General features: G+C 72.2%; 202 protein-coding genes, 3 tRNA genes, 1 pseudogene and 1 riboswitch (1 of these 207 only partly in view). Of the genes and pseudogenes, 138 read left to right on the top strand and 68 right to left on the bottom strand.

Annotated elements, in window-relative coordinates; genetic code table 11:
• A protein-coding gene (gene ilvA, locus NQ707_RS04020) for a threonine ammonia-lyase (RefSeq protein WP_055684305.1) crosses the window boundary here: on the top strand, positions 1–85 show its 3' portion. It extends 1,166 nt beyond the left edge of the window; 85 of the gene's 1,251 nt are visible here — the last part of the coding sequence; its start codon lies beyond the left edge, outside the window; its stop codon occupies positions 83–85.
• A gap of 105 nt (positions 86–190) precedes the next feature.
• Here the strand turns inward: ilvA and greA are convergent, their stop codons facing one another.
• Both greA and NQ707_RS04010 read right to left on the bottom strand, forming a co-directional pair.
• Positions 191–691, bottom strand: coding sequence for a transcription elongation factor GreA (gene greA / locus NQ707_RS04015; protein ID WP_055684306.1), 501 nt, complete (start codon positions 689–691; stop codon positions 191–193).
• Between the two features lie 262 nt (positions 692–953).
• Positions 954–1,358 carry a DUF4307 domain-containing protein gene (locus NQ707_RS04010; RefSeq protein WP_055684307.1) on the bottom strand — a complete coding sequence of 135 codons (405 nt, stop codon included), beginning with the start codon at positions 1,356–1,358 and terminating at the stop codon, positions 954–956.
• Positions 1,359–1,461: 103 nt separating this feature from the next.
• Here NQ707_RS04010 and mca point away from each other — a divergent pair, with 103 nt between their 5' ends.
• Together mca and NQ707_RS04000 are read left to right on the top strand one after the other, a co-directional pair.
• Positions 1,462–2,406 carry a mycothiol conjugate amidase Mca gene (gene mca, locus NQ707_RS04005; protein ID WP_058730220.1) on the top strand — a complete coding sequence of 315 codons (945 nt, stop codon included), beginning with the start codon at positions 1,462–1,464 and terminating at the stop codon, positions 2,404–2,406.
• Positions 2,403–2,792 carry a hypothetical protein gene (locus NQ707_RS04000; protein WP_058743460.1) on the top strand — a complete coding sequence of 130 codons (390 nt, stop codon included), beginning with the start codon at positions 2,403–2,405 and terminating at the stop codon, positions 2,790–2,792. The genes mca and NQ707_RS04000 overlap by 4 nt, the downstream gene beginning before the upstream one ends.
• On the opposite strand, the gene NQ707_RS03995 is transcribed toward NQ707_RS04000, so the two are convergent.
• On the bottom strand, positions 2,780–3,571 hold the full coding sequence (locus tag NQ707_RS03995) for a hemolysin III family protein (protein ID WP_081046138.1): 792 nt from the start codon (positions 3,569–3,571) through the stop codon (positions 2,780–2,782). The genes NQ707_RS04000 and NQ707_RS03995 overlap by 13 nt on opposite strands.
• Before the next feature lie 254 nt (positions 3,572–3,825).
• Between NQ707_RS03995 and NQ707_RS03990 the strand changes: the two genes are divergently transcribed.
• The 4 genes from NQ707_RS03990 (at position 3,826) to NQ707_RS03975 (ending at position 8,222) form a co-directional block, all read left to right on the top strand.
• Complete coding sequence (locus NQ707_RS03990; protein ID WP_058730212.1) at positions 3,826–4,587, top strand: isoprenyl transferase; 762 nt, start codon at positions 3,826–3,828, stop codon at positions 4,585–4,587.
• 27 nt (positions 4,588–4,614) lie between these two features.
• Positions 4,615–5,136: a prepilin peptidase gene (locus NQ707_RS03985; protein WP_055684310.1), complete on the top strand. Its 522-nt coding sequence runs from the start codon at positions 4,615–4,617 to the stop codon at positions 5,134–5,136.
• Between the two features lie 39 nt (positions 5,137–5,175).
• Complete coding sequence (locus NQ707_RS03980) at positions 5,176–5,739, top strand: NUDIX domain-containing protein (protein ID WP_081046137.1); 564 nt, start codon at positions 5,176–5,178, stop codon at positions 5,737–5,739.
• A gap of 314 nt (positions 5,740–6,053) precedes the next feature.
• A complete protein-coding gene (locus NQ707_RS03975) occupies positions 6,054–8,222 on the top strand; it encodes a PT domain-containing protein (RefSeq protein ID WP_404434902.1) in 2,169 nt (722 codons plus the stop codon).
• An 86-nt stretch (positions 8,223–8,308) separates the two neighbouring features.
• Here the strand turns inward: NQ707_RS03975 and NQ707_RS03970 are convergent, their stop codons facing one another.
• The 4 genes from NQ707_RS03970 to NQ707_RS03955 all read right to left on the bottom strand — a co-directional run bounded on the left by NQ707_RS03970 (position 8,309) and on the right by NQ707_RS03955 (position 13,199).
• The gene (locus tag NQ707_RS03970) at positions 8,309–10,060 is read right to left on the bottom strand and encodes a pyruvate dehydrogenase (protein ID WP_075514535.1); all 1,752 of its coding nucleotides are present in this window, start codon (positions 10,058–10,060) and stop codon (positions 8,309–8,311) included.
• A gap of 268 nt (positions 10,061–10,328) precedes the next feature.
• Positions 10,329–11,735: a class II fumarate hydratase gene (locus tag NQ707_RS03965; RefSeq protein WP_404434897.1), complete on the bottom strand. Its 1,407-nt coding sequence runs from the start codon at positions 11,733–11,735 to the stop codon at positions 10,329–10,331.
• 69 nt (positions 11,736–11,804) lie between these two features.
• Positions 11,805–12,443, bottom strand: a complete 639-nt coding sequence (locus NQ707_RS03960; RefSeq protein ID WP_075514534.1) for a carbonic anhydrase — start codon at positions 12,441–12,443, stop codon at positions 11,805–11,807.
• Between the two features lie 99 nt (positions 12,444–12,542).
• Positions 12,543–13,199, bottom strand: coding sequence for a DUF4245 domain-containing protein (locus NQ707_RS03955; protein ID WP_165601616.1), 657 nt, complete (start codon positions 13,197–13,199; stop codon positions 12,543–12,545).
• A gap of 142 nt (positions 13,200–13,341) precedes the next feature.
• Here NQ707_RS03955 and glpX point away from each other — a divergent pair, with 142 nt between their 5' ends.
• On the top strand, positions 13,342–14,340 hold the full coding sequence (glpX, locus tag NQ707_RS03950) for a class II fructose-bisphosphatase (protein ID WP_055684316.1): 999 nt from the start codon (positions 13,342–13,344) through the stop codon (positions 14,338–14,340).
• A gap of 139 nt (positions 14,341–14,479) precedes the next feature.
• The gene (locus NQ707_RS03945; RefSeq protein ID WP_404434891.1) at positions 14,480–16,315 is read left to right on the top strand and encodes an ABC transporter ATP-binding protein; all 1,836 of its coding nucleotides are present in this window, start codon (positions 14,480–14,482) and stop codon (positions 16,313–16,315) included.
• Between the two features lie 65 nt (positions 16,316–16,380).
• Here NQ707_RS03945 and NQ707_RS03940 read toward each other — a convergent pair whose 3' ends face one another.
• The 4 genes from NQ707_RS03940 to NQ707_RS03925 form a co-directional block, all read right to left on the bottom strand.
• Positions 16,381–17,403 carry a peptidoglycan bridge formation glycyltransferase FemA/FemB family protein gene (locus NQ707_RS03940; protein WP_129357838.1) on the bottom strand — a complete coding sequence of 341 codons (1,023 nt, stop codon included), beginning with the start codon at positions 17,401–17,403 and terminating at the stop codon, positions 16,381–16,383.
• Between the two features lie 83 nt (positions 17,404–17,486).
• A complete protein-coding gene (locus NQ707_RS03935) occupies positions 17,487–19,133 on the bottom strand; it encodes an LCP family protein (RefSeq protein ID WP_404434887.1) in 1,647 nt (548 codons plus the stop codon).
• Positions 19,134–19,236: 103 nt separating this feature from the next.
• Positions 19,237–19,869: a 5-(carboxyamino)imidazole ribonucleotide mutase gene (gene purE / locus NQ707_RS03930; protein WP_055684319.1), complete on the bottom strand. Its 633-nt coding sequence runs from the start codon at positions 19,867–19,869 to the stop codon at positions 19,237–19,239.
• A 76-nt stretch (positions 19,870–19,945) separates the two neighbouring features.
• A complete protein-coding gene (locus tag NQ707_RS03925) occupies positions 19,946–21,163 on the bottom strand; it encodes a 5-(carboxyamino)imidazole ribonucleotide synthase (protein ID WP_404434885.1) in 1,218 nt (405 codons plus the stop codon).
• Between the two features lie 260 nt (positions 21,164–21,423).
• On the opposite strand from NQ707_RS03925, the gene NQ707_RS03920 reads away from it, so the two are divergent.
• The gene (locus NQ707_RS03920; RefSeq protein WP_224799927.1) at positions 21,424–22,029 is read left to right on the top strand and encodes a GtrA family protein; all 606 of its coding nucleotides are present in this window, start codon (positions 21,424–21,426) and stop codon (positions 22,027–22,029) included.
• Here the strand turns inward: NQ707_RS03920 and NQ707_RS03915 are convergent.
• Complete coding sequence (locus NQ707_RS03915; RefSeq protein WP_055684322.1) at positions 22,014–22,760, bottom strand: TIGR03089 family protein; 747 nt, start codon at positions 22,758–22,760, stop codon at positions 22,014–22,016. The genes NQ707_RS03920 and NQ707_RS03915 overlap by 16 nt on opposite strands.
• Before the next feature lie 282 nt (positions 22,761–23,042).
• Between NQ707_RS03915 and NQ707_RS03910 the strand changes: the two are divergent.
• The 4 genes and pseudogenes from NQ707_RS03910 to NQ707_RS03895 all read left to right on the top strand — a co-directional run.
• Positions 23,043–23,309, top strand: a pseudogene (locus tag NQ707_RS03910) (WhiB family transcriptional regulator); the annotation flags it as partial.
• Positions 23,310–23,364: 55 nt separating this feature from the next.
• On the top strand, positions 23,365–23,694 hold the full coding sequence (locus NQ707_RS03905; RefSeq protein WP_058731415.1) for a DUF3499 family protein: 330 nt from the start codon (positions 23,365–23,367) through the stop codon (positions 23,692–23,694).
• 87 nt (positions 23,695–23,781) lie between these two features.
• On the top strand, positions 23,782–25,047 hold the full coding sequence (locus tag NQ707_RS03900) for an Ig-like domain-containing protein (RefSeq protein WP_058731416.1): 1,266 nt from the start codon (positions 23,782–23,784) through the stop codon (positions 25,045–25,047).
• A gap of 93 nt (positions 25,048–25,140) precedes the next feature.
• Positions 25,141–26,226 carry a DUF1461 domain-containing protein gene (locus tag NQ707_RS03895; RefSeq protein WP_064724919.1) on the top strand — a complete coding sequence of 362 codons (1,086 nt, stop codon included), beginning with the start codon at positions 25,141–25,143 and terminating at the stop codon, positions 26,224–26,226.
• On the opposite strand, the gene NQ707_RS03890 is transcribed toward NQ707_RS03895, so the two are convergent.
• From NQ707_RS03890 to NQ707_RS03875, 4 genes are read right to left on the bottom strand one after another with little or no spacing between them, the layout of a single operon-like run.
• On the bottom strand, positions 26,166–26,897 hold the full coding sequence (locus tag NQ707_RS03890; protein WP_129357842.1) for a hypothetical protein: 732 nt from the start codon (positions 26,895–26,897) through the stop codon (positions 26,166–26,168). The two genes, NQ707_RS03895 and NQ707_RS03890, sit on opposite strands and share 61 nt — an antisense overlap.
• The gene (locus NQ707_RS03885) at positions 26,897–28,528 is read right to left on the bottom strand and encodes a dolichyl-phosphate-mannose--protein mannosyltransferase (protein WP_058731418.1); all 1,632 of its coding nucleotides are present in this window, start codon (positions 28,526–28,528) and stop codon (positions 26,897–26,899) included. Before NQ707_RS03885 ends, NQ707_RS03890 begins: the two co-directional genes overlap by 1 nt.
• 6 nt (positions 28,529–28,534) lie before the next feature.
• A complete protein-coding gene (locus tag NQ707_RS03880; RefSeq protein ID WP_404434881.1) occupies positions 28,535–30,454 on the bottom strand; it encodes an ABC transporter ATP-binding protein in 1,920 nt (639 codons plus the stop codon).
• Positions 30,451–32,208, bottom strand: coding sequence for an ABC transporter ATP-binding protein (locus NQ707_RS03875; RefSeq protein ID WP_404434879.1), 1,758 nt, complete (start codon positions 32,206–32,208; stop codon positions 30,451–30,453). The genes NQ707_RS03880 and NQ707_RS03875 overlap by 4 nt, the downstream gene beginning before the upstream one ends.
• A gap of 248 nt (positions 32,209–32,456) precedes the next feature.
• On the opposite strand from NQ707_RS03875, the gene NQ707_RS03870 reads away from it, so the two are divergent.
• Genes NQ707_RS03870 through NQ707_RS03860 form a run of 3 tightly spaced genes read left to right on the top strand, consistent with a single transcriptional unit; the run spans position 32,457 to position 35,540 of the window.
• Positions 32,457–33,578 carry a DUF368 domain-containing protein gene (locus NQ707_RS03870; protein WP_224799928.1) on the top strand — a complete coding sequence of 374 codons (1,122 nt, stop codon included), beginning with the start codon at positions 32,457–32,459 and terminating at the stop codon, positions 33,576–33,578.
• Positions 33,579–33,587: 9 nt separating this feature from the next.
• Entirely contained in the window at positions 33,588–34,505 is a 918-nt protein-coding gene (gene rsmI, locus NQ707_RS03865; protein WP_397548301.1) for a 16S rRNA (cytidine(1402)-2'-O)-methyltransferase, read from the top strand.
• Positions 34,506–34,535: 30 nt separating this feature from the next.
• On the top strand, positions 34,536–35,540 hold the full coding sequence (locus NQ707_RS03860; RefSeq protein WP_196826259.1) for a TatD family hydrolase: 1,005 nt from the start codon (positions 34,536–34,538) through the stop codon (positions 35,538–35,540).
• 16 nt (positions 35,541–35,556) lie between these two features.
• Here NQ707_RS03860 and NQ707_RS03855 read toward each other — a convergent pair whose 3' ends face one another.
• Positions 35,557–36,534, bottom strand: coding sequence for a glycosyltransferase family 4 protein (locus tag NQ707_RS03855; RefSeq protein WP_404434876.1), 978 nt, complete (start codon positions 36,532–36,534; stop codon positions 35,557–35,559).
• A gap of 158 nt (positions 36,535–36,692) precedes the next feature.
• On the opposite strand from NQ707_RS03855, the gene rsmA reads away from it, so the two are divergent.
• Positions 36,693–37,544, top strand: coding sequence for a 16S rRNA (adenine(1518)-N(6)/adenine(1519)-N(6))-dimethyltransferase RsmA (gene rsmA, locus NQ707_RS03850; protein ID WP_055684329.1), 852 nt, complete (start codon positions 36,693–36,695; stop codon positions 37,542–37,544).
• Between the two features lie 71 nt (positions 37,545–37,615).
• Here the strand turns inward: rsmA and NQ707_RS03845 are convergent, their stop codons facing one another.
• Together NQ707_RS03845 and NQ707_RS03840 are read right to left on the bottom strand one after the other, a co-directional pair.
• On the bottom strand, positions 37,616–38,791 hold the full coding sequence (locus NQ707_RS03845; protein WP_055684330.1) for a glycosyltransferase: 1,176 nt from the start codon (positions 38,789–38,791) through the stop codon (positions 37,616–37,618).
• Between the two features lie 56 nt (positions 38,792–38,847).
• Positions 38,848–40,686 carry an ABC-F family ATP-binding cassette domain-containing protein gene (locus tag NQ707_RS03840; protein ID WP_404434874.1) on the bottom strand — a complete coding sequence of 613 codons (1,839 nt, stop codon included), beginning with the start codon at positions 40,684–40,686 and terminating at the stop codon, positions 38,848–38,850.
• A gap of 123 nt (positions 40,687–40,809) precedes the next feature.
• On the opposite strand from NQ707_RS03840, the gene NQ707_RS03835 reads away from it, so the two are divergent.
• From NQ707_RS03835 to NQ707_RS03760, 16 genes are all read left to right on the top strand, one after another.
• A tRNA-Gln gene (locus NQ707_RS03835) sits at positions 40,810–40,881 on the top strand.
• A gap of 56 nt (positions 40,882–40,937) precedes the next feature.
• The gene (gene glmU, locus NQ707_RS03830) at positions 40,938–42,428 is read left to right on the top strand and encodes a bifunctional UDP-N-acetylglucosamine diphosphorylase/glucosamine-1-phosphate N-acetyltransferase GlmU (protein ID WP_055684332.1); all 1,491 of its coding nucleotides are present in this window, start codon (positions 40,938–40,940) and stop codon (positions 42,426–42,428) included.
• 3 nt (positions 42,429–42,431) lie between these two features.
• Complete coding sequence (locus NQ707_RS03825) at positions 42,432–43,415, top strand: ribose-phosphate diphosphokinase (protein WP_055684333.1); 984 nt, start codon at positions 42,432–42,434, stop codon at positions 43,413–43,415.
• Positions 43,416–43,498: 83 nt separating this feature from the next.
• Positions 43,499–44,608 (top strand): glycosyltransferase family 4 protein, encoded by a 1,110-nt coding sequence (locus tag NQ707_RS03820; protein WP_055684334.1) that lies wholly within the window; start codon positions 43,499–43,501, stop codon positions 44,606–44,608.
• Between the two features lie 44 nt (positions 44,609–44,652).
• Positions 44,653–45,846, top strand: coding sequence for a glycosyltransferase (locus tag NQ707_RS03815; protein WP_061225277.1), 1,194 nt, complete (start codon positions 44,653–44,655; stop codon positions 45,844–45,846).
• Entirely contained in the window at positions 45,843–47,717 is a 1,875-nt protein-coding gene (locus NQ707_RS03810) for a glycosyltransferase family 2 protein (protein WP_404434870.1), read from the top strand. The genes NQ707_RS03815 and NQ707_RS03810 overlap by 4 nt, the downstream gene beginning before the upstream one ends.
• The gene (locus NQ707_RS03805; RefSeq protein ID WP_064724920.1) at positions 47,714–48,733 is read left to right on the top strand and encodes a glycosyltransferase; all 1,020 of its coding nucleotides are present in this window, start codon (positions 47,714–47,716) and stop codon (positions 48,731–48,733) included. Before NQ707_RS03810 ends, NQ707_RS03805 begins: the two co-directional genes overlap by 4 nt.
• Complete coding sequence (locus tag NQ707_RS03800) at positions 48,724–49,836, top strand: RNA-binding protein (protein WP_193554003.1); 1,113 nt, start codon at positions 48,724–48,726, stop codon at positions 49,834–49,836. Before NQ707_RS03805 ends, NQ707_RS03800 begins: the two co-directional genes overlap by 10 nt.
• The gene (locus tag NQ707_RS03795) at positions 49,833–50,579 is read left to right on the top strand and encodes a cytidylyltransferase domain-containing protein (protein WP_055684338.1); all 747 of its coding nucleotides are present in this window, start codon (positions 49,833–49,835) and stop codon (positions 50,577–50,579) included. The genes NQ707_RS03800 and NQ707_RS03795 overlap by 4 nt, the downstream gene beginning before the upstream one ends.
• On the top strand, positions 50,576–52,819 hold the full coding sequence (locus NQ707_RS03790; protein WP_055684339.1) for an N-acetylneuraminate synthase family protein: 2,244 nt from the start codon (positions 50,576–50,578) through the stop codon (positions 52,817–52,819). Before NQ707_RS03795 ends, NQ707_RS03790 begins: the two co-directional genes overlap by 4 nt.
• Before the next feature lie 83 nt (positions 52,820–52,902).
• A complete protein-coding gene (locus NQ707_RS03785) occupies positions 52,903–53,964 on the top strand; it encodes a glycosyltransferase family 4 protein (protein WP_244884087.1) in 1,062 nt (353 codons plus the stop codon).
• On the top strand, positions 53,961–55,217 hold the full coding sequence (locus NQ707_RS03780) for a hypothetical protein (protein WP_055684341.1): 1,257 nt from the start codon (positions 53,961–53,963) through the stop codon (positions 55,215–55,217). Before NQ707_RS03785 ends, NQ707_RS03780 begins: the two co-directional genes overlap by 4 nt.
• A complete protein-coding gene (locus NQ707_RS03775; RefSeq protein ID WP_404434861.1) occupies positions 55,214–56,128 on the top strand; it encodes a glycosyltransferase family 2 protein in 915 nt (304 codons plus the stop codon). The genes NQ707_RS03780 and NQ707_RS03775 overlap by 4 nt, the downstream gene beginning before the upstream one ends.
• Complete coding sequence (locus NQ707_RS03770; protein ID WP_404434859.1) at positions 56,125–57,213, top strand: glycosyltransferase family 4 protein; 1,089 nt, start codon at positions 56,125–56,127, stop codon at positions 57,211–57,213. The genes NQ707_RS03775 and NQ707_RS03770 overlap by 4 nt, the downstream gene beginning before the upstream one ends.
• Positions 57,210–58,184, top strand: a complete 975-nt coding sequence (locus NQ707_RS03765) for a glycosyltransferase family 2 protein (protein WP_404434856.1) — start codon at positions 57,210–57,212, stop codon at positions 58,182–58,184. Before NQ707_RS03770 ends, NQ707_RS03765 begins: the two co-directional genes overlap by 4 nt.
• A gap of 5 nt (positions 58,185–58,189) precedes the next feature.
• Positions 58,190–59,398, top strand: coding sequence for a glycosyltransferase (locus NQ707_RS03760; protein ID WP_363834865.1), 1,209 nt, complete (start codon positions 58,190–58,192; stop codon positions 59,396–59,398).
• A 51-nt stretch (positions 59,399–59,449) separates the two neighbouring features.
• Here the strand turns inward: NQ707_RS03760 and NQ707_RS03755 are convergent, their stop codons facing one another.
• From NQ707_RS03755 to NQ707_RS03745, 3 genes are all read right to left on the bottom strand, one after another.
• Complete coding sequence (locus NQ707_RS03755) at positions 59,450–59,782, bottom strand: PqqD family peptide modification chaperone (RefSeq protein WP_404434849.1); 333 nt, start codon at positions 59,780–59,782, stop codon at positions 59,450–59,452.
• On the bottom strand, positions 59,779–60,672 hold the full coding sequence (locus NQ707_RS03750) for a nucleotidyltransferase family protein (protein WP_404434846.1): 894 nt from the start codon (positions 60,670–60,672) through the stop codon (positions 59,779–59,781). Before NQ707_RS03750 ends, NQ707_RS03755 begins: the two co-directional genes overlap by 4 nt.
• Before the next feature lie 96 nt (positions 60,673–60,768).
• Positions 60,769–62,229, bottom strand: a complete 1,461-nt coding sequence (locus NQ707_RS03745; protein ID WP_358292650.1) for a polysaccharide biosynthesis tyrosine autokinase — start codon at positions 62,227–62,229, stop codon at positions 60,769–60,771.
• 146 nt (positions 62,230–62,375) lie between these two features.
• On the opposite strand from NQ707_RS03745, the gene NQ707_RS03740 reads away from it, so the two are divergent.
• Positions 62,376–62,906 carry a VanZ family protein gene (locus tag NQ707_RS03740; RefSeq protein ID WP_165590094.1) on the top strand — a complete coding sequence of 177 codons (531 nt, stop codon included), beginning with the start codon at positions 62,376–62,378 and terminating at the stop codon, positions 62,904–62,906.
• Positions 62,907–62,920: 14 nt separating this feature from the next.
• On the opposite strand, the gene rfbA is transcribed toward NQ707_RS03740, so the two are convergent.
• Entirely contained in the window at positions 62,921–63,784 is an 864-nt protein-coding gene (rfbA, locus tag NQ707_RS03735) for a glucose-1-phosphate thymidylyltransferase RfbA (protein ID WP_100464270.1), read from the bottom strand.
• 54 nt (positions 63,785–63,838) lie between these two features.
• Here rfbA and rfbB point away from each other — a divergent pair, with 54 nt between their 5' ends.
• From rfbB to NQ707_RS03705, 6 genes are all read left to right on the top strand, one after another.
• Entirely contained in the window at positions 63,839–64,837 is a 999-nt protein-coding gene (gene rfbB / locus NQ707_RS03730) for a dTDP-glucose 4,6-dehydratase (protein ID WP_055684350.1), read from the top strand.
• Positions 64,838–64,839: 2 nt separating this feature from the next.
• Positions 64,840–66,270: a dTDP-4-dehydrorhamnose reductase gene (rfbD, locus tag NQ707_RS03725; protein WP_055684351.1), complete on the top strand. Its 1,431-nt coding sequence runs from the start codon at positions 64,840–64,842 to the stop codon at positions 66,268–66,270.
• On the top strand, positions 66,267–67,148 hold the full coding sequence (locus NQ707_RS03720; RefSeq protein WP_100464272.1) for a hypothetical protein: 882 nt from the start codon (positions 66,267–66,269) through the stop codon (positions 67,146–67,148). The genes rfbD and NQ707_RS03720 overlap by 4 nt, the downstream gene beginning before the upstream one ends.
• A gap of 477 nt (positions 67,149–67,625) precedes the next feature.
• Positions 67,626–68,252, top strand: coding sequence for a 50S ribosomal protein L25/general stress protein Ctc (locus tag NQ707_RS03715; RefSeq protein WP_055684353.1), 627 nt, complete (start codon positions 67,626–67,628; stop codon positions 68,250–68,252).
• A 175-nt stretch (positions 68,253–68,427) separates the two neighbouring features.
• Positions 68,428–69,009, top strand: a complete 582-nt coding sequence (gene pth, locus NQ707_RS03710; protein WP_055684354.1) for an aminoacyl-tRNA hydrolase — start codon at positions 68,428–68,430, stop codon at positions 69,007–69,009.
• Between the two features lie 97 nt (positions 69,010–69,106).
• Positions 69,107–69,979: a twin-arginine translocation signal domain-containing protein gene (locus NQ707_RS03705; protein WP_055684355.1), complete on the top strand. Its 873-nt coding sequence runs from the start codon at positions 69,107–69,109 to the stop codon at positions 69,977–69,979.
• A gap of 91 nt (positions 69,980–70,070) precedes the next feature.
• Here NQ707_RS03705 and NQ707_RS03700 read toward each other — a convergent pair whose 3' ends face one another.
• The 16 genes from NQ707_RS03700 to NQ707_RS03625 all read right to left on the bottom strand — a co-directional run bounded on the left by NQ707_RS03700 (position 70,071) and on the right by NQ707_RS03625 (position 86,994).
• Complete coding sequence (locus tag NQ707_RS03700) at positions 70,071–70,244, bottom strand: hypothetical protein (RefSeq protein ID WP_165601618.1); 174 nt, start codon at positions 70,242–70,244, stop codon at positions 70,071–70,073.
• Between the two features lie 73 nt (positions 70,245–70,317).
• Positions 70,318–70,887: a hypothetical protein gene (locus tag NQ707_RS03695; RefSeq protein ID WP_100464273.1), complete on the bottom strand. Its 570-nt coding sequence runs from the start codon at positions 70,885–70,887 to the stop codon at positions 70,318–70,320.
• A gap of 149 nt (positions 70,888–71,036) precedes the next feature.
• The gene (gene nhaA / locus NQ707_RS03690) at positions 71,037–72,395 is read right to left on the bottom strand and encodes a Na+/H+ antiporter NhaA (RefSeq protein WP_100464275.1); all 1,359 of its coding nucleotides are present in this window, start codon (positions 72,393–72,395) and stop codon (positions 71,037–71,039) included.
• A 118-nt stretch (positions 72,396–72,513) separates the two neighbouring features.
• Complete coding sequence (locus tag NQ707_RS03685) at positions 72,514–73,008, bottom strand: DUF2505 domain-containing protein (RefSeq protein WP_100464276.1); 495 nt, start codon at positions 73,006–73,008, stop codon at positions 72,514–72,516.
• Positions 73,009–73,030: 22 nt separating this feature from the next.
• A complete protein-coding gene (locus NQ707_RS03680) occupies positions 73,031–74,539 on the bottom strand; it encodes a sugar transferase (RefSeq protein WP_081046146.1) in 1,509 nt (502 codons plus the stop codon).
• Positions 74,532–74,969: an adenylyltransferase/cytidyltransferase family protein gene (locus NQ707_RS03675; RefSeq protein WP_100464278.1), complete on the bottom strand. Its 438-nt coding sequence runs from the start codon at positions 74,967–74,969 to the stop codon at positions 74,532–74,534. Before NQ707_RS03675 ends, NQ707_RS03680 begins: the two co-directional genes overlap by 8 nt.
• Positions 74,970–74,979: 10 nt before the next feature.
• Positions 74,980–75,600, bottom strand: a complete 621-nt coding sequence (locus tag NQ707_RS03670) for a glycosyl transferase (RefSeq protein WP_100464279.1) — start codon at positions 75,598–75,600, stop codon at positions 74,980–74,982.
• Positions 75,601–75,623: 23 nt separating this feature from the next.
• Positions 75,624–76,073, bottom strand: a complete 450-nt coding sequence (locus NQ707_RS03665; RefSeq protein WP_055684360.1) for a glycosyltransferase — start codon at positions 76,071–76,073, stop codon at positions 75,624–75,626.
• Positions 76,074–76,115: 42 nt separating this feature from the next.
• Entirely contained in the window at positions 76,116–77,231 is a 1,116-nt protein-coding gene (locus tag NQ707_RS03660; RefSeq protein WP_055684361.1) for a hypothetical protein, read from the bottom strand.
• Between the two features lie 62 nt (positions 77,232–77,293).
• Positions 77,294–78,787: a lipopolysaccharide biosynthesis protein gene (locus NQ707_RS03655; RefSeq protein ID WP_055684362.1), complete on the bottom strand. Its 1,494-nt coding sequence runs from the start codon at positions 78,785–78,787 to the stop codon at positions 77,294–77,296.
• Positions 78,784–80,076 (bottom strand): O-antigen ligase, encoded by a 1,293-nt coding sequence (locus NQ707_RS03650; RefSeq protein ID WP_064724922.1) that lies wholly within the window; start codon positions 80,074–80,076, stop codon positions 78,784–78,786. Before NQ707_RS03650 ends, NQ707_RS03655 begins: the two co-directional genes overlap by 4 nt.
• Before the next feature lie 4 nt (positions 80,077–80,080).
• On the bottom strand, positions 80,081–81,004 hold the full coding sequence (locus tag NQ707_RS03645; protein WP_055684363.1) for a glycosyltransferase family A protein: 924 nt from the start codon (positions 81,002–81,004) through the stop codon (positions 80,081–80,083).
• Complete coding sequence (locus tag NQ707_RS03640) at positions 81,001–81,747, bottom strand: CDP-alcohol phosphatidyltransferase family protein (protein ID WP_055684364.1); 747 nt, start codon at positions 81,745–81,747, stop codon at positions 81,001–81,003. Before NQ707_RS03640 ends, NQ707_RS03645 begins: the two co-directional genes overlap by 4 nt.
• Entirely contained in the window at positions 81,744–84,944 is a 3,201-nt protein-coding gene (locus tag NQ707_RS03635) for a fibrinogen-like YCDxxxxGGGW domain-containing protein (protein WP_404434835.1), read from the bottom strand. Before NQ707_RS03635 ends, NQ707_RS03640 begins: the two co-directional genes overlap by 4 nt.
• Positions 84,945–85,041: 97 nt before the next feature.
• Positions 85,042–85,779, bottom strand: coding sequence for a hypothetical protein (locus NQ707_RS03630; RefSeq protein ID WP_055684366.1), 738 nt, complete (start codon positions 85,777–85,779; stop codon positions 85,042–85,044).
• A gap of 180 nt (positions 85,780–85,959) precedes the next feature.
• Positions 85,960–86,994 carry a hypothetical protein gene (locus tag NQ707_RS03625; RefSeq protein ID WP_404434833.1) on the bottom strand — a complete coding sequence of 345 codons (1,035 nt, stop codon included), beginning with the start codon at positions 86,992–86,994 and terminating at the stop codon, positions 85,960–85,962.
• Between the two features lie 364 nt (positions 86,995–87,358).
• On the opposite strand from NQ707_RS03625, the gene mfd reads away from it, so the two are divergent.
• On the top strand, positions 87,359–90,988 hold the full coding sequence (gene mfd, locus NQ707_RS03620) for a transcription-repair coupling factor (protein WP_404434831.1): 3,630 nt from the start codon (positions 87,359–87,361) through the stop codon (positions 90,986–90,988).
• 160 nt (positions 90,989–91,148) lie between these two features.
• On the opposite strand, the gene NQ707_RS03615 is transcribed toward mfd, so the two are convergent.
• The 4 genes from NQ707_RS03615 to NQ707_RS03600 all read right to left on the bottom strand — a co-directional run bounded on the left by NQ707_RS03615 (position 91,149) and on the right by NQ707_RS03600 (position 94,942).
• Entirely contained in the window at positions 91,149–91,466 is a 318-nt protein-coding gene (locus tag NQ707_RS03615) for a hypothetical protein (protein ID WP_055684369.1), read from the bottom strand.
• A 121-nt stretch (positions 91,467–91,587) separates the two neighbouring features.
• Entirely contained in the window at positions 91,588–92,244 is a 657-nt protein-coding gene (gene deoC, locus NQ707_RS03610) for a deoxyribose-phosphate aldolase (RefSeq protein ID WP_055684370.1), read from the bottom strand.
• 52 nt (positions 92,245–92,296) lie between these two features.
• Entirely contained in the window at positions 92,297–94,045 is a 1,749-nt protein-coding gene (locus NQ707_RS03605) for a phospho-sugar mutase (protein ID WP_404434828.1), read from the bottom strand.
• A gap of 54 nt (positions 94,046–94,099) precedes the next feature.
• On the bottom strand, positions 94,100–94,942 hold the full coding sequence (locus tag NQ707_RS03600) for a purine-nucleoside phosphorylase (protein WP_404434826.1): 843 nt from the start codon (positions 94,940–94,942) through the stop codon (positions 94,100–94,102).
• A 97-nt stretch (positions 94,943–95,039) separates the two neighbouring features.
• Here NQ707_RS03600 and NQ707_RS03595 point away from each other — a divergent pair, with 97 nt between their 5' ends.
• Entirely contained in the window at positions 95,040–96,464 is a 1,425-nt protein-coding gene (locus NQ707_RS03595) for an NAD(P)H-quinone dehydrogenase (RefSeq protein ID WP_375542952.1), read from the top strand.
• A 99-nt stretch (positions 96,465–96,563) separates the two neighbouring features.
• Here the strand turns inward: NQ707_RS03595 and NQ707_RS03590 are convergent, their stop codons facing one another.
• The 8 genes from NQ707_RS03590 to NQ707_RS03555 form a co-directional block, all read right to left on the bottom strand.
• Positions 96,564–98,030, bottom strand: coding sequence for an MFS transporter (locus NQ707_RS03590; protein WP_081046355.1), 1,467 nt, complete (start codon positions 98,028–98,030; stop codon positions 96,564–96,566).
• A 158-nt stretch (positions 98,031–98,188) separates the two neighbouring features.
• Positions 98,189–100,006, bottom strand: coding sequence for a biotin carboxylase N-terminal domain-containing protein (locus tag NQ707_RS03585; RefSeq protein ID WP_058730375.1), 1,818 nt, complete (start codon positions 100,004–100,006; stop codon positions 98,189–98,191).
• Between the two features lie 105 nt (positions 100,007–100,111).
• Entirely contained in the window at positions 100,112–100,822 is a 711-nt protein-coding gene (locus NQ707_RS03580) for a Maf family protein (RefSeq protein ID WP_404434822.1), read from the bottom strand.
• A 66-nt stretch (positions 100,823–100,888) separates the two neighbouring features.
• Positions 100,889–102,337 (bottom strand): dicarboxylate/amino acid:cation symporter, encoded by a 1,449-nt coding sequence (locus tag NQ707_RS03575; protein ID WP_404434818.1) that lies wholly within the window; start codon positions 102,335–102,337, stop codon positions 100,889–100,891.
• Between the two features lie 53 nt (positions 102,338–102,390).
• The gene (locus NQ707_RS03570; protein ID WP_404434815.1) at positions 102,391–104,121 is read right to left on the bottom strand and encodes a DUF885 domain-containing protein; all 1,731 of its coding nucleotides are present in this window, start codon (positions 104,119–104,121) and stop codon (positions 102,391–102,393) included.
• 78 nt (positions 104,122–104,199) lie between these two features.
• Positions 104,200–104,442 carry an acyl-CoA carboxylase subunit epsilon gene (locus NQ707_RS03565; protein ID WP_055684374.1) on the bottom strand — a complete coding sequence of 81 codons (243 nt, stop codon included), beginning with the start codon at positions 104,440–104,442 and terminating at the stop codon, positions 104,200–104,202.
• Positions 104,439–106,061 (bottom strand): acyl-CoA carboxylase subunit beta, encoded by a 1,623-nt coding sequence (locus NQ707_RS03560; RefSeq protein ID WP_404434813.1) that lies wholly within the window; start codon positions 106,059–106,061, stop codon positions 104,439–104,441. The genes NQ707_RS03565 and NQ707_RS03560 overlap by 4 nt, the downstream gene beginning before the upstream one ends.
• Before the next feature lie 82 nt (positions 106,062–106,143).
• Positions 106,144–106,446, bottom strand: coding sequence for a YciI family protein (locus tag NQ707_RS03555; RefSeq protein WP_055684376.1), 303 nt, complete (start codon positions 106,444–106,446; stop codon positions 106,144–106,146).
• 145 nt (positions 106,447–106,591) lie between these two features.
• Between NQ707_RS03555 and NQ707_RS03550 the strand changes: the two genes are divergently transcribed.
• The 9 genes from NQ707_RS03550 to gatB all read left to right on the top strand — a co-directional run bounded on the left by NQ707_RS03550 (position 106,592) and on the right by gatB (position 117,566).
• On the top strand, positions 106,592–107,626 hold the full coding sequence (locus NQ707_RS03550; RefSeq protein ID WP_055684377.1) for a biotin--[acetyl-CoA-carboxylase] ligase: 1,035 nt from the start codon (positions 106,592–106,594) through the stop codon (positions 107,624–107,626).
• Positions 107,623–108,114 carry a PH domain-containing protein gene (locus NQ707_RS03545; protein ID WP_055684378.1) on the top strand — a complete coding sequence of 164 codons (492 nt, stop codon included), beginning with the start codon at positions 107,623–107,625 and terminating at the stop codon, positions 108,112–108,114. Before NQ707_RS03550 ends, NQ707_RS03545 begins: the two co-directional genes overlap by 4 nt.
• A 153-nt stretch (positions 108,115–108,267) precedes the next feature.
• Positions 108,268–109,422 carry an adenylate/guanylate cyclase domain-containing protein gene (locus tag NQ707_RS03540; RefSeq protein WP_238147349.1) on the top strand — a complete coding sequence of 385 codons (1,155 nt, stop codon included), beginning with the start codon at positions 108,268–108,270 and terminating at the stop codon, positions 109,420–109,422.
• Positions 109,419–110,459 (top strand): PP2C family protein-serine/threonine phosphatase, encoded by a 1,041-nt coding sequence (locus tag NQ707_RS03535; RefSeq protein WP_404434809.1) that lies wholly within the window; start codon positions 109,419–109,421, stop codon positions 110,457–110,459. Before NQ707_RS03540 ends, NQ707_RS03535 begins: the two co-directional genes overlap by 4 nt.
• A 70-nt stretch (positions 110,460–110,529) precedes the next feature.
• Positions 110,530–112,797: an NAD-dependent DNA ligase LigA gene (gene ligA / locus NQ707_RS03530; RefSeq protein ID WP_404434807.1), complete on the top strand. Its 2,268-nt coding sequence runs from the start codon at positions 110,530–110,532 to the stop codon at positions 112,795–112,797.
• A gap of 414 nt (positions 112,798–113,211) precedes the next feature.
• On the top strand, positions 113,212–113,958 hold the full coding sequence (locus NQ707_RS03525; RefSeq protein ID WP_055684380.1) for a transglycosylase family protein: 747 nt from the start codon (positions 113,212–113,214) through the stop codon (positions 113,956–113,958).
• 224 nt (positions 113,959–114,182) lie between these two features.
• A complete protein-coding gene (gene gatC / locus NQ707_RS03520; protein ID WP_055684381.1) occupies positions 114,183–114,479 on the top strand; it encodes an Asp-tRNA(Asn)/Glu-tRNA(Gln) amidotransferase subunit GatC in 297 nt (98 codons plus the stop codon).
• Positions 114,480–114,489: 10 nt separating this feature from the next.
• The gene (gene gatA, locus NQ707_RS03515; RefSeq protein ID WP_055684445.1) at positions 114,490–116,064 is read left to right on the top strand and encodes an Asp-tRNA(Asn)/Glu-tRNA(Gln) amidotransferase subunit GatA; all 1,575 of its coding nucleotides are present in this window, start codon (positions 114,490–114,492) and stop codon (positions 116,062–116,064) included.
• Positions 116,064–117,566, top strand: coding sequence for an Asp-tRNA(Asn)/Glu-tRNA(Gln) amidotransferase subunit GatB (gene gatB, locus NQ707_RS03510; protein ID WP_404434802.1), 1,503 nt, complete (start codon positions 116,064–116,066; stop codon positions 117,564–117,566). The genes gatA and gatB overlap by 1 nt, the downstream gene beginning before the upstream one ends.
• A gap of 82 nt (positions 117,567–117,648) precedes the next feature.
• On the opposite strand, the gene NQ707_RS03505 is transcribed toward gatB, so the two are convergent.
• Genes NQ707_RS03505 through NQ707_RS03495 form a run of 3 tightly spaced genes read right to left on the bottom strand, consistent with a single transcriptional unit; the run spans position 117,649 to position 122,464 of the window.
• Entirely contained in the window at positions 117,649–118,773 is a 1,125-nt protein-coding gene (locus NQ707_RS03505) for a glycosyltransferase family 4 protein (protein WP_055684383.1), read from the bottom strand.
• The gene (locus NQ707_RS03500) at positions 118,770–121,040 is read right to left on the bottom strand and encodes a S9 family peptidase (RefSeq protein ID WP_055684384.1); all 2,271 of its coding nucleotides are present in this window, start codon (positions 121,038–121,040) and stop codon (positions 118,770–118,772) included. The genes NQ707_RS03505 and NQ707_RS03500 overlap by 4 nt, the downstream gene beginning before the upstream one ends.
• Complete coding sequence (locus NQ707_RS03495; protein WP_055684385.1) at positions 121,037–122,464, bottom strand: amino acid permease; 1,428 nt, start codon at positions 122,462–122,464, stop codon at positions 121,037–121,039. The genes NQ707_RS03500 and NQ707_RS03495 overlap by 4 nt, the downstream gene beginning before the upstream one ends.
• Before the next feature lie 204 nt (positions 122,465–122,668).
• A riboswitch (SAM riboswitch) is annotated at positions 122,669–122,787 on the top strand.
• 163 nt (positions 122,788–122,950) lie between these two features.
• On the opposite strand from NQ707_RS03495, the gene NQ707_RS03490 reads away from it, so the two are divergent.
• From NQ707_RS03490 to NQ707_RS03475, 4 genes are all read left to right on the top strand, one after another.
• Positions 122,951–124,360, top strand: a complete 1,410-nt coding sequence (locus NQ707_RS03490; RefSeq protein WP_055684386.1) for a bifunctional o-acetylhomoserine/o-acetylserine sulfhydrylase — start codon at positions 122,951–122,953, stop codon at positions 124,358–124,360.
• A complete protein-coding gene (locus NQ707_RS03485) occupies positions 124,357–125,499 on the top strand; it encodes a homoserine O-acetyltransferase (RefSeq protein WP_055684387.1) in 1,143 nt (380 codons plus the stop codon). Before NQ707_RS03490 ends, NQ707_RS03485 begins: the two co-directional genes overlap by 4 nt.
• A 120-nt stretch (positions 125,500–125,619) precedes the next feature.
• Positions 125,620–126,282: an alpha/beta hydrolase gene (locus tag NQ707_RS03480; RefSeq protein ID WP_055684446.1), complete on the top strand. Its 663-nt coding sequence runs from the start codon at positions 125,620–125,622 to the stop codon at positions 126,280–126,282.
• Between the two features lie 81 nt (positions 126,283–126,363).
• On the top strand, positions 126,364–127,398 hold the full coding sequence (locus tag NQ707_RS03475) for a glycosyltransferase (protein ID WP_404434798.1): 1,035 nt from the start codon (positions 126,364–126,366) through the stop codon (positions 127,396–127,398).
• Here NQ707_RS03475 and NQ707_RS03470 read toward each other — a convergent pair.
• Entirely contained in the window at positions 127,290–127,517 is a 228-nt protein-coding gene (locus NQ707_RS03470; protein ID WP_081046277.1) for an RNA-binding S4 domain-containing protein, read from the bottom strand. The two genes, NQ707_RS03475 and NQ707_RS03470, sit on opposite strands and share 109 nt — an antisense overlap.
• A 117-nt stretch (positions 127,518–127,634) precedes the next feature.
• Between NQ707_RS03470 and NQ707_RS03465 the strand changes: the two genes are divergently transcribed.
• From NQ707_RS03465 to NQ707_RS03455, 3 genes are read left to right on the top strand one after another with little or no spacing between them, the layout of a single operon-like run.
• Positions 127,635–129,017, top strand: a complete 1,383-nt coding sequence (locus NQ707_RS03465; protein WP_055684389.1) for a glycine--tRNA ligase — start codon at positions 127,635–127,637, stop codon at positions 129,015–129,017.
• A 30-nt stretch (positions 129,018–129,047) separates the two neighbouring features.
• The gene (locus NQ707_RS03460) at positions 129,048–130,010 is read left to right on the top strand and encodes a GNAT family N-acetyltransferase (protein WP_055684390.1); all 963 of its coding nucleotides are present in this window, start codon (positions 129,048–129,050) and stop codon (positions 130,008–130,010) included.
• Between the two features lie 10 nt (positions 130,011–130,020).
• Positions 130,021–130,419 carry an MGMT family protein gene (locus NQ707_RS03455; protein WP_064724924.1) on the top strand — a complete coding sequence of 133 codons (399 nt, stop codon included), beginning with the start codon at positions 130,021–130,023 and terminating at the stop codon, positions 130,417–130,419.
• 9 nt (positions 130,420–130,428) lie between these two features.
• Here NQ707_RS03455 and NQ707_RS03450 read toward each other — a convergent pair whose 3' ends face one another.
• Entirely contained in the window at positions 130,429–131,226 is a 798-nt protein-coding gene (locus NQ707_RS03450; RefSeq protein ID WP_055684391.1) for a glucose 1-dehydrogenase, read from the bottom strand.
• Positions 131,227–131,390: 164 nt separating this feature from the next.
• Here NQ707_RS03450 and dusB point away from each other — a divergent pair, with 164 nt between their 5' ends.
• The 8 genes from dusB to NQ707_RS03410 all read left to right on the top strand — a co-directional run bounded on the left by dusB (position 131,391) and on the right by NQ707_RS03410 (position 139,286).
• On the top strand, positions 131,391–132,590 hold the full coding sequence (gene dusB, locus NQ707_RS03445; RefSeq protein WP_055684392.1) for a tRNA dihydrouridine synthase DusB: 1,200 nt from the start codon (positions 131,391–131,393) through the stop codon (positions 132,588–132,590).
• A 2-nt stretch (positions 132,591–132,592) separates the two neighbouring features.
• On the top strand, positions 132,593–133,903 hold the full coding sequence (locus tag NQ707_RS03440; protein WP_358292127.1) for a deoxyguanosinetriphosphate triphosphohydrolase: 1,311 nt from the start codon (positions 132,593–132,595) through the stop codon (positions 133,901–133,903).
• A 79-nt stretch (positions 133,904–133,982) separates the two neighbouring features.
• A complete protein-coding gene (gene dnaG / locus NQ707_RS03435; RefSeq protein ID WP_358292125.1) occupies positions 133,983–135,863 on the top strand; it encodes a DNA primase in 1,881 nt (626 codons plus the stop codon).
• A gap of 128 nt (positions 135,864–135,991) precedes the next feature.
• Positions 135,992–136,067, top strand: a tRNA-Asn gene (locus NQ707_RS03430).
• A 121-nt stretch (positions 136,068–136,188) separates the two neighbouring features.
• Positions 136,189–136,752: a ketopantoate reductase family protein gene (locus tag NQ707_RS03425; RefSeq protein ID WP_055684395.1), complete on the top strand. Its 564-nt coding sequence runs from the start codon at positions 136,189–136,191 to the stop codon at positions 136,750–136,752.
• 140 nt (positions 136,753–136,892) lie between these two features.
• Positions 136,893–137,765: a phage holin family protein gene (locus NQ707_RS03420; protein WP_055684396.1), complete on the top strand. Its 873-nt coding sequence runs from the start codon at positions 136,893–136,895 to the stop codon at positions 137,763–137,765.
• A gap of 150 nt (positions 137,766–137,915) precedes the next feature.
• Positions 137,916–139,115, top strand: a complete 1,200-nt coding sequence (locus NQ707_RS03415; protein WP_404434793.1) for a glycosyltransferase — start codon at positions 137,916–137,918, stop codon at positions 139,113–139,115.
• A 97-nt stretch (positions 139,116–139,212) separates the two neighbouring features.
• A tRNA-Met gene (locus tag NQ707_RS03410) sits at positions 139,213–139,286 on the top strand.
• Between the two features lie 156 nt (positions 139,287–139,442).
• Here NQ707_RS03410 and NQ707_RS03405 read toward each other — a convergent pair.
• Complete coding sequence (locus NQ707_RS03405; protein ID WP_081046279.1) at positions 139,443–140,021, bottom strand: M23 family metallopeptidase; 579 nt, start codon at positions 140,019–140,021, stop codon at positions 139,443–139,445.
• A gap of 541 nt (positions 140,022–140,562) precedes the next feature.
• On the opposite strand from NQ707_RS03405, the gene rpsB reads away from it, so the two are divergent.
• The 13 genes from rpsB (at position 140,563) to NQ707_RS03340 (ending at position 153,448) form a co-directional block, all read left to right on the top strand.
• Complete coding sequence (gene rpsB / locus NQ707_RS03400; protein WP_404434790.1) at positions 140,563–141,450, top strand: 30S ribosomal protein S2; 888 nt, start codon at positions 140,563–140,565, stop codon at positions 141,448–141,450.
• Between the two features lie 139 nt (positions 141,451–141,589).
• A complete protein-coding gene (gene tsf, locus NQ707_RS03395) occupies positions 141,590–142,420 on the top strand; it encodes a translation elongation factor Ts (protein WP_058731225.1) in 831 nt (276 codons plus the stop codon).
• A 223-nt stretch (positions 142,421–142,643) separates the two neighbouring features.
• Positions 142,644–143,375: a UMP kinase gene (gene pyrH, locus NQ707_RS03390; RefSeq protein ID WP_055684400.1), complete on the top strand. Its 732-nt coding sequence runs from the start codon at positions 142,644–142,646 to the stop codon at positions 143,373–143,375.
• Positions 143,376–143,486: 111 nt separating this feature from the next.
• On the top strand, positions 143,487–144,044 hold the full coding sequence (gene frr / locus NQ707_RS03385; RefSeq protein WP_058731838.1) for a ribosome recycling factor: 558 nt from the start codon (positions 143,487–143,489) through the stop codon (positions 144,042–144,044).
• The gene (locus tag NQ707_RS03380) at positions 144,044–144,904 is read left to right on the top strand and encodes a phosphatidate cytidylyltransferase (protein WP_061225249.1); all 861 of its coding nucleotides are present in this window, start codon (positions 144,044–144,046) and stop codon (positions 144,902–144,904) included. Before frr ends, NQ707_RS03380 begins: the two co-directional genes overlap by 1 nt.
• 50 nt (positions 144,905–144,954) lie before the next feature.
• Entirely contained in the window at positions 144,955–145,602 is a 648-nt protein-coding gene (locus NQ707_RS03375; protein WP_055684403.1) for a DivIVA domain-containing protein, read from the top strand.
• A 105-nt stretch (positions 145,603–145,707) separates the two neighbouring features.
• A complete protein-coding gene (locus NQ707_RS03370; RefSeq protein WP_081101501.1) occupies positions 145,708–146,127 on the top strand; it encodes a DUF485 domain-containing protein in 420 nt (139 codons plus the stop codon).
• On the top strand, positions 146,124–147,743 hold the full coding sequence (locus tag NQ707_RS03365; protein WP_404434786.1) for a cation acetate symporter: 1,620 nt from the start codon (positions 146,124–146,126) through the stop codon (positions 147,741–147,743). Before NQ707_RS03370 ends, NQ707_RS03365 begins: the two co-directional genes overlap by 4 nt.
• A 171-nt stretch (positions 147,744–147,914) precedes the next feature.
• Positions 147,915–148,181: a GlsB/YeaQ/YmgE family stress response membrane protein gene (locus NQ707_RS03360; RefSeq protein ID WP_055684404.1), complete on the top strand. Its 267-nt coding sequence runs from the start codon at positions 147,915–147,917 to the stop codon at positions 148,179–148,181.
• Between the two features lie 121 nt (positions 148,182–148,302).
• Positions 148,303–149,688 carry a M50 family metallopeptidase gene (locus tag NQ707_RS03355; RefSeq protein WP_404434784.1) on the top strand — a complete coding sequence of 462 codons (1,386 nt, stop codon included), beginning with the start codon at positions 148,303–148,305 and terminating at the stop codon, positions 149,686–149,688.
• On the top strand, positions 149,685–150,662 hold the full coding sequence (locus tag NQ707_RS03350; RefSeq protein WP_058731581.1) for a DUF4081 domain-containing GNAT family N-acetyltransferase: 978 nt from the start codon (positions 149,685–149,687) through the stop codon (positions 150,660–150,662). Before NQ707_RS03355 ends, NQ707_RS03350 begins: the two co-directional genes overlap by 4 nt.
• An 87-nt stretch (positions 150,663–150,749) precedes the next feature.
• The gene (locus NQ707_RS03345) at positions 150,750–152,552 is read left to right on the top strand and encodes a proline--tRNA ligase (protein WP_058731582.1); all 1,803 of its coding nucleotides are present in this window, start codon (positions 150,750–150,752) and stop codon (positions 152,550–152,552) included.
• Between the two features lie 101 nt (positions 152,553–152,653).
• Positions 152,654–153,448 carry a TSUP family transporter gene (locus tag NQ707_RS03340; RefSeq protein WP_058731585.1) on the top strand — a complete coding sequence of 265 codons (795 nt, stop codon included), beginning with the start codon at positions 152,654–152,656 and terminating at the stop codon, positions 153,446–153,448.
• Here NQ707_RS03340 and NQ707_RS03335 read toward each other — a convergent pair.
• The gene (locus NQ707_RS03335) at positions 153,445–154,425 is read right to left on the bottom strand and encodes a hypothetical protein (RefSeq protein WP_058731583.1); all 981 of its coding nucleotides are present in this window, start codon (positions 154,423–154,425) and stop codon (positions 153,445–153,447) included. The two genes, NQ707_RS03340 and NQ707_RS03335, sit on opposite strands and share 4 nt — an antisense overlap.
• Positions 154,426–154,651: 226 nt before the next feature.
• Here NQ707_RS03335 and rimP point away from each other — a divergent pair, with 226 nt between their 5' ends.
• From rimP to NQ707_RS03285, 10 genes are all read left to right on the top strand, one after another.
• Entirely contained in the window at positions 154,652–155,290 is a 639-nt protein-coding gene (rimP, locus tag NQ707_RS03330; protein WP_404434775.1) for a ribosome maturation factor RimP, read from the top strand.
• Between the two features lie 116 nt (positions 155,291–155,406).
• Positions 155,407–156,414 (top strand): transcription termination factor NusA, encoded by a 1,008-nt coding sequence (nusA, locus tag NQ707_RS03325; protein WP_055684410.1) that lies wholly within the window; start codon positions 155,407–155,409, stop codon positions 156,412–156,414.
• Between the two features lie 145 nt (positions 156,415–156,559).
• Positions 156,560–156,820 (top strand): YlxR family protein, encoded by a 261-nt coding sequence (locus tag NQ707_RS03320; protein WP_055684411.1) that lies wholly within the window; start codon positions 156,560–156,562, stop codon positions 156,818–156,820.
• 243 nt (positions 156,821–157,063) lie between these two features.
• Entirely contained in the window at positions 157,064–159,952 is a 2,889-nt protein-coding gene (gene infB / locus NQ707_RS03315; RefSeq protein WP_404434772.1) for a translation initiation factor IF-2, read from the top strand.
• Between the two features lie 178 nt (positions 159,953–160,130).
• Positions 160,131–160,694 carry a 30S ribosome-binding factor RbfA gene (rbfA, locus tag NQ707_RS03310; RefSeq protein ID WP_081046357.1) on the top strand — a complete coding sequence of 188 codons (564 nt, stop codon included), beginning with the start codon at positions 160,131–160,133 and terminating at the stop codon, positions 160,692–160,694.
• Positions 160,695–161,792 carry a tRNA pseudouridine(55) synthase TruB gene (gene truB, locus NQ707_RS03305; protein WP_064725788.1) on the top strand — a complete coding sequence of 366 codons (1,098 nt, stop codon included), beginning with the start codon at positions 160,695–160,697 and terminating at the stop codon, positions 161,790–161,792. It abuts the gene before it with no gap.
• Positions 161,789–162,160, top strand: coding sequence for a hypothetical protein (locus NQ707_RS03300; protein WP_058730230.1), 372 nt, complete (start codon positions 161,789–161,791; stop codon positions 162,158–162,160). The genes truB and NQ707_RS03300 overlap by 4 nt, the downstream gene beginning before the upstream one ends.
• 67 nt (positions 162,161–162,227) lie before the next feature.
• Positions 162,228–162,692, top strand: coding sequence for a hypothetical protein (locus tag NQ707_RS03295; RefSeq protein ID WP_231377352.1), 465 nt, complete (start codon positions 162,228–162,230; stop codon positions 162,690–162,692).
• Between the two features lie 144 nt (positions 162,693–162,836).
• Positions 162,837–163,694, top strand: coding sequence for a DUF4345 domain-containing protein (locus tag NQ707_RS03290; protein ID WP_279752015.1), 858 nt, complete (start codon positions 162,837–162,839; stop codon positions 163,692–163,694).
• Positions 163,695–163,705: 11 nt separating this feature from the next.
• The gene (locus NQ707_RS03285) at positions 163,706–164,674 is read left to right on the top strand and encodes a bifunctional riboflavin kinase/FAD synthetase (protein WP_129357867.1); all 969 of its coding nucleotides are present in this window, start codon (positions 163,706–163,708) and stop codon (positions 164,672–164,674) included.
• A 113-nt stretch (positions 164,675–164,787) separates the two neighbouring features.
• On the opposite strand, the gene NQ707_RS03280 is transcribed toward NQ707_RS03285, so the two are convergent.
• The 3 genes from NQ707_RS03280 to NQ707_RS03270 form a co-directional block, all read right to left on the bottom strand.
• On the bottom strand, positions 164,788–165,621 hold the full coding sequence (locus tag NQ707_RS03280; protein WP_058730226.1) for an aldo/keto reductase: 834 nt from the start codon (positions 165,619–165,621) through the stop codon (positions 164,788–164,790).
• Positions 165,622–165,727: 106 nt separating this feature from the next.
• On the bottom strand, positions 165,728–166,534 hold the full coding sequence (mtnN, locus tag NQ707_RS03275; protein WP_224799883.1) for a 5'-methylthioadenosine/S-adenosylhomocysteine nucleosidase: 807 nt from the start codon (positions 166,532–166,534) through the stop codon (positions 165,728–165,730).
• Positions 166,531–166,989 (bottom strand): S-ribosylhomocysteine lyase, encoded by a 459-nt coding sequence (locus tag NQ707_RS03270; protein ID WP_058730232.1) that lies wholly within the window; start codon positions 166,987–166,989, stop codon positions 166,531–166,533. Before NQ707_RS03270 ends, mtnN begins: the two co-directional genes overlap by 4 nt.
• 141 nt (positions 166,990–167,130) lie before the next feature.
• Here NQ707_RS03270 and NQ707_RS03265 point away from each other — a divergent pair, with 141 nt between their 5' ends.
• Both NQ707_RS03265 and NQ707_RS03260 read left to right on the top strand, forming a co-directional pair.
• Positions 167,131–167,511 carry a hypothetical protein gene (locus tag NQ707_RS03265; RefSeq protein ID WP_224799882.1) on the top strand — a complete coding sequence of 127 codons (381 nt, stop codon included), beginning with the start codon at positions 167,131–167,133 and terminating at the stop codon, positions 167,509–167,511.
• Positions 167,512–167,681: 170 nt separating this feature from the next.
• On the top strand, positions 167,682–168,896 hold the full coding sequence (locus NQ707_RS03260) for a PLP-dependent aminotransferase family protein (RefSeq protein WP_058730225.1): 1,215 nt from the start codon (positions 167,682–167,684) through the stop codon (positions 168,894–168,896).
• Between the two features lie 135 nt (positions 168,897–169,031).
• Here the strand turns inward: NQ707_RS03260 and NQ707_RS03255 are convergent, their stop codons facing one another.
• Complete coding sequence (locus tag NQ707_RS03255) at positions 169,032–169,622, bottom strand: DNA-3-methyladenine glycosylase (protein ID WP_081046358.1); 591 nt, start codon at positions 169,620–169,622, stop codon at positions 169,032–169,034.
• Positions 169,623–169,909: 287 nt separating this feature from the next.
• Between NQ707_RS03255 and rpsO the strand changes: the two genes are divergently transcribed.
• From rpsO to NQ707_RS03240, 3 genes are all read left to right on the top strand, one after another.
• The gene (gene rpsO, locus NQ707_RS03250; protein ID WP_058730223.1) at positions 169,910–170,179 is read left to right on the top strand and encodes a 30S ribosomal protein S15; all 270 of its coding nucleotides are present in this window, start codon (positions 169,910–169,912) and stop codon (positions 170,177–170,179) included.
• Positions 170,180–170,470: 291 nt separating this feature from the next.
• The gene (locus NQ707_RS03245; protein ID WP_404434759.1) at positions 170,471–172,699 is read left to right on the top strand and encodes a polyribonucleotide nucleotidyltransferase; all 2,229 of its coding nucleotides are present in this window, start codon (positions 170,471–170,473) and stop codon (positions 172,697–172,699) included.
• A gap of 130 nt (positions 172,700–172,829) precedes the next feature.
• On the top strand, positions 172,830–174,176 hold the full coding sequence (locus NQ707_RS03240; RefSeq protein ID WP_404434757.1) for a M16 family metallopeptidase: 1,347 nt from the start codon (positions 172,830–172,832) through the stop codon (positions 174,174–174,176).
• A gap of 46 nt (positions 174,177–174,222) precedes the next feature.
• Here the strand turns inward: NQ707_RS03240 and NQ707_RS03235 are convergent, their stop codons facing one another.
• Complete coding sequence (locus NQ707_RS03235) at positions 174,223–176,187, bottom strand: acyltransferase family protein (protein ID WP_404434755.1); 1,965 nt, start codon at positions 176,185–176,187, stop codon at positions 174,223–174,225.
• Between the two features lie 180 nt (positions 176,188–176,367).
• Between NQ707_RS03235 and dapB the strand changes: the two genes are divergently transcribed.
• From dapB to dapF, 14 genes are all read left to right on the top strand, one after another.
• Positions 176,368–177,123 carry a 4-hydroxy-tetrahydrodipicolinate reductase gene (gene dapB, locus NQ707_RS03230; protein WP_064725796.1) on the top strand — a complete coding sequence of 252 codons (756 nt, stop codon included), beginning with the start codon at positions 176,368–176,370 and terminating at the stop codon, positions 177,121–177,123.
• A gap of 19 nt (positions 177,124–177,142) precedes the next feature.
• Positions 177,143–177,757, top strand: a complete 615-nt coding sequence (locus NQ707_RS03225) for a hypothetical protein (protein ID WP_404434753.1) — start codon at positions 177,143–177,145, stop codon at positions 177,755–177,757.
• A gap of 23 nt (positions 177,758–177,780) precedes the next feature.
• On the top strand, positions 177,781–178,710 hold the full coding sequence (dapA, locus tag NQ707_RS03220; protein ID WP_404434751.1) for a 4-hydroxy-tetrahydrodipicolinate synthase: 930 nt from the start codon (positions 177,781–177,783) through the stop codon (positions 178,708–178,710).
• 104 nt (positions 178,711–178,814) lie between these two features.
• Complete coding sequence (locus tag NQ707_RS03215) at positions 178,815–180,518, top strand: ribonuclease J (protein WP_058743681.1); 1,704 nt, start codon at positions 178,815–178,817, stop codon at positions 180,516–180,518.
• 61 nt (positions 180,519–180,579) lie between these two features.
• Entirely contained in the window at positions 180,580–183,693 is a 3,114-nt protein-coding gene (locus NQ707_RS03210; protein WP_328798869.1) for a DNA translocase FtsK 4TM domain-containing protein, read from the top strand.
• A 51-nt stretch (positions 183,694–183,744) separates the two neighbouring features.
• Positions 183,745–184,362 carry a CDP-alcohol phosphatidyltransferase family protein gene (locus tag NQ707_RS03205; RefSeq protein WP_058730813.1) on the top strand — a complete coding sequence of 206 codons (618 nt, stop codon included), beginning with the start codon at positions 183,745–183,747 and terminating at the stop codon, positions 184,360–184,362.
• On the top strand, positions 184,359–184,865 hold the full coding sequence (locus NQ707_RS03200) for a CinA family protein (protein WP_064725826.1): 507 nt from the start codon (positions 184,359–184,361) through the stop codon (positions 184,863–184,865). Before NQ707_RS03205 ends, NQ707_RS03200 begins: the two co-directional genes overlap by 4 nt.
• Before the next feature lie 219 nt (positions 184,866–185,084).
• Positions 185,085–185,537 carry a helix-turn-helix domain-containing protein gene (locus NQ707_RS03195; protein WP_081046235.1) on the top strand — a complete coding sequence of 151 codons (453 nt, stop codon included), beginning with the start codon at positions 185,085–185,087 and terminating at the stop codon, positions 185,535–185,537.
• Between the two features lie 196 nt (positions 185,538–185,733).
• The gene (locus NQ707_RS03190; protein WP_061225233.1) at positions 185,734–185,955 is read left to right on the top strand and encodes a DUF3046 domain-containing protein; all 222 of its coding nucleotides are present in this window, start codon (positions 185,734–185,736) and stop codon (positions 185,953–185,955) included.
• Between the two features lie 290 nt (positions 185,956–186,245).
• Positions 186,246–187,379, top strand: coding sequence for a recombinase RecA (recA, locus tag NQ707_RS03185; protein ID WP_061225232.1), 1,134 nt, complete (start codon positions 186,246–186,248; stop codon positions 187,377–187,379).
• A complete protein-coding gene (locus NQ707_RS03180; RefSeq protein ID WP_404434744.1) occupies positions 187,379–188,092 on the top strand; it encodes a regulatory protein RecX in 714 nt (237 codons plus the stop codon). Before recA ends, NQ707_RS03180 begins: the two co-directional genes overlap by 1 nt.
• A 144-nt stretch (positions 188,093–188,236) precedes the next feature.
• Positions 188,237–189,730 (top strand): tRNA (N6-isopentenyl adenosine(37)-C2)-methylthiotransferase MiaB, encoded by a 1,494-nt coding sequence (miaB, locus tag NQ707_RS03175; RefSeq protein WP_129357900.1) that lies wholly within the window; start codon positions 188,237–188,239, stop codon positions 189,728–189,730.
• Entirely contained in the window at positions 189,727–190,671 is a 945-nt protein-coding gene (gene miaA / locus NQ707_RS03170) for a tRNA (adenosine(37)-N6)-dimethylallyltransferase MiaA (RefSeq protein WP_064725827.1), read from the top strand. The genes miaB and miaA overlap by 4 nt, the downstream gene beginning before the upstream one ends.
• 105 nt (positions 190,672–190,776) lie before the next feature.
• Positions 190,777–191,733: a diaminopimelate epimerase gene (dapF, locus tag NQ707_RS03165; RefSeq protein ID WP_404434739.1), complete on the top strand. Its 957-nt coding sequence runs from the start codon at positions 190,777–190,779 to the stop codon at positions 191,731–191,733.
• A gap of 31 nt (positions 191,734–191,764) precedes the next feature.
• Here dapF and NQ707_RS03160 read toward each other — a convergent pair whose 3' ends face one another.
• The gene (locus NQ707_RS03160; protein WP_058730807.1) at positions 191,765–192,388 is read right to left on the bottom strand and encodes a class I SAM-dependent methyltransferase; all 624 of its coding nucleotides are present in this window, start codon (positions 192,386–192,388) and stop codon (positions 191,765–191,767) included.
• Positions 192,389–192,619: 231 nt separating this feature from the next.
• On the opposite strand from NQ707_RS03160, the gene hflX reads away from it, so the two are divergent.
• On the top strand, positions 192,620–194,203 hold the full coding sequence (gene hflX, locus NQ707_RS03155) for a GTPase HflX (RefSeq protein ID WP_058730806.1): 1,584 nt from the start codon (positions 192,620–192,622) through the stop codon (positions 194,201–194,203).
• Positions 194,200–196,296 (top strand): ATP-dependent DNA helicase, encoded by a 2,097-nt coding sequence (locus tag NQ707_RS03150; protein WP_404434734.1) that lies wholly within the window; start codon positions 194,200–194,202, stop codon positions 196,294–196,296. The genes hflX and NQ707_RS03150 overlap by 4 nt, the downstream gene beginning before the upstream one ends.
• Before the next feature lie 23 nt (positions 196,297–196,319).
• On the opposite strand, the gene lexA is transcribed toward NQ707_RS03150, so the two are convergent.
• A complete protein-coding gene (lexA, locus tag NQ707_RS03145) occupies positions 196,320–197,123 on the bottom strand; it encodes a transcriptional repressor LexA (protein ID WP_404434729.1) in 804 nt (267 codons plus the stop codon).
• Positions 197,124–197,322: 199 nt separating this feature from the next.
• On the opposite strand from lexA, the gene NQ707_RS03140 reads away from it, so the two are divergent.
• From NQ707_RS03140 to NQ707_RS03110, 7 genes are all read left to right on the top strand, one after another.
• Positions 197,323–197,817, top strand: coding sequence for a LysM peptidoglycan-binding domain-containing protein (locus tag NQ707_RS03140; RefSeq protein WP_058730803.1), 495 nt, complete (start codon positions 197,323–197,325; stop codon positions 197,815–197,817).
• A gap of 51 nt (positions 197,818–197,868) precedes the next feature.
• Positions 197,869–198,993, top strand: a complete 1,125-nt coding sequence (locus NQ707_RS03135) for a histidinol-phosphate transaminase (protein ID WP_404434725.1) — start codon at positions 197,869–197,871, stop codon at positions 198,991–198,993.
• Positions 198,994–199,076: 83 nt separating this feature from the next.
• Positions 199,077–199,712 (top strand): imidazoleglycerol-phosphate dehydratase HisB, encoded by a 636-nt coding sequence (gene hisB, locus NQ707_RS03130; RefSeq protein WP_058730802.1) that lies wholly within the window; start codon positions 199,077–199,079, stop codon positions 199,710–199,712.
• Positions 199,709–200,479 carry an imidazole glycerol phosphate synthase subunit HisH gene (gene hisH, locus NQ707_RS03125; RefSeq protein WP_081046232.1) on the top strand — a complete coding sequence of 257 codons (771 nt, stop codon included), beginning with the start codon at positions 199,709–199,711 and terminating at the stop codon, positions 200,477–200,479. Before hisB ends, hisH begins: the two co-directional genes overlap by 4 nt.
• Positions 200,476–200,643, top strand: a complete 168-nt coding sequence (locus NQ707_RS03120; RefSeq protein ID WP_165590107.1) for a hypothetical protein — start codon at positions 200,476–200,478, stop codon at positions 200,641–200,643. Before hisH ends, NQ707_RS03120 begins: the two co-directional genes overlap by 4 nt.
• Before the next feature lie 67 nt (positions 200,644–200,710).
• Positions 200,711–201,451 (top strand): bifunctional 1-(5-phosphoribosyl)-5-((5-phosphoribosylamino)methylideneamino)imidazole-4-carboxamide isomerase/phosphoribosylanthranilate isomerase PriA, encoded by a 741-nt coding sequence (priA, locus tag NQ707_RS03115; protein WP_224799874.1) that lies wholly within the window; start codon positions 200,711–200,713, stop codon positions 201,449–201,451.
• The gene (locus NQ707_RS03110; protein ID WP_058730800.1) at positions 201,448–202,326 is read left to right on the top strand and encodes an SseB family protein; all 879 of its coding nucleotides are present in this window, start codon (positions 201,448–201,450) and stop codon (positions 202,324–202,326) included. Before priA ends, NQ707_RS03110 begins: the two co-directional genes overlap by 4 nt.
• Here the strand turns inward: NQ707_RS03110 and NQ707_RS03105 are convergent.
• On the bottom strand, positions 202,323–202,799 hold the full coding sequence (locus NQ707_RS03105; RefSeq protein WP_099049706.1) for a DUF1844 domain-containing protein: 477 nt from the start codon (positions 202,797–202,799) through the stop codon (positions 202,323–202,325). The genes NQ707_RS03110 and NQ707_RS03105 overlap by 4 nt on opposite strands.
• Before the next feature lie 320 nt (positions 202,800–203,119).
• Between NQ707_RS03105 and infC the strand changes: the two genes are divergently transcribed.
• The 8 genes from infC to NQ707_RS03065 all read left to right on the top strand — a co-directional run bounded on the left by infC (position 203,120) and on the right by NQ707_RS03065 (position 211,553).
• Positions 203,120–203,977: a translation initiation factor IF-3 gene (gene infC, locus NQ707_RS03100; protein ID WP_058730798.1), complete on the top strand. Its 858-nt coding sequence runs from the start codon at positions 203,120–203,122 to the stop codon at positions 203,975–203,977.
• 196 nt (positions 203,978–204,173) lie between these two features.
• Entirely contained in the window at positions 204,174–204,368 is a 195-nt protein-coding gene (gene rpmI, locus NQ707_RS03095; protein WP_058730797.1) for a 50S ribosomal protein L35, read from the top strand.
• Between the two features lie 110 nt (positions 204,369–204,478).
• Entirely contained in the window at positions 204,479–204,862 is a 384-nt protein-coding gene (rplT, locus tag NQ707_RS03090; RefSeq protein ID WP_064725707.1) for a 50S ribosomal protein L20, read from the top strand.
• A gap of 62 nt (positions 204,863–204,924) precedes the next feature.
• Positions 204,925–205,848 carry a TrmH family RNA methyltransferase gene (locus NQ707_RS03085; RefSeq protein ID WP_404434720.1) on the top strand — a complete coding sequence of 308 codons (924 nt, stop codon included), beginning with the start codon at positions 204,925–204,927 and terminating at the stop codon, positions 205,846–205,848.
• Positions 205,849–206,014: 166 nt separating this feature from the next.
• On the top strand, positions 206,015–207,010 hold the full coding sequence (locus NQ707_RS03080; protein WP_328798870.1) for a cation diffusion facilitator family transporter: 996 nt from the start codon (positions 206,015–206,017) through the stop codon (positions 207,008–207,010).
• Between the two features lie 198 nt (positions 207,011–207,208).
• Positions 207,209–208,339, top strand: coding sequence for a phenylalanine--tRNA ligase subunit alpha (gene pheS / locus NQ707_RS03075; protein WP_224799870.1), 1,131 nt, complete (start codon positions 207,209–207,211; stop codon positions 208,337–208,339).
• Between the two features lie 4 nt (positions 208,340–208,343).
• Positions 208,344–210,902 (top strand): phenylalanine--tRNA ligase subunit beta, encoded by a 2,559-nt coding sequence (pheT, locus tag NQ707_RS03070; protein ID WP_404434717.1) that lies wholly within the window; start codon positions 208,344–208,346, stop codon positions 210,900–210,902.
• A gap of 39 nt (positions 210,903–210,941) precedes the next feature.
• On the top strand, positions 210,942–211,553 hold the full coding sequence (locus NQ707_RS03065; RefSeq protein ID WP_129357883.1) for a hypothetical protein: 612 nt from the start codon (positions 210,942–210,944) through the stop codon (positions 211,551–211,553).
• Positions 211,554–211,672: 119 nt separating this feature from the next.
• On the opposite strand, the gene NQ707_RS03060 is transcribed toward NQ707_RS03065, so the two are convergent.
• On the bottom strand, positions 211,673–212,695 hold the full coding sequence (locus NQ707_RS03060; RefSeq protein ID WP_404434715.1) for a quinone oxidoreductase family protein: 1,023 nt from the start codon (positions 212,693–212,695) through the stop codon (positions 211,673–211,675).
• Positions 212,696–212,851: 156 nt separating this feature from the next.
• Here NQ707_RS03060 and argC point away from each other — a divergent pair, with 156 nt between their 5' ends.
• From argC to NQ707_RS03030, 6 genes are all read left to right on the top strand, one after another.
• Entirely contained in the window at positions 212,852–213,916 is a 1,065-nt protein-coding gene (gene argC, locus NQ707_RS03055; protein ID WP_224799868.1) for an N-acetyl-gamma-glutamyl-phosphate reductase, read from the top strand.
• Positions 213,917–213,918: 2 nt separating this feature from the next.
• A complete protein-coding gene (gene argJ, locus NQ707_RS03050) occupies positions 213,919–215,127 on the top strand; it encodes a bifunctional glutamate N-acetyltransferase/amino-acid acetyltransferase ArgJ (RefSeq protein WP_404434939.1) in 1,209 nt (402 codons plus the stop codon).
• Positions 215,128–215,160: 33 nt separating this feature from the next.
• On the top strand, positions 215,161–216,210 hold the full coding sequence (argB, locus tag NQ707_RS03045) for an acetylglutamate kinase (RefSeq protein WP_129357884.1): 1,050 nt from the start codon (positions 215,161–215,163) through the stop codon (positions 216,208–216,210).
• Positions 216,207–217,442 carry an acetylornithine transaminase gene (locus NQ707_RS03040; RefSeq protein ID WP_058731528.1) on the top strand — a complete coding sequence of 412 codons (1,236 nt, stop codon included), beginning with the start codon at positions 216,207–216,209 and terminating at the stop codon, positions 217,440–217,442. Before argB ends, NQ707_RS03040 begins: the two co-directional genes overlap by 4 nt.
• A 69-nt stretch (positions 217,443–217,511) precedes the next feature.
• Positions 217,512–218,465 (top strand): ornithine carbamoyltransferase, encoded by a 954-nt coding sequence (gene argF / locus NQ707_RS03035; RefSeq protein WP_129357886.1) that lies wholly within the window; start codon positions 217,512–217,514, stop codon positions 218,463–218,465.
• Complete coding sequence (locus NQ707_RS03030) at positions 218,462–218,950, top strand: arginine repressor (RefSeq protein ID WP_058731526.1); 489 nt, start codon at positions 218,462–218,464, stop codon at positions 218,948–218,950. Before argF ends, NQ707_RS03030 begins: the two co-directional genes overlap by 4 nt.
• Positions 218,951–219,020: 70 nt before the next feature.
• Here NQ707_RS03030 and NQ707_RS03025 read toward each other — a convergent pair whose 3' ends face one another.
• A complete protein-coding gene (locus tag NQ707_RS03025; protein ID WP_081101698.1) occupies positions 219,021–219,470 on the bottom strand; it encodes an ankyrin repeat domain-containing protein in 450 nt (149 codons plus the stop codon).
• A 218-nt stretch (positions 219,471–219,688) separates the two neighbouring features.
• Here NQ707_RS03025 and NQ707_RS03020 point away from each other — a divergent pair, with 218 nt between their 5' ends.
• The 6 genes from NQ707_RS03020 to tyrS all read left to right on the top strand — a co-directional run bounded on the left by NQ707_RS03020 (position 219,689) and on the right by tyrS (position 227,623).
• The gene (locus tag NQ707_RS03020; protein WP_404434710.1) at positions 219,689–220,306 is read left to right on the top strand and encodes a hypothetical protein; all 618 of its coding nucleotides are present in this window, start codon (positions 219,689–219,691) and stop codon (positions 220,304–220,306) included.
• 106 nt (positions 220,307–220,412) lie between these two features.
• Positions 220,413–221,615: an argininosuccinate synthase gene (locus tag NQ707_RS03015; RefSeq protein WP_061225899.1), complete on the top strand. Its 1,203-nt coding sequence runs from the start codon at positions 220,413–220,415 to the stop codon at positions 221,613–221,615.
• The gene (gene argH, locus NQ707_RS03010; RefSeq protein ID WP_404434708.1) at positions 221,615–223,060 is read left to right on the top strand and encodes an argininosuccinate lyase; all 1,446 of its coding nucleotides are present in this window, start codon (positions 221,615–221,617) and stop codon (positions 223,058–223,060) included. The genes NQ707_RS03015 and argH overlap by 1 nt, the downstream gene beginning before the upstream one ends.
• Positions 223,061–223,214: 154 nt before the next feature.
• Positions 223,215–223,838: an adenine phosphoribosyltransferase gene (locus NQ707_RS03005; protein ID WP_404434706.1), complete on the top strand. Its 624-nt coding sequence runs from the start codon at positions 223,215–223,217 to the stop codon at positions 223,836–223,838.
• 48 nt (positions 223,839–223,886) lie between these two features.
• Positions 223,887–226,250: a HelD family protein gene (locus tag NQ707_RS03000; protein ID WP_404434704.1), complete on the top strand. Its 2,364-nt coding sequence runs from the start codon at positions 223,887–223,889 to the stop codon at positions 226,248–226,250.
• Between the two features lie 59 nt (positions 226,251–226,309).
• Positions 226,310–227,623: a tyrosine--tRNA ligase gene (tyrS, locus tag NQ707_RS02995; RefSeq protein ID WP_404434938.1), complete on the top strand. Its 1,314-nt coding sequence runs from the start codon at positions 226,310–226,312 to the stop codon at positions 227,621–227,623.
• Positions 227,624–228,015 lie beyond the last annotated feature (392 nt).

The following is a 228,015-nucleotide window of genomic DNA, read 5'->3' as shown; positions in this document are numbered from 1 at the left end:
CATGGAGACCAAGGGCAAGGACCACTCCCACGAGGTCCTGGAGGCCCTCCAGGCCGAGGGCTTCCGCCCCGAAGTCATCAACTGACCCACCCCCCCTGCCGCAGAACGGGAGATGCTTCCCATCTCGGGACGTGTCACGTCCAGGAATGGGAAGCATCTCCCGCTCTGCGGTGGAGTAGGGGGAAAGGGGTCAGTAGGGCTTGGCGGCCAGGACCTTCAGCGGGATGTCCTTGCCGTTGGGGGCCTGGTAGGTCAGCTCGTCGCCCACCTTGTGCCCCATGATGGCCTGACCCATCGGGGACTTCTCGCTGTAGACCTGCAGGTCGTCATCGCCGACCAGGGTGTCGGCGACCTCGCGGGAGCCCAGCAGGAACGTGATCTTCTTCCCCGCGATCTCCGCTTCCACGCGCATCCCGGGCTCCACGACGCCGTCGTCGGCGGGCTTCTGGCCCACCTCGGAGTTCTCCAGGAGGTACTTCAGCTGCTGGATGCGGCCCTCGTTCTTGCCCTGCTCCTCCTTGGCGGCGTGGTAGCCGCCGTTCTCGCGCAGATCGCCCTCCTCGCGGGCGGCTTCGATGCGGTCCACGATCTCCTGGCGCTTGGGGCCCTCGCGCTCCTCCAGCTCCGCCTGGAGGCGGTCGTAGGCCTCCTGGGTCAGCCAGGCTGCGGATTCGGTGGTCTCTTCGGACATCGTGTCTCCTCGGTCGGGACGCCCGCCGCGGGCCCCGGACGGTCCGGGCGCGCTTGCGGGCCGGTGCCGGGGTCTGGCCCCGGGCCGACGCCGCGAGACGGCGTGCGTCTGGTCATGCAGATCAGGCCCGCAGCGGACCGCACGGGGTCGGGCTGCGGGTGACGTCAGGCTCCCAGTGTAGCCGCGCGCGGCGCGCCGCCGGCCGATTAAGCTCTGCGGAACACCGATGCCGATGCCGACGCCGACGCCGACGCCGTCGCGCTCACGCGCCGTCGACGACCCAGCAGGATTCCACGGTGGCGGTCTCGGCCCGCCCGGTGGTCAGCAGGTCCACGTGCTGGCGCGAGGTGGCCCCGGCGTCGCGGCCCACCTGGATCTCCTTCCAGCCGACCACGGCCCGCTGATCGTTCACGGCCTGCACCGCGCAGCGCACGTCGTCGTCCGGGCGCTTGGTGAGGTCGAAGTCCAGGGAGGTGCGCAGCGGGGAGCTGACCTGCACGCTCTTCTCCTGGTAGGTCGGGGCGGTGCCCCGGTGGGCGGCGATCCAGGCGACGAAACCGGAGGCCAGCACCAGCACGAGCACCGCCAGCAGGGCCAGCGCACGCCGCGAGGGCCGGGTGCGGGCGGGCTTCTTCCCGTAGCGCTGGTCTAGAGTGGAGGAGGTCAATTCGCTCGCTTCCGGCGGGTGCTCATGGACTGATCCCCACTCTAGCGAAAAGGATGTGTGCCAGGCCGTGCCAGAGCCGCTCAAGACCCAGACCGCAGGCCCCGTGGTCCCGCTCGACGCCGCCCTCGCCTCGGATTATTCGGGGCTGCGGATCCTCGCCGTCCACGCGCATCCCGACGACGAGTCCAGCAAGGGCGCGGCCACGATGGCCGCCTACGCCGCGCGCGGCGCCCGGGTCATGGTCGCCACCTGCACCGGCGGGGAGCGCGGGTCCATCCTCAACCCGGGCGTGGAGCGCAATCCCCGGTCCCACTGGGACCTGCCCGGGCTGCGTCGGCAGGAGATGGCCCGGGCCCGGGAGATCCTGGGGGTCGAGCACCGCTGGCTGGGGTTCACGGATTCCGGTCTGCCGGAGGGGGATCCGCTGCCGCCGCTGCCGCAGAACTCCTTCGCGACCCTGCCGCTGGCCCGGGCCGCAGCGCCCTTGGTGCGTCTGGTGCGCTCCTTCCGCCCACACGTGATCCTCGCCTACGACGAGAACGGCGGCTACCCGCACCCGGACCACATCATGAGCCACCGGGTGGCCGTGGAGGCCTGGGACGCGGCCGGGGACCCCGAGCGCTATCCGGGGACCGGTGAGCCCTGGACGCCGCTGAAGCTGTACTACGACCGGGCCTTCAACGTCGAGCGCTTCCAGGCCCTGCACGAGGCGCTGGTGGAGCGCGGACTGCCCTCTCCATACGCCGAGCGGCTGGCGCAGTGGGCCGAATCCGAGCCGGAGGGCGCCCCGCCGGTCTCCCGCCACGAGACCACCACGCAGATCCCGGTGGCCGACACGCTCGCGGTGCGCGACGACGCGCTGCGCGCCCACGAGTCCCAGGTGGACCCGGAGGGCTTCTTCTTCGCCGTCGCCCAGGATATCCAGCGCGAGGTGTGGCCGTGGGAGGACTACGTGCTGGCCGCCAGCCGCGTCCCGGAGAGCCTGCCTGAGCACGATCTGGCCGCCGGGATCGGCCTCGACGCCGCACCGGCGGGGGAGCGTCGATGATGGGCGCACCGGTCCTCGCCCTGGTGGGCCCCGTCCGGACGGCTGCGCTCGCGGCCGCCGAGCAGAGTCCCTCTCTGAAGCCCGGGCTGGACACCGCCGACGTCTCCCCGGGCACGGTGGGCTTCCTGGCGACCCTGGTGATGGTGATCCTGGTGATCCTCGTGGCCCTGGACCACACGCGGCGCCAGCGCCGGATGAAGAACCGCTTCGACTACGCGATGGCCCGCGCCGAGCAGGACCGACGCCGCGCCGAACAGCCCGAGGAGCGGGCGGGCGACGGCGGGGCCGCAGCCGCCGCCGGGACCGGCGAGCGCGAGGAGACCGCCGAGAGACCGACCGAGCAGAAGGACCCGGGCACGGGTGCGGACGGGGATCAGCCGGCGTAGATCGAGAAGACGATGGCGATCCAGTGGCAGATGAACCCGAGGATCGTGCACACGTGGAACAGCTCGTGGAAGCCGAACACCGCAGGCGCCAGGTGCGGGCGCTTCAGCGCGTAGAACACCGCTCCGACGATGTAGCAGGCCCCGCCGCAGCAGATCAGGATCGTCGCCGTCGGGCTCACCGCCCAGAAGTCCCCCAGGAAGAACACCGCGGCCAGGCCCATGACCACGTACAGCGGTGTGTAGAGCAGCCGCGGGGCGCCGGTCCACAGCACCCGGAACAGCACCAGCAGCAGGGCACAGCCCCAGATGCTCCACAGCAGGATCTGCGTCTTCGGCGGGTCCAGCATGGTCAGGGCCAGCGGCGTGTACGTGCCGGCGATGATCAGGGAGATGTTCGAGTGGTCCAGGCGCTTGAAGACCATCCGGGTCCGATCCGGCCAGTACGCCCGGTGGTACATCCCGGAGACCCCGAACAGGATCACGCTGGTCAGCGCGAACACGGCGCAGGCCAGGGACAGCGCCCCGCCGCCGGCCAGCACGATCAGCACGATCCCGGCCGCGAAGGCCACGGGAGCGAAGGACGCGTGGATCCACCCGCGCCAGGCGGGCTTGCGCTCCAGGACCTCGGCGAAGCGCTCGGCCGCGGTGACGGCGGCCTCCTCCGCCCGGTCCGTGGCGCGCCGGGTCGCCGCCTCGGCCCGATCCAGCAGGCTGGCGGCGTCCGCCTCCCGGTGCGGATGGCCGGACTGGTTCCCATGCTGCGTGCGCGACGGCGCCATGACGGCGGCCCCTTCCTGCCGGTGCGGGATGCTGTGGTCATCCTAGTCCTCGCGTCCGGATGCCGGCCCCGGTGGCCCCGACTCGGCGCGGCTCGCGGTACGGTGGGGACTGACCGACCGCCCGACGCGGCCGACGCTCGGGGTGGGCGCAACCGCCGCCCGGTGCGCCGACCCGCCAGCCCAGCGCCCGGTCGGCACCGCACCCGAGGACGGGTGCGCAGGAGAGCCGAGGGGCGCGCAGGAGAAGGACCGAGATGAAGCTGCGCAAGCCGCTGTACAGCGTGTACGAGCGGAACCTGGTCGCCGGGATTCCGGCGGAGCGCCTGCCGAAGCACGTGGGGGTCATGGTGGACGGCAACCGTCGCTGGGCCGCCCTGATGGGCCAGACCACCCGGCACGGACACCAGGCCGGGGCGGAGCGGATCCAGGAGTTCCTGGGCTGGTGCCGGGAGCTGGGGATCGACGTCGTGACCCTGTACATGCTCTCCACCGAGAACCTCAGCCGGCCGGCCGAGGAGCTGACGGACCTGCTGGGGATCATCGAGGAGCTGCTCACGGGCCTGGCCGATTCCCGGGTGGCCCGGCTGCAGCCGGTCGGCGCCCTCGAGCTGCTGCCGGAGGGTCTGGCCGCGACCCTGGAGCGGGCCACGGTGAGCACCGCCGAGGTGGAGGGGCTGCACGTGAACATCGCCGTGGGCTACGGCGGACGGCAGGAGATCGTGGACGCGGTCCGGGAGCTGCTGCGCGACGCCGCCCGGGAGGGACGCGAGATCGCCGAGCTCGCCGAGACCCTGGGGGCCGAGGACATCGAGAACTACCTCTACACCCGGGGCCAGCCGGACCCGGATCTGGTGATCCGCACCTCGGGGGAGCAGCGGCTGTCCGGGTTCATGATGTGGCAGTCCGCGTACTCCGAGTTCTACTTCTGCGAGGCGCTGTGGCCGGATTTCCGGAAGGTGGACTTCCTGCGGGCCCTGCGCGACTACGCCGGGCGGCAGCGGCGCTTCGGCTCCTGAGACACCGGGCGGGAAGGGGAGCAGACCATGGTGCGGATGCTCGGGGACTGGGCGGCGGCCGGCCGATACGGCGCCGTCGCGCTGGGGGCGGCCGGGGCGCTGGCCTTCCTGGTGCTGGCCGCGGTGCTCACCGTGATCGACGCCCGCGAGCACCGGCTGCCGCGGGCCTGGGTGCTGCCGGCCTACCCGGTGCTGGGCATCCTGCTGGGTGCCGCCTTCGCGCTCGGCGAGGGACCGGGAAGCCTGCTCGGCGGGCTGCTGGGCGCGGCGGGCACCGGGATCTTCTACGGCGCGGTGCGCCTGGCCTCCCCGGCGGCGATGGGTTTGGGTGATGTCCGCCTGGCCCCGCTGCTGGGCTGGAGCCTCGGGCTGGTCTCCGTGCCGCACGCCCTGGTCGGACTGCTGCTGAGCTTCCTGCTGGCCGGGCTCTGGGCCGCGGGGCTGATCCTGCTGCGCCGGGCGGATGCGGACTCCCACGTGGCCTTCGGCCCCTGGATGCTGCTCGGCACGGCTGCGGCCTGGCTGGCCCTGCCCGCCCGCCTGCTGTGACTCCCGTGATCCCACCGACGCATCGAGAAGGAGAAACCCATGCCCACCCCTGAGTTCGTGCTGAGCATCCGCGAGAAGATCGGCCACGACCTGCTGTGGATGACCGGGGTCACCGCGGTGATCCTGGATGACCGGGAGCGGATCCTGCTGTGCCGGCGCGCGGACAACGGGGCGTGGACCCCGATCACCGGGATCGTGGATCCGGGGGAGCAGCCGGCGGACACCGCCGTGCGGGAGGCCGAGGAGGAGACCGGAGTGCGGATCGCGGTGGAGGGGCTGGCCTCGGTGCTGAGCAATCCGCCGCTGGTCTTTCCCAACGGGGACCGGGCGCAGTTCCTGGATCTGACCTTCCGATGCCGCTGGGTCGGCGGGCGGGCCCGGGTCAACGACGAGGAGTCCACCGCGGTCCGCTGGTTCCCGCTGGATGATCTTCCCTCCATGTCCGAGCGGATGCACCGGCGCATCGCCGCGGCGCTGGGGTTCTCCGGGCGCACCGACTTCGCGGTCGGCGGCGCACAGAGCAGGGAAGCGCAGAACGGGGGAGCCGGGGACTCGGGATCCCCGAGCGGCCGCGGATCCGAGGCGGCGTCGGACCCTTCGTAGCGCTAAAGACTAAGGGCGTACTCAGATGAAGATCAGGTAATCTTTACGGGCACCTGAGCCGACCCGCAGGTCGGCCTCACTGTGTCATTGCGCCGCACCGGGTGCTGCGGACGAAAGCATCTTCAAGGAGGATCGATGCGCCGAGGACCCGCGCTGTCCGCGATCGCGACCCTGTCGACCCTGACCCTGACCGGAACCGTCCTGGTGGCCCCCGCCCAGGCGAGCGAGGGGGTCAGCCTCTCACCGGAGACCACCATCACCACCGGCGGACGCCCCCGGGACCTGGACGTGGCGCCGCGCGCCAGCAACTGTCCGTGCCCGTGCAGCAGGACTCCATCCTGCCCGGGCAGGACGCCGACGCGCCCGTCGGGCACATCGCCCGGATCGACCTGGCGAACCCGCAGACCCAGCAGCGGCATCAGGTCACCCAGCCGCGGCCCAGCGACGTCGTCTCCAGCGCCGACGGGTCTCGGCTGTACGTGCTCAACGCCTCCGACGGCTCCATCACGGTGCTCGATGCCCGCAGCGGGGCCGTCGAGCGGGAGATCGAGGGCGTGGTCACCTCCTCGAACGGCATCGTGCTGGACTCGGACAGCGGCGACCTGTACGTGTTCGACAACTTCGGCCTGCAGCGGGTCATCCCCGGCACCGGGGAGGTCATGGAGCGCACCGAGGTGAGCCGGCACGAACGGCCCTTCGTCCGGGATGCGGTCTACGACGCCCAGCACCGGCTGGTGTGGCTGGCCAACGCCAATGAGGGTGTGGTCACCGCGTACTCCACCGTGACCCACCAGTGGGTGCGCACCGTGCGGGTCCCGGTGGCCGAGTACCGGTTCGAGGACACCGTCCTGGGAGCGAATCCGCGATCGCTGGCGATCGATCCCCAGCTGGGCAACCTGTACATCGGCACCAGCGGCAGCAAGGTCGCGGTGGTGCAGACCTCCACCGGCAAGCACCTGGGGGCTCCCATCTCCGTGGTGGGGGAGTCCACCTCCCTGACGGTGAACCCCCGCACCCACGAGGTCGTGGCCGGTCACGGCCGGGCCAACACCGTCTCGGTGATCTCCCCGCAGACCTGGACCGTGGCCTCCTCCCTCGATCTGCACGCGGCGGGGATCACCGGTCCCGCGGGCTTCTTCACCTCGGACGTGACGGACGTGGAGACCGGGGCGGACGGCACCGAGGTCTACGTCTCCCACGAGCGCACCGGCCGGGTGTCCATCCTGGACCGGTCCGGGGACATCCCCGAGGTCACGCCGCTGAGCGTGGCACCGGGGCAGGACGAGGCGCCGGACCCGCAGGAGCCGGGGCCGGGCGGCGAGCCCTGGGATGGTCCGGCGACGGCGGACCCCCTGCAGCGTCCCGCCGATGCGGTGGAGGTCTCCCACCCGAGCCTGTCCTGGGCGGTGAACGACTACATGCGGTCCTGGACCCCCGAACCGCTGGGCCCGGTCACCCGCGAGGGGCAGCAGTACGTCTTCGGTGAGGGCCGCGGCTGGTACGACGGGCGCAGCGGACGGGCCTCGGTGGCCTGGGACGGCGGGGTGCGCATCCGGCACTACGCGATCATGGCCCCGGGGGTGATCACCAGCTTCGGGAATCCCCGCCTGGATGTGGAGGCGGACGGCTCGGCGCGACTGAGCGTGGAGCTGAGCTGGATGCTCAACGACGAGAACAGCGGCGGGTACCACCGGGTCACCATGGCCACCTTCGATCACGTGGAGCTCAGCCGGGAGGGCCAGCGGGTGACGGTCACCGGGACCCCGGACTTCGCGGGCCGCGAGTACCGCGAGGGCGACCGGGTGTTCTCCGGGTCCTTCCCGGGGGAGTTCATCGACGCGCTGCACCCGGATATGCGGCCCCGGTGGTATGCCTCCGGGTCCGGTGGGGACGCCAAGAAGACCCCACTGCCGCTGTCGGTGAGCTTCGACGCCGAGCAGAAGGCCGCCGAGCCGACGCCGGAGCCGACCAGCGAGCCGACGGCCGAGCCGACCGCTGACCCCACCGCGGAGCCGACCGCGGAGCCCACCAGCGAACCGACCGTCGAGCCCACCGCCGAGCCGATGGCCGAGCCCACCAGCGAACCGACCGTCGAGCCCACCGCCGAGCCGATGGCCGAGCCCACCGCGGAGCCGACGTCGGACCCCGCCGACCCGACCGTGCCGGCGCCCGGCGGTGACGAGGACGCCGACGCCGAGGATCCGGAGGGTGCTCAGGAAGTGGGCGGCGCGGGAACCGGGCAGCCCGGCCCCGATGACTCGGCCGACCGCTCCGATCGGGCCGGAGCCGTCGGGACCGGCGGCGGCAACAGCCCCGAGAACGGCGGCACCGGTGGACCCAGCGATGCCGGCTCCGGCAACGACGGCTCCGGCGGCGGCCTGGCGGCCACCGGGGCCCGCACCGGCGGGTACCTGGCGGTCGGTGCGCTCCTGCTCGCCCTGGGCGCCGGTGCGCTGACGCTGCGGCACCGTCGCCGGGCCTGAGCCCGAAGACACGGAAAGGGCCCCACCCCGCGCGATCGCGGGATGGGGCCCTTTCCGTCAGCCTCAGCGACCCGACGGCGCCGGTGCTACCACTGGCGCACGGCCTGCACGTTGCGCAGGTTGGAGCGGGCCATGGACACGGCCTCGCCCGCGCCGCGGTTGAGCACGATCTTGGACATCGCGGTCGCGAAGCCGAAGATCTGGTCCGAGGAGATCTTCGGCGGCACGGACAGGGACATCGGATCGGTGATGACCTCCACCAGGGCCGGGCCGTCGAAGGACAGCGCCTCCTGGTAGGCCTTCTTCAGCTTCTTCGGGTCCGTCACGCGGATGGCGTGGAAGCCCATCGCCTTGGCGATGTCCGCGTAGTTGGTGTCCGGCACGTCCACGCCGAAGTCGGCCAGGCCGTCCACCAGCATCTCCAGCTTGACCATGCCCAGCGTGGAGTTGTTGAACACCACGACGTTGGTGGGCAGGCGGTAGGTGGCGATGGTGATGAGATCGCCCAGCAGCATGGACAGCCCGCCGTCGCCGGACAGCGAGATGACCTGGCGGCCCGGGTAGGCAAACTGCGCCCCGATGGACTGCGGCATCGCGTTGGCCATGGACCCGTGCAGGTAGGACCCGATCAGCCGGCGCTTGCCGTTGGGGCGGATGTAGCGGGCCGACCACACGTTGCACATGCCGGTGTCCGCGGTGAACACGGCGTCCTCGGCGGCGACCTCATCCAGCACGGAAGCGGCGTACTCGGGGTGGATCGGCTGGTGCTTCTCCACGTTGCGGGTGTACGCGCCGACGGCCTTGTTCATGATCTGGTCGTGCTTCTTCAGCACGCGATCCAGCCACTTGCGGTCCTTCTTGTACTCCACCAGCGGCAGCAGGGCCCGCAGGGTCTCCAGGGCGGAGCCCTCGATCTGCAGGTCCACGTCCGTGCGCCGACCCATGACCGAGGGATCGGTGTCGATCTGGATGGTCGTGGTCTCCGGCAGGAACTGGTCGTACGGGAAGTCCGTGCCGATCATGATCATCAGGTCGGCGTCGTGGATGCCCTCGGCGGCCGCACCGTAGCCCAGCAGGCCGGTCATGCCGACGTCGAAGGGGTTGTCGTACTGGATGAAGTCCTTGCCGCGCAGGGAGTGCCCGACCGGGGCGGCGGCCTTCTCCGCGAGGGAGACGACCTCGTCGTGGGCGCCCTCGATGCCGGCGCCGACGAACAGCGCGACCTTCTTGGCGCGGTTGATGTGGGAGGCCAGCTCCTGGATGGTCTCCTGGTGCGGGACCTTCGGGGCCCGGCGCAGGGTCCCCAGCACCGGGGCCTCGGTGGCGGTGTCCTCATCGGCGATGTCGCCCGGGATGGTCACCACGGCCACCCCGGAGTCGCCGACGGCGTGGCGGATCGCCGAGGCGACCACGCGCGGGGACTGCTCGGGGGAGAGCACCATCTCGTTGTAGACGGAGCACTCCTCGAAGATCTGCTGCGGGCGGGTCTCCTGGAAGTACCCCTGCCCGATCTGCTTGCTCGGGATGTGCGAGGCGATCGCAAGCACCGGGGCCTGGGAGCGGTTGGCGTCGTACAGGCCGTTGATCAGGTGCATATTGCCCGGGCCACAGGAACCGGCGCACACGGCGAGCTCCCCGGTCAGCTGGGCGTCCGCGCTTGCGGCGAAGGCGGCGGCCTCCTCGTGGCGCACATGCACCCAGTCGATCCCGCCCTTCTTGGAGCCGCCGGTGGCGCGCACGGCGTCGACGATGGGGTTCAGGGAGTCTCCGACGATCCCGTAGATGCGGTGAACGCCGGCCTCGACCAGCTGGTTCACGATCTGTTCTGCAAGCTTCACGATGCCTCGATCTCTCTTCTCGCTTCTCACGGGGATGGGTGGCCTCCTGCAGGCACAGGGGCACCCACGCAGCCCGGTGATGCCGTCTATGACAACACCGCTGCATCGAACCAATATTCCAGAACGCCCCTCCCGGTGGAAGAGGCCATACCCCCTTGTGAGCGATGTCGCGGCCGCCTCCTCGGGTGGGCGCACGCCCCGGCGTCGATCGGCGCGGGGAACGCGCACGCGACGCCGGGGCGTGGGTGGGACGCGGCGGGCGGGACGGCTAGCGCCGGCCCAGCATCCGGGTCACGTCCAGGGCCTCGTCCAGCTGCTGCTCGGTGACCTCGCCGCGCTCGACGTAGCCCAGCTGCTCCACGGCCTCGCGCACGGTGGTCTTGTGGGCCACGGCGTGCTTGGCGATCTTCGCGGCCGCCTCGTAGCCGATGAGTTTGTTCATCGGGGTCACGGTGGACGGGGAGGCCTCGGCCAGGAAGCGGGCCCGCTCCTCGTTGGCCTCCAGCCCGTCCACCATCTTCTCCGTCATGACCCGGGAGGAGTTGGCCAGCAGCCGGATGGACTCCAGCAGGTTCTTGGCCATCACGGGGATGCCGACGTTGAGCTCGAAGGCGCCGTTGGTGGAGGACAGGGCGATCGTGGTGTCATTGCCGATGACTTGGGCGGCCACCTGGATCACGGCCTCGCAGATCACCGGGTTGACCTTGCCCGGCATGATCGAGGAGCCCGGCTGCAGGTCCGGGATGTGCAGCTCGCCCAGGCCCGTGTTCGGCCCGGAGCCCATCCAGCGGATGTCGTTGCAGATCTTCATCAGCGAGTATGCGATGTTCCGCAGCTGCCCGGAGGCCTCGATCAGCCCGTCCCGGTTGGCCTGGGCCTCGAAGTGGTTGCGGGCCTCGGTCAGGGGCAGACCGGTCTCCTCCGCCAGCAGCTCGATGACGCGGGCGGAGAAGCCGTCCGGGGTGTTGATCCCGGTGCCCACGGCCGTCCCGCCCAGGGGGACCTCGGCCACCCGCGGCAGCGAGGCTTCGATGCGCTCGATGCCGTAGCGGACCTGGGCGGCGTAGCCGGAGAACTCCTGCCCCAGGGTCACGGGGGTGGCGTCCATCAGGTGGGTGCGCCCGGACTTCACCACGTCCGCGAACTGCTCGGCCTTCGCCTCCAAGGAGGAGGCCAGGGTGTCCAGGGCCGGGATGAGGTCCTTGATCAGCGCGCCGGTCACGGCCACGTGCACGGAGGTGGGGAAGACGTCGTTGGAGGACTGGGAGGCGTTGACGTGGTCGTTGGGGTGCACCTCGATGCCCTGATCCTCCAGGGCCCGGGTGGCCAGGGTCGCCAGCACCTCGTTGGCGTTCATGTTCGAGGAGGTCCCGGAGCCGGTCTGGAACACGTCGATCGGGAAGTGCTCGTCGTAGGTGTGGGCGGCGACGGCGTCAGCGGCGTCGCGGATGGCCCGGGCCCGGTCCGCGTCCAGGACTCCCAGCTCCTCGTTGGCCTGGGCGGCGGCCTTCTTGACCAGGGCCAGGGCCGCGATGTGGGCGGATTCCAGCGTGGAGCCGGAGATCGGGAAGTTCTGCACGGCGCGCTGGGTCTGGGCCCGGTACAGGGCGTCCTTGGGGACCTGGACCTCGCCCATCGTGTCGTGCTCGATGCGGTATTCGGTGGTGTCGCTCATACGCACCATCCTATGCCGCGACCCGGTCCATGACGTGGTCCGGCCCACCTTCGACGGGCCCGGACCGGATCAGTCCTCGGCCAGCTCCTGGGAGGACCACACCAGCTCGGCCCGGCCGTCGCGCAGGTTGTAGAACACCCCGACGACGGCGGTGCGACCCTCGCGCACCGCGGCGTCGATGATCTTGGACTGGTCCAGCACCCGCTGGGCCGTCTGCCGGGTGTTGGTGCGCACCATGTCGTTGATGGTGGGGGTCTCGCCCTGGGCCTCGCGGTGGGTCTCCACCACGGCGGGCAGGATCTCCTCGACCAGGTCCCGCACGAAGCCGCCGGGCATCTGCCCGGAGTCGTAGGAGCCGGAGGCGGCGGTGACCGCGCCGCAGGAGTCGTGGCCCAGGACCACGATCAGCGGCACGTCCAGATCCGTCACCGAGTACTCCAGGGAGCCCAGTGCGGCGTTGCCCACGACCTGCCCGGCCGTGCGCACCACGAAGGTGTCGCCCAGCCCGAGGTCGAAGATGATCTCCGCGGCCAGCCGGGAGTCCGAGCACCCGAAGATCACGGCGAAGGGGTGTTGCCCGTCGGTCAGGGACTCCCGGCGCGCGGCGTCCTGGTTGGGGTGCTCGGAGGCGCCGGCGACGAAGCGGGCGTTGCCCGCGCGCAGACGCTGCAAGGCTTCGGCGGGGGTGGGACGGGTGCTGGTGCTCATGGGTCCTCGGATCTGTTCTCGTGGGTCGTCTGCGATGGGCCGCGCGGGATCCGCGCGGGGGTCGATGGGGTGTGTGGAACGGGGTCGGTCGGTGAGGGGTCAGGGGGCGGCGGAGGCGCTGGCCGACGCCGCAGCCCCCGCGCCGTCCGCCGCGCGGGCCAGGCGGGAGAGCAGATCCTTCAGCTCCTCATCCCGGGAGTCCCCGGTGACCACCACCGTGGTCCCCGCCAGCCGCCCGACCGCTGAGACGGTGGTCTCCCCGGTCTTGCGGTCCGTGCTGGAGTGGCGGCGCCACTGGATGCCCTCGACATCCATGGTCCCGGTCTGCGGGGCCCGGTCGATCCGCTCGGCCGTCCAGGTGGGATCGGCGCGGTCGGTCTGGGCGAGCGTCAGGAAGCCGCCGGAGGCAGTGACCGCCCCGAACTCCCAGTACGGCACCTCCTGGTCATCGGCGGGGTGCCAGCGGGCGAAGTTCGCGTGCCAGTCCGCGGGCAGCTCGGGGGCCAAGACGTCGAAGCCGGCATCGGTGCGGGCCTGCTGGGCGGTCTGCACCAGGTCCACCTGGGGGCGGTAGGTCTGGTTGTCCGGGCGCGGCTGCAGCCACACGAACGGCAGGGTGATGCCCAGCAGGGCGATCACGGAGATCACCATCGCCCCGACCGGGGTGTTCAGCCGCCGCGCCTGCTTCTCGGTGATCTGCGGGACCACCGGCTCATCCCGCTCGCTCCGGTCCCGGGCCTGCTCGTTCTCCTCCACGTCCCCCATTGTGCCCCACCCGCGGGCGCCCCGTCCGGCCGGGGCGCGTGCCCGGCGGGGCAGGCGGTGCCCACTATGCTGGAGAGCACAGCCAGAGGGGCCCGCTCGCGGGCGCCGAACTCAAGGACGAGGAAACAGCACCGTGTCTGCAGTACAGGATGAGAACAACAACCAAGCCGACCGCAACCTGGCCCTGGAGCTGGTGCGGGTGACTGAAGCCGCAGCCATCGCCGGCGGGCACTGGGTCGGGGCGGGGGATAAGAACTCCGCGGACGGGGCCGCGGTGGATGCGATGCGCAGCATGCTCTCCACCGTCAGCTTCAACGGCACCGTCGTCATCGGCGAGGGGGAGAAGGACGAGGCCCCCATGCTGTACAACGGCGAGTCCCTGGGCGACGGCGACGGCCCGGCCCTGGACGTGGCCGTGGACCCCATCGACGGCACCCGCCTGACCGCCCTGGGCATGAACAACGCGCTCGCGGTGATCGCGGTGGCCGACGGCGGGTCGATGTTCGACCCCTCCGCCGTGTTCTACATGGAGAAGCTCGTGACCGGCCCGGACGCGGCCGACATGGTGGACCTGCGCCTGCCGATCAAGCAGAACCTGCACCTGGTGGCCAAGGCCAAGGGGAAGAAGGTCAACCAGCTCACCGTGTGCATCCTGGATCGCCCGCGCCACGCCCAGCTGGTCGAGGAGGTGCGGGCCACCGGCGCCCGCACCCGCATGATCCTGGACGGGGATGTGGCCGGGGCGATCGCCGCCTGCCGCGAGAACACCGGGGTGGATGTGATGCTGGGCACCGGCGGCACCCCCGAGGGGATCGTGGCCGCGTGCGCGATCAAGGCCACCGGCGGGATCATCCAGGGGCGCCTGGCCCCCACCGACGATGACGAGAAGCAGAAGGCCATCGACGCCGGGCTGGACCTGGAGGCCGTGATGACCACGGATGAGCTGGTGACCAGTGACAACTGCTTCTTCGCCGCCACCGGGATCACCGACGGGGATCTGCTGCGCGGGGTCCGCTACTCCGGGCCCACCATCACCTCCCAGTCCATCGTCATGCGCTCCAAGTCCGGGACCGTGCGCATGGTCGAAGCCGAGCACCAGGCGGCCAAGTGGGAGCGGTACGCCCGCGGCTGATCCGGGGACGGGCGCGGCGTCGGGGTAGGATTCCCTGACGGCGCGCCGCCACGGCTCCCGCGGATGCCCGACGGGCGGCGCTGTCGGAGACCGACGTCGTCGATGACCACCGTGGGGCGCGGTGGGGATGGGGGAGCCCGTGAACGCTGCCGAGGCCCAGGAATCCGCCGTGCGCGCGGACGTGCGCGATCTGCGCACGCTCTTCGCGCTGATCCCGTGGCGGATGCGCCCGCGCATCCTCGGCATGGTCCTGGTGGCCTTCGCCTCCTCCCTGCTGGACATCCTCGCGGTGGCGACGATGGTGCCGCTGACCCAGATGCTCACCGCCCACGGGGAGGTCCCCCCGGTGGTCCAGGAGCACCTGGCGCCCCTGGTGGGCACCGAGGATCGGCACCGGCTGCTGCTGATCCTCGCGCTGCTGGTCGGGCTGGCCTTCCTCGTCAAGAACGCCGCGCTGATCGGGATCCGCTGGTGGTCCATCGGCGTGGTGCAGCGGGCGTCCTCCTCGGTGCAGGCCGAGATGCTGGACCGGTACCTGCAGGCCACGTATGAGGCCCACCGGCACCGCTCCAAGGCCGCGATCCTGAACAACATCAACACCGGCGTGCCCCAGGCGTTCAACAGCGTCCTGCTGGGCTACATCTCGATCCTGGTGGACGCGGCGACCATCGTCCTGCTCATGGGCACCCTGCTGGTGCTCTCCCCGGTCGGGTTCATCGCCGCCCTGGTGCTGTTCGGCGGGGCCGCGCTGCTGCTGGCCCGGGTGGTCCGGCCCTTCGCCCTGCGCTACGCGCACCGGCTGTTCGAGCTGAGCAAGGACGGCTTCGCCCTGCTCTCCCCGGCCATCGAGGGCTTCCGGGAGACCCGGATCTTCGGGCGGGAGGGGCTGTTCGCGGACGGGTTCCGCCGCAACCGCTCGGACAACGCCCACTACGCCCAGCCCCAGCAGTTCTTCGCGGAGCTGCCGCGGTACCTGCTGGAGGTCGTGATGATCTTCGGCATCCTCGTCATCGCGCTGGTGCTGTTCGCGACCACGGACCAGATGACGGCCTTCGGCCTGCTGGCGGCCTTCGCGGCCGCGGCCATGCGCATCGTGCCGGCTCTGAACCGGGTGGTCGGCACACTCAACGGCGTCCGGTCGGGGCAGCCCTCCCTGCGCACCGTCGCCGCCGAGGTGCGGGGCCTGCAGGCCGAGGCCGACGCCGATCCCTCCCATGCGGAGCAGCCGGTGCAGATCCCCCGGGCCTCCCTGGAGGTGCGGGACCTGGGCTTCCGGTACGCCGACGCCGACCGGGACGTGCTCACCGGGGTGGACGTGAGCATCCCGGTGGGCCGCACGGTCGCACTCGTCGGCTCCTCCGGGGCCGGCAAGACCACGTTCGCGGACCTGCTGGCCGGGCTCTACGTCCCCACCAGCGGCAGCGTCACGGTCGGCGGGGTGGATATCTCCGCGCATCCCCGGGCATGGCGCCGCCGGGTCGCGATGGTCTCCCAGAAGGTCTTCCTGTGGGATGTGCCCCTGCGGGACCTGATCACCTTCGGGCAGCCGGAGGATCAGGTGGACCAGGAGCTGCTGGCCCGGGTCCTGCGCCAGGTGCGCCTGGAGGAGCTGGTGGCGCAGCTGCCGGACGGGCTGGACACCCTCGTGGGCGACGCCGGGGCGCGCCTGTCCGGCGGGCAGACCCAGCGGGTTGGCATCGCCCGGGCGCTGTACTCCCAGCCCGAGGTGCTCATCCTGGACGAGGCGACCTCCGCCCTGGACAACGAGACCGAGCACGAGATCACCCGCACCATCGAGGCCCTGCACGGGAAGATCACCGTGATCGTGATCGCCCACCGGCTCTCCACGGTGCGCAACGCGGACGAGATCCTGTTCTTCTCCCGCGGGCGCCTGCGCTCGCGCGGAACCATGGCGCAGCTGCGCGAGACCGAGCCGGAGTTCGCCCGCCTGGTGGAGCTGGGCCGACTGGACTGAGCGCCCGGTCCCGATCCGCCCGACGCCGCCCGGCCCGGGCCGACGTCGGGCGGGGTGCCGCGGGTTCAGCGGCGCAGGCGCCCCACCAGTCCGCGGACCTTCTGTTCGGCGGTTCCCGCCAGGCGGCGGGCCGCGGGCAGGCCCTTCTCCTTGGCGGCCTCCTTGGCGGCGTAGACCGAGCGGAACGCGGCGTAGGCGGCGGTCGAGACCGGCAGGTCCCAGGTGCCCGGGTAGGTCACCGGGTAGCCGCCGTAGGACTTCTTGAACTTGGTGAACCCGGCCCACTCGTGATCCGGCTGGCCCTCCGGGGCGATGCCGAACATATCGAAGCGCCGCAGCCCGGCCTCCTTGGCATCCAGCATCATCCGGGTGACCAGGGGGTTGTTCGCGGACAGGCGCCGGTGGGCATAATCCATGCTCGCGTGGGCGTAGGTGCGGGTGTCCGCGGAGTCGTAGACGAAGGCCGCGCCGATGGGCTCTCCGTGCAGCTCGGCCACGTACAGCGCGGCGTCGCCCTGGGGCATCAGCGAGCGGGCCGCCTGGGTGAGGTAGTCATCCTTCTGCCGGTTGAACCCCACCCGCTCGGCGGTCTGGTTCAGGTAGCGCAGCAGGATCCCGATCTCCTCGGGGTCCCGCGAGGCGCGGAAGCTCACGCCCTTCTTGTGGATGTTCCGGTGCAGGTTCCGGTTGGTCGCGTTCATGCCCTTCAGCAGCGCGTCCTCGTCCTGGGTCAGATCCACCATCCAGGTGTGGGACGGCTGGATCTGGCGGGGGGAGAAGCGCAGGCCGCGGGCTCGCAGGTCCGCCTCCGGGTCCGTGCCCTCGGCGAAGGAGCGGGGGTCGCTGGGCTCGACGCGCACAAACAGGCAGCGGTGGGCCCGGGCCAGCTCCTTCAGCTCGGCCAGGGCGCGGGTCAGCGCCTCGGGGGAGTCCGCCTCCGGGCCGTAGGGGCAGTACAGGTAGCGCCCCGCGCGCCCGCCCTCCACGGTGGCCAGGTAGGAGTATCCCTCCCCGGCCCCGCGCAGCACCTCGTGGCCGAGGTCGGACTGGAACCGGGCCCAGGCATCGGATTGCAGGAAATTCGTCATGGTCTCCACTGTAGGACGTGGCCGGCAGGGCACCGGCGGGGCGTGGTTGGGTGGGGTCGGGGCAGCTGGCGGACGGGTCAGGCTCAGGGCACCGAGCAGGTGCCGTTGGGGCCCAGCTCGGCGACGGTGCTCACCGCGGGGCCGTCCTGGGCCTGGACAGAGCCGGCGCCGGGCAGCAGGGACAGGGTGGCCAGCAGGGCGGCGGGGCGCACCGCGGAGACCACCCCGGCCGGGCCCGCGGCCTGGGCGTCGTCGGCGGCCGGGGTAGGGGTCTTCCCCTCCGCCGACCCCTCGATGACCTGGGCGACCCCGGCGCGGAAGGCGTCGTAGTCCGGGTAGGTGGGGAACATGTCATCCCAGTACGGCGGGCCGGCCCCATACTGGATCAGCTCGTGGTCCTTGGCCTTCAGCCCCAGGTCCGCGAACTCCCCGAGCTGGGCCTCCGGGATGTCCGTCTCCACGATCTGCTGGCCGGCGTCCGTGATCGAGCGGAACTTGGTCAGCACGTTCGCGGGATCCAGCTGCGCGAGCATCGCCGACTGCACGCAGCGCTGACGCGCCTCCCGCTCGAAGTCGCTGGCCCCCTCCCGGGAGCGGGCGTACCAGAGGGCGTGGACGCCGTCCAGGTGCTGGCGGCCGGGCTCGATCCACCCGTCGATGGGGTTCTTCTCCCCGGTGATCTCGTTCGTCCCGCCGCCGATCGGCACCCGGCCGCCGACGTCGAGCTCGATGCCGCCCAGCGCGTCCACCAGGTCCGCGAAGCCGTCCATGTCCACCAGAGCGTAGCCCTGGATCGAAAGACCCGTGATGCCCTCGGCGGCGTCCTTCATGGCCTCGGCCCCGGGATCCGCGGCGTCCGGGTAGAGGTCCGCGTGCTCCTGGGCGACCTGCGGGTACAGGGCGTTGAGGATGCACTCGTCCCCGCAGTCGAAGCCCTCGGGCCAGACCTGCCACAGCGGCGAGCCCTGCGCGAAGGGGGCGTTCTGCAGGTTGCGCGGCAGGGAGATGGTCACGGCCTGGCCGGTCTTCGCGTCGATGCTGAACACCGTCATGGAATCCGGGCGGCGCCCCACCCGGTCCGCCCCGGCGTCCCCGCCCATCAGCAGGATGTTGTACCGGCCGTCCGCGGCCTCGAAGCCGGAGCCGCCGGAGAACACGTTGCCCAGGGCGCCGCGGCCCACTCCCACGAGATAGGCGGAGTAGCCGAGGGTGCCGGCGGTGACCAGCATCAGGCCCGCGCAGCCCAGGGCCACCATCGGCCGCATGCCCCGGGCCAGCAGAGCGGGCCGGATCAGGCGCAGCGCGTCGAGGAAGAGCAGGGCCCAGCCGAGAGCCAGCACCGCGAGCACGACGATCAGCACCAGGGAGGTGAACCGGCCGGTGACCAGGGAGAACAGCCAGGACCGGTGCACCGCCAGCAGGATCAGGGCCGCGATGAGGCAGGCCCAGACGGTCAGGGTCACACCCAGGGCGCGCCGCCCCAGGCGGCGGTTGCCGATCAGCAACTGGACGGAGCCGGGCAGGACGGCGGTGAGCAGCAGCAGCAGCCACGCCCGCTTGGTGCGGGTGAGAGCCCCGGACGCCTCCGGGTGGCGCAGAGGGTCCGTGCGGTGCGCCGGTCCCGGCCGGTGCCCCTCCGGGCGCGCGCCCGTGATCTCATCGGTCCCGCGGGGGCGTTCGGCTCCGGCGGCGGGGTCGCGGGGGTTCTCGGACGGGGTGGAGGGGGGCATCGGGGAGTACCTGCCGGTCGGGGAAGGGCGGGCGGTGGTCGGCGCCCGCCCCGGCGGATCGACGACGTCGCGGGGTCCGACCGAGGTGGGCGGGAACGGGGACCTACGGAGCGTAGGGGCCGGGCTGGGCGGGATCGTCGGCGTCGGGGGCCTGGGAGCGGGGTGCCGGGCGGTGGGCCTCGGTCTCCTCCTCCGGGCCGCGGCGGGACTCCAGCCGGCGGGTCAGGGCCGCGCCCTTGTCCTGGGCGGACTGGCGCAGATTCCGGGCGAACTCGCGCAGATCGCCGCGGATCTCCGCGGCGGCGGCCGGATCCTGGCCGGCCCCGAGGATGCGCGCGGCCAGCAGCCCGGCGTTGCGCGCCCCGTTGACCGAGACCGTGGCGACGGGCACCCCGGCCGGCATCTGCACGATGGACAGCAGGGAGTCCAGCCCCTCCAGCGTCTTCAGCTGCACGGGCACCCCGATGACGGGCAGGGCCGTGACCGAGGCGAGCATGCCGGGCAGGTGGGCGGCACCCCCGGCCCCGGCGATGATGACGCGCAGCCCGCGCTGCTCGGCCTCCTGGCCGTAGGCCAGCATGTCCTGGGGCATCCGGTGGGCGGAGACCACCCGGGCCTCGTAGGCGATGCCGAACTCCTCGAGGGCCTCGGCGGCGGCCTCCATGACCGGCCAGTCCGAGTCCGAACCCATGACGACGCCGACCAGCGGCGCGTTCTGCGAGGCGGGGGTGCTCATGATGTGCTCCTGGTGTGCTGTGGTGCTGGTGGGCTGGGGCTTATCGGCGGGCTGGGGCTTATCGGCGGGCTGGGGCTCAGCGGTCGGTCGGGTCTGTCGCGGCCGGGTCGGCGGCGGGACCGTCCCGCAGGATCGCGGCCGCCTCCCGGGCCGCCCGGCGCACCTGCGCCAGCTCGGCGGCCGGGCCACTGAGGTTGACGTGCCCGACCTTCCGGCCCGGGCGCACCGCCTTGCCGTACAGGTGCACCTTGGCCTCGGGATGCGCGGCCATCGCCGCGGGGCACGCCCCGGCCAGGTCCTCGTTGGCCCCGCCGAGCACGTTCTTCATCACGGTGACCCCGGCCACCGGGGCGGTGGAGCCCAGCGGCAGATCCAGCACGGCGCGCAGGTGCTGCTCGAATTGGCTGGTCACCGCCCCGTCCTGGGTCCAGTGTCCGGAGTTGTGCGGGCGCATGGCCAGCTCGTTGACCAGCACCCCGCCCTCGCGCCCGGGCACCTCGAACAGCTCCGCGGCCATCACGCCGCTGACCCCGAGCTCCTCGGCCAGGCGCAGCGCGATCCGCTGGGCGGCCGCCGCGGCCTGCGGGTCCACCCCCGGGGCGGGGGCGGTGACCTCGTCGCACACGGAGTCGGTCTGCACGGACTCGACGACGTCCCAGGCGCGCACCTCGCCGCTGGGGCGCCGGGCGACCAGGGCGGACAGCTCCCGGGTGAAGGGCACCTTCTCCTCGGCCAGCAGCCCGCTCCAGCCCTTCTGCGGGATGGCCTCGAACCATGCGCGCACCGGGGCGGAGCCCACGGCGTCCTCGGCCACGAGCATCACGCCCTTGCCGTCGTATCCGCCGCGCGGGGTCTTCAGAACCACGGGCCAGCCGACCTCCCGCCCGAAGGCGAGCAGCTGATCGGCGTCGGCCACCGCCGCCCACCGGGGGTTGGGCAGGCCCAGGCGATCCACGGCCTCGCGCATGCGGATCTTGTCCTGGGCGTGCACCAGGGCCTGCGGGCCCGGCCGCACGGCGACCCCCTCCTCCTCGAGGACCCGCAGGTGCTCGGTGGGCACGTGCTCGTGGTCGAAGGTCACGACGTCCACCCGGCAGGCGAACTCCCGCAGGGTGGGCAGGTCGGTGTGGTCCCCAACGGGGGCGTGGGGGATGACGGCGGCGGCGCAGGATTCGGGGGATTCGGCCAGCACGCGCAGCTCGATGCCCAGCTCGGAGGCCTCCGGGGACATCATGCGGGCCAGCTGCCCTCCGCCGATCACGCCGATCACGGGTGCGGTCACAGGTAAGCTCACGCCTCCCAGGCTACCCGCTGGCCTGCCGCGCGCGAACCTCCCGAGTGGTGCGCGGGGTTGACCGATCTCACGGGGGCGGGGCGGCGTCGCGGCCCGGAGGCCCCGGGGCCTGCTTGTAGACTTTCAGCGCAGTCCGCACCCGCGACGCGGTACCCGCCCGGCCGCCGTGCGCGCCGGGTCGGGCGCGGGGGACGAGGTGGTCCTCCCGCCCGCGTCCGCCGCGGACCCGCCCCGTCGACCCCGACCCTGTGGAGCCCCGCGTGTCAACCTTCTCCGAGAAAATCCACGGCCTGTGGGAGCTGTTCCTCAAAGAGGTCCTGAAGTTCGGGATCGTCGGCGGACTGGCCTTCATCGTCAACGCCTCCGTCACCTGGTTCCTGATGAGCACGTGGCTGGCGGACGGGCACTCCAAGGCCAAATTCGTCGCCGGCGTCGTCGCTACGATCTTCTCCTGGATCCTCAACCGCCTGTGGACGTTCCGGGACAAGCGCCAGGAGAACACCTGGCGGGAGGCCTGGCAGTTCGCGCTGGTCAACCTGATCGGGATCGGGGTGGAGACCGCCTGCGTGTTCGTCACCAACTACGGACTGGGGCTGACCTCCAAGACGGCCTCGTTCATCGGCGGCACGATCATCGGCACGGTGCTGGGCACGATCGTGCGCTACTTCGCCTACCGCTTCTGGGTCTACGGCGGGGTCACCCAGCGCGCGGACGAGCAGGAGTACACGCGCGAGGAGAAGGTCGCCCGGTTCGTCACCGAGGCCACCGACATCGTCACCGGGCGCCTGGATGTGGACGCGGTGCGCCGCGGGACCCGGGACCGCCGAGCCCTGGGCGGGGAGGACCCGGCTCAGCGCCCGGAGTGATCCGCGCCCTCCTGGGCCAGGGCGCGCTCGCGCTGCTGCTGCCCCAGCCGCGGGTCCAGCAGGACCAGCGTCCCGCCGTCGGCCAGCAGCCCGGCCCAGTCGGCCAGCAGCCCGGGATCGGCCTCCCGGTCCGCCACGGCCCCCAGGACGACGCCGCCTTGGCCGGCCTCCTGAGCCCGGTCCAGCCACGCCCCCAGGCTCAGCCCGGCCTCGCCCGGTTCCAGGGGAAGCTCCGGGTCCAGCGGATCGAAGGGGTCATAGGAGTCCGCGAAGGAGCGCACCGCCGCGGCATAGTCCACGGCATCGGCATCCAGCGGGCTCGCCCCGTCGTAGGAGGCGGCCAGGGCGCCGCGCGCCAGCAGCAGCCGGGTCTGGGCGGTCCGTGCCTGGGCCCCCTCGGCCTCGAAGCCCACCCACACCTGCGCCGGAACGGCCTCGGCTTCCCGTGCGCCATCCGTGCGGGGCAGCTGGACCAGCCCGGTGCGCACGGCCGCCAGTCCCATCGCGAGGCTGCGCCAGTGCGCGGGGGCGCGCAGGGCGATGGTCGAGCCCGGGGCGGCGTCGAGCTCCTCGACGAGCAGGTTGGCGGTCTTGGCCACCCAGTTCTCCAGGACCCGTCCGGACAGCTCGGTGCGCTCGCCGCCGGGGCCGTACCAGACGACGGCCGGGGTGGGGGAGGCGCCCAGGGTGGTGAACAGGGCTTCGACGTCGGCGAAGGTGCGGTGGGACATGCTCGCCATGGTAGCGGGCCGGACCGCGCGTCATCGGTTTGACGGGCACCGGATGACACGGCTGTAATTATCGTGAATCACGCCGAATTCGGCACCGGCCGGCACCTTCCGTCCGCGACCACCCCGCCCGGTCTTCCCGGGACGCGGCGGCGGCCGTGATCGGTGCAGGAAAGGACCAGCATGGGCCCTGCTCAGCCCTCTCACGAGACCACCCCGACCCTGCCCCGCTCCGTCTCTGAGGAGGGGGTGGACCTGTTCTCCTCGGACCCCGAGGTGCTGCGGCTGTGGCAGGCCGCCGCCGGAGCCTACGGCACCGACGAGGATGAGGGGGAGCTGGCCTGGCAGGCCGAGGCCCTGTGCGCCCAGACGGATCCGGAGGCGTTCTTCCCGGAGAAGGGCGGCTCCACCCGGGACGCCAAGCGCGTGTGCTCCGAATGCCCCGTGAGCACCGCCTGCCTGGACTACGCGCTGGCCAAGGACGAGCGCTTCGGCATCTGGGGCGGGATGTCCGAGCGGGAGCGGCGCCGGCTGCGCCGCCAGTCCCGCTGAGCCCCCTGTCCCCCGGCACGGGGAGCTCGCGGTCCGGTGGAGTAGCCTGTGGAGAATGGCAGAGAACAAGAGACTGTGCTCGCGCACCATGTGCCGGCGCGAGGCCGACTGGACCCTGACCTACGCGTACGCGGACTCCACGGCCGTCATCGGTCCGCTGGCGCCGCGGGTCGAGCCGCACGCCTACGATCTGTGCGCCTTCCACGCGGATCGGCTCACGGCCCCGCGCGGCTGGGAGGTCGTGCGGGTCGGCCAGGACGCCGCCGCGCCCGGTGACCCGGAGGCGGACACCGCCTCCGAGCCGTCACAGCCGTCCTCGGAAGCGCAGTCTCCCGAAGCCGGTGACACGCGCACGCGCCTGCGCGGGCTGCCCACGCGCCGCTGACCGGGCCGCGGACGGGCCGGTCCTCTCCTCATCTCTCCTCGACGCTTCGACACCTCCCCCTTCCGTCCCGAAAGGAGACCCCTGGTCTTGACTCCCCGCTTCCCCTTCCGCGCCTCCCGTGATGACGCCTCCGCCGGGGACCCGGTGGGCCCCCTGACCCGCCGTCGGCTGGTGGGCGCCGGCGCCTTGGGGCTGTTCGGCGCCGTCGTACTGACCGCCTGCGGGCAGGACGGAGGCGAGGACTCGGCTTCCGGCGCCGCCTCCGCCTCGGCGACCCCCACCCCCACCTTCACCCCGAAGGTCACCGTGACCCCGCAGGATGGGGCCAGCGAGTACAACCCGACCGCCCCGGTCACCGTGGTCACCGATGCCGGGCGGGTCAAGGCGGTCGAGGTCACCGGCGGCAAGGCGGTGGAGGGCACGATCTCCGAGGATGGCCGGACCTGGACCGCCAAGGGTCCTCTGGAGTTCGCCAAGGACTACCGGGTGCAGTACACGATCGTCAACGATGACGACGTCGAGCACCGCGGCTCCACCGGCTTCGCCACGACCTCCGCGGCCAACGAGGCGGATCTGAGCTTCGACTTCGAGGACGGCGGCACCTACGGCACCGGGCAGGTCATCCAGCTGAACTTCTCCGAGCCGGTGACCGACAAGGCCGCGGTGGAGAAGGCCGTGACCGTGACCGGGGCTGGGGACCAGGAGGGGAAGTTCCGCTGGTACAGCGACCAGATGGTCCGCTACCGCCCCAAGGACAAGTGGGCGCCGAACTCCCAGGTGAACGTCAGCATCAAGCTGCTCGGCACGGACATCGGCAACGGCATGATCATGAACCAGAACTACGAGCGCAGCTTCAAGACCGGGCCGAAGAATTACGCCTACGTGGACAACAACACCAAGACCATCAAGATCTACGAGTCGGACAAGCTCACCAAGGAGTTCCCCGTGACTCTGGGGGATCCGCAGTGGCCCTCGGTCACCGGGCAGCTGGTGGTCATGGAGAAGGCCAAGAGCTACTTCTTCGACTCCCGCACCCTGGGCCTGAAGCCGGGGGACTCCCACTGGTACGAGCCGTTCTACGCGAGCAACGCCTGCCGGCTGACCTCCTCCGGGGCCTTCGTGCACCAGGCGGAGCCCTCCGGGTACCCCTACGTGGGCAACACCAACATCTCCCACGGCTGCATCGGCCTGCTGCCCGACGGCGCCGAGTACTTCTTCAACACCTTCCGCGTGGGCGATGTGGTGGAGACCGTGAACACCGGCTACGGTGAGGCCGACCCGGACAACGGCTACGGGGACTGGAACATCCCCTTCGAGCACTACCAGGACGCCTCCTGGAAGGGGAACTGGTAGGAGACCCGCCAGGGCCCGCCCGTCTCCGGTGTGACGGCGGGGAGGGCGGGCCCCGAACAGGAACGCTTCCGTCGCACCCGAGGAGGCCGCCGAGTGAGCCCGCGCAGCAATCCCGAGGAACAGGGAGCTCCCTGGTCCTCCGCAACCCAGGAGTGGGACGCCCTGGCCCCGGCCGTCGACGCCGGGACCCGCGGCGGCTCCACCGCCGCGTCCGCGCCCCGGCAGGAGCCCGGACCTCGGCAGGAACCCGGGCCTCGGCGGGAATCTGCGGGCGGACGGGAGTCCACCACCCAACGGGAGCCCGCCGCCCGGCAGGAGCCTGCGGCTCGGCCGGTCCGCACCCGCCCCCGGGCCCTGCGCCTGCGTCAGGCCGTGATCGCGGTGGCCGTGCCGCTGGTGATCCTCATGGCCGCGATCCGGGCCGTGGCCACCCCGGCGTTCCTGTGGTTCGAGTACCACCGCCCCGGCTTCCCGGCGGATGCCTACGGCTTCTCCACCGAGGACCGCATGGTCTACGGCTCCCACGGCCTGGACTACATCCTCAACTTCGCCCCCGCTCGCTTCCTGGGGGACGTGATGCTGCCGGATGGCCGGCACGCCTTCACCGCCCCGGAGGTGGGGCACATGACGGACGTGAAGCACGTGATGCTGTGGTCCCTGCTGCTGGTGGGCTGCTGGCTGGTGCTGGCCGTGCTGTGCGCCCGACGCCTGGGCGACGGCGCCCCGGGGGCCCTGCGCCGCGCCCTGTTCGCCGGGGCCTGGCTGACGATCCTGCTGATCCTGGGGCTGCTGGGGCTGTCCCTGCTGGGGTGGGAGCGGTTCTTCACCGGCTTCCACGAGATCTTCTTCCCCGAGGGGAACTGGGCCTTCTACCCCTCGGACACCCTGATCCGGCTGTACCCGGATCAGTTCTGGGTGGACTCGGCCGTGCTCATCGCGCTGATCACCGTGCTGGCCGTCTCCGTGCTGCTGGTGGCCACCTGGCCCCTGGCCCACCGTCGGCAGCGGGACCTGGCCCGGGCCCACGCCCGCCAGGAGGCGAACCGCCAGGCAGGCACCCGCCGGCAGGCCGTCCGCGGCGGCTCGGACGGGACCACCCGGGACGACGCGGCGGGCGCTCAGCCCCGCTCGGATCGCGGCCGCGACACCAGCGCGGGAAGCACCAGCTCCAGGCACTGATCGATCCGCGCCACCGCCCGGCGGGCGGCCTCCCGGCCCCGGCGGTACGGGTCCGCGATGCCGTCCTCGGGCAGCACGCGCACCCCGGGGGCGCGCAGCAGCGCCAGCGGATCCGCGGGGCTCGCAGGCTCCCCGGGCAGACCGGTCGTCGGGTCCCCGGCCCCGTGCGGCGGCAGCGTTCCGGCGTCGACCAGCGTCGCCGGTGACGAGCGCTGCGCTCCCAGCACGCGGGCGGCGGTGCCCAGCAGGAAGACGGAGCGCACCGCCCCCGGCCATTCCTCCAGGATCCAGCGTCGGTGCTCGGCCTCCATGACCAGCACCAGATCCGCCGCACGCAGCAGCCCGGCCCCCAGCTGCTGGGCGCGGTGCCCGGAGGCGTCCACCCCGCGCTCGGCCAGCTCGGTCCCGATCTCCGGGGCGATGCCCGCACCCACGAGGGCGCCGGTTCCGGCCGAGGCCGTCTCGATCCCGGCCCCCGCGGCCGACGCCGCGGCGAGGCGGCCGGCCGCCAGCAGCTGGGCGGCGGGGGAGCGGGCGACGTTGCCCTGGCAGACGAACAGCAACGCGAAGGGCGCGCTGCGAGCGTGCGCGGCGCGCCCGCTCAGCCGCGATCCGGCGGCGTCCTGGCCCGGGGCGGGGGCGGGACCGGGGGTGCTCGACGGGGTGCGCATCAGATCCAGCCCGTGAACCACATGTGCGCGTACCAGTCCTCGTAGGGGATGGACTGGCCGGTCCAGATGGGCCAGAAGTGGGCGCTGATCAGCAGGGCCGCGACCACGAACAGCCCGACCACCCCCAGGCCGTACCGGCGTCGGCGCACCGAGTCCCCGGGACGGCCCAGGGCCAGGCCCAGCACCGCGGTGAGTCCGAGGATCAGCCACGGCAGGAAGGACAGGGCGTAGAAGTAGAACATCGTGCGGTGGGGGTAGGCGAACCACGGCAGCCAGCCGACGGCCACCACCAGCAGGATGGCCCCGACACGCCAGTCTCGTCGCAGGATCCACCACAGGATCAACAGCACCAGGGCGGCCGCGCCCGTCCACCAGATCAGCGGGTTGCCGACGTTGAGGATCGCCTCGGAGCACTTCTGCGCCCCGCAGGCCGCGGCGTGCTCGGCCTCGTAGTAGTAGGAGGTGGGCCGCCCCAGGATCAGCCACTGCCAGGCGGGGGAGGCGTAGGTGTGCGGGGAATCCAGGCCGGTGTGGAAGGCGTAGGCGGAGCGGTGGTACTCCCAGAGGCTGCGCAGGCTCGCGGGCAGCCACCCGATGCCCTCGCCGGGGTGCTGCTCGGCCCAGTGCCGGTCGTACGCGCCGTCGGAGCGGAACCAGCCGATCCAGGTGGCCAGATACGTCACCAGGCCGATCCCGACGATCGAGACGAAGGCCGGACCGGCGTCCTTGAGCAGGGCGCCGGTGAACCAGCCGCGGATCCCGGCGGCCCGGCGGGCGCCGATGTCCCACAGGACCGTGAGGATCCCGAAGATCGCGATGAAGAACAGGGCGTTCCACTTGACCCCGAGGGCCGCGCCGCAGCACACCCCGGCCGCGATCCGCCACCACCGGATCCCCAGCCAGGGTCCGTAGCGCAACGCTGCGGCCGAGGGCGGGGCGCCCCCGGGCCCGGCCTGCGCGGCCAGCAGGACGGCCAGGCGGTGCCGAGCGGAGAAGCGGTCCGCGACGAGGCAGGCGAAGGCCAGCAGCAGCCAGAACATGAGGAAGATGTCCAGCAGGGCCAGGCGGGACTCCACCAGGTGCAGCCCGTCGATGCCGATCAGCAGCCCGGCGATGCCGGTCAGCGTCAAGGAACGGAACATCATCCACGCCACCCACATCAGCACCGCCACGGACAGGGTGCCGAACAGCGCCGCGGAGAAGCGCCAGCCCAGGGGCGAGGAGTCCCCGAACAGCACGTAGCCCAGGGCGATCATCCACTTGCCCAGCGGCGGGTGCACCACGTAGGAGCCCTGATCCTCCGGGCTCACGGGATGCCCGGCGACGAAGCTCGCATCCGCCCCGTCCGGCCAGGACCGCTCGTAGCCGTAGTGCCACAGGGACCAGGCGTCCTTGGCGTAGTAGGTCTCGTCGAACACGACGGCGTTGGGGTGGGTGAGCCCCACGAAGCGCAGCGCGGCCGCCAGGACCAGCACGAGGGCGGGGAAGACCCAGCCCCAGCGGGGCAGCGGCACGGGCAGGGCCCGCAGGCGATCCAGCAGGGCGTCGCGGGTGAAGGCCCCGGTGGGGAAGCGCGGGCCTGGGGCCGCGGAGGGCACGGGGCGGGGGGAGTGGCTGCTCACCCGCCCCATGCTAGTTCAGCCCTGCCCGCCGTCGCCTGCGAACTGCGCCCGGTACAGCGCCCGGTAGGCCCCGTCCCGGTGGATCAGCTCGTCGTGGCTGCCCTGCTCCACGATGCTGCCGTGCTCCATGACCAGGATCGTGTCCGCATCGCGGATCGTGGACAGCCGGTGGGCGATGACGAAGGACGTGCGGGATGCCCGCAGCGCGGCCATCGCCTGCTGGACCAGCACCTCCGTGCGGGTGTCCACGGAGGAGGTGGCCTCGTCCAGGATCAGCACCGCCGGGTCCGCCAGGAAAGCCCGGGCGATCGTGATCAGCTGCCGCTCCCCGGCCGAGACCGAGCCGCCGTCCTGATCCACCACCGTGTCGTAGCCCTCCGGCAGGGAGCGCACGAAGCGGTCGACGTAGGTGGCCCGGGCCGCGGCCAGCACCTCCTCATCCGTGGCCTCCAGTCGGCCGTAGCGGATGTTCTCCCGGATGGTGCCGCGGAACAGCACCGCGTCCTGCAGCACCATGCCGGTGGCTCGGCGCAGCCGGTCCCGGGTCATCTCCCGGATGTCCTGCCCGTCCAGGGTGATCTCCCCGGCGTCGATCTCGTAGAAGCGCAGGATCAGGTTGACCAGGGTGGTCTTGCCCGCCCCGGTCGGCCCCACGATCGCGACCGTCTGACCCGGTTCGGCCACCAGGGACAGATCCCGGATCAGCGGGCGCTGGGCGGTGTAGGAGAAGTCCACGTGGGAGAACTCGATGCGCCCGCGGGCTCGCTGCCCTTCCCGGGCGGCGTCGGCGGCCACCGCGGCGGGGGAGTCCGGGGACTGCTCCGGCTCGTCCAGCAGGTCGTAGACCCGCTCCGCGCTGGCCACCCCGGACTGCAGCATGTTCGCCATGCCGGCGATCTGGCCCAGCGGCTGGGTGAACTCGCGAGAGTACTGGATGAACGCCGTCGCCCCGCCCAGGGACAGCTGGCCGCTGGCCACCTTCAGCCCGCCCAGCACCGCGATGCCCACGTAGCCCAGGTAGGAGACGAACTGCATGATCGGCATCATCGTCCCGGAGAGGAACTGGGCGCGGAAGCTGGCCTGGAACACGGCGTCGTTGCGCTCCCGGAAGGCTCGGCCCATGTCCTGCCCGCGGCCGTAGACGCGGATCAGCTCGTGGCCGGTGAAGGCCTCCTCGATGTGCCCGTTCAGCTCCCCGGTGGCCTTCCACTGCGCGGCGAACAGCTTCTGGGAGCGGCGCCCGACGAAGGCCACCACCACCCCGGAGATCGGCACCGCGATCAGCGCCACCAGGGCCAGCTGCCAGGACAGCACGAACATCATCACGGCCACGCCCAGCACCGTGAGGATCGCCTGCACCAGCTCCGCCAGCGCCTGCTGCAGGGCCTGCTGGATGTTGTCCAGGTCGTTGGTGGTGCGGGAGAGCAGGTCTCCGCGCTGGTGGGTGTCCGCGTAGCCCAGCGGCAGGGCGTGCAGCTTGGCCTCCACCCGGCGGCGCACGTCCCGCACCACGCGCATCACCAGGTCGTTGAGGATCCGCCCCTCCAGCCACAGGAACACCCCGGCCAGCACGTAGATCCCCAGCACCAGCAGCAGGGTCGCGCCCAGGGCCGGGAAGTCGATGCCCTGTCCGGGGGTGAAGTCCACCGCGGTGAGCATGTCCGCCATCTGGTCCCGGCCCTGCTCCCGCAGCCCGGCGATCACCTGCTCGGCGTCCGCCCCGGCGGGGGACTGCAGGCCGACGACGCCGGCGTAGATCAGGTCCGTGGCATGTCCCAGCACCCGCGGGGCGAACACGGTCAGCAGCACCGAGGACACCAGCAGGGCCGTCATCAGGGCCAGGCGTCCGGGCCAGCGGGTCAGCTCGCGCAGCAGCCGGCCCGCGGTGGGCCAGAAGGCGCGGGCGGTGCGCGGGGCGGGGGGCATCTCGCTCATGCGGCCTCCTCGGCGGAGAGCTGGGACTGCACGATCTCCCGGTAGGTGGGGGAGGTCTCGAGCAGCTCGGTGTGGGTGCCGCGGGCCACGATGCGGCCGGCCTCCAGCACCAGGATCTGGTCCGCCTCGGTGATGGTGGACACGCGCTGGGCCACCACGATCACGCTGGACTGACGGGTGCGCGGGGCCAGGGCCGCGCGCAGCCGGCGGTCCGTGGCCACATCCAGGGCGGAGAAGGAGTCGTCGAACAGGTACACCGCGGGGTCCGCGACCAGGGCCCGAGCGATGCTCAGGCGCTGGCGCTGCCCGCCGGAGACGTCCGTGCCGCCCTGCGCGATCGCCGAATCCAGCCCGGTGGCCGCCTCCTCGCCGGACCCGGTGGACCGCTCCCGCACGAAGTCCGCGGCCTGCGCGGTCTCCAGGGCTTCCCACAGCCGCTGCTCGGAGGCCTGCGGGTCCCCGAAGCGCAGGGTCGAGGCCACCGTCCCGGAGAACAGGTACGGCTTCTGCGGGACCAGGCCCACCCGGGAGGTGATCTGCTCGGCCGGCAGCTCGCGCACGTCCACCCCGTCCAGCAGCACCTGGCCTTCGGTCGCGTCGTGCAGCCGCGGGATCAGGTGCAGCAGGGTGGTCTTGCCGGCCCCGGTGGCGCCGATGATCGCCGTCGTCGTGCCCGGCTGAGCGCGGAAGCTGATGCCTTCCAGCACGGGGGCCTCGGCCCCGGGGTAGGCGAAGGAGACGTCCCGGAACTCCACGACGCCGCGGCGCTGCTCTGGCCCGCGGGTGGCCTCGGCGTCGCGCACCCGCGGCACGGTGTCCAGCACCTGCCCGATGCGCCGGGCGCAGATGATGGCCCGGGGGAACATCATCGCCATGAAGGAGGCCATCATCACGGCCATGAGGATCTGCATCAGGTACTGCAGGAACGCGGTCAGCGAACCGACCTCCACCTGCCCGGCTTCGGCCCGGTGCCCGCCGAACCACAGCACCGCGGCCTCCGCGGCGTGCATCAGCACGATCAGGATCGGTCCCATGAGCACGAAGATGCGCCCGATGCGCACCGCGACGTCGGTCAGCGCGTCGTTGGCCGCGGCGAAGCGGCGGGTCTCGTGCTCCTCGCGCACGAAGGCCCGGATGACCCGCAGGCCCATGATCTGCTCGCGCAGCACCGCGTTGACGTCGTCGGTGCGCTCCTGCATCACGGTGAACAGCGGGATCAGCTGCCGGATCAGCAGGGCCATGATGATGACCACCACGGGGGCGGAGGCCCAGACCAGCCAGGACAGGCCCGCATCCTCCCGCACCGCCATGATGATGCCGCCCACCACCATCAGCGGCAGATTGACCATGAAGCTGAGCATCAGCAGGAACAGCATCTGGATCTGCTGGACGTCGTTGGTGCCGCGGGTGATCAGGGTCGGGGCGCCGAAGGAGGCGACCTCCTCCGCGCCGAAGCCGTCCACGGCCTCATAGACCGCGGCGCGCAGGTCCCGGCCCAGCCCCATCGCGGTGCGCGCGGCGAAGTAGACGGCGGTGATCGCCGCGATGATCTGGGCGAAGGCCACCAGCAGCATCCACCCGCCGGTGCGCCAGATGTAGGCGGTGTCCCCGGTGGCGACGCCGCGGTCGATGATCTGGGCGTTGAGGCTGGGCAGGTACAGGGTGGCCAGCACCGCCACCAGCTGCAGCAGGAGCACGGCCAGGATGACCCGCCAGTGCGGGGCGGCGTGGGTCCTCAGGAGGCGGAAGAGCACGGAGATCCTCACGGGAAGCGGAAGACGGGACGCGGGTATCCGGCCCGAGGTGGGGGCGGAGGCCGGCGCGATGCCGGAGGAGAAGAGCGTCACGTACCCCGGGAGCCCGGAACCTGGAAGAATGCGGGGACGACCCCGCGGCGGTCCATCCACTCTAGCCGGTGCCGCCGCCCCGCCCGCACCGTCCGCTTCCCGTGTCCGCGCGCCGCATGGCCCCGGGGTGCCGGACGGCGCCCGCACAGAAGGCCATGACGCACCCCGCCATGACTCATCGCTCCCAGACCCCCCGCCCCGCCGACTCCCCGCAGACCCGCCCCCAGACGCCGACGGTCGGAGCCCCGGCGACCCAGGCACAGACCCTCCAGCCCACCGGGCCCGAGGACCCCGAACGGCGGTCTCCCCGGTCCGCGGGTCGCCCGACGCCGGCTCGGCTGCTGCTGGATGTGGTGCGCGGCGGGCTGATCGGCGCCGTGGAGACCGTCCCCGGCGTCTCCGGGGGAACCGTGGCGCTGGTCGTCGGACTCTACGAGAGCCTCATCGGCTCCCTCGGGCACCTCGTCTCCGCCGCCCGCTGCGCGCTGCTCGGTCTGCTGTCCCGCGGGGCCGGCGCCGTCGAGCACCGCCGGCAGGCGCGCGTTCACCTGCGTCAGGTGGCCTGGCCGATGCTGCTGGCCGTGGGCCTGGGGATGGCGCTGGCCGTCGTCGTGATGGCCGGGGTCATGGGCCGGCTGGTGGAGGACCACCCGGTGCTGACCTCCGCGGCGTTCTTCGGCATGGTCCTGGCCTGCACCGCGGTGCCCGCCGCCCGGGTGGGCCGCTGGCGGGCCCGAGACGTCCTGGCCGCGGCGGCCGGGGCCGTGGCCACCTGGGCCGTGGTGTCCCTGCCGCGCCAGGGCGAGGCCGATCCCGCCCCCTGGGTGATCGTGCTGGCCGCGGCCGTGGCGATCTGCGCCCTCGTGCTGCCCGGCCTGTCCGGGTCCTTCCTGCTGCTGACCTTCGGGATGTACCAGCCGACCCTGGCTGCGGTGAACCAGCGGGACCTGGGGTATCTGACGCTGTTCGCCCTCGGGGCCCTGCTGGGGCTGGCCACCGTGGTCAAGGGTCTGGAGTGGCTGCTGGCCCACCGGCATCGGGTCACGCTGGCCGTGCTGACCGGGGTCATGATCGGCGGGCTGCGCGGGCTGTGGCCCTGGCAGTCCGAGACCGGGGCGCTGCAGCCGGTCGGGGAGGCCGCCGGAGCCGCTCTGCTGGTGGGCGTGCTCGGGTTCCTCGTGGTCGCCGCCGCCGTCGTCCTGGAACGGCGCCTGGCCGCCACCCGCGCGGCCCGCGACGACGACGCCGCGACGCGCGGGGCCGCCGCGGATGGCTAGGCTGGGACGGTGACCCGTCCGCCCAGCACCCCCGCCCAGTCCCCGGAGACCCCGGATCCCTCGGAACCGGTGAGCTCCCCGCACTCCGAGGGCCTGCTCATCCTGGCCGCCACGCCCATCGGCAACCTGGAGGACGCCTCCCCGCGCCTGCGGGCGCACCTGGAGAGCGCAGACGTGATCGCGGTGGAGGACACCCGGCGCCTGCGCACCCTCACCGCGGGGCTCGGGGTGAGCACCCGCGGGCGCATCGTGACCAACCACGACCACAACGAGGGCCAGCGCGCCGAGGAACTCCTCGAGGCCGTGCGCCGCGGATCCACCGTGCTGTTGATCTCCGATGCCGGGATGCCCACCGTCTCCGACCCCGGCTTCCGGGTGGTGGAGCGCGCCGCGGCGGAGGACCTGCCGGTGACCTGCCTGCCCGGACCCTCCGCGGTGCTGGCCGCGCTCGCGGTCTCCGGCCTGCCCACCGACCGCTTCGCCTTCGAGGGGTTCATCCCGCGGAAGGCCTCCGAGCGGCGCACCCGGTTGGCCGAGCTGGCCGGGGAGCGGCGCACCCTCGTCTTCTATGAGGCGCCGCACCGGCTGGCCGCGATGCTGGAGGCGCTGGCGGGAGCCTTCGGCCCCGAGCGCCGGGCCGTGGTGGCCCGGGAGCTGACCAAGGTCCACGAGGAGGTCCGGCGGGCGACGCTGGGCGAGCTGCTGGCCTGGGCCCAGGAGGGCCAGGTGCGCGGGGAGATCGCCGTCGTGGTGGCCGGGGTCCCGGAACCGGAGCCGGAGGAGGCCGCGGACCTCACCGGGGAGGTGGAGGCCCTGGTGGCCGAGGGCCTGCGGCTCAAGCAGGCTGCCGCCCAGGTGGCCGAGGCGCACCGGGTGGGCAAGAGGGAGCTGTACGAGGCCGTGCTGGCGCGGCGACGGGAGGACTGAGGAGCCGTGATGACGGACTGGACGACGCTCATGCCGGAGGCCGAGCGGCTCAGTGGCAGCCTGTGGGCCGGAGATGCCGCCCCGGAGGTGCTTCCCGGGGAGGTGCCCCCGGCCTACCGAGCGGAGAACTACGACGTCGCCGGGGAGCCCTCGGGAGAGGGCACCCGCCGCCGCGGCACCGAGGGAGACGGCGGGCGCAGGCGCAACCTGGAGTTCCCGCCGGCCCCCGAGCCGCTGCCCGTCCCGATCGTGGATGACCACACCCACATGGATCTGCTGGACGGGGACACCGCCGTCACCGCGAAGGACGCGCTGGACACGGGGGAGGCCGTGGGCATCGGGGGGATCGTGCAGGTCGGCTGCGACCTGCCCTCCTCCGCTTACGCCGTCGCCGCCGCCGAGGCCGATCCGAGAGTGCTGGCCGCGGTCGCGATCCACCCGAATGAGGCCCCGGGGCTGATCGCGGAGGGGACCTTCGAGGCGGCGATGGCGGCGCTGGACGAGATGGCGCAGCGCCCCCGCGTGCGCGCGATCGGGGAGACGGGGCTGGACTACTTCCGCACGGACGAGTCCGGGCGGGACGCGCAGCAGGAGAGCTTCCGCCGGCACATCCGCCTGGCCAAGGAGCACGGCTTAGCCCTGCAGATCCACGACCGGGACGCCCACGAGGACGTGGTGCGCATCCTCGAGGAGGAGGGGGCTCCGGAGCGGACCGTGTTCCACTGCTACTCCGGCGGTCCGGAGCTGGCGGCGATCTGCAATGAGCGCGGCTGGTACATGTCCTTCGCCGGGACCGTGACCTTCAAGAACTCCCACGCGGTGCAGGCCTCCCTGGACATGGCCCGCCCGGACCTGATCCTCGCCGAGACCGATGCGCCCTTCCTCACCCCGCACCCGTTCCGGGGGCGACCCAACGCCTCCTACATGACCGTGTACACGGTGCGGTGGATGGCCGAACGGCTGGGGATGCACCTGGCGGAGCTGTGCACCCGGATCCGGGACAACGCCCAGGCCGTGTACGGCTCTTGGGAGTGAGAGCTTCGGGCCCACATCAGAAACGAGGCCGGACAGCAGCCTCCCGGAGGATGTCCGCGACGGCGGCCCACAGCTGTTGGAAGGTGAAGGAATCCAGAACCCGATGGCGTGCAGCTCGGCCGATGCGCCTGCGTTGAGCCTCGTCCCCTAGAGCACGTTCGATGACCTTGGCGACGCCGACGGGGTCACCCGCGGGCAGGGCCAGGTTGCTGCGTCCATCCTGGAGATACTCCTCCATAGCAGCGGTGGCGGTGGCCGCTACCGACGCTCCACAGGCCATGGCCTCCAAGAGCACGCTCTGACCCGTCGGATATGCCAGAGCATGGGTGGGAACCACGACCAATCGGGCAGACCGCAGATTGTCTCGATGCTGCTCCATGGAGACCGGCCCATGAATCGTCACATTCGGCGGCGGGTCCAACACACGGCCGGGTTGGGTGAAGATGTCGAAACGGGTATCCGGAAGTCGCCGAGCGGCGTCCAGCAGCGTCTCGTAGTCTCTGCCGCGGTCGATGCCCATGGCGACGACGTCGAAGTCTCTGGTCCCTTCTCCAGGGCAGTAGTAGTCCGGGTCGACGCCGAAGCGGACGGGATGGATTCGGTCCTCGGGCATCCCCGCGGCCGCGAAGATCGAGCGCTGGTTGCGGCTGAAGCAGATCACGTCATCGATTCCACGCAGGGCGGTGCGGATCGCGCGGACCCGCTCGGGGGAGCCGTGGCGAAGCTCCTCCGCCCACCAGCAACTCACGGTTGTCAGAGGCACGCGGTGATAGGGAGGAATCCCGAGTCGTCTCAGTTTCCCTGGGAGGACGGCTTTGTCCTCCAAGAGCGCCAACACCCCTTCGGCTCCCAGAATCCTCGGTGCGGAGCGCACCGCGAGGTCCACGCGTATGCCCGTCCGATGCTCGATCACATCACGCGCTTTGCAATGCCACGGGTGTTTGGCCGGAGGCACCGGTATCAGATCGATTCCGTGCTCCATCAGCAGGTCCACGCGGTATGGACCTGCGATCCGTCGGTCTGCAGCTACACGATTCTGCCGGCGTCGGACGCCTCCATGATCGAATAGTCCTACGATCTTCATGGGGTCAGTCTCTCACGCCGGTGGCATCCATGATCGGTTCTGCGCGTCGGCTCGGTAGAATCCCCCGGGTGAGCACCGCACCCCTCCTGGGCCCCGCCGAGATCCGCCAAATGGCCGCACGCGCAGGCATCCAGCCGACCAAGACGCTGGGCCAGAACTTCGTCATCGACGCCAACACCATCCGACGGATCGTCACCACAGCACGGGTGGACGCGGGAGAGGTCGTGCTGGAGGTCGGCCCGGGGCTCGGCTCGCTGACCCTGGGGCTGCTGGATGCCGCGGCGCGCGTGGTCGCCGTGGAGATCGACCCGCCGCTGGCCGCCCAGCTGCCGGAGACGGTGCGCCGCTTCCGCCCCGAGAGCGCGGATCGGCTCGACGTCGTGCTGCATGATGCCCTGACCGTCACCGAGCTGCCCGCACAACCCGATGCGCTGGTGGCCAATCTCCCGTACAACGTGGCCGTGCCGGTGCTGCTGCACCTGCTCGCCCAGTTCCCGAGCATCACCCACGGGCTGGTCATGGTCCAGGACGAGGTGGCCGACCGGCTGGCCGCCGCTCCCGGCTCCAAGGTCTACGGAGTGCCATCGGTCAAGGCCCGCTGGTTCGGTGAGGTTTCCAAGGCGGGGGTCATCGGCACCAACGTGTTCTGGCCGGCGCCCAAGATCCGCTCCGGCCTGGTGGCCTTCCGCCGCTACGAGCGGCCCCTGGCGGAGGACGTGACCCGCCGGGAGGTCTTCGCGGTGATCGACGCCGCCTTCGCCCAGCGTCGCAAGACCCTGCGCGCGGCCCTGGCCGGCTGGGCCGGTTCGGCGGGGCGGGCGGGGGAGATCCTGACCGCGGCCGGCATCGACCCGACCCTGCGGGGAGAGCGGCTGGGCATCGAGGGCTTCATCGGCATCGCCCGGGCGGGGCGCTGCTGACCAGAAGAGAGAGGCGGCGCTCATCCGGAGTGTTTCCGAAGCTCATGAGCCGACGATCCGGAAGTCTCAGATCAGCTCGCGGAGACAGCCGCTAGGCAGGAGACGAGGTGATCCACCCGCTGCCGCGCCGTCTGCTCTACGGACCGGTTCGCCATGAAACGGGCAGCCCGCCGTCTGGCCGTGATCAGGTCATGCGGGTTCCGCTGGACGGCGGCGATGTGCTCAACCAATCCTCGAGCGTCGCCCCGAGGCGCGGTCCATCCCACCGCGTGCTCCCGCACCAGCGGCGTCAGGGTCTCATTGTCGAATCCGCCGATCGCGGCTCCGCACCCGAGAGCTTCGAAGTACGTGCAGGAGGGATCCCCCTGGAGATGGGGGAAGATGACGATGTCCACCGAATCCCGGACGAACTGCTTCCACTCATCCATGTCGAGGAACCCATGGATGACGAGGTTCGCCGGGGCCTGCGTGCGGATGCTCTGTTCCAGCGCCCCCGTCCCGAGCACATGGAGCACGGTCCCGGGAGTCAGGTCCTGCAGGTGACGGGCGATCTCCGGAAGCAGCTGGGCTCCCTTGAAGGGCTCCAGCCGACCGGAGAACGCGATGCTCATCCGAGCGTCCGGTAGACGAGGGGAGGTATTCGGAGGCTGGGTGGAGGCGCTCAGGACATCCAGATCCGCCTGGTAGATCCGGTGATCGTAGAACGTGAGATGACGCGGATTCAGCGACGCGTAGGCATCTCGGGCCGCGACCCCGTTGAATTCGACGCCGGCGGCTCGACGGAGCCGACGGCGCAGGAGCAGCTCGTCACGACGCAACCCGATCGCGCTGCGCAGGAGATCCGCGCAGGAACCACCGGATGCGCGAGCCAGATTCATGCGCACACTCAGCGGCACCTCGGTCATCTGATACGTCGGAATGCCCAATTTCGTCAGCCAGGAGGTCCTGCGGATGCTGAGCATCCAGATGACATCCGGGGAATCCCTGCGCACCAGTTCAGGGGTGAGGGACTCGGGGATGACGCTGCGCTCGCTGAGGAAATCCTCGACGGCTGCATAGCCGACGGGAAGCTCCTCAGGAGCTGCCGGCCGGACGAGCAGTCCTCCGATGCGCAGGGAACCCCCGAGCTGGAGCAGACGGCGGGAGAAGAGGTCCTGGTTCTCCAGCGACTTCCGCGGAGCCCAGAGTCTCCCCTCGACGACGAAGACCGGATTGGGCTCGATCAGTAGGACCTTCGGTCGTGTCAAGGGTGCTCACTCCAAGGGGTGGACGGCGGCCGTGGAGCCGTGACTGCGGAATCGGATTATTCCACGATCTCGGACAGCTCCATCCACCGCTCCTCCAAGGCGTCGATCTCCTCCTGGGTGGAGGAGGCCTCCGCGCTGAGCTCGCCCAGGCCCTGGAAATCCGTCTGATCGTGCTCGGCCATGCGCGCGTGCACCGCCTGCTTGGTCTCCTCCAGCTTCGCCAGCTTCCGCTCCACGGACTTCAGCTCCTTCTGCGCCTCCCGCACCTGCGCCCCCGAATACCGGGGTGCCACGGCGTCCGGGGCGGCGTCGGAGGCCGACGGGGACGACGCCGCGCCCATCGGATTGGCCTGGTCCCGCCGGGAGGAACCGGCGTCGTGGGCGGCCTCCAGACGCAGATACTCGTCGATCCCGCCGGGCAGGTGGCGGAAGCGGCCATCCAGCACCGCGTACTGCTGATCCGTGACCCGCTCCATGAGGTAGCGGTCGTGGGAGACCACCAGCAGGGTGCCCGGCCAGGTGTCCAACAGGTCCTCCATGGCCGCGAGCATGTCCGTGTCCAGGTCGTTGGAGGGCTCATCCAGGATCAGCACGTTCGGCTCGTCCAGCAGGATCATCAGCAGCTGCAGGCGCCGCTTCTGCCCGCCGGAGAGGTCCTTGACCGGGGTGGACAGCTGCGCGTTGGTGAAGCCCAGACGCTCCAGCAGCTGACCCGGGGTCATCTCCTTCCCGTCCGCCACGTAGCTGGTGCGTTTGCGGCCGATCACTTCGGAGACCCGGTCCTCGGCCACCTCCTCCAGCTCGTCCAGCTGCTGGGTCAGGGTCGCGATGCGCACGGTGGTGCCGCGCTTGACCCGCCCCTCGGTGGGCTGCACGGCGCCGGTGACCAGGCCGAGCAGGGTGGACTTGCCCGCGCCGTTGACCCCGAGGATCCCGGTGCGCTCGCCGGGGGCGATGCGCCAGGTGACCTCGCGCAGCACCGGCCGGGTGCCGCCGTCGGGCAGGGGATAGGAGACCGAGGCGTCCTCGATGTCCACCACGTCCTTGCCCAGCCGGGACACCGCCATCTGCGCCAGACCCACCGTGTCCCGGACCGGGGGAACGTCCGCGATCAGCTCGTTGGCCGCCTCGATGCGGAACTTCGGCTTGGAGGTGCGCGCCGGGGCGCCGCGGCGCAGCCACGCCAACTCCTTGCGCATCAGGTTCTGCCGCTTCGCCTCGGCCGCCGCGGCCTGCCGGTCCCGCTCCACCCGCTGCAGCACGTAGGCGGCGTACCCGCCGTCGAAGGGCTCAACGACGCCGTCGTGCACCTCCCAGGTACGGCTGGTGACCTCGTCCAGGAACCAACGGTCGTGGGTGACCGTGAGCAGGCCGCCGGCGGTGCGGGACCAGCGGCGCTTCAGGTGCTCGGCCAGCCACGTGATCGCCCCGACGTCCAGGTGGTTGGTGGGCTCATCCAGCATCAGCACGTCCCAGTCCCCGGCCAGCAGCTTCGCCAGGGCCACGCGCCGCCGCTGCCCGCCGGACAGGGAGGCCACCGGCGCGGCCCAGTCCAGGTCCCCCACCAGACCGGAGACGACGTCGCGGATCTTCGGGTCCGAGGCCCACTCATGCTCCGCGGCGTCGCCGACGATCGCCCGGCCCACGGAGTCCTGCCCGTCCAGCACATCGGACTGATCCAGGTAGCCCACGGTGATCCCGGAGCGCTTGGTGACCCGCCCGGCATCCGGTTCCAGGCGCCCCCCCAGCAGGGACAGCAGCGTGGACTTGCCGTCCCCGTTGCGCCCGACGATGCCGATGCGGTCGCCCTCGTTGACCCCCACGGTCACGCCCTCGAAGACCGTCCGCGTGGGGAAGCGGACGTGCAGGGACTCTCCACCCAGTAGATGTGCCACCCGCCCAGCGTACGTGCTGCCGGGCCGCAGCTGCCGCGAGGCGGGTCCGGGAGGCTCCTCGCCCCTTTGGTAGCATGGGCAACCGTCCGTCCCTGACGCTCCCAGACCGCCTCCGGGGCGCACTCCGCCTTGGTGTAATCGGCAACACAGCGGCCTTTGGAGCCGTTATTCTAGGTTCGAGTCCTAGAGGCGGAACGACCAGGACACGGTGCCGCGGCGCCGGCACAGCTACGTCGAGGAGCACTTCCGATTTGACCTCCGCACCCCAGTCCGAAGCCACCGGCGCACCGACCGCCGTCATCGTCCTCGCCGCCGGGGCGGGGACCCGCATGAAGTCGGCCCTGCCCAAGGTCATGCACCCCATCGGCGGCCGCTCCATGGTCGAGCACGCCGTGGCCACCGCCCGCGAGCTCGCCCCGCAGCACCTGGCGGTCGTCGTGCGCCACCAGCGCGAGCGCGTCGCCGAGCACGTCGCCGCCTTCGACGCCGAGGCCCTGCTCGTGGACCAGGACGAGATCCCGGGCACCGGGCGCGCCGTGGAGGTGGCCGTGGACGCCCTGGACGGGCTCGGTGCACCCCTGGAGGGCACCGTGGTGGTGACCTACGGGGACGTGCCCCTGCTGACCCCGGCCACCATCGGCGAGCTGACCCGCTTCCATCGCGAGGCGGGCAACGCCGTCACCGTGCTGACCACCCACCTGGCGGAGCCCGGCGGCTACGGGCGGATCATCCGCAACGAGGGCGGGGAGGTCACCGCGATCGTGGAGGCCAAGGACGCCACCGCGGAGCAGCTGGCCATCACCGAGGTCAACTCCGGGATCTACGCCTTCGACGCCGCCGTGCTGCGGGACTCCCTGCGCGAGGTCACCACCGAGAACGCCCAGGGGGAGAAGTACCTGACGGACGTGCTCTCGATCGCCCGCACCCACGGGCACCGCACCTCCGCGCTGAGCGTGGCCGACCGCTGGGAGGTGGAGGGCGCCAACGACCGCGTCCAGCTGTCCCGGCTGGGCCGTGTCCTCAACGACCGCATCACCGAGCGGCACATGCGCGCCGGGGTGAGCATCGTCGATCCGGCCACCACCTGGATCGATGCGACCGTGTCGATCGGCGAGGACGTCACGATCCTGCCCGGCACCCAGCTGCACGGGACCACGGTGATCGAGACCGGGGCCACCGTGGGCCCGGATACCACCCTGACCGATGTGCTGGTGGGGGAGGGCGCGGAGGTCGTGCGCACCCACGGCTCCGACGCCGAGATCGGCCCCGGGGCGAGCGTCGGGCCCTTCGCCTACCTGCGCCCGGGCACCTGGCTCGGGGAAGGCGGGAAGATCGGCACCTTCTGCGAGACCAAGAACGCCCAGATCGGGGCGGGCTCCAAGCTGCCGCACCTGTCCTACGCCGGAGACGTCACCATCGGCGAGCACTCGAACATCGGCGCGGCCAGCGTGTTCGTCAACTACGACGGGGTGAACAAGCACCGCTCCGTGATCGGCTCGCACGTGCGGATGGGCTCGGACAACATGTACGTGGCCCCCGTGACGGTGGGTGACGGGGCCTACTCCGGCGCCGGCACCGTGATCCGCCAGGACGTCCCCGCCGGGGCACTGGCCATCAACGACGCCCCCCAGCGCACCATCGAGGGCTGGGTGGAGAGGAAGCGACCCGGTACCGCGGCGGCCGATGCCGCCGCCCGGGCCCAGCGCGCAGCACACGCACAGCACGACGGCGAGGAAGGCTGATCCATGAGCAGCAAATTGACGAACCCGGGGGAGAAGAAGCTGGCGCTGGTCAGCGGCCGCGCCCACCCGGAGCTGGCCGAGCAGATCTCGAAGAACCTGGGATGCGATCTGCTGCCCGTGTCCGCCTACGACTTCGCCAACGGCGAGACGTACGTGCGCTACGAGGACTCCGTGCGCGGAGCGGACTGCTTCGTCCTGCAGTCCCACCCGGCGCCCATCAACGACTGGCTCATGGAGCAGATCATCATGATCGACGCGCTCAAGCGCGCCTCCGCCCGCCGGATCACCGTCATCGCGCCGTTCTACCCGTACGCCCGACAGGACAAGAAGCACAAGGGCCGCGAGCCCATCTCCGCCCGGCTCATCGCGGATCTGTACAAGACCGCCGGGGCGGATCGCATCATGAGCGTGGACCTGCACACCGCCCAGATCCAGGGGTTCTTCGACGGTCCGGTGGACCACCTCATGGCCATCCCGATCCTCGCGAACTACGTCCGCGACAAGGTCGGCACCGAGGGCGTCACGGTGGTCTCTCCGGATACCGGCCGGGTGCGGGTGGCCGAGCAGTGGGCCGAGCTGCTGGGTGGTGCCCCGCTGGGTTTCGTGCACAAGACCCGGGACATCTCCGTGCCCAACCAGGCCGTGGCCAAGACCGTGGTCGGGGACGTCAAGGGCCGCACCTGCGTGCTCATCGACGACATGATCGACACCGCCGGGACCATCTCCGGGGCGGTGTCCGTGCTGCGCGAGGCCGGGGCGAAGGACGTCATCATCGCCGCGACCCACCCCGTGTTCTCCGGGCCGGCCGTGGAGCGGCTGAAGGACTCCGGGGCCACCGAGGTCGTCGTGACCAACACCCTCCCGGTGCCGGAGGAGCGGCGCTTCGAGGGCCTCACGGTGCTGTCCATCGCCCCGCTGATCGCCCGCGCGATCAAGGAGGTCTTCGAGGACGGCTCCGTGACCAGCCTGTTCAACGGGGTCAGCTGAAGCCGCACGACGGCGGAGCGGCAGTCAGCGAGTTGAGGTGCGCCTCCCCCGTTGGGGAACGGACCCTCGGAGGGAAGTTAGCGTTGGAGATCCTGGTTGTCAGCCCGTGGGACCTCAAGGATCCGCGGGCCTGGTCGGGCGCCGTGGTCCCGATGCTGGAAGCCCTGCGACGGGAGGCTGAGGCCCGTGGGCACCGGCTCACCGCAACGAGCATCAGTGTCTCCCACCACCGGGTGGACCGGGTCCTGGCCAGAGCTTCAGGTGCCCTGCGCCGCGGCTATCTCCCCCAGCACTCGTGGGCGACCGCGGGCAGGTCCGGCCGCACAACCCGGAGCGAAGTCGAAAAGCGCCGCCCCGACGCTGTGGTCGGCATTGCGGCATCCGGGGTGCTCGCACGGGCTCGGCTGGATGTTCCCTGCGTCCAGATCACCGACGCGACGTTCCGGGCGATCCAGGGGCTGTATCCCCAGTTCACGGATCTCAGCGCGTTCGCACGGTGGCAGGGAGATGCCATCGAGCGGGCTGCGCTGCGCCGTTCTGACCAGATGGTCGTGGCCTCCGACTGGGCGCGACGTTCCCTGGTCGAGGACTACGGGGCGGAGCCGGAGCGGATCACCGTGGCGCCCTTCGGGCCAGCCGTGGGCAACCCCGACGGCATGCCCCGCAGAACCTCTGAGGATGGGGTGCTGCGTGTGCTCGCCGTGGCGACGGACTGGCACAGGAAAGGCGGGGACCGGGCCGTCGAGGTCGTCGGACGGCTCCGGGACTCCGGTGTGTCGGCGGTGCTCACCGTCCTCGGTGACACTCCCAGAACGCCGCTGCCCACGTGGGTGCGAGCTCCGGGGCGTGTGTCCCGGCCCCAGATGGCCGAGGAGTACGCGCGGCACGACGTCCTGCTGGAGCTGACTCGGGGGGCGGCTGGCGGAATCACGCTCGCTGATGCGGCGGGCTTCGGCCTGCCGTGCGTCGTGCAGAGCACCGGCGGCGTCGCGGATGTCGTGGTGGACGGCGTCACGGGGAGTCTGGTGGACGACGAGGATCAGGCGGTCAGGGCGCTGACCGAGCTGGTGGACCCAGAGCTGCGGGATCGACGGGGTGCGCAGGCCCGCGAAAGATTCGAGAGCGTCCTGTCCTGGGACTGCTGGGCGAGGAAGGTGCTTCCGGTGATCGAGCGGGCAGCGCTGATGCGATGATGAGGGCTTCGAGACGGCAGCGGGTCGTGATGATCACGCCTCTTGTGCCCGAGGAGAACCCGGAGCACGCCGGCGGCGTTCTCATCTCCCGCACGAGTCGGTGGCTTGCGGACAGGGCGGATGTCAGCGTCATCGTCCCCGACGGTCCTGCCGTGCGCCGGGCCCGCCCGGCGTCCTGGCTGCGTGACGTGGTGATCCTCGAGACCCCGGCCCAGCGGTCGGCTCTGCGCTCCCGGGTGTCCCGGTTTCTCGAGACCGGGCGAGCTTCCCGCTGGATGCACCATCGGCTGCGCGAGGATCCGGCGGCCACCCGGCTGCTGCACGAGGCGGACGTCGTCGATCTGCAGTGGCAGGAGCAGGCTGACCTGCTGCGCACGATCCGCCGGATCAACCCCTCGGCTCGCACGGTGGTGACCCTTCATGACGTGCTGAGCCAGCAGCTCTCCCGAGCCGCCCAGACCAGCCCGCGCACCGGCATCTCGCGACTTCTTCTGAATGTCTACAGCCGATGGGCGGTCGGGCGCGTCCGCCGCGATGAACGGCGTCTGGCCACCGGGTCCGGTGGGCCCGACGCCCTGGTGGTCCTGTCCGAGAAGGACGCGGCGCTGCTGCCGCGATCTCCCCGTGTGCGCACCCTGCCTCCGCCGGTTGATCTTCCCGCAGCGTCGACGCGATCGGTCGAGGAGTCGGCGCCGCCGACGATCCTGTTCGTCGCCTACCTGGCTCGCTGGTCCAACGAGCAGGGGCTGCGATGGTTCCTGCGCGAGGTGCTGCCCGGCATCCGGCAGCAGGTTCCCGATGTCCGGATGCGGATCGCTGGAGGAGGCATCCGCGACACCGTCCGGCGAGATGCCGACGGGACGGGGGCCGAGCTGCTCGGCTTCGTCCCGGACCTCGCCGAGGAATACGCTCGGGCCGACGTGGCCGTGGTCCCGCTTCTCCAGGGCGCCGGGGTCAAGTTCAAGACCCTCGATGCCCTGGCCTCTGAAGTCCCGGTGGTCACCACTCCCGTGGGAGCCGAAGGCATCGGGGACGACTCCTGGTTCGCGGGCGTGACCTCGGATCCGGAGGCCTTCGCCGATGCCGTGGTCTCCGTGCTCGGCGCTCCGGCGTCCTATCGAAGACGATCCGAGGCCGTTGCTGCTGAGCTTCGGCGTCGATTCGGCAGCGAAGCCGCCGAACGCGCACTCAGCACCATTCATCCGGACCTCTCCAGCCCGACAGGAAGCGCATCGTGAGCCATCCCGCAGACATCACCGTGGTCATCCCCGCCTTCAATGCCGCCGACAGCATCGGGGGGCAGCTGGAAGCGCTGTCGCAGCAGGTCGACTCGCCGGCATTCGACATCATCGTCGCGGACAACCTCTCCACGGATGGGACACGGGAAGCGGCGCTGGCTTGGTCCGATCGCGTCCCCGGGGACCTGCGGGTGGTCCGGGCTGACAAGACTCAAGGGCCCTCCCATGCCCGCAACGCGGGAATCGCGGTTGCGTCCGGATCGAAAATCCTGCTCTGCGACGCTGATGATCGCGTGAGTCGAAACTGGGTCGGTGTGGTGGCACGAGCCCTCGATGAGGCAGATCTGGTGGGCACCTGGGTGGAGACCGACACCGGCAGGAAGCTCGGCCCGGAATACCGGACGATGGGATACCTGCCCTATACGCCTGGGTCCAGCAGGGGCATGAAGCGGACCGTCTGGGATGCCATCGGGGGTTTCGACGAATCGTTCCCGACCGGGCACGAGGAGGTCGACTTCGACTGGCGAGCGCAGGAAGCGGGATTCCAGCTCACGACGACGACGCTCGCCTCTTCCTGGTACGTGCAGCGGCGCACGATGCGTGCCGTGCGAAAGCAGCGTCGAGCCTACGCTCTGGGGTGGATGCTGCTTTGGGCTCGGTTCCGAGAGGGCAGGCCGCTGCCGCCGATATCCTTCGCAGGCTCCCTCCGCCGGTACCCCGAGGACCTGCTGAAGGCGGTGCTCACCCTTCGGCCGAACGTCGACCCAGCTGAGCGTCGCGCGAGCTGGGAGCACCTCGGGTGGGCTGAGGGAATCCTCGAGGGGCACTGGCGCTATCGAATCGCCGGGCGGGTCCCTCCCCGTCAGCTGGACCATCCGGTCGCCGGCGCCACGTCCGGTGCAGGAGCGAACACATCTGTCAGTCCTGAGGAGAACCCTGTAACCGTGGTGATCCCCCACTACGGAACGCCCGATGACACTCGGTCGTTGATCAAGCAGCTCGCTGGGCAGCAGGGGATCGCCGACCTGCGGGTGATCGTCGTGGATGACTGTTCGCCCCGACCCTTCCTGGACCAGGACGCGGAGCTCTCCGAAGAAGAGAACCCCCACGGGCTGATCGTCAAGGTGGTGCGACGGGAGAGCAACGGCGGATTCGGCTCTGCCGTGAACACCGGATTGGCTGAGGCCACGACTCCCTGGGCACTCGTCCTCAACTCCGACCTGGATCTTGCTCAGGGCGTGGTCGCCCGCATCACTGAAAGAGTGCGTGGGGCTCGGCCCACCGTCTACTCGCCCCGCGTTCTGAATGAAGACGGCACCGCCCAATGGGTGGGTCGGCACTTTCCCACGGTCAGGCAACAGGTCGTGGAGTGGCTGACACCGCTGGCCAGGTACCGAGATCGTCGGGCCCTCCACGAGGCAGTCGGGCATGATACCCAGGCAGAGGCTCTCGGAGAACACCCCGTGGACTGGGTCATGGGGGCCGCGATGATTCTTCCGGTGGAGGCCGTGCGATCGGTCGGTGGATTCGACGAGAGATTCTTCATGAACGCCGAAGAGGTCGATCTGCAACGGCGTCTCCGGGAGATCGGAGTGTCTTCAGCGGTCCTCGGGGATATCACCGTCACCCACGCCAGCGGCGGCTCCTCCAACCCCGGGCTGCGTCGCCGGTGGCTGGTGGCCTCCCGCTTCCTGTACGCCCGCAAGTGGGGCGGGGAGCGTCGGCTGCGCGCCGCGCTGCGGGCCGCGACCCTGGTGAACCTCGGGCACCAGGTGCTGCGCCGGGCCGCCGGGCGCGACGTCGCCCCGCTGCGCACGTTCCGGGAGGAATGGGCCCTGACCGGCCTCAGCGAACGAGGGGCGAACCAGTGAGCGAGCCCCGCGGCCAGCGGCTGCTGATCATCAGCCCCGCCTTCCACGGGTACTGCCACTCCATCGCCCGCGGCTTCCGGGCCCTGGGCTACGAGACGGCGGTGCACCGCTACGACGCCTTCGACACCGTGGGGGCCAAGCTGCGCAACAAGCTGCGCTACGAGCTGCCCGAGCGCTTCGGCGCGGACTCCCGGGAGCGGGCCGAGGCGGACCTGACCCGGCGCGCCGTGGAGGTGCTGCGCGAGCACCGACCGGACCGGCTGCTGGTCATCAAGGCCGACGCCCTGGGGCAGGCGTTCTGGGAGGAGGTGCGCGCCCAGGGGGTCCCGCACCTGCTGTGGCTCTACGACGACCTCTCCCGCCACCGCTACGACTTCGACTTCCTGCGGCAGCTGCCGGGGGTCATCAGCTACGCCCGCTCCGAAGCGGACATGCTCGCCGAGGCGGGGGTGCCCGCGGCCTACGTGCCCAACGGCTTCGACCCCGAGCTGGCCCCGCCGCAGACCCGCACCCAGGAGGAGATCGTCTTCGTCGGCTCCCGCTACCCCAACCGGGTGCAGCTGCTGGAGCACCTGTCCGGGCACGGCGTGCCGGTGCGCGCCTACGGGCGCGGCTGGTCCCACCACCCGGTGGACCAGCTGCGCACCTGGGAATGGGCCCGCCCGGATCTGCCCTCCGAGCGGGACATCCCCCTGGCGCAGGCCTACGCGGTGCAGGCCCGCGCCGCCGCAGCCCTGAACGTGCACGGGCTGCAGGAGGGGCTGGCCATGCGCACCTTCGAAGTGCCCGGGATGAACGGCATCCAGCTGATCGACCGCCCCGACGTCGAGGAGTTCTACGACCCCGGCACGGAGGTGCTGATCTACCGCAGCCCCGAGCAGCTGCTGGAGCTGTCCCGCCGGGTCCTCGCCGATCGGCCCTGGTCCGAGCGCATCCGCGCCGCGGGGCGCGCTCGGACCCTCGCGCAGCACACCTTCGCCCACCGGGCCCGGGAGGTGCAGAAGCTGTGGGACTGACCCACCCCGCGGACCTGCGCGCCTGGCACCGCTGGCAGGCCCGGCGCAACCTGCCGCGCACCCTGAAGACCGCCGCGGCCCGCGGAGTCCGGCGGATCCGCCGCATCCCCGAGCCGCAGCCCCGATTCGCGCTGCACGTACGCGGCGAGGCGCCCGAGCTGCTCGTCGCCCTGGAGACCACCGGCCCCACCCAGCGGGCCGCCCTGCTGGAGCCCCTGACCCACCTGTCGGAACGCGACCTCGCCGTGCTCGCCCCCCACGAGGTCACCGAGCACCTGCCCGGCGGGCCCTGGCGCACCCGGGAGCTGACGGGGCAGCAGCTGGGGCAGGCCCCCGAGCTGCGCAGCGTGCGCCGGGTGCTCGGGGTCGGCTCCTACCTGCCGGTCGGCGCCGCGGCGGACGCCTGGCGCGAGCAGCGGGACCTGCCGTTCTGGGTGGTCCAGCACGGCCTGCTGGTGCCGATGGCACCCCCGCTGCCGCGGGCCGCGCACCTGCTGGCCTTCTCCGCCGCGGACGCCGCCTACTGGACCGCGGGCCGTCCGGACACCACGGCGGAGGTGGTGGGCTCCCAGCTGCTGTGGCGCGCCGGCGCCGCCCCGCGCGGTCCCGCAGAAGCCGTCGAGGCCGCCCCGGTGTTCCTGGGCCAGCTGCACGGGGCCGAGCTGCCCAGGATCGGGCTGATCCGCTCCTGCTACGCTTTCTGCAGGAAGCAGGGTGCGGTCTACCGCCCGCATCCCGGGGAACGGGACCTCCTCTCCCGGCTCGTGCACCGCTGGTGGCGCCGGCGCGGCATCGCCTTCGACGACGCCGGCCAGCCGCTGACGCGGCTGCGATCGCCCGTGGTCTCGGTGTTCTCCACCGGGGTCCTGGAGGCCGCGGCCCTCGGTCTGCCCGCCTGGGTGCACCACCGCCGACCGCCCGCCTGGCTGCGGGAGCTGTGGGGACGCTACGGCATGCGCCCCTGGGGCGGACCGCCCACCCCCGCGCCCGACCGGCCCGACGTCGAGCCCGCCCGCAGGATCGCCCAGATCCTCACCGAGGACCGGCACCCGTCGGCCCCGCACACCATCGCACAGCAGCAGGAAGAGGAACCGACACCATGAGCCAGGTCCTGGCCGTCATCCCGGTGCGCGGGGGATCCAAGGGGATCCCCCGCAAGAACCTCCGACCCATCGCCGGACGGCCCCTGGTCGCCTGGACCATCGCCCAGGCGCTGGCCGCCCGGAACGAACTCGCCCCGGAGACGGATCTGCGCGTGATCGTCTCCACGGACGATGAGGAGCTGGCCGAGATCTCCCGGCAGGCCGGCGCCGAGGTGCCCTTCCTGCGTCCGGCCGAGCTCGCGCAGGACACCACGGCCACCGAACCCGTCATCGAGCACGCCCTGGCCTGGGCGCGCGCGGACGGCTTCGCCCCGGATGCGGTGATGCTGCTGCAGGCCACCTCTCCGCTGCGCCTGCCGGGAACCATCGCCCGGGCAGTCCGGGAGTTCCTGGACTCGGATGCGGAGTCCATGGTCGGGGTGATCCCCGAGTCCCCGTTCATCTGGCGCCAGGGCGCACCCGGGGAGGAACCGAGCGCGGAGTACGAGGTCATGCACCGGCCCCGCCGTCAGGAGCTGACCGAGCAGACCCTGCGCTACCGGGAGAACGGCTCCCTCTACGTCACCGCACCGCACATCTACGACGAGCTGCACAACCGCCTGGGCGGGCGCATCCGCCTGTTCGTCCTGGACGAGGTGGAGGGCGTGGACATCGACACCCCCGTGGACTTCGCCACGGCCGAGGCACAGCTGCGGGAGACCTACCCGCAGGACGAGACGCAGAACCGAGGAACCCACCAGTGATCATCGAACGCACCATCTCCCCCTACGTCGTCTTCTCCGAGGACCCGGTGCTCACCGGGCTGCAGAAGATCTCCGCGAACAGGGCCCGCATCGTGTTCTGCGTGGATGCCCACGGCATCCTCCAGGGCGCCCTGACCGACGGCGACTTCCGCCGGTGGCTGCTGGCCAACCCGAGCGCGGACCTGTCCGTCTCCTGCCTGGAGGTCGCCAACCGGAACCCCCGCACCGCTCCGGAGGGGGCCGAGCCGGCGGAGCTGGCGGGGCTGTTCGGCGGCGGCATCGAGCATCTGCCGCTGGTGGATGAGCGGGGGCACCTGCTGGCCGTTGCCATGGACTCCGCGGAGACGCTGCAGATCGGACGGCACACGGTGGGCAAGGACCACCCCGCCTTCCTCATCGCGGAGATCGGCAACAACCACCAGGGGGACCCGGAGCTGGCCAAGCGCCTGGTGGACCTGGCCGCCGAGGCCGGGGCGGATGCGGTGAAGTTCCAGCTGCGGGACATGGACGCCCTGTACCGCCAGGCCGGCGGCACCTCCGCCGGGGAGGATCTCGGCGCCCAGTACACCCTGGACCTGCTGTCCAAGTTCTCCCTGACCGTGGAGCAGATGTACGACGTGTTCGACCACTGCAAGGAGGTGGACATCGACGTGCTGTGCACCCCGTGGGATGTCCCCTCCCTGGAGGCGCTGACCTCCTACGGCATTCCCGGTCTGAAGGTGGCCTCCGCGGATATGACCAACCACGACCTGCTGCGGGCGATGGGCCGCACCGGTCTGCCGATGCTGGTCTCCACGGGCATGTCCCGGGAGGAGGAGATCAAGGCGTCGGTGCAGGTGCTGCGCTCGGTGGGTGCCAGCTTCGCCCTGCTGCAGTGCCAGTCCGCCTACCCGGCCCCGTACAAGGACGTGAACCTCGCGTACATGTCCCGGCTGGAGGAGATCGGGCAGACCCTCGTGGGCTACTCCGGTCACGAGCGCGGGTACCACGTGCCGATCGCCGCGGTGGCCCGCGGGGCCAAGATCATCGAGAAGCACTTCACCATCGACAAGACCCTCGAGGGCAACGACCACACCGTCTCCCTGCTGCCCGAGGAGTTCGCGGCGATGGTGCGTCAGGTGCGCGACGTCGAGGAGGCCATCGGATCGGCCGGTCCCCGCGAGGTGACCACCGGCGAGCTGATGAACCGGGTGAACCTCGCCAAGTCCCTGGTGGCCACCCGGGCCCTGAAGGCCGGGGAGACCGTTACCGCCGAGGACGTGGCCGTGAAGTCCCCGGGCCGCGGCCTGCAGCCCAACTATGCGGATCAGCTGATCGGGCGGACCCTGCACCGCGACGTCGCCGAGGGGGACTTCTTCTTCGAGGGCGACCTGAAGGACGACGCCGTGCTGCGCCGGGACTTCTCCTTCGACCGGCCCTGGGGTCTGCCGGTGCGCTTCCACGACTACCGGGCCCTGATCGAGGAGGCGAAGCCGGACTTCCTGGAGTTCCACTTCTCCTACAAGGACCTGGAGATGGACATCGAGGAGGTCTTCGACGAGAAGCTGCCGATGTCCTTCACCACGCACCTGCCGGACCTGTTCGCCGGGGACTTCCTGGTGGACCTGGCCTCCGAGGACGAGGAGATCTGGGAGCGCTCCATCCGCGAGGTGCAGCGGACCATCGACATCACCCGGGACATGAAGAAGTACTTCACCCTGGAGGATGACCCGGTGATGGTGGTGACCATGGGCGGGTTCACCAAGAACGGGCACATCCCGCCGGAGCAGCGCAAAGCCAAGTACGCCCGGATCGGGCAGGCCCTGCGGCGACTGGACGCCGACGGTGTGCGCATCGCCGCGCAGACCCTGCCGCCGTACCCGTGGCTGATGGGCGGGCAGCAGTACCACAACCTCTTCCTGGATCCGCGGGACACCCGCGAGTTCGCGGACGAGTACGATGTGGACCTCTGCCTGGACATCTCCCACACGATGCTCGCGGCGAACTTCCTGAAGATGCCGCTGAGCGAGGCCGTCGAGCTGCTGGCTCCGCGCACCATCCACCTGCACCTGGTGGACGGCACCGGAGTGGACGGCGAGGGCGTGCAGGTGGGCGAGGGCGACGTCGACTGGGCCGCGCTGGGCGCCCAGCTGCGCCGGATCGTGCCGGATGCCTCCTTCATCCCCGAGATCTGGATGGGGCATGTGAACAACGGCGAAGGCTTCTTCGTCGCCCTGGACCGCCTGGAGCAGTGGCTGTGACTCCACCGCCGGAACACCGTTCCGGCAGCGAGCAGAACGCTCCGATCGCGCTGTGGTGCGTCCCCGTCCCCGAGATCGGGGGCGTGGCCCGCCACGTGCTCGACGCCGCGCGACAGGGCATCCCCGGATATCGCATCGTGGTGCTGTGCCCGGAGGGGGCGCTGGCCGAGGCCCTGCGCGGGCAGGGTTCCGCCGTGGTCACCGGGGCCTTCGGCACCGGCGCCGGGTTCACGGCGTCGGTGCGGACCCTGCGCGCCACGGTGCGCGCCCTGCGCCCGGTAGTGGTGCACACGCACCTGGCCTTCGCCGACGTCGTCGCCGCGGCGGCTCTGGGACTCTCCCGGCTGCCGGGGCTGCGACGTCGGGGCCCGGTGCTGGCCACCACCGAGCACGGGATCGCCCCGGAGGACTCCGTCTACCAGTCCTCGACGCTGCGCGCCCGGGTGATGAATCTGGTGCACGGGGTGCGGCTGCGGGTCACGGACGTGAAGCTGGCGGTCAGCGCCTCCACGGCCGAGGTCATGGCCGCCAAGTGGGGAGCTCGCGGGGTGCGCGTGGTGCGCAACGGGGTGGACGCCCCGACCCTGCGACGGCGCTTCGACGCCGCCCGGATGCCCGGTGCCCCGGGGGTCTTGCGGGTGCTCAGCCTGTCTCGGCTGGCCCCGGAGAAGAACCTGGACGTCCTGCTGGAGGCCTTCGCGCGGGTGCGCGAGCAGGTCCCGGAAGCCACTCTGGAGGTCGCGGGGGAGGGGCCGCTGCGCTCGCAGCTGGAGGACCGCGCCCGGACGCTGGGCGTGGCGGAGGCCGTGCGCTTCGTCGGCTTCGCGGATCCGATCGAGGCGATGGGCCGGGCCGATGTGCTGGCGCAGCTGTCGGCCTGGGAGAATCTGTCCTATACGCTGCTGGATGCGGCGGCCGTGGGACTGCCCGTGGTGGCCACGGAGGTCGGCGGCAACGCCGAGATCCTGCCCGCGGGAAGCCTGGTGAGCTCTCCGGACCCGGCGGTGATCGCGCGGAAGCTGATGACCGCGGAAGCCGGACCCGGGCCTGCGACGGGCGGGTGGGATGCCGCGCAGATGTGCGCGGGCATCGCCGCGGCCTATGACGAGGTCCGGACCCCTGGGACTGGGAGGAGAGCACGATGAGCACGACGACGGTCCGGCCCGCCGGCTCCGGCTCCGTCTGGTACGAGCGCACCCGTGACCGGGTGCGCGATGAGGCGGGGCGGCTGCGCCTGGTGGAGTTCTTCCTGTTCCTGGTGATGGTGCTGCCCTTCCACGTGCCCGGGGTCGGCCTGGACACCCACCAGTTCATGCCCATCGTCGTCGTCCTCTACGGTCTGTGCCGTCGTCCGGCGGTGGCCCTGGGCGAGTACCGCTGGCTGGTGGTCCTGAACGCACTGATGCTGGTCTACGTGGGGCTGGTCTCCGCGCTGGCGGATCAGTCCGCGGATGCCGAGGACTGGAAGCGCCGGCTCTTCCGCATGACCGTGGTGACGGCGATGCTGTGGTTCATCGCCTCCGGGCGGATCCACATCCGCTCCGCGGTGATCGGCTATCTCACCGGGTTGGCGCTGAACATCCCGGCCTTCTACGCGGGGCTGGCCTCCAACGACTACGGCGGGTACCTCACCGGATTCATCGGGGACAAGAACCAGTCCGGTCTGGCCTACGCGATCTTCGGGCTGCTCGGCCTGATGCTGTTCCGCACCCTCCCGGCGCGGCTGCTGTGGCTGCTGGCGGCCGCGGTGCCGCTGTGGCTGACCGGCTCGCGCACCTCTCTGGCGGCCTTCGCGGCCGGGGCCCTGTGGATCCTGCTGGCGCCCCGGCTGTCCGTGTTCTGGAAGCTCGTGCTGGGGCTGGTGATCTACTGGGGAGTCAACCTGCTCAATGAGGACTTCTCGCAGGTCGGCGTGTTCTCCGATCGCGTGGGCAGCGATGCCCTGCGGGACCGGATCGATGACGCGTCGTGGGCGAAGGTCCAGACCACGGGCTTCTTCGGCCGCGGGCTCGGCGAAGCCGTGGTGCACCTCCTGGATTCCTCCGGCGGCACGGAGGAGAAGGCATGGTTCTTCCACAACTCCTACTGGTCCGCGTTCGTGGAGGGCGGCTGGCCCTGGCTGATCTCCATCGTCGCGGTGACCGTGCTCGTGGGCGTCCGGCCGTTCAGCTCGATCTCCGTGGCAGACCCCCTCGCGGGGCGGATCGCCCAGGGGGCGGCCGTCGCGCTGCTCGTGTGCGCGTGGCGCCTGGGGGAGGTCTTCTACACGAATGCGTGGGCGGTGGTGCTCGGCCTCGCGATCTTCGTCGCAGTGTCGGCGCGAGGTGGCGCCTCGGAACCGGCCATGTCCGCGACCAGCGCTGCACCGCGGATCGTCGCGAGGAGAGAGGCCCGATGACGCCCCTGGTGTCGGTGATCATCTGCGTCCGCAACGGGGCGGACACGCTCGGCCGTCAGCTGGCCGCCGTGGAGGCCCAGCGCAGCACGCACCCCTTCGAGCTCGTCATCGTGGACAACGGCTCCACCGACGGGACAGCCGAGCTCATCCGGCACTGGGCCGCAGAAGAGCACGACGCCGAGAGGTTCCCCGTGCAGATCGTGGACGGCGGGTCGGTCCCCGGCATTCCGGCCGCGCGCAATGCGGGGATCCGCCGCGCTCGCGGTCGCGTGCTGGCCTTCTGCGATGCGGACGACGCCATCCGGGATGGCTGGATCCAGGCGTTCGGGGACGCGCTGTGGGACCGGGAGGCCCTCGCCGGGGGGAGCGTGCATCCGCATCATCCGGGGGACTCCGAGACCGGTGCGAGCGCCCTCGGTGTGGTGCAGACACCGTACCTTTCGCACGTCGGAGGGGCATGCATGGCCGTGACCCGCGCGGCCTGCGATGCTGTCGGGGGCTTCGACCAGACGCTTCCCACCTATGGCTTCGAGGATGTGGTCTTCTCCTGGCGGGTCCAGGAAGCGGGATTCCCCCTCCTGAGCGTTCCGGACGCCGCCGTGGACTTCACGGTATCGGGAAACTCCGCGAGCATCCGCAAGCGGTTCCGACTCGGTCAGGGCCGCGTGCTCATGGCCCGTCGTTTTCCGGCCTATGACGCGCGGCGCTACACGGTCGGCGGAACCCTGAAGGACGCCGTGGGGGTCTCCGTCGGGGTGCTCGGCGCCGCCCTGCGGACCCGCAGTGTGGACCGAACCGACGCGGGCCGGGTCGTGGCCGCATGGGGCCGCGTCTACGGCTGCATCGTCTACGGCCCTCTCGGCGGGCTGCTGAAGCGCCGCCTCGGCGCTCGGAGCGGAACCGGGTCATGACCCGTCTCTACCTGGCCACCAACAACGGGGACATCTCCGGCGGTGAGGTCATGCTCTTCGCCATCGCGCGCGCCGCGAGGGAGGAAGGCTGGGAGGTCTCCGTGATCGCCCCGCGCACCCCGGACGAGGTCTGCCGCCGCGCGGATGCCGAGGGATACGACGTCGTGCGCCTGGCCGCCGACTCCCGACCCGCCTACATGCTGCAGCTGGCCCGGTGGGCCGCCCGACACCGCGACGCGTGGATCTGGTGCAACGGCTTGGTGCCCTCCTTCGCGCTGATCGGGCACCGCCGCAGGATCACCCACCTGCACCAGGTGCCGACCGGGAGCAACCGGGTCTTCGCGGCCGCGCTGCGGATCGGCGGTTCCGTGAGCCTGATCCCCTCGTACTACGGCGCGGCCGCGGTCCGCGGGACCCGCGGATTTCCCAACTGGACTCCGGTGATCAGCATCACCGGCCGTCCTGCGCCTCCCAGCGAGCCCGTGCGCGTCGGCTTCCTCGGGCGGATCTCCCCCATGAAGGGGGTCGCAACGCTGGCTCAGGCCGTCCGGGAGCTCGCCGGGAACCCTTCCGCAGGAGGATCACTCGAGCTCTGGCTGGCCGGCGATCACGGGCACATCCCCGAGGATGAGGTGGCGGTCGTCGAACGGGCCATCGGTCGGGTCCCAGCGGAGCTGGTCGTGCGCTGCGGCCGCGTCGTGCCGGAGCGGTTCCTCGAGCAGGTGGATCTCCTGGTGGTCGCCTCCGAGTGTTCCGAGGTCTTCGGGCTGACCGCCGCCGAGGCGATGAGCGCCGGGGTGCCGCTGGTCGTCTCCGATGACGGCGCCCTCCCGGAGCTGCTCGGCCCGGAGCACCCGTGGATCGCCCGCGCGGGTAACGCCGAGGACCTGGCCGCCGTGCTGCGCTCGGCCCTGCGCACTCTGCGCGATGACCCCGCCCGGGTCCGGCGCATCACCGACGCCGCCCACTCGAGGTGGCGGCGGCTGTACTCACCGGAAGCCGGCCGGGCACGAGTGGCCGAGGTGCTGGACCGCATCCGGCGCGGCCAGGACCCCGTTCCGCCCGCCCAGGAAGGACGCCCATGACCGAGCACGAGCCCACCGCCGACGTTGCCGTGCGCGCCTCCGTCATCATCCCCACCCGCGGGGGCCGCGACCGCCTGCACCACCCCCTGGATGCGCTCCAGCGGCAGAGCATCGACGACTTCGAGGTGATCGTCGTCGTGGACGGGGACGTGGACGACACCGCCGGCCTGCTGGAGACCTACCGCCGCGAGGGCATGACCCGGCTGCGCAGCATCGTCTTCCCGGAGAACCGGGGGCGCTCGGCCGCGCTGAACGCGGGGTTCGACGCCGCCCGCGGGGACATCCTCATCCGCTGCGATGACGACCTGGAACCGGGAGCCGAGTATGTGCAGCGCCATCTCGAGGCGCATCCGGACCCGGACGGCCTCTCCGGGGTCATCGGCCTGTACGACAACAGGTACCCGGAGACCCCGTATGCGCGGGTGTACGGGCGCCCGATGAACACCCGCTTCAGGCAGGACGCCGAGGCGACGCCGGCCGGGCGCCAATGGCGCTACTGGGCGGGCAACTGCTCGGTGACCCGACGTGCGCATGACCTGGCCGGCGGATACGACCGGGACTACCGGCGGTACGGCTGGGAGGACGTCGACATGAGCTGGCGGCTCGTGCAGGCCGGGGCGAGCGTGCGCATCGAGCCCGGGCTGCTGACCCCGCACCACGTCGCCGCCACCACCACCGCCTCCCGCGCCCGCCGGGCCCTGCACTCGGGGGCCGCGCGGGAGCTGTTCCTGGCCAAGCACGGGCAGGAGGCCCTCGGACCGCAGCGGCGCCCCGCGGGTCTCTGGGGTGCTGCCGTGCGCGGACTCGCCGCCGTGCTCACCGAAACCCGCCTGGAGAGGATCGCCGGGGGCGTAGACCGGATTCTGCCCCGCATTCCGGAAGGTCTGGGCCGTAAGCTGGTGGCGCTGTGCGTGGAAGCGGCAGGCCACGCCGGTGAACGCCACCCTGACAGAGCCCGACGAACCTTCTGAGAGACATGTTCGCCTCCCCCACGAACGCCCTCCGCCGTCTGATCCGCCCCCGCCCCGCATCCTCTCACCGCACTCCCCGCCACGAGATCGCGATCGCCCACGACTACCTCACCCAGCGCGGAGGAGCGGAGCGGGTGGTGCTGGCCCTGCACCGGATCTTCCCCGATGCCCCCATCCACACCACGCTGTACGACCCAGAGGGGACCTTCCCCGAGTTCCGGGACGCCCGCATCATCACCTCCCCGCTGAATCGGATCGGCTTCCTGCGCCGGCACCACCGCATGGCCCTGCCCCTGCTGTCGCTGGCCTCCTCGCTGCTGCGGGTCCCCGCCCGGCTGAGCATCGTCTCCACGACCGGATGGGCCCACGGGTTCCGCTTCGACGGGGACCGCCTGGTCTACTGCCACAGCCCCGCTCGGTGGATCTACCTCAGCGACCAGTACCTCGGGGACCGCGCGGGGAAGGGTCCCATGTCCTGGGTGCTCGCCGCGATGCTGCCCTTCCTGCGCCGCTGGGACCAGAAGGCCGCACACCGCCACGAGGGCGACTACCTCGCCAACTCCAGCGTGGTCCGCGATCGCATCCGCCGGGTCTACGGATTCGAAGCTCCGGTGCTCTTCCCGCCGCACAGCGTGGACGTGCAGGCCCCCGTCGAGCCCATCGACGAGGTCCCGTGGGACGGGACCGCGCGTGCCGACGGCGGGACCGGGGAGTTCTTCGTCATCGTCTCCCGCCTGCTGCCGTACAAGAACGTGCAGCACGCCGTGGAGGCCTTCCGGGACCTGCCGGAGCACAACCTCCTGGTCATCGGAGCGGGGCCGCTGTACCAGCCCCTGCGCACCCAGGCGCCGCCCAACGTGCGGGTGGCCCGCGGGCTCACCGACGCCCAGATGCGCTGGGCCTACTCCCGGGCTCGCGCGGTGCTCGCGGTCTCCTACGAGGACTTCGGGATCACCCCGCTGGAAGCCGGGGCCTACGGCAAGCCCGTGATCGCCCTGCGGGCCGGAGGATTCCTGGACACCCTGCGCGAGGGGGTGACCGGCGCGTTCATCGACGAGCCCACCGCCCCGGCCATCCGGGAGGCCGTGCAGGCCCTGGACCCGCGGGACTACGACGCCGAGCGGATCCGGGAGCACGCCCGCGCCTTCGGGATCGAGCGCTTCGAGGACCAGCTGCGAGAGCAGCTGCGACGCCGGGGCCTGCTCTGCGGCTGAGGACCGCCCGGCCCGGGCCCGGCCCGGGGTCTCCGGACCTGCCGGGCGGGGTCAGCCCCGGCCCGGCTCCTCGGGTTCCTCGAGCGGTTCGAGCAGACCCAGGTCCAGCAGCTGGCGGGCCAGCGCCTCGGCGTCGGCGGCCACCGTCTGGACCGGGGCGTCGTATTCGCGGGCCAGGCGGTGCACCCCGGCGTCGAAGGGCTCCCCGTCCGCCCAGGACAGCCACAGCGCCCGGCCCGGCCCGGTGAGGGTCTGCGGACCGATCTCCGGCGGCCGGGCGACGTAGCACAGCTGGGCCGTCGCCCGGCTGTCCACCCAGGCGGTTCGGGGACTGATCCGGAAGGGCGGCAGGGGCACTTCCTCTGATGCGTGCTCGGTGCTCACCGGCGCCTCCCGATCCATCCCCGGGCGACAGCAGACACCCCGCGCACCCGGCGCGCGGCGGCGGCCCCGAGCTCCCGGAGGGCCCGCCGTCGACGCCGGGCGGCCTCGGCGCGCAGCTCCTGCTCCGAGGGCTCGTGGCCCAGGCGCATGGCCAGGTGATCCCGGTTCACGTGCACCATGGAGCGCAGCAGGCGCAGCCGATCCCCGAGGGAGCGGGCCGCCCGGAACCTGGCCTCCCACTCCTGCAGGCGGGACCCGCCCTGGGAGATCACCTTCCACAGGAGATAGTCCCGGTGCCCGCGGAAGCTCTCCAGCTCGCCCAGGGCGGTGGCCAGGGCCAGCGTGCACTGAAGCACCTGCGCGCGCGAGCGCAGGATCGCGACGTCCTCGGCGCTGAGGATGCGCATCAGGTGGTGCACGTCGTGGCGCCCGCGCACGCCGTCGCGCCCGGCGTGGATCAGCAGCACCAGGATCTGGTCCAGCACCTGCGGCACCGCGCAGGGCAGGTGGGCGATGGGGATCCGCTCGTGGCTGGACCACAGCAGCTCGAAGGCCGCGGAGGGGTCCCGCAGGATCCCGGGGAAGTGCCGGTGGATGTCGGCCGGGCCCCACCAGGGATGGCGCAGGGTCATGGCGTGCTGGAAGGCCGAGCCGGAGTCGAAGTGGGCCACCACCTCCCAGCCCTGCTCGCGCAGCGCGCCGAGGAAGCGCTGCAGGTGCTCCGGGCGCACCAGCACGTCCGCGTCCGTGCTGACCCGATCCACCCGGTACAGCCCCGGCATGCTCGCGTAGCCCTTGATGTGCAGCACATCGGCGCCGACGCCGTCGGCGGTGGCCTGCAGGGCGGCGTGGGCCAGGCGGATGCGATCGCCCAGTTCCAGTCCGTGCATCCCCTGCCTCCTTCCCGGTGGCTCCGCCGCTGCGTCGATGTGCCCCGATGCCGCGAGGCGGCCCCGACCCCGGGGAAGGGGGGCCGCCTCGAAGGATCAGCTGCTGTGGGAGGTGCGGGCCCGGCGCCCGCGTCCCTTCGCCCCGTGCTTGCCGCCGGCGGCGGGGGAGGACCCGGAGCCGGATCCCTCGCCGTCCTGGCCGTAGTAGGCCTGGTAGCCGCTGCGGTAGCCGCCGTAGCCGAAGCCGTAGTAGTGCGAGCCCAGACCCTTCTCCGGGGTCATGTTCATCACGGTGCCCAGCAGGTGCCCGTTGACCCGGCCCAGCGCCTGCGCGGCGGCCTGCGCCTGATCCTTGCGGGTGCGCCCGCAGACGTTGACCAGGATGGCCCCGTCCACATTGGCCGAGAGCAGAGAGCCGTCCGTGACCGGCAGCAGCGGCGGGACGTCGATGATTACCAGGTACTCCTGGGACATCTCCTGGATCAGCCGCTGCATCTTGGACGAGCCCAGCAGCTCCGAGGGGTTCGGGGGGATGCGACCGGCCGGCAGCACGTACAGCTCGGTGTCCCCGATCCGCTGGATGGCCTCCTCCGGGCCGACCTGTCCGGAGAGCACCTGGGAGAGCCCGACGGCGTCGTCCAGGCCGAAGATCTTCGCCTGGGTGGGGCGGCGCAGGTCCGCGTCGATGAGGATCGTCGGCTGACCGGCCTTCGCGAAGGCGTGGGCCAGGGAGGCGGAGACCGTGGACTTGCCCTCGCCCGGGTTGGGGCTGGAGACGATGATCGAGCGCGGCGGGGCATCCACCGAGACGAAGCGCAGGTTGGTGCGCAGCTGGCGCAGCGCCTCCTCCGACTGGTGATCCGCGCGGTCGCTCAGGAAGGTGTTCTCATCCAGGGCCGAGGACTTCGGCAGGATGCCCAGGGTCCCCGCCTCGGTGGCGTTCTCCAGGTCATCGGTGGTGCGCACCCGCACGTCGGCGAACTTGCGCAGGAAGGCGATCAGGTAGGCCAGGACCAGGCCCACGGCGGCGCCGATCAGCAGGTAGTTGCGGTAGCTGGGGGAGACGGGTCCGTCCGGGGCCTGGGCATCATCCAGCGGGGTGACCTTCACCGCGGACTCCCGGCCCTCCAGGTCCGAGACGTAGTCCGCGGTGGCCTGCAGGGCGTTGTTGGCCAGCGTGGCCGCGTCCTGCGGGGAGGAGGCGGTGGCGGTGACCTTGATGAGGGTGGAGTTCGGCTCGACGGAGGCGCTCAGGTGCGAGGGGATCGCGGACTCGTCGATGCCCACGGAGTTGTTCTCGGCGATCTTCTTCGCGACCGGGCCGCTGGTGACCAGCGGCAGGTATGCGGAGGCCTTCGCCTGCGCCGCGGAGTCCCCGGAGAGGATGTCCCCGACGGCGGAGCCGCCGCCGGCGGTGACGTATCCGCTGGAGGTGGCAGAGTAGACCTTGGGCTGCAGGGCGGCGACGCCGAGGCCCAGCAGCGCCCCGGCTACGGTGAAGATGATGAGGTATTTCAGGTTCGCCCTGGTCAGGCGCAGGAAGTCGAGCAAAGTCATGGGGTCCCCTTGAGAAACGACACAGACGATCGGCGCGGTCGGCCCCCTCTGCTGGGTGAGGCCCTCAGGGCACGGCGAGGCCCTGACGGCTCGGGTGCCCGCCCGTCGCGATGCCTCGAGGGTACCATCCGGCCTCGGAGGGAACGGTGATCCGGCGCGGTGTAATCCACCCGGCCCGACGCACCAGCGCGACGACGCGGCGTCGGGTGCGCCGCGCGGCGATCTGGGTGCTGATCCCGGTGGTCCTGGTGGTGGGCGTCCTGCTGCTGTGGCCCGACGGCAGCCAGATCCGCCGGATCCTGCTGGATATCTGGCTGTGGCTGACCCCCACGCCCGCGCTGCGGCGCGCCATCAGCCCGGAGGACGTGGAGCAGACCCTGAACGCCCTGGTGTTCGTCCCCGTGTTCTGCGGGGCCCAGCTGCTCCTGCCGCGGATCCGCCCCGCCCTGTGGTGCCTGGCGGCCGTGGCGCTGGCCTGCTCGGTGGAGCTGACCCAGCTGCTGTTCCTGCCGGGCCGGAAGTTCGACCCGGTGGACGCCTGCTTCAACTCCCTCGGGGGGATCCTCGGGGTGGGCGCGGGGCTGGCGTTCTGGTCCCTGCTGGCCCACCGGGAGGCGCGCCGCTCCCGCGGCCGCGGAAGCGGCGCAGAGACCGACGACGGGGACTCCGCGGGCTGATGGCTTCGGGGGCCTCACTCCTCCAGCAGATTCAGCAGGTACCGGCCGTAGCCGCTCTTGACCAGTGGTTCGGCGCGGGCCCGCAGCCCGGCGTCGTCGATCAGCCCGGTGCGCCAGGCGATCTCCTCCGGGCAGCCGATGGACAGGCCCTGCCGGGCCTGCACGGTGCGGATGAAGCTCGTGGCATCCGCCAGAGAATCGAAGGTCCCCGTGTCCAGCCACGCCGTGCCGCGCGGCAGCACCTCCACCCGCAGCTTCCCCTGCTCCAGGTAGATCCGGTTCAGATCCGTGATCTCCAGCTCCCCCCGGGCCGAGGGGCGCAGGTTCCGGGCGTGCTCGATCACGTCGTTGTCGTAGAAGTACAGCCCCGGGATCGCGTAGTGGCTGCGCGGATGCTCCGGCTTCTCCTCGATGGACACGGCGCGGAAATCCTCATCGAACTCCACGACGCCGTAGGCGCTGGGATCCGAGACCCGGTACCCGAACACCGCCGCGCCGTCCACCTCCTGGTACTTGCGCAGCTGCGTGCCCAGGCCGGGGCCGTAGAAGATGTTGTCGCCCAGCACCAGCGCCACCGAGTCCTCCCCGATGTGCTCCTCCCCGAGCAGGAAGGCCTGCGCCAGCCCGTCCGGGGACTCCTGCACCGCGTAGGACAGCTCGACGCCGAAGGCCGAGCCGTCCCCGAGCAGGCGGCGGAACTGATCCGCGTCCTGCGGGGTGGTGATCACCAGGATGTCCCTGATCCCGGCCAGCATGAGCGTGGACAGCGGGTAGTAGATCATCGGCTTGTCGTAGACCGGGGTCAGCTGCTTGGAGATGCCCAGGGTGATCGGGTGCAGGCGGCTTCCCGTCCCCCCGGCGAGGATGATGCCCTTCATGGGAGTCATTGTGACACGGGCGCCCCGGAGCTCGGCTCACCTAGGATGGCCGGCATGGCGAGAATTCTGGTGACAGGCGGCGCCGGGTTCATCGGCTCCAACTTCGTCCACCACCTGGTGGAGCGCACGGAGCACGATGTCACGGTGCTGGACAAGATGACGTACGCGGCCAACGAGGACTCCCTGGCCGGGCTGCCCGAGGATCGGGTGCGCCTGGTGCGCGGGGACGTGGCCGATGCCGACGTCGTCGGAGACCTCGTGGCCGAGGCCGACGCCGTCGTGCACTACGCCGCGGAATCCCACAACGACAACTCCCTGGCGGATCCCGCGCCCTTCGTGCACACCAACCTGGTGGGCACCTTCACCCTGCTCGAGGCGGTGCGGCGCACCGGGACCCGCTACCACCACATCTCCACCGACGAGGTCTTCGGCGACCTCGCCCTGGATGACCCGGCCAAGTTCACCGAGACCACGTCGTACAACCCCTCCTCCCCGTACTCCTCGACCAAGGCCGGCTCGGACCTGCTGGTGCGCGCCTGGGTGCGCTCCTTCGGCATCGAGGCGACCCTGAGCAACTGCTCCAACAACTACGGGCCCTACCAGCACATCGAGAAGTTCATCCCCCGCCAGATCACCAACATCCTGGCCGGGATCCGCCCCAAGCTCTACGGCGACGGGCGCAACGTGCGGGACTGGATCCACGCCGAGGACCACTCCTCCGCGGTGCTGGCGATCCTGGAGCGCGGCCGCATCGGGCGCACCTACCTGATCGGCGCGGACGGGGAGCGGGACAACCTCACCGTGCTGCGCGCGATCCTGCGGCTGATGGGTCGGGCCGAGGATGACTTCGACCACGTGCGCGACCGCCCCGGGCACGACCTGCGCTACGCCATCGACGGCAGCGCGCTGCGCGAGGAGCTCGGCTGGCAGCCCCGCTTCCGCGACTTCGAGGCCGGCCTGGCCGAGACCATCGCCTGGTACGACGAGCACCGGGACTGGTGGGAGCCGCTCAAGCGGCAGGTGGAGGCCAAGTACGCGGAAGCGGGGCAGTGAGCATGGCCGAGCTGAGCATCACCACCACCCCCATCCCCGGGCTGCTCGTCGTGGACCTGCCCGTGCACGGAGACAACCGCGGCTGGTTCAAGGAGAACTGGCAGCGGGAGAAGATGACCGCCGCCGGGCTGCCGGACTTCGGGCCCGTGCAGAACAACATCTCCTTCAACGCCGCCCGGGGAACGACCCGCGGCATCCACGCCGAGCCGTGGGACAAGTACGTCTCCGTGGCCACCGGGGAGATCTTCGGGGCGTGGGTGGATCTGCGCGCCGGGGAGAGCTTCGGCCGGGTCTTCACCACCCGCCTGGATCCAGCCCGCGCGGTGTTCGTGCCACGCGGGGTGGGCAACGCCTTCCAGACCCTCGTCGATGACACGGCGTACGCCTACCTGGTCAATGACCACTGGTCCGCCGACGCCCAGGGGGAGTACGCCTTCCTCAACCTTGCCGATGAGACCGCCGGCATCGAGTGGCCCGTTCCCCTGGCCGAGGCGGAGCTGTCCGAGAAGGATCGGAACCACCCCCGGCTGGCCGAGGTGGAGCCCGTGGCCCCCGCCCCGCTGCTGATCACCGGGGCCACCGGGCAGCTGGGCCGGGAGCTGGTGCGCCAGTGCCGCGAGCGCGGCATCCCGCACCGGGCCGTCGGCCGCGAGGAGCTGGACCTGGCGCGCCCGGAGTCCTGGCGCACCTCCTTCCGCTGGCGCTCCTACCGCGCCATCGTCAACGCCGCCGCGCACACCGCGGTGGACGCGGCCCAAACCCCCGAGGGGCGCCGGGAGGCCTGGGCGGCCAACGCCACCGGGGTGGCCGCCCTGGCCGCGGTGGCCGTCGAGCACGGACTGCCGCTGATGCACGTGTCCACCGACTACGTCTTCGACGGGGCCCGCCCCGTCGGGCAGGCCTACACCCCGGATGACGCCGTCGCCCCGCTGGGGGTCTACGGGCAGTCCAAGGCCGCGGGGGAGGCCGCGGTGGCCGCGGTGCCGCAGCACCACATCGTGCGGACCTCGTGGGTGATCGGGGAGGGGAGGAACTTCGTGCGCACCATGGCCTCCCTCGCCGAGCGCGGCGTGGACCCCGCGGTGGTGGGGGACCAGCACGGGCGACCCACCTTCACCGAGGACCTGGCCGCGGGGATCCTGCACCTGCTGGAGCAGAATGCCGCCCCGGGGATCTACCACCTGAGCAACGAGGGGCCGGACACCACGTGGGCCGAGCTGGCGGCGTCCGTCTACGAGCTCACCGGCCACGACCCGGCCCGCGTCTCGGCGACCACCACCGCCGAGTACTTCGCGGACAAGCCCGACGCCGCCCCGCGCCCGGCCAACTCCCTGCTGGATCTGACGAAGCTCGAGCAGACCGGCTTCCGCCCGCGGGATCACCGCGAGGCCCTGGCCGCGTACCTGGCGGGGCGAGAGGTGGAATCCGCATGAGCAGTTTCAAGGACACCGCGATGCATGGCGCTCGCCAGGTCAAACACTGGGGATTTCTCGCGGAGAAGCACGGCAGAGCGCTCTCGACGAGGACGAGGAATCGGGTCGCCGACGTCATCAATCCCGTCCGGTCCCGCATCTCCCCGTATTCCTTCGATCCTTCCCTCTACCGGCGCAGCTTTCTGGTGCGGCCCGCTCCGCCGCAGAAGGAGCCCTCTCAGCTCCCGCGTCAGGTGTTCATGGTCTGGACTGGTGAGAATGACCTGACCCCCGCCCGCAGCCGCAACCTACAGGCGACACAGGAGATCGTCGGGGTGCCCGTCCATCTCGTTCGCCCCGAGAACCTCGACGAATGGCTGCTCCCGGGTCACCCGCTACATCCCGCCTACGACCAGCTGTCGCTGGTCCACCGGTCGGATTATCTGCGGGCCTATCTTCTGCACCATTACGGGGGTGGGTACTGCGTCATCAAACGAGCGCTGCATGATTGGAACGGATCCTTCGACGCACTCGAAGAGCACCCGGACCGCTGGATCATCGGCTATCCCGAGCAGCACGTGAATGACCCGGCCCGACTTCCCGGGCGCCTGGGCCATGACATTCGGAAGCACTACAGTCGTTTGGTGTCCAGTGGTGCTCTGATCACGCGCTCGCACACCGACTTCACCGCTGAATGGCTCCGGGAGATCGAGCGGCGTCTGGACTACTTCGCCGATCAGCTGGCCGAGTTCCCCGGCGGGATCCGGGGCGAGGTGGTAGGGTACCCGGTCTCCTGGACGGATGTCCTGGGCAAGATCTATCACCCGCTGCAGCTCAAGCACCTGCCGAGAATCCTCCAAGATGATCGGCTGGAGGTGGAGCTGACGGACTACCGCTGAACAGCATCGGCCGCTCTCCCCCGTCGGTCGTGACAGGCAGGCCTTAGACGCGTACTTGGCTGGCTGGCCCCTCCTCGCCGGTCCCGGCGGGTTCGGGAGCCGTCCGGTGTCTTGGGAGTGCTCGCAGTGCTCCCGAAACACCGGACGGCTCCTAAACCGTGGGGAGGGCCCGACGCGGGGGTTGGTGCGGCGTGCGCGAGGGTCGACGCGGCGGGGTGCGGTGGCCGGGCCCTTGGGCCTCGGCATTGCCGCGCGGGTCCGCGGGCGGTAGGCTGTGGGTCTGCATGCCAAGGCGAGGGCGTCATCCGACGGTGACGCCGTGATCGACGAAGGCTGGTCGGCTCACGCACGAGCTGCGCTTCCCGCGCTGACGTGTGCGAGCGCGCCGGTCTCGCCCCGCCCGCCCGCACGGGTGGCCAACGGGGGACTTGGCGCACGCACTGAAGCAACGAACCGACCGGAAAGGTGGTCACCGACATGGCAGACCGCATCAAGATCTCCGCCGAAGCCCGCGACGACTTCGGCAAGGGCTACGCCCGCCGCCTGCGCAAGGCCGGCAAGATCCCCGCCGTCATCTACGGCCACGGGGCCGAGCCCGTCCACATCGCCCTGCCCGGGCACGAGACCATGCTCGCCGCCCGCAACCCCAACGCCGTGCTGTCCGTGGACGTGGACGGCACCAACCACCTGACCCTGATCAAGGACGTGCAGCGCCACGCGATCCGCCCGGAGATCTACCACGTGGACCTGCTGACCGTGCGCCGCGGCGAGCGCGTGGAGGTGGAGGTCCCCGTGGTCGTCGAGGGCGAGGTGGCCCCCGGCAACATCTCCACCCAGTCCGAGTCCGTGCTGCTGCTGGACGTGGACGCCCTGGACGTGCCCGAGGAGCTGCTGGTGGACGTCACCGACCGCCAGGACGGCGAGCACGTCACCGCCGCGGACGTGCTGCTGCCCGAGGACGTCACCCTGGTCTCCGACCCGGAGCTGATCGTCGTCAACGTCTCCGCCGAGGTCGAGCAGGACCTGGGCGAGGAGCCGGAGACCGAGGAGGAGGGCGAGGAGTCCGAGGATTCCGAGGCCTCGGAGGGCTCCGAGGAGGAGTAGCCCCCTCGCGGGCGCCGCTTCCGGCGCCCGCACGCGAGGCCGGCCCGTCGCCCGGATCCGCGCACGCCCCGCTCGCGGGGCCGCGGAACGGCGGCGGGCCGTCGTCGTGCCGGCATCGGTCAGGCAGGAGCGCCGCCGCGCAGCGGGGCGCAGCCAGTGAGGAGTGCGAGAGCAGATGAGCCAGACGTGGCTGGTCATGGGCCTGGGCAACCCCGGGACGCAGTACGAGCGGACCCGGCACAACGTCGGGCAGATGGTCATCGGGAACCTCGCCGAGCGCATGGGCGGCACGCTCAAGCGCCACAAGGCCGGGGCGATGGTCATGGAGGGCCGCGCCGGCATCGGCGGGCCGCGGGTGGTGCTGGCCCGATCCACCGGGTACATGAACACCTCCGGCGGGCCGACGGCGGGGCTGGCCTCCTTCTACGGCATCGACCCGGAGCACGTGATCGCCGTGCACGACGAGATCGACATCCCCTTCGACGCGATCCGGCTCAAACGCGGCGGGGGAGAGGGCGGGCACAACGGCCTGCGCGACATCACCAAGGCGCTGGGGACCAAGGAGTACCTGCGCGTGCGCGTGGGGGTGGGGCGTCCGCCCGGGCGCATGGACGCCGCGGACTACGTGCTCAAGCCGTTCACCGCGGCGGAGGCCAAGCAGCTGCCGGTGCTCGTGGAGGATGCCGCGGATGCGGTGGTCTCCCTCATGGTCCACGGCCTCACGGACACCCAGCAGCAGTACCACTCCCGGGGCTGAAGCTCCCGCCGACCCGCCCCGTGCCCGGGTCCTGCGGGCGCGGGTCCGGTAAGATTCTTCCCCTGACCGTCCATCATCGCATCAGGGGGACATGCCCATGGATCAGGCCATCACGCGACGCCGCGCGCTCGGATACGGGGGAGCGGGGGTGGCCGCGGCCCTGCTGGGCTCCGCGGCCTGGGCCCCGCCGGCCGAGGCCGCCGGCACCTACCGCTCCGGGTGGGGCAACGCGGTCTTCGAGGACGACTTCTCCGGGTCTTCGCTGAGCTCATCCCGGTGGAACGTCCGGGACCGGACCTACCTCAGCCACGACTGGAGCACCATCTCCGCGGCGAACGTCGCGGTCGCGGCAGGTGCGCTCAAGCTCACCGCCAGGAAGCTGGCCTCCCCGGTCACCACCTCGGACGGACGACGCCGGGAGTGGTCCGGGGCCGAGGTGAACACGCTGGGGAAGTTCTCCCTGGAGCACGGGCGCTGGGAGGTCCGGGCCAAGATGCCGGCCGCCCCGAACCGCAGCGTGGGGCTGTGGGCCGCCGTGTGGTTGCGCCCGGATGACGGGTCCGTGCCGGGGGAGGTGGACATCGTCGAGTCCTACGGCTCCAAATCCTCCCAGGCGAAGACGAAGTTCGACCCCACCAGCCGCGCGGAGACCACGGTGCACTTCAACCAGCGCCGCACCGGGTCTCTGCACGGGTGGAGCCCCAGCGGCACCGACATCTACAGCCGGTGGAACACCTGGGCCGTGGAGAAGACCCCCGCCGGGGTGCGCGGATTCTTCAACGGGGAGAAGATCCTCGACGTGCCCTCCGGCACCGCCGCGTACCGCGCCGCCTTCCCGGCCGGGAAGAAGCTGAACCTGCGGATCAGCTTCCAGGTGGGCAACTCCTACTGGGGACGGCCCACCGCCGCCACGGCCTCCGGGCAGTCCATGGAGCTGGATTACGTGCGGGTGTGGAAGCACCAGGGCTGAGAGCGGTCCGCGCTGCGCACGCGCGAAGCCCCCGGCGCGGGAGCTGGGCTCCTGCGTCGGGGGCTTCGCGCTCGCTCGGGCGCCGCGGGACTCAGATCAGGACGGTGTGCATCGGAACGTCGGTGACCTCCGGCGGGTACCGGTAGTCCTCACCCACCTGCTCCTCCTGCTCCGCGGTGGGTTCGCCCGCCGTGGGGGAGGGGGCGGCCTGCTCGGTCCCCTCCGACTCCTGCTGGCTCCGGTGCTGCTGCTCGCTGCTGTCCATGCTCATCTCCTGGCTGTGCTGTCCGGTGTCTGCTGCTGTGCTCTCTGGCGCCTGCCGGCGCGGTGGTCCGTTCTCAGACGTAGACGGGGCCGCGTTCGATGACGAGGGTCTCCCCGTCCACGGTCACCTCCCGTCGGCTGTACACCGGCGTGGTGCCCACGCAGCCGCTCACGGACGCCGTGAAGTAGGGCTGCTCGGTCGCGTACTTGTACTGGCCCTGGGCGTTGAAGGACCACCCGCCCGTGTAGGTGAGGGTGTAGGCGTAGTAGCCGGGACGGTTCGGATCCTGCTGCGCGGAGCTGATGGACCACTGGCTGGAGCCCAGGTTTCTCCAGCCGAGCCGGCCCAGGCTGGTGGGGAACCAGAGGGTCAGCTGGGCGTCCGCCACCTTCGTGGCCGACGTCGCCCCCTCCACCCACAGGCCGCGCTCGGGGTAGCTGCCCCTGCCGTCGATGGTCATGGTGGTGGTGCTGTTGCGGCAGCTGCGCTGGATCTGCACCGAGCCCTGCAGGCCCAGCTTCGGGCTGGCGGCCTGGGCCGGGACGGCGGCGGCCGCGGCGACCGCGGGCAGGGACCAGGCGGCCCCGCGGGCCAGCGTGCGGCGCGATATCGGATGGGCGGACTGCGGTGCGTCCACGGACATGGATCTCCCCCTGAATTCCTCGGTGTCCCCCACGCGAAGAAGCCTCCCGGTGCCGGTTTCCCCCGGAGCAGAGGGAGACCCTGACGGTGGTCTTCGAAGATCTTATGTGGGGGTGGGAAAACCTGTCAAACAGGCCTGCCGCCGCGGCCTCAGTCCCTCTCGCCCTCGTGGTGCCGGTCCCGCTCCTGGGCCGCTCGCGCCTGCTCGGGGTCCGGCTCTTCCCCGTCGAAGGTGTCCACGGCCACGCCCTGGGCGCGCAGCTTCTTGTAGTGGGCGTTGCGCAGGGCCAGCAGCACCCCGCCGATGATGGCGGCCAGGAAGGACCCCGTGAGCACGCCCACCTTGGCGTGGTCGTCGTGGGCGCTGCCTAGACCGAAGCTCAGCTCCGCCACCAGCAGCGCCACCGTGAAGCCGATGCCGCCCAGCATGGCCAGCCCGAGGACGTCCGGCCACTTCAGGTCCTCGTCCTTGGTGGCCGGGGTGAGGGTGGTGAGCAGCCAGGTGGAGGAGAAGATGCCCGCGGTCTTGCCCAGGACCAGGCCGAAGATCACGCCCAGCGCCACCGGGTCCGTGAACGCGGAGACGATGCCGTCCACCCCGCCCACGGCCACCCCCGAGGCGAAGAACGCGAAGACCGGGATGGCCACGCCGTTGGAGATCGGCTGGTAGCGGTGGGCCAGGCGCGGAGCCAGGCCGATGGGCGCCTCCCCGTGCTGGGGATCGGTCCGGTGCAGCACCGGCACCATGAAGCCCAGCAGCACCCCGGCGATGGTGGCGTGCACCCCCGCCGAGTACACCAGCAGCCAGGTGAGCACCCCGATGGGCAGCAGGATGACCCACGGGGCCCAGGGGGAGAAGGCGAAGAAGCGCGGGTACCGATGGGTGAGGAACCAGAACAGGGCCAGCGGCACGATGCTGGCCGCCAGGAAGCCGAACTGCACGCCCTCGGAGTAGACGAAGGCGATGATGACGATGGCGATCAGATCATCCACCACGGCCAGCGTCAGCAGGAAGGTGCGAGCCGCCGTCGGCAGGGCGGAGCCCACCACCGCCAGCACGGAGACCGCGAAGGCGATGTCCGTGGCCGTGGGCACCGCCCACCCGGACAGGGTCTCCGCATCCCCCCACGCCAGGTTGATCCCGGCGTAGATCAGGGCGGGGACCAGCACGCCGCCGAACGCGGCCGTGATGGGCACGATCGCCTTCTTCACATCGTGCAGCTCCCCGTCCACGAACTCGGACTTCAGCTCCAGGCCCGTCATGAAGAAGAAGATCGCCAGCAGGCCGTCCGAGGCCCACTCGCCCACCGTGTGCTCCAGGGCGTCGATGCCGGGGATGCCCAGGTGGGTGTCCCGGACCCCGAAGTACAGGCCCTCCAGGGGAGTGTTGGCGAAGATCAGGCCCAGCAGCATCGCCGCGAGCAGCAGCAGACCGCCGGTGTTCCCGGCGCGCAGCTTATCCGCGATCCTCCCTGCGCTGTAGCCTTCCTCTTCCAGTGTGGTGACCATGGGTTCCTCCGTGACGGTCCCGCGGCTCGGCGCCGTGGGGACGGGTGCGGTGCGATGGAACGACGACGGCGCCGCGCGGGTGGGCGTCGGCGCCGTCGTCGTCATACGGGCGAAAAGTCTACTTGTTGATCCAGTGCTCGGCCTCGCGGCTCTGCAGGGTCAGCGCCTTGGCCATGTACGGCTCGGCGGTCTGGGCCAGCTTCTTGCCCACCAGCGGGATGTTGGCCTTGACCTCCCCGTCCAGCTCCACCTGGGTCTTCTCCCCCTGGGCGGAGAGCTTCTGGGTGAGGTTGGCCGAGACGGGCACGGCCCCCGCGGTCACGGAGGTCTCCACGTCCCGAGACCCGTCCGCGGAGGGGGCCTTGAACAGGTCCTTCTGGGTGAGGGTCACCCCGTTCTTGATGAACTTCTGGGCGAAGCCGGGGATCTTGTCCCCGCCCACGGAGCGCACCGTGGTGACGGTGAACGGGCCCGTGAGGTCCCCGTCCACGGAGAAGCTCTCGAACTGCACCCCGGCCTGCTGGCTGACGTGGCGGGCGAAGTCCTCGGAGGCGAAGGCCTCCACGACCTTGCCCACCGGGGCGTTGATGGAGGTGGTCTCGTGAATGCTCATGCCAGGCAGTCTACCCAAGCCCTCAGTACGCGCCGGCCCCGGCGAAGACCGCCTTCACGGTGCGGGCCAGGATCAGCAGGTCCCCGGTCACGGACCAGTTCTCCACGTAGTACAGGTCCAGGCGCACGGACTCCTCCCAGGACAGGTCCGAGCGCCCGCCCACCTGCCACAGGCCCGTGATCCCGGGCTTGACCATGAGCCGCCGGTACATGTCCTGCTCGTAGGCGGCCACCTCCTCCGGCAGCGGGGGGCGCGGACCCACCAGGGACATCTCGCCCACCAGGACGTTCCACAGCTGCGGCAGCTCGTCCAGGGAGAGCTTGCGCATCACCTTCCCCACCCGGGTGATCCGGGGGTCGTCGGCCATCTTGAACAGCACCTCGTTCCCGGCGCCCTCCCGCGCCAGCTGCTGGCGCAGCCGGTCCGCGTCCGGGACCATGGAGCGGAACTTGTGCATCCGGAAGGGGCGGCCCTCCCGGCCGATGCGCTCCTGGTGGAAGAACACCGGGCCGCCGGGGGAGTCCGCCTTGATCAGGAGTCCGAGCAGGAGGAACACGGGGGCCAGGACCAGCAGGCCGAGGGCGCTGAGCACCACGTCCATCCCGCGTTTGACGGCCGCGGTGCCGCCGCCCATGCGCGGGGTGTGCACGTGGACCAGGGGGATCCCGTTCAGCGGCTGCATCTGCAGGCGCGGACCGGCAATGTCCGTCAGCGCCGGGGCCATGGCCAGTCCCACGTGCTCCTGGGCCAGCATCCACCCGAGCCGGCGCAGCTGCCGCGGGGTGAGCAGGTGCCCGGAGGAGATGGCGACGACGTCGGCCCCGCGCTCGCGGACCACGGCCATCACCGCCTCCGGCTCCGGATCCGTGCCCAGCAGCGGCAGGTCCGTGCCGGGCAGCAGGCCGCGCTCCGGCAGCTCGTGTCCGGCGGGGTAGGCCCCCACGGGCGTGTACCCGTAGTTGGAGGCCTCCACGAGGCGCCGGTCCAGGTGGCCGATCGAGGGCAGATCCCCGATGAGCAGGGTCTTGATCCGAGCCCGGCCGCGGCGTCGCCAGGCCACCAGGGCCACCCGGAACATCCAGCGGCTCAGCAGCAGCAGGGCGATGCCCAGGGGCGCGGCCAGGATGACGTAGCCGCGGGCGAGGTCCGTGCGGCTGATGTAGGCCAGCACGGCCAGGGCGGCGAACAGCCACAGGGAGATCCGCACGACCCGCCGGTACTCCTCGCTGCCGGCGCCGAGGATCTTGGCCTGCCGGGCCCCGCCCACGCCGAGGGCCGCCCACCAGACCAGCACGAGCAGCGCCGAGAACAGGGTGTAGGAGATCGTCTCCGCGCCGGCCCCGTCCAGCAGCCGGGTACGGGCCAGCCCGAAGCGCAGCAGCTGGGCCCCGGCCACGGCGGCGATCAGCACCAGCAGATCCGTCACGCTGAGCAGCCGCTCCGCCTTGCGATGCCAGGACATGCGGGCAGTGGTCAGTCCCGGCTGCTCCCCGAGCCCGCGGGGGGAGGCCGTCGGCAGGGTCTCAGGCATTGAATACCTGCGCCTCCCGGCTCAGCAGCTCCAGCGCGGTGCGCAGCTTGGTGCTGGAGGTGTGGCGGGTGTACGGGAAGTACACCACCTCCACGCCGACCTCCGCGAAGCGCCGCTCCAGGTCTCGGCCGCGGTCCGTGCCCTTCCAGTCATCGCCCTTGAAGAACACGTCGAAGTGCAGGTGCTCCCAGGTCTCCAGCTTGTCCTCGACGGTCTCCGGGTGCACCTGGTCCACGTAGCTGATGTGGCTGACGATCTCCATCCGCTCCTCCAGCGGGATGATCGGCGCCCGACCCTTGGTCAGCTCCAGCATCTCGTCGGAGACCACGCCGGCGATCAGGTGGTCGCAGCGCTGCTTGGCCTCCCGCAGGATGTTGAGGTGGCCGATGTGGAACAGGTCGAAGGCTCCGGCGGCGTATCCGATGGTCATGGGGACTCCTTCAGCGGTTCTCGGGAAGCGGGCGGACGGGGCGGGAGAGCAGCTGCATCAGCCGCCGGGGAAAGCGCCGGCGGGGCGGGCTCGGGGCCTCCAGCAGCGTGGTCAGCGAGTCCTCCAGCTTGCGGGCGGCCTGCTCCGGTTGGGGCAGGCGCGGGGCCGTGCGGAAGGCCTCGGGCTGGGCCAGGGCCCGGTCCAGGGCGTCGAACAGCTCCTCCCGGGAGGTGGCCATGACGGCCTCGCCCTGCTCGGCCATGATCCGGGTGAACTGGATCTGGTGGTCGTCCACCACCTCGCCCAGGTCCTGGCGCCGGGGCACGGCCACGGGCACGATGCCGGCCTCCCGCGCGTCGAGGATGGAGCCGGGGCCGCCCTGCACGAGCACGGCGGCGGCGCCGCGGTAGGTCTCCAGCAGCTGCTCGCGCGGCATCCGCTCCACCCCGGTGCAGCGCTGCGGCGCCTTCGTGAAGCCGTGCTGGATGTGGCACCGGGTGCCCGGCCGGGCGAGGGCGTAGTCCTCGCACCAGTCCAGGAGCCGGTCGAAGGGGTGGTGGTCGGTGCCGAGGGAGACGACGAGGTCGTACTCCCGCACGGCGGGATCGGTCACGGGTTCTGCGGCGGACATGGCAACCTCCTCGGACGGCGCGCTCACAGCACGGCGCCGATGTTGACGGACTCGGGGAACGCCTCCTGCTGCTGGTCCCACTGCACGACGAACAGGTCGCAGAACGGGTAGCACAGGCGGGCGCTGAGCGTGGGCATGGTGATGCGGTCGTAGGCCTCGATGAACACCGTCGGGATGCCCAGCAGGCGGGCGGCGATGAAGTAGGAGACGGAGACCGCGGCGCCGGTGGAGATCACGGCGTCGGGTCGCTCCCGGCGCAGGGAGCGCCAGGCCAGGCGCAGGTTGCGCACGGCGTTGGGCAGGTTCCGGGTGGTGGGGTGGTGCACCCAGTAGGCGGTCTCCCCGCTGAGGGCGGCTTCCACCTCGGGCAGGCGGAAGGTGGCCCACGCTCGGTCGTGGTGCTCCCACAGGGACCTGAGCGCCAGCAGCTGGGCGAGGTGGCCGCCGGCAGAGGCGACGAGCATGAGCTTCATGGTGGTTCTCCTTCGGAGGCGGTGAGGCGGCGGTTCAGCGGATCAGCGGAGCAGGATGACGGCGTCCACCTCCAGGTCCGCGCGGCGGCAGGCGGCGGCCAGGCGCCGCAGGGCGCGACGCCGGGTGGTGGGGCTCAGCGCCAGGATCAGGCGCTGGCTGCGGTCCAGCTCCTCGGCGGTGCGGGCGTCCACCCCCGTCAGGCTCAGGTGGTGCGTCTCGGCCCCGCTGGTCTCCTGGAGGGAATCGGCCACCAGCCACCCGATGGACTCGTCGGCGGGCAGGTTCAGCACGGTCGCGGAGCCCGGCTGCACGCCGGGGCGCAGGCCCCACCGGCGCCACAGCAGCGCGGTCTGCTCCGGCAGGTCCTGCGCGTCGGCTTCCAGGACCTCGGCGTCCAGGATCTGGGCGGCCCGGTCGGGGAAGGCGACCCGGGGATCGGTGCGGTCCCGCACCGCGGCGGCCACCACGCCCAGGAGGAAGCCGCCGATCAGCCCGGCCAGCAGGTAGTAGGCCAGGCCGGGGGAGGAGGAGTGCTCGTCCTGATCGGCCGGGGTGATCACGGCGCCGGCCTGGCGCGGGGCGGCCAGGGCCTGGGCCCGGGCCTCGCGCAGCCGGCGCACCTGCTGCTCGTCCGCCTCGGGGGAGAGTCCGCCGATCTGCTCGTCCAGGTGCCGCACGGCCTCGTCCACGGCCTGGTCCACGTCCTCGGCCCGCTGGTCGAGGTAGGCCTGGGCCAGGGCGTCGGCCATGTCCGCGGCCTGTCCGGCGTCCTCGGCGTGAGCCTCGAAGGTCAGCACGGAAGTGCCGGTGTCCGAGGAGACCGAGACGTGCGAGCGCAGCTGCTGGGTGCCGAAGCGCTTCTCCTGCTCGTGGGCGCGGCGGGCCACCTCCTCGGAGGCGGCGATCTTGCGCTCGGTGGCGATCTCCACCTTCTGGCCGGCCGACGGGGCGGCGGTGACCACGGAGCTCAGCGGATCCACCCGGACCTCCGTGGAGGCGGTGTAGCTGCGCGGGGTCAGCAGACCCAGGAGCAGGGCCAGGAGCAGGACCAGGCCCCAGACGAGGAGCAGGGTGGGCCACCGGCGCAGCACGCGGCGGGCCTGCTCGCCGGCGGTGGGAACGGCCTCGGCGGAGGCGGGAGCGGGGCGGATGGTCATCGGTTCTCCAGGAGGTACGGGGACGGGAGGGTCGGTTCGGGGGTCGGGCATCGGCATTCGGCTCATCCGGTGCGTCGGCGGGCGGAGAGGAAGGCCTCCAGGCCGAGGGGTCGGCGCAGGATCCACAGCAGCGCCAGGTACGCCCCGCACACGGCGACGGCGTGCACGAGCAGCCCCACCAGGCCGGGGCCGAGCAGCAGGCGGACCAGCAGCCCGCCCAGGCCCACCACCCCCAGGGCGAGGCCGGCGGCGGGCAGCAGCTCGGCGGGCCGGGCGCGGATGCCGAGGCGCCGGTGCACCTGCTCGGCGGCCAGACCGCAGTCGATCAGCACGGCGGCGGCCCAGGCCGTAGCCGCCCCGCGCAGCCCCCACAGGGGGACCAGCGTCAGGTTCAGCGCCACGGCCGCGGCCAGCGAGGAGAGCTTGTTGTACAGCTGCCACCGGGAGCGCCCGGCCATCAGCAGCACGGACTGCACGCCGCCGGCGGACATCGCCAGCATCATGGCCGGGCAGATGATCACCAGAGCCTGGGCGCCCAGGGGGAAGCCGGCACCGAAGATCCCGAGGATCCCGGGGCCGAAGAGCATGAGCGTCAGGTAGAACGGCCAGGCGAGCATCACGAGGGCCCGCGTGGTGTCCACGAAGATCCGGCGGGCCCGCTCCAGGGCGTCGGAGGCCAGGGCGGCGCTGATGGCCGGTCCGGTGACCACGCGCGCGGTGTGCTCGACCATGACTCCCACGCGCACGCACCGGTTCACCGCCCCGTAGATCCCGGAGGCGGCCAGGCCCATCACCGCCCCGACCACGATCACGTCCACCCATTCGAGGACGGCCTCCACCAGGGCGGCCACCCCTCGGGCGGAGCTGAAGCTCCAGAAGGAGGCTCGGGTCTCCCGGTGCTCGGAGGCCGGGACCCCGGGCTGGTGGCGGGCGTCGTCCCGGCGCAGGATTCCCAGCACCGGGGGCAGGCCCACGGCCAGCACCACGAGCACGGGCACCGTCCAGGCCGCGGCCAGCAGCCCCATGGACCCGCCCAGCAGGACGGCCGCCCCCACGGCGCCCACGCGCAGGGTGGGCAGCAGTCCGTTCTGCAGGGCGGTGAAGCGCACCACCTGCTGGTCCCCGCGCAGGACGCCGAAGACCAGGGTCATGGCCGCGGCCAGCACGAGGAAGGGCGCGGCGATGCGCACCGCGGTGCGGGTGGCCTCCCCGGCGTCGGGGGCCAGCAGGCTCCACGCCACCCCGGCCAGACCGGTGAGCGCGGACAGCAGCAGGACGGGCCCGGCGGCGAAGCGCACGAGATCGCGCACCGGGGTGCCGCCGGGGCGAGCCGTCTGGGCGGAGACCGTGCGCACCAGGCCGGTGTCCGCGCCGAAGACGCTGAAGGAGGTGGCGATGGTGAACAGGGCCATGATGTTGAAGAAGCTGCCGGCCCCGCGCTCGCCGATCGCGTTGGAGACGATCAGCGAGGCGGCGAAGGCCGCGGCGGCCCCGTACAGGACGAACACCGAGGACAGGGCCCCGGAGCGGGCGAGGGAGGGACGGCGGGTGCTCACAGCGGATCACCGTCCAGACGGGCGCGGCCCAGCAGGGCAGTGAGGAGCAGCAGGGTGATCATCTGCATGGTGTCGAAGGAGTAGAAGACGAACATCAGGCAGCAGGAGACCAGCACGGCGTGCAGCCAGAGGCCGCTGGTGCCCACGGGCCGCGCCCAGCGCAGCACCGCGCCCAGCAGGAACCACAGGAACAGGGCCGCGGCGACGAACCCGTAGCAGAACAGGAGTGTCCAGAGGTAGCCCTGGGTGCCCAGGGAGACGCCGACGGAGGGCTCCATCTGGGTGGTGCCGTGGCCCAGGAGGGGAGATTCCAGGGAGCGCTCCCAGGTGGCCCGGTACAGGGCGCTGCGCCCGCCCGTGGAGTCGCTGTACTCCTGGCGGGCGAGCACGGAGCCCGCGGCGCCGGAGGCGAACAGGGCGATGCCGGCGGCCAGCAGCCCCAGCCCGCCCGCGGCCACCGCGGCCCACCGGCCGCGCAGTCCGGCCCGGATCCAGACGGTCAGCACGCACAGACCCAGCCCGAGGAACATGCCCCGGTTGCTGGAGGCCAGGGCCGGGATCACGGACAGCGCGCCGAGGCCCGCGTACCAGAGGACCACGCGCAGCCGCGCCCCGCGCAGCAGGCGGGCCACCACCACCGGGGTGAGCAGGGCGTAGGCCAGTCCCCAGCTGTTGGCGTAGACGAACGGTGCGGAGGGGCGGATGTAGGGGGCCGGAGCGCCCCACGGCTGCTGGGTCTCGGTCAGGCGGGGAGCGACGTAGTCGTGCACGAGGTCGTTGGACAGCAGCCCGCCGGGCATGATGGCGCCCATCGGGGTGCTCAGGCGCGCCTCGGGGAAGGCCAGGCCCAGGCAGCCCAGCAGCACGCAGGCCGCCCAGAGCCCGGACAGGGCACGCAGCACCGCATCCGGGCCGAGGGTCTCGCGGGCGTTGGCGTAGTACAGCGCGCAGATCCCGGCGTTGAGCACGACGGTGAAGCGCATGCCCCAGCCGATCAGGTCCGTGGCCGAGCCGAGCATCGCCGTCGAGCCCAGCATCCACAGCAGCAGCGCCCCCCAGGCCCACAGGCCGGGCAGCACCCGCAGGTGCCCGCGCAGCAGGAGCAGCGCGAGCATGAGCAGGCACAGGACCGTGGGGGCGAACTGGGACAGCCCCAGCGCCCACAGGACCGGGTAGCCCCAGATCAGACCCAGCAGCGGCCACGCCGGCAGGGCCCGCCCGCCGGCGGCAGGACGGGGGCGGGCAGCGGAGGCCTCGGCGGCGGGGCGCACGGCGGCGGATGCGGTCAAGGGGTCACAGCCCCTTCCCGGTCTTCTCCACCCACCGCACCAGGGTCTCCCCGGAGATGACGCCGGCGGCCACCACCAGGGCGGCCCAAGCGCGCAGCTGGCGGGGATCCCGGCGCAGGGCCGCCCGCGCCCAGGTGCGCGCCCGGCCGCGGTGTCCGGCGGCGGCGTGGCAGAACGCCACCTGCCCGGCGATGCGGGCCAGCCCGCGCGGGCTGGACTCGAACTCCGGGAACTTGCGCAGCAGGTACGTCAGACCGGCGGCCATGTTCTCCCAGCGGCGGGCGAAGAAGGAGGGACGATCCCACAGGACCCGCACCAGGGGAGCGGTGACGCTGAGGATGGGGCCGGTGCGGGCCGTGCGCAGCAGGAAGTCGTAGTCCTCCCCGTAGGAGGCGGGCAGCTCCTCGTCGAAGGGGCCGATGGCCCCGCCGGGCAGCAGGTCCTCCCGCCGGTAGATGGTGGAGGTGGAGTGCAGGGCCGCCACCCGGTCCCGCAGCAGGTCCTCGAACTCGGCGCGGGCGGGGGCGAGCATCCGATGGTCCCGTCCGTCGCTGCGCAGCAGCACCGAGCAGGACACGGCCGCGGCCTCCGGGTGCTCGCGCCACAGCCGCACCTGCGCGTCGAGCTTGCCGGGCAGCCACTCGTCGTCATCGTCGCAGAACCCGATCAGCTCCCCGGTGCCCAGCTGCGCCCCGGTGTTGCGTCCGCCGGCCAGCCCCTGGCGGTGCTGGTTGGCGACGGTGCGCAGGGTGCGCCCGGCGGGCACCGCCACGTCCTCGAGGGGGTCGATGGCGATGTGGTCGTAGGAGACGATCACCTCGACCTCCCCCGGGTAGTCCTGGGCGAGCAGGGAGCGCACGGCCCGGCGCAGCAGCTCCGGACGTCCGATGGTGGCGATCACCGCGGTGACGCGGGGCAGGTTGCTCATGAGGGATCTCCCGGGGTGTTCAGGGACTGGTACTTGCGGCGCATGGACACGGCCACGGTCAGGACGGTCGCGGCCAGCAGCAGGCCGTAGGCGATGACGAACACGGTGCCGAAGCCCCACAGGAGGAAGATCCAGCACAGCGTGCCCGCGTCCATGTGCAGGTTCAGGAAGGAGCGCAGCGTCCCGCCCGAGGAGGGCGCGGCGGTGCGGCGGGTGCGCCGCAGCTGCTCGGCGAGGATCTGACTCATGAAGTGGCCCACCGCCACCACGCAGAACAGCAGCGGCATCCAGGCCGAGCCCCAGCCGTGGCCGGGGAAGTGCTCGGGGTGGCGCAGGAACCCGACGGCCACCGTCAGGTGGATGGCGGGCACGCGCACGGAGTCCACGACGTGGTCCAGCCACTCCCCGCCGGGCGAGGAGGCCCCGGTGACCCGAGCCACCTGGCCGTCGGCGGAGTCCATCGCGTATCCCAGGGCGAACAGCAGGGCCGCGATCACGGCGGTGAGCACCGTGGGATCGGCCAGCAGCAGCACCGCGATGGCCCCGGCGGACAGCAGAGCGGAGACCGCGGTGACCCCGTTGGGGCCGATCCCCAGCGCCACGGCGCCGGCCGCGAAGACCCGGGCCGCCCGGCGGTTGACCCACCGGGTGTAGGCGGGCACGCCGTGCCCGGGCTTCTGGGCGCCGTTGAGGGCTCGGAGGGTCTCGGCGAAGCCGGGACGGTCGGTCTGGGAGCGGCTCATCGGGCGTCCTCCTGATCCTCGGCGGCACCCGCGGGCGCGAGGAGCGCGGCGGTCAGGCCGAAGCTGGAATCCGGGGTGGAGCGGTAGTTGGCGTGGACTTCGGCGCCCAGCACGATCTCCCCCTCCTCCGGCAGATCCTCGGCGGGGATGGTCACGGTGATCGGGCTCTTTCGGGCCGCGCCCGTGCGGGGAGCGGCGGTGGCATAGGAGCTCAGGGTGATCTTCCCGTCGGGCAGGTTCTCCCGGCGCACCTCCTTGCCGTTGACCGTGAGCAGCAGGCCGTCATCGGCCCAGGTCCGCAGCCGGAGATCCCCGTGGCCCTTCTCCAGCCGGACGGTCTTGCGGTAGTAGGTGGTCAGCGGCTTGGAGGCGGCGCGCTCCAGGGTGGTGCCCAGATCCTTCGAGCCCCAGCCCAGGGGAGCGGTGCCCCGGTGCCACCCGTCCTCCTGCGCGGGATCATCGGTGTTCCAGGAGGGATCCGAGGCGGTCTCGGCCTGGCGGTACTCCCACTCGTCGGACTCCTCGACCAGCGCGGTCTCCCGCGGCTGCTCGGTGGCGGAGGGGGTGGGCTCGGCCGTGGTCTGCTCCTCGGGGGAGGCGGAGGCGCTCGGCTCGGGCTCGGCGGAGGCCTGCTCGGAGGCCGAGGGGCTGGGCTGCTCCTCCGGGGAGGCGGAGGTCTGCTCCTCGGGGGTGGGCGTGGGCTCCGGGGTCTGCTCCTCCTCCGGCTTCTGCCCGGCGGCGACGGGAACCAGGGTGGCCGAGTGGTTCTGGGCCGAGTCCATGGCTCGCACCGCGTACCGGGCGCCGTCTCGATGCGAGACCTCCAGGCGGTTCTCCCGGGTGGAGCCGATCACCCTGCCGTCGCGCAGGACCTGGTAGGTGACGTTCTTCTCGGCCACGGGGGCCCAGGTGACGGCGTCGCGCTCACCGGCGGTCACGGCCACGGACTGCGGCACGGCCGGCGGCTGCACATCCCGGGGGGCGAAGCGGACGAATCCGCCGCTCCACTGAGAGGAGCCGGACACGGACACGGAGCGATCCAGGCTGCCCCCGGCCCACAGGACCCCGCGGGAGTCGGTGAAGCTGGACCACACGCCCCAGCCGCCGGGGCCCTTCAGATCCGGGTTGAACTCGGGCAGGTAGCTCCCGGTCTGCTCATCCCAGGCGCCGATCAGGCTGATCTCATCGGCCACATCCCAGGCGGAGTCGTTCTGCGAGTGGTACTGGGCGCCCTGGTAGGTCCAATCCCCGCAGTGGCAGGAGCCGTACAGGGTGCGCCCGGAGGAGGACAGGGACTGGAAGTCCCCGCCGTCGCGGGTGATGTTGGAGCCGGTGCGCTGCAGGGTCCGGGAGTCGTAGCGGTGCAGCATGTGCTCGGTGCCGCCGACCCAGACCTGGCCCTCATCGGTGTCCTGGACGTCGAACTGGAAGCCCCACATGACCTGATCCGGGGAGGCCGGGGTGTAGCTGGGCTTGTAGTTCCACTCCCGGGGCTGCACGGCGTCCGAGGCGTTCACGGCGGCCAGGCGGAAGGCGGAGCTGTCCTTGGAGCGGCTGAAGTACCCGGCGGCGTAGACGCGCTCGCCGTCCGTGCTGGCGCCGATGCCGTTGACCGTGCCGTTGAAGTTGGGGTTCCAGTTCCGGTCCGGCTTCCGGTCGGCGATGCCGATGCGCACCGCGTTGCGCGCCCAGACGGCTGGGGTGTCCGGTCCGGTGGTGTGGGTGAACGCGCCGGCCAGGTACAGGGAGCCCTCGCGCACGTCCATCGCCTTGACCTGCACCACGCCGGTCTTGGTGCGGTTCTCCAGGCGCACGTCCGACCAGGCGGGATCCAGCGCTCCGGTGCGCGGGTCCAGCACGGCGAAGCCCGGACGGTCCTCGCCGTTCACGTGGGTGAACTCCCCGCCGATGGCGAGCTTGCCGTCCACGACGGCCATGGCCTTGACCTGCCCGTCCAGGCGGGGGCGGAACTCCTGCCGGGGAGCGGTGGTGTCCCGGTCCAGACCGGCCAGGTAGGACTGGTCGAAGCTCTCGCCGGCATCGGATCCGCGGTTGAGCTTGGCGAAGTTCCCGCCCACGAAGACGGTGCCGTCCACCTCGGCGAAGGCCTGGACCTGGGTGTTCATCTCCGTGCGGGTGCCGTTGGCGTAGCCGGTGGCGCCCCAGGAGGTCTTCTCCGCGCCGCTGTTGGGCAACTCGCGGCGGTCCGAGGCCGTGTAGGAGCCGTTCTCGGCGGTCTGCAGACCGGCGAGGTCGCTGCTGCGCACCTTGGGGCGCAGGTACATCTGGGTGAAGGGCTGGGCCCAGCCGTTGGTCTCGGACCAGAGGTAGGAGGACGGGTTCTGCCCGACGCCGGAGGAGACGGATCCGGGGCGCACGCTACGGTCGTAGCCGAAGCCGGTCACGTAGCCCTGGTCCTTGGACTCCCGGAAGAGCACCCGGTTGTAGGCGCGGTTGCCGGGCTGGCCGAAGTACTCGGTGGTCTGATCCGCGGTGGGGCGCGAGGTGGAGTAGTCGGAGCCGTACGAGGAGCCGCTGCCGCAGAAGATCTGCCACCAGCTGCAGGAGCTGCCGGAGGAGGGGTTGTCGAAGGAGAAGGAGGTCAGGGGGGTCTGGGAGCGGAAGGTCCAGGTCCAGCGCGGGGAGTACTTGCGCTGCATCCGCACCTCCTGCCACTGGCTGCCGGAGGTGTCCAGGGCCCGCCGCAGGCGGATGCCGTCGGACAGCTCGGTGGGGGCCTGCCCGTTCAGCAGGGCGTCCACGGTGGTGGAGGGCAGCTGGGCGGTGGAGAAGGCGCCGGTGCCGTCCGGGGTCTCCGCGATGTCCTGGGCGGAGCCGGTGCCGGCGTAGGTCTCCTTCCAGTTCTCGCGGCCGCGCCCGATCATGACCCAGCCGCCGCCGTCGGTCTCCTGGTCGCAGTGGAACTGCTGCGGCTGCGGCAGCTGCGGGGTCCACAGCCAGTAGGTCCCGGACTTCGCGGAGGGGTCGTTCTGCTTGATTTCCCAGCAGGAGGCCGCGGCGGTCTCCTGGGAACGGCCATCCGCCTCGGACGGGGCGGCGGTGGCCGGGGCGGCGCCCAGGGGCAGGGCCACCAGCAGGGCGAGGGCTCCGGCGGCGCTCAGGCGCAGGCGGCGGCCAGGGGCCGAGGAGGACTCGGCCGGGTGGTTCCGGCGGCGGCCGGAGAGGAGTCGGGACATGGGGGCCTCGTTTCGGGTGAGGTGGTGTGTGATGGGTGTGCAGCGTGGGGGCCGGGCCGGCGGGCCCGGGGCCCGAGCGCGGTGGCCGGGCTTCGGCTCAGCAGGCGGTGTCCGCTGGCAGGGCGTGTTCGGCGACCATCCAGGTGCCGTCCTGCTGGACGAGGGTGTAGAGATTCAGGACCCGCTCCGGTCCGGAGCCGGTGCCCAGCGTCTTGCCGGCCTGGTCCAGGACCTTCACGTCGCTGGAGTCCAGGCAGACGGCCAGCTGGCGGGCGGGGGCGCCGTCGTGCTCGAGGGTGCGCATCCGGGGCTGCCCGACCACGCGGGGCCGCCCCTCGATGCGCCAGCCGTTGGCCCGCGCCTCACTGAGCTCCGCGAGGGCCTCCTCCAGGGCGGACCCGCTGAGGTGCTGGGCCAGCTCCTGCGCGCCGGGCGCGGATTCCTCCGGGTCCGCTTCCCCAGCGTCCGCGGAGTCCTCGGTCTCCTGGGCCTGCTTCCCGGCGGCCTTCTCCTGGGCGGCCAGGGCGGCGTCCAGGGCCTGGGGTTCGGCGTCCTGCGGGGCGGGGGCGTCGGTGAAGCTGTCCTTGGGGGCCTCGGGATCGGCGATCGCGGTGGCCGGGGCCGAGGGCTGCGGGGAGGCCGAAGCCTGCGCGGACGGGTGGGAGGGATCCGCGGAGGCCGCGGCCGTCTCCGATGCCTCGGCGTCGCCGGCCTCGTGGTCCGCTCCGGTGCGGGCCAGCGCCCACCAGAGACCGAACCCGAGGACCAGGGCCAGGATCAGGACCCCGACCGCGATCCGGCGGGTGCGGGCGACGGGATGGTGGTGCTCCGTCATGGATTCCCCCTGAGAAGACGTGCGATGTGATGCGATGGCCGGCTCCCGGCCGGTCGTGCGGCGGGGAGGGGCGCCCGGTGCGCGAGCGGTGATGCCGGCGATGACCGGCGGGCTCCCGGCGGAGGCCCGAGTCCGGGTGCGGCGGCGGGCCCCGCCCGCCGCCGCGTCCGGAGGACGGCCTCAGGCGTCCCGGCGGTTCAGCCGACGCCGGCGGGCGAGGACCAGGAGGGCCCCGCCCAGGGCCAGGAGGCCGACGCCGAGGATACTCCAGCCGGTGACGGCGGCGCCGGTGGAGGCCAGCCGCTCACCGGACGGCGCGGTGCTCGACGTCGGCTGCTCCGCGGTCGTGCCGGCCGCGGGCTGGGCCTGCTCGCCGAGGGTCGGGATGCGATCCCCGGGGCCGGCGGAGGTGGGCGCCGGGGCCGCGGCCGTGCTGGCGGAGGCCGAGGGCGTGCTCGAGCCCCCGGCCTCCGGGGTGACCGGAGCGGAGGGCACGGCGGAGGTGCTGGCCGAGGGTGAGGGCGTGCTCGCGCCGGAGGGCGTGGCCGCCTCCGACGGCGTGCTCGACGCGGAGGGCGTGGCACGGGGCGACGGAGTGGCCGACGGCGTGGCGGAGGCGCTCGGGGACGGGGTGGCCGTCGCCGAGGGCGTGGGCTGCGGGCCGGTCGGGGTGGTGGCCGACGGGGAGGGGCTGGCGCTGGGTCCGGGCACGCTGTCCGGCGCCGTCAGCGCCAGGGTCGCGGTGTAGGCGCCGCTGGCCTCCCGGCTGCTCACCTCGTAGCGGTTCAGGGCCTCGGTGGCCCCGGGGGCGTGGGTGGCGCTGTAGGTGATGCGCAGCACCTGCCCTTCGGGAACGTCCGGCAGGCCCAGGACGAACCCGGAGTCCCGGCAGTCCACCGCGGAGGGCCGCACCGTGCTCCAGGCCTCCGGCAGCCGTCCCTGTGAGCTGGCGCCCTGCTGCACGGTGAGGCTGGAGCAGTCCAGCTGGGCGTCCAGCGGCGAGTCGCCCAGACGCAGGTCGGTGAGCGGGCCGGGCAGGTCCACGGTGGACAGCACGCGGGCGCCGTCCTGGCGCATGTGCTTGCTCGGCGTGCTGGGCGCGAACTGCGCGGCCGGGGCCGCGGCGTCCTGATCCGCCTGAGCCGGACCGACGACGAGGCCGGCCAGCGCCAGCCCGGCGCACAGCGGCAGCGCCGCCCGGGCGCGTCCCCGCACGCGGGCGGACCCGCCCCGCGGGGCGGCGGTGAGATGTGGATGAGCCGACGCAGACGGCGTCGACGGGTGCTGAGCGATGATGCTCCTGCGCATTCTTCCCCCTAGATGATGCGACAGACGGCGCCCTGAGCTCCCCCGAGCTCGCGGGCACCGCAGTATTCAGTTGTTCCAGTGCCCATGATGCTACTCCAAACCGGCAGACGCCACGCCTGGGACGTGCATCCGATCACGGCTGCGCCCGCCCGGGCGCCGCCCGTCCCGCCGTTCGCCGGGCGAGCAATCCCGTTCCCGCGCCGCGGGACGGGGACTAGCCTGGTGAGGTTCCCCGTTTCCGCTCGCCCGCCCTCGTGAGGATTCCGACACCATGAGCCTGACCGGTCTGCGCACCGCGCTGTCCCAGGAGCCCACCTTCGCCAACGTGCTGCGCCAGGCCTCCGTGCCCGCCGCGCAGCGCTCCGCGGAGACGGTCATCGGCGCCGCCGAGGGGCTGCGCGCCCCGCTGGTCGCGCAGATCTCGGACGGCCTGGCCGCCGCGGACGCCGCCAGCGGGCGCGCGGACGGACACGCGCCCGTCGTGCTGGCCGTGACCGCCACGGACCGGGAGGCCGAGGACCTGGAAGCGGTCCTGGGCTCCTACCTGCCGGAGGAGGCCGTGACCCGCTTCCCTGCGTGGGAGACCCTGCCGCACGAGCGGCTCTCCCCGCGCTCGGACACCGTGGGCCAGCGCCTGGCCGTGCTGCGCCGGCTGGCCGAGGAGCGGGATGGCACGCGGGTGGTCATCGCCCCCATCCGCTCCGTGCTCCAGCCCATCGCCGCCTCCCTGGACGCGATGCGCCCGGTGCGCCTGGCCGTGGGGGAGGAGCGGGACTTCGAGCAGACCGTGCAGGCCCTGTACGATGCCGCCTACTCCCGGGTGGATCTGGTGACCCGCCGCGGGGAGTTCGCGGTGCGCGGGGGCATCCTGGACGTGTTCTCCCCGGTGGAGGACCACCCGGTGCGCATCGAGTTCTTCGGGGATGAGGTCGAGCAGATGCGGTGGTTCGCCGTTGCGGATCAGCGCACCTTCACCCCCCAGCACGGGCGGGACCCGCAGGAGCTGATCGCCCCGCCGTGCCGGGAGATCCTCATCACCCCGGCCGTGATGTCCCGGGCCGCGAAGCTGAAGGACTCCCTGCCGGGCGCGGAGTCCATGCTCGAGCGGATCGCCGGCGGCATCTACGTGGAGGGCATGGAGTCCCTCGCGCCGCTGCTGGTGGACGCCATGACCACCCTCGTCGCCTCCCTGCCGGCCGGCTCCTTGGCGGTGCTGTGCGAGCCGGAGCGGATCCGCACCCGCGCCGCGGATCTGGTGGCCACCAATCAGGAGTTCCTGCTGGCCGCATGGGAGCAGGCCTCCGACGGGCAGGCCGCGCCCATCGACCTGCAGGAGACGGGCCTGGCCGCGGGCTCCTTCATGGACGTCGCCGAGGCCCGGGCCCAGGCCCTGGAGGCCGGGATCGGCTGGTGGGCCATCACGAGCCTGGGCGTGGACGAGGCCATCGAGGACGACGCCGACACCCTCACCATCGCGGTGCGCGCACCCCTGACCTTCGCCGGGGACGTGCAGGCCCTGCTCGACGTCGTCGCCCAGCACGTGCGCGAGCAGTGGCAGGTGGTCGCGGTGACCGAGGGCCCCGGACCGCTGAAGCGCCTGGCCGAGCTGTTCCGGGAGGCCGACCTGCCGGCCGCGATCCACGAGGACCTCACCGAACCTCCGGCTCCCGGGGTCATCGCCCTGACCACCGCCGCCCACGGCACCGGCTTCGTGCTCGAGGAGGCGAAGATCGCCTTCCTCACCGAGGCGGACGTGCTCGGGCGGGCCAGCCCGTACACCACCAGGGACATGCGCAAGCTGCCGGCCAAGCGCCGTCGCAACGCCGTGGACCCGCTGGCCCTGAAGGCCGGGGACTACGTGGTGCACGAGCAGCACGGCATCGGCCGCTTCGTCGAGCTGATCCAGCGGCCCATCGCCGGGGCCATGGTCAAGCCCGGTCAGCCCAAGCCGATGAAGGAGTACCTGGTCCTGGAGTACGCCGCGGCCAAGCGCGGGGCCCCGAAGGACCGATTGTTCGTGCCCACGGACCAGCTGGACCAGGTCACCAACTACGTCGGCGGGGACGCCCCGACCCTGTCCAAGATGGGCGGCTCGGACTGGGCCAAGACCAAGTCCCGGGCGCGCAGGGCCGTCAAGGAGATCGCCGCGGACCTGATCCGCCTGTACTCCGCGCGCATGGCCTCCCGCGGGCATGCCTTCGCCCCGGACACCCCCTGGCAGCGGGAGCTGGAGGACGCCTTCCCCTACATCGAGACCCCGGATCAGCTGACCACGATCAACGAGGTCAAGGCGGACATGGAGAAGGAGACGCCGATGGACCGGCTGATCTCCGGGGACGTCGGCTACGGCAAGACCGAGGTGGCCGTGCGCGCCGCGTTCAAGGCCGTGCAGGACGGCAAGCAGGTCGCAATCCTGGTGCCTACGACCCTGCTGGCCCAGCAGCACACCGAGACCTTCACCGAGCGGTTCTCCGGTTTCCCAGTGCGGGTGGCGACCTTGTCCCGGTTCCAGACGCCCAAGGAGTCCCAGGCCGTGGAGGCCGGGATCGCCGACGGCTCCGTGGACGTCGTCATCGGCACCCACCGGCTGCTCTCCCAGGCCGTGAAGTTCAAGGACCTGGGCCTGGTGATCATCGACGAGGAGCAGCGCTTCGGCGTCGAGCACAAGGAGAAGCTGAAGACCCTGCGCACCAACGTGGACGTGCTGGCGATGTCCGCGACCCCCATCCCGCGCACCCTGGAGATGTCCCTGACCGGGATCCGGGAGACCTCCACCCTGGCGACGCCGCCGGAGGAGCGCCACCCGGTGCTCACCTTCGTCGGGCCCAGCACGGACCAGCAGGTGGCCGCCGCGATCCGCCGGGAGCTGATGCGCGAGGGCCAGGTGTTCTTCGTGCACAACCGGGTCTCCTCGATCGACCGCACCGCCGCGGACCTGCAGCGACTGGTCCCGGAGGCGCGCATCGCCGTCGCCCACGGGCAGATGAGCGAGGCGCGGCTGGAGCAGATCATCGTGGACTTCTGGGAGAAGCGCTTCGACGTGCTGGTGTGCACCACCATCGTGGAGACCGGCCTGGACATCTCCAACGCCAACACGCTGATCGTGGATCGGGCCGACCACTACGGGCTGTCCCAGCTGCACCAGCTGCGCGGGCGCGTGGGACGCGGCCGGGAGCGGGCCTACGCCTACTTCCTCTACCCGCCGGAGAAGCCGCTGGGGGAGGTGGCCCTGGAGCGGCTGAAGGCCGTGGCCGCCCACAATGAGCTCGGCGCCGGGATGCAGCTGGCCATGAAGGACCTGGAGATCCGCGGGGCCGGGAACCTGCTCGGCGGGGAGCAGTCCGGGCACATCGCCGGGGTCGGCTTCGACCTCTACCTGCGTCTGGTGGGCGAGGCCGTGGCCGACTTCCGCGGGGAGAAGGAGGAGGCGGCCCCGGCGGAGATGAAGATCGAGCTGCCGGTGGACGCGCACCTGCCCCACGACTACGTGCCGGGGGAGCGGCTGCGCCTGGAGGCCTACCGCAACCTCGCCGCGGCCGCGACCGACGAGGCCGTGGACGAGGTGGCCGCGGAGCTGGCCGACCGCTACGGCGAGCTGCCGGAGCCGGCCCGGAACCTGCTGGCCATCGCCCGGCTGCGCATCCGCGCCCGGGCCGCGGGCCTGAGCGAGATCATGACCATGGGCTCCAAGATCCGCTTCCACCCGGTGGACCTGCCGGACTCCCGGCGGATGCGCCTGGAGAGGATGTATCCGGGGGCGCTCGTGAAGCCTGTGCCGGGCACCGAGACCCGGCAGATCCTGGTGCCCAAGCCCAAGACGGCGCCGGTGGGCGGGAAGGATCTGGTGGACGGGCAGATCCTGGCCTGGGTCCGGGAGTTCATCGACGCGATCCTCGCCTGAGCGCCCGGCGCGAGCTCGCCGCCCGCGCGTCCCGCCCGGACGGCGAGCTCGTCCGCCGCTCCTCCGGGTGCGCGAAGGCCCCCTGACCGGATCCGGTCAGGGGGCCTTCGCGCGGGTGCCGCACCCGGCCGTGCGCCGAGGCGACGGCGTCGGGCTGGGATCAGGCGGGATCCTGCATGGTGGCCCGCCCGCTCACGGCGTGCTTGCGGGTGCCGCTGTTGAGCAGCCACAGCGGGATCAGGAAGGTCACCGCGTAGGCGGCCAGACCGAGGACGAACACGGGTCCGGCCTTGGGATCCGAGATCCAGTAGGAGAACAGCACCAGGGAGCCGCACAGCAAGGCGAAGCACAGGATGAAGGTCAGGATGTTCGAGGCCAGGTGCCCCTGACCGGAGTAGGTGCGGACCCGGGTGGCGCCGTCGCGGCGCTGCCCCGTCTGCGCGGTGCGTCCGGTCTCGGCGTGGGTGGTGCTGGACATGGTGCCTTCCGTCCTTCTCGTGATGATGGGTCCCGCCGTCGGCATCGGATGGCGATGTGCGCGCGAGACCGGGGTGATGCGTCTGACCCCAGTATAGGGAGGCCCCGGGGCGGGGCGCAGGTCAGGACGCGGAGACCAGGGCCGGGCCCTTGGAAGCGCCGATGCGGTTCGCGCCCGCGCCGATCATGGCCAGGGCGTCCACGCGGGAGCGGATCCCGCCGGAGGCCTTGACCCCGATGTCGGGGCCGACCGCGGCGCGCATCAGGCGCACGTCCTCGACGGTGGCCCCGCCGGTGGAGAAGCCCGTGGAGGTCTTCACGAACTCCGCGCCGGCCGCCACGGCGGCCCGGCAGGCCAGGGTCTTCTGCTCGTCGGTGAGCAGGCAGGCCTCGATGATGACTTTGAGGATCGCCCCGCCCTCGGCCACGGCCTCGTGCACGGCGCGGATCTGCTCCGTCAGCGCGGTCTCGTCCCCGGCGATCGCCGTGGCGATGTCGATGACCATGTCGATCTCCTGGGCCCCCTCCGCGACGGCCTCGCGGGCCTCGAAGACCTTCGAGGCCGTGGTGCTGGCGCCCAGGGGGAAGCCGACGACGGCGCAGGTGCGGGGGGCGGCGTCGGCCAGCTGCGCGGCGACCAGCGGCACCCACACGGGGTTCACGCACACGGCCGCGAAGCCGTACTCGATGGCCTCCTGGCACACGCGGCGCACCTGCTCGGCGGAGGCATCCGGGGCGAGCAGGGTGTGGTCGATGATGGCGGCGAGTTCGGTGTCCATGGGGTCCTCGGTCTCTGTGCGGTGATGGATGCTCAACGGCCTGTGTTCCAGATCATATCCCGAGGGCTGCGGCGACATCCGCCCGCACCGCGGCCAGACGCTCGGCGGCCCGGGCGCGGGCGGCCGGGAGATCCCCGGAGACCGGCTCCACGGTCTCCAGGTAGCACTTGAGCTTGGGCTCGGTCCCGGAGGGCCGCACGATCACCCGTGAGCCGTCCCCGGTCAGCAGCCGCAGCGCGTCCGTGGGCGGCAGGCCGGCCAGCCCGTCCCGCAGGTCCTCCACGGCCACCACGGGGGAGCCTGCCAGCTGCCGCGGGGTCTGCGCCCGCAGGCGCAGCATCATCTCCCGGATCAGCTCCAGCTGGGCGACTCGCACGGAGAGCTGGTCCGTGGCGTGCACCCCGTGCTCGGTGTGCAGCCGATCCAGCACGTCCAGCAGGGTCCGACCCTGCCCCTTGAGCCGATCGGCGCAGTCGGCCAGCAGCAGGGCCGCGGAGATGCCGTCCTTGTCCCGGGCCAGCTGCGGGGCCACGCAGTAGCCCAGCGCCTCCTCGTAGCCGTATACCAGCCCGGGCACCCGGGAGATCCACTTGAAGCCGGTCAGCGTCTGCACGTGGCGCACCCCGCGCGCCGCGGCCATCGCCCCGAGCAGCCGGGAGGAGACGATCGAGGAGGCGAAGGCCGCGGACTGGGCCTGACCCGCCGGGATCCGCTCGAGCATGACCTGCCCGAGGATCGCCCCGATCTCATCCCCGCGCAGGATCCGCCAGTCCGGCGCGACGGGGCTGATGCGCCCCACCCCCTGCGCCCGGTCGGCCGGGATGGGGATCGCGAAAGCGGCCCGATCCGCGTCGGGGTCGTTGGCGATCACCAGGTCCGCCCCGCGGGTCTCGGCCAGCCGCAGGGCCAGATCCATCGCCCCGGGCTCCTCCGGATTGGGGAAGGCGACGGTGGGGAAGGCCGGGTCCGGCAGGGCCTGCTCCGGGACCACGCTCAGCTGGTCGAAGCCGCAGCGGGACAGGGCCATCGAGGCCACCTCCCCGCCGACCCCGTGCATCGGGGTCAGCACCACGGACAGGTCCCGGCGGGAGGGGGCGAAGCCCGGCAGCAGATCGCAGACCTGGTGCTCGTAGTCGCGCGCGATCCGCTCGGGCAGCACCGTCCAGCCCTCGTCGGCCCGGGGGATCCGATCGGCATCGGGGGCCGCCTCGATGCACCGGGCGATCTCGGCGTCATACGGCGGGACGATCTGGGCTCCGTCCCCGGCGGCGTCCACGGCGTGCCCGCCGAGGTAGACCTTGTACCCGTTGTCCTGCGCCGGGTTGTGCGAGGCGGTGACCATGACCCCGACGTCGGCCTTCAGCAGCCGCAGCGCCCAGGCCAGCACCGGGGTGGGCAGGGGCAGCGGCAGCAGGTACGCGTCGATCTCCGCGGCCGTGAAGATCGCGGCGGTGTCCCGGGCGAAGACCTGGGACTTGCGGCGGGCGTCGTAGCCGATGACCGCGCGCGGCGCACCCCAGCTCTCCTCTTCGGCCCGCCCGGTCAGGTACGCGGCCAGCCCGTGGGCGGCCTTCGCGACGACGACGCGGTTCATCCGCATCGGGCCGGCGCCCAGGGCCGCGCGCAGGCCCGCGGTGCCGAAGCCCAGGGTTCCGGAGAAGCGCTCGGTCAGCTCCCGGGCGGCTGCGGGATCGTCCTCGGCACGGGAGAGCAGGTCCAGCAGCTCCCGCTGGGTCTCCGGGTCCGGATCGGACTCCACCCAGCCGTCGACCTGCTCGGTCAGGGCGGCGAGATCGGACATGGCGGTGCTCTCCTCGATGGTGGCGGTGTGCGGGTGGCTCGTGCGGAGCCCGAATCAGGAGCTCAGGCCCGCCACGATCTGCGCGAGCAGGCACGAGATGCGGGGGCCGGCGGCCCGGCCTTCGGCCAGGACCTCCTCGTGGGACAGGGGTGAGGCGGAGATCCCCGCGGCCAGGTTGGTGACCAGGGAGATCCCGAAGACCTCCATGCCGGCGGCGCGCGCGGCGATGGCCTCCAGGGCCGTGGACATCCCCACCAGATCCGCCCCCAGGGTGCGGGCCATGCGGATCTCCGCGGGGGTCTCGTAGTGCGGTCCGGGCAGCTGCAGGTACACGCCCTCGGCCAGGGACGGATCCGCTTCCCGGGCGATCTCCCGGATCCGCGGGGAGTACAGGTCGGTGAGGTCCACGAAGTGCGCCCCCACCAGCGGGGAGGCCGCGGTGAGGTTGAGGTGGTCGCGGATCAGCACGGGCTGGCCCGGGGCATAGTCGGGCTGCAGGCCGCCGCACCCGTTGGTCAGGATCATGGTCCGGGCCCCCGCGGCGGCCGCGGTGCGCACCCCGTGCACGACGGCGTGCACGCCCCGGCCCTCGTAGAAGTGGGTGCGGGCGCCGATCACCAGGGCGCGGCGCCCGTCCTCGGTGCGGATCGAGCGCAGGGTCCCGCTGTGCCCGGCGACCCCGGAGGCATGGAAGCCGGGGATCTGGTCCGCGGGGATCTCGTGGGTGGTCTCCCCGATCAGCTCGGCGGCCTCCCCCCACCCGGAGCCCAGGGTCAGGGCCACATCGTGGCGGGGCACCCCCGTGATCTCGGCCAGGCGTTCCGCGGCCTCGCGGGCGGCGCGGTTCGGCGGGAAATCGGGGTGCGAGGAGGGCAGCTGCGCGGCGTCGTCGTTCACCCCACCACGGTATCAGCCGGGCCCCGCGTCAGGCCCGCACTCCACGGCCGCGCGCGGCGTGCGCGGAGGTTTGGTGACAGGGCGTGGATGCGCGAGGATGAGGCGTGTGAGCCAGAACGAATCCTTCGCACCCCAGCGCCTGCTCGTCATCGGCGGCGGACCCGGCGGCTACGAGGCCGCCCTCGTCGCGGCGACCCTCGGGGCGGACGTCACCCTCATCGAGCGCCAGGGCCTGGGCGGCTCGGCCGTGCTGACCGACGTCGTGCCCTCCAAGACGCTGATCGCCTCCGCGGACACCATGAACCGCTTCTCCGAGGCTCCGGCCCTGGGCATCCGCACCCGCAAGGGCGATGAGCTCGTGGAGCTGGAGGTCAACATGGACAAGGTGAACCGGCGCCTGCTGCGCCTGGCCGCCGAGCAGTCCAAGGACATCCGCCGCTCCCTGGAGAAGGCCGGGGTCAAGGTCGTGGACGGCACCGGGAAGCTGCTGTCCGCGCACACCGTGCAGGTCACCGACGCGGACGGGCTCAGCTACGAGCTGGAGGCCGAGGCCGTGCTGCTGGCGGTCGGGGCCCACCCCCGGGAGATCCCCACCGCCGCCCCGGACGGGGAGCGGATCCTGAACTGGACCCAGCTGTACCGCCTGGAGACCATCCCCGAGCACCTCGTGGTGGTCGGCTCCGGGGTCACCGGCGCCGAGTTCGCCTCCGCCTACCGGGGCCTGGGCTCGCGGGTCACCCTGGTCTCTTCCCGGGACCGGGTGCTGCCGGGGGAGGATGAGGACGCCGCCCAGGTGCTGGAGGACGTCTTCGAGCGCCGCGGGCTGCAGGTCATGCCGCGCTCGCGCGCCGAGGCCGTGGAGCGCACCGAGGACGGGGTGGTGGTGACCCTGAACGACGGCCGCAAGGTCGCCGGGTCCCACTGCCTCATGGCCGTGGGCTCGATCCCCAACACCGCGGACCTGGGTCTGGAGGCCGCCGGGGTGCGCACCACCGAGTCCGGGCACATCGCCGTGGACGGCGTCTCGCGCACCACCGCTCCGAACGTCTACGCCGCCGGGGACTGCACCGGCGTGCTCCCGCTGGCCTCGGTGGCCGCGATGCAGGGGCGCATCGCGATCGCGCACCTGATGGGCGACTCCGTCTCCCCGCTGAAGTCCCACCGGGTGGCCTCCAACATCTTCACCTCCCCGGAGATCGCCACCGTGGGGGTCACCGAGGCGGAGATCCGCGCGGGCAAGTACCAGGCGGATGTGGTGATGCTGAAGCTGGGCACCAACCCCCGCGCCAAGATGATGGCCGTGGAGGACGGGTTCGTGAAGATCTTCGCCCGCAAGTACTCGGGCACCGTGATCGGCGGGGTCGTGGTGGGTCCGCGCGCCTCGGAGCTGATCTTCGCCGTGTCCCTCGCTGTGCACAACAAGATCCACGTGGACTCCTTCGCGGACACCTTCACCGTGTACCCCTCCCTGTCCGGGTCCCTGTCCGAGGCTGCCCGCCGCCTGCACGTGATGCCCGGCTGAGCCGGGGGATCCGCGCACACACGGGACGGGCGGGGCACCCGAAGGAGGTGCCCCGCCCGTCCCGTGCCTCGTCGGCGTCGGCTCTGAGTCGAGGTCGGCTCAGACCAGGCCGACCGGCTCCTCGGCCAGCTCGGGCCGCTCCCGGCGGTCGGCGGGGGCCGCGCCCACGCTGTCCAGGTCCAGATCCCGGGTCTCGTGGGAGAGCAGCAGCGCCGCGATGGTCACGACGGCCGCTCCGGAGAGGTACCAGCCGACCGCGGCGACCCCGCCGTGGGCGTTCAGCCACACCGCCACGTACGGGGTGATCGCAGCTCCCAGGATCGAGGCGACGTTGTAGGAGATCCCGGAGCCGGTGTAGCGGACGTTGGTGGGGAACAGCTCCGGCAGGTACGCGGACATGGACCCGAAGGACAGGCCCATCAGCACCATGCCCACGGACAGGAACAGGATGATCCCGCCGATGTTCGCGGCCTCGCCGGTGCCGATGCGCTCGGGTGCCATGAACAGCCCGAAGCTCAGCCCGAACACCGCCATCAGCACGTTGGTGATCAGCTGCTGCCGACGCCGCCCCATGCGGTCGGCCAGCCACCCGGAGATCGGGACGAACACCGCGAAGAACACGATCGCGGCCAGCTGGATCTTCAGGAACGTGTGGTAGCCGATCCCCAGCCCGCCCTGCGCCGGCTTGCCGATGCCGAAGGACAGGATCCAGGCGGTCATCAGGTAGAACAGCACGTAGCAGGACAGCATGATGAAGGTGCCCAGGATCATCGGGCGCCAGGCCACCCGGAACACCTCGGCCACCGGAGCCTTGACCTTCTCCCCGCGCTGGGCCGCCCGGCGGAACACCGGCGTCTCCTCCAGGCGCACCCGCACGTACAGGCCCACCAGGACCATGACGACGGAGAACAGGAAGGGCACCCGCCAGCCCCACACCATGAACGGGTGGCTCAGGTCCGCCCCGTCCCGGGCGGAGTTGAAGCCGAACCAGGTGGTCAAGCCCAGCACGAAGCCGTTGGCGAGGATGAAGCCGAACGGGGCGCCCAGCTGCGGCCACATCGCGGCCCGGGCCCGCTTGCCCGGCTCCGCGTACTCGCTGGCCAGCAGCGCCGCCCCGGACCACTCCCCGCCCAGGCCCAGGCCCTGGGCGAAGCGCAGGATGGTCAGCATCGCCGGGGCCCAGAAGGCGATCTGGTGGTAGGTGGGCAGCAGGCCGATGAGGAAGGTGGCCAGCCCCATGGTCAGCAGGGCCCCCACCAGGGTGGCCTTGCGTCCGATCCGGTCGCCGAAGTGCCCGAAGACCACCGAGCCGATGGGCCGGCCGAAGAAGGCCGCGGCGAAGGTCGCCATCGAGGCCAGCAGGCGGGTGGTGTCGTCGGCCCCGGTGAAGAACAGGGCGGGGAACACGGCCACGGCGGCGGTGGCGTAGACGTAGAAGTCGTAGAACTCGATCGTGGTGCCCACGAGCGAGGCGGTGATGATGCGGTGCTTGGGCACGCGCGCGACGGGATCGGTCTCGGCGGGGGAGGAGCCCGGGGACTCCTCGGCGACCAGGGTGGAGGACATGGCCTCTCCTTGCGGATCAACAGGTGCGATCGGGCCCCGTCGCCCACCGGGTGCGGCGAGTGACGGGGCCCATGGGAACGGGGTGTCATCAGCGTAGAGCGGTGCTCACAGGCTGGACAACGCGTTCCGCATCCTGAGACTGGATCCCGGCGGAGGGGCTATTTGATGGTCGCGATAACCCCGCCGGCGGAGACTGTGTCCCCCTGCTTGGCCTTCAGCCCGGTGATCTTCCCGGACTTGTGCGCGGTCAGCGGCTGCTCCATCTTCATGGCCTCCAGGACCACCACCAGATCGCCCTCGCTGACCTTCGCACCGTCCTTGACGGCGACCTTCACGATCGTGCCCTGCATGGGCGAGGTCAGGTCATCCCCGCTGGCCGCGGCGGCCGCGGACTGCCGGCTGCGGCGGGAGGAGCGGGATTTGGCCGGCTTGGCCGCCGGGGCGCCGGCCCCGGCCAGGTGCGGCACCAGGACCTCCAGGCGCTTGCCGCCGACCTCCACGACCACCCGCTCGCGCTCGTCCTGCTCCTCATCCACGGAGCCGGGCACCCCTCCGTAGGGGGCGATGGCGTTGTGGAACTCGGTCTCGATCCAGCGGGTGTGCACGGAGAACGGCTCGCCGTCGGCGGGGGCGAAGGCCGGGTCGGAGACCACCACCTCGTGGAAGGTCGCGGCCGTGGGCATCCCCTCGATGGTCAGCTCCGCCAGGGCCCGGCGGGAGCGCTCCAGGGCCTGCTCGCGGGTGGCCCCGGTGACGATGAGCTTGGCGAGCATGGAATCGAAGTTCCCGCCGATCACATCCCCCTGGACCACGCCGGAATCCCAGCGCACCCCGGGACCGGAGGGCACGGTGAGCACCTCCACGGTGCCGGGGGCCGGCATGAAGTTGCGTCCCGGGTCCTCCCCGTTGATGCGGAACTCGAACGAGTGTCCGCGCAGCACCGGGTCCCCGTAGCCCAGCTCCTCTCCGCGGGCCACCCGGAACTGCTCGCGGACCAGGTCCAGCCCGGAGACCTCCTCGGAGACCGGGTGCTCCACCTGCAGACGGGTGTTGACCTCCAGGAAGGAGATGACCCCGTCCTGCCCGACGAGGAACTCGCAGGTCCCGGCCCCCTGGTACTGGGCCTCGGCGAGGATCGCCTTGGAGGAGGCGTACAGGCTGCTCAGCTGCTCCTCGGACAGCCACGGGGCCGGAGCCTCCTCCACGAGCTTCTGGTTGCGCCGCTGCAGGGAGCAGTCCCGGGTGGAGACGACGACGACGTTGCCGTGGGCATCGGCCAGGCACTGGGTCTCCACGTGGCGGGGGGAGTCGAGGAAGCGCTCGATGAAGCACTCCCCGCGCCCGAAGGCCGCCGTGGCCTCGCGCACCGCGGAGTCGTAGAGCTCCGGGATCTCCTCCCGGGTGCGGGCGACCTTGATCCCGCGGCCCCCGCCGCCGAAGGCGGCCTTGATGGCGATGGGCAGCCCGTGCTCGTCGGCGAAGTCCAGGACCTCCTGGGCCCCGGAGACCGGGTCCTTGGTGCCGGGCACCAGCGGGGCGCCGACCTTCTCGGCGATGTGCCGGGCGGCCACCTTGTCCCCGAGCTCGGTGATGGCCTCCGGGGAGGGGCCGATCCAGGTCAGTCCGGCCTGCTGCACCGCGCGGGCGAAGTCGGCGTTCTCGGAGAGGAACCCGTAGCCGGGGTGCACGGCGTCGGCGCCCGAGCGGCGGGCGGCGTCGATGATCTTGTCGATGACGAGGTAGGAGTCCGCGGCGGTGGACCCGCCCAGGGAGAAGGCCTCATCCGCGAGCTTGACGTGCAGGGCGTCCCGGTCCGGCTCGGCGTAGACCGCGACGGTGGGCAGTCCCTCGTCCCGGGCCGCGCGGATCACGCGCACCGCGATCTCACCGCGGTTGGCGACGAGCACCTTGGTCACGGGACCGCTGGCGTAGCGGGTTGCGGGGGTCGCCTGCGGCGCGGACACGGTATCGGTCACGGGGAAACTCCTTATCATCCTCAGCGCGAGCTTAGTCTCTGGACTCAGCATTTGCCTAAGCGCCGGGGCCTCGCGCGGGCCGTGCTCCGCATTCGGCGGGCCGGCTCAGGCAGTCTGCTCGGGGGCGCGCCACAGCCGCTGGATGCCCACGCCGAGACGGCCCAGCAGCTCGCGCAGCCCGTGCACGCTGAGTCCCTGCACCGCGTGCGGGTCCCCCTCGACCCCGGTGATGAACGCGGCGCCGTACCCCTCCAGGGTGAAGGACCCGGCGACCCACAGCGGCTCGCCGGTGGCGGCGTAGGCGTCGATCTCCTCCGGGGTCATCGCGGCGAAGGACACACGCGCGCTGACGCACAGCCCCGTGCCCTCGGCCGGGGCAGCGAGGTCGCGCCGGTCCACGAGCCAGTGGCCGGTGTGCAGGATGCCGGTGCGCCCGGACATGGCCCGCAGGCGCTCGCGTGCCGCCTGCCCGGTGCCCGGCTTGCCGTAGGCTCGCCCGTCCAGTTCGAACACGGAATCGCAGCCGAGCACCAGGTGCCCGGCGGCCTCCGGCAGCCCGGCCACGGCCTGCGCTTTGGTGCGGGCCAGGATCTCGGCGGTCTCGGCGGGGGAGGGCTGCCGGCCGAGGGCCCGACGCCGTTCCTCCACGGCTGCCGGCTCATCCACCCCGGAGACCAGGACGGAGAACTCCAGCCCGGCCTGGCGCAGGATCTGCGCGCGGGAGGGGGACTGGGAGCCCAGGATCAGCAGGGGCCGATCGGGATCGACGGAGCCGGAGGGGTCGGCGGGCGCGGACGTGCGGGAGGAGGTGCTCACCCGCCCCAGCCTAGCGGCCGAGGGCAAGCGGGCACCTCCTCGATGCGGCGTCCCGGGCGGGCGGGATCAGCCCAGGCGTGCGGGCTCGGCGTGGGGCCCGACGGCGTCGTCCTGCCCGGTCTGCTCGGCGTTCGCCCCGTGCTCCTGCGCCCACTGGGCGGCGGTGAGATCGGAGTCGAACCAGTCCGCCGAGCGCGGAGCGTTGTAGAGGTCCTCGTCCAGGATGCCTTCTCGGCGGGAGATGATCGCCGGGATCAGCGCCTGCCCGGTCACGTTCAGGGCGGTGCGGCCCATGTCGATGATCGGGTCGATGGCCAGCAGCAGCCCCACGCCGTCCAGGGGCAGGCCCAGGGTGGACAGGGTCAGGGTCAGCATGACCGTGGCTCCCGTGGTCCCGGCGGTGGCCGCCGAGCCCAGCACGGAGACCACCACGATCAGCAGGTAGTCCGTGATCCCCAGCGGCACGCCGTAGAACTGGGCGACGAAGATCGCCGCCAGCGCCGGGTAGACCGCCGCGCACCCGTCCATCTTGGTGGTGGCCCCGAAGGGCACGGCGAAGGAGGCGTAGGCCGGGGGCACGCCGAAGTTGCGCTCGGCCACCCGCTGGGTCACCGGCATCGTACCCATCGAGGAGCGGGAGACGAAGCCGATCTGCGCGGCCGGCCACACCCCGGTGAAGAACTGGCGGATGGACAGCCCGTTGAGCCGGGCCAGCAGCGGGTAGACCACGAAGCCCACGATCGCCAGGCCCACGTACAGCAGCAGCACGAACTTCGCCAGGGAGCCCATCGTGGCCCACCCGTAGGTGGACACCGCCGTGCCGATCAGCCCCAGGGTGCCCAGCGGGGCCAGGCGGATGATCCACCACAGGATCTTCTGCACGATCGCCAGGGCCGAGCGCATGAAGTTCAGGAACGGCTCGGCCGGCTTGCCGATCTTCAGCGCGGCGATCCCCACCGCCCCGGACATCACCAGGATCTGCAGGATGTTGAAGCTCACCGAGGTGTGCAGCCCGTCGGCCGTCTCCCGGGTGCTCGCGGACAGCCCGAGCACGTTGGCCGGGACGATGCTGGTGACGAAGGCCAGCCAGGACCCCTGGGTGCCGGTGTAGGAGTCCGGGGTGGACAGGCCCGTGCCGACCCCCGGGCGGAAGACGACGCCGAGCACGATGCCGATGATCACGGCGATCAGCGCGGTCCCGGCGAACCACAGGAGGGTCTTCACCGCCAGGCGCGCCGCGTTCGCCACGGCGGAGAGGTTGGCGATCGAGGTGATCACTGCGGTGACCACCAGCGGCACGACGGCGGCCTTGAGCAGGCTGACGTAGCTGGAGCCGATGGTGTCCAGGGTGGTCATCAGCCAGTTCTGGGAGGTCTCGGGATCCCCGCCGAGGGCGAGGGCGGCGAAGCCCAGCAGGACGCCGATGAGCAGGCCCAGGAGGATCTGGACCCCGAAGTTCGTCATCCAGGAGGGCAGGCGGCGGCGCGCTGTGGGCGCAGTGGAGCGTTCGGACATGCGCTCCAGGCTAGGAGCGGATGCTTTCCCGGTAAACCAAATGCGTCGTCGTATTACGCTTCCGGATCCTGCAGCGCCCGACGCAGCGTGTCCAGACCCACCGAGCCGATCAGCAGGGCCCGGGTGTGGAACTCGCGCAGGGATTCCCCGCGCTGAAGGGCCTCATCGCGCAGCTGCTCCCAGATGCGCTGGCCGATCTTGTAGCTGGGGGCTTGGCCCGGCCAGCCGAGATACCGGTGGAACTCGAACTCCCGCTGCCCCTCGGAGATGTCCAGGTTCTGCGCCAGGAACTCGTGCCCGGCCTCGGCCGTCCACGTCCCCGAGTGCCCGATCCGCTCGGCCCAGGCCTGCGGGATCTCGAAGCCGCAGTGCACGCCGATGTCGAAGACCACCCGCGCCGCGCGCATCCGCTGCCCGTCCAGCATGCCCATCCGGTCCCCGGGATCCTCCAGGTATCCCAGCTGCTCCATCAGCCGCTCGGCGTACAGGGCCCAGCCCTCGCCGTGCCCGGAGACCCACACCCCGTGCGCCCGGTAGTCGTTGACCGAGGAGGCCAGGGCCGCTCCGGTGGCGAACTGCAGGTGGTGGCCGGGGACCCCCTCGTGGTAGACGGTGGAGGTCTCCGCCCACGTGGTGAACTGCGTCTCCCCCTCGGGCACGGACCACCACATCCGGCCCGGCCGGGAGAAGTCCGCCGATGGCGGGGTGTAGTAGATCCCGCCGTCGTGGGTCGGGGCGATCATGCACTCGATGGTGCGCATCGGGCCTTCGATGGTGAAGTGCTCCCGGGCCAGGAACTCCACGGCCCGATCCGAGACCCCCTGCATCCACTCCCGCAGGGCGTCCGTGCCCTCCAGGCGCCGGGCCGGGTTCTCGTCCAGGGCCCGCTTGGCCTCCGCGATACTCGCCCCGGGGCGGATCTGCTCGGCCACCTGCTCCTGCTCGGCGATGATCCGCTCCAGCTCTTCCACGCCCCACCGGTAGGTCTCCGCCAGGTCCACCTCGGCACCGAGGAACTGCCGGGAGTGCAGGCGGTAGCGCTCCGTCCCGACGGCGTCCTGTTCCGGGGCCTCCGGCAGCAGGACCTGCTCCAGATGATCGGCCAGCCGACGGTACGCGCCGGCTGCCGCCCTCGCCGCGTCCTGCGCGGACCCGTCCAGCCCGGCGTCGGCGGCCACCGCCTGCTCGGCCAGCCCGTCGAAGAATCCGCCGGACTGCGCGTAGGCGCGGAACTGCTCCACCAGCAGACGCACCTGCCGTGCCGCGGCCACCCGGCCGGCCTCCCGGTGATGCTCCAGGGTCTCGATGAACCCGTCGATGGCCGCGGGCACGTTGGCCATCCGACCGACGATGTGCGACCAGTCCTGCGCGGTCTCCTGCGGCATCAGGTCGAAGATCTGGCGGATTCCGTGGGCCTCCGTGGCCAGCGGGTTCAGCTCCCACGCGCCCAGACCGGCCAGGTGGGCTTCGATCTGCAGGCCCAGGCGCTCGTTGAGCACGTCCAGGGTCACCCGGTCCACCGCGTCGCGCGGCTCCAGCGCGTTGACGGCCTCCAGGGTGCGCCGGGCCAGCTCGACGTCGGCTTCCTCCCCGGCGGGGGAGTAATCGGAGTACTCGGTCTCGTGCCCGGGCCGCCCCTCGATGGTCGCCGCATCCGGATGCAGGGCCAGGTATTCCTCGTAGTAGGCGTCCGCGGCCTCGTCGATGGCGGTGCGCTCTCGGTCCAGGCGCAGGGCCTCGGGCAGCTCGTCCGGCGTCACACCGGTCACAGTGTTCTCGGTCATGGCACCCACTGTAGCGCCGGGGTGCTCGCTGCCGGGACAGGGTCGCGGGTCGGCCTCCGGCTCGACACCGGGCCGTGCTCAGCGCGGCCGAGCCCGCTTCCAGGACCCGGGGCCGGGCCGCAGCCCGGCGCCCAGCCGCTGGCGCCGGGCCAGCAGCCGCCCCACCTCCGCCAGCGGGTTGGCGGCCGGCTTCGGGGCGGACCGCCGCTGCAGCAGCACCACCGTCAGCGCGGCCAGCTCCTCCTCGGTGGGGTTCCCGCGCACCACCGAGAACAGCGGCTCCTGGGCCCGGTCCTGCTCCTCATGCCGTCGCGCACTCACAGCGGGATGTTCCCGTGCTTCTTGGCCGGCATCGCCGCGCGCTTGTCGTGCAGGGCCCGCAGCCCCTTGATGATGTTCACCCGGGTCTCGGCCGGGGCGATCACCGCGTCCACGTACCCCAGCTGCGCAGCCTGGTACGGGTTCAGCAGCTCCTCCTCGTACCGCTGGATCAGCTCGCCCCGAGCGGCCTCGACGTCGCCGCCCTCCTCCTCGACCTTCTTCAGGTCCCGGCGGTACAGGATGTTCACCGCACCCTGGGCGCCCATCACGCCGATCTGCGCGGTGGGCCAGGCCAGGTTGATGTCCGCGCCCAGCTTCTTGGAGCCCATGACGATGTACGCCCCGCCGTAGGCCTTGCGGGTGATCACCGTGATCAGCGGGACGGTGGCCTCCGCGTAGGCGTAGATCAGCTTGGCCCCGCGCCGGATGATCCCGTTGAACTCCTGCTCGGTGCCCGGCAGGAACCCGGGCACATCCACGAAGGTCAGGATCGGGATGTTGAAGGCGTCGCAGTGGCGCACGAAGCGCGCGGCCTTCTCCGAGGCCGCGATGTCCAGGGTCCCGGCGAACTGCATCGGCTGGTTGGCGACCACCCCCACGGTGCGGCCCTCCACCCGCCCGTAGCCGGTGATCACGTTCGGGGCGTACAGCCCCTGGATCTCCAGGAAGTTCCCGTCATCCACCACGGTCTCCACCACGGTGCGCATGTCGTAGGGCTGGTTGGCCGAATCCGGGACGAGGGCATCCAGCTCCTCATCCTCCGGGGTGATCTCCGGGTCCTGATCGTGCTCCAGGACCAGCCCGTCCATGAGGTTGTTCGACGGCAGGAACTCCAGCAGCTCCCGCAGGAAGTCGAAGGCGTCCTCCTCGTCCTCGGCCAGGTACTGGGAGGTGCCGGTCACCGCGTTGTGGGAGCGCGCCCCGCCCAGAGTCTCCATGTCCACCTCCTCGCCGGTGACCGTCTTGATGACGTCCGGGCCGGTGATGAACATGTGGGAGGTCTTATCCACCATGATCACGAAGTCCGTCAGCGCGGGGGAGTAGGCGGCCCCGCCCGCGCACGGGCCCATGATCACCGAGATCTGGGGGACGACGCCGGAGGCCCGCACGTTCATCCGGAAGATGTCCGCGAACATCGCCAGGGAGTCCACGCCCTCCTGGATGCGGGCCCCGCCGCCGTCGTTGATCCCGATGACGGGGCAGCCGTTGCGCAGCGCGAACTTCTGCACCTTGACGATCTTCTCCCCGTTGACCCGGGACAGGGAGCCGCCGAAGACCGTGAAATCCTGCGAGTACACGGCCACCAGGCGCCCGTCCACGGTGCCGTAGCCGGAGACCAGGCCGTCGCCCAGCGGCTTCTTCCTCTCCATCCCGAAGGCCGTGGAGTGGTGGGTGGCCAGGGCGTCGAACTCCACGAAGGAGCCCTCGTCCAGCAGCATCTCCAGGCGCTCGCGGGCCGTGGACTTGCCGCGGGAGTGCTGCCGGTCCACCGGCGCCTGCCCCGTGGGCAGCAGGGAGGCCTCGCGCCGTGCGTAGAAGTCGGCGATGCGCCCGGCGGTGGTGGACAGATCCGGTCCGTCCTGCTGCTTCGAGTCCTGCGGGGCGGGGGTTTCGGTCATGGGCACTTCCTCAGACGATGCGGATCGATGCGCGGACGGTGGGACGGCGCGCCGTGGTCGCGGGCGAAGGAGCGGATCAGCCTCAACTGGTCGGCGCCTCCGGTGCCCCCACTGTACCCAGCACCGGGTTCCAGCGGTGGATCCGGCGTTCGGTCACCACTCCTCCGGTGCGCATCGGATCCTCGTCCAGCAGCTGGGCCACCTCCTCCTCGGACTCCGCGCGCAGGATCAGCAGCGCCTGGTCGGAGCCGTCGGTGAACGGGCCGGAGACCAGCAGCTTCCCCTCATCCAGGAGTCCGGCGAGGAAGCGCCGGTGGGCCGGCCGGTGCGCGGCCTGCGCCTCGGCCGGGCCGTAGCTGTACAGGACGGCGAAGTGCTCGCTCACGGTGATGGGTCCTCTCGGGCGGGGATGGGTCGGGGCGGGCGCATCCAGCCGACGCCCGGCTCCGCCTCCTAAACTAGCTCACACCCCCGTCCGCGTCCGCGCCCGCCGCGGGCACACCACCCGGCCCTTGCCAAGGAGAGATCCCGTGTCCGAAGACTTCCCCGCCCCGCACGAGCCCGCCCAGGGCGGGGCACGGGCGCCGCTGCGTCGGCAGGTCCTGACCGGCGCGGACGACGTCGTGCCGGAGCTGGCGCGGCTGCTGCGCGCGGCCCCCGTGCAGGTGCTGGGGGAGGTGGACTCCACGAACGACGAGCTGGTGTGCCGACTGGCGGATCCGATCCGGCGTCCCGTGCACGGGAGCGTCCTGCTGGCCGAGCACCAGCGGGCCGGACGGGGACGGCGGGACCGGACCTGGACGGCTCCGGCGCGCAGCTCGGTGATGCTCTCGGCGCTGGTGCGCCCCGAACGCCCCGGGCGCCCGCGCACCCTGGAGCCGGACTCCCTGCACTGGCTGACCCTGCTCATGGCGCTGGCCGGGCAGCGAGCCATCCGCGCGACCACCGGCCTTCCGGCGCGGATCAAGTGGCCCAACGACCTGCTGCTGGACGGGGCCAAGACCGCGGGGATCCTCGCGCGGGTGGCCCCGGACCCGCAAGGGCGCCTGTGCGTGGTGGTCGGCATCGGGATCAACGTCGATCTGGAGAGGGACCAGCTGCCGGTGCCCACCGCGACCTCCCTGCGGGCCGAGCTGACCCGCACGGATCAGGCCCGCACGGGACATCGAGCCGAGCCCGTCGTGGATCGCACGATCCTGGCCGCCCATCTCATCGCCGGGTTCCGGGATCTGCTCGAGCGCTTCGAGGCCGTCGGCGGCGATCCGTCCCGGCCGCTGCCCGCCTCCGCGGTGGATCAGGACTCGCCTATGGGGCAGGACTCCGCGGGGGATCCGCGGCCCGGCCCGAGTCTGCTGGAGGCGATCCGCCCCCGCCTGGACACCCTGGGGCGCCGGGTGCGCGTGCAGCGCGACGGGCAGCCCGACCTCCGCGGCACGGCCGAGGACCTCACCGCCGACGGCGCCCTCCTGGTGCGCCGAGAGGACGGGGCGCTCGAGGAGGTCTCCGTGGGCGACGTCGTGCACCTGCGCCCGGACGCCGGATCCGCCGAAGGGCGGTGGGCATGAGGTACCGGGCCCCGCTGGAGCCGGGGGAGGAGGTCGTGACCTGCAATCGGGCCCACCCCACCCGGCTGCTGCGCCCCGCCCTGACCCTGCTCGGCGCGATCTTCCTGGCCAGTGTCCTGCAGGTGGTCGCCGGGGTGTATCCGGCATGGTCCCCGGTGGGCCCGATCCTGCTGGTCGCGGCCGTGATCTACGCCGTGGTCAGGATGTGCCGCTGGCTGGTCACGGGATACGCGCTGACCACCCGCCGCATCGTGATCTTCCGCTCCCTGCGGGCCCGACGGCCCCTGGCGCTGCCGTTGGAGCACGTGCTCGGCGTCGTCGGGCCGCGCGGGGTGCTCCACCGGGTGCTGGGCAGCGGCACGGTGCGCGTGGCGCTGCCCGGGCAGGCCTTCGACCTGACCCACCAGAAGGAGCCCGCCCGCTTCGCGCGCCTGTGCGAACAGCAGCGGGCCGAGTTCATCGGCCGACGCAGGAGGTCCGGGGTGTAGGCTTCTCATGCATGGCCTGTGACCCGGACAACCCTTCCGGTCGCAGTGACGGCACCGTCGCCGCCCCCTGCGCGGTCGGCAGCGGCGCGCCGCCCCGTCGGCCCCGACCGCGCGCAGAGGATCCGCCGCACCCCCGACCCCGAGACCAAGAAGGTGGAGCTCATCGTGCCCCAGGACGTTCCCGAGGACGCACCGGTCTACACCGGACCGCAGACCAGCCAGCTGAACCTCGCGAACCCGGCCCAGTCCAACCTCTACGGCTCCGTGGAGGCCAAGGCGGCCGTCGGGGCGCTGGAACGCGCCCTGCTGGGGCAGAACCGCAGCCTGCGCCGGGAGGAGGCGGCCGAGGCCGCGGACGTCTCCCTGCTCGGGGCGCGGAAGATGTGGCGCGCCCTGGGTCTGCCCAACCTCAAGGACGAGGACGTCTTCTTCACTCCCTTCGACGTCGAGGCGCTGCGCACCATGGCGGATCTGGTGGACAACGCGGACATCACCGAGTCCGGGGTCATGTCCATCGTCCGGTCGGTGGGGCAGATGACGGACCGGATGGTCGCCTGGCAGATCGAGGCGCTGGTGGAGGACATGGTCGCCCATCGCGGGGTCACCGACGCCGAGGCGCGGCGCCACCTGCTCACCATCCTGCCGCAGCTGATCGAGCAGCTGGATCAGCTGATCCACTACGGCTTCCGTCGCCAGCTCAACGCGGCGGTGATCCGTCTGGCGCTGAAGGCGGAGAAGCCCGGTGAGGCAGACGCGGACGAGGACGGGGACGACCGGTTCCGCCCGCTGCCGCTGGTGCGCGGGATCGGCTTCGCGGATCTCGTCTCCTACACCTCGCTGTCCCGGCGCATGGGCGAATCGACGCTGGCCAGCCTGGTCCAGCACTTCGAGCAGCGCTGCGCCGAGATCGTGGCGGTCGGCGGCGGCCGGATCATCAAGACGGTGGGCGATGAGATCCTGTTCCTCACCGAATCCCCGGAGGCCGGCGCCCGGATCTCCCTGGCACTGTCCCGGATGATCGACGAGGATCCGGCCCTGCCGGAGGCCCGCGTCGCTTTTGTCTGGGGCCGGATCCTGCCTAGGCTGGGGGACGTCTACGGTCCGACCGTGAACCTCGCTTCGCGCCTGGTGGCCCTGGCCGAACCCGGCGTCGTGCTGGTCGATGCCGACACCGCCGAGGTGCTGCGCGGAGACGAGCGGTTCGTCCTGCGTCCGCAGAGCGTGCGCAACGTGCGCGGATTCGGAGACGTCCAACCCGTGGTCCTGGACCCGGGCATCGGCCCCGAACTGGAGATTGACTTCGAATGACGACTGCCGCCGAGCTGGCCACCTGCATCGGTGCCACGACCCATCAGGGCTGCCACCGTCAGAACAACGAGGATTCGCTGATCACCCGCGGGAACCTCTGCGTCGTCGCGGACGGCATGGGCGGACACGAGGCCGGGGAGGTCGCCAGCTCGATCGCCGTGCAGACCCTGGCCGAGGCCCCGCTGTTCGGCACCGAGCACTTCGACGTGCCCGCCGAGGAGGAATCCGAGGAGAGTTCCCGGGGCCTGTTCCGGCGCCGCCGCAAGTCCACCTCCGCCCTGAACGCGAAGATCATGGAGGTCCTCGGCCGGGTCAAGGCCGTGATCGGCGAGGCCGACGAGAACATCAAGAAGGCCGGACGCATGCGCGCCGGCACCACGCTGACCGGGGCCTGGCTGACCCGCATCGGGGAGCAGCCCCTGTGGATCGTGTTCAACGTGGGGGACTCCCGCACCTACCGGCTGCGCCGGGACACGGACCAGCCCATCAGCCACGAGCCGCTGTCCGTCTCCCAGTCCCCGGTGGAGGGGATCAGCCTGGAGCAGATCACCGTGGACCACTCCGAGGTGCAGTACCTCGTGGACACCGGCCAGATCACCGCCCTGGAGGCGCTGATCCACCCGCGGCGCAACGTCATCACCCGGGCGCTGGGCACCGGGAACTACTGGGAGCCGGATTTCTGGGTCATCCCCGCCCAGGTGGGGGACCGGCTGATGATGTGCTCGGACGGGCTCTCCGGGGAGCTGTCCAACGGGTACATGGCCAAGGTCCTGGCCACCGTGGAGCACCCCAAGGACGCCGCGGACGTGCTGCAGGCCGCCGCGCTGCGCTCCGGGGGCCGGGACAACATCTCCGTGATCGTCGCCGACGCCGTGCCGGCGGGCTCCTGCACCGACCACGGCTGCGACGGGGACACCGACGGGGTGCACGAGACCGCCCCGGAGGAGGGGGTGCTGGACCTGGACTCCTTCAACCCGGGCCAGGATCCGGACGGCCCCCTGGCCCCGGAGGAGACCACGGTCGATCCCGAGCGCTGAGCGTCGGCCCCGGGCCCGCTCGCGTCCCCCGGTGGGCGGGGCCGGGGGCCATGGGGGACAATGGTCTGCCGTGAGCACTGAGAAGACCCGCGCCCAGCACGCCACCGCCGACGCCGACCGCGAGATCCCCGAGGAGCGGCTGAAGGACCGCTACGCCGAGCTGATCGAGCAGGTCCGCGCCGCGCGCACCGCCTACTACCTGGAGGACGCCCCGAGGATCTCCGACGCCTCCTACGATGCGCTGTACCGCGAGCTGGAGACGCTGGAGGCCGAGCATCCGGAGCTGGTCGCCAACGACTCCCCGACCCAGGAGGTCGGCGGGGAGGTCTCCGAGGCCTTCGCCCCGGTGCGGCACCTGGAGAGGATGTACTCCCTGGAGGACGTGTTCTCCGTCGAGGAGCTGCGCGCCTGGGTGGCCCGGGCCCGGGAGTCCATCGAGCGGCTGCGACCCGGGGCGCGCCCGGCCTGGCTCACCGAGCTGAAGATCGACGGACTGGCGGTGAACCTGCTGTACCGGGAGGGGCGCCTGGTGCGCGCCGCGACCCGCGGGGACGGCACCACCGGGGAGGACGTGACCCGCAACGTCGCGACCATCGCCTCCATCCCCCAGCGGCTCACCGGTGAGGACGTACCCGCGGAGATCGAGGTGCGCGGGGAGATCTTCATCGCCTCGGCCGATTTCCGGGAGCTGAACGAGGCCCTGGTCGCGGCCGGCAAGGCGCCCTTCGCCAACCCGCGCAACGCCGCGGCCGGGTCCCTGCGGCAGAAGGATCCGGAGGTCACCGCGCGGCGTCGGCTGTCCGTGTTCATCCACGGCATCGGGCACCGCACGGAGCTGTCCGCGGACTCCCAGTCGCAGGCCTACGAGCTGCTGGCCTCCTGGGGGCTGCCGGTGAGCCCCTATGCCCGGGTGCTGGAGACCGAGGAGCAGATCCTGGAGTTCATCGCCGACTACGGGCAGCACCGGCACGATCTGGTGCACGAGATCGACGGCATCGTCGTCAAGGTGGATGACTTCCGCACCCAGGCCCTGCTGGGGCACACCTCCCGGGTGCCGCGCTGGGCCGTGGCCTTCAAGTACCCGCCGGAGGAGGTCAACACCCGGCTGCTGGACATCGAGGTCAGCGTCGGGCGCACCGGACGGGCCACCCCGTACGGGCTGATGGAGCCGGTGAAGGTGGCAGGCTCCACCGTGTCCATGGCCACCCTGCACAACCAGGACGTGGTGAAGGCCAAGGGGGTGCTGATCGGGGACACCGTGGTGCTGCGCAAGGCCGGGGACGTGATCCCGGAGATCGTGGGGCCCGTGGCGGCCCTGCGCGACGGCACCGAACGGGAGTTCCGGATGCCCGAGACCTGCCCCTCCTGCGGGACGCGGCTGGCCCCGGCCAAGGAGGGGGATGTGGACCTGCGCTGCCCCAACCACCGCTCCTGCCCGGCCCAGCTGTGGCAGACCCTGGCCTACATCGGCTCCCGCTCGGTGCTGGACATCGACGCCCTGGGGGAGGAGACGGCCCAGGCGCTGACCCAGCCGGCCGAGCCCGCCGAACCGCCGCTGGTGTCCATGGCGGGGCTGTTCGAGCTGAGACCCGAGGATCTGGAGCCGGTGCAGACCTGGCGGGACACCTTCCTCACCGACGAGGCGGGCAAGCGGGTGCGCGGGGCCGACGGCCGGTTCCAGCGCACCGGCGAGCAGGAGCTGGTGCCCTACTTCTACGGGCGCATCCCGGTGGACGCCCCCGCGCGGGTCAAGGGGCTGCGGCGGGATCAGCCCCAGAAGCACACCGAAACCCTGTTCCAGGAGCTGGCCAAGGCCAAGACCCAGCCGCTGTGGCGGGTGCTGGTGGCCCTGTCCATCCGCCACGTGGGTCCCAACGCCGCACGGGCCCTGGCCACCCGCCTCGGCTCGATGGACGCGATCCGCGCGGCCGATCGCGAGGCCCTGGCCGAGACGGACGGGGTGGGCCCGGTGATCGCCGACGCCGTGATCGACTGGTTCGCCGAGGAGTGGCACCGGGAGATCGTGGACCGGTGGGCCGCGGCCGGGGTGCGGATGGAGGACGAGCGGGACGAGACCGTGCCGAGGGTGCTGGAGGGGGTCACGGTCGTGGTCACCGGCACCGTCGAGGGCTACACCCGGGACTCCGCGAAGGAGGCGATCATCCGGCGCGGCGGGAAGTCCACCGGCTCCGTGTCCAAGAAGACGGACTTCCTCGTGGCGGGGGAGAACGCCGGCTCCAAGCTGGAGAAGGCCGAGCAGCTGGGTGTGAAGATCCTGGATGCGGAGGGCTTCGCGGTGCTGCTGCGGGAGGGCCCGGCCCCCTTCGATGCCGCGTGATTCCGCGGGTTCCGGGGCCTTTCGGGGTTCGTGACCGGCCCGTGACCTGTGGCCCCCGCCATGGGCTGCGGTCTTGACCCCCTGCGCGGGGTCCGCTTAGGCTGGCACGCGTCCTGCCAAGGACACCCGCTGAGGTGCTTCCGACGGCGGGACGACGGAAGGTCAAGATTCCGTCACGATTTTTGGTTGCCAAGCCCAAAATCGTTATTGTATCGTTATCAAAGTTCATCGCCGCGAGGCGATCACGCTGGTCATCCTGCGCATGGTGCAGGGGCCGAATATGCTGGGTGCTGCCGTACACCGGAGTCGTCTACAGGGCAGACACCTCGAGAAGATCCCCACACACATCGATGGGTAGACGACGGCGCGGAGAAGTCCAGGGATGGACGGAGCGCAGGTGGCCCGAGGAGCATCGTGAAGACTACTTCCACCATCCGTCGTAACGTCCGCCGCGGCACCGCCGCCCTCGTCGTCGGCGGCGCCGCCGCCGCGACCCTGTCCATGCCGGCCCACGCTGCGACCGAGGCCCAGTGGGACGCCGTCGCCCAGTGCGAGTCCGGCGGGAACTGGAGCACCTCCACCGGCAACGGCTTCTCCGGCGGTCTGCAGTTCACCGCCTCCACCTGGGCCGCCAACGGCGGCACCGGTGACCCGGCGAACGCCTCCCGCGCCGAGCAGATCCGCGTGGCCGAGAACGTCCTGGCCACCCAGGGCAAGGGCGCCTGGCCCGTGTGCGGCGTCGGCCTGGGTGCCGCCGACACCAGCGGTTCCGCCGCTGGCGCCACCGAGCAGCAGGGCACCTCCGCTGCGCAGACCCAGACCCAGCAGGTCGAGGCCCCCAAGGCTGAGACCCAGGCCCCGGCCCAGGCCCAGCAGGTCGAGGCCCCCAAGGCTGAGACCCAGGCCCCGGCCCAGACCGAGCAGGCTGCTCCGGCCCAGACCCAGTACACCGCCCCGGCGCAGACCGAGCAGGCCGCCCCGGCGCAGACCCAGTACACCGCGGCTGCCGGCACCTACACCGTGCAGGCCGGTGACACCCTGTCCGCGATCGCCGCGGCCCACGGCGTGTCCTGGGAGTCCCTGGCCGACGCCAACGCCTCCAGCGTCTCCAACCCCAACCTGATCTACCCGGGTCAGGTTCTGGAGATCCCGGCCGCGTGAAGCGCCTGATCCGCTCCGGCCCCCGCGGCTGAGCGGACGCCGAGTCCGACGCCCCGCCTCCCTCCCGCTCCGGCGGAAGGGGAGCGGGGCGTCGTCGCGTCCCCGGGTGCGCTCCGGCGGACCCGCCCGGGAGGTTAGCCCGCGGCGGCGCTACTAGACTGACCTGCGGGACGCCCGCGCCGGGCGCGGGGTCCCGCACCCACCGAACCCGAGCAGGAGAATCCATGTCTGCGATCACCCGCGAGCAGGTCGCCCACCTGGCCGAGCTGGCGCGCATCGACATGACCGACGAGGAGCTGGACGCGATGTCCCGCGAGCTCGAGGTCATCGTCGAATCCGTGCAGTCCGTGTCCGAGATCGCCCAGGAGGACGTCGCCCCGACCGCCCACCCCATCGCGCTGACCAACGTGCTGCGCGAGGACGTCGTCGGGCCCACCCTGACGCAGGAGGAGGCCCTGTCCGGCGCCCCCGACGCCGAGGACGGCCAGTTCAAGGTGCCCGCGATCCTGGGGGAGGAGTAGCCAGATGCCGATGAGCGCCGCAGACCTCACCACCCTCACCGCCGCCCAGGCCGCTGACCTGCTGGCCGCGGGCGAGATCACCTCCGAGCAGCTGGTGCGCGCCCACCTGGAGCGCATCGAGGCCACCGGCCGGGCCGACGGGCTGAACACCTTCCTGCACGTGGACGCCGAGGGCGCCCTGGCCACGGCCCGCGCCGTGGACGAAGATCGCGCCGCCGGGAAGCCGCTGCACCCGCTGGCCGGCGTCCCCGTGGCCGTGAAGGACAACATCGTCACCACCGGGCAGCCCACGACCGCGGCGTCGAAGATCCTCGACGGGTGGGTCAGCCCCTACGACGCGACCGTCGTCGAGCGGATCCGCCAGGCGCGGATGCCGATCCTGGGCAAGACCAACCTGGACGAGTTCGCGATGGGCTCCTCCACCGAGCACTCCGCCTTCGGCCCGACCCGCAACCCGTGGGCCCTGGACCGGATCCCCGGCGGCTCCGGTGGCGGCGCGGCCGCGGCGGTCGCCGCCCACCAGGCGCCCCTGGCCCTGGGCACGGACACCGGCGGATCCATCCGCCAGCCGGCCTCAGTGACCGGCTCCGTGGGGGTGCACCCCACCTACGGATCGGTCTCCCGCTACGGGGCGATCGCGATGGCCTCCTCCCTGGACCAGATCGGCCCGCACGCGCGCACCGTGCTGGATGCGGCCCTGCTGCACGAGCTGATCGCCGGACACGACCCCAAGGACTCCACCTCCCTGCCGGATGAGGTCGGGGACTTCGCCGCCCAGGCCCGCGCCGGGGCCGCCGAAGGCGGGATCCGGGGGATGCGCATCGGCGTCATCCGCCAGCTGCAGCAGGCCGAGGGCATCCAGCCCGGGGTCGCCGCCCGCGTGGCCGACGCCCTGGAGGCGCTGCGTGAGGCCGGGGCGGAGATCGTGGAGATCGACATGCCGCACTACCGCTACGCCCTGGGGGCGTACTACCTGCTGATGTCCTCGGAGGTCTCCTCCAACCTCGCCAAGTACGACGGCGTGCGCTGGGGCCTGCGCGTGGAGCCCGAGGAGGGCCCCGTGACCATCGAGCGGGTCATGGCCGCGACCCGGGCCGCCGGCTTCGGCCCGGAGGTCAAGCGCCGCATCATCCTGGGCACCTACGCCCTGTCCGCCGGGTACTACGACGCCTACTACGGCTCCGCCCAGAAAGCCCGCACCCGCATCATCGAGGACTTCACCGCGGCCTTCGAGCAGGCCGACGTGCTGCTGGCCCCGACCTCCCCGACCACGGCCTTCCGCTTCGGGGAGAAGACCGACGACCCGCTGTCCATGTACCTGTCCGACATCGCGACGATCCCGATCAACCTGGCCGGGGTCCCCGCGATCTCCGTCCCGGCGGGGCTGTCCGAGGACGACGGCCTGCCGGTGGGCGTGCAGTTCATCGCCCCGGTGCGCGAGGACGCCCGCATGTACCGTGCCGCGGCCGGCCTGGAGGCCGCCCTGGAGAAGGCCTGGGGGGCTCCGCTGCTGCAGCGCCGCCCGGCCGTGGAAGACCTGCTCGCCGCCTCGGGTGAGGCCGACGCCGAAGGAGTGTCCGAGTGATGACCGATGAGCTGATGGACTTCGATCAGGCCCTGGAGGCCTACGACCCGGTGCTCGGCTTCGAGGTGCACGTGGAGCTGAACACCGCCACCAAGATGTTCGACTGGGCGCCCAACGCCTTCGGCGACGTGCCCAACACCAACACCAGCCCGGTCTCCCTGGGCCTGCCCGGGGTGCTGCCCAGCGTGAACAAGCAGGCCGTGGAGTCCGCGATCAGGCTGGGTCTGGCCCTGGGCTGCGACATCGCCGAGGTCACCGAGTTCTCCCGGAAGAACTACTTCTACCCGGACACCCCGAAGAACTTCCAGACCTCCCAGTTTGACAAGCCGATCTGCGAGAACGGCGCGCTGGACGTGGAGCTGGAGGACGGCACGGTGTTCACCGTGCAGATCGAGCGCGCCCACATGGAGGACGACGCCGGCAAGCTCGGGCACCACGGCGGGGCCGGACGCATCCAGGGCGCCCAGTACTCCCTGGTGGACTACAACCGGGCCGGGGTGCCGCTGATCGAGATCGTGACCCGCCCGATCACCGGGGCCGGCAGGCGCGCCCCCGAGCTGGCGCGGGCCTATGTGGCCGCGATCCGGGAGATCGTCAAGAACCTGGGGATCTCGGATGCCCGCATGGAGCGGGGCAACGTGCGCTGCGACGCCAACGTCTCCCTGATGCCCAAGGGCGCCGAGACGTTCGGCACCCGCACGGAGACGAAGAACGTCAACTCCCTGCGCTCGGTGGAGCGGGCCGTGCGCTACGAGATCCAGCGCCACGCCGCCGTGCTGTCCTCCGGCGGGTCCATCCTGCAGGAGACCCGCATGTGGCACGAGGACACCCGCTCCACGACTTCGGGGCGCCCGAAGTCCGACGCGGACGACTACCGCTACTTCCCGGAGCCGGATCTGGTGCCGATCGTGCCGGACCGGGCCTGGGTGGAGCAGCTGCGGGCCGAGCTGCCGGAGCCGCCCGCGCAGCGGCGCAAGCGGCTCAAGGAGCAGTGGGGCTACTCGGACGAGGAGTTCCGCGACGTCGTCAACGCCGGGGTGCTCGAGGAGATCGAGCAGACCGTGGCCGCCGGGGCCTCCGCGGCGGTGGCGCGCAAGTGGTGGATGGGCGAGATCGCCCGCCTGGCCAAGCAGCGCGAGGTGGAGCCCGGCGAGCTGGGGGCCACCCCCGCCACCGTGGTGGAGCTGAACGGGCTGATCGAGGACGGCAAGATCAACGACAAGATCGCCCGGAAGGTCCTCGAGCACGTCCTGGCCGGGGAGGGCACCCCGGCCGAGGTCGTGGAGGCCCGCGGCCTGGCCGTCGTCTCGGACGACTCCGCCCTGGGGGCGGCCGTGGATGAGGCGCTGGCGGCGATGCCGGAGGTCGCGGAGAAGATCCGCGGCGGCAAGGTCCAGGCGGCCGGTGCGGTGGTCGGGCAGGTCATGAAGGCCACCCGCGGCCAGGCCGACGCCGCCCGCGTGCGCGAGCTGATCCTGGAGAAGCTCGGCGTGCAGGGCTAGCCCCCGACACCGGGAGACCGCTTGAGGGGCCGGGCGAGGCAGGGCGGGACCCTGCGGCGCCCGGCCCCTCGCGCATCTGGGCTCAGCGGCGCAGCAGCCGCAGCCAGTGCTCCACCACGGCCTGCGGGTCGTGGGTGCGGGCCTGCTCCAGGGCCGCGGCGGACAGCTCCCGCCAGGCGGTCTCCTCCTGGCCCATGGCGTCGGCCAGGGTCCGGGTGAAGGCTCCGGGCGAGTCCTCGCTGAGGAAGCCCGCCGCCCGGGCGGTGGCCGCCACCGCCTCGGAGGACGGCGTGCACACCACGGGCACGCCGCGGGCCATGGCCTCGGCCAGGACCATCGGGGTGCCCTCGAAGGCCGAGGCCAGGGCGAGCAGCCCGGCGGCATCGTAGACCTCGGCCAGGTCTGCGGTGGGCACCTCCCCGCGGAATCGGATCCGCTGCCCGTGCTCCAGGCCCGCGGTCAGCCGCTCCAGTGCGGCCCGCTCCGGGCCGTCTCCGACGACCTCCAGCTCCCAGCCCGGGTGCCGGGAGGCCGCGGCGTCGAAGGCGCGCAGCACCCAGTCCACCCGCTTCTCCGGGGCCAGCCGCGCCACGCACACCACCCGGGTGGGGCGTCGGGTACGCGGGGTCTGGGCCACCGGGACGGCCACGGGATTGGGGATGGACCCCACCGGGCGCCCGTAGGCCGCGGCGAAGCGGCGGGCCTCCTGCTCGTTCAGCGCCAGGAACTCCTCGCACACCGCACCCGCTCGGCGCAGGATCGCATCCCCGCGCACCCGCCAGGCGGAGTCGAAGCGACTGTGAAACTGCATCACGCTCAGCGGGCGCCGGGAGCGCGGGCGCAGTCGGTGGGCTGCGCTCAGACCCGGCAGCAGCTCGGCCGCGGTGGTCTCATTCATCATCACCAGGGCATCGCGCGGGCCCAGCGAGGCCAGGAAGACCCGCCGTCGCAGTCCGGCCGCCAGCCGAACCCACCGGGAGGCGGACCCCGGCACCGCGAAGCAGCGCACCGGACCCGGGGTGGGCGCCGGGCCGCTCGGCGGCTCGTGAGAGAGGTACTCGACCCTCAGGCCGCTCTCGCGCAGCCGCGGGGCGAGCACCCGCAGGAGGGTCTCCACCCCGCCGAAGCGCCCGACGGCGTCCTCGGCGAACACCACCCGGCGGATCGGCGGCGGAGCCTTCCGCTCCGATCCCGGCACGCGGCTCACGCGCCGGACCCGCCCTGTTCCCGGAGCCTGTCTGCGGCCGCGTCGTCGTGGACGGGTTCGGCCTCGGCCAGACCCAGGCAGCCCAGCAGGAAGGCGTACTCCCAGGCGGTGTCCTCCCAGCGCTGGTACCGGCCGGAGCCGCCGCCGTGGCCGCCGTCCATCTCCGTGCGCAGCAGCACCGGCGCCCCGGAGGTGCTGGCCTCCCGCAGGGCCGGCACCCACTTGGCCGGCTCCACGTACAGCACACGGGTGTCGTTCAGGCTCGTGATCGCGGCGATCGGGGGATACGGCAGGGCGGCCACGTTCTCGTACGGCGCGTACCCCCGCATGTACCGGTACACCCGCTCGTCCTCGATGGGGTTGCCCCACTCCTCCCACTCCAGGGCGGACAGCGGCAGCTGCGGATCGGAGATCGAGGTGACCGGGTCCACGAAGGGCACCACCGCCAGGATCCCCGCGTACTTCCGGGGAGCCAGGTTGGCCACCGCCCCCATCAGCAGGCCCCCGGCGGACCCTCCCTCGGCCACGATCCGGGCGGCATCCGCCCACGGCTGGGCCGCCAGGTGGTCCGTCACGGCGATGAAGTCCGTGAACGTGTTCCGCTTCGCCAGCTTCTTCCCGTCCGTGTACCAGGCCCGACCCAGCTCGCCGCCGCCGCGCACGTGGGCGACGACGTAGATCACGCCGCGATCCAGCAGGGACAGCCGCGGGATGGAGAAGTACGGGTCCATGCTGGCCTCGTAGGAGCCGTACCCGTACTGCAGCACCGGGTGCTCCGCGTCGAGGTCCAGGTCCGCCCGGTGCATGACGGAGACGGGGATGCGGGTCCCGTCGGGGGCCTCTGCCCAGTCCCGGTACGCCGTGTAGTCCCGCGCGTCGAAGCCGCCGAGCACGGGCTGCTCCCGGCGCAGCAGCAGCCGCCGCCCCTGGGGCAGGTAGTCGTACACCCGCGAGGGGGTGGTCCAGGAGGTGACGGCCAGGCGCACCACGGGCGAGCGGACCGAGCAGTGCGACAGGCTCGCGGTGAACAGCTGCTCGTCGAAGGCCGGGAAGAACGGCTCGGGGACGACGCCGCCGCGCAGCGCCGCCGCGATCTCGCTCAGCGGCAGGAACCCGACCTGGCTGATGGTCTCCTGACGCAGCCCCACGACGGCGTGGCCCGCGCCCAGGGCCACCGCCTCCACCCGACGCCCGGGCTGCGGGGCCAGCAGCGCGGTCCAGGCCCGGCGCAGCCGCTCGATGCGGCCCGACGCCGCCCGGGCGGCCTCCCGGTCCAGGACCACCAGCTGGCCGTCCGGGGCGGCGTCGTCGAGCACCAGGAGCACCGCCGGGACGCCCTCCAGCTCCACCGGGTCCGCGCTGGCCAGCACCCGGGCCCCGCGGTCCAGGAGCAGCCAGGGGTCCGCCGGCTCGGCGGCGTCCAGCTCGGCCAGCTCCAGCAGGCGGATTTCGGTGGTCTCGGAGTGCCCGGATTCGAAGATCAGGTGGGTCTCATCGGAGCTCAGGCCGCAGCCCAGCCACATCGTCGGGTCCTGCTCGGCCAGCAGGCTCAGATCCGCCTCCACGGGGGTCCCGATCCGGTGGGCCCGGATCTCACACGGGCGCCAGGACTCATCCACGAGGGTGTAGATCAGCCAGCGTCCATCCGGGGTCAGGAAGCCCCCGGCGAAGACCTCCTCCAGCCGGTCTGCCAGCAGCTGCCCGGTGCGCAGATCCTTCACGTACTGGGTGTAGCGCTCATCCCCGGAGGCATCCACGGAGTAGGTCAGCAGGTTCCCGGTCCGGTCCCGGGAGAAGGAGCCCAGGGCGAAGAACGGTACGGACTCGGACAGCTCCTGCGCATCCAGCACGGTCTGCTCCCCGGGCAGGGTCTCACCGGGCCGGATGACCGGCGGCTCCCACGCCTCGGGATCCCGCTCGTCGCCGACGGCGGGCACCCGGCAGTACACGGGGTGATCGTGGCCCTCGGTGGTGCGGGCGAACCACCACCAGGCGCCGTCGCGCACGGGCACGGTCAGGTCCGTCTCCTGCACGCGCTCGCGGATCTCCCGGAACAGGCGGGTGCGCAGCCCGGCCAGCGGGGCGGTCACGGCCTCGGCGTAGGCATTCTCCGCCTCCAGCTGGGCGCGCACCCGCGGCTCCTCCTTGGCCCGCAGCCACTCGTAGGGGTCCTCGAAGGCGTCCCCGTGCAGGGTGCGCACGGTGGGTTCCTGCGGGGTGCTCGGGGGTTCGGCGTCGCCCCAGACGGGGGAGGGAGTCTGGCTCATCCCTCCACTGTAGGGGCAGGGGAGGGCCCGGCCCCACCGCCGCGGCGGCGCACCAGCGGGTACACCGCGGCCAGCAGGACGCACCAGATGACCCCCACGTACAGGGCCACCCGGGTGTCCTCGAAGAAGGCCAGCAGCACCACCACGCCCACCATGAACGCCAGGGCCAGCCAGGAGGCCAGCGGCCACAGCGGGGTGGGGAAGGCCGTGGCGGTCCCCTCGGCGCGCATCCGGCGTTTGAAGGCCAGGTGGGTCAGCAGGATCATCACCCACACCTGCACCGTGGCGAAGGTGGCCAGGGAGGCGACGATCAGGAACGCGTTCTCGAAGAAGTGGTTGACCAGCACCCCGACCACCAGCACCAGGATCATCGCCAGGACCGTGAACAGCGGGATCCCGCGGGAGGAGACCCGGGCGAAGGCCCGCGGCGCCTGACCGCGCTCGGCCAGGCCGAACAGCATCCGCCCCGCCCCGTAGATGTCCGCGTTGATGGCGGAGACCGCGGCGGTGAGGACCACGAAGTTCAGGATGTGCGCGGCCGCCGGGACGCCCAGGGCGGAGAAGATCTGCACGAACGGCGAGGAATCGCCGTCGATGGCCGACCACGGCGTCAGGGACATGATCACGCCCATGGTCAGCACGTAGAACAGCAGGATGCGCACCGGCACCGTGTTCACCGCCCGGGGGATGGACACCTCCGGGTGCTGGGCCTCACCGGCGGTGATCCCGATGGTCTCCACCCCGCCGAAGGCGAACATGACCACCGTGAAGCAGGCGAGGAACCCGGCCAGGCCGTTCGGGAAGAAGCCGCCCTGATCCCACAGATTGGCCACCGTGGAGGGCTGGACCGGATCCAGCTGCACGCCGAAGACCAGCAGGGCAGCACCCCCGACGATCATCGCGACGATCGCGGAGATCTTGATGATGCTGAACCAGAACTCCGCCTCCCCGAAGACCTTGACCTTCCCCAGGTTCACCGCCGCCAGCAGCAGCAGCACCGCGGTGATCCACACCCAGCTGGGGGTGCCCGGGAACCAGAACCGCATGTACAGGGCGACCGCCGTCACATCGGCCACCGCGACCAGCGCCATCTCGAAGGCGTAGGACCAGCCCGTGACGAACCCGGCCCACGGGCCCAGGTACAGGTGCGCGTACTCGGAGAACGCCCCCGCCACCGGATGGGCCAGGGCCATCTCGCCCATCGCCCGCATGACCATGAACACCGCGGCCCCGCCGATCACGTAGGCCAGCAGCACGGAGGGCCCGGCGAAGCCGATCGCGGAGGCCGAGCCGAGGAACAAGCCCGTGCCGATCGCAGAGCCGAGCGCGATGAAGCGGATGTGGCGCAGGGTCAGCCCCCGCTGCAGGGTGGTCGGATCCGCGGCGTCGGCGGGGGACGGCGAGGGGAGGCTGGTACCGGACATGGAGTTCCTCATCGGACGACGAAAGCGGTGCGTGGGCGCGCGGCGCACCGGAGGATGCGGACAGTCCGCCCCCGGCCCGTCCTCGCGCACCGTTCCACCCTAGAGGACGTCGCGGCGGCGTCACACGCGTCACGATCCGTCATCCGCGGACCCATTCGCCGCCGTCCTTGACCGGCGCCGGACGGGGGAGCAGGGTTGATGCCAGGTCACGAGAGCCAGCGACAAGCCCCAGCTAGCTGGCCGGCAACCCTCCCACCGCGGTGGGGTGCCCTGGGTGAGGACCTGGCCGCACCGCCGACCGGCGGACGCGGCAAGCGCGGGCGCACGAGTGCCCGGGAGGTCGCCGACAGACCTCCGCGCACGCCGAGAGGCTGCTCCCCGGTGAACCAGCGGGTTCCGGGTCGAGAGGCAGTGCGCGGGCTCCCACCGGTGATGTCCTCCCGTGTGCGACGTCGTCGCCCCTGACACAGAAGCGCAGGAGCAACCATGACCGAGAACACCACCCTCCCGACCCCCTCCGCCCCGCAGGGCTGGGGATTCGACACCCGCCAGATCCACGCCGGGCAGGAGCCCGACGCCGCGACCGGCGCCCGGGCGCTGCCCGTCTACCAGACCACCTCCTTCGTCTTCCCCGACGCCGAGACCGCGGCCAACCGCTTCGGCCTCAAGGAGCTGGGCCCCATCTACAGCCGCCTGACCAACCCCACCCAGGAGGTCGTGGAGAACCGCATCGCCTCCCTGGAGGGCGGGGTCGGGGCGCTGCTGGTCTCCTCCGGGCAGGCCGCGATCACCCTCGCGCTGCTCAACGTGGCCCAGGCCGGGGACCACATCGTGGCCAGCCCCAGCCTGTACGGCGGCACCTACAACCTGCTCAAGCACACCCTGGCCGCCTACGGCATCGAGACCACCTTCGTGGAGGACTTCTCCGACCCGGAGGCCTGGCGTGCGGCCGTGCGCCCCAACACCAAGGCCTTCTACGGGGAGACCGTCCCGAACCCGCGCAGCGACGTCCTGGACATCGAGGCGCTCGCGGCGGTGGCCCACGACTCCGGGGTGCCGCTGATCGTGGACAACACGGTGCCCACCCCGTACCTGATCCGGCCCATCGAGTGGGGTGCCGACGTCGTCGTGCACTCGGCGACCAAGTACCTCGGCGGGCACGGCAACTCCATCGGCGGGGCGATCGTGGATGCCGGCAGGTTCGACTACGGCCGGGACCCGGAGCGCTACCCGCAGTTCAACACCCCGGATCCCAGCTACCACGGGCTGGTCTTCGCGGAGGACCTCGGGGAGAAGGGCGTGTTCGGCGTGAACCTGTCCTACATCCTGCGGGCCCGGGTGACCCTGCTGCGGGACCTGGGCTGCTCGATCTCCCCGACCAACGCCTTCAACATCTCCGTGGGCATCGAGACGCTGTCCCTGCGGGTCCAGCGCCACGTGGACAACGCCCAGAAGGTGGCCGAATGGCTGCAGGCCCGTCCCGAGGTCACGAAGGTGCACTACGCCGGTCTGCCCTCCTCCCCGTGGTACGAGCTGGGACGCAAGTACGGCCCGCAGGGCGTGGGTGCTGTGGTCGGCTTCGAGATCGACGGCGGCTCCCCGGCGGCCCAGCGGTTCGTGGACTCCCTGGTGCTGCACTCCAACGTCGCGAACATCGGGGACGTGCGCTCGCTGGTGATCCACCCGGCCTCCACGACCCACTCCCAGCTGTCCGAAGATGAGCTGCGCGCGGCCGGGGTGGCCCCCGGGTTCGTGCGGCTGGCCGTGGGCATCGAGGACATCCGGGACATCCTCGCGGACCTGGAGCACGGCTTCGAGCGGATCGCCGAGGCCCGTGAGACGGGTGCCGTCGAGGGGGCCGCGCAGGACGCGCGGGCCCCGGAGCCGGCGGCGTGACCGCGGTGGCAGCACCCGTCGGGACCCGGGCCGAGGGTGTGGTGCGCACCCTCGGCCTTGGGCCCCTGGCCCTGGAGAGCGGGCAGGTGCTGCCCGCTGCGTCCCTGGCCTACGAGACGTGGGGCGAGCTCGCCCCGGACGCCTCGAACGCGGTGCTGGTGCTGCACGCCCTGACCGGGGACACCCACGCCGCCGCCGGGCGGGTGGGACCGGAGGCCCCCGAGCAGACCCGGCTGGCCGCGAGCCGGCCGGGCTGGTGGGAGGGCCTGATCGGGCCGGGGCGCGCCATCGACACGGACCGGTACTTCGTGGTGTGCCCCAATATGCTCGGCGGCTGCGACGGCTCCACGGGCCCGTGCTCGCCGGGCCCGGACGGGAGGATCTGGGGTTCCCGCTTCCCGCGGGCGAGCCTGCGCGACGCCGTCGCGGCCGAGGCCCTGCTCGCCGATGCCTTGGGCATCGACCGGTGGCACCTGGTGGTGGGCGGGTCCCTGGGCGGTTGCCGGGCCGCGGAGTGGGCGGTGAGCTTCCCGGAGCGGGTGCGGGCCTGCGCCGTCGTCGCGGCCGGTCCCGCGGCCACCGCCGAGCAGATCGCGTGGGGCCACGCCCAGGCTCTGGCCATTCGGCAGGATCCGGAGTTCCGCGACGGCGACTACCCCCTCGGGGCGGGTCCGGTGCGAGGCCTGGAGCTGGCCCGGCGCATCGCCCACATCACCTACCGCTCACCTGCCGAGCTGGACCGTCGCTTCGGGCGCCGCGGGCAGGAGGGCACGGAAGAGGACCGGGCGGTGCACGGGCGCGGGCGGTACCGGGTGGAGAGCTACCTGGACCACCAGGGCCGGCAATTGGCCCGCCGCTTCGACGCCAACGCGTACCTGGGGCTGACGGAGGCCCTGCTCGGGCATGACCTGGGACGGGGCCGGGGCGGGCTGCGGGCGGGCTTGGCCCGCACCACCTGCCGGTGGACCGTGGCCGCGGTGGATTCGGATCGGCTGTTCCACCCGGAGCAGTCCGAGCTGCTGGCGGCCAGCCTGCCCCGCCCGGTGCGGGTGCGCCGGATCGCCTCGACCCGCGGGCACGACGGCTTCCTCACGGAGACGCAGCAGCTGGGGAGGATCCTCACCGAGACCGTCTTGTGACCACCCCTCCTGCACCCCCTGCGCAGAACCGGAGATGCGTGACATTCCCGGAGCTGACGTCTCCCGTGATGCCGCGCATCTCCAGTTCTGCGGGTGCGGAGGGCGGATAGCATGGTGGGCATGAGCTTCGACCCCGTCGTGGAGTACTCCCGCCCCGAGGCCGAGCGCGCCGGCACCCACCTGGTGCTGATGCTGCACGGCTACGGCTCGAATGAGCGGGACCTGATGAGCATGGTCCCGTCCCTGCCCGGCGAGGGCTTCACCTACGCCGCGATGCGCGCCCCGCAGCCCTGTGGCCCCGGATTCCAGTGGTTCCCGCTGACGGGGACGCCCGGGGAGCGGATCGGCGTGGACGAGCAGGGGCTGCGCGAGGCGGCCGAGGGCCTGGTCGCCTGGATCGAGGAGCACCGGGAGCCCTACGCCGGGGTCATCCTGCTGGGCTTCTCCCAGGGCATGGCCGTGGCCTCCTCCGCGGTGCGCCACCGGCCCGGGATCGCCCGGGCCCTCGTCGGCCTGTCCGGCTTCGTCCCGTCCCTGCCGGAGGACTTCGCTCACGACGCCGCCCTGGCGCAGGTCCGCCCTCGGCTGCCCGTCTTCTACGGCCGGGATCAGCAGGACCCGGTGATCCCGGAGCCGATGGTCGCCGAGACCCTGGGCTGGCTGCGAGAGCACGCGGAGGTCACCAAGGTGCTCTACGCGGGGATGGGGCACAGCGTGTGCCCGCAGGAGATCGGGCACGTGGGGGAGTTCCTGCGCCACGTGGCACGGGAGGCTGAGGCATGAGCTGTCTCGCCGTGCCCAGTTGCGCGGGCCGAGCGACGCGAGATGAGCTGCGACATAGAGGACATAGAGAGGATCGCTTAGATGACTGCTGATGATCGGGGGAGGGACCTCGCCGACATCGAAGTCTCCGTCATCATCCCGGCCTACAACGCCCAGGCGGAGTTGCCCTGCCAGCTGGCCGCCCTGCGGGATCAGGACTCCGAACTTCCGTACGAGGTGATCGTGGCGGACAACGGCTCCACGGATGGGACCGCGGATGTGACTGAGACCTTCGCCGCCGCGGATCCGCGGTTCCGGTGGGTGGATGCCTCCCGGGGGCGCGGACCGGCCGTGGCCCGCAACGTCGGGGTGGAAGCGGCGCACGGTCGATTTCTGCTGTTCTGCGACGCCGACGATATCGTGACGCCGGCCTTCGTGCGCCTGATGAGTGACGTGCTGCGCAGCCACGAGTTCGCCTCCGGCGCGGGGTCCCTACGGGCCTTCGACGGAATGGAGGGGATCTGCCCGGCGTCGGCGGTGCTGCGTGAGGTGGAGCGCACCGAGCCTGCCGGGGTCGCCCTGCGCTTCGCAGGCCTGCCCATGGCGATGGGGTGCAGCTTCGGCGCCCGGGCGGAGACCTTCACCGCCGTAGGCGGATTCGACGAGTCGTTCACACGGGCGGGTGAGGATTACGAGCTGTGCCTGCGCCTGCATGAGGCACACGCCAGCATGGGCTACGCCGAGCAGCTGTGCATCCACAAACGGCCCCGTTCCAGCTCTTCGAAGCTGATGACCCAGCAGTATCGCTGGAGCGCGGACGGGCAACGGGTGATGGCCGCTCACCCGATCGCGCATCCCCATCGGCTCTCCATCCAGGCGCATGTGCGATCCGTCGGGACATCGGTGCTGGGCATGCTCTGCCTGGACGAGAGTCGATGGGGAACGGCGTCAGCAGCTGAGCTCCGCCCTGGGAAGCAGTCTCGGCAACTTCGTCGGCAGAATCCGCTACCGGAATCAGGACTGAGGGCTCAGGCCTCCTTCTCCAGCCGCACCGCCCGCCCGGAGAATTCGATGACGTCGCCGGGGTGCAGCTGGCGTCCCCGCTCGGTCACGGTCCGGCCGTTGACGCTGACGTAGCCCTCGGTGATCACGGTGCGGGCCTGTTGGCCGTCCTCCACCAGGTTGGCCAGCTTCATCGCCTGGCCGAGGCGGATCATGTCGTCGCGGATGCTCAGCGGCTCGGGATCGGTGCTCATCCCTCGGAGTCTACCGAGCCCGACGCCGCCCGGTAGTCTGGTGGGCAGACGCCCGACCGCGCCGGGCGGCGTCGTGCTGCCCGGCGCGTCCATGCTTTCCACGGAAGGACCCCATTCATGGCACCCAAGTCCACGCTGGACAACGTCATCGCGCTGGCCAAGCGCCGCGGATTCGTGTTCCAGGCCGGTGAGATCTACGGCGGCTCCCGCTCCGCCTGGGACTACGGCCCGCTGGGTGCGGAGCTGAAGGAGAACATCCGGCAGCTGTGGTGGCAGCACTTCGTCCGTTCCCGGGCGGACATGGTCGGCCTGGACTCCTCCATCATCCTGCCCAAGGCCGTGTGGGAGGCCTCCGGGCACGTGGAGACCTTCACCGACCCGCTGGTGGAGTGCCGCTCCTGCCACCACCGCGCCCGCCAGGACCACCTGATCGAGGCCTACGAGGAGAAGAAGGGCCACGCCCCCGAGAACGGGATGGCCGACATCGCCTGCCCCAACTGCGGGACCCGCGGCCAGTGGACCGAGCCGCAGCAGTTCTCCGGCCTGATGAAGACCTACCTGGGAGCCGTGGACAACGAGGAGGGCCTGCACTTCCTGCGCCCGGAGACCGCCCAGGGCATCTTCGTGAACTTCAATAACGTGCTCACCGCCTCCCGCAAGCGCCCGCCCTTCGGCATCGGGCAGATCGGCAAGGCCTTCCGCAACGAGATCACCCCCGGCAACTTCATCTTCCGCACCCGCGAGTTCGAGCAGATGGAGATCGAGTACTTCGTCCACCCCGACGACGCCCCGCAGCACTTCGACCGGTGGGTCGAGGACTGCTGGAACTGGTTCACGGATCTCGGCATCGACCCCGCCAACATGCGGAAGTTCGACGTGCCGGAGGAGGACCGGGCGCACTACTCCGCCGGGACCATCGACATCGAGTACCGCTTCGGCTTCCAGGGCGGCGAGTGGGGCGAGCTGATGGGCGTGGCCAACCGCACCGACTACGACCTCGGCGTGCACAACGCCCACTCCAACGCCCGCCTGGAGTACTTCGACCAGGGCAGCGGGCAGCGCTACGTCCCCTACGTCATCGAGCCCTCCTTCGGTCTGACCCGCTCCATGATGGCCTTCCTCGTGGACGCCTACACCGAGGACGAGGCGCCCAACACCAAGGGCGGGGTGGACGTGCGCACCGTGCTGAAGCTGGACCCGCGCCTGGCCCCGGTCAAGGCCGCGGTGCTGCCGCTGTCCAAGAAGCCGGAGCTGACCCCGGTCGCGGAGAAGCTCGCCGCGGATCTGCGCACCGCCTGGAACGTCGACTACGACACCTCCGGGGCGATCGGGCGCCGCTACCGCCGCCAGGATGAGATCGGCACCCCGTTCTGCATCACCGTGGACTTCGACACCCTCGAGGACCAGGCCGTGACCATCCGCGAGCGGGACACCATGGCCCAGGAGCGGGTCGGACTGGACCAGGTGAAGTCCTGGCTGGCCGGCCGGCTGATCAAGTAGCACCCACCACCGCGCACCGCGAGGAGCACCATGTCCGAGTACACCCTGCGCCCCTGGCGCGACGGCGACGACCTCGAGCTCATGCAGCTGTGGCCGGACGCGGAGAACGTGCAGGCCTCCGTGTTCCGCGCCAAGCTGGGCCCGGACGCGGACCAGCCGTGGCAGCGCAGCGTCGTCGTCGAGCACCAGGGGGTGCCCGTGGCGGCCGGCACCGTCTACGAGACCTCGCTGCACTCCCAGCGGCTGTGGTGCTACGTGGAGGTGGCCCCGGATCACCGGCGCGCCGGCCTGGCCGCGCGGATCCTGGAGCGGCTGCGCGAACACGCCGAGTCCGCCCCCAGCGGGGTCACCGCCCTGCGCACCAAGGTGGTCCCGGGCAGCCCCGGGGCGGCCTTCGCCCAGTGGGCCGGCCTCGGCTCGATCCAGCGCAGCCGGATGGTCCGCGTGGAGCCCGGAGCCCTGCCCCCGCAGCCGCTGCGCGAGGATGAGGCCGGGCGCCCCACCCAGGCCGTGGAGGACCTGGCCACCGGCTCGCTGGAGCTGACCCGCGCCCTGTGGGACTTCTACGTGCGGGTGCACCAGTGGGACCCGCCGGCCGAGCAGTCCCTGGGCCGGGTCAACCGGCTGTTCCTCTCGGATGAGGCCGAGGCCTTCGGCGCCGTCGTGCTGCGGGAGGACGTGCTCGAGGCCGAGCGGGAGGGTCGCAAGGCGCCGATCGCGGCTTTCGCGATCAGCTACCGCTCCTTGGACGCCGACGCCCCGGGGCGGGAGGTCTCCGATGACGAGGCCACCGAGGTGCTGCTGGGCTACGACCCGGATCGGACCGGGGTGGGGGAGGACCTCGTGCAGCTGATCGCGCTGCTGGTCAACCAGTACCCGATCGTCATCGAGGTGGACGACGCCATGACCACCCTCGTCGAGCTCGTCGACGCCCTGATCCAGCGCGGCTCCGCCTCCGTGGAGGAGGAGACCCTGGTGCTCGCGGACCGGTAGGTCCGGCACGATGGATGACCTGCGGGTCGAGCGCATCCTGCGCGCGGTGGAATGCGTGCCCCGCGGCCGGGCCGCCACCTACGGGCTGATCGGGAACGTCGTGGGGGAGGTGCCGCGGGTGGTCGGCTGGACGATGCACGCCTGGGGCTCGGAGCAGTGCTGGTGGCGCATCGTCAACGCCGCCGGCACGATCCCCGGCCACGCCGCCCGTGCCCTGCCGCACTGGCGGGAGGAGGGTCTGCTCGCCTCATCCGCTTCCGGGGTGCCGGGGGCCGACGTCGATCCGGGTGCGGCCCGGGTGGATCTTCCCCGGGTCCTGATGGAGCGGGAGTCGCTGGAGCGTGCCTGGGGGGAGGCCACCGCGGACCTGCCGAGCCTCGAGCAGATCCCCGGCGGCCCCCGCCGGTGAGGTAACGACCTACAGCATCGCCTGCGGCCAGGTGTAGGCCATGACCCCGCCGTCCACGGTGAGGGTCTGACCGGTGATGAAGGAGGCGTCCGAGGAGCCCAGGAATGCCACGGCCGCGCCGATCTCCGAGGGGTCGCCCAGGCGACGCAGCGGCGTCACCCGCGTCTGATCCTCGCGGAACTTCCGGCCCTCGGCCTCGTCCTCGGAGCCGGCCAGCTTGTCGATCAGCGGGGTCTCGATGGTCCCGGGGCACACGGCGTTGGCGCGGATGCCCTGCTCGCCGTAGTCCACGGCGGTGGCGCGGGTGAAGTTCACGACGCCGCCCTTGGCTGCGTTGTACCCGGAGCGGTCGAAGTCCGCGGCCAGCCCGGAGAAGGAGGCCATGTTCACGATCGCCGGGTCCTCGGCGTCGAACATCAGGGGCACCAGGTGCTTGGTCATCAGGAAGGTGCCCTTCAGATCCACCGCGATGATCCGATCGAACAGCTCGGTGGGGTACTCGTGCACCTTGCCGCCGCGCGAATCCACCCCGGCGTTGTTCACCAGCACGTGCACCGGCCCGTCCTCCCCGAGGGTCCGGGCCAGTTCCTGGACCGCGGCCTCATCTGCCACGTCCACCAGGTGCAGGCCCACCTGGGCCTGCGGGCTCTGTCCGTGCACGGCGGCCTGGGTGCCGGTGAGCCCCTCCCGGTCGATGTCCACCAGCTCCAGGCGGGCGCCCTCGGCGGCCAGGCGCTGGGCGATGGCCTGCCCCAGGCCGGTCGCGGCACCGGTGATCACGGCTCGACGGTTCTCATAGCGCTGCATGCGTCCTCCTTCGGCACCGGGGCAGGACGCGCCCCGGCTCGAGGTCCTCTGTGCGGGGCCCGGCGCGGCGCCGGGCTCATCCCTTCCACAGTAGGCACGGGGTCGCGGAGCGCCCCAGGGGCGGGCGCGGATTTCCTGCGGAGGGCGAAACACCCTGTGACACAATGACGGACGTGACCGCACCAGCTCCGACCCTCCAGACCACCCCCACGACGAGGCTCAGCCTGCCCCCGTTGCAGCTGGGCCAGCTCACCGTGGACGTGCCCGTGGTGCTGGCGCCCATGGCCGGGGTCACCAACCGGGCCTTCCGTCGGCTGTGCCGGGACTACGGCGGCGGACTGTACGTGACCGAGATGGTCACCGCCCGCGCCCTGGTGGAGCGACGCCCCGAGTCCCTGCGCATCATCGAGCACGACGACGACGAGGAGATCCGCTCCATCCAGATCTACGGAGTGGACGCCGTCAACGTCGGCAAGGCCGTGCGGATGGTCGCGGAGGAGGATCGGGCCGATCACATCGACCTGAACTTCGGCTGCCCCGTCCCCAAGGTCACGAAGAACGGCGGCGGCTCCGCCCTGCCGTGGAAGCGGGACCTCTTCGAGGCGATCGTGACCACTGCCGTGCGGGAGGCCTCCCGGGCGCAGATCCCGGTGACCGTGAAGATGCGCAAGGGCATCGACGAGGACCACCTGACCTTCCTGGACGCCGCTAAGACCGCCCGGGACGCCGGGGTCGCCGCGATCGCCCTGCACGGGCGCACCGCGGCCCAGCACTACTCCGGTCAGGCGGACTGGGACGCGATCGCCGAGCTGCGCGAGGCCATCCCGGACGTGCCCGTGCTGGGCAACGGGGACATCTTCTCCGCCGAGGACGCGGCCCGGATGGTCGAGCAGACCGGGGTGGACGGCGTCGTCGTCGGGCGCGGCTGCCAGGGCCGCCCCTGGCTGTTCGGGGACCTGCAGAACGCCTTCGAGGGCAGCCCGGAGCGCTTCCGCCCCGGCGTCGCGGAGGTCGCGGACATCATCCACCGGCACGCGCAGCTGCTCGTGGAGACCTTCGGGGACGAGCAGCGCGGGATGCGCGAGATCCGCAAGCACGTGGCCTGGTACTTCCACGGCTACCCGGTGGGCGGGCAGCTGCGCGCCCAGATGGCGCAGGTGGCGACCCTGGAGCAGTTCCGCGAGCTGCTGGACCAGCTGGACTTGTCCCTGCCCTATCCGGGGGCGGCCGTGGAGGGTCCGCGGGGCCGGGCCGGCTCCCCGAAGAAGCCCCACCTTCCTGACGGCTGGCTGGATTCCCGGATCCTGGGCGACGCCGAGCGCCTGGGCCTGGCCGACGCCGAACTCGACATCTCCGGAGGGTGAGCATGGCTGATCCGCACCTCGTGCGCCCGGAAACCCCCGGGTACACCGCCGACGACGCCCGGCGGTGGGTTCCGGAGGAGCACCGCAGTCTGTACCGCAGCGACTTCGAACGGGACCGGGCGCGCGTGCTGCACTCCTCGGCCCTGCGCCGCCTGGGCTTCAAGACCCAGGTGGTCTCCCCGAACTCGGATGACTTCGTGCGCACCCGGCTGACCCACTCCCTCGAAGTCGCGCAGGTGGGCCGGGAGGTGGGCCGGATGATCGGGTGCGACCCCGACGTCGTGGACGCGGCCTGCCTGTCCCACGACCTCGGGCACCCGCCCTTCGGGCACAACGGGGAGGCGGCCCTGGACGCGATCGCCGAGGACGCCGGCGGCTTCGAGGGCAATGCCCAGACCCTGCGTCTGCTCACCCGCCTGGAACCCAAGGTCATCGGACCGGACGGCGTCTCGGCCGGACTGAACCTGACCCGCGCCAGCCTGGACGCCGCCTGCAAGTACCCCTGGACCCGGGCGGAGGCCCCCGTGAAGAAGGGCGCCCGGTCCCGCAAATTCGGGGTCTACGAGGATGACCTGCCGGTGTTCGCGTGGCTGCGCGAGGGCGCCCCGGCGGGGACCAAGTGCCTCGAGGCGCAGGTCATGGACCTGGCCGATGACATCTCCTACTCGGTGCACGACGTCGAGGACGCCGTGTTCGCCGGTCACGTGCAGCTGGGCTGGATGTCCCGGCCGGCCGAGCGGGAGCGGGTGATCCTGTGGACCCGCCGCTGGTACACCCCGGACCGGGACCCGGATGAGCTGGACGCGGCGCTGCGGCGGCTGGAGACCCTGCCCGAGTGGCTGCCGGACATGATCGGCACCCGGGCGTCGATGGCGGCCCTGAAGGCCCTGACCAGCCGGCTGATCGGCCGGTTCAGCGGAGCGGCGCTGGCGGCGACCCGCGCCGAGTTCGGCGACGGGCGCCTGACCCGCTACGCCGCGCAGATCCGGGTGCCGCGGGAGACGGAGAACGAGATCGCCGTGATGAAGGGCATCGCCACCGCCTACGTCATGGCCGTGCGGGACCAGGAGCCGCTGTATGAGAACCAGCGGGAGATCCTCACCGTGCTGGTGGAGGCCCTGCTGGAGACCGATGGGCTCTTCCTGGATCCGGTGTTCGCCGCGGACTGGCGGGAGCTGGGCCCGACCGACGACGCCGCCCGGCTGCGCCTGGCCGTGGACCAGGTGGCCTCCCTGACGGATTCCTCCGCGGTGCGCCTGCACGATCGGATCACCGGGCTGTCCTGGCGGATCGGGGACAAGCCGCTCTGGTGAGACCGGCGGGGATGTGCCTCGATTCGGCCGACTGTGGAATTCGGGAGGGACTCGGGGACCCGGCGGCTAGGATGCGACCGTGGCTGGTTTGATTCGACGCGAAGACATCGACGAGGTCCGCTCGCGCACGGACATCCGGGAGATCGTCGAGGGCTACGTGACGCTGAAGTCCGCCGGCATCGGCTCCTACAAGGGGCTGTGCCCCTTCCACGACGAGCGCACCCCCTCCTTCCACGTCCGCCCGCAGATGGGCACCTACCACTGCTTCGGCTGCGGGGAGTCCGGGGACGTCATCGCCTTCCTCATGGCCATGGACCACACCGGCTTCACCGAGACCGTGGAGCGGCTGGCCGCCCGCGTGGGCTACGAGCTGCACTACGAGAACGGGCGCGGCCCTGACCGGGAGGAGAAGGGCCGGCGGCAGCGGCTGGTGGACGCGCACAAGATCGCCCAGGAGTTCTTCGAGCGCCAGCTCTACACCCGCGAGGCCGCCGCCGCCCAGCGTTTCCTCGGCGGGCGCGGATTCGACGGCGCCGCGGCGAAGCGCTTCGGCGTCGGCTATGCCCCGCAGGGCTGGTCCCACCTGCTCAAGCACCTGCGGGACCACGGCTTCACCGAGGAGGAGCTGAAGGCCACGGGCATGTTCTCCGAGGGTCGGCGGGGACTGTACGACCGGTTCCGGGGGCGCCTGATCTGGCCCATCCGCACCATCACGGGAGAGACCATCGGCTTCGGGGCGCGGAAGCTGTTCGAGGAGGACCAGGGGCCGAAGTACCTGAACACCCCGGAGACCGCCCTGTACAAGAAGTCCCAGGTGCTCTACGGTATCGATCTGGCCAAGCGGAAGATCGCCCAGGGGCAGCAGGTGGTCGTCGTCGAGGGGTATACGGACGTGATGGCCGCGCACCTGGCCGGGGTGGAGACGGCCGTGGCCACTTGCGGCACGGCCTTCGGCGCGGGGCACATCAAGATCGTGCGGCGCCTGCTGGGCGATGACGGCTCCGGGGGAGAGGTGATCTTCACCTTCGACGGCGACGAGGCCGGGCAGAAGGCCGCGCTGCACGCCTTCCAGGAGGATCAGCGCTTCACCGCCCAGACCTACGTGTGCGTGGCCCCGGACGGGATGGACCCGTGCGATCTGCGTCTGGCCCGCGGGGACCGGGCCGTGCGGGACCTGCTGGAGACCAAGCGGCCCCTGTTCGAGTTCGCGATCCGGGTGACCCTGGAGGACTACGACCTGGAGACCCTGGAGGGGCGGGTGCGGGCCATGCGCGCCGTCGTGCCGATGATCGCGACGATCCGGGATCCTGCCCTGCGTCCGGCCTACGCGCGGCGTGTGGCCGGGTGGATCGGGATGGAGCCGGTGGAGGTGGAGCGGGCCGTCGACGCCGCCGCCCGCGCCCCCGGTGAGCCCGCTCCACAGCAGCAGAGCGGCGCCCAGCCGGAGGAGCAGGATGCCCACCGGGAGGAGAGGCGGCGCTTCGAGGTCCCGGATCTGCGGGATCCGGCGGCGCGGATGGAGCGGGAGGCCCTGGAGGTTCTGGTCCAGCAGCCGGACCTGGTGGCGGATTCCCAGTGGGAGGTGCTGGCTCGCACCCGGGTGCGCTACGCCCTGCACCACGAGGTGCTGCGGGCCGTGCTGGCCGCGGCGGGCGAGGCCAGCCGGACGCCCGGGGCCGCGTGGGTCAACGCGATCCGCGCCCATGCGGATCCGGAGGCCCACGGGCTCATCGCCCAGCTCTCCGTCGCGCAGATCCCGGCCGCGACCCCGGATCAGCTGACCCGCTACGCGGCCGGGATCCTCAACCGGCTGCTCATCCAGGAGCTCGTGGCCCGCAAGGCGGATAAGCTCGCGGAGCTGAACCGGCTGGACGCCGCCCGGGACCGGGAGCGGTGGCAGGCCGTGCAGCGGGACCTGCTGGAGCTGGAGTCCCGACGCCGTCAGCTGGCCGGAACCTGAGGCGGGTCGTCCGGTTCGGGACAGACGTCGGGCGTGCTCAGTGTCACCGCAGGCCGGTTTTGCGCGCTCGCGCGGCGGCCGGTAGAGTACCGTGTTGTTGCCAGCGGCGCGAGCCGCTGCGGCCACGGTCCCCCGTAGCTCAATTGGCAGAGCATTCGACTGTTAATCGAAGGGTTACTGGTTCGAGTCCAGTCGGGGGAGCCAGCCTGGAGGCCTCCTCCCCGGAAGGGGAGGGGGCCTTTTCTGCGTCCCGTCCGGGTTACCCTGGGGGTGTGATGCGCACCTCGCCCATTCCGGACGGGGAGAAGTCGGATCGTGGAGATCCATGATCCATGGGGCTGGGGCGATGGGCCTGTACTTCGCGGTTCGGCTGCAGCAGGCCGGGCATCGAGTGCGCCTGGTGGCCCGCACGGGGTGGGCGGATGCTCCCCGGGTGCGGATCGCGACGGAGGACGCCGAGGAGACGGTGGAGCTGGTGCCCGTGGCGGATGTGCAGCGGGCCCTGTGGAAGAAGCTGGCGCTGATCGCCTCCTACGGCGGGGTCGGGGCGGTGACGGGGCTGACGGTGGGGCAGACCCGTGCGGATGAGGGCACCCGGTCCCTGGTGTGGGAGGCGATCGAGGAGGTGCGGACGGTGGCTCGGGCCCATGGGGTGGAGTTCACCGAGGAGGATGCTGCTGAGGTCTTCGCGGTGTACGCCGATGGCTTCGCGGCGGGGACGACGTCGTCGATGCAGCGGGATCTTGCGGCTGGGCGTCCGTCGGAGCTGGAGGATCAGACCGGTACTGTGGTGGCCCGGGCCGGGCAGGTGGGTGTGGCTGTCCCGATGCGCGGGTTCATCTATCGGACGCAGTCGGCCCGTGAGGCGATCGCTCGGGCCGAGGCATGAACCGGCAGGTGATCGGGAGGAAATGGGGCGCGACGAAAGCGGGGTGAACCCCGGCTGGGGGCTCCTCCCCGAGGCCGTCGATGCAGATCCGTGATGGTACGTTGGGAGCTGAACCATCACGTCGTCACAAGGGAGTACTGATGTCTCACGAACCCGGTGCGCCGGAGACCCGCACCACCGCTGAGCCCCGGTCCTACCGGGGCGGTTTCGCGTCGCTGAAGAACGGCGCCCGCCAGGTCGTGGGCATCTCCAGGGTCGCCTCCCGGCTCGGCCCCAAGCAGGTCAAGGACGAGCTGAAGATCGCCACGATGGAGATGAAGGAGAAGGGCGCCAAGCTGGGCGTCGGCGCCGCCTTCGTCGCCGTCGGCCTCGTCTTCGCGCTGTTCGCCGTCATCGTGCTGCTCGTGGCTGCCGTGGCCGGGCTGGCCAAGGTCATGGAGGCCTGGCTGGCCGCCCTGCTGCTCGGCGTGCTCTTCCTCATCCTGCTCGCGATCTTCGTGCTGGTCGGGATCTCCAAGATCAAGAAGCAGCTGCCGCTGAAGCCGGAGTCGGCGATCTTCGGCCTGCTCTACGACCTCGGCGTGGCTAAGGAAGGCTCCGCCTACACCTCCTCCCGCGTGCGCCGCGAGCTGCGCGAGAAGCAGGAGGAGAAGGAAGCCGAGAAGAAGGAGAAGAAGCGCCGCGAGGATGCCGGCGAGGTGCCCGAGGAGCCCACCCCCACCCGCGAGCAGGTGGAGCAGCGGACCAAGGCCCGCCGCGACCACCTCAAGACCCTGCGCGACGACTTTTCCAGCCAGACCGAGCGGGTCAGCTCCACCGCCCGCGGCCTGGTCGGCAAGACCACCGCGGACGCCAAGGCCGTCCCGAACCGGGCCCGCGACGTCGCCGAGGGCCTCGCGGACAACGCCATGGACCCGGAGGCCGCCAAGCAGCGCTGGGCCCCGCTGTCCGCGCTGGCCGTCTCCCTCGGGGCGTTCGTGCTCTTCCTGGGGCGCCTGCTCAAGCGCCGCTGAGCACCCCGCCGCAACCGACCGCCGATGCCTCCCCACCCGCCCGGGTGGGGAGGCATCGGCGCTTCATGGGCGGGACGGGCGCGGGTAGACTGGGGCGTCGATGCGTCCGAGCCCGGCGCACGCCCCGCGACGAGAGGTGCAGCCCCACCGATGCCCGAGAAGCCCCTGCGCATCCTGATCGGCGCGGACACCTACCCGCCGGACATCAACGGCGCCGCCCAGTTCGGCCACCGCCTGGCCATGGGCATGCGGGACCGCGGGCACGAGGTCCACGTCGTCGCCGCCCGCACCGGGGCCGGCCCCTCCTACACCATCGACATCGACGGCATCACCGAGCACCGCCTGCGCAGCCACCACCCGCCCACACACCCGTACTACCGGCTGTGCTTCCCGTGGGAGATGCAGCACCGGGTCGGGCGGATCCTGGACGAGGTGAGGCCCGACGTCGTGCACATCCAATGCCACTACATCGTCGGTCGCATGCTCGCCTGGGCCGCCCAGCGCCGCGGCATCCGGCTGGTGGCCACCAACCACTTCATGCCGGAGAACCTCAATCCCTTCCTGCCCTTCCCCGACGGGTTCCTGCGCGGCTTCGCCAAGCTGTCCTGGAAGGACATGGAGCACGTGCTCGGGCGCGCCGAGGTCATCACCACCCCGACGCCGATCGGCGCCCGGTCCATGCACGAGCACGGCTTCGCCAAGCCGATCCTGCCCGTGTCCAACGGCATCGACTCCGCGGCCTACGAACTCCGCCCGGGGGAGCGCGTGGAGGAGCCGGCGCACCCGACCATCCTGTTCACCGGGCGCCTGGCGGTGGAGAAGAACGTGGACGTGCTCATCCGCGCCCTGGCCCGGCTCCCGAAGGAGCTGGACGCGCGCCTGCGCCTGGCCGGCACCGGGGAGGTGGAGCCGGCCCTGCGCGAGGTCGCCCGCGCCGAGGGCGTGGCCGATCGCGTGGAGTTCCTCGGGTACGTCTCCGACGAGCAGCTGCGCCGCGAATACCTGAGCGCCACCGTGTTCTGCCAGCCGGGCACCGCGGAGCTGCAGTCCCTGGTGACCCTGGAGGCGCTGTCCGCCTCCCGACCCGTGGTCTTAGCCGATGCCCTGGCCCTGCCGCACCTGGTGCGCCAGGGGGTCAACGGCTACCTGTTCACCCCGCAGGACCCGGAGGACCTCGCCGCGAAGCTGCGCCTGGTCCTGGAGGCCACCCCGCAGGAGCGGGCCGCGATGGGCCGGGCCGGTCGCGAGCTGGTGCGCCAGCACGATGTGCACCGCACCTGGGACCTGTTCGAGGCCCTGTACCGCGGTGAGCACCCCCTGCCCGAGACCGCGCCCGACGTCGCCGGCTGAACCGTACCTCTGGGCCTCCCCGTGCTTCGGGCGGGCCTGCGGTACAGTGGTGCACCGATCTGCCCCCGGCGCGCCGCGGTGCGTCGGGAGGGATCGCGGGGGGTTAGCTCAGCTGGTCAGAGCAGAGGACTCATAATCCTTGGGTCGCGGGTTCAAGCCCCGCACCCCCTACTAGTTCACATGGTGCCTTCGTGCTGAGATGCGCGGTTCGTGCTGAGATGCGTCACGACGGGGCGCATCTCAGCACGAACGCGGTATCTCAGCACAGAACCCGCGTCTCAGCGAGGGCTCGCACGCCCCTGCCCGGTGCCCGCGCGCTCCGGCCGGTCACTTCAGGTGCTCCGGGACCGGCAGCAGCACCGAAGGGCGCAGATCCCCGACGAACAGCAGGGGATTGACGTACTCCTCGCCTTCACGCACGCCCCAGTGCAGGCAGGTCCCGCACGGCTCGTGCACTGCCTGCTCATCGCGCACCGCTATCCGCTGCCCGGCCGAGACGCGCGTGCCGCGGGGCAGCTGCTGAGCCACCGGCTCCATGCTGATCCGGCGCCCATCCGCGGTGGTCACCGTGATCACGCCCCGATCCACGACCGTCCCGGAGAAGCTCACGGTCCCGGCCGCGGGGGAGCGGACCTCCTGGCCCGGGGCGGCCGCCAGATCCACCCCGCGGTGCCCGGACAGCCACCGCTGCGCCGGGGGCCGATACGCCCCGACCACGGCCGGGCGCGGGGACAGCGGCCACTCCCAGCGCGGCCGGTCGGTCCCGGCCAGGGCTGCCGGAGCCGCGCCCCCGGGCAGTCCCACCAGCAGCAGGAGCGAGACGACCAGCACCGCGACCGCGCGCGGCCGGGGTGCGGGATGTGATGACGGCGGGACCGGGGCGCGGGACGCGATGGGGGCTCTCATGGGTCCCATTCCAGCCCCAGACCTCGGGTGCGCGGGCCGGGCCTCCGCGCTCCGGCGGGGCCGCTGGGGAGAACCCGCCGGGATCGGGGCGCCCATCCACGGTCCCAGGGCGTGCAGAGACCCGGCACCCCGGTCCGCGGCCCCAGCGTCCACCATCCCGGGCGCCGCATTCGGAGGGTCTCGGCCCCCGCGCGTCGGTGGGGTACACTGAGGGGCAGCAGTGGGCGCAGTGCGCCCGCTGACTTCGCGTGGGCGATGCGCATCAGGGAACACCACCCCAGCAGGTGGCACCCGTCCCGATGCGGGCGCGGCCCTCGGTTCCGCACGCGGGCACCTGACGGTGACCGCTCGGCACGGGCCGCGCGGATACCCCTCCGTCCCCGAAAGGGGATGCGGGACGGGATCCCATCGACCGCCAGGAGCACCGACGAGCCGCCCCGCCGCAGGGGGCCGGTGAGCGGTGCCGCACAGAAACCGAAACCCACGAGAACGCGACGCTCCGCGCCGGTGCGCGGCCGGCGTCGTGATGAAGGAGAGCGACATGCCCGTCGTGACCATGCGCCAGCTGCTCGATTCCGGTGTCCACTTCGGCCACCAGACCCGCCGCTGGAACCCCAAGATGAAGCGCTACATCTTCACCGAGCGCAACGGCATCTACATCATCGACCTCCAGCAGTCCCTGGAGTTCATCGACCGCGCCTACGAGGCCGTCAAGGCCACCGTCGCCCACGGCGGGACCGTCCTGTTCGTCGGCACCAAGAAGCAGGCGCAGGCCACCATCGCGGAGCAGGCCACCCGCGTGAACATGCCCTACGTCAACCACCGCTGGCTCGGCGGCATGCTCACCAACTTCTCCACCGTCTCCAAGCGCATCGAGCGCATGAAGGAGCTGGAGCAGGTGGACTTCGACGACGTCGCCGCCTCCCAGTACACCAAGAAGGAGCTGCTGCTCCTGCGCCGCGAGTTCGAGAAGCTCGAGAAGACCCTCGGCGGCATCCGCAACCTCACCAAGGCCCCGTCCCTGCTGTGGGTCGTGGACACCAACAAGGAGCACCTCGCGGTGGACGAGGCCCAGAAGCTGGGCATCCCGGTCGTGGCCATCCTGGACACCAACTGCGATCCGGAAGAGGTCGCCTTTCCGATCCCGGGCAACGACGACGCCATCCGCTCCGTGAACCTGCTGACCCGCGTCGTCGCCGACGCCGTGGCCGCGGGCCTGCTGGAGCGCAACTCCAAGAAGTCCGGCTCCGAGGAGACCGCCGAGGAGCCCATGGCCGAGTGGGAGAAGGAGCTGCTGGAGCAGCACCAGCAGATGGAGGCCCAGGCCGAGGCCGGCGCGATCGTCGACGAGTCCGAGGCCCTGGCCGCCAAGAAGGACGAGCAGGCCGCCGAGGCCGAGGCCGCCGAGCACGAGGTCTCCGGCCAGTAGCACCCGGACGGCGCCCCACCGGGGTGCCGACCGACCGCATCGGGGCGCCGTCGGAATCCGGCCCCGCCCGAGCCCGATGGCCCCCGGTGCGCCACCGACACCTACGCCGCAGAACACGACTCTTTACGAAGGAGCACACATGGCGAACTACACCGCAGCCGACATCAAGGCCCTGCGCGAGCGCACCGGCGCCGGGATGCTCGACGTCAAGAAGGCCCTGGACGAGGCCGACGGCGACCAGCAGAAGGCGATGGAGATCATCCGCGTCAAGGGCCTCAAGGGCGTCACCAAGCGCGAGGGCCGCGCCACCGCCGAGGGCCTGGTCGCCGCCCGCGTCCAGGACGGCGTGGGCTACCTCGTCGAGGTCAACTCCGAGACCGACTTCGTCGCCAAGTCCGCCCCGTTCATCGACTTCGGCAACTCCGTGCTGGAGGCGGCCGTCGCCAACGACGTGGACAACCTCGAGGACCTGCTGAAGGCCGAGTCCAACGGCAAGACCGTCGAGGAGCAGGTCACCGAAGCCGGCGCCCTGCTGGGCGAGAAGGTCATCGTGCGCCGCGTGGCCCGCCTGAAGGGCGCGCACGTGTCCCAGTACCTGCACAAGACCTCCAAGGACCTGCCCGCCCAGGTGGGCGTGCTGCTGGCCGTGGAGGGCGAGAACGTCGAGGAGATCGCCCACGACGTCGCCGTGCACATCGCCGCGATGTCCCCGAAGTTCCTGGACGAGACCTCCATCCCGGAGAACGAGGTGGCCGACGAGCGCCGCGTCGCCGAGGAGACCGCCAAGGCCGAGGGCAAGCCGGAGCGGATCATCCCGCAGATCGTCGAGGGCCGCCTGAAGGGCTTCTTCAAGGAGAACACCCTGCTGGACCAGGACTTCGCCAAGGACTCCAAGAAGTCCGTGCGTCAGGTCCTGGAGGAGGCCGGGGCCAAGGCCACCGGCTTCGTGCGCTTCCGCGTCGGGAACTGACCTCCCCGCGCACCGCGCACACCGCACCCGGGGCATAGCCTCGGGGTCTGATCGAGGAGCGTCCGCCGTCACACGGCGGGCGCTCCTCGCGCGTGGACTGCGTATGCTGGTGCCCGGACCAGACCGCCCCCGGGGTCCGCGAGCCCGCCGCGGGCATCCCCGCCGCACCGCGCCGCCCGGGACCCACCACCGCGCCGTCCGCGCGCCAGGAGGAGACAAGACCATGCCCGACGAGACTCCCCGCCTCGCCCCCACCCGCCGCCGCGTCCTGCTCAAGCTGTCCGGGGAGGTCTTCGGCGGCGGCCGGGTCGGCATCGACACCGGCGTGGTGCGGCGCATCGCCGAGCAGATCGCCTCCACGGTGGGCCAGGCGGAGACCGCTATCGTCGTCGGCGGCGGCAACTTCTTCCGCGGTGCGGAGCTGTCCGTGGCCGGCATGGACCGCTCCCGCGCGGACTACATGGGCATGCTCGGCACCGTGATGAACTCCCTGGCCCTGCAGGACTTCCTGGAGCAGGCCGGGGTGGAGACCCGCGTGCAGTCCGCGATCCAGATGGCGCAGGTCGCGGAGAACTACATCCCCCGCCGGGCCATCCGCCACCTGGAGAAGGACCGCGTGGTGATCTTCGGCGCCGGGGCCGGCCTGCCGTACTTCTCCACGGACACCGTGGCCGCCCAGCGCGCCCTGGAGGTCCACGCCGACGAGGTGCTGGTGGCCAAGAACGGGGTGGACGGGGTCTACACCGCCGATCCCAAGACCAACCCGGACGCGAAGCGCCTGCGCCACCTGACCTACGACGAGGCCCTGCAGCGGGACATCCGCGTGATGGACCAGACCGCCTTCAGCCTGTGCCGGGACAACGACGTCACGATGCGCGTGTTCGGCATGGAGGGGGAGGGCAACGTCGCCAGCGCGATCCTCGGCGAGCAGATCGGCACCCTGGTCACCGCCTGACACCCCACCGGCCTGTGTCCGGCCGCGACCCGCCCCGGCCCGTTCGGAGGCGGGCCGGTAAGCTGGAGGCCGGAGCACCCGCACCCACCCCCGAATCCAGGAGAGACCCCCGTGATCGAAGATTCCCTGACCGAAGCCCGCACCAAGATGGGCAAGGCCGTGGACGCCGCCAAGGAGGACTTCGCGGCGGTGCGCACCGGCCGCGCCAACCCCTCCCTGTTCTCCTCCCTCCTGGTGGACTACTACGGCGCCCCCACCCCGCTGCAGCAGCTGGCCTCCTTCCAGAACCCCGAGGCCCGCACCCTGCTGATCACCCCGTACGACAAGTCCGCGCTGAACGAGATCGAGAAGGCCCTGCGCAACTCGGACCTGGGCGCGAACCCCGCCAACGACGGCAACGTGATCCGCGTGGTCATGCCGGAGCTGACCGAGGAGCGCCGCCGCGAGTACGTCAAGATGGTCTCCGGCAAGGCCGAGGAGGCCCGCGTGTCCGTGCGCAACATCCGCCGCCACGCCAAGACCGAGATCGAGAAGCTCGTCAAGGATGGCGAGGCCGGCGAGGACGAGGGCACCCGCGCGGAGAAGGACCTCGAGGCCGTGACCAAGAAGCACATCGAGCAGATCGACGAGCTGCTCAAGCGCAAGGAAGCCGAGCTGCTCGCCGTCTGATGTCCGCCCAGCCCACCCCGCCGTCCACCCCCACCCAGCCGACGCCGAAGCGCACGCCGCGCGCCGGACGCGACCTGCCGGCCGCGATCGGCGTCGGCGTGGTCCTCGGCGCGCTGGTGGTGATCGGCATGTTCTTCGTGCCGCCGGTGATCGTCGCGGTCGCCGCGGCCGGAGCCGGGGTCGGCACCTGGGAGGTCACCCGGGCGCTGAACCTGCGCCCGGGGCTGCAGGTGCCGCTGGCCCCGGCGGTCGTGACCGGGGCCCTGTTCCCCGTCGCCGCGTATCTGGGCGGGGGAGAAGCGCTGCTCTACTCGGTGCTCGCGGCCGTGATCGTGGTGGTGCTGTGGCGGATGGCCGGCCCCCGGGAGGGGATGCTGCCCTCCATCATGGCCGCCGTGTTCACGATGTCCTGGGTGCCGTTCATGCTGGCGCTGGCCGTGGTCCTGTTCCGCGGGGAGGACGGCCCGGCGCGGGTGTTCACGATCGTCGTGATGGCGATCGGCAACGACACCTGGGGCTACCTGGCCGGCGTCCTGTGGGGTAAGCACCCCATGGCCCCGCGGATCAGCCCGAAGAAGACCTGGGAGGGCTTCGCGGGCTCCATGGTCGGCTCGGTGGCCGTGGGCATCCTCTGCGCGGTCCTGCTGCTGCACGACCCCTGGTGGCACGGTGCCGTGCTGGCGGTGCTGCTGGTCATCGCCTCCACCGTGGGGGACCTCTCCGAATCCATGGTCAAGCGGGAGGTCGGCATCAAGGACATGAGCCACATCCTGCCCGGGCACGGCGGGGTCATGGACCGGCTGGACTCCATCGTGTTCGCCGTGGCCATCGGCTACGTCGTGTTCGCGGCTCTCAGCTGAGCCGGCTCCTCGATCCTCGCGCCGTCCCCCACGAAGCGAAAGGCCCACCCATGACCCCCACCACCGACCCCCACGCCTCGCAGCAGCGCCCCGAACAGGAGCCCGAGGACCGGGTGGTCTCCGGCTCGCGGGAGCTGGGGGTGCTGCGCCGGGTGCCGGCCTCCGCGCGGGGCTACGACGTGCTGCGGGTGCGGGACTTCCTGGCCCGGGCGCAGGCATCCCTGGAGACCCTGCGGGAGGGCGGGTCCTACCCGGAGCTGAGCTCCGCGGAGGTCCGCGAGATCGTCTTCCCCGCCCAGGATGGCGGCTACGACGCCGAGACCGTGGACGCCCTGATGGACGAGGTCGAGGACGAGCTGGCCGCGGCCGAGCGCGCCCGGCTGGATGCGGTGCGCGGACCGGACGCGGTGCGGCAGCGGGCCGAGCCCCTGGCGGATCTGATCATGGGCCGCCTGAACCGCCCGGACGGGCGCCGCTTCCGTCGCCCGGCCCGACGCCGCGACATCGGCTACCTCGCCGCGGATGTGGACGCCCTGTGCGCGCAGCTGGCCGAGCACCTGCGGGTCAGCGAGCACCCCCACCCGGGGGCGGTGCGCACCGCGGCCTTCCGCGAGGGCACCGGGACCCGGGCCTACGACGAGGCCCAGGTGGACGCCTTCCTGGAGCGGGTGCAGGAGCTGATCCAGCTCATCCGCTGATCCCCGAACGGAGCGGAGCGGAAACCGGAGTGAAAGTGCCCTGAGTCACGATCACGTGTGATCCGGGGTATAGTTCGGGCCATGTCTCTCAACGAGGAGGACGGCATGAGCCCCACTCACCACCCCGCACCGTACGCGGACCAGAAACCGGAGCGCGATGCCGCGGCATCGGGCCCCGCCCCACAGCCCCCGATCGACTTCCCCGCCGCCCAGGCCTCCCCGGCCTTCGGACGGCTGCGCCGGGACCACCGGCGCTTCGTCTTCCCGATGGCCGGGCTCTTCCTGGTCTGGTACCTGGCCTACGCCCTGACGGCGATGTACGCTCCCGCGTTCATGTCCCAGCGGCTGTGGGGCAACATCACGGTCGGCATCGTCTGGGGCATCCTGCAGTTCGTCTCCACCTTCGCCATCACCGGCGCGTACATCGCCTTCGCCGGGCGCCGCCTGGACCCCCAGGCCGCGGACCTGCGCGGACGCATGGAGCACGGGGACTTCGCCCCGGCCGGCACGGGAGGACGAGCATGAGCGTCACCCCCGTCCTGAGCGCGACGACCGCGCAGACCGTCGGCACCCCGTGGATCAACATGGCGATCTTCGGCGCCTTCGTCGCCGTGACCCTCGTCGTCGTGCTGCGGGCCTCCAAGAACACCAAGACCGCCGCGGACTACTACGCCGGGGGCCGCTCCTTCTCCGGCACCCAGAACGGCCTGGCGATCGCCGGGGACTACCTCTCGGCCGCCTCCTTCCTGGGCATCGTCGGGGCCATCGCCGTGCAGGGTTACGACGGCTTCCTGTACTCCATCGGCTTCCTGGTCGCCTGGCTGGTGGCTCTGCTGCTGGTGGCCGAGCCGCTGCGCAACACCGGGAAGTTCACGATGGCGGACGTGCTCTCCTTCCGCCTGCGCCAGCGGCCCGTGCGCGTGGCCGCGTGCATCACGACCCTGGCGGTGACCCTGTTCTACCTGCTGGCCCAGATGGCCGGGGCCGGGGCCCTGGTCTCCCTGCTCATGGGCATCAGCTCCAGCGCCGGGCAGTCCCTGGTGATCGTGGTGGTGGGCGTGCTGATGATCGCCTACGTGCTGATCGGCGGGATGAAGGGCACCACGTGGGTGCAGATCATCAAGGCCTGCCTGCTGATCGCCGGGGTCGCCGTGATGACCGTGTGGATCCTCGCCCTGCACGGCTTCAGCCTCTCCGAGCTGCTGGGCCGGGCCGTGGAGACCGCCGGAAGCTCCGGGATCCTGGATCCGGGCCAGAAGTACGGCAAGACCGAGCTGACCAAGCTGGACTTCCTCTCCCTGTCCCTCGCCCTGGTCTTCGGGGCCGCCGGGCTGCCGCACGTGCTCATGCGCTTCTACACCGTGCCCACCGCCAAGGAGGCCCGCCGCTCGGTGGTCTGGGCCATCGCCCTGATCGGGCTGTTCTACCTGTTCACCCTCGTCCTGGGGTACGGTGCGGCCGCGATGATCGGGGCGCAGCGCATCCAGGAGGCCCCCGGCGGGGTGAACTCGGCCGCGCCGCTGCTGGCCTTCGAACTCGGCGGCTCCCTGCTGATGGGCATCATCGCGGCGGTCGCCTTCGCCACGATCCTCGCGGTGGTCGCGGGCCTGGCCATCACGGCCTCGGCCTCCTTCGCCCACGACGTCTACACCAACGTCATCTGCAAGGGGAACGCGGACCCGCGCCGGGAGATCCGGGTGGCCAAGACCACCGTCGTGGTCATCGGTCTGCTGGCCATCGCCGGTGGGATCGGCGCTCAGGGGCAGAATGTCGCCTTCCTGGTGGCGCTGGCCTTCGCCGTCGCGGCCTCCGCGAATCTGCCCACCATCCTCTACTCCCTGTTCTGGAAGGGCTTCACCACCCGCGGGGCGGTGTGGTCGATGTACGGGGGACTGATCCTCGCCGTCGGGCTCATCCTGGTCTCCCCGGTGATCTCCGGCTCCGAGACCTCGATGCTGCCCGAGGCCGACTTCGCGATCTTCCCGCTGGCCAACCCGGGGCTGGTCTCCATCCCCGCGGGATTCCTGCTCGGCTGGCTCGGCTCGGTCACCTCCCGCACCCGGGAGGACCCGGTCAAACAGGCGGAGATGGAGGTCCGCTCCCTGACCGGCATCGGCGCGGAGGGGGCAGTGGAGCACTGAGGCGGGCCAGGGACCGATAGGTGAGCGATGGGTCACAGGGGCGGCGGATCCGGGGTCCGGGCGGGGCGACCCCGGTAGGATCGGAGGAAGACGGCGGTTCCCTGTGAACCACGGGAGCGAACACGCTCCCGCGGGGCCCGCCCGAGAGCAAGAACCTGGAGAGTGACAGCAATGGGACTCGGATTCCTCGGATGGATCGTCCTCGGCCTGGCCGCCGGCGCCATCGCCAAGGCCATCATGCCCGGTCAGCAGGGCGGCGGCTTCTTCGCCACCATGCTGCTCGGCGTCGTGGGCGCCCTGGTGGGCGGCTTCATCGGCCAGGCCGTGGGCCTGGGCGGCAACGGCTTCTGGTCCATCGGCACCTGGATCCTCGCGATCATCGGCACGCTGGTCGTGCTGTTCATCTGGGGCCTGATCACCGGGCGCAAGGCCCGCTGATCCGGCAGTGCCCCGCCTGACGGGGCGCAACCCGGAAGCGACGGGGCCCGTCGCTCTCCCGCCCGCCGAGCGCGGCGGCGGGGAGCGGCGGGCCCCGTCCGCGCGCCTAGACTGGGAAGCCATGGATCTTTCGACGCTGTTCAGCGGCTCCTGGCCGCTGTTCCTCCTGGGTGTGGTGCTGATGGTGCTGGGCATCGCCGCCTCCATCGCCCTGCACGAGATCGGGCACCTGGTGCCCGCCAAGCTCTTCGGCGTGCGCGTCACGCAGTACATGATCGGCTTCGGCAAGACCCTGTTCTCCCGCCGCCGCGGCGAGACCGAGTACGGCATCAAGGCCATCCCCCTGGGCGGATACATCTCCATGATCGGGATGTATCCACCGGCCGGTGCGGACACCGGGGCCGATGCCGAGGCCGAGACGCCGTCCGGACCCCGCGGGATGCTGCGGCGCATGGCCGCCGAGGCCCGCGCCGTCGAGGCCGAGAAGCGCCAGCCCGGGGACGAGGACCGGCAGTTCCACCGCCTGCCCATCGGCAAGCGCATCATCATCATGCTGGGCGGGCCGTGCATGAACCTGCTCATCGGGCTGGTGTGCCTGAGCATCGTCGTCGTGGGCTTCGGCACGGCCGCGCCGACCACCACCGTGGGCTCGGTCAGCGCCTGCGTGCAGCAGGTGCGCACCAGCCAGGCCGAGGACTCCCGGGCCCAGACCTGCACCGACGCGGACCCGCAGGCCCCCGCCCACGCCGCGGGCATCCGCGCGGGGGACCGGCTGATCTCCTTCGACGGGCGGGAGGTGACCTCCTGGGATCAGGTCAGCGCCCTGATCCGCGAGGACGGCGGGAAGACCGTGCCCGTGGTCGTGGAGCGGGACGGGCAGCGCGTGCAGCTGAGCATCACCCCGATCACCACCCAGCGTCCCGTGGCCGACGCCGCCGGGGTCCCGCAGCGCAACCCGGACGGCACCCTGCGCACCCGGGAGGTCGGGTTCATCGGGGTCAGCCCGGTGCAGGACCTGCAGCCCGGCAGCATCCGGGACGTGCCCGGGGTGGTGGGGCAGACCTTCGCCAGCATCGCCGGGGTGATCGTCAAGCTGCCGGTGCGGGTGTGGGATGTGGGCGTGGCCCTGTTCTCCGGGCAGGAGCGCCCCGCGGACTCCCCGATGTCGGTGGTGGGGGTGGGACGGGTGGCCGGTGAGGTCGCCTCCGCCCAGCAGATCACCGACAAGGCCAAGGCCGCCTCCCTGATCTCCGTGCTGGGCACCCTGAACCTCAGCCTGTTCGCCTTCAACCTCATCCCGCTGCTGCCGCTGGACGGCGGGCACGTGGCCGGGGCGCTGTGGGAGGGGATCCGCCGCGGCCTCGCCCGACTGCGCGGGAAGCGGGACCCCGGCCCCTTCGACCCGCTGCGGCTGATGCCGCTGACCTACGTCGTCGTCCTGGCCTTCCTCGGGATGTCCGTGCTGCTGATCGCCGCGGATCTGCTGGACCCGGTGAAGGCCCTGTGAGCCGCGGACTGCGCCGCGCCCTGCGCGCCGGGGCCGGGCCCGCCCGGAGACTGCGCCACCGACTGGACGGGCCCATCGTGCGTCCGCTGACCACCGAGGACGCCCCGGGGCTGCACGCGATCCTCGACGCCGATCCGGTGACCCACCTGTTCGCCTCGGAGCACCTGGAGCGCACCGGCCTGCCCCGGCCCTCCCGCCTGGCCGGGATGCGCACGGCCTCCCCGTTCCTCGGCGTGCTCGATGCCGAGGACGGCACCGGGCTGCTCGGCGCCGTGTGGTTCGGGGCCAACCTCGTGCCGCTGCGCCTGGCCCCGGAGCACGCCCCCGCCGTCGCCGCATGGGTGCGCGCGACCCGCCGGCCGATCTCCTCGCTGTTCGGCCCGGCCGCCGACGTCCTGCCGCTGTGGGAGGCCCTGCGCGAGGACGGGGGCCTGCGCGCCTTCGACGTGCGCCCGGAGCAGCCGCTGCTGGCCCTGGCCCCGACCGACCCGGACCGGCGGGGCCTGCGCTCCCGGCGGGACCGGGCCCGCCTGCACGACGCCGGGATCTCCCCGGTGCGCTGGGCCGAGGGGGAGGACGTCTCTCGCCTCTTCCCGGCGGCCGTGGCCATGTTCACCGAGGAGGTCGGCTACTCCCCGCTGGAGCGGGACCCCCAGGGCTACCGCCAGCGCGTGATCGAGGGGGTCATGGACCGGCGCACGGTCCTGGCCCTGGACGAGGACGGCGCGGTGGTGTTCAAGACCGACGTGGGCCTGGCCCACGAGGGGGTATGCCAGCTGCAGGGGGTGTGGCTGGATCCGCGCCTGCGCGGGCGTGGCCTGTCCGAGCCGCTGCTGCGCCAGGCCTGTTCCCTCATCGGCGCGCGGTATGACACGATCAGTCTGTACGTGAACAGCTACAACGCCCCGGCCCGCGCGCTGTACCGCGCCGTCGGCTTCGAGCGGATCGGGACCTTCGCGACCGTCCTGCTCTGAGGCGGCCCCGCACCGAGCCGCACCGCGCCCCGCCGTAGACTGGACACGCCCGATGAACCCCTGACCGCCCAGAAACGGACACCATCCTTGGCCCTGCGTCTCTCCTCCCTGTTCCTGCGCACCCTGCGCGAAGACCCCGTCGACGCCGAGGCGGCCAACCACCGCCTCCTCGTGCGCGCCGGCTACATCCGCCGCGCCGCCCCCGGCATCTACTCCTGGCTGCCGCTGGGACTGAAGGTCCTGGCGAAGGTCGAGGCCGTGGTGCGCGAGGAGATGGACGCGATCGGCTCCCAGGAGGTCCACTTCCCGGCCCTGCTGCCCCGCGAGCCCTACGAGGCCTCCGGGCGCTGGGAGGAGTACGGGGAGAACCTGTTCCGGCTGCAGGACCGCAAGGGAGCGGACTACCTGCTGGCCCCCACCCACGAAGAGATGTTCACCCTCCTGGTCAAGGACCTGTACTCCTCGTACAAGGACCTGCCGGTCATGCTGTACCAGATCCAGACCAAGTACCGCGACGAGGCCCGTCCGCGCGCCGGGCTGCTGCGCGGGCGCGAGTTCATCATGAAGGACTCCTACTCCTTCGACGTCGACGACGCCGGCCTGGACGCCGCCTACGACGCCCACCGGCGCGCCTACCAGCGGATCTTCGAGCGCCTGGGCCTGGAGATCGTCATCGTGCGCGCCCAGTCCGGGCCGATGGGCGGCTCCCGTTCCGAGGAGTTCCTGCACCCCACCGAGATCGGGGAGGACACCTTCGTGCGCTCGCCCGGCGGCTATGCGGCCAACGTGGAGGCCGTGACCACCGTGGCCCCCGAACCGGTGGATGCCTCCGGCACCCCGGCCGCGCACGTGGAGCACACCCCGGACTCCCCGACCATCCAGACGCTGGTGGACCAGGCCAACGCCCTGCACCCGAAGGCCGAGGGCAGCTGGAGTGCCGCGGACACCCTGAAGAACCTGCTGGTCGTGGTGACCCTGCCGGACGGGCAGCGCCGGGTGGTCGCCGTCGGCGTGCCCGGGGACCGCGCCGTGGATATGAAGCGCCTGGAGGTCTCCCTCGTCTCGGCCCTGGGGGTCGGCGGCGAGGTGGAGGTCGAGCAGGCCGGGGACGAGCAGCTGCGCGCCTACCCCCAGCTGGTCAAGGGCTACATCGGCCCGGGCCTGGCCCCCGACGCCGCGGTGCTCGGGGAGGACTCCGAGACCGGCATCCCGTACTTCGTGGACCCGCGGGTCGTGGAGGGCTCCGCGTGGATCACCGGGGCCAACCTGCCCGGCCAGCACGTCTTCGACCTCGTGGTCGGCCGGGACTTCACCCCCGACGGCGTCGTGGAGGCCTGCGAGGTCCGCGAAGGGGACCCCGCCCCGGACGGCTCCGGGCCGCTGTCCACCGCGCGCGGCATCGAGATGGGCCACATCTTCCAGCTGGGCCGCAAGTACGCCGAGGCCCTGGGGCTGAAGGTCCTGGACTCGAACGGCAAGCTCGTCACGGTGACCATGGGCTCCTACGGCGTCGGGGTCACCCGCGCGCTGGCCGCGATCGCCGAAGCCAACCACGACGAGAAGGGCCTGATCTGGCCCCGGAACCTCGCCCCCGCGGACGTGCACGTGGTCGTGGCCGGCAAGGGCGAGGAGATCCTCGCCGGGGCCGAGCAGGTCGTCGAGGAGCTGGAGGAGCAGGGGCTCACCGTGCTGTTCGACGACCGCCCCAAGGTCTCGCCCGGGGTCAAGTTCGGCGACGCCGAGCTGCTCGGCGTGCCCACCATCCTCGTCATCGGACGCGGATTCAAGGACGGGAAGCTGGAGCTGAAGGACCGCCGCACCGGCGCCACCCGGGACATCGACCTCGAGGACGCGGCGCGCACCGTGGCCCTCGAGGTGCGCGGGGACTGAGCGGAAAGGCCGGGACCGTGAGCGCGTCGTCGGCACTGGGACTCCCGCTGACCGCGGGGGCGCTGCCCGGTCTCGGCGCGCTGGCGGCCTGGCCGCCGGGCCTGTGGTGGCCCGAGACCGGGGTGGAGCCCTGGCTGGTGGCGCTGCTGCTGCTCGGCGGCTTCGCGGCGGGCTGGATCGACGCCGTCGTCGGCGGGGGAGGGCTGATCCAGCTGCCGCTGGTCCTGATGCTGCCCGGCATCACCCCGGTCCAGGCGCTCGCGGTGAACAAGTGCGGTTCGGTGTGCGGGACCGCCGTGTCCACGGTGACCTTCCATCGGCGCACCCCCGCCCGGATCCGCCCCGCCCTGCCGATGGCCGCCGTGGCCTTCGCCGGAAGCTTCGGCGGGGCCTCCCTGGCCGCTGCCCTTCCCACGGCCGTGTTCAAGCCGGTCATCCTGGCCGCCCTGGTGGGGGTGCTGATCTTCACGGTGGCCCGCCCGCAGGCCGGGCGGGTGTCCCGCCCCGAGCGGTCCGCGGCGGCACAGGCGTGGATCTCCGTGGGCATCGGCCTGGTGCTCGGCGCCTACGACGGGCTGCTGGGCCCGGGCACGGGCTCCTTCCTCATCATCGCGATGGTCACCCTGCTCGGCTTCGACTTCCTGCGGGCCAGCGCCCGGGCGAAGGTCACCAACCTGGCCACCAACCTGGGGGCCATCTGCTTCTTCGCCCTGCACGGCTCCATCCTGTGGGGCCTGGGCCTGCTGCTGGGGGCGGGCAACATGCTCGGCGGGCTGCTCGGGGCGCGCAGCGCAGTGGCCCGCGGCAGCGGCTTCGTGCGGGCGGTGTTCCTCGCGGTGGTGACGGTGCTGATCCTGAAGACCGGCTGGGACGTGATCCGGGAGATCTCCGCCTAGCCGGCGGTGCCGGGCAGGGCCGGGATGTCCAGGTCCGCCGAGGCCTGCAGGGCGGTCTCCACCGCCAGCGTCCGCACGGCGAACCGGGTCCAGGCGGCGTCGCGATCCGCGTCCGCCTCCAGCTGCTCCCGCAGCATCGCGTAGCCGATCCCGGCCAGCTCCCGGCTCTGGGCGGTCACGAAGGCGCCGGGCTCGGATTCGGCCACCCGGTAGCCGGCCTGCGGGGCGGGCAGGGTCCCGCAGTCGGATCCGAAGGACTCGCGCAGCTGGGTCAGCTGCGCCTCGTGTCCGGTCTGGGCGGCGTCGGCCCGCTCCACGGCCCGCTCCGAGGCCCCGGTGATCCCGGCCCGTGCCCGCAGGACCTGCTCGGACCACACGGCCTCCTCCCACCCGGCCGCCAGCCGGGCGGCCGGCGCCTTCGCGTCCCGGTCGCCGGCGGGGCAGGTGCCGTCCTCCGTCAGCGGGCCGACGGCGGGCACGCCCGTCAGCTCGGCGAGAGCCCGGGACTCCGCGGAGCCCGGCTGACCCACCTGCACCAGGCGCCCGGTCAGCTGGCGGGCGGTGAGCCAGTGGGCGACCGCCATCGAGGTGAGGCTCGCGGCGCCCTGCGCGTCCACGTGCTCGCTGCGGGACAGCTTAAGCAGGCGGGCCGCGGAGTCGTCGTAGGAGGCGGCCAGGCCCGTCAGATCCGGGGTCGCTTGAGGCTGCGTGCCCGCGGCCTGCTCGACGACGCCCGCATCCAGGGCCTTCAGCTGCTCGTCCAGGTCCGCGAGCATCGGATCCTTCCGGGAGGCCTCCGCGGAGGAGGCGCGCACCTGGGCCTGCAGGCTCTTCAGATCCGCGGCGGCCTGGCGCTGGGCGTCGCGCGCGGGGCGGTTGTCCTGCACACGCCACCACAGCAGCCCGCCCCCGGCCAGGAGCAGGATGAGCACGATGGCGAGCACGAGGGTGAGGGTCTTCGGCACGGTGGCGCGCATGGGCGGGGGACCTCGCAGGTTCGTTTCGGCGGCGGGGCAGGGACCTGCCCATCATCCCACGAGGTCCCGGCCCGGCCCGCGATAGCCTGGATCCCGAAGCACCCGAGACCAGACCAGACCAGATCAGCGCAGACCGTCCGGATCGGAAAGGCGCGACGCCGCCCCGCCCGGCACCGAGCATCGCCCGCCCTCACCGCACCGGCCGGGGCGTGCCGAAGGAGAGCCCATGTCCAAGGACCACGCCAAGAAGTCCTCCACGTCCCGATACCGGCGGAAGCTGGCCCGGCAGAAGGCCCACGCCGACTACTCCGAGCAGGCCCACCCGCGCCGAGGGCTGGCCGAGACCGTGGACCTGGAGCGGATCGAGCAGCTGATCCGCCCGGTGCTGGCCTCCTTCGACCTCGTACTGGAGGAGGTCACCGCCCGCGGGGCCGGCAACGGCCAAACCCTCGCCGTCGTCGTCGATCTGCCCGAGGACGCCGAGGGCTCCGTGTCCCTGGACACCCTGGGGGAGGTCTCCCAGGCGGTCTCTGCCGCGCTGGACGCGGATCCCGAGGAGCTGGAGACCGCCTACCTGCTGGAGGTCACCTCCCCGGGGGCCACCCGGAAGCTCATGCAGACCCGCCACTGGAAGCGGGCCCGCGGGCGCCTGCTGCGGATCACCCCGCAGGAGGGGGAGGCGTTCCTGGCCCGCCTGGATGCCGTGGAGGAGGGCGCCGACGGGGTGCGCGCCCTGATCCGGCGTCGGAAGAACACCCGCAAGGGCCAGCCGGAGTCCTATCACGAGCAGGAAGCCCTGGACCCGGCGTCGGTGCGCAAGGCCCAGGTGGAGGTGGAGTTCTCCGGTCCGGCGGACGCCGAGTAGACTGGCCCCGGACCGCGGGCCGGTCGCCTCCCGATCGCGGAGGCGACCGGCCCGCGCGATCAGCATCAGCGGGGTCCCGCCCGTGGGAGACGAGCAGCAGCGAGAGAGGTTCGACCGTGGATATCGATATGAGCAACCTTCGCCTCCTGGAGAAGGAGCGCGAGATCCCCGTGGAGACCCTGATCTCCATGATCGAATCCGCGCTGCTGCTGGCCTACGAGAAGAACCCCGGCGCCATCCGCGGGGCCCGCGCGCACGTGGACCGCACCACCGGCCGGGTGAGCATCTGGGCCCCCGAGGTGGACGAGGACGGCCAGCGCATCGGCGAGTTCGACGACACCCCGAAGAACTTCGGGCGCATCGCCGCGGCCACCGCCCGCCAGGTGATCTTCCAGCGCCTGCGCGAGGCCGAGGACGAGCAGGTGCTCGGGGACTTCCGCAACCGCGAGGGCCAGCTGGTCTCGGGGCAGGTCCAGCAGGGCGGTCGCGGGGGCATGGTCCACGTGGACCTGGGCACCGTGGAGGCCGTGCTGCCCGAGCACGAGCAGTCCCCGCGGGAGAAGTACCCGCACGGGACCCGGCTGCGCGCCTACGTGGTCGAGGCCCGCCGCGGCTTCAAGGGCCCGTCCATCACCCTGTCCCGCACCCACCCGGATCTGGTGCGCCGCCTGTTCGAGCACGAGGTCCCGGAGATCGCCCAGGGCGAGGTGGAGATCAAGTCCGTGGCCCGCGAGGCCGGGCACCGCACCAAGATCGCGGTGCACGCGACCCGACCCGGCATCAACGCCAAGGGCGCGTGCATCGGGGAGATGGGCTCCCGAGTCCGGGCGGTGACCTCCGAGCTGAACGACGAGAAGATCGACATCGTCACCTGGTCCGAGGACCCGGCCCAGTTCATCGCCGGCGCGCTGAGCCCGGCCAAGGTCTCCCGGGTGGAGACGGACCCCGCGGGGCGCTTCCAGGCCCGCGCGATCGTGCCGGATGACCAGCTGTCCCTGGCCATCGGCAAGGAGGGGCAGAACGCCCGGCTGGCCGCGAAGCTGACCGGGTGGCGCATCGACATCGTCGCCCAGTCCAAGGCCGCAGGCTCCGGCGCGGATCGCTCCGCGTCCCCCCGCGGCTGAGGCCGCGGTCGCACCGCGCCTCACACGATCTGTGTCCTGCCTCTCGGTCTTGGGTTCCGCGCCGGGCAGGGGCTAGACTGGTCTGCGGTCGTCGAACCGTCGCATCCGCGCGCGCCCGCCGAGCACCGAAAGGGGTCGAACCGCTGTGTCCTCCCCCGCCGGTCAGCGCACGTGCATCGGATGCCGCCGGATCGAGGACCGCACCGCACTGGTCCGTGTGGTGCTCTCCCATCCCGCCGACGCCGCCGTGCCCCAGGTCGTCGCGGACCCCACCCGGTCCGCCCCCGGCCGCGGAGCGTGGCTGCACCCCCGACGGGAGTGCCTGGAGCGCGCGGAACGGACGAGGTCCTTCGCCCGAGCGTTCCGCCGCGCCGTCGATCCCGCGCCGCTGCTCACCTCCTGGTGAGGTCAGCGCGGCCGCACGGCAGCGGGAGAGCTCACCCCACCGCCGATGTCGACGGGAGGCGCCTGCCGGCGCCGCCCCATGGAAAGCGAGTCAGAAGACCGATGGAAACCCGATGAGTGCCGCGCGATGAGTGCTTCAGTGTGCTCTGCCCACGGCGTGCTCGCGATGCCCGCGCACCGCGAGACCCTTATACGGATTTGACCGGCCCGAGCCTGTTTCGGCTCGGACCGAGACAGGAGTAATGTGGCCAAGCCCCGCGTCCACGAGCTCGCCAAAGAGCTCGGCATCCCCTCGAAAGAGGCCGTTGCCAAACTGCAGGAACTCGGCGAATACGTCCGAGGCGCCTCCTCCACGGTGGAGCCCCCCGTGGAGAAGAAGCTGCGCGCCGCCTTCGCGGACCGCGTGAAGAAGCAGGAGCCCGCCAAGGACTCCGCGGCCAAGGGCTCCGCCCCGAAGCCCTCCGGCGCGGGCAACCGCCCCGCCGCCACCCCCAAGACGGCCGGGAAGACCGCGCCCAGCCCCGCGCAGATGGGCAAGCCCGCCGGCCAGCAGGCCCCTGCCCAGCCCGCCCCGCAGGCCAAGACCGAGCAGGGCGCCTCCGAGTCGGCCCCGTCCGCTCCGGCGCGTCCCGCGGCCAAGCCGTCCAACGCCCCCAAGCCGGGGCAGAAGCCCGGGCCCAAGCCCGGCAACAACCCCTTCTCCACCCAGCAGGGCATGAAGGGCTCCGAGGCACCGACCCCCGGTCCGCGCCCGTCCGCCTCGCGCGGCTCCGCCCCCAAGCCGGGGGCCCCGCGTCCGGGCAACAACCCCTTCGCCTCCCAGCAGGGCATGCGCGGCTCCGGTGCGGGTCGCGGCGCCGGTCAGGGTGAGCGCCGCGGCGGTCCCCGTCCCGGTGCCCCGCGTCCGGGCCAGGGCGCCGGCCAGGGCGGCCCGCGCCCCGGCGGACCCCGTCCGGGCCAGGGCGGTCCCCGCCCGGGCGGTCCGCGTCCGGCTCAGGGCGCCGGTCAGGGCGGTCCCCGTCCGGCCGCCCCGCGTCCCGGCGGCGGCAACCGCCCCAGCCCCAACATGATGCCGGCCAAGATGCCGGCCGGGGTGGGTCCGCGCGCCGGTGCGCCGGGCTCCAACCACGGCCCGCGCCGGGGCGGCCCCGGCGGCGGTCCCGCCCGCGGTGGGGCCGGTCGCGGCGGCCGGGGCAACGCCCAGGGCGCCTTCGGGCGCGGGCACTCCCGCCGCAGGCAGCGCAAGTCCAAGCAGGCCAAGCGCCACGAGCTGGAGCAGATGCAGGCGCCCACGGTGGGCGGCGTCGTCGTCCCCCGGGGCAACGGCCAGACCATCCGGCTGCGCCGCGGCGCCTCCGTCATGGACTTCGCGGAGAAGATCAACGCCAACCCGGCCTCGCTGGTGACCGTGCTCGTGCACATGGGCGAGATGGTCACCCAGACCCAGTCCCTGGATGAGGACACCTTCAAGGTCCTCGGCGAGGAGCTGGGCTACAAGGTCGAGGTCGTCTCCCCGGAGGACGAGGAGCGCGAGCTGTTCGAGTCCTTCGACATCGACCTGGAGGGCGAGCGCGAAGCCGAGACCGAGGAGCAGCTGCAGGCCCGGCCCCCGGTGGTCACCGTCATGGGCCACGTGGACCACGGCAAGACCCGCCTGCTGGACGCCATCCGGCACACCAACGTCATCGAGGGCGAGGCCGGCGGCATCACCCAGCACATCGGCGCCTACCAGATCACCACCCAGGTGGACGGCGAGGACCGGAAGCTGACCTTCATCGACACCCCGGGTCACGAGGCGTTCACCGCCATGCGCGCCCGCGGTGCCAAGGTCACCGACATCGCCGTGCTGGTGGTCGCCGCGGACGACGGCGTCATGCCGCAGACCGTCGAGGCGCTGAACCACGCCCAGGCGGCGGACGTGCCGATCGTGGTCGCGGTGAACAAGATCGACAAGGAGGGCGCGAACCCGGAGAAGATCCGCGGTCAGCTCACCGAGTACGGTCTGGTGCCCGAGGAGTACGGCGGGGACACCATGTTCGTGGACATCTCCGCCCGCCAGGGCCAGCACATCGACGAGCTGCTGGAGGCGATCACCCTGACCGCCGACGGCGCGCTGGATCTGAAGGCGAACCCGGACAAGGAAGCTCGCGGCGTGGCCATCGAGGCCAACCTGGACAAGGGCCGCGGCGCGGTCTCCACCGTCCTGGTCCAGTCCGGGACCCTGCACGTCGGGGACGCGATCGTCGCCGGTGTGGCCCACGGCCGCGTGCGGGCGATGTTCGACGAGACCGGCGCCTCCGTGGAGGAGGCCGGCCCGTCCCGGCCCGTGCAGGTGCTCGGTCTGAACACCGTGCCGCGGGCGGGGGACACTTTCCTGTCCACCGGGGAGGAGCGCACCGCCCGCCAGATCGCGGAGAAGCGCGAGGCCGCGGACCGCAACGCCCAGCTGGCCAAGCGCCGCAAGCGCGTCACCCTGGAGAACTTCGACGAAGCCGTCTCCGAGGGCAAGATGGACACCCTGAACCTGATCATCAAGGGCGACGTCTCCGGTGCCGTGGAGGCCCTGGAGGACGCCCTGTACAAGATCGAGGTCGGCGACGGGGACGAGGTCCAGCTGCGCGTGATCCACCGCGGCGTCGGCGCGATCACCCAGAACGACGTCAACCTGGCGACCGTGGACAACGCGATCATCATCGGGTTCAACGTCCGTCCGGCGGAGCGCGTGCAGGAGCTCGCGGACCGCGAGGGCGTGGAGATGAAGTTCTACTCGGTCATCTACCAGGCGATCGAGGAGGTCGAGCAGGCCCTGAAGGGCATGCTCAAGCCCGAGTACGAGGAGGTGGCCCTGGGCTCCGCGGAGATCCGCGAGGTCTTCCGCTCCTCCAAGTGGGGCAACATCGCCGGGTCGATCGTGCGCGACGGCGTGATCCGCCGCAACGCGAAGGCCCGCCTGGTCCGGGACGGGAACGTGGTCGGGGACAACCTGACCATCGAGTCCCTGCGCCGCTTCAAGGATGACGCCACCGAGGTGCGCGAGGGCTACGAGTGCGGCATCGGGCTCGGCTCCTTCAACGACATCAAGGAGGGCGACGTCATCGAGACCTGGGAGATGCGCGAGAAGCCCCGCGACTGACCCCGGGCCCCGTGCCGGCCGCAGGTCGGTGCCACTGAGCGAGCCGCCGTCGGCGCGGATTCCCAGCTGTGGGATCCGCCCGACGGCGGCTCGTCGTCCTTCGGGAGGGTCGCGGATCCACTAAACTGACAGGGGCGCACCGCACGGTGTGCCGTCGTCGTGTGCAAGGAGAAGTCCCATGGCTGATGCCGCCCGCGCCGCCCGCCTGGCCGACCGGATCAAGGTCATCGTGGCCCGCGCCCTGGAGCGACGGGTCAAGGACCCACGCCTGGGCTTCGTGACCGTCACCGACGCCCGCGTGACCAACGACCTCCAGCACGCCACCGTCTACTACACGGTCTACGGCACCGACGAGGAGAAGGCCGGCACCCGCGCCGCCCTCGAATCGGCCAAGGGCATCCTGCGCTCCGAGGTCGGCAGGAACATCACCGCCCGGCTGACCCCCACCCTGACCTTCGTGCCCGACGAGGTCCCGGAGAACGCCAGCCACCTCGAGCAGATCCTGCGCACCGCCCGCGAGCGCGACGCCGAGGTCGCCGCCTCCTCCATCGGCGCCCAGTACGCCGGGGAGGCGGACCCGTACAAGAAGGACCGCGAGGACCAGGAGCACGACGAGACCGAGCAGATCCTCGACGGCTACGACCCCGTCGAGGAGGACTTCGACGACGAGGCCGCGGCCGAGCCGGACTCCGGGACTCCGCAGGTCCGCCGGGATGAGGACTCCGCGGAGGACGCCGACTAGGTGGCACGCGGCAGCAGGGACAGCACCGGGCCCTCCGGGCTGCTCGTGGTGGACAAGCCCGCCGGGCTGACCAGCCACGACGTCGTCGCGCGCACCCGCCGCCTGGCCGGGACCCGCCGGGTGGGTCACGCCGGCACCCTGGACCCCATGGCCACCGGCGTGCTGATCCTCGGGATCAACCAGGCCACCAAGCTGCTGACCTGGATCACCGGGGAGACCAAGAGCTACGACGCCGTGATCCGGCTGGGCGCCTCCACCGTGACCGACGACGCCGAGGGCGAGACCACCGCGACCGCCCCCGCCGGGGCCGTAGAGGCCCTGGAGGACGCCGCGGTGGACGCCGCCGTGGCCGGGCTGACCGGGGACATCCAGCAGGTGCCCTCCGCGGTGTCCGCGATCAAGGTGGACGGGAAGCGCTCCTACGCCCGGGTGCGCTCCGGGGAGCAGGTGGCGCTGAGCGCACGACCCGTGAGGATCGACGAGTTCACCGTGCACGAGCGCGTGCGCACCACGGGCGCGAACGGCGTCCCGGTGCTGGATCTGTGCGTGAGCGTGTCCTGCTCCTCCGGGACCTACATCCGGGCCCTGGCCCGGGACCTCGGCGCGGCCCTGGGGGTTGGCGGGCACCTGACCGCGCTGCGCCGCACCCGCATCGGGCAGGTGGGGCTGGCGGATGTGGCGACCCTGGAGGAGCTCTCCGCGCGGCGCGAGACCGGGCAGGGGCTGCCCCTGCTGCCGCTGCAGGAGGCCGCCCGGCGGCTGTTCCGCGAGCGCCGGCTCACCGGCGCCGAAGCCACCGACGTCTCCAACGGGCGATGGATCACCCCCAGCGGGACCCGCCCCGAGGGCCAGGCGCCCGCCCCCGCGGAGTCCGAGCGGGTCAGCACGGGCGCGGGGGAGGGGATCGTTCCGGTCGCCGCGCTGAGCGCGGGCTTCGCCCCGGACGGCACCCTCGTGGCCCTGCTGCAGGACCAGCGCCGCCGCGGACGGGAGGTCGCGGTGCCCCACCTGGTCTTCGCCTCCGGGCAGCGCTTCGACGGGCCCGAAACGGGGCCCGACGCCGGCGCATCGGCCGCCGCGGGGGAGGGGGCCCCGTGATCGCCGGATACGACCTGTGGTTCTGGATCAGCGTGGTCCTCGGCGGGATCTCCGGGCTGATCTGCCTCGTGCAGTTTCTGCGGGGCAAGGCCCCGGATGACTTCTCCCAGGGGTCGGTGCTGGTGCTGGAGCTGTTCCTCATCGTGTACCTGGTCGGCTCGATCATCATGCAGATCGCCACGGACGGGCCCGCCGGGGACGCCTGGGAGTACTACGGCTACCTGCTGACCGCGATGATCATCCCCGCGGGCACCTTCATCTGGTCCCTGGCCGAGCGGACCCGCTGGTCCACCCTGATGCTCGCGGTGGCCGGACCGATCATCGCGGTCATGGTGCAGCGGATGAACATGCTCTGGTACTACTACTGAGGCATCGCCGCCCGCATCCACCGACGTCGCACGGGCCCACGCGCCCGGAAGGAAAGGCCACACGCCCATGAGCACCACCCCCGAGCAGACCGGCCGGCAGCACGACGCCGCCTCGACCCCGCCTCCCGGTCCGGCCGCCAAATCCTCCGGGCCCGGCCGGCTGCTCGTGGCGGTCTACGCCCTGTTCTCCCTGGCCGCCGGGTGCCGGGCGCTGATCCAGCTGATCTTCCGCTTCGACGAGGCCCCGGTCTCCTTCATCCTCTCCGGGGTGGCCGCCGCGATCTACGTGGTCGCGACCATCGCCCTGGCGAAGACCTCGCTGCGGGCCTACTGGGTGTCGGTGTGGACGGTGGGCATCGAGCTGGCCGGTGTGCTCGCCGTCGGGGTCCTGTCCCTGGCCGCCCCGGAGCTGTTCCCCAAGGCCTCGGTGTGGTCCCACTTCGGCTCCGGCTACGGCTACGTCCCGCTGGTGCTGCCGGTGATCGGCCTGCTGTGGCTGCGCCGGAACCGGCCCTCCACCCGCCGAGGCTGACTCGGCTAACCTGATCCGCCGGGGTCGCTCCGCCGACGCGGACCCGACCCGGCGAGCATGTGCTGGCGCGCACCGCGGCCGGCGGTGCGTACCCTGGAGACATCACCGCGCGGAGCGCGGCCCCGCAGCAGAAAGGCACCGATCATGAGCACTGAGCCCCGTCCCGAGTCCTCCCGCTCCGCCGCGGGGGAGCCCGCCGCCCGCGAACCCTGGACCGCCGGGTCCGGGGAGGGGACCCGCGGCGACGCCGCCGCGGCCTCCGCCCGGGAGGCCGGCGCCGGCCGGGCCCCTGGCTCGGCCCCGCGCAGCCCCTCCCGGCAGGCCACCTCCCGGGAGGCCGCCGCCGAGCGCGGCACCGCAGCACAGGGTGGTGCAATGACTCAGCCCGGGTCCCGCGGTGCCGACGGCGCGGCCGCGACGTCGAGCCGGTCCGCGGCCGCGGCGTCGGCCCCGGCTGGTGCCAAGACCTCCGCCAAGGCCCGCCGGGGCGCGGCCGGCTCCGCCCCCTCCGGGTCCTCCCCGGCCTCCAAGGAGGACGGCAGGCCCCACGACTGGTCCCTGTTCCGCCTGACCATCGCCGTGTACGGAACCCTGATCATCGCCTACGGGGTGTGGCAGGTGCTGGCCGGGGCCGGCTCCCTGCCCGGTGGGAACCCCGAGCCCGGCACCACCATCGCCTCCGCCTACGGCGGGTTGGCGGCCGTGCTGTGCGGGGTCGGCGCGGCCTTCGTCGGCATCGCGATCAAGTTCCAGTGGGCCAACACCCTCAGCTTCGTGTGCTGCACCGTGTTCCTCGGCGGGATCGGGCGCGTGCTGGCCTGGGCCTTCTTCGGGCTGCCGCACTGGTCCTCGATCGTGCTGATGATCCTGGACCTGGTCATCCCGCCGTGCCTGCTCGTCTGGTACGCGTGGATCACCAAGGCCAACCGCATCCGCCGCGAGATGGCCGCCGGCCCCCACGGGGTGCGCCCGGCGGGCTCCGAGACCGCGGGCAAGCGCTAGGGGCCGCGGGCGTGCAGTGCTTCACCAGCCTCGGGCAGGTGCCCGAGGACTTCGGTCCCAGCGTGGTCACCATCGGCAACTTCGACGGCGTGCACCGCGGGCACGTGCGCGTGCTCTCGCAGGTGGTGGATCAGGCCCGCGCCCGGCGGGCCCGCTCGGTGGCGGTCACCTTCGACCCGCACCCGGCCCAGGTGCACCGCCCCGACCGGCCGCACCACCCGATCATGGGGTGGGACGACTGCCGGCTGCTGATGGCCGACACCGGGCTGGACGCCCTGCTGCTGCTGCCCTACTCCCTGGAGTTCGCCCGGACCACGCCCGAGGACTTCATCCGGGAGACCTTCGTGGATGCCCTGGGCGCGAAGGCCGTGGTGATCGGCGCGGACGTGCGCTTCGGCCGAGACAACGCCGGGGATCTGGAGACCATGCGGGAGCTGGGCCGCCGGTACGGCTTCGACGTCGTCGTGGTGGAGGATCTCGCCGCCGACGGCGAGGGCGGGGAGGAATCCCGTCGCTTCTCCTCCACCTGGATCCGGGAGCTGCTGGCCGCCGGCGACGTCGAGGAGGCCGCGCGGCTGCTGGGTCGGCACCACCGGATGAGCGGGGAGGTGGTGCACGGGGCGGCCCGCGGACGCGAGCTGGGCTTCCCCACCGCCAACATGGCCCCGGATTCGGACGGGCTGGTCCCTGCGGACGGGGTGTACGCCGGGTGGCTGTTCGATGAGGCCGGCACCCGCTGGCCGGTGGCGATCTCGGTGGGCTCCAATCCGACCTTCGAGGGTGTGTCCCGGCAGGTGGAGGCCCACGTCATGGACCGGCCGAAGGAGCGGGTCGAGGACTTCGACCTATACGGGCAGCACGTGCGCCTGGAGTTCGTGGCGCACCTGCGGCCCATGGTGGCCTACCGGGGCATGCAGGCCCTGATCGAGCAGATGCACCAGGACGTGGCCGACGCCCGCTGCGCCCTCAACCTGCCCTAGCCCCAACCCTACCCGCGCTCGCCCCCTGCGCCGAGTCATCACTTCCAACAGAAAATCGCGCGGATTCTCGTCGAAAGCGATGACTCGGCGCAGTAGGGAAGAGAGGAGGTGTCTCAGAACTCCTCGTGGGTGCGGGGGTCGTAGCCCTTCAGCCCGATGCCGGTGTGCGCCAGGTGCAGCTTCTGCATGTCCTCCTCGGACAGCTCCCAGTCGAACACGTTGAGGTTCTGCTCCATCCGCTCCGGGTTCGCGCTCTTGGGCAGCGGGATGATGTGGTTCTGCACGTGCCAGCGCAGCACCACCTGGGCGGGGGTGGCCCCGATCTGATCGGCGATCTGCCCGACGGCGGAGTCCTCGGCCAGCGCCTTCATCCGCCCCAGCGGGGACCAGGCCTGGGTGATGATGCGGTGCTCGTCGTGGAAGCCGCGCAGGGCCTCCTGCTGGTACTGCACCTGCACCTCGATCTGGTTGACCACGGGCATCTCCCCGGTCTCCTCCTCCAGGCGCTGCAGGTGCTCCGGGAGGAAGTTGGAGGTCCCGATCGAGCGGACCAGGCCCTGCTCGCGCAGCTCGATCATCGCCTTCCAGGACTCCACGTACAGGTCCACGCTCGGGTTGGGCCAGTGGATCAGGTACAGGTCCAGGTACTCCAGGCCGAGCCGACGCAGCGACTCCTTGCAGGCGGCCAGGGTCTTGTCGTACCCGTGGTCCTTGCCGGCCAGCTTGGTCTGCACGAACAGCTCCTCCCGCTCGACGTCGGGGGAGGCGGCGCGGATCCCGCGGCCCACGCCCTCCTCGTTGCTGTACTGGGCGGCCGTGTCGATCAGGCGGTAACCGCGCCGGATGGCCTCGGAGACGTTCGCCTCGGACTCGGCGTCGTCCATGGGGTAGGTCCCGTAGCCGATGGCGGGGATCTCGTGTCCGTCGCGCAGGACGTGGTGGTTCATGGTGTTCTCTCCTCTCCGGTCGCCGCGGGGTGCGGCGGCGGTGGTCGGTGGTCGGGCGCGGGGCGCGCCAGGCCTCGGGTCGGTGGTGCGGGGGCTCAAGGCCCGCTCAGGCGGCGTCGAGCAGGGCCAGGACGGTGCGGGCGGAGCGCTCGGCGACGATCTCCACGGCCAGGTGGAAGTCCTGATCCGCGGCCGGTCCGCACAGATCCGAGATCCCGCGCACGGACAGGAACGGCACGCCGTACCCGGCGGCGACCTGGGCGATCGCCGTGGTCTCCATGTCCGTGCTCAGCGCCCGCGGGAAGGCCTGTCGGGTGTCGGCGACGTTCGCGGCGGTCACGAAGGAGCCGCCGGCCAGCATCGGCCCGAAGCGCCGGACGCCCTCCTCCTGGGCGGGCAGGGCGCGGGCGGCGGCCAGCAGGTCCTCGTCCCCGGGGTAGCTCGCCGGCATCCCGGGCACCTGCCCGCGCACGTAGCCGAAGGCGGTGGCATCCGCGTCCGTGTACGCGTAATCGGTGCCCACCACGACGTCGCCGACCTCCACCTCCGCGTGCAGGCCCCCGGCCGAGCCCGCGGAGACCACGGCCCGGGGCCGGGCCAGCAGGAGGGCCGCGGCGGCCGCGCTCGCGGCGTTGGCCAGCCCGATGCCGGTGCGCACCAGCAGAATCGTCTGAGCACCGCAGCGCAGGGCGGTGGCGCGGGCGTGGCCCAGCCGGACCGGCTCGGCCAGGGCCGTGCCGCGGTCCAGGAAGGGCGCCTCCTCTTCATCCATCGCCACCAGGACGACGGCGCCGCCGCGCAGGGCCGCCGCGGTCTCCGGGTCGAGCGGCGAAGGCGCCGCGGCATCGGCGGCGGGGGTCGTCGGTTCGACGTCGGCAGCCGCCGTCGACCGCGTGTGCTCCTGCTGGCTCACGCGTAGACCTCGTCCCAGGAGTCCCGGGCGGCCAGGAAGCCGCGCACGGCCTCCTGCGCCCCGGCCAGGGAGTGGTTCGCGCCCCAGCCGCACTGGGTCTCGTTGGCCGCGGGAACCTCGTCGGCGGCCAGGATGTCCCGGAAGGTAGCCTCCAGGATCGGGGCGAACCGCTCCGGCTCCAGGCCCAGGGTCAGCGCGTAGAAGCCGGTCTGGCAGCCCATGGGGGAAAAGTCGATCAGCGCGTCCGTGTGGTTGCGCATGTGCTCGGCGCTCAGGTGCTCGATGGAGTGCACCGTCTTCATGTCCAGGTGGTCCCGGTTGGGCTGGGTGAAGCGGACGTCGTACTTGATCAGCACGTCCCCTCCCGGCAGCTCCTTCCGGTCCGCGATCCGCACGTAGGGGGCGGCCACCTTGGTGTGGTCCAGGTTGAAGGATTCGACGTTCATCTTCTGCATGCTCCCCATTGTCCCGCATCCGCCCTGTCCCACATCCGCCGCCTCGCGCGCGTGGCGCTCGCCGCAGTCGGTGGCCGCAGGGGGCGCGGGTGGGATATACCGGAGGGTGAGCACCGTTCGCCCGACCCCCAGGAGACACCCATGTCCGCTCTGACCAAGACCCTCGGCCCGACCCTGACCTCCGCCACCGGACTGATCGGCGGCTACTCCGTGGCCCGGGCCACCGGCAACCGCCCCCTGGGCGGGGCCGTGCTGGCGGTGGCCGGCGCGGCGGCCTTCCGCGGCTGGAAGCGCAACGCCGGAGCCGGGCGGGCCGCGCTGCTGACCGGCGCGTACACCGCCGCCTTCGGCCTGTCCCACCCGCTGGCCAAGAAGATCGGCGCCTGGCCCTCCGTCTACGCCGTCACCGGCGCCGTCGCCCTGGCCTCCCTGACCCTGGGCAAGGCCCGGAAGAAGAGCTCCTTCGAGCTGGTCACCGAGAACATCAAGCACGCCGCGAAGCAGGCAAAGAAGGGCAAGTAGGGCACAGCCCGCTCGACGTCGCCGAGGCGGCGCCGCGGCCGCCGTCCTCCCCTGGGGGGCGGCGAGCGCGGCGCCGCCTCCGCGCATCCCCCGGGGGAATGGGCGGCTGCGGCCGGGGCTACAGTGGGAGGGCACACACGCCGTCGCCCTCGAAGGAGGACTCCAGGATCATGACCGCCCCGCATCCCGAGTTCAGTCCCCGCATGTCCCGCGCCTTCGCCCAGACCGAGGACTCCCCGGTCCGGGCATTGCTGGATCTGGTGAGCCGCCCCGGGGTCATCTCCTTCGCCGGCGGCATCCCGGATCCCGCGTTCTTCGACCTGCCGGCCATCCGCGCGGCCTACACCGCGGCCCTGGAGAAGCCGGAGCGGGCCCTGCAGTACTCCTCCTCGGAGGGCGAGCCGGACCTGCGCGAGGCGATCGCCCGGAAGATGACCGCCGAGGGCGTGCCCACGGGGCCGGGGGACCTGATCATCACCACCGGCTCCCAGCAGGGCCTGACCCTGCTGGGCCAGGTCATGTGCGATCCCGGGGACGTGATCCTCGTGGAGGACCCCACCTACCTGGCGGCGCTGCAGACCTTCGGGCTGGCCGGGGCTCGGTTCGTCGCGGTGGAGTGCGACGACGACGGCGTCGTCCCGTCCGCCCTGCGCGCCGCGATCGCCGAGCACGATCCGAAGCTGGTGTACCTGATCCCCAGCTTCCAGAACCCCAGCGGGCGCACCATGAGCGAGGACCGGCGCCGCGCCGTCGCCGACGTGCTGCTGGAGACCGGCGTCATGCTGGTGGAGGACGACCCGTACTCCGCGCTGCGCTACGACGGCGAGCCGATCCCGACCATCGCCTCCTTCGAGGGCATGGCCGCGCAGACGGCGCTGCTGCAGACCTTCTCCAAGTCCGTGGCCCCCGGCATCCGGCTGGGGTGGGCGCGGGTGCCGGCAGGGATCCGGGACGCGATGGTCGTGGCCAAGCAGGCGATCGACCTGCACAGCTCGACCGTGGACCAGCTGGCCGCCGTGCACTACCTGACCCACCCCGAGACCCACATGGATCCGACGGAGAAGCTGGAGACCTACCGGGCCCGCCGGGACGCGATGGTCCGGGAGCTGCCGCGGGCCCTGCCGGAGGGGACCCACGTGACCCACCCGATCGGCGGGATGTTCCTGTGGGCCGAGCTGCCCGAGGGCTGGGACACCGACGCGCTGCTGCCCTACGCGATGGCCGAGGGCGTGGGCTTCGTGCCGGGCAGCTCCTTCCACGTGGACACCTCGATCCGCAACACCATGCGCATCTCCTTCGTGACCAACCCGGAGGAGGACATCGTCGAGGGCGTGACCCGCCTGGCCCGCGCGGTGCAGCGCTACCGCGCCGAGCAGCCCAGCTGACCCGCCCTCACCTCACCCCCTCGCGTCTGATCCCAGCGCCGAGTCATCACTTTCGACCAGGAAATCCGCGATTTTCGGTCGACAGTGATGACTCGGCGCGGGTTTGGGGGCGCACGGGGAAGGGAGTGGGCGGGGTCAGGAAACGGCCGTGCGGCGGGTGCGGGGGCTGGTGACCGTCGGGTCCCCGGGGATCCAGAAGCGCAGCGGGGCCTCGGCGTTCTTGGTGATGCCGATGCGCCGACCCCGCACCCACTCCACCCGGTGCGTCGGGGCGTGCAGCGCGAACTCGGGGGAGCGGGCATCCGGGGCCAGGGAGAGCGCGGCGCCGTCGTCCTCCAGGCTCAGGCCCAAGCAGGCGCCGACGTTGCCGGGCCCGCGGGCCAGTCCGGCGTCCTCGGGCCTCTCCCCGCGGCGGGCGCGCACGACGTCGACGCCGTCCATGACCTCGCCCGCGCGCATCAGCACCCCGCCCGCGGTGCCCTCCGGGGAGCACACCAGGTTCCCGGCCCGGTGGATGCCGTAGGAGGCGTAGACGTACAGGTGCGCGGGCGGGCCGAACATCGTGCGGCACCGCGGGGAGGGCCCCTTGTACGCGTGCGACGCCGGATCCGCGGTGCCCAGATACGCCTCCACCTCGGTCAGACGCAGGGCCACCGGGCCCCGGCGGATCACCGCGCCCAGCAGCTGCGGGGCCACGACGTCGGCGGGCTGGGAGAAGTCGATCATGGCGCCCATGCTCTCACGCGCCAGGTGCGCAACGCCGAGCCGTCACGGACGCGGCCCGGGCGCGGCCCATTCCCCACGGGGATGACGGCTCGACGCACCGGGGCCGCCCCTTCCCCCGGCACCGCGCATCCGGTAAGATGGAAAGGACGTCTGGCTGCAGTCCGCGGTTGCCAGGCGCCCCGTCCCCAGCCTCGCCGGTGCGTCCGGCGTGCGGCGACGGGTGGGGTACCCGGCGGCGAACACGCCGTATCGGGACGTTCGCGGCACAACGCTCGAGGAGCAATCCCATGTCACTGGATCCCGCCGTCAAGCAGGAGATCATCAAGGAGTACGCGACCCACGAGGGCGACACCGGTTCGCCCGAGGTCCAGGTCGCCGTCCTGACCCGTCGGATCACCGATCTGACCGAGCACCTCAAGTCCCACAAGCACGACCACCACTCCCGTCGTGGTCTGATGATCCTCGTCGGTCGCCGCCGCAACCTGCTCGGCTACCTGCGTCGGATCGACGTCGAGCGCTACCGCACGCTCATCCAGCGTCTGGGCATCCGCCGCTAGTCCACCCGGACCTCTCGGCGCAGGAGTCCTCACGGGACGCGCCGCACGGCGCGTCCCGTGAGCGCATCCGCCCCCCCGGGCCGCGGGCCCGGGAACCGCGCGCCCCATCGGGGTGCGGGCGCGAGCCGTCGCAAGTCCTCGGTAGTGGCCTCCGGACACCCGCCCCTCATCCACGCGGATGAGGCGGCGCACCGTCCGTGGGCCTCGATCGAAGGCTTGGAAGCTCCCCCGCACCCGACGATGGGCCTCGCCCGCGCGAGCATCATCCATCGAAGGAAAGGAAGGTGACCCATGGAGGGTCCCGAGATCCAGTTCGCAGAAGCCGTCATCGACAACGGCAGGTTCGGCCAGCGCACCGTGCGCTTCGAGACCGGCCGGCTGGCCCAGCAGGCCGCCGGCTCCACCCTGGTGTCCATCGACGACGACACCACCATGCTCTCCGCCACCTCCGTGGGCAAGCACCCGCGTGAGGGCTTCGACTTCTTCCCGCTGACGGTGGACGTCGAGGAGCGCATGTACGCCGCCGGGCGCATCCCCGGCTCCTTCTTCCGCCGCGAGGGCCGCCCGTCCACCGACGCGATCCTCGCCTGCCGCCTGATCGACCGCCCGCTGCGCCCGGCCTTCGGCAAGGGCATCCGCAACGAGGTCCAGGTGGTCGTGACCGTCCTGAGCATCGACCCGGACGAGATCTACAACACCGTGGCCATCAACGCCGCGTCCATGTCCACCACGCTGTCCGGCGTGCCCTTCCAGGGCCCGGTCGGCGGGGTGCGCATCGCCCTGATCGACGGCCAGTGGGTCGCGTTCCCCAAGCACTCCCAGCTGGCCGACGCCGTGTTCGACATGGCCGTGGCCGGGCGCATCGTCACCAAGGCCGACGGCACCCAGGACGTCGCGATCATGATGGTCGAGGCCGAGGCCACCGACGAGTCCTGGAACCTCATCCAGGACGGCGCCCAGGCGCCCACCGAGGAGATCGTCGCCGAGGGCCTGGAGGCCGCCAAGCCCTTCATCAAGGCCCTGTGCGAGGCCCAGGCGGACCTGGCCTCCCGCGCCGGCAAGCCCGCGATGGACCTGCCCCGCTTCGGCGGGTACGGCGACGACATCGCCGCGGCCGTGGAGTCCTACACCGAGCAGATCCGCGAGGTCTACTCGATCGCCGGCAAGCAGGAGCGCGAGCAGGCCTCCGCGGATCTGCAGCAGCGGATCCAGGAGGAGCTGGCCGGGGAGGGCAAGGAGTACGAGGAGCGCCTGGATGAGGTCAACGGCGCCTTCAACGCCCTGACCAAGAAGATCGTGCGCCAGCGCATCCTCACCGACCAGGTCCGCATCGACGGGCGCGGGCTGACCGACATCCGCCAGCTCACCGCCGAGGTCGAGGTCCTGCCGCGCGTGCACGGCTCCGCGATCTTCGAGCGCGGGGAGACCCAGATCATGGGTGTGACCACGCTGAACATGCTCAAGCTCGAGCAGACCATCGACTCCCTGTCCCCGGTCAAGGTCAAGCGCTACATCCACCACTACAACTTCCCGCCGTACTCCACCGGCGAGACCGGCCGCGTGGGCTCCCCGAAGCGGCGCGAGATCGGCCACGGCGCCCTGGCGGAGCGGGCCATCACCCCGGTGCTGCCCTCCCGCGAGGAGTTCCCCTACGCGATCCGCCAGGTCTCCGAGGCGCTGGGCTCCAACGGCTCCACCTCCATGGGCTCGGTGTGCGCCTCGACCCTGTCCCTGCTCAACGCCGGTGTGCCGCTGCGCGCCCCGGTGGCCGGCATCGCCATGGGCCTGGTCTCCGACGAGGTCGAGGGCCAGACCCGCTACGCGGCGCTGACCGACATCCTCGGCGCGGAGGACGCCCTGGGCGACATGGACTTCAAGGTCGCCGGCACCAAGGACTTCGTGACCGCGATCCAGCTGGACACCAAGCTGGACGGGATCCCCGCCTCCGTGCTGGGTGCGGCCCTGAAGCAGGCCCGCGAGGCGCGCCTGCACATCCTGGATGTGCTGACCGCGGCGATCTCCGAGCCGGATGAGATGAGCGAGTTCGCCCCGCGCATCATCACCGTGCACATCCCCGTGTCCAAGATCGGCGAGGTCATCGGGCCCAAGGGCAAGATGATCAACCAGATCCAGGAGGACACCGGCGCGGACATCACCGTGGAGGACGACGGCACGATCTACATCGGCGCCGTGGACGGCCCCTCGGCCGACGCCGCCCGCTCCGCGATCAACGCGATCGCCAACCCGCAGGTCCCCGAGGTGGGGGAGCGGTACCTGGGCACCGTGGTCAAGACCACGACCTTCGGCGCCTTCGTGTCCCTGACCCCCGGCAAGGACGGCCTGCTGCACATCTCCGAGCTGCGCAAGCTCAACGACGGCCAGCGCGTGAACGACGTCGAGGACGTCGTCTCCGTGGGCCAGAAGGTCCAGGTGGAGATCACCAAGGTCGACGACCGCGGCAAGCTCTCCCTGGCCCCGGTCGTCCTGGATGAGGACGAGCAGGAGGACGACGAGCAGTAGCTCGACCTCCCGCCGGCACCGGCCCCGGTCCGCGCGCTGAGCCCAGCGCCGCGGCCCGGGGCCGTTGCACGCCCGCGCCCTGCGCCATCCCCGCGCCATCCCCGCCCCACCACCGAGAGGATTCCCACCCGTGCCCTTCGATCTGCCCCTTGACGCCGCCTCGCTGACCCAGGAGCGCGCGCACCGCACCGGCCGCCTCGTCTGGGCCGGACAGGGCGGCAACGAGGTCCGCCGCTCCGTGCTGCCCGGTGGGGTCCGGGTGATCACCGAGCGGATGCCCGGTCAGCGCAGCGTGGCGGTGGGCTACTGGGTGGGCGTCGGCTCCCGGGATGAGCGCCCCGGGATGCTCGGCTCCACGCACTTCCTGGAGCACCTGCTGTTCAAGGGCACCCGCACCCGCTCCGCCCTGGACATCGCGCAGGCCTTCGACGCGGTGGGCGGGGAGTCCAACGCCCTGACGGCCAAGGAGCACACCTGCTACTACGCCCACGTGCTCGGGGAGGACGCGCCGATGGCCGCGGAGGTCATCGCGGACATGACGGCCGCCGCCGTCCTGGATCCGCGGGAGATGGAGCAGGAGCGCGGGGTGATCCTGGAGGAGCTGGCCATGGACCAGGACGACCCGATGGATGTGGCCTTCGAGCGGTTCACCGGGCAGGTCATGGGCGAGCACCCCCTGGGCCGGCCCATCGGCGGCACCCCGGAGGAGATCCGGGCGGTGGCCCGGGACGCCGTGGCCGAGCACTACCGCCGCCACTACACCCCGGATCGCCTGGTCGTCTCCGCGGCGGGGAACCTGGAGCACGGGGAGTTCGTCGGCTGGGTGCAGCGGGCCCTGACCGAGGCCGGCTGGGACCTCAGCGACGCCGCCGCCCTCCCGGCAGCGCGCCGGGTGCGCCGCGCCGCCGCGCTGTCCCCGCGGCTGGGTACCGAGACCGTGCGCCGCGACGTCGAGCAGGCGCACGTGCTGGTGGGCTCCACCGGGCTGATCGCCGGGCATGAGCAGCGCTTCGCGATGTCCGTGCTCAACGCCGCCCTGGGCGGGGGCATGTCCTCCCGGCTGTTCCAGGAGATCCGGGAGCGCCGGGGCCTGGCCTACTCCACGTTCTCCTACGCGGGCTCCTTCTCCGACGCCGGGTACTTCGGCCTGTACGCCGGGTGCGCCCCGGCCAAGGCCGAGCAGGTGCGCGCCCTGATGCGCTCCGAGCTGGAGCGGCTGGCCGAGCACGGCATCGGCGAGGCCGAGCTGGCGAAGGTCGCCGGGCAGCTGGGCGGGTCCACGGTGCTGGGCAGCGAGGATGTGGCCTCGCGGATGTTCCGGCTGGGCCGCTCCGAGCTGGACACCGGCCGCTTCCTGCCCCTGGACGAGCTGCTGGCCGAGCTGCGCGCGGTGACCGCCGAGCAGGTGCAGGCCCTGGCTGTGGACCTGGCGGATCGCCCGACCGTGACCACCCTGGTGATGCCCTCCGGCGCCTAGGACCCGCCGGGCGATGGTCGGGGCGGCCCGCAACCGATCCCGGTGATCAGCCCTCGCGGCCCGCGGTCTCCCGCTGCAGGTCCGTCTGCGCCGTCTTCACCGCATCCGCGATGGTCTGGGCGTAGAGCCGCTGGCCCTCCGGCTGCGGGTGCACCCCGTCGGAGACCAGCAGCTCGGGCTTGCCGTCGGAGGCCTTCGCCCAGTCCGCCACCTCGATGCGCGGCTGCTTCGCGGCGGCGTCGCGCTCGACGTCGTTGGACTGGTCCACCCAGGTGAGGTTCTCCGGGGCCTGGCCGGTGACCAGCACGATCTGGCGGACCTGCCCGGCCTCGGCGATGTCGGTCAGCTGCCGGATGTCATCCGGGGTGATCGCGGAGTTGGTGGACAGGGAGATCACCACGATCCGGCGCAGCTGGCCGGACTTCTGCTCCTCGCGCAGCAGCTGGATCCCGGCGTCGATGGTGCGGGAGACCTTCGCGTCGATGGCGATCCCGGGCAGCTTCTCCTGCAGGGCCTGGGCGGAGGCCAGCGTCACCGAGTCCCCGATCATCGTCACGTCCTGCCCGCCCGGGGCCGGGTGGTACGCGCTGTCCTTCTCCTCCTTCGCACCTGCTGAGGCGGAAGCCGATGCCGACGCCGACGGGGAGGCCGAGGCGCTGGGGGAGGGCTGGATGCTCAGCTGCTGCTCGCCCTCGGCCACCACCCGCTCGGCCTCGGTCTGCTCCGGGGCCTGCACGCAGGCCACCGCGGTGCCGGCCACCAGCAGACCCGCGGCCCCCAGGGCCGCGGCGGTGGCCCACCGGCGTCGGCCCGGGAAGCCCAGGTTCGCCAGCAGGTCCCGGGCGGCCCCGAGGAAGCCGCGGCGGCGCACGGGGTTCTCCAGGAAGTGGTAGGAGGCCGCGGCCACCGCCGTGGTCAGCACCAGCACGACGATCCCGCGCGCGGTGGCGGAGGCCTGCGGGGCGGCGTAGTGGGCCAGGACCATCAGCGGCCAGTGCCACAGGTACAGCCCGTAGGAGCGCCGCCCGATCCACACCAGCGGCGGCAGGCTCAGCAGCCGCCGCAGCCACTCCGCACCCAGCCCCCGCACATCCGGCAGCAGCGCCTGGATCAGCCCCAGCCCCAGCAGGGACGCGCCCAGCAGGCCCCACGGGAACAGCACCCCGGGGTGCTCCTCACTGAGCAGGCGCGCCGCGACCGGCAGCAGGGCCAGGCTCGCCCAGCCCACCAGGATCCGCGCGGCGTTGCGTCCGGGGGAGTAGGCCGCGTCCAGCCGGGGGATCCGGTAGCCGGGCTTCGGCGGGTACATGGACCAGGGGATCAGCAGGGCCAGGCACGCCCCGAGCATCAGTCCGAAGGCGTGGGTGTCCAGGCCGTAGTACACCCGGTCGGCGCTTCCGGTGACCCAGAACAGCACGAGCATCGCCAGCAGGGAGGCCGCGGCCAGCGCCGCGGGCACCAGGCGCCGACGCCGCCAGGTGTCCGCCAGCAGGCAGGTCAGCACCAGCAGCACCGGCCAGGCCAGGTAGAACTGCTCCTCCACGCCCAGGGACCAGAAGTTGGTGAACACCTCGGGGTTGGTGTCCCGGAAGTAGCCGTTGCCCGCGGCGATGTTGGTCCAGTTGGCGGTGTACGTCAGGGCGCCGAGCACCTGGCGGCGCAGCTGCACCGCGGCGTCCCCGCCCACCAGCCAGGCCAGGCAGGAGCACACCAGCACGCACAGCACCATCGCCGGGACCAGCCGGCGCAGCCGGCGCATCCAGAACTGCGGCAGATGCATCTTCCGGGTGTAGGCGGCCTCGCGCAGCAGCAGCGCGGTGATGAGGTACCCGGAGATCACGAAGAACAGGTCCACCCCGATCAGCCCGCCGGGCAGCGCCTGGGGCCACAGGTGGAACACGACGACGCCGATCACCGCCAGGGCCCGCAGACCATCCAGGCCACGCAGCACGAACCGTGGATCTCCGGCCTGCGGCGGCACCGGGGTGGAGAAGGGATTCGGGTTGTGCATCGGGGAAGGACGTCCTGACCGGGGGAGGGGTGAAAGCTACCGTGACCATCGTAGTCGCCGGGTCCGCCCCGCGCGGGCAGCCGCGCCACCGTGACGCGCCGGCCCCTGACGGAAGCGCCGCAGCGCCGAGCCCGGCCCGCGCCCGCTGCGGGCGCGCGGCGGCACGATAGGCTGGCGGACATGACTGAGCGAATCACCGTGGCCGTGCTGGGCGCGGCCGGACGCATGGGCTCCCAGGCCGTCACCGCCATCGAGCAGGCCCCGGACCTGCAGCTGGTGGCCGCCCTCGGCTCGGGGGACTCCCTCGAGGAGCTGATCGAGGCCGCCCCCGAGGTCGTCGTGGACCTCACCGTCCCGAAGGCCACCGAGGACAACGTCGCCTTCGCCGTGGACCACGGCATGCACGCGGTGGTCGGCACCACCGGGTGGGATGCGGCCAAGCTCTCCGCGCTGCGCGAGCGCCTGGTCGCCCACCCCGAGCTCGGGGTGCTGGTGGCGCCGAACTTCGCGATCGGGGCGGTGCTGGCCGAGCGCTTCGCCGCGGTCGCCGCCCGCTACTTCGACTCCGCCGAGGTCGTGGAGCTGCACCACCCGGATAAGCTCGACGCGCCCTCCGGCACCGCCCGGCACACCGCCGAGGCCATCGCCGCCGCCCGTGAGCAGGCCGGCCGGGGCCCTGTGCCCGACGCCACCGCCAGCGACCCCGACGGGGCGCGCGGGGCCGTGGTGGACGGCATCCACGTGCACGCGGTGCGCCTGCGCGGACTCGTCGCCCACGAGGAGATCCTCCTGGGGGATCCCGGCCAGCAGCTCACGATCCGCCACGACTCCTTCGACCGGGCCTCCTTCATGCCCGGGGTGCTCCTGGGTATCCGGAAGGTCCGCGAGGTCCCGGGCCTGACCCACGGGCTCGACGGCTTCCTGGACCTGGACTGATCCGGGCGGGCACCCCCTCGTGAGATCCCTGCGCGCCTTCACGGCCCTGGCCTGCCTGCTGCTGCTGGGCACCGTCTGGCTGCTGCCCCTGCCCGCCGCCACCCGCCTGGGCATCACCGTGGTCCTCGTCCTGTGCGGGGTCTTCGTCCTCGTGGACTCCACCGGCAAGGGCCGCACCTTCGCCGCGATCACCGTCGCCCTGCTGGTCCTGTACCTGGGGGTCACCGCCCAGCGCGGGGTGCTGCTGCTGCGCGGGGACGGCGGGACCCCCGGGATCCTGCTCGGCGTCGGCATGATCCTGCTGCCCGCACTCGGCGCGTGGGCCCTGGTGCGCGAGGTGCTGTTCGGGGTGCGCGTGCAGCGTCTGGGGCAGCGCCTCGGGAGGGAGGGCGGGCTGCCCGATCAGCCGCCGCGCACCGCCTCCGGGCGGATCGACCGGGAGGCCGCCGACGCCGCCTTCCCCGCCCGCCGCGCCGAGGTCGAGCGGGAGCCGGAGGACTGGAGGGCCTGGTTCCGCCTGGCCCTGGCCTACGACGCCGCCGGGGACCGCAAGCGCGCCCGCCGGGCCATGCGCGACGCCGTCGCCCTGGACCGGGGACGCCCCGCCCACCACCTGGCCGACGGCGAAGGATAGCCCCGGTGCGGTACCGTGGGAGCATGTCTGCGTCACCGGTGGAGTCCTCCCCCGAGCCCCAGCCCGTCTTCGGCCGCCTCCTGACGGCCATGGTCACCCCGTTCGCCGCGGACGGCTCCGTGGACGAGCAGGCCACCGCCGCGCTCGCGGCGGAGCTGGTGGACCGCGGCAACGACGGCCTGGTCGTGTGCGGGACCACCGGCGAGTACTCCACCATGACCGATGAGGAGAACGCCCGCGTCTTCCGCATCGTCAAGGAGGCCGTGGGGGATCGGGCCAGCGTCGTCGCCGGCGTCGGCTCCAACGACACTGCGCACACCCTGCACCTGGCCGAGCTGGCCGAGGGCGTCGGGGTGGACGGGCTGCTGGTGGTCACCCCCTACTACAACAAGCCCACCCAGGCCGGGCTGCGGGCGCACTTCTCCACCGTGGCCGACGCCGTGCACACCCCCGTGATGCTCTACGACATCCCCGGGCGCGCCGGCATCCCCATCGCCCCGGACACCTACCGGGCGCTGGCCGAGCACCCCAACATCGTGGCCGTGAAGGACGCCAAGGCGGACTTCGCCGCGGCCACCGAGGTCATGGCCACCACGGACCTGCAGTACTACTCCGGGGACGACGGGCTGACCCTGCCCTGGATGGCGCTGGGCGCCGTCGGGCTCGTCGGGGTCACCACCCACGTGGTCCCGGAGGCCTTCCGCGCGCTGATCGACGCGATCGTCGCCGGGGATCTGGCCACCGCCCAGCGCCTGCACCGACAGCTGCACCCCGTGGTCACCGCGACCATGACCCGGGTGCCCGGGGCCGTGGCCGCCAAGACCATCCTGGCCTGGCAGGGCCGGCTCGCCTCCGACGCCGTGCGCCTGCCGCACGTGGGCCCCACCGAGGAGGAGGTCGCCCGCATGCGCGCGGACCTGGCCGACTCCCCGGCCGCAGACACCCTGCGCTGAGGCGCAGACCGGACAGACCATCCATCGACCCGGCGTCGATGACATCCCCGGGCCGCCGAGCCGCCACGGCGTCGGCCGCCCCGCAACCGAACGAAAGGGGTCCCATGACCCAGATCCAGTACGACCTCCCCAAGCCGCCCAAGCTCGGCCGAGACACCCTGCGCGTGATGCCGCTGGGCGGGCTCGGCGAGGTCGGGCGCAACATGACCGTCTACGAGCTCAACGGCAAGCTGCTGATCGTGGACTGCGGGGTGCTCTTCCCCGAGGAGACCCAGCCCGGCGTGGACCTGATCCTCCCGGACCTCAGCCACATCCTGGACCGCCTGGACGACGTCGTCGCCATGGTCCTGACCCACGGGCACGAGGACCACATCGGCGCCGTGCCGTATCTGCTCAAGCGCCGCCCGGACATCCCCATCATCGGCTCGCAGCTGACCCTCGCCCTGGTCGAGGCCAAGCTGCAGGAGCACCGCATCAAGGCCAAGTCCCTCGCGGTGGTCGCCGGGGACGTGGAGGACCTCAAGCCCTTCGAGTGCGAGTTCGTGGCCGTGAACCACTCCATCCCGGATGCGCTCGCGGTGTTCATCCGCACCACGGCCGGCACCGTGCTGCACACCGGCGACTTCAAGATGGACCAGCTGCCCCTGGACGGGCGGATCACGGACCTGCGCCACTTCTCCCGCCTGGGCGAGGAGGGCGTGGACCTGTTCCTGCCGGATTCCACCAACGCCGAGGTCCCCGGCTTCACCCCCACGGAGAAGAACATCGGCGGGGTGCTCTCCTCGATCTTCCGGGACGCCCCCAAGCGGATCATCGTCGCCTCGTTCTCCTCGCACGTGCACCGCGTGCAGCAGGTCATCGACGCCGCCGCCGAGCACGGGCGCAAGGTGGCCCTGGTGGGCCGCTCGATGGTGCGCAACATGACCATCGCGGAGAAGCTGGGCTATCTGCAGGTGCCCAAGAACACGCTGATCGATCTCAAGGACGTCGAGCGGTACCGCGACGACGAGGTTGTGCTCATGTGCACCGGGTCCCAGGGAGAGCCGATGGCGGCCCTGTCCCGCATGGCCTCAGGGGACCACCGGGTGCAGATCGAGGAGGGGGACACCATCATCCTGGCCTCCTCGCTGATCCCCGGCAACGAGAACAGCGTCTTCCGGATCATCAACGGCCTGCTCAAGCTCGGCGCCAACGTGATCCACAAGGGCAACGCCAAGGTGCACGTCTCCGGGCACGCCGCCGCCGGGGAGCTGCTGTACTGCTACAACATCCTCGAGCCCGAGTACGTCATGCCGGTGCACGGCGAGGTCCGCCACCTGATCGCCAACGGCAAGCTCGCGGTGCAGACCGGCGTGCCGGAGGAGAACGTGCTGCTCGGGGAGTCCGGGATCGTCGTGGACATGAAGGACCACCGGGCCAAGATCGTCGGGGCCGTGGAGTGCGGCTACGTGTACGTGGACGGCAAGTCCGTCGGCGAGATCACCGACCAGGACCTCAAGGACCGCCGCACCCTCGGCGAGGAGGGCTTCGTCTCGATCATCACCGTGGTGGACCGCCGGTCCAAGCGCGTGGTGGCCGGCCCGGACATCCACGCCCGCGGCGTCGCGGAGGACGACTCCGTGTTCAAGTCCATCACCCCCAAGATCTCCTCCGCCCTGGAGGAGGCCCTCAAGGAGGGCGGCAAAGCGCCGAGCAACCACCAGCTGCAGCAGGTGGTGCGCCGGACCATGGGACAGTGGATCGCCCGGAAGCTGCGCCGCAAGCCCATGATCATCCCGGTGGTCGTGGAGGCCGGCAAGGACAAGTAGGAAGCCCCCGGGCCCGCGCCCAACGGTGCGGACCCGCGCGCATGAACTACCCTTGGAGGATATGGCGCCTCGAACTTCCCCCTCCGCGACCTCCGGCTCCAAGGGATCCTCCCGCTCCGCGAAGACCTCCGCGACGAAGACCGGCCGCGGCCGCTCCGGCTCCCGCGCACCCCAGCAGACCGGCCCCCGCCCCAACCCCCTGGTGCGGGCGCTCAGCGCCGCCTGGCTGGGCCTGGCCCACCTCGTCGGCGGGGCCGTGCGGCGCATGGGCACCCTGCGCACCGAGCTGGACCCGCAGGACCGGCGCGACGGCGGCGCCCTGCTGATGCTGCTGCTGGCCCTGATCACCGCCGCCGTCGAGTGGTGGAACCTCGCCGGGGCCTCCTCCCAGGCCATCGCCTGGCCGGCCGGGGCCTGGCACGCCGTGGTCGCCGGGACCTTCGGGCTGATGGCCCTGCTCGCCCCCGTCCTGCTGGGCGGATTCAGCCTGCGCGCCTTCCGCCACCCCACCGAGATGCGCGCCAACAACCGCATCGCCGTCGGGCTGCTGCTGATGATGATCTCCGGCTCCGCGGTCTTCGACCTCGCCGCGGGCTCGCCGACCACCCACGACGGGCTGCTGGCGATCCGCGAGGCCGGCGGCGTCGTGGGCCTGCTGGCCGGGGGCACCGTGGCCAAGCTGCTCACCGTGCCCGGGGCGTGGACCCTGCACGTGCTGCTGCTGATCATCTCCCTGCTGATCATCACCGCGACCCCCGTGCGCCAGATCATCCCGCGGCTGCGCGCCGGCCTGACCCGGCTGCTCGGGGAGCGGCCCGAGCGCCCCGGGGCCGACGAGCACGACCGCTCCTATCTGGACGGCCCCTACGTCGAGGACGCCCCGAGCACGCGCCGGGGCCGCCGGAAGAAGGGCAGGGACCGCTCCCGCCCGACCCCGGCCCTGGACTCCTACGAGGCGGATGAGCCCTACACCCGGGCGGTGGTGGACCGGGAGGAGACCGGAGCCTCCCCGGAGGCCGATTCGACGCAGCCGCAGGGTTCGCGCCGGAAGCGGAAGAAGTCCGAGCTGTTCGACCTCGGCAAGTTCAACCGCGCCCGCGCCGCCCAGGAGCAGCCCATCGAGACCGCCGAGACCGGGCCGATCCTGCGCGACCCCTTCGGCGAGCAGGAGGAGGCCACCCGGGTGCTGCGGGATCGGGACGCGGGCGCCCCCGACGCCGAGGACGCCGGGGCCGTGGACCCCGACGCCACCCAGGTGCTGGAGGACGATCAGACCCACACCGCCCCGGCCCGAGGCTCCTCGCACCGCGCCGCGCAGCGCGGGGCCCGCCGGGGTGTCTCGGCCTCCGCGGGCGACGCCGCCCCGGCAGCCGGGGCGGCCGCGGCCCCCGCCGGAGCCGCGACCCCGGAGGCCCCGGCCGAACACCCGGAGCACCCCGCCCAGGACGTCTCCCCGCTCATCGAGCGCGCCGAACCCGCCGAGCCCGCGGACCTCGGCGCGGGGACCGAGGCCGCCGCGGGGGAGCAGATCCCGCGGGCCCACCCCCAGCGCGGGGCCGCCCGGGAGACCGCGCTGGCCACCACCGATTACGTCCTGCCCCGCCAGTCCCTGCTCGTGCAGGGACCCCCGGCCAAGGAGCGCTCGGAGGTCAACGACGCCGTCGTGGCCTCCCTGACCGACGTGCTCGAGCAGTTCAGCGTCGACGCGGAGGTCACCGGCTTCTCCCGCGGCCCCACGGTCACCCGCTACGAGATCGAGCTGGGCCCGGGCACGAAGGTCGAGCAGGTCACCCGCCTGTCCAAGAACATCGCCTACGCGGTGGCCAGCGCGGACGTGCGCATCCTCTCTCCGATCCCGGGCAAGTCCGCGATCGGCATCGAGATCCCCAATACGGACCGGGAGACCGTGGCCCTGGGCGATGTGCTGCGCTCCGGGAAGGCCCACGCCTCCCCGCACCCGATGGTCATGGGCGTGGGCAAGGACGTGGAGGGCGGCTACGTCGTTGCCAACCTCGCCAAGATGCCGCACATGCTGGTGGCCGGGGCCACCGGGGCGGGCAAGTCCTCCTTCGTCAACTCCATGATCACCTCGATCCTCATGCGTGCGACCCCGGACGAGGTCCGCCTGATCATGGTGGACCCCAAGCGCGTGGAGCTGACCGCCTACGAGGGCGTGCCGCACCTGATCACCCCGATCATCACCAACCCGAAGAAGGCCTCCGAGGCCCTGCAGTGGGTGGTCAAGGAGATGGACGCCCGCTACGACGACCTCTCCCACTTCGGGTTCAAGCACATCGACGACTTCAACCGCGCGGTGCGCGAAGGCCGTGTGCAGCCCGAGCCCGGCTCCAAGCGCACCATCCGGCCCTACCCGTACCTGCTGGTCATCGTGGATGAGCTGGCGGACCTGATGATGGTCGCCCCGCGGGACGTGGAGGACGCGATCGTGCGCATCACCCAGCTGGCCCGTGCGGCCGGGATCCACCTGGTGCTGGCCACCCAGCGGCCCTCCGTGGACGTGGTCACCGGGTTGATCAAGGCCAACGTGCCCTCCCGCATGGCCTTCGCGACCTCCTCCGCGACCGACTCCCGGGTGGTCCTGGATCAGACGGGTGCTGAGACGCTGATCGGGCAGGGCGATGCGCTGTTCCTGCCGATGGGCGCCTCCAAGCCGATGCGCGTGCAGGGCGCGTGGGTCTCCGAATCCGAGATCCACGACGTCGTCGCCCACGTCAAGACGCAGATGCCGGTCAGCTACCGGCCCGACGTCACCCAGGAGGCCCCGAAGAAGACCATCGACGAGGACATCGGGGACGACCTGGACGTGCTGCTGCAGGCCGCGGAGCTGGTCATCAACACCCAGTTCGGCTCCACCTCGATGCTGCAGCGCAAGCTGCGGGTGGGCTTCGCGAAGGCCGGGCGGCTGATGGACCTGCTGGAGTCCCGGGAGATCGTCGGGCCCTCGGAGGGATCCAAGGCCCGGGACGTGCTCGTGGCCCCGGATGACCTGCCGGCCGCCCTGGCCCGCATCCAGGGCCAGGAGCCCCCGGCCGCCCCTGCCGCGTCCGCGCCCGCGGACCTCGTGGGAGAATCGCAGCAGGAACCCGCCCGGGACTGGCAGGACGACGCCGAGTCCGCGGACTCCGAGGATGCCTGGCAGCTGACCGGGCGCTGATCGCCGCGGGGCCGCCGGGCCCCGCGGCACAGGAAGAGGGAAGGGACACCGATGAGCACCGCGCCGACCGGCGAGCCGAAGCCGTCCAACTGGAACCTGCCGAATGCGCTGACGACCGTGCGCATCCTCCTGGTTCCCTTCTTCATCTGGTTCCTGTGGGCCGGCGGCCCGTGGGGCGCGGACGCCCTGGGGATGCGCTGGGCCGCCGTCGTCGTGTTCGGCGTCGCGATGTACACGGACAAGCTGGACGGGGACCTGGCCCGCTCCCGCAACCTGATCACCGACTACGGCAAGATCGCGGACCCGATCGCGGACAAGCTGCTGACGGGCTCGGCCTTCGTGGTGCTCTCGCTGCTGGGGGAGCTGTGGTGGTGGGTCACGATCGTGATCCTCGTGCGCGAATGGGGGATCACCCTGATGCGCTTCGCGGTCCTGCGCTACGGGGTCATGCCGGCGTCGAAGGGCGGCAAGCTCAAGACGGTGCTGCAGACCATCGCCCTGGTCCTGCTCATCCTTCCGCTGGGCGCCCTGGGCACCGGCTGGCTGGTGCCCGGGTGGATCGTGATGGGCGCGGCCCTGGTGGTCACCGTGGTGACGGGGCTGGACTACGTGGTCCAGGCCGCGCGCCTGCGCCGCCGCGCCCTGTCCTCCGGGGGTGCGGCCCGATGAGCCCGCACGCGGGCCAGCCTGGGCCGGGCCGCACCCAGGAGCAGGCCGTGCGGCTGCTGCGCGAGCGGGGCCAGAGCGTGGCCACGGCCGAATCCCTGACCGCCGGGCTGATCAGCGCGAGCCTGGCCGAGGTGCCGGGGGCCTCCGCGGTGCTGCGCGGCGGCGTCGTCTCCTACGCCGCCGAGGTCAAGGAGGCGCTGCTGGGGGTGGACCCGGAGCTGATCGCCTCGCGCGGCACGGTGGATCCCGACGTCGCCCGGGCGATGGCCCGCGGCGCCCGCCGGGCCTGCGCCGCGGACTGGGGGATCTCCGCCACCGGAGCGGCCGGGCCGGAGCCGCACGACGGCAAGCCCGTCGGCACGGTGTACCTGGGGATCGCGGGCCCGGCGGAGGCCGAGACGGTCCTCGAGCTGCACCTGACCGGGGATCGTGAGCGCATCCGGACCGAGAGCGCCCGGCGGGCCCTGGAGACCCTGGTGGAGCAGCTGAGCCGCGGACGGTGACCGAACGGTGACCTGTTGTTCACCGATCTGCCAGGTTACTCCCAGGTCCCTGCCCGGCGCGGGGGGAATGAACGCACAGGTGAGGCGGTTGTAGTGGGTGATGACGGACCGGCAGGACCGGCCACTGCGTGGGCACCCGCCGCAGGCGGAGCCCCGAGGAACCACCCGGAGGACCCGGTCGGACCGTCGTTCGCTTCGAGTAGGGAGATAGGCAAGACCATGACCAAGCAGCCCGTGTCCGTCAACGGCGTCGTCCGCTGGAAGGACGTCAGCCGCCCCGAGACCGCTACCCCCGCCCACCAGGAGCCCAAGATGATCGTCCTGCGCCACGAGATCGGCGAGGTGCTGCGCGACGTCCGCCAGCGCCAGAACCGCACCCTGCGCGAGGTCTCCCACAGCGCCCGCGTGTCCCTCGGCTACCTCAGCGAGGTCGAGCGCGGCCAGAAGGAGGCCTCGTCCGAGCTGCTCGCCTCGATCTGCAGCGCCCTGGACATCCCCCTGTCCCAGATGCTGCGCGAGGTGGCCGACCGGGTCGCCGCCGGCGAGGGCCTGCGCATCCCGGACACCGTGCCTACCGAGTTCGACGAGGAGTTCCGCCGTGAGTACGGCGCCGGGGCCACCGGCACCAAGGATCTGCCGGGCGCGCCGCGTCCGCGTCCGATCGCGCACTGATCCGCCGCACCCTGCCGAGGCCCGCGCCGAGCACCGGCGGGAGGCGGCAGCCTGCCGGCCCGGCCCGCAGCCTGAGGACCCCGCGTCCGCACCCCACCTTCGGGGTGCGGATGCGGGGTTCTCGCGCGGACGGGCACCGGACAGCGGGCCCAGCTCGGCGGGCACCGCGCGGGCGCGATCTCAGGAAGGAGGAGGGATGAAGCTCTCGGAGTTCTGGCGCTCCATGGAGGAGGAGTTCGGCCGCGGCTACGCGCGCGTCGTCGCCGCCCAGACGGTGCTCGACGCCGCCGGGAACCGCACCGCCGAGGAGGCCCTGGCCGCGGGGATGAAGCCCCTGGCCGTCTGGCAGGCCGTGTGCCGCCAGCACGACCTGCCCGAGGACCGCTGGCTCGGGGCGGATCCGGGCGAGCCCCGCTGAGGCGAAGCCCGGCATCTCGCGGAGCGCCGGCGGCCGGTGTTCGAGCGCCGAAGCGCGTTCGAAGGGGTGTTCGAAGATCTGTTCGGACTGCGTTACACTGGCTGCAGAGGAGGCGCGGTCACCGCCCGGCGCGTCCCCGGCCCACCGGGACCCGGACCCGGGCTCCCGTTATCCACAGAGCGGGCGAGCCCCCTTCGATCTGTCAGTCGGGGCCGTTACCGTGAGGATCGAACCGCAGGACCAACCACCGTCGCACCGGAACCGGCGCGGCGATCAGAATCGAGGAGACCATGGCTGCCAAAGCACGCAACAACGCCCCGGTGTCCCGGGCCACCGGCTCGGACCGGGAGAAGGCCCTGGAGTCCGTGCTCGCCCAGATCGACAAGAACTACGGCAAGGGCTCCGTCATGCGCCTGGGGGACCGGGAGGCCGTGAAGACGGAGACCGTCTCCACCGGCGCCCTGTCCCTGGACGTCGCCCTGGGCATCGGCGGCCTGCCGCGCGGGCGCGTCGTGGAGATCTACGGCCCGGAGTCCTCCGGTAAGACCACGGTCGCCCTGCACGCGGTGGCCAACGCCCAGAAGAACGGGGGGATCGCTGCGTTCATCGATGCGGAGCACGCCCTGGACCCGGTCTACGCGGAGAAGCTCGGCGTGGACACGGATGCCCTGCTGGTCTCCCAGCCGGACACCGGCGAGCAGGCCCTGGAGATCATGGACATGCTCGTGGGCTCCGGCTCCATCGACATCATCGTCGTGGACTCCGTGGCCGCCCTGACCCCGCGCGCGGAGATCGAGGGCGAGATGGGCGACTCCCACGTGGGTCTGCAGGCCCGCCTGATGTCCCAGGCGCTGCGCAAGATCACCGGGCGCCTGTCCCAGACCGGCACCACCGCGATCTTCATCAACCAGCTGCGCGAGAAGATCGGCGTGTTCTTCGGCTCCCCGGAGACCACCACCGGCGGCAAGGCGCTGAAGTTCTACGCCTCGGTGCGCATCGACATCCGTCGCATCGAGACCCTGAAGGACGGGGCCAACCCCATCGGCTCGCGGACCAAGGCCAAGATCGTGAAGAACAAGATGGCCCCGCCGTTCAAGCAGGCCGAGTTCGACATCCTCTACGGGGAGGGCATCTCCGTGGAGGGCGGCATCATCGACATGGCCGTGGAGTCCGGGATCGTCAAGAAGTCCGGCGCCTGGTTCACCTACGAGGGGGACCAGCTGGGCCAGGGCAAGGAGAACGCCCGCCGCTTCCTCAAGGACAACCCCGAGCTGGCCGAGGAGATCCAGCACAAGACGCTGATCAAGGCCGGGATCATCGACGCCGAGGAGGGCGAGGAGTCCCAGGAGGCTCCCGCGGGCGTCGGCGCGGGCATCGACGAGCTGGGTGATGACCCGCTGGACGCCCTGCCCGAGAACTTCTGATGAGCGATTCCAGCCCGCACGGCCGACGCCGCGGACCCGTCACGGGCCGCGGCGTCGGCCGTCGGCGCACCGGACGCAGCCTGGGCGCTCCCGCAGCAGCCCCGGTCTCCTCGACGCCGTCCTCAGGGCCGAACACCGGGGACGGGCGGAGGGACGCGGGGCGGCCTCCAGCCGAGGGATCGGCCCCGCGCACCCCGGAGGAGGCGGAATACGCCCGGGCCAAGGAGATCCTGCTGCGCCAGCTCACCGCCGCCGCCCGCTCCCGCGCCCAGCTGGCGCAGAAGCTCGCGGAGAAGGAGATCTCCGAGGAGACGGCCACCCGCATCCTGGACCGCTACGAGGATCTCGGTCTGATCGACGACGCCGAATACGCCGCGATGTACGTACGCAGCCGCTCCGCCAGCAGGAAGCTCGCCCGCCCGGCCCTGCGCCGGGAGCTCGCGCAGAAGGGCATCGACCCGGAGACCGCCGAGCGGGCCCTGACCCAGCGCACCGAGGAGGAGGAGCGCGAGGACGCCCGCGCGCTGGTGCGCCGTCGGCTGCGCCCCGAGCGGGACCTGGACGACCCGGCCCAGCGGGAGAAGGCCCTGCGTCGGCTGGTCGCGATGCTGGCCCGCCGAGGCTACGCCCCCGGCGCGGCCTTCGAGATCGTGCGCACGGTCATGGCCGAGCACGGGGAGACGCGTCTGGAGGAGCCACCGGGGCTGGCCTGACCCGGGCCGGTGGACTTGATCCGGCACGTCCCGGCGCCCGCGGCGGTCTTGTACCCTGGCACAGTGAATGCGAGCGCGACCCAGACCCAGACCCTGCCGTCGACCCTGCCCGAGGCCCTCGACGTCCAGCCCTGCCCGCCCGGCATCGAGGAGCGGACGGGGCGGTCCCACAGCTACGAGGTGCGCACCTTCGGCTGCCAGATGAACGTGCACGACTCCGAGCGGATCTCCGGGCTGCTGGAGGCCTCCGGGTACGTCCCGCACACGGGTGAGGGGACCCCTGACCTGGTGGTCTTCAACACCTGCGCGGTGCGGGAGAACGCAGACAACAAGCTCTACGGCCACCTCGGTCAGCTCGCCCCCGTCAAGCGCGCCCACGAGGGCATGCAGATCGCCGTCGGCGGGTGCTTGGCCCAGAAGGACCAGAACACCATCGTGGAGAAGGCCCCCTGGGTCGACGTCGTGTTCGGCACCCACAACATCGGCTCCCTGCCGCGGCTGCTGGAGCGCTCCCGGCACAACCGCGAGGCCGCCACCGAGCTGCTGGAATCCCTGGAGGTCTTCCCCTCCACCCTGCCGACCAAGCGGGAGAACGTGCACTCCGGGTGGGTGTCCATCTCCGTGGGCTGCAACAACACCTGCACCTTCTGCATCGTCCCCTCCCTGCGCGGCAAGGAGAAGGACCGCCGGCCCGGGGACATCCTCGCCGAGGTCCAGGCCCTGGTGGACGACGGCGCCGTGGAGGTCACCCTGCTCGGGCAGAACGTGAACTCCTACGGCGTCGGCTTCGGTGACCGGCAGGCCTTCTCCAAGCTGCTGCGCGCCTGCGGGCAGATCGAGGGCCTGGAGCGCATCCGCTTCACCAGCCCCCACCCGGCGGCCTTCACCGACGACGTCATCGACGCGATGGCCGAGACCCCCACCGTCATGCCCGTCCTGCACATGCCCCTGCAGTCCGGCTCCGACCGGGTGCTCAAGGCCATGCGCCGCTCCTACCGGTCCAAGCGGTTCCTCGGCATCCTGGAGAAGGTGCGCAAGCGCATCCCGCACGCCGCCATCACCACGGACATCATCGTGGGCTTCCCCGGGGAGACGGAGGAGGACTTCCAGGAGACCCTGCGCGTGGTCGAGGAGTCCCGGTTCTCCTCGGCCTTCACCTTCCAGTACTCCATCCGCCCCGGCACCCCGGCGGGTCGGATGCAGAACCAGGTGCCCCAGGAGGTCGTGCAGGAGCGGTACGAGCGGCTGGTGGCCCTACAGGATCGCATCAGCGCGCAGCTGAACGCCGAGCAGGTCGGGAAGCGGGTGGAGCTGCTGGTCTCCGCGCAGACCGGACGCAAGGCCGAGCAGACCCACCGGCTCTCCGGGCGCACTCCGGATCAGCGGCTCGTGCACTTCAGCGTGCCCGACGGCGCCCCCGTCCCGCGTCCGGGGGACTTCGCGACCGTGCGGATCACCGACGCCGCACCCTTCCACCTGCTCGCCGATTCCCCGGCGGAGGACTACGCGGTGCGCCGCTCCCGCGCCGGGGACGCTTGGGATCGCGCCCAGGCCGATTCCTGCGGCACCGGCGCCCCGTCGGGTGGCGCCCCGGGCACCACGATGCTCGGGATGCCGGCCCTGCCGCCGCGCCGATGACCCTCCCGATCATCGCCGTCCTCGGCCCCACCGGCACGGGGAAGTCAGACCTCAGCGTCGCCCTGGCCCGCGAGGTGGACGGCGAGGTGGTCAACGCGGACTCGATGCAGCTGTACCGCGGGATGGACATCGGCACGGCCAAGCTCACGCCCGCCGAGCGCGACGGCGTGCCCCATCACCTCCTAGACGTGCTGGACGTGCGCGAGGAGGCCTCCGTGGCCCGCTACCAGCGCGAGGCCCGCGAGCGCTTCGCCGAGATCCGGGGGCGCGGGCGCACCCCGATCCTCGTCGGCGGGTCCGGACTGTATGCGCGCGCGGCCCTGGACGTGCTGGAGTTCCCGCCCACCGATGCGCAGGTGCGTCAGCGCTGGCAGGAGCTCCTGGAGACCGAGGGGCGCGGGGCGCTGGCCGCTCGGCTGGAGGCCGTGGACCCGGTCTCCGCGCGGCGCGGCCTGGACGACCGGCGCCTGGTGCGCGCCCTGGAGGTCCACGAGCTGACCGGGCGCCCCTTCTCCTCCTACATGCCGCGGCGCGAACACCGGGAGCCGGCCCTGCAGATCGGGCTGAACGGGCCCCGGGACCTGCTGCACGACCGCCTGGCCGTGCGGGTGCACCGGATGGTCGAGGCCGGTCTCCTGCAGGAGGTGCGGGACCTGGCCGAGCGGGGGCTGCGCGAGGGGCGCACCGCCTCCCACGCCCTGGGCTACGCGCAGTTCCTGCGCGTCGTGGACGGGGAGACCTCCGAGGAGGAGGCCGTGCAGGAGACGATCATCGCCACCCGCCGCTTCGCCCGCCGCCAGGTCACCTGGTTCCGGGCGGACCCGCGCGTTACCTGGATCGGATTCACCCTCTCCCCGCGCCAGCAGCTGGACCGGGCGCTGACCCTGATCGAGCAGGGGCGCACGCCGGAGACCGCGAACGACGGGGGAGCCGAGGGCTGACCTGACCGCGCGGGCAGGACCGGGAGCGCGGCCGGATTCGCCGGCCAGACCGGTCCTCGCTGAGCCGGCCCTTCGGTCGTCCGACCCGCCCGATAGACTGGCCGGGTGACGACCGAGAGCACCACCGCGCAGACCGACGCCTCCCGCTGGGGCGAACTGGCCGGAGTCACCCTGAGCAAGGGCCACGGCACCGGCAACGACTTCCTCCTGCTCACCGATCCCGAGGGAAGCCTCGAGCTGGAGGGGGACCTGGTGGCCGCCGTGTGCGACCGGCACCGGGGGATCGGCGCGGACGGGCTGATCCGCGCGATCCGCAGCCAGCACCTGGAGGCCGGGCGGGCCCTCGCCGCGAACGGGGAGGACGCCCCGGAGTGGTTCATGGACTACCGCAACGCGGACGGCTCCCTGTCCGAGATGTGCGGCAACGGGGTGCGCGTGTTCGCCCACCACCTCATCCACGCCGGGCTGATCGAGCTGCCGGAGGGGGAGACCGTGCGCATCGGGACCCGCGGCGGGGTCAAGACCGTCGCCCGGGTTCCCGGCGGCTACGCCGTGGACATGGGCCCCTGGGGCTTCATCGACGGGGAGCAGGCCCGGGAGCACGGGGCCGACTGCACCGTCTCGGCCCGCGGCCTGCGCACCGCCCGCCCGGGCCTGTCCATCACCATGGGCAACCCGCACACCGTCGTCGCCCTGGCCGATGAGGCCAAGCTGGCCCGGCTGGACCTGGGCACCGCACCGACCGTGGACCCCCGGCCCAGTGCCGGCACCAACGTCGAATTCGTGGTGCCCCGGGACGCCGAGGAGGAGGACGACGGCACGGGAGCGCTGGTGCTGCGCGTCAGCGAACGCGGGGTGGGCGAGACCCTGTCCTGCGGGACCGGCGCGTGCGCTGCCGCGGCGGCGACCCGCTTCTGGGGCGGGGAGGACGCCCCGGATGAGTGGCGGGTCGGCGTGCCCGGCGGGGAGCTGGGCGTGACCTTCGTGCTCGGCCCGGACGAGCTGGAGCACGTGATCCTCTCCGGGCCGGCCGAGCTCGTGGGCACCGTGCGCCTGGGCTGAGCCGCGGGACCCGGGCAGGTCGCCGCGGGGATCAGGCGGCGCGGGTGACCCGCAGGATCCGGAAGCCCTTGGCGGTGGCGGCCCGGTCCACCGCGAAGGCGCCGGGCTCCCGCTCCCGCAGGGTCTGATCCAGCCAGCGCTGCAGGGAGTCCGCGCCCAGGTTCTTCTGCACCACCAGGTGCGCCTGCCCGGCCGGGGCCAGGCGCACCAGCCAGGTCAGCAGCAGCTCGTGCAGCACCTGCTTGCCCACCCGGATCGGCGGGTTGGACCAGATCGCGTCGAAGCGCAGCCGCGGATCCACCTCCTCCGGGATCACCGGGCGGATGCCGGTCAGCCCCAGGCGCGCGGCGTTGCGGCGGGTCAGCTCCAGGCTGCGCCGGTTCACGTCCACGGCCATCACCTCGGCGTCGGGCCGCTGCAGGCCCATGCTCAGCGCGATCGGCCCCCACCCGCAGCCGACGTCGAGGAAGCGGGACCCGGACCGGGGCAGGGCGGGGACCTCGTCCAGCAGCACCGCGGTGCCCTTGTCCAGGGCCTTCGGGCTGAAGATGCCGGGGGCGCTCACCAGATCCCGCTCGGCCCCGGCCAGTCGCACCCGCAGGGGCTGCTCGACGAAGGGCTCGTCCTCGTGCGCGGAGAAGTAGTGCTCGACCATGATCCCCCATCGTATCGGCCCGCCTCACCCGCCTCCTCGGCGTCCGCGCTCGCGGCGCCGGCTCCCCGGGACTCGGCGCTGGGGCGCGGCGTCGCGTGTTCGTCCACAGCACAGGCCCGCCCCGGGTGCGGCGCGGGGGCCGCCCGGTAGACTGGCAGGACGCATTGAGCGGTCCGCGCGCCCGATCCGAGGGAGTCAGCACCGGCCGCGCCCCCGCACGGAAAGGCACCCTTGCCCCAGCATCACCCCCGCACCGCCGACGACGCCGCCCCCGAGCACACCGACGAGCGCACCGAGCAGCCCCGCCAGCCCAGCGACGCCCAGCTGCGCGCGACCGTGGACCGGGTCCTCGGCCGCTTCTCCCCGGAGGAGGAGCACCAGGCCTCCATCCTGGACCGCCGTGCCCCGGAGCTGGCGGAGACCACCCAGCACACCGAGCACGACGGCGAGCAGCAGGACCTCGAGGAGCGCCGCGCCCTGCGGCGCGTGGCCGGGCTGTCCACCGAGCTGGAGGACGTCACCGAGGTCGAGTACCGGCAGCTGCGCCTGGAGCGCGTGGTGCTGGCCGGGATCTGGTCCGAGGGCACCCTGGAGGACGCCGAGAACTCCCTGCGCGAGCTCGCGGCCCTGGCGGAGACCGCCGGCTCCGAGGTCCTGGACGGGCTGGTGCAGCGGCGGCTGAAGCCGGACCCCGGCACGTTCCTCGGCTCCGGCAAGGCCCAGGAGCTCAAGGAGATCGTGGCCGAGACGGGCGCGGACACCGTCGTCATCGACTCGGAGCTGGCCCCGTCCCAGCGGCGTGGGCTGGAGGACATCGTCAAGGTCAAGGTCATCGACCGCACCGCGCTGATCCTGGACATCTTCGCCCAGCACGCCAAGTCCCGGGAGGGCAAGGCCCAGGTGGAGCTGGCGCAGCTGGAGTACCTGCTGCCGCGCCTGCGCGGCTGGGGCGAGTCCATGTCCCGCCAGGCCGGCGGTCGGGCGGCCGGCGGCGAGGGGATCGGTTCGCGCGGTCCCGGTGAGACGAAGATCGAGCTGGACCGGCGCCGCATCCGCCAGCGGATGGCCAAGCTGCGTCGGGAGATCGCCGCGATGAAGCCGGCCCGGGAGACCAAGCGGGCCAACCGGCGTCGCAACCACATCCCCTCCGTGGCCATCGCCGGGTACACCAACGCCGGCAAGTCCTCCCTGCTCAACCGGCTCACCGACGCCGGGGTGCTGGTGGAGAACGCCCTGTTCGCGACCCTGGACCCCACGGTGCGCCGGGCCGAGACCCCGGACGGCATCGGCTACACCCTCTCGGACACCGTCGGCTTCGTGCGCAACCTGCCCACCCAGCTGGTCGAGGCCTTCCGCTCCACCCTCGAGGAGGTGGCCGACGCGGACGTGATCCTGCACGTGGTGGACGCCTCCCACCCGGACCCGGAGGGCCAGATCCGCGCGGTGCGCGAGGTCCTGGCCGAGGTGGACGCGCAGGACGTCCCGGAGATCATCGTGCTGAACAAGGCCGACGCCGCGGACCCCTTCGTTCTGGATCGCATCCGGCTGCGCGAACCCCACCATGCGATCGTCTCCGCGAAGACCGGGGAAGGGATCCCGGAGCTGAAGGAGCTGATCTCCCGGACCATCCCTCGGCCCAGCGTGCGCATGGAGATCCTGGTGCCCTACACCCACGGGGAGGTGGTCTCCCGGCTGCACGAGTGGGACGCGGAGATCCTGTCCACCGCGTTCGAGGAGGACGGGACCCGGATGAGCGTGCTGGTGCGGGAGGAGACCGCCCCGGAGCTGCAGCCCTACGCCGTGACCGCCCCGTGAGCAGCACCAACCCGGACCCCACGCGAGGCTCGGCACCCGCGGAGGCCGCCGAGGACGTGCACGCCCCGACCGGTGCGGAGCCGGAGACCCTGCCCGGGGCCAAAGACGCCCTGGCGCTGCTGGACACGGCGATCGAGCGCACCGGCGGGCAGCGCCGCGACGGGCAGCGGATCATGGCAGCGCACGTGGCCCAGGCCCTGCAGACGGGGCGGCACCTGCTGGTGCAGGCCGGCACCGGTACCGGCAAGTCCCTGGCCTACCTGGTCCCGGCCATCCAGCACGCCCTGGGCGCGGACAAGCCCGTCGTCGTCGCGACCGCGACCCTGGCCCTGCAGGCGCAGATCGTCGGCCGGGACGTGCCCCGGCTGCTGGAGACCCTCGAGGATCGCCTCGAGGGCGAGGTGGAGGTCGCCCTGCTGAAGGGGCGCAGCAACTACGTGTGCCTGCACAAGCTGGAGGGCGGCTACCCGGAGGATGAGGACCCGGACGCGCTGTTCAACCTCAACAGCCAGGGGCAGGCCGCCAGTGGGCATCCCCGTCCCGCCCCGGACTCGCTGGCCGAGGAGGTGGTGCGCCTGCGCGCCTGGACGGACTCCACGGACACCGGGGACCGGGATGACCTGCGCCCGGGCGTCTCGGACCGGGCCTGGCGGCAGGTCTCGGTCACGGCCTCGGAGTGCCTGGGGCGCCGCTGCCCCCTGGTGGAGGAGTGCTTCTCCGAGCGGGCCCGGCAGCGGGCGGGGGAGGCCGACGTCGTGATCACCAACCACGCGCTGCTGGCGATCAGCGCCTTCGAGGGGATCGGGGTGCTGCCCGAGCACGACGTCGTGGTGGTTGACGAGGCCCACGAGCTGGTGGACCGCGTGACCGGCGCGGTGACCGGCGCCCTGTCCCCGCTGATGGTCCGCTCCGCGGCCCGGGCGGTGCGCACGAACACCCAGGCGGCCTCGGAGCCGCTGAGCTCCGCGGCCGAGGCCCTGGAGCAGGCCTGCTCCGGCCGGCCCGCCGAGCTCATGCCGCAGGGGCTGGAGCCGGGGATCGCCCGGGCCATGGAGCAGGTGCGCGACGCCGCCCGGGCCGCGCTGTCCGACACCAAGGGCGACGCGAAGGACTCCGACGCCGGGCGCCAGACCGCCCGCGCCAAGCTCACCGAGGTCCTGGAGCTGGCCGAGCGGATGCTCAGCGCGGACGGGCGCTTCGAGGTCGTGTGGATCTCCCGGGCCGGCGGCTGGGAGCCGGGACGCGGCTACGTCAGCGCCGCGGACACGGACCCGGCCACGCTGCACGTGGCCCCGCTGTCCGTGGCCGGGCGGCTGCGCGAGGGGCTGTTCCAGGACCGCACGGTGGTGCTGACCTCGGCGACCCTGGCCATCGGCGACTCCTTCGATCAGGTCGCCGGCTCCCTCGGGCTGCAGGGGGAGAAGGCCCCGGCGTGGGAGGGGCTGGACGTCGGCTCGCCCTTCGACTACCCGAAGCAGGGGATGCTCTACGTGGCCCGGGACCTGCCCAAGCCGGGGCGCGGGGTCTCGGAGGAGCAGCTGGAGCGGATCCTGCAGCTGGTGGAGGCCTCCGGCGGCGGGGCGCTGGGATTGTTCTCCTCGCGTCGCGGCGCGCAGCAGGCCGCCGAGTACGTGCGCGAGCACTCCGACCTGCCGGTGCTGGTGCAGGGGGAGTCCTCGCTGCGCGGTCTCGTCGAGCGGTTCACGGCCGAGGAGGACACGTGCCTGTTCGGAACCATGAGCCTGTGGCAGGGCGTGGACGTGCCGGGGCCCTCCTGCCGCCTGGTGCTCATCGATCGGATCCCGTTCCCGCGCCCGGATGATCCGCTGGCCACCGCCCGGACCCGGGCGGTGGGCCGGCGCGGGGGCAACGGCTTCATGGCGGTCTCCGCCTACCACGCGGCGATCCGGCTGGCCCAGGGGGCCGGGCGCCTGATCCGCTCCCGCGAGGACCGCGGGGTCGTGGCGGTGCTGGATTCCCGGCTGGCCACCGCCCGGTACGGCGGGTTCCTGCGGGCGGCCCTGCCGCCGCTGTGGACCACGGACCGCCTGCCCGTGGTCACGGGGGCGCTGCGGCGGCTGCACGCGGGCTGAGGCGAGGGCCTCAAAGCCCGGACTCAGACGGCGCGCAGCACCGAGACGACCTTGCCCATGATGCTGGCGTGATCGCCGAGGATCGGCTCGTACTGGCGGTTCTGCGGCAGCAGCCAGGTGTGCCCGTCGCGCTGTCGGAAGGTCTTCACGGTGGCCTCGTCATCGAGCAGGGCGGCGACGATGTCCCCGTTCTGGGCGGTGTTCTGCTGGCGCACCACGACCCAGTCGCCATCGCAGATCGCGGCCTCGACCATCGAATCCCCGCGCACCTCGAGCATGAACAGCTCGCCCTGGCCCACCAGCTGTCGGGGCAGGGAGATCGTGTCCTCCACGTGCTGCTCGGCCGTGATCGGCACACCGGCGGCGATGCGCCCCACCAGCGGCACGCTGATGTTCTGCCCCTGCTCCTCCTCGGCCTCCGACGCGGAGGCCTCGGGAGCGGCGGTGGGGAACAGCGGGACCACGTCGGCTGCGGCCTCGGCCGTCGGCTGCGCGCTCGGGGCGGGGTCCGACTGCTCCTCCTGCGCGGGGCCCTGCCCGGAGGGGCGGATGTCGGTGCGGCGGGGTTCGGCCAGCACCTCGATGGCCCGCGGCCGCTTCGGATCGCGGCGGATGTAGCCCAGGGCCTCGAGCCGGGAGAGCTGGTGGGTGACGCTGGAGAGGCTGGACAGCCCGACGACGTCGCCGATCTCGCGCATCGACGGCGGGTAGCCGTGCGCGCTGATCGAGGCGGAGATGGCCTCCAGGATGGTGCGCTGGCGCGCGGTGAGGGGCTTGCGGGCGGAGGCCTCGGCTCCGTGGGGGGCTGCTCCGTGCTCTCGGGCCACCGTCGGGTCCTTCCTGGAGGTGTTCGATCTGTCAGTCCGGGGGTGTGGACTGCTCCCATCAGCGTAGGCGAGACCGCGTGTCGGATCAAACACATGTTCTAGTCCCTCGACAGTCTTCGATCGCACTGGTAGAACAGATGTACGAACTCGAACACGTCTTCGAAGGCGATCGAGCGTCAATCACCGCTAGGAGGCCGCCATGAGCATCGCGCTCACCGCACCCCGCCCGTTCCGCATCGGGTTCCGCACCGGGCCGCGCCGGGGTGCCCATCCGGCAGGCGCACCCGCCTGCACCCGCCCCGCCTGCGCCCGTCCGGCCGCGCGCCGCACCCGGCTGCTGCGCCGCCGTCCGGAGCGCGCGGCCCGCCCGACGCTGCGGCTCACCCGGCGCGGACGCCTCCTGCTCATCGGCCTGCCGGTGCTGCTCGGGGCCGTCGCGGTGCTGGCCGGGGCCCTGCTGCTGGTGCTGAGCCCGCAGGCCCAGGCCGGCGACGCCGCGCCGAGCGGGGCGCAGACCCGCGTCGTGGTGGTCTCCGCCGGGGACACCCTCTGGAGCCTCGCACAGGAGGCGGATCCGGAGTCCGACCCGCGGGCCGCGGTGGAGCGGATCGTGGACCTGAACGACCTGCAGGACAGCGCCGTGCGGCCCGGCCAGCGCCTCGTGGTGCCGCAGCCGGAGACCGCCGCGCCGTGAGACCGCAGGGTTCCGGGTTCACGCGAACGGGGACTCCACTAGGATGGCACCGTGAGTGATGCAGCCAGCCCCGATGCGGAAGCCGCCATCCTGGATTCCCTGCCGCTGCGAGATGACCTGCGCGGCCAGAGGGCCTACGGCGCCCCGATGATCCAGGTGCCCTACGCCCTGAACGTCAACGAGAACACCCATCCGCTGCCCGAGGAGCTGATCCGGGCGATCGGCAGTGCGGCCGCCGAGGCCGCGGCCGGGCTGAACAGATACCCGGACCGGGACTTCCCGCAGCTGCGCCGCGAGCTGGCGGACTACCTCGGCCACGGCATCACCGAACGCCAGGTCTGGGCCGCCAACGGCTCCAACGAGATCCTCCAGCAGCTGCTGCAGGCCTTCGGCGGGCCCGGCCGCAACGTGCTGAGCTTCGCGCCCACCTACTCCATGTACCCGCTCCTGGCCTCCGGCACCAACACCGAGTACATCGCCGGGCGGCGGGCCGCGGACTTCACCCTCTCCCCGGAGGATGCCGCGCGCCAGATCCGCCAGCACCGGCCGACCGTCACGATCCTGTGCTCACCCAACAACCCCACCGGCACGGCACTCTCCCCGGAGACCATCCTGGCCGCCTACGAGGCCGTCGAGGAGCTGGGCGGGATGCTCGTGGTGGATGAGGCCTACGCGGAATTCGCCCGCGATCCGGACACCACCGCGCTGTCCCTGCTGCCCGGGAGGCCCCGCCTGGTCGTCAGCCGCACCATGAGCAAGGCCTTCGCCCTGGCGGGGGCCCGGGTCGGCTACTTCGCCGCGGATCCGGCCGTGGTCGAGGCCGTCATGCTGGTGCGCCTGCCCTACCACCTCTCCGCGGTGACCCAGGCCGTCGCCCTGACGGCGCTGCGCCACCGGGACCAGCTGCTGGGGCAGGTCGGACGCATCCGCGAACAGCGGGACCGGATCGTGACCCGTCTGGAGCAGCTGGGTCTGGAGCCGGCCGCCTCGGACTCCAACTTCGTCTTCTTCGGGGGCCTGTCCGATGCCCAGGGCCTGTGGGAGGACCTGCTGGGCGACGGCGTGCTGATCCGCGACGTCGGGATCCCCGGGCACCTGCGGGTCACCGCCGGCACCGAGGAGGAGACCACCGCCTTCCTGGACAGCCTGGAACGGCACCTGCCCGACCGCCGCTGAGACCACCCCCGCCCCGGGCGCCCGGATCTCACGGGCCCCGCGGGGCGCGCCGACCCACCGCCGACACCGCTACGGAGCATCGAATGCAGACCCCTGACGCCCAGCCCGCCCGGGCGGGCGGCCGCACGGCCTCCCTGACCCGCGCCACCAGTGAGTCCACGGTCCGGCTCAGCCTGAACCTGGACGGCACCGGCGTCTCCCGGATCAGCACCACCGTGCCCTTCTACGACCACATGCTCACCGCCCTGTCCAAGCACTCGCTGATCGACCTGGAGGTCGAGGCCAGCGGAGACACCGAGATCGACGTGCACCACACCGTCGAGGACACCGCGATCGTGCTGGGCGAGGCCCTGCGCGAGGCCCTGGGCGACAAGCGCGGCATCCGCCGCTTCGGCCAGGCCACCGTGCCCCTGGACGAGGCCCTGGCCCGGGCCGTCGTGGACATCTCGGGGCGGCCCTACCTGGTGCACGAGGGGGAGTCCGAGGCCTTCGCCCACCACCTGATCGGCGGGCACTTCACCGGCTCCATGGTCCGCCACGTGCTCGAGGCCATCGCCTACCACGCCGGGATCTGCCTGCACGTGGACCTGCTGCGCGGCCGGGACCCCCACCACATCGCCGAGGCCCAGTTCAAGGCCCTGGCGCGGGCCCTGCGCGAGGCCGTCGAGCCGGATCCCCGCGTCCCGGAGGCCATCCCCTCGACCAAGGGGGCGCTGTGAGCACCACTGGATCGCAGCCCGTGAAGCCCACCGTCACCGTCCTGGACTACGGGGCCGGCAACGTCCGCTCGGCCGTGCGCGCCCTGGAGACCGCCGGGGCCGACGTCGTGCTCTCCCGGCGCCCGCAGGACGTGCTGGAGGCCGACGGCCTCGTGGTCCCCGGCGTCGGGGCCTTCGGCGCCGTCATGGACGGCCTGCGCGCCGTGGATGCCCCGCGGCTGATCGGACGCCGGGTGGCCGGCGGCCGGCCCGTGCTGGGCATCTGCGTGGGGCTGCAGGTCTTCTTCGAAGCCGGCACCGAGCACGGGGAGCACACCGAGGGACTGGGGGAGTGGCCCGGGACCGTGGAGAAGCTGCCCGGAGACGTGGTCCCGCACATGGGCTGGAACACCGTGCGCCCGCCGGAGGGCAGCCGGCTGTTCGCCGGGATCGAGCGGGAGCGGTTCTACTTCGTGCACTCCTACGCGGTGCAGCGCTGGGAGTTCACCCAGACCAGCCAGCACATCCGGCCCCCGCAGGTCACCTGGGCCGAGCAGGGGGTGCCGTTCATCGCCGCCGTGGAGAACGGGCCGCTGAGCGCCACCCAGTTCCACCCGGAGAAGTCCGCGGACGCCGGGCTGCGGCTGCTGCGCAACTGGCTGGACACCCTGCTGCGCACCGGCCGGATGGCCCCGCGCGGCCCCGAGTCCGAGGAGGACTTCCCAGACCCCGCCCGGGCGCAGGAGACCGCGCCCGCCGTCGACGCCGAGGAGGGCGAGCGCGCATGAGTCCCCTGACCTCCGGTCTGCTGCTGATGATCTTCGGGGCCTTCCTCGTCGGCGGCGGCATCTCCTTCCGCCGGCAGAAGCTGCCGCTCATCGCCCAGGTCGTGCTGTGGATCCTGGGCGCGGCCTTCTTCGCCTACGGCCTCTACGTCGTCACCCTCGACTGAGCGCCGGGCGCGGCCATCCCGCCCGCGCCCGCGCGCACCATCCGCAACGAACAGGAGCACCATCCCGATGAGCACCCCCCGCCTGCAGCTGCTGCCCGCCGTGGACGTCGCCGGGGGCCAGGCCGTGCGCCTGGTCCAGGGCGAAGCCGGCACCGAGACCGGCTACGGCGACCCCGTCGAGGCGGCCCTGACCTGGCAGGAGGCCGGTGCCGAATGGGTGCACCTGGTGGATCTGGACGCGGCCTTCGGGCGCGGGGAGAACACCGAGGTGCTGCGCCGGGTCGCCGAGCGGGTGCGGCTGAAGATCGAGCTGTCCGGAGGGATCCGGGATGACGCCTCGCTGCGCCGGGCCCTGAGCCTGGAGCCCGCCCGGATCAACCTCGGCACCGCCGCCCTGGAGGACCCGGAGTGGACGCGCCGGGTCATCGCAGAGCACGGGGAGCGCATCGCCGTCGGGCTGGACGTGCGCGGCACGACCCTGGCGGCCCGCGGCTGGACCGAGGAGGGCGGGGACCTGTGGGAGGTGTTGGACCGGCTCAACGCCGACGGCTGCGCCCGCTACGTCGTCACCGACGTGACGAAGGACGGCACGCTGCGCGGGCCCAACACCGAGCTGCTGGCCGAGGTCGCCCGGCGCACGGATCGGCCGGTCGTCGCCTCCGGCGGCATCTCGGGGCTTGCGGACCTGGAGGCGCTGCGGGCCATGGTCCCGCACGGGGTCGAGGGCGCGATCGTCGGCAAGGCCCTGTACGCCGGGCGCTTCACCCTGGCCGAAGCCCTGGACGCGGCGGGGCGGCCCGAGGCATGAGCCCGCGGGAATTGCCGGCTCACATCCAGGCGCAGCTGCGCAGCGCCGGCCGGGAGACGGACACCGGCGGGCAGCCGTGGAAGGGCCGCAACCTGGGGGAGGGGACCTCCCACACCCACGCGTATCCGCAGGACGACGGCCTGACCCCCGCCCCCGTGGCCGAGGCCCTGGAGGCCTTCGCCCGGGCCGAGATCCCCGAGGAGTCGGTGCTGGAGGCGCTGCGCGGCACGCGCCTGTTCGCCCCGGTTCTCGCCGAGCTGTCCCAGGCCCACGTGACCGAGGACGGGCTGGTCTCGGACAAGGAGTCGGAGATGGCCCTGGTCTCCATCAGCGCCCCGGACGGGCGGCGGGCCCTGCCCGTGTTCACCAGCGTGGACGCGCTGACCTCCTGGCATCCGCAGGCCCGGCCGGTGGCCGCCGAGGCCCGGCGCACGGCGCTGGCCGCGGTGGAGGACGGCAACCAGCTGCTGGTCCTGAATCCGGGCACCGATCTGGTCTTCGTCCTGCGGCGTCCGGGGGTGTGGGCCCTGGCCAAGGGCGAGCCCTGGCTGCCGTCCTACTCGGATCCCCAGGTGCTGGCCGCCCTGCAGCGCGCGGCCGCGGGGATCCCGCAGGCCCGAGGCGCGCAGATGGCCCCCGGGGCCGGGGTGGCGGCCCGCGACGCCGAGGGTCGGTTGCTGCCCGGCGGCGGGCCCGGCCCGGAGCTCAGCGTCGAGCTGCTGCTGGTCCCCGGCCTGGACCGGGCGGGCCTGGACGCTGCGTCGGAGACCTTCCGGGCGGCCGTGGCCGCGGACCCGCTGCTCGCCGAGCGGATCGACTCCCTGGAGATCCGGGTGCGCCCGGTCGAGGACCGGGAGCCGCGCCCGGCGGGCTAGAAGACCGGGCCGGTCAGGTTCTCTCCGGGGCCCTTGCCCGGGGCGTCCGGGGCGAAGGAGGCCTCGCGGAAGGCCAGCTGCAGGGAGCGCAGGCCGTCGCGCAGGGGCCCGGCGTGCTGGGAGCCGATCTCCGGGGCCGCGGAGGTGACCAGCCCGGCCAGGGCGATGATGAGCTTGCGGGCCTCGTCCAGATCCTTCAGCTCCGCGGCGTCGGGCCCCTCGGCCAGGCCGCATTTCACGGCGGCCGCGCTCATCAGGTGCACCGCGGTGGTGGTGATGACCTCCACGGCGGGGACCTCGGCGATGTCGCGCATCTGCGCGTTCACGGCCTGGATCTGCTCGGCGCTGGGCTCCGGGGCGGCCTCGGGGGCCGCGGCGGCATCCGTGCCGCCGGGGAAGCGGTGCACGCCGGGATCGGGCTGGGCGTCGGCGGGATCCTGCGCGGCAGAGGAGGGGCGGGGTGTCTCAGTCATGGCCCCCACTGTCGCACATCGGGGGCCGTCGCGCCGCCTCGGGGCGAGACCGGCGCAGGGCAGACAACGGGGCGGCCATGGTGTAGAGTGTCAGGAGTTTCCAAGCGGGGATCTCGATCTCCCACCCGCGTCGACCGCAGCGGTCGCCGGGTCAGCGCTCGTGCGCCATCATGCCGTCCGCATCCTGAGGATGCGCGTCGTGTGCGGGCACGGGTCTCGAAGCCCCCGCTGGAACCGTCCCGCGGGGGCTTCTTCGCATCCCGTCGGGGCGATCCGCGAACCGTGCGGGAACAGACCCGCAGAGCCGACAGGAGCACCACATTAGCGATCCACGCATCAATGACCGCATCCGCGTACCGGAAGTCCGACTGGTCGGCCCCAGCGGCGAGCAGGTCGGGATCGTCCGCGTAGAGGACGCACTGCGTCTGGCGCGGGAATCGGATCTTGATCTGGTCGAGGTGGCGCCGAACGCCCGTCCGCCGGTGTGCAAGCTGATGGACTTCGGCAAGTACAAGTACGAGGCCGCCGTCAAGGCCCGCGAGTCCCGCAAGAACCAGACCAACACGGTCCTGAAGGAAGTGCGGTTCCGGCTGAAGATCGACGACCACGACTACGAGACCAAGGTCGGGCACGCCAAGCGCTTCCTCACCGCGGGAGACAAGGTCAAGGCCATGATCCAGTTCCGCGGCCGCGAGCAGCAGCGCCCCGAGATGGGAGTGCGCCTGCTGGAGCGGCTGGCGACGGACCTGGCCGAGGTCGGCAGCGTCGAGTCCAATCCGCGCCAGGACGGGCGGAACATGGTCATGGTCATCGGCCCGCTGCGCAACAAGGCCGAGGCGCGCCGCGAGCAGCAGCGCCAGGCCAAGCAGCAGGGCGGCAGCCGCCGTCAGCGCGAGCGGGTGGACACCCGCACCGCGCAGCCGGTGTCCAACTCGGTGGCCGCGGCCATGCCGGAGCAGCTGCGCCAGCAGGCGCAGGGCGGCTCGGCATCGCAGGCCCAGGAGGCCCCGGCCCCGAAGCCGCAGGCCGAGTCGAAGCCCGCGTCGGCCCCGAAGCCGCAGGCGGCTCCCAAGCCCCAGGCGGCCGCGAAGCCCGCGTCGGCTCCGAAGCCGCAGGCCGCGCCGAAGCCCCAGGCGGCTCCCAAGCCGCGGGCGCCGAAGCCCGGCCCCCGGTCGTAGCCGCCCCGCCCGGGTCCGCCCCGGGTTGGATGACCCTGCGGACCGGGTCGAGAAGGCGCCTCGTCCTCGACGTCGCCCTCGCAGATCCGGCTTCCGCTGCCTGAGACAGGCACCGTCCCCTCGGGGCGGTGCACGCCCTCCCGGCCCCGCGTGCCCCACGCGGGATCCGGGATGAAACGTAAGGAGAACGGCCCCCATGCCGAAGCACAAGTCCCACTCCGGTGCCAAGAAGCGCTTCAAGCTCACCGGTTCCGGCAAGGTCAAGCGCCAGCAGGCCAACCGCCGCCACTACCTGGAGCACAAGTCCTCCCGGCTGACCCGCCGGCTGGCCTCGGACCAGATCGTCACCGGCGGTCAGGCCAAGGTCATCAAGAAGATGCTGGCCAAGTAGGGCTCAAGCCCACCGCACCCATCGACCTCCCGGTCCCCGCACGGGACCGGCCCCGAACACGCCGCGCCGCCCCCAGGTGAGGGCCGCGCCAGAGCAGAAGGAGTACGCACGTGGCACGTGTGAAGCGGGCAGTCAACGCCCACAAGAAGCGTCGGACCACCCTGGACCGCGCGTCCGGCTACCGGGGGCAGCGCTCCCGCCTGTACCGGAAGGCCAAGGAGCAGGTCACCCACTCGCTGGTCTACAGCTACGACCACCGGCGCAAGAAGAAGGGCGACTTCCGCCGCCTGTGGATCCAGCGCATCAACGCCGCCGCGCGCGCCGAGGGCCTGACCTACAACCGCTTCATCCAGGGCCTGAAGGCCGCCGAGGTGGAGGTCGACCGCCGCATGCTGGCCGAGCTGGCCGTCAACGAGCCGGCCGCCTTCAAGGCGCTGGTCGGCATCGCCAAGGAGAACCTCCCCGAGGACACCTCCGCTCCCAAGGCCGCCTGAGACCGGCTCTCCAGCACGACGCCGGACTCCGGGCGCGGGCGAGGCCCGGGTAGGGTGGCCGGGTGAGCGCATTCCAGATCCTCGACCGCGAGCGGACCCTGATCAACCCCACCGCGGACCGGGTCCGCGACGTCGCCGCCCTGGCCCGGGCCCGCCAGCGCGCCCGTCGCGGGCTGTTCCTCGTGGAGGGGCCGCAGGCGGTGCGCGAGGCCCTGGCCGCCCACGCGCGCGGCCCGCTGCTGGACGCCGTGTACGTCACCCCGGCCTGCCTCGAACAGGACCCCTCGCTGGGCGAGGCCATCGCGGCCGCGGCGGGCAGCCCGGCCCCGACCGCCCCCGGGGGCCCCGCGCGTCGGGTCTTCGCCCGGCTGGCGGCCCCGGAGGTGCTGGCCGCGATGGCCGAATCCCAGACGCCCCAGGGGGTCCTGGCCGTGGCCCACAGCGCCGCGGCGCTGACCGGCCTGCCCGGTGCCCGGGATTGGCCGGACCTCGGGGCGGTCATGGTCCGGGTGCAGGATCCGGGCAACGCCGGAACACTGATCCGCGCCGCCGACGCCGCGGGCGCCGGGTTCGCGGCCGCGACCGCGGGCTCGGTGGACCTGCTCAACCCCAAGGCCGTGCGCTCCACCGCGGGCTCCCTGTTCCACCTGCCCGTCGCGGCGCACCAGACGCTGCCCGACCTGGTCGAGGCGGCCCGGACCGCGGGCGCTCAGATCCTCGCCGCCGACGGGCACGCCGCCCTGGATCTGGATGAGCTGGCCGATGCCGCGGCCGCGCAGCGTCCCGGCGACGGCGCCGATCTGCGCCGGCCCACCGTGTGGCTGTTCGGCAACGAGGCCCAGGGCCTGTCGGAGGAGGAGAAGGGGCTGGCCGATGCCCGGGTGGCGGTCCCGCTGCACGGTCGGGCCGAATCCCTCAACGTGGGGATGGCCGCTACGGTGTGCCTGTACGCCTCCGCGCGCGCCCAGCGACGCCGCCCCCGCTGACCGTCCCGGCCCGTCCGGCTCCGCCCCCCCCGCCCGTCTCGCGTCGGCCCCGCCGAGTGCGGTCCCGACGGCCTCGTCCCCGCCCTCACCCGTCGCCTCGGCGGCGGGCGTCTCCCATCAACTTAGCCTCCCGATCTGCTCGGCGGGCCGATCCGAAAGGCCCTCCATGACCGAGAAGCAGCAGCAGGAGCCCCAGCAGAAGCAGCAGAGGAAGAGCTCCGGCGGGGCCGCGATCTTCGCGGCCCTGGCGGCCAACCTCGGCATCGCGGTGCTGAAGTTCGCCGCCTACCTGCTGACCCGATCCTCATCGATGCTCGCCGAGTCCATCCACTCCGTGGCCGACACCGGCAACCAGTTCCTCCTCCTGCTGGGCGGGCGGGCGGCACGCAAGGCCCCCGACGCCGAGCACCCCTTCGGGCACGGGCAGAACCGCTACATCTACGCCTTCGTGGTCTCGATCGTCATGTTCTCCCTCGGCGGGCTGTTCTCCCTCTACGAGGCCTGGGAGAAGTGGGCCGAGCCGCACCCCATCGAGGACTGGGCGTGGGTGCCCGTCGTCGTACTGGTCGGCTCGATCCTCATGGAGGGCCGCTCCCTGCTCACCGCCCTGCGCCAGGCGCGGGGGACCAAGGGGCAGCGCAGCTGGCTGGAGTACGTGCGCGGGGCCAAGGCCCCCGAGCTGCCGGTCGTGATGCTCGAGGACTCCGCGGCCGTGACCGGCCTGCTCTTCGCCCTGATCGGCATCACCATGACGCTGATCACCGGAGACGGCCGCTGGGATGCCGCCGGATCCGGGGCGATCGGGGTGCTGCTGGTGGCCGTGGCGGTGTTCCTCGCGGTGGAGATGAAGTCCCTGCTGCTCGGGGAGTCCGCCAGCGCCTCCACCCTCGAGACGATCCGCCGGGCCGTGGACGCCGAGGAGCACATCGGGCTGATCCACCTCAAGACCATGCACCTGGCCCCCGAGCAGATCCTGGTGGCCGCCAAGATCTCCGTGGCCCGCCAGGAGACGGCCGCCCAGCTGGTGGCTGAGATCAACGCGACCGAGCGGCGCATCCGCGAGGCCGTCCCGGCCGCCCAGCTGATCTACCTGGAGCCGGACCTGTACCGGGAGGACTACGTCTCCGAGATCCCGCCGCAGCCCGAGCAGGACGAGACCTGAGCCGGCGGGGGACCGCCCGATCCGCGCGCGGGACCGGCCCCGCCCCTTTCGGCCCGATCCTCTAGACTGGGTCTGCCGCCCGCGCGGGAAGCAGCCCGACGGGCCCGAGCGCGCCGCACGCCACGACGCGTCCCGGTGCGCCGTGGACCGCGACGTCGGCGGCAGCGCACGACCCGCGACCCAGGAGAAGACCCGTCCATGACTGAGAACCCGTCCTCGCCCGCGGGCGATGCCGCCGCGGCCCGCCAGGTGCTGGCCGACATCGGCGCCGCCTATGCGGCGGATCCGGAGGGCGCCCCGCAGCGCGTGCGGGAGGCCTTCGACGCCGAGCTGGCCGAGGCCCTGCGCGCCGTGCGCGAGCAGACCCCGGACTTCGAGACGCTGAAGGCCGTGCGGCTGCGCTACACCGGCGAGGGCTCCGGCACCGATCTGGTCAACCGGCAGATGCGCTCGCTGGAGCCGGGGCAGAAGAAGGAGATCGGGAAGCTGCTGGGCCAGACCCGCGGGCGCATCACCCAGGCCGTGGCCGCCCGGGAGGCGGAGCTGGAGGCCGAGCACGCCGAGCGGATCCTCGTGGAGGAGGCCGTGGACGTGACCGCCTCCTCCGGCCGACGCCGCATGGGCGCCCGCCACGCCGTGTCCCTGCTGCAGGAGCGGGTCGGCGACGTGTTCGTGGCGATGGGCTGGGAGGTCGAGGACGGGCCCGAGGTGGAATCCGAGTGGTTCAACTTCGACGCCCTGAACTTCCAGCCGGACCACCCGGCCCGGGAGCTGCAGGACACCTTCTTCCTGGAGCCGGCCTCCGCCCACCGGGTGCTGCGCACCCACACCTCCCCGGTGCAGATGCGGGCCATGCAGCGTCGCCAGCCGCCCCTGTACATCGTGTGCCCCGGGCGGGTCTACCGCACCGACGAGCTCGACGCGACCCACACCCCGGTCTTCCACCAGCTGGAGGGCCTGGCCGTGGACCGGGGCCTGACCATGGCGGATCTGAAGGGCACCCTGGAGCACTTCGCCCGCCGCATGTTCGGCGAGCAGGCGCGCATCCGCCTGCGCCCCAACTACTTCCCGTTCACCGAGCCCTCCGCCGAGATGGACGTGTGGCACCCGCAGGCCAAGGGCGGGCCCCGGTGGATCGAATGGGGCGGCTGCGGCATGGTGCACCCCAACGTGCTGCGCGCCGCCGGCATCGACCCGCAGACCCACTCCGGCTTCGCTTTCGGGATGGGCATCGAGCGGACCCTGATGTTCCGCAACGGGGTCCCGGACATGCACGACATGATCGAGGGCGACGTCCGCTTCAGTTCAACCTTCGGGATGGAGATCTAGACCCATGCGAATTCCGCTGTCCTGGCTGCGCGAGCACGCCCCCCTGCCGGAGGGCGCCACCGCCGAGTACGTCCTGGAGACGCTGGTGCGGGTCGGCTTCGAGGAGGAGGCCGTGCACCGGCCCCTGGACCACATCACCGGGCCCGTCGTCGTCGGGCAGGTGCTGTCCATGGAGCCGGAGACCCACTCCAACGGCAAGACCGTCAACTGGTGCCAGGTGCGCGTGGTCCCCGAGGGGCGCGAGCAGACCCTGGAGGGGAAGGGCATCGAGGCCTCCGGGATCCAGGGCATCGTGTGCGGGGCCCACAACTTCTCCGTGGGGGACAAGGTCGTCGTGACCCTGCCCGGGGCCGTGCTGCCCGGGGACTTCCGGATCTCCCCGCGCAAGACCTACGGCCACGTCTCCGCAGGGATGATCGCCTCCGCCCGGGAGCTGGGTCTGTCCGATGAGCACGAGGGGATCATCGTCCTCGGTGAGCTCGGCCTGGACCCCGAACCAGGTCAGGACGCCCTGGAGCTGCTGGGACTGACCGATGAGGCCGCGGAGATCAACGTGACCCCGGACCGCGGCTACGCGTTCTCCGTGCGCGGGGTGGCCCGGGAGTACTGCCTGGCCGTGGACGCCCCCTTCGCCGACCCGGCCGGGCCCCTGGCCGAGCGGGCGCCGGCGGACAACGGGGAGGGCTACGTCGTGGACCTGCGCGACGACGCCCCCATCCACGACCGTCCGGGCTGCACCCGCTTCGTCGCCCGCACCGTGCGGGATCTGGACCCCACCCGGGCGACCCCGCCGTGGCTGGCCGCCCGCCTGCGCCTGGCCGGGATCCGCTCGATCTCCCTGCCCGTGGACATCTCCAACTACGTCATGCTGGAGCTGGGCCAGCCCCTGCACTTCTACGACGCCGAGAAGATCGCCGGACCCCTCCACGTCCGCCGGGCCCGCCCGGGGGAGACCCTGCAGACTCTCGACGGGAAGAACCGCGAGCTGCACCCGGAGGACCTGATCATCGCCGACACCGACGAGGCCATCGGCCTGGCCGGGGTCATGGGCGGAGCCAAGACCGAGGTCACCGGGCAGACCCGCCACGTGCTGATCGAGGCGGCGCACTTCGAGGAGGTCTCGATCGCCCGCACCCGGCGTCGGCACCGGCTGCCCTCGGAGGCCTCCAAGCGCTTCGAGCGCGGGGTGGACCCCCAGGTGGCCGCCGCGGCCGCCCAGCGGGCCGTGGAGCTGCTGGAGGAGCTGTCCGGCGCCCGGGCCGAGGACGGGGTCACCGACGTCGGCACCGCCGTCGAACCCCGCCAGATCACCCTGCCGGTGGGCTACGCCGCGGCGCGGGTCGGGGTGGACTACACCCCGGAGCAGATCCTCGAGGTGCTCGAGCGCATCGGCTGCACCGTGCACCGCGGGGGCGACGTCTGGCAGGTCGCCGTGCCCTCCTGGCGCCCGGACCTGACGGCCGAGGAGGACCTCGCCGAGGAGATCGCCCGCGTCGTCGGCTACGAGCAGATCCCCTCCCGCCTGCCCGCCGCCCCCGCCGGGCGCGGGTGGACCCCGGAGCAGGCCGGGCGACGCCGGGTGCTGGACGCGTTCGCTGCCGCCGGTCTCGTGGAGGTCGCGGCCTACCCGTTCGTCTCCGCCGAGGAGGACACCCTCTACTGCGTGCCCGAGGCCCCGGCCGAGGGGACCGTGGAGCACGTGCGCCTGGCCAACCCGATCAGCGACGCTCAGGGCTGGCTGCAGCGCTCGCTGCTGCCGGGACTGACCGAGGTGCTGCGGCGCAACCGCTCCCGCGGCTTCCGGGACCTGGCCCTGTACCAGGCCGCCACCGTGTTCCTGCCCGGGCAGGCGCTGGGGGAGACCCCGCTGCCCGCCGGCGGGGCGCGGCCGGACGCGCAGGTGCTGGAGCAGCTGGAGGCCGGGCTGCCGGTCCAGCCGAAGCACCTGGCCGCCGTGTTCTGCGGGCATGACGCCCCGGAGGGGCCCGGCATCACCCCGCGGGTCCACGACTGGCAGGACGCCCTGGATGCGGCCCGGCTGGCCGCCGATGTGCTCGGCGTGGCGCTGCGGGTGGCCCAGGGCCGCCACCAGGCCTTCCACCCCGGGCGCACCGCCCGGCTGGAGGACGCCGAGGGGCGCCTGCTCGGCTGGGCCGGGGAGCTGCACCCCCAGGTGTGCCGGGATCGGGATCTGCCGGAGCGCACCTGCGCGATGGAGCTGGATCTGACCGCGCTGCTGGGCGGCTTCGGCGCCCCGGTCCAGGCGGGCCCGGTCTCCCCGTACCCGCCGGTCACCCAGGACGTCGCCCTGATCATCGACGCCGACCTGCCGGCAGCACAGCTGCTGGAGACCCTGCGGGAGGGTGCCGGCGAGCTGCTGGAATCCGCCCGGGTCTTCGACGAGTACCGCGGGGAGTCCATCGGCGAGGACCGGAAGTCCGTGGCCTGCGCGCTGGTCTTCCGCGCCCCGGACCGGACCCTGACCAACGAGGAGGCCGGGCGCGAGCGGGAGGCCGCCGTCGCCCTGGCCGAGCGGCGCCACGGCGCCGTCCTGCGCGGCTGAGACCGTGGGCACCGACAGCGAGGAAGGGTGGGGACGAGGATGAGCGAGACGTTCTTCGGCTTCGATGAGGACGACGAGTTCGGGGCGCCCGCGCGGCGGCACCGCTCCCCGTGGCGGTGGATCACCGCGGCGATCGTGCTGGTCGCGCTGGTCGGGTGCGGCCTGCTGTGCCTGGCGGGGGTGCGCACCGTGGAGGACGCCCGCCAGAACCAGGAGTGGGTCGGGCGGTCCTGGGTGATCCAGGGGCAGTACGCGACGATGACCCAGGACCTGCAGACCACCTCGCACAACGCGGTCTACACCGGCACCCTGCCCTCCTCGATCGACCAGCACTACGACAAGTACTACGGCGGGATCGCGGACCCGAAGAAGGTCCAGGCCGGGGGCCAGATCCAGTTCCGCGGCACCCAGACCGGGGCCCAGCGGGAGGACTTCCCGGAGATCGTGGACGCCCTGCTGGTCAACGACGACGGGACGCTCACGGTGGAGCGGACCACCCCGGCGGGGGAGATGTCCCCGATCACCGAGGACGGGATCCGCGCCCAGCAGCGCCACGGCTGGCTGCTGGTCGGCGGCGGGGTGCTGGTCCTGGCCCTGGGTGCCGCCGGCACGGTCTACGGGGTGCGCCGGATGCGCCGCGACGAGGACTGACCCGGGCGCCGCACTCGGGCCCCGTGCCCGCGGCAGGTGCGTCGATGCGACGATGCCCCGCTCGCCCACCCCGAAACGGGGTCGGCGAGCGGGGCATCGTCGTGTTCGGCAGCCGCCGCTTACGGGATCAGCAGCACCTTGCCGCGCGAGCGCCGCTCCTCCAGGTGCCGGTGGGCCTCGGCGGCCTCGGCCAGGGGGAACGTGGTGTCCAGGGTCGGGCGCAGGACCCCGGCCTCGGCCAGGTCGAAGACCTCACCCAGACGGGCCTGCAGCTCCTCCCGATCCTGCAGGTACGCCCCGATCGAGGGGCGGGTGACGTACAGGGAGCCCAGGGCGTTGAGCCGCTGCAGGTCGAAGGGCGGCACCTGGCCGCTGGCCCCGCCGTAGAGCACGGCCGTGCCGCGCGGGCGCAGCGCCTGCACGGACTGATCGAAGGTGTCCTTGCCCACGGAGTCGTAGACGACGTCGGCCCCGCGCCCACCGGTCAGCTCCCGGACCCGCTCGGCGAAGCCCTCGTAGCCCAGCACGTGATCCGCCCCGTGCTCCCGAGCGATCCGGCGCTTCTCGTCGGTGGAGGCGGTGGCGATCACCTCGGCGCCGAGGTGCTTGAGCAGCTGGATCAGCAGCCCGCCGACCCCGCCGGCCCCGGCCAGCACCACGGCCGTCTGGTCCTGCTGGACCGGCACGGTGGAGCGGGACAGGTACTGCGCCGTGATGCCCTGCAGCGGCAGGCAGGCCGCGGTGCGCGGGTCCAGGTGCTCCGGCACGGCCACGATCTTCTGCGCATCCGCGAGGAACCGCTCGGCGTAGGTCCCGGAGGCCTGGCAGGTGGCCACCCGGGTCCCGACCCGCAGCCCCAGGGCCTCCAGGTCGACGTCGGGCCCGGCCGCCTCGATCAGCCCGACCGCCTCCGCGCCCGGGACGAAGGGCAGCTCCACCGAGTACACCCCGGAGCGCTGGTAGGTCTCGATGAAGTTCACCCCGGTGGCCTCGGTGCGCACCAGCACCTGGCCCTGCCCGGGCTGGGGGATCTCGCGGGTCTGCGCCGTCAGGGCCTGCGGGCCTCCGGTCTGCTCGACGACGATGGCCGTCATCTGCCCGGCCGCGCTCGCCTCCTGCGGCCGCCTCTCCTGCTGTGCCATGCCCTGCTCCTCACCGGCCGGGGCCCTGCGGGTGCCCGGCCTCGCGGTTCTCGGTCCTCACCCATCGTAGGCTCGGGGCGGATCGCAGGGAGGGGACGCCCTCACCCGATGCATAAATATTTAGGCCAATGCATAAATCTGCGGTAGGGTGGGCTCATGACATACACCGCAGCGGTCTCCGGGGCCACCGGATACGCCGGGGGAGAGGTCCTGCGCCTGCTCGCCGGGCATCCCGAGATCGAGGTCACCACGCTGGCCGCCGGGGCCAGCGCCGGCTCCTCCTTCGGCGCGCTTGCCCCTCACCTGCCCCGCTACGCCCACCTCACCGTGCAGGAGACCACCCCCGAGGTGCTCTCCGGCCACGACATCGTCTTCCTGGCCCTGCCCCACGGGGCCAGCGCGCGGGTGGCCGCGGCCCTGCCGGAGGAGACGGTCGTCGTGGACGCCGGGGCGGATCACCGCCTCGAGGACCCCGCCGACTGGGCGCGCTTCTACGGCACCGAGCACGCCGGGCACTGGCCCTACGGCCTGCCCGAGCTGCTCACCGGCCCCGGAATCGGTGAGGCGAAGGCCCCCCGGCAGCGCGAGACCCTGCGCACCGCGCGCCGCATCGCCGTGCCCGGCTGCTACCCGACGGCCGTGCAGCTGGCCCTGGCCCCCGGCCTGGCCGCCGGGGTGGTGCAGCCGCAGGACCTCGTGGTCGTGGCCGCCTCCGGGACCTCCGGGGCCGGGAAGTCCGCGAAGCCGCATCTGCTGGGCAGCGAGGTCATGGGGTCGATGTCCCCGTACGGGGTCGGCGGCATCCACCGCCACGTCCCGGAGATCCGCCAGGGCTTATCCCGGGCTGCCGGGGCCGAGGTGAGCCTGAGCTTCACCCCGACGCTGGCGCCGATGCCCCGGGGGATCCTCGCCACCGCCACGGCCCGGCTGAGCCCCGGGGTCGGCCCGGCCGCCGTGCGCGCGGCGTGGGAGGCCGCCTACGCCGAGGAGCCCTTCGTGCACCTGCTGCCCGAAGGACTCTGGCCGGCCACGCAGAACGTGCAGGGCGCCAACTCCGCTCAGCTGCAGCTGGCCGTGGACGAAGCCGCCGGGCGCGTGGTCGTCGTCTGCGCGATCGACAACCTCGTCAAGGGCACCGCCGGCGGTGCCATCCAATCCGTGAACCTCGCCCTCGGTCTGCCGGAGACCACCGGGCTGCCTCAGGAAGGACTCGCCCCGTGAGCATCCCCGACCACTCCGATCTGCCCGTCGATCGCTGCGCCGGCTTGGAGACCGTCGCGGGGCTGGCCTGCACCGGGACCACCGCCGGGCTGAAGGCCAGCGGTGCCCCGGACCTGGCGCTGGTGCGCGTGCTCGGACCCGAGCACACGGCCGCGGCCGTGTTCACCCGCAACCGCTTCGCCGCCGCGCCTGTGCTGTGGTCCCGGGAAGTGGTCTCGGACGGGCGGGCCGACGCCGTCGTGCTCAACTCCGGCGGGGCCAACGCCTGCACCGGGCCCGAGGGCTTCGCCGCCGCCCACCGCACCGCCGAGGCCGCGGCCGAGCACCTGGGCATCGCCGCCGGGGACGTCCTGGTCTGCTCCACCGGGCTGATCGGGGAGCAGCTGCCCCTGGAGAAGCTGCTGGCCGGCCTGGAGCGGGCCTGCGGGGACCTGGCCTCGGACGAGGCCCACGCCCGCGCCGCGGCCCGGGCCATCATGACCACCGACACCGTGCCCAAGCAGGCGGCCCTCACGCTCACGACCGAGCAGGGCGAGGTCCACCTGGCCGGGATCGCCAAGGGTGCGGGCATGCTCGCACCCGGACTGGCCACGATGCTCGTGGTCTTGGCCACGGACGCCTCCCTGGATCCGGAGCGGGCCGAGACCGCGCTGCGCACCGCCGCCTCGCTGAGCTTCGACCGGGCCGATTCCGACGGCTGCATGTCCACCAACGACACCGTGACCCTGCTGGCCTCCGGGGCCAGCGGGATCGCCCCCGACCCCGAGGAGTTCGCCCGCGGGCTCACGGCCCTGTGCGAGGACCTCGCGCTGCAGCTGATCGGCGACGCCGAGGGCGCCAGCCACGACGTGCACGTGCGCACCGTGGGCGCGGCGAGCGAGGCCCAGGCCCTGGAGGTCTCCCGGGCCGTGGCCCGCTCCAACCTCGTGAAGACCGCGATCTTCGGCAATGACCCCAACTGGGGGCGGATCCTCTCCGAGGTCGGCACCACCGCCGCCGAGTACGAGCCCGAGCACGTGGACGTGAGCATCAACGGGGTCATGGTCTGCCGGGCCGGGATGATCGGGCAGGACCGCTCCCTGGTGGACCTGGCCGGGGACCGGAGGGTGGTCATCGAGATCGACCTGGCAGCCGGCCCGGAATCCGCGGTGATCTGGACCAACGACCTCACCCACGACTACGTCGAGGAGAACTCGGCCTACTCCAGCTGAGCACCCTTCGCATCCACCCTGACGAGGAGCCCCATGGCCCAGACCAGCCCCAGCACCCGCTACGAGACCGCCCAGCTGAAGGCGCAGACCCTGATGGAGGCGCTGCCCTGGATGCAGCGCTACGCCGGATCCATCATGGTCTTCAAATACGGCGGCAACGCCATGGTCGACGAGTCCCTGCGCGCGGCCTTCGCCGCGGACATGGTCTTCCTGCGCGCGGTGGGCATCCGCCCCGTCGTCGTGCACGGCGGCGGCCCCCAGATCACCGCGATGCTCGAGCGCCTGGAGATCCCCAGCGAGTTCCGCGGGGGCCTGCGCTACACCACCCCGGAGGCCATGGAGGTGGTGCGCATGGTGCTGACCGGGCAGGTGGCCCGGGAGCTGGTGGGGCTGATCAACGCCCACGGCCCGCACGCGGTGGGCATGTCCGGGGAGGACGGCGGCCTGCTGCGCGCCCGGCGCATCACCACCGTGGTGGACGGGCAGGAGACGGACCTGGGCCTGGTCGGAGAGGTCGTCGGGGTCAACACCACCGCGATCCTGTCCATGATCGAGGCCGGCAAGATCCCGGTGATCTCCTCGATCGCCCCGGAGATCATGGGCGAGCGGGCGCTGGATCGGGGCCTGCCGCAGGACACCCTCACCGGCGAGGTGCTCAACGTCAACGCCGACACCGCCGCGGCCGCGGTGGCCGCGGCGATCGGGGCCGCCAAGCTCGTGGTGCTCACCGACGTCGAAGGGCTCTACGCGGACTGGCCGAACCGGGATTCGCTGATCAGCTCCCTGAGCACCGAGGAGCTGCGCGAGCTGCTGCCCGGGCTGGACGCCGGGATGATCCCCAAGATGGGCGCCTGCCTGGGAGCCGTGGAGAACGGGGTGCCCACCGCCGCCGTCGTGGACGGGCGCCGGGCCCACTCCCCGCTGCTGGAGATCTTCACCGACTCCGGCATCGGCACCCAGGTCACCGGCCCCGCCCCCGAACCCAAGCCCCTGGCCGATTTCGTGGTGATCGACCCGCTGCGCACCCACGAAACCCCCGCGGCCCCGCCCGCCGAGACCGCACCCCACGGAAGGACAGCATGAGCCAGCCCGCCGATTATCTGGACGCCTACCGGAAGGACCTGCTCGACGTGTTCGGGCAGCCCGCGCTGGTGCTCACCGAGGGCTCCGGCTGCGAGGTCACCGACGCCGCCGGGCGCACCTACCTGGATCTGATGGCCGGGATCGCGGTCAACAGCCTCGGCTACGCCCACCCCGCCTGGGCCGACGCCGTCGCGGCCCAGGCCCACCGCCTCCAGCACGTCTCGAACTTCTTCACCACCCCGCAGCAGATCGAGCTGGCCCGCACCCTCCTGGAGATCGCCGACGCCCCGGCCGGCTCCCGCGTCTTCTTCGCCAATTCCGGGACCGAGGCGAATGAGGCGGCCCTGAAGGCCGTGCGCGCCCACGGCAACGCCCGCGAGCCCCGGGCCCGCCGGATCCTGGCCCTGGAGCACGCCTTCCACGGGCGCACCGCGGGGGCCCTGGCGGCCACCTGGAAGCCGGCCTACCGGGAGCCCTTCGAGCCGCTGCCCGGCGGGGTCCAGTTCATCCCCCCGACGGCGCAGGCCCTGGAGGAGGCGATGGGCGATGATGTCGCCGGGGTGATCCTGGAGCCCATCCAGGGCGAGGCCGGGGTGCACCCGCTGCCGGAGGAGCTGCTGCTGGCCGCCCGCCGGCTGACCCGCGAGCACGGCGCGCTGCTGGTGGTGGACGAGGTGCAGACCGGGATGGGCCGGACCGGGCTGTGGCTGGAGTCCCTGCGCGTGCTCGGGGACCCGGGGCAGCGCCCGGACCTGATCACCCTGGCCAAGGGCCTGGGCGGGGGCTTCCCCATCGGGGCGATGCTCGCCCTGACCCCCGAGGCCACCGGTGCCCTGGCCCCGGGCAGCCACGGCACGACCTTCGGGGGCAACCCCCTGGCCACCGCCGCCGGGCTGGCCACGATCCGGGCCCTGCGCGACGAGGACCTGCTGACCCGCGCCCGCGAGGTCGGAGCGCACCTGCGCGAGGGCCTGGCCGCGACCCCGGGCATCGGCGCGGTGCGCGGGCGGGGCCTGCTGATCGGGGCTGACCTGACCGCGCCCGACGACGAGCGGGCCGCCCCCGCCGGGCCCGACGTCGTCGCCGCGGCCCGGCGCGCCGGATTCATCATCAACGCCACCGGCCCGAACACCCTGCGCCTGGCCCCGCCGCTGGTGCTCACCGCAGACCAGGCCCGCACCTTCCTGGACGCGCTGCCCGGCATCCTCGCCGACGCCGCCCCTGCCGACTGACCCGACCGAACCGCCGACCGACCGCATCCCGGCCCGGACCCTCAGAGCCCGGGCCGGCGAAGGAGCCCCATGATCCGCCACTTCCTCACCGACCTGGACCTCACCCCGGCCGAGCAGTCCGAGGTTCTGGACCTCGCCGCGCGCATGAAGGCCGACCCGTACGCCCGCCGGCCCTATGCGGGCCCGCAGACCGTCGCGGTGCTGTTCGACAAGACCTCCACCCGTACCCGGGTCTCCTTCCACGCCGGGATCGCCGCCCTGGGCGGGAACCCCCTGGTGATCAACCCGGGGGAGTCCCAGCTGGGGCACAAGGAATCCGTCGCGGACACCGTGCGGGTGCTGACCCGCATGGTCTCCACCATCGTGTGGCGCACCTACGCCCAGTCCGGGCTGGAGGAGATGGCCCGTCACGCCACGGTCCCGGTGGTCAACGCGCTGTCCGATGACTGGCACCCCTGCCAGATCCTCGCGGATCTGCTCACCGTGCGCGAGCGCTTCGGGGCGGATCTGACCGGGCGGACCCTGGCCTACGTCGGGGACTGCGGCAACAACATGGCGGCCTCCTACGCCGCCGGCGGAGTCACGGCCGGGATGCACGTGCGCCTGGCCGGGCCGGCCTCCCACCAGCTGCCCACCGCGGTGCTCGACGCCGCCCGGGCGCGGGCCGAGGCCACCGGCGGGTCCGTGCTGCTCACGGAGGACCCGGCCGAGGCCGCCGACGGGGCCGACGTCGTCGTGACCGACACGTGGGTGTCCATGGGCCAGGAGGAGGAGAAGGCGGAGCGTCTGGAGGTCTTCGCGGACTACCGGGTGGATGAGGATCTGATGTCCCGCGCGGGGCGGGAGGCGGTGTTCCTGCACTGCCTGCCCGCGTATCGGGGCATGGAGGTCACCGAGGGCGTGATCGACGGGCCGCGCTCGGCGGTGTGGGATGAGGCGGAGAACCGCCTGCACGCGCAGAAGGCGCTGCTGACCTGGCTGATGGTCCGCTCGGGGCTGGCCGGGGAGGAGCTGCTGCGATGAGCGGGATCCCGGCGACGAAGACGGCCAGGCAGGCCCGCATCGTCGAGGTGCTGGAGCAGCGCTCGATCCGCTCGCAGTCGGAGCTGGCGCGGGTGCTGGCCGCGGACGGGCTGAAGGCCACCCAGGCGACGCTGTCCCGGGATCTGGTGGAGATCGGCGCGCAGCGCCTGCGCGGGCCGGACGGGGTGCTGGTCTACGCGGTGGCCGGCACCGAGCAGCCGCGCGGCCAGGAGCCGCCCCAGCGGCTAGCGGGGCTGTTCAAGGATCTGCTGATCACCGCCGAGGCCAGCGCCAACATCGTGCTGCTGCGCACCCCGGCCGGGGCCGCCCAGTTCCTGGCCTCGGCCCTGGATCAGACGGCGATCCCCGAGGCGATGGGCACGATCGCCGGGGACGACACGGTCATGGTCATCACCCGGGATCCCCAGGGCGGGGCGGCGCTGGCGCAGCGCTTCCTCGAGTGGTCGCAGACGCCGGCGAGCTGAGCCGGCGCCTCGCCCGGTCCGCGCACGGGCCGGCCCCGCACGGGGGTGGGAGGGCTGGCTCGGCCGCGGCTCAGGCGCCGCCGCGGTGCTCGGCCAGCAGGCGGGTCATGCCGGGCAGGCCGAAGAAGGCGGCCACGGCCTCCGGGCTCTGGTGGCCCTGGCTCGCGTCGGCGCCGGCCTCCAGCAGCATCCGGGCGATCGGCTCGTGGTTGCGGAACACGGCGCAGACCAGGGCGGTCTGCCCGCGGTCGTTGAGCCGGTCCGCATCGGCCCCGCGCTCCAGCAGCAGGCGCACCACCTCGGGCTGCTCCCGGTAGGCGGCCAGGATCAGCAGGGTGTCGCCGTTGGCGTTGGTCAGGTTCACCGGGATCCCCTGCTCCAGCACGGCCGCCAGCTGTTCGGTCCGGCCGTCCCGGGCGAGGTCGAAGACCTGGTTCAGGGCCTCCAGCTCCCGGTCGGACAGCGGGGCGGCGCCGTCCGGGGTCTGCGGCTCGGCGTGCGGATTCTGCTCGGCGGACATGGGCGGGCTCCTTCGCGGTGGACGATGCACGGTGACGATGCCCCAACGTAGTACACTCGGGGCGGGAGCGGGACGGAGGAGGGCCGGGACGCCGGGCCGACACGCCGGGCGGGGTCTCGGGTGGGGCGGGATCGGCGCGAACGTGGTTGGATGAGATCGGACACACCGTCGTGGCCGGCCCGGGCCGCGGGTCGGCCCGCTGCCTCGGAGGACCCATCATGAACACCCTCGCACCCACCCGCCGCACCCTCGTGAAGGGGGCCGCGTGGTCCCTCCCGGTCCTCGCGGCGGCCTCCGCCGTCCCGGCCCTGGCCGTCAGCTGCCACCCCGTGGAATCCCGGTGGTACCTGAAGTCCCGGATCGTGTACACGGACGACAACTATTCGAACGTCAACTTCGACAACCTGGTCACCTACGACTCCACCCCTCCGGGGGAGGCCTCGATCCAGCACTGGGTCTCGGGTGAGACCCTGAACTGGCGGATCCCGCTGGGCTTCCCGCAGGGCCTGGAGGACGGTGCCGTGGTCGCCATCCCCTTCGATCCCTCTTGGACCACCCCGACCACCCCCACCTCCTACAGCCTCGCGGGTTTCAAGAAGTTCGGGGCCGCGCATCCGGATGATTTCACCCAGGAGCTGCCCCCGGCCACGGTCGTCGAGAACGCCGATTCCTTCACCATCACCTTCCACGGTCAGGTGCCGGCCGGCTCCGCCGGCGGATATCAGTTCACCGCCAAGGCCGTGGGGGGCACGGCCGCGGTGCGCCGCGGGGACACCTACACCTGCCAGGCCACGGTGACCTTCACCCCGGTCACGTGCGACGCCCCGGGCGCCTGACCCCGGAGTGCATAAATAAACGAATATCTGTATAGTCATTCATGACGATGCGCGGCGCGGGCCCAGCGGGTCCGCGCCGCGCCACACCGCGAGGAAGGCGAGAGACATGACGGATCGGGTAGTGCTGGCGTACTCCGGAGGACTGGACACCTCCGTGGCCATCGGCTGGATCGGCGAGGCCACGGGCGCGGAGGTCATCGCCGTGGCCGTGGACGTCGGACAGGGCGGGGAGGATCTGGAGACCGTCCGGCAGCGCGCCCTGGACTGCGGGGCCGTGGAGGCCTACGTCGCCGACGCCCGCGAGGAGTTCGCCGCCGGGTACTGCATGCCCGCCCTGCAGGCCAACGCCCTGTACATGGACGCCTACCCGCTGGTCTCGGCAGTCTCCCGGCCCGTCATCGTCAAGCACCTGGTGGCCGCCGCCCAGCAGTTCGGCGCCACCACCGTGGCCCACGGCTGCACCGGCAAGGGCAACGACCAGGTGCGCTTCGAGGTCGGCATCCAGACCCTCGGCCCGGACCTGCAGTGCATCGCCCCCGTGCGGGACCTGGCCCTGACCCGGGAGAAGGCCATCGCCTACGCCGAGGCCAACGGCCTGCCGATCATCACCACCAAGAAGAACCCGTTCTCCATCGACCAGAACGTGTGGGGCCGGGCCGTGGAGACCGGCTACCTCGAGGACATCTGGAACGGACCCACCAAGGACGTCTACGACTACACCGACGACCCGGGCTTCCCGCCGGCCCCGGACGAGGTCGTCATCACCTTCGAGCAGGGCGTGCCCACCGCGATCGACGGGCAGGCCGTGACCCCGCTGGAGGCCATCCAGATCATGAACCAGCGGGCCGGGGCCCAGGGCGTGGGCCGGATCGACATCGTCGAGGACCGGCTGGTGGGCATCAAGTCCCGCGAGATCTACGAGGCCCCCGGCGCGATGGCCCTGATCGCCGCGCACCGGGAGCTGGAGAACGTGACCCTGGAGCGGGAGCAGGCCCGGTTCAAGAAGACCGTGGGCCAGCGCTGGACCGAGCTGGTCTACGACGGCCAGTGGTTCTCCCCGCTGAAGAAGTCCCTGGACGCCTTCATCGCCGACACCCAGCAGATGGTCTCCGGGGACATCCGGATGCAGCTGCACGGCGGGAAGGCCACCGTGACCGGGCGGCGCTCCGAGACCTCCCTGTACGACTTCAACCTGGCCACCTACGACGAGGGCGACTCCTTCGACCAGTCCCAGGCCAAGGGCTTCATCGAGCTGTTCGGGATGTCCTCCAAGGTCGCCTCCGCCCGGGACCAGCGGCTGGGGCTGTGATGGCCGAGCACGCCAAGCACGGCACCAACGACGGCGCCCTGTGGGGCGGGCGCTTCGCCGGCGGCCCGGCGGACGCGCTCGCGGCCCTGTCCAAGTCCACCCAGTTCGACTGGCGCCTGGCCCCGTACGACATCGCCGGCTCCCGTGCCCACGCCCGGGTGCTGCACGCCCGCGAGCTGCTCACCGACGCCGAGCTGGACGGGATGCTCGCGGCCCTGGACGAACTCGAGGCCGACGTGCGCTCCGGGGCCTACGCGCCGGCCCCGGGCGATGAGGACGTGCACGGGGCGCTGGAGAAGGGCCTGATCGAGCGGGCCGGGCCCGCCCTGGGCGGCAAGCTGCGCGCGGGGCGCTCGCGCAACGACCAGATCGCCACCCTGGGGCGGATGTACCTGCGCGACCACGCCGGGATCATCGCCCGGGAGGTGCTCGGCGTCGTCGACGCCCTGATCGGGCAGGCCGAGGCCTACCCGTACGCGCCGATGCCGGGACGCACGCACCTGCAGCACGCCCAGCCGGTGCTGCTCAGCCACCACCTGCTGGCCCACGCCTGGGCCCTGTCCCGGGACCTGCAGCGCTTCCTCGACTGGGATGCCCGGGCCGCGGTCTCCCCGTACGGCTCGGGGGCCCTGGCTGGGTCCTCCCTAGGGCTGGACCCCAACGCCGTCGCCGCCGAGCTGGGCTTCGACTCCGCCACCTGGAACTCCATCGACGGGACCGCCGGGCGGGACGTGTACGCGGAGTTCTCCTGGATCACCGCGATGATCGCGGTGGACCTGTCCCGGATCAGCGAGGAGATCATCCTCTGGGCCACCAAGGAGTTCTCCTTCGTGACCCTGGACGACGCCTTCTCCACGGGCTCCTCGATCATGCCGCAGAAGAAGAACCCGGACATCGCGGAGCTGGCCCGCGGCAAGGCCGGGCGCCTGATCGGGGACCACGCGGGGCTGCTGGCCACGCTGAAGGCCCTGCCGCTGGCGTACAACCGGGACCTGCAGGAGGACAAGGAGCCGATCTTCGACGCGATCGATCAGCTCGAGGTCCTGCTGCCGGCGGTCTCCGGGATGATCGCCACCCTCACGGTGCACGAAGCTCGGCTGGCCGAGCTGGCCCCGCAGGGCTTCGCCCTGGCCACCGACGTCGCCGAGTGGCTGGTGCGCCAGGGGGTGCCGTTCCGCGACGCCCACGAGATCGCCGGCGAGGCCGTGCGCGTGTGCGAGGAGCAGGACTGCGAGCTGTGGGACCTCACGGACGCGGATTTCGCTGAGATCTCCGAGCACCTGACCCCCGGCGTGCGCGAGGTGCTCACCGTGCGCGGCTCCCTCGAGTCCCGCAGCTCCCAGGGAGGCACCGCCCCGTCCGCGGTGGCGGCCCAGCTGGAGGCCCTGCGGGAGCACCTGGTCCCCGCCCGGGATTTCGCCGCCCGCGAGCAGCGGATCTCCTGAGCCCTTCACCGCGAGGAGGGCCCGGCTTCCGGATCCCCGGGGCGGGGCCCTCCTCGCGCGTCCGGCTCCCACCGCGCCGCCCGGTGGCGTAGCCTGTGGTGTGCCCTTTCTCCCCTCACGGGGGATCACCGTCGTCGGAAGTCTGAGCGCCGCCATGCACGATGCCCACCCCACCGCAGCCCACCCGGAGGAGGCGCCCTCCGCGCAGACCGGGGCCGCCCGCCTCATCGCCGACACCTGCGCCCTGATCCCGGACTACCCGAAGCCGGGCATCCTCTTCCGCGATCTCACCCCCGTCTTCGCCGACGGCCGGGCCTTCCGCACCGTCGTGGACGCGCTGGTGGAGCGCTTCGAGGGCACCTTCGACGCCGTGGCCGGGGTCGAGGCCCGCGGCTTCCTGCTGGCCTCGGCGGCCGCCTACGCCGCGGGCGTGGGGGTCGTGCCGGTGCGCAAGCAGGGCAAGCTGCCCCGGGAGACCTACGCCGAGGACTACGACCTCGAATACGGCTCCGCGACCCTGGAGATCCACCGGGACGACCTGCCCGACGGGGCGCGGGTGCTGATCCTGGACGACATCCTGGCCACCGGAGGGACGCTGGCCGCCGCGGTGCGCCTGGTGCGCCGGGCCGGGTACCGGGTGGCCGGCGTCGGGGTGGCCATGGAGCTGGACGGGCTCGGCGGGCGCGAGGCGCTGGTCGGCGCATCGGCGCTGACCCGCACCGAGGGCGCCCCGGAGCCCCTGCCCGCCGACGCCGTGCGAGCCCTGTACACCGTCTGATCCCCGCGCCCACCCCGGTCTTCTCTGAACAGGAGCGTGCCCGTTTCCATGACCCAGCACCCCGCTTCCGCCCCTCGCGACGCCGTCGAGGCCGACTCGGAGGTCAGCGCCCCGCCGCAGGACGACGCCGAGGCGCCCGCCTCCGAGCAGGCCTCGGAATCCGAGCAGGCCGCCTGGCGCCGCCAGCTGGAGGCCGCCCTGAGGGAGGAGGGGGCGTACGTGGATCGGCTCTACGCCCGCCTGGACGAGGTCCGGGAGGAGACCGCGGCCAAGCTGGCCGGGGTGCGGCGGGCCGGAGCCGCCGGATCGCACCAGAACCGCTCGGAGCGCGACGCCTACGCGACCCATTACGAGGACCGGCTGGCCCAGCTGGAGGCGGTGGATCACCGCCTGGTCTTCGGGCGCCTGGATCTGGAGGACCGCACGCGCCGCTACGTCGGGCGGATCGGGCTGACCGACGCCGAGCACGGCCGGCTGCTGGTGGACTGGCGGGCCCCCGAGGCCGGGACCTTCTACCAGGCCACCGCCTTCGACCGCCAGGGCGTGGCCCGGCGTCGCCACCTGATCCTGGAGGGGCGCACCCTGCGCGGCATCGAGGACGACGTGCTGGACCCGAGCTTCCTGGACGACGCCGAGGCGCTGCACGGGGAGGGGGCGCTGCTGGCGGCCCTGAACCGGCGGCGCACCGGGCGCATGGGGGACATCGTGGCGACCATCCAGGCGGAGCAGGACCGCATCATCCGCGCCCCGCTGCCCGGGGTGCGCGTCGTGCAGGGCGGGCCGGGCACCGGCAAGACCGCGGTGGCCCTGCACCGGGCGGCCTACCTGCTGTACACCCACCGGGAGCGGCTGGGGAAGTCCGGGGTCCTCGTCGTCGGGCCCTCCACCTCGTTCCTGTGGTACATCGAGCGGGTCCTGCCCTCCCTGGGGGAGACCGGTGTGGTCATGTCCTCGCTGGCGGACCTGTTCCCCGGGGAGCACGGGGTGCCGGAGCGGGATCCCGAGGTCGCCCGGATCAAGGGATCGCTGCAGATGGCCGAGGTCATCCGCCGGGCCGTGCGCGACCGGCAGAAGGTCCCGACCCAGACCCAGCGGCTCACCGTCGGCTCGGCGGTCGTGGAGCTGACCCCGCAGCAGGTGCGCTCGGCCCGGGAGCGGGCCCGGGCCACGGGCAAGCCCCACAACCAGGCGCGGGAGACCTTCGTGAAGATGCTCGTGCGGGAGCTGGCCGAGAAGCTGCAGGAGCAGCTGACCCGGGAGACCGGCAACGACGTCGCCCGGGACTGGCTGCCCGAGGATGTGCGCACCTCCCGCGACGTGCGGGTCGCGCTGAACCTGGCCTGGCTGCCGCTGAGCCCGCAGACCCTGCTGCGCGACCTGTTCGCCAAGCCCCGCTACCTGGACTCGGCCGCCCGGGCGCTGGACCCGGCCCAGCGTCAGCTGCTGCGCCGGGAGGCCTCGGCCCCGTTCACCGAGGCCGACGCCCCGCTGCTGGACGAGGCCGCGGAGCTGCTCGGGGACTTCGAGGCGGCGGTCGGCACGGCCGCGGCCCGGGCGGCCGCCCAGCGCAGCGCGGACCTGGAGAACGCGGCCAAGGCCATCGAGAACGTGGAGGAGTCCCTGGCCGATGTCGGGGCCGACGGGGTGGTCACCGCCCAGATGCTCGCCGACCTCAACGCGGTGGGCCCGGCGCGGATGAGCGCGGCGGAGGCCGCGACGGCCGACCGCACCTGGGCCTACGGGCACGTGGTGGTCGATGAGGCCCAGGAGCTCTCCCCGATGCAGTGGCGGCTGCTGATGCGCCGGTGCCCCATGAAGTCCTTCACGGTGGTCGGGGATATCGCCCAGGCCTCGGCACCGGCGGCCGCGCACAGCTGGGCCGAGGCCCTCGAGCCCTTCGTGGGGGAGCGCTTCACCCTGGAGGAGCTGACCGTCAACTACCGCACCCCCTCGCAGATCGCCCGTGCGGCGGTCGACGTCGCCCGGGCCTCGGGGCTGGAGGTCTCCGCGCCGCGGGCCGTGCGCGAGGGGCGGTGGGCGCCGCAGCTGGTGCGCACCGGGGACGTCCCGGCCGGCGTCGTCGAGGCCGTGGCCCGGGACCTGGAGCTGGTGCCCGGCGGACTCGTGGGCGTGGTGGCCGCACCCGAGCAGCACGACGCGGTGGCCGCGGCCGTGGTGGAGGCCTTCGGCGCGCGCAGCGGCACCGGCGGTGGGGCCCGGCAGCGCCAGATCCTGGTGCTCAGCCCGTGGGAGGCCAAGGGCCTGGAGTTCGACGCCGTCGTGATCGCCGAGCCGAACGCCCTGGTGCAGGCGGCCGACGGTCGGCTGGGGGACCTGTACGTGGCGATGACCCGCCCGACCCAGCGGCTCACCCTGGTCTCCTCCGGGCCGATGCCGGCGGGCCTGGACTGAGACCGCTGGTTGCACGCGGGCCCGATGGTACCGTGTGTGCCGTGACGACTAACGCGAACATCGACGCCGTGCAGGGTCTGGACGAGCAGGCCAACGACCCCACCTTCCAGAACATCTGGCAGGAATTCCAGTGGCGGGGGCTCGTGCACGTGAGCACGGACCCCCAGGCCCTGGAGAAGGCCCTGACGGAGGACACCCTCACGTACTACATCGGCTTCGATCCGACCGCGGCCTCCCTGCACCTGGGGCATCTCGTGCAGCTGCTGAACATGCGCCGGCTTCAGCTGGCCGGGCACCGGCCCCTGGGGCTGGTCGGCGGCTCGACGGGGCTGATCGGGGACCCGAGGCAGACCTCCGAGCGGGTGCTGAACTCCCGGGAGGTCGTGGCCCAGTGGGTGGAGTCCCTGCGCGGGCAGATCCAGCGCTTCCTGTCCTTCGAGGGGGACAACGCCGCGCGGATGGTCAACAACCTGGACTGGACGGCGGGGCTGTCCGCCCTGGACTTCCTGCGCGACATCGGCAAGAGCTTCCGCGTGGGCACCATGATCAAGAAGGAGATCGTCGCCAAGCGGCTGAACTCCGAGGAGGGCATCTCCTACACCGAGTTCAGCTACCAGATCCTGCAGGGCATGGACTTCCTGGAGCTGTACCGGCAGTACGGGTGCACCCTGCAGCTGGGCGGCTCCGACCAGTGGGGCAACCTCACCTCCGGCACCGAGCTGATCCGCAAGGTGGAGGGCGAGCACGTCCACGCGATGGGCAGCCCGCTGATCACCAACTCGGACGGCACCAAGTTCGGCAAGTCCGAGGGCAACGCCATCTGGCTGGATCCCGAGCTGACCACGCCGTACGCCTTCTACCAGTTCTGGCTGAACACCGCCGACGCCGACGTCGTGGACCGGCTCAAGGTCTTCACCTTCCGCACCCGCGCCGAGATCGAGGAGCTGGCGCGGCTGACGGAGGAGGAGCCCTTCCGGCGGCAGGCCCAGAAGACGCTGGCCTATGACGTGTGCTCCCTGGTGCACGGATCCGAGGCCACGGACAAGGTCATCGCGGCGTCGGAGGCCCTGTTCGGCCGCGGCGACATCGCGGCGCTGGACGAGCCGACGCTGGTGGCGGCCACCGCCGAGCTGCCCCACGCACAGGTGCCGGCGGGGCGGCTCCCGCAGGTGGCGGACCTGCTGCTGGCCACGCAGCTGGCCTCCTCGAAGTCCGAGGCCCGCCGGTTCCTGCGCGAGGGCGCGGTGTCGGTGAACGGGGCCAAGGCCGCGGGGGAGGACGCCGTCGTGGCCGACGAGGACCTGCTGCACGGGCGCTACCTGGTGCTGCGCCGGGGCAAGAAGAACATGGCCCTGGTGACCGTGCAGGACTAGCCCGACGCCGGGGGCCGCAGGCTGTGACCGAGGACATCTCGTTCCGGCTTGCGTGCCCTGGTGGGGGTCTGTAAAGTCTTACAGGTCGCCGCGAGGCGGGCCGGTCCTGATCGGCTGGATCTTCACGGAACATCCCGGTTTGCGGGGTGGTGTGAGGGTCTGGTACGCTGGACAGGTTGCCGCCGATCGAGACGGTGACGTTTTTCCGAGAGACCGATGGTCGTCTCTGGTTCCGAGTGTTCGGGGCTGGTGGTGGCTGTGTGGTTCGTTGTTTGAGAACTCAATAGTGTGCTTTGTTCACTCTGATGGTGCATACCAAGTATTTTTTGTGAATGACTGTGGTCATCATGCAGAGTGTTGGTGCAGCGTGGAGGCCACCCCGTGGCTGGTGA

Source organism: Rothia sp. BD8, assembly GCF_044878465.1.
In the GTDB taxonomy this organism is placed as follows: Bacteria; Actinomycetota; Actinomycetes; order Actinomycetales; family Micrococcaceae; genus Rothia; species Rothia kristinae.
The sequence above is the reverse complement of the archived record's forward strand: the minus strand, read 5'-3'. Positions and strand labels throughout refer to the sequence as shown.

What these genes read in the sequence shown, in the direction of transcription:
- NQ707_RS03415 (WP_404434793.1), top strand. Translation starts at nt 137,916, where the DNA reads ATGCCCGAGAAGCCCCTGCGCATCCTGATCGGCGCGGACACCTACCCG.
- NQ707_RS04000 (WP_058743460.1), top strand. Translation starts at nt 2,403, where the DNA reads ATGATGGGCGCACCGGTCCTCGCCCTGGTGGGCCCCGTCCGGACGGCT.
- NQ707_RS03880 (WP_404434881.1), bottom strand. Translation starts at nt 30,454, where the DNA reads ATGAGCGAGATGCCCCCCGCCCCGCGCACCGCCCGCGCCTTCTGGCCC.
- NQ707_RS03360 (WP_055684404.1), top strand. Translation starts at nt 147,915, where the DNA reads ATGGGACTCGGATTCCTCGGATGGATCGTCCTCGGCCTGGCCGCCGGC.
- gatA (WP_055684445.1), top strand. Translation starts at nt 114,490, where the DNA reads ATGAGCGCCGCAGACCTCACCACCCTCACCGCCGCCCAGGCCGCTGAC.
- NQ707_RS03060 (WP_404434715.1), bottom strand. Translation starts at nt 212,695, where the DNA reads ATGGCACAGCAGGAGAGGCGGCCGCAGGAGGCGAGCGCGGCCGGGCAG.
- NQ707_RS03770 (WP_404434859.1), top strand. Translation starts at nt 56,125, where the DNA reads ATGACCCGTCTCTACCTGGCCACCAACAACGGGGACATCTCCGGCGGT.
- NQ707_RS03765 (WP_404434856.1), top strand. Translation starts at nt 57,210, where the DNA reads ATGACCGAGCACGAGCCCACCGCCGACGTTGCCGTGCGCGCCTCCGTC.
- NQ707_RS03870 (WP_224799928.1), top strand. Translation starts at nt 32,457, where the DNA reads ATGACGCACCCCGCCATGACTCATCGCTCCCAGACCCCCCGCCCCGCC.
- NQ707_RS03355 (WP_404434784.1), top strand. Translation starts at nt 148,303, where the DNA reads ATGGATCTTTCGACGCTGTTCAGCGGCTCCTGGCCGCTGTTCCTCCTG.
- NQ707_RS03780 (WP_055684341.1), top strand. Translation starts at nt 53,961, where the DNA reads ATGAGCACGACGACGGTCCGGCCCGCCGGCTCCGGCTCCGTCTGGTAC.
- rfbD (WP_055684351.1), top strand. Translation starts at nt 64,840, where the DNA reads ATGGCCGAGCTGAGCATCACCACCACCCCCATCCCCGGGCTGCTCGTC.
- priA (WP_224799874.1), top strand. Translation starts at nt 200,711, where the DNA reads ATGAGCACCCCCCGCCTGCAGCTGCTGCCCGCCGTGGACGTCGCCGGG.
- NQ707_RS03705 (WP_055684355.1), top strand. Translation starts at nt 69,107, where the DNA reads ATGGATCAGGCCATCACGCGACGCCGCGCGCTCGGATACGGGGGAGCG.
- NQ707_RS03365 (WP_404434786.1), top strand. Translation starts at nt 146,124, where the DNA reads ATGAGCGTCACCCCCGTCCTGAGCGCGACGACCGCGCAGACCGTCGGC.
- NQ707_RS03890 (WP_129357842.1), bottom strand. Translation starts at nt 26,897, where the DNA reads ATGCGCACCCCGTCGAGCACCCCCGGTCCCGCCCCCGCCCCGGGCCAG.
- NQ707_RS03065 (WP_129357883.1), top strand. Translation starts at nt 210,942, where the DNA reads ATGAGCGAGACGTTCTTCGGCTTCGATGAGGACGACGAGTTCGGGGCG.
- NQ707_RS03985 (WP_055684310.1), top strand. Translation starts at nt 4,615, where the DNA reads ATGGTGCGGATGCTCGGGGACTGGGCGGCGGCCGGCCGATACGGCGCC.
- NQ707_RS03190 (WP_061225233.1), top strand. Translation starts at nt 185,734, where the DNA reads ATGAAGCTCTCGGAGTTCTGGCGCTCCATGGAGGAGGAGTTCGGCCGC.
- NQ707_RS03160 (WP_058730807.1), bottom strand. Translation starts at nt 192,388, where the DNA reads ATGGTCGAGCACTACTTCTCCGCGCACGAGGACGAGCCCTTCGTCGAG.
- NQ707_RS03260 (WP_058730225.1), top strand. Translation starts at nt 167,682, where the DNA reads ATGACCGCCCCGCATCCCGAGTTCAGTCCCCGCATGTCCCGCGCCTTC.
- dapA (WP_404434751.1), top strand. Translation starts at nt 177,781, where the DNA reads ATGTCTGCGTCACCGGTGGAGTCCTCCCCCGAGCCCCAGCCCGTCTTC.
- rfbA (WP_100464270.1), bottom strand. Translation starts at nt 63,784, where the DNA reads ATGAAGGGCATCATCCTCGCCGGGGGGACGGGAAGCCGCCTGCACCCG.
- NQ707_RS03905 (WP_058731415.1), top strand. Translation starts at nt 23,365, where the DNA reads ATGGCAGAGAACAAGAGACTGTGCTCGCGCACCATGTGCCGGCGCGAG.
- NQ707_RS03750 (WP_404434846.1), bottom strand. Translation starts at nt 60,672, where the DNA reads ATGCACGGACTGGAACTGGGCGATCGCATCCGCCTGGCCCACGCCGCC.
- NQ707_RS03595 (WP_375542952.1), top strand. Translation starts at nt 95,040, where the DNA reads ATGAGGCGTGTGAGCCAGAACGAATCCTTCGCACCCCAGCGCCTGCTC.
- NQ707_RS03460 (WP_055684390.1), top strand. Translation starts at nt 129,048, where the DNA reads ATGTCCGAGTACACCCTGCGCCCCTGGCGCGACGGCGACGACCTCGAG.
- NQ707_RS03205 (WP_058730813.1), top strand. Translation starts at nt 183,745, where the DNA reads ATGAGCACCGCGCCGACCGGCGAGCCGAAGCCGTCCAACTGGAACCTG.
- NQ707_RS03965 (WP_404434897.1), bottom strand. Translation starts at nt 11,735, where the DNA reads ATGAGCGACACCACCGAATACCGCATCGAGCACGACACGATGGGCGAG.
- NQ707_RS03025 (WP_081101698.1), bottom strand. Translation starts at nt 219,470, where the DNA reads ATGTCCGCCGAGCAGAATCCGCACGCCGAGCCGCAGACCCCGGACGGC.
- NQ707_RS03680 (WP_081046146.1), bottom strand. Translation starts at nt 74,539, where the DNA reads ATGCCTGAGACCCTGCCGACGGCCTCCCCCCGCGGGCTCGGGGAGCAG.
- NQ707_RS03235 (WP_404434755.1), bottom strand. Translation starts at nt 176,187, where the DNA reads ATGCACAACCCGAATCCCTTCTCCACCCCGGTGCCGCCGCAGGCCGGA.
- rpsB (WP_404434790.1), top strand. Translation starts at nt 140,563, where the DNA reads ATGCCCGTCGTGACCATGCGCCAGCTGCTCGATTCCGGTGTCCACTTC.
- NQ707_RS03245 (WP_404434759.1), top strand. Translation starts at nt 170,471, where the DNA reads ATGGAGGGTCCCGAGATCCAGTTCGCAGAAGCCGTCATCGACAACGGC.
- argC (WP_224799868.1), top strand. Translation starts at nt 212,852, where the DNA reads ATGACATACACCGCAGCGGTCTCCGGGGCCACCGGATACGCCGGGGGA.
- NQ707_RS03665 (WP_055684360.1), bottom strand. Translation starts at nt 76,073, where the DNA reads ATGAAGCTCATGCTCGTCGCCTCTGCCGGCGGCCACCTCGCCCAGCTG.
- NQ707_RS03440 (WP_358292127.1), top strand. Translation starts at nt 132,593, where the DNA reads ATGGCTGATCCGCACCTCGTGCGCCCGGAAACCCCCGGGTACACCGCC.
- NQ707_RS03775 (WP_404434861.1), top strand. Translation starts at nt 55,214, where the DNA reads ATGACGCCCCTGGTGTCGGTGATCATCTGCGTCCGCAACGGGGCGGAC.
- NQ707_RS03080 (WP_328798870.1), top strand. Translation starts at nt 206,015, where the DNA reads ATGACCGAGAAGCAGCAGCAGGAGCCCCAGCAGAAGCAGCAGAGGAAG.
- NQ707_RS03700 (WP_165601618.1), bottom strand. Translation starts at nt 70,244, where the DNA reads ATGGACAGCAGCGAGCAGCAGCACCGGAGCCAGCAGGAGTCGGAGGGG.
- recA (WP_061225232.1), top strand. Translation starts at nt 186,246, where the DNA reads ATGGCTGCCAAAGCACGCAACAACGCCCCGGTGTCCCGGGCCACCGGC.
- NQ707_RS03490 (WP_055684386.1), top strand. Translation starts at nt 122,951, where the DNA reads ATGACCGAGAACACCACCCTCCCGACCCCCTCCGCCCCGCAGGGCTGG.
- NQ707_RS03280 (WP_058730226.1), bottom strand. Translation starts at nt 165,621, where the DNA reads ATGAACCACCACGTCCTGCGCGACGGACACGAGATCCCCGCCATCGGC.
- NQ707_RS03195 (WP_081046235.1), top strand. Translation starts at nt 185,085, where the DNA reads ATGACCAAGCAGCCCGTGTCCGTCAACGGCGTCGTCCGCTGGAAGGAC.
- NQ707_RS03980 (WP_081046137.1), top strand. Translation starts at nt 5,176, where the DNA reads ATGCCCACCCCTGAGTTCGTGCTGAGCATCCGCGAGAAGATCGGCCAC.
- NQ707_RS03535 (WP_404434809.1), top strand. Translation starts at nt 109,419, where the DNA reads ATGACGACTGCCGCCGAGCTGGCCACCTGCATCGGTGCCACGACCCAT.
- NQ707_RS03290 (WP_279752015.1), top strand. Translation starts at nt 162,837, where the DNA reads ATGAGCACTGAGCCCCGTCCCGAGTCCTCCCGCTCCGCCGCGGGGGAG.
- NQ707_RS03215 (WP_058743681.1), top strand. Translation starts at nt 178,815, where the DNA reads ATGACCCAGATCCAGTACGACCTCCCCAAGCCGCCCAAGCTCGGCCGA.
- pth (WP_055684354.1), top strand. Translation starts at nt 68,428, where the DNA reads ATGAGCCAGACGTGGCTGGTCATGGGCCTGGGCAACCCCGGGACGCAG.
- NQ707_RS03005 (WP_404434706.1), top strand. Translation starts at nt 223,215, where the DNA reads ATGCACGATGCCCACCCCACCGCAGCCCACCCGGAGGAGGCGCCCTCC.
- NQ707_RS03375 (WP_055684403.1), top strand. Translation starts at nt 144,955, where the DNA reads ATGACCCCCACCACCGACCCCCACGCCTCGCAGCAGCGCCCCGAACAG.
- purE (WP_055684319.1), bottom strand. Translation starts at nt 19,869, where the DNA reads ATGAGCACCCCCGCCTCGCAGAACGCGCCGCTGGTCGGCGTCGTCATG.
- NQ707_RS03545 (WP_055684378.1), top strand. Translation starts at nt 107,623, where the DNA reads ATGAGGTACCGGGCCCCGCTGGAGCCGGGGGAGGAGGTCGTGACCTGC.
- NQ707_RS03480 (WP_055684446.1), top strand. Translation starts at nt 125,620, where the DNA reads ATGAGCTTCGACCCCGTCGTGGAGTACTCCCGCCCCGAGGCCGAGCGC.
- NQ707_RS03380 (WP_061225249.1), top strand. Translation starts at nt 144,044, where the DNA reads ATGTCCGCCCAGCCCACCCCGCCGTCCACCCCCACCCAGCCGACGCCG.
- NQ707_RS03660 (WP_055684361.1), bottom strand. Translation starts at nt 77,231, where the DNA reads ATGACCATCCGCCCCGCTCCCGCCTCCGCCGAGGCCGTTCCCACCGCC.
- NQ707_RS03140 (WP_058730803.1), top strand. Translation starts at nt 197,323, where the DNA reads ATGAGCATCGCGCTCACCGCACCCCGCCCGTTCCGCATCGGGTTCCGC.
- NQ707_RS03030 (WP_058731526.1), top strand. Translation starts at nt 218,462, where the DNA reads ATGAGCGGGATCCCGGCGACGAAGACGGCCAGGCAGGCCCGCATCGTC.
- NQ707_RS03455 (WP_064724924.1), top strand. Translation starts at nt 130,021, where the DNA reads ATGGATGACCTGCGGGTCGAGCGCATCCTGCGCGCGGTGGAATGCGTG.
- NQ707_RS03675 (WP_100464278.1), bottom strand. Translation starts at nt 74,969, where the DNA reads ATGACCATCGGATACGCCGCCGGAGCCTTCGACCTGTTCCACATCGGC.
- NQ707_RS03640 (WP_055684364.1), bottom strand. Translation starts at nt 81,747, where the DNA reads ATGAGCCGCTCCCAGACCGACCGTCCCGGCTTCGCCGAGACCCTCCGA.
- NQ707_RS03745 (WP_358292650.1), bottom strand. Translation starts at nt 62,229, where the DNA reads ATGACTTTGCTCGACTTCCTGCGCCTGACCAGGGCGAACCTGAAATAC.
- rfbB (WP_055684350.1), top strand. Translation starts at nt 63,839, where the DNA reads ATGGCGAGAATTCTGGTGACAGGCGGCGCCGGGTTCATCGGCTCCAAC.
- NQ707_RS03960 (WP_075514534.1), bottom strand. Translation starts at nt 12,443, where the DNA reads ATGAGCACCAGCACCCGTCCCACCCCCGCCGAAGCCTTGCAGCGTCTG.
- NQ707_RS03575 (WP_404434818.1), bottom strand. Translation starts at nt 102,337, where the DNA reads ATGTCCGAACGCTCCACTGCGCCCACAGCGCGCCGCCGCCTGCCCTCC.
- NQ707_RS03715 (WP_055684353.1), top strand. Translation starts at nt 67,626, where the DNA reads ATGGCAGACCGCATCAAGATCTCCGCCGAAGCCCGCGACGACTTCGGC.
- NQ707_RS03210 (WP_328798869.1), top strand. Translation starts at nt 180,580, where the DNA reads ATGGCGCCTCGAACTTCCCCCTCCGCGACCTCCGGCTCCAAGGGATCC.
- NQ707_RS03860 (WP_196826259.1), top strand. Translation starts at nt 34,536, where the DNA reads ATGCCGGAGGCCGAGCGGCTCAGTGGCAGCCTGTGGGCCGGAGATGCC.
- mfd (WP_404434831.1), top strand. Translation starts at nt 87,359, where the DNA reads ATGAGCCTGACCGGTCTGCGCACCGCGCTGTCCCAGGAGCCCACCTTC.
- NQ707_RS03465 (WP_055684389.1), top strand. Translation starts at nt 127,635, where the DNA reads ATGGCACCCAAGTCCACGCTGGACAACGTCATCGCGCTGGCCAAGCGC.
- gatC (WP_055684381.1), top strand. Translation starts at nt 114,183, where the DNA reads ATGTCTGCGATCACCCGCGAGCAGGTCGCCCACCTGGCCGAGCTGGCG.
- NQ707_RS03335 (WP_058731583.1), bottom strand. Translation starts at nt 154,425, where the DNA reads ATGCGCGCCACCGTGCCGAAGACCCTCACCCTCGTGCTCGCCATCGTG.
- NQ707_RS03020 (WP_404434710.1), top strand. Translation starts at nt 219,689, where the DNA reads ATGAACACCCTCGCACCCACCCGCCGCACCCTCGTGAAGGGGGCCGCG.
- NQ707_RS03450 (WP_055684391.1), bottom strand. Translation starts at nt 131,226, where the DNA reads ATGCAGCGCTATGAGAACCGTCGAGCCGTGATCACCGGTGCCGCGACC.
- rimP (WP_404434775.1), top strand. Translation starts at nt 154,652, where the DNA reads ATGTCCAAGGACCACGCCAAGAAGTCCTCCACGTCCCGATACCGGCGG.
- argB (WP_129357884.1), top strand. Translation starts at nt 215,161, where the DNA reads ATGGCCCAGACCAGCCCCAGCACCCGCTACGAGACCGCCCAGCTGAAG.
- NQ707_RS03885 (WP_058731418.1), bottom strand. Translation starts at nt 28,528, where the DNA reads ATGGGGCGGGTGAGCAGCCACTCCCCCCGCCCCGTGCCCTCCGCGGCC.
- NQ707_RS03720 (WP_100464272.1), top strand. Translation starts at nt 66,267, where the DNA reads ATGAGCAGTTTCAAGGACACCGCGATGCATGGCGCTCGCCAGGTCAAA.
- dusB (WP_055684392.1), top strand. Translation starts at nt 131,391, where the DNA reads ATGACGGACGTGACCGCACCAGCTCCGACCCTCCAGACCACCCCCACG.
- miaA (WP_064725827.1), top strand. Translation starts at nt 189,727, where the DNA reads ATGACCCTCCCGATCATCGCCGTCCTCGGCCCCACCGGCACGGGGAAG.
- NQ707_RS03990 (WP_058730212.1), top strand. Translation starts at nt 3,826, where the DNA reads ATGAAGCTGCGCAAGCCGCTGTACAGCGTGTACGAGCGGAACCTGGTC.
- NQ707_RS03475 (WP_404434798.1), top strand. Translation starts at nt 126,364, where the DNA reads ATGACTGCTGATGATCGGGGGAGGGACCTCGCCGACATCGAAGTCTCC.
- NQ707_RS03120 (WP_165590107.1), top strand. Translation starts at nt 200,476, where the DNA reads ATGAGTCCCCTGACCTCCGGTCTGCTGCTGATGATCTTCGGGGCCTTC.
- rpmI (WP_058730797.1), top strand. Translation starts at nt 204,174, where the DNA reads ATGCCGAAGCACAAGTCCCACTCCGGTGCCAAGAAGCGCTTCAAGCTC.
- NQ707_RS03645 (WP_055684363.1), bottom strand. Translation starts at nt 81,004, where the DNA reads ATGAGCAACCTGCCCCGCGTCACCGCGGTGATCGCCACCATCGGACGT.
- rbfA (WP_081046357.1), top strand. Translation starts at nt 160,131, where the DNA reads ATGGCTGATGCCGCCCGCGCCGCCCGCCTGGCCGACCGGATCAAGGTC.
- NQ707_RS03405 (WP_081046279.1), bottom strand. Translation starts at nt 140,021, where the DNA reads ATGAGAGCCCCCATCGCGTCCCGCGCCCCGGTCCCGCCGTCATCACAT.
- NQ707_RS03590 (WP_081046355.1), bottom strand. Translation starts at nt 98,030, where the DNA reads ATGTCCTCCACCCTGGTCGCCGAGGAGTCCCCGGGCTCCTCCCCCGCC.
- nhaA (WP_100464275.1), bottom strand. Translation starts at nt 72,395, where the DNA reads ATGGTCACCACACTGGAAGAGGAAGGCTACAGCGCAGGGAGGATCGCG.
- argF (WP_129357886.1), top strand. Translation starts at nt 217,512, where the DNA reads ATGATCCGCCACTTCCTCACCGACCTGGACCTCACCCCGGCCGAGCAG.
- argH (WP_404434708.1), top strand. Translation starts at nt 221,615, where the DNA reads ATGGCCGAGCACGCCAAGCACGGCACCAACGACGGCGCCCTGTGGGGC.
- NQ707_RS03995 (WP_081046138.1), bottom strand. Translation starts at nt 3,571, where the DNA reads ATGGCGCCGTCGCGCACGCAGCATGGGAACCAGTCCGGCCATCCGCAC.
- rpsO (WP_058730223.1), top strand. Translation starts at nt 169,910, where the DNA reads ATGTCACTGGATCCCGCCGTCAAGCAGGAGATCATCAAGGAGTACGCG.
- NQ707_RS03040 (WP_058731528.1), top strand. Translation starts at nt 216,207, where the DNA reads ATGAGCCAGCCCGCCGATTATCTGGACGCCTACCGGAAGGACCTGCTC.
- NQ707_RS03270 (WP_058730232.1), bottom strand. Translation starts at nt 166,989, where the DNA reads ATGCAGAAGATGAACGTCGAATCCTTCAACCTGGACCACACCAAGGTG.
- pheS (WP_224799870.1), top strand. Translation starts at nt 207,209, where the DNA reads ATGACTGAGAACCCGTCCTCGCCCGCGGGCGATGCCGCCGCGGCCCGC.
- NQ707_RS03420 (WP_055684396.1), top strand. Translation starts at nt 136,893, where the DNA reads ATGTCTCACGAACCCGGTGCGCCGGAGACCCGCACCACCGCTGAGCCC.
- NQ707_RS03570 (WP_404434815.1), bottom strand. Translation starts at nt 104,121, where the DNA reads ATGACCGAGAACACTGTGACCGGTGTGACGCCGGACGAGCTGCCCGAG.
- NQ707_RS03825 (WP_055684333.1), top strand. Translation starts at nt 42,432, where the DNA reads ATGAGCAGCAAATTGACGAACCCGGGGGAGAAGAAGCTGGCGCTGGTC.
- NQ707_RS03015 (WP_061225899.1), top strand. Translation starts at nt 220,413, where the DNA reads ATGACGGATCGGGTAGTGCTGGCGTACTCCGGAGGACTGGACACCTCC.
- NQ707_RS03630 (WP_055684366.1), bottom strand. Translation starts at nt 85,779, where the DNA reads ATGACGGAGCACCACCATCCCGTCGCCCGCACCCGCCGGATCGCGGTC.
- deoC (WP_055684370.1), bottom strand. Translation starts at nt 92,244, where the DNA reads ATGGACACCGAACTCGCCGCCATCATCGACCACACCCTGCTCGCCCCG.
- NQ707_RS03760 (WP_363834865.1), top strand. Translation starts at nt 58,190, where the DNA reads ATGTTCGCCTCCCCCACGAACGCCCTCCGCCGTCTGATCCGCCCCCGC.
- NQ707_RS03495 (WP_055684385.1), bottom strand. Translation starts at nt 122,464, where the DNA reads ATGTCCGGTACCAGCCTCCCCTCGCCGTCCCCCGCCGACGCCGCGGAT.
- NQ707_RS03370 (WP_081101501.1), top strand. Translation starts at nt 145,708, where the DNA reads ATGAGCCCCACTCACCACCCCGCACCGTACGCGGACCAGAAACCGGAG.
- NQ707_RS03670 (WP_100464279.1), bottom strand. Translation starts at nt 75,600, where the DNA reads ATGTCCGCCGCAGAACCCGTGACCGATCCCGCCGTGCGGGAGTACGAC.
- NQ707_RS03915 (WP_055684322.1), bottom strand. Translation starts at nt 22,760, where the DNA reads ATGTCCCACCGCACCTTCGCCGACGTCGAAGCCCTGTTCACCACCCTG.
- NQ707_RS03425 (WP_055684395.1), top strand. Translation starts at nt 136,189, where the DNA reads ATGATCCATGGGGCTGGGGCGATGGGCCTGTACTTCGCGGTTCGGCTG.
- pheT (WP_404434717.1), top strand. Translation starts at nt 208,344, where the DNA reads ATGCGAATTCCGCTGTCCTGGCTGCGCGAGCACGCCCCCCTGCCGGAG.
- NQ707_RS03105 (WP_099049706.1), bottom strand. Translation starts at nt 202,799, where the DNA reads ATGACTGAGACACCCCGCCCCTCCTCTGCCGCGCAGGATCCCGCCGAC.
- NQ707_RS03560 (WP_404434813.1), bottom strand. Translation starts at nt 106,061, where the DNA reads ATGACCGAAACCCCCGCCCCGCAGGACTCGAAGCAGCAGGACGGACCG.
- hisB (WP_058730802.1), top strand. Translation starts at nt 199,077, where the DNA reads ATGCAGACCCCTGACGCCCAGCCCGCCCGGGCGGGCGGCCGCACGGCC.
- NQ707_RS03935 (WP_404434887.1), bottom strand. Translation starts at nt 19,133, where the DNA reads ATGCCCCCCTCCACCCCGTCCGAGAACCCCCGCGACCCCGCCGCCGGA.
- NQ707_RS03635 (WP_404434835.1), bottom strand. Translation starts at nt 84,944, where the DNA reads ATGTCCCGACTCCTCTCCGGCCGCCGCCGGAACCACCCGGCCGAGTCC.
- NQ707_RS03470 (WP_081046277.1), bottom strand. Translation starts at nt 127,517, where the DNA reads ATGAGCACCGATCCCGAGCCGCTGAGCATCCGCGACGACATGATCCGC.
- dapB (WP_064725796.1), top strand. Translation starts at nt 176,368, where the DNA reads ATGACTGAGCGAATCACCGTGGCCGTGCTGGGCGCGGCCGGACGCATG.
- NQ707_RS03695 (WP_100464273.1), bottom strand. Translation starts at nt 70,887, where the DNA reads ATGTCCGTGGACGCACCGCAGTCCGCCCATCCGATATCGCGCCGCACG.
- pyrH (WP_055684400.1), top strand. Translation starts at nt 142,644, where the DNA reads ATGCCCGACGAGACTCCCCGCCTCGCCCCCACCCGCCGCCGCGTCCTG.
- NQ707_RS03940 (WP_129357838.1), bottom strand. Translation starts at nt 17,403, where the DNA reads ATGACGAATTTCCTGCAATCCGATGCCTGGGCCCGGTTCCAGTCCGAC.
- NQ707_RS03685 (WP_100464276.1), bottom strand. Translation starts at nt 73,008, where the DNA reads ATGAGCATTCACGAGACCACCTCCATCAACGCCCCGGTGGGCAAGGTC.
- NQ707_RS03200 (WP_064725826.1), top strand. Translation starts at nt 184,359, where the DNA reads ATGAGCCCGCACGCGGGCCAGCCTGGGCCGGGCCGCACCCAGGAGCAG.
- NQ707_RS03295 (WP_231377352.1), top strand. Translation starts at nt 162,228, where the DNA reads ATGAGCACCACCCCCGAGCAGACCGGCCGGCAGCACGACGCCGCCTCG.
- NQ707_RS03000 (WP_404434704.1), top strand. Translation starts at nt 223,887, where the DNA reads ATGACCCAGCACCCCGCTTCCGCCCCTCGCGACGCCGTCGAGGCCGAC.
- NQ707_RS03110 (WP_058730800.1), top strand. Translation starts at nt 201,448, where the DNA reads ATGAGCCCGCGGGAATTGCCGGCTCACATCCAGGCGCAGCTGCGCAGC.
- NQ707_RS03180 (WP_404434744.1), top strand. Translation starts at nt 187,379, where the DNA reads ATGAGCGATTCCAGCCCGCACGGCCGACGCCGCGGACCCGTCACGGGC.
- NQ707_RS03605 (WP_404434828.1), bottom strand. Translation starts at nt 94,045, where the DNA reads ATGTCCGATCTCGCCGCCCTGACCGAGCAGGTCGACGGCTGGGTGGAG.
- NQ707_RS03795 (WP_055684338.1), top strand. Translation starts at nt 49,833, where the DNA reads ATGAGCCAGGTCCTGGCCGTCATCCCGGTGCGCGGGGGATCCAAGGGG.
- NQ707_RS03615 (WP_055684369.1), bottom strand. Translation starts at nt 91,466, where the DNA reads ATGTCCAGCACCACCCACGCCGAGACCGGACGCACCGCGCAGACGGGG.
- NQ707_RS03255 (WP_081046358.1), bottom strand. Translation starts at nt 169,622, where the DNA reads ATGATCGACTTCTCCCAGCCCGCCGACGTCGTGGCCCCGCAGCTGCTG.
- gatB (WP_404434802.1), top strand. Translation starts at nt 116,064, where the DNA reads ATGACCGATGAGCTGATGGACTTCGATCAGGCCCTGGAGGCCTACGAC.
- greA (WP_055684306.1), bottom strand. Translation starts at nt 691, where the DNA reads ATGTCCGAAGAGACCACCGAATCCGCAGCCTGGCTGACCCAGGAGGCC.
- NQ707_RS03265 (WP_224799882.1), top strand. Translation starts at nt 167,131, where the DNA reads ATGTCCGCTCTGACCAAGACCCTCGGCCCGACCCTGACCTCCGCCACC.
- tsf (WP_058731225.1), top strand. Translation starts at nt 141,590, where the DNA reads ATGGCGAACTACACCGCAGCCGACATCAAGGCCCTGCGCGAGCGCACC.
- NQ707_RS03500 (WP_055684384.1), bottom strand. Translation starts at nt 121,040, where the DNA reads ATGAGCCAGACTCCCTCCCCCGTCTGGGGCGACGCCGAACCCCCGAGC.